This window comes from Pseudomonas sp. MMS21 TM103 (genome assembly GCF_022132145.1).
In the GTDB taxonomy this organism is placed as follows: domain Bacteria; phylum Pseudomonadota; class Gammaproteobacteria; order Pseudomonadales; family Pseudomonadaceae; genus Aquipseudomonas.
Window position 1 is genome coordinate 1 of sequence record NZ_JAJISP010000004.1, and the last position, 230,686, is coordinate 230,686.

Annotated in this window: 205 protein-coding genes, 2 tRNA genes, 1 other RNA gene and 2 pseudogenes (1 of these 210 cut by a window edge); 98 read left to right on the forward strand and 112 right to left on the reverse strand. The window is 62.6% G+C overall.

Annotation, left to right across the window (positions count from 1 at the left end; translation table 11 throughout):
- Positions 1-649 precede the first annotated feature (649 nt).
- From pssA to LJY18_RS13480, 4 genes are all read right to left on the reverse strand, one after another.
- The gene (pssA, locus tag LJY18_RS13465; protein ID WP_238042332.1) at positions 650-1,465 is read right to left on the reverse strand and encodes a CDP-diacylglycerol--serine O-phosphatidyltransferase; all 816 of its coding nucleotides are present in this window, start codon (positions 1,463-1,465) and stop codon (positions 650-652) included.
- 157 nt (positions 1,466-1,622) lie between these two features.
- A complete protein-coding gene (gene ilvC / locus LJY18_RS13470) occupies positions 1,623-2,639 on the reverse strand; it encodes a ketol-acid reductoisomerase (RefSeq protein ID WP_238042333.1) in 1,017 nt (338 codons plus the stop codon).
- A 47-nt stretch (positions 2,640-2,686) separates the two neighbouring features.
- Positions 2,687-3,178, reverse strand: a complete 492-nt coding sequence (ilvN, locus tag LJY18_RS13475) for an acetolactate synthase small subunit (protein ID WP_238042334.1) — start codon at positions 3,176-3,178, stop codon at positions 2,687-2,689.
- Positions 3,179-3,180: 2 nt separating this feature from the next.
- Positions 3,181-4,905: an acetolactate synthase 3 large subunit gene (locus tag LJY18_RS13480; RefSeq protein WP_238042335.1), complete on the reverse strand. Its 1,725-nt coding sequence runs from the start codon at positions 4,903-4,905 to the stop codon at positions 3,181-3,183.
- 496 nt (positions 4,906-5,401) lie between these two features.
- Here LJY18_RS13480 and LJY18_RS13485 point away from each other — a divergent pair, with 496 nt between their 5' ends.
- On the forward strand, positions 5,402-5,836 hold the full coding sequence (locus tag LJY18_RS13485) for a DUF4124 domain-containing protein (RefSeq protein ID WP_238042336.1): 435 nt from the start codon (positions 5,402-5,404) through the stop codon (positions 5,834-5,836).
- Between the two features lie 37 nt (positions 5,837-5,873).
- On the opposite strand, the gene LJY18_RS13490 is transcribed toward LJY18_RS13485, so the two are convergent.
- From LJY18_RS13490 to mrcB, 3 genes are read right to left on the reverse strand one after another with little or no spacing between them, the layout of a single operon-like run.
- Complete coding sequence (locus tag LJY18_RS13490) at positions 5,874-6,203, reverse strand: YqcC family protein (RefSeq protein ID WP_238042337.1); 330 nt, start codon at positions 6,201-6,203, stop codon at positions 5,874-5,876.
- On the reverse strand, positions 6,203-6,913 hold the full coding sequence (locus tag LJY18_RS13495; RefSeq protein ID WP_330872752.1) for a tetratricopeptide repeat protein: 711 nt from the start codon (positions 6,911-6,913) through the stop codon (positions 6,203-6,205). Before LJY18_RS13495 ends, LJY18_RS13490 begins: the two co-directional genes overlap by 1 nt.
- A 16-nt stretch (positions 6,914-6,929) precedes the next feature.
- Positions 6,930-9,248, reverse strand: a complete 2,319-nt coding sequence (gene mrcB, locus LJY18_RS13500; protein WP_238042338.1) for a penicillin-binding protein 1B — start codon at positions 9,246-9,248, stop codon at positions 6,930-6,932.
- Positions 9,249-9,365: 117 nt separating this feature from the next.
- Between mrcB and LJY18_RS13505 the strand changes: the two genes are divergently transcribed.
- From LJY18_RS13505 to LJY18_RS13525, 5 genes are all read left to right on the forward strand, one after another.
- Complete coding sequence (locus LJY18_RS13505; RefSeq protein WP_238042339.1) at positions 9,366-10,928, forward strand: bifunctional aminoglycoside phosphotransferase/ATP-binding protein; 1,563 nt, start codon at positions 9,366-9,368, stop codon at positions 10,926-10,928.
- Positions 10,929-11,013: 85 nt separating this feature from the next.
- Complete coding sequence (locus tag LJY18_RS13510) at positions 11,014-11,358, forward strand: pentapeptide repeat-containing protein (RefSeq protein ID WP_238042340.1); 345 nt, start codon at positions 11,014-11,016, stop codon at positions 11,356-11,358.
- Between the two features lie 2 nt (positions 11,359-11,360).
- Positions 11,361-12,110 (forward strand): class I SAM-dependent methyltransferase, encoded by a 750-nt coding sequence (locus tag LJY18_RS13515; RefSeq protein WP_238042341.1) that lies wholly within the window; start codon positions 11,361-11,363, stop codon positions 12,108-12,110.
- Between the two features lie 42 nt (positions 12,111-12,152).
- Complete coding sequence (locus tag LJY18_RS13520) at positions 12,153-12,425, forward strand: TfoX/Sxy family protein (protein ID WP_238042342.1); 273 nt, start codon at positions 12,153-12,155, stop codon at positions 12,423-12,425.
- Between the two features lie 106 nt (positions 12,426-12,531).
- Positions 12,532-13,329, forward strand: a complete 798-nt coding sequence (locus tag LJY18_RS13525) for a Crp/Fnr family transcriptional regulator (RefSeq protein WP_238042343.1) — start codon at positions 12,532-12,534, stop codon at positions 13,327-13,329.
- A gap of 371 nt (positions 13,330-13,700) precedes the next feature.
- On the opposite strand, the gene LJY18_RS13530 is transcribed toward LJY18_RS13525, so the two are convergent.
- The 7 genes from LJY18_RS13530 to LJY18_RS13560 form a co-directional block, all read right to left on the reverse strand.
- Positions 13,701-15,845 (reverse strand): 3'-5' exonuclease, encoded by a 2,145-nt coding sequence (locus LJY18_RS13530; RefSeq protein ID WP_238042344.1) that lies wholly within the window; start codon positions 15,843-15,845, stop codon positions 13,701-13,703.
- A gap of 3 nt (positions 15,846-15,848) precedes the next feature.
- Positions 15,849-16,220 carry a response regulator transcription factor gene (locus tag LJY18_RS13535; protein ID WP_238042345.1) on the reverse strand — a complete coding sequence of 124 codons (372 nt, stop codon included), beginning with the start codon at positions 16,218-16,220 and terminating at the stop codon, positions 15,849-15,851.
- Entirely contained in the window at positions 16,217-18,991 is a 2,775-nt protein-coding gene (locus LJY18_RS13540) for a sensor histidine kinase (RefSeq protein ID WP_238042346.1), read from the reverse strand. Before LJY18_RS13540 ends, LJY18_RS13535 begins: the two co-directional genes overlap by 4 nt.
- A 13-nt stretch (positions 18,992-19,004) precedes the next feature.
- Positions 19,005-19,205: a hypothetical protein gene (locus LJY18_RS13545; RefSeq protein ID WP_238042347.1), complete on the reverse strand. Its 201-nt coding sequence runs from the start codon at positions 19,203-19,205 to the stop codon at positions 19,005-19,007.
- 353 nt (positions 19,206-19,558) lie between these two features.
- Positions 19,559-20,440, reverse strand: coding sequence for a ChaN family lipoprotein (locus LJY18_RS13550; RefSeq protein WP_238042348.1), 882 nt, complete (start codon positions 20,438-20,440; stop codon positions 19,559-19,561).
- A 178-nt stretch (positions 20,441-20,618) separates the two neighbouring features.
- Positions 20,619-21,386, reverse strand: coding sequence for a heme ABC transporter ATP-binding protein (locus LJY18_RS13555; protein WP_238042349.1), 768 nt, complete (start codon positions 21,384-21,386; stop codon positions 20,619-20,621).
- Entirely contained in the window at positions 21,386-22,423 is a 1,038-nt protein-coding gene (locus tag LJY18_RS13560; RefSeq protein WP_238042350.1) for a FecCD family ABC transporter permease, read from the reverse strand. Before LJY18_RS13560 ends, LJY18_RS13555 begins: the two co-directional genes overlap by 1 nt.
- Positions 22,424-22,604: 181 nt before the next feature.
- On the opposite strand from LJY18_RS13560, the gene LJY18_RS13565 reads away from it, so the two are divergent.
- Positions 22,605-22,922, forward strand: a complete 318-nt coding sequence (locus LJY18_RS13565; RefSeq protein WP_238042351.1) for a Rieske (2Fe-2S) protein — start codon at positions 22,605-22,607, stop codon at positions 22,920-22,922.
- Positions 22,923-23,071: 149 nt separating this feature from the next.
- Here the strand turns inward: LJY18_RS13565 and sfsA are convergent, their stop codons facing one another.
- Both sfsA and LJY18_RS13575 read right to left on the reverse strand, forming a co-directional pair.
- The gene (gene sfsA / locus LJY18_RS13570) at positions 23,072-23,785 is read right to left on the reverse strand and encodes a DNA/RNA nuclease SfsA (RefSeq protein ID WP_238042352.1); all 714 of its coding nucleotides are present in this window, start codon (positions 23,783-23,785) and stop codon (positions 23,072-23,074) included.
- Complete coding sequence (locus tag LJY18_RS13575; protein WP_238042353.1) at positions 23,775-24,956, reverse strand: pyridoxal phosphate-dependent aminotransferase; 1,182 nt, start codon at positions 24,954-24,956, stop codon at positions 23,775-23,777. Before LJY18_RS13575 ends, sfsA begins: the two co-directional genes overlap by 11 nt.
- Positions 24,957-25,151: 195 nt before the next feature.
- Between LJY18_RS13575 and dksA the strand changes: the two genes are divergently transcribed.
- The 5 genes from dksA (at position 25,152) to LJY18_RS13600 (ending at position 29,487) form a co-directional block, all read left to right on the forward strand.
- A complete protein-coding gene (gene dksA, locus LJY18_RS13580) occupies positions 25,152-25,601 on the forward strand; it encodes an RNA polymerase-binding protein DksA (protein ID WP_238042354.1) in 450 nt (149 codons plus the stop codon).
- A gap of 143 nt (positions 25,602-25,744) precedes the next feature.
- Positions 25,745-26,632 (forward strand): tRNA glutamyl-Q(34) synthetase GluQRS, encoded by an 888-nt coding sequence (gene gluQRS, locus LJY18_RS13585; RefSeq protein ID WP_238042355.1) that lies wholly within the window; start codon positions 25,745-25,747, stop codon positions 26,630-26,632.
- A gap of 177 nt (positions 26,633-26,809) precedes the next feature.
- Complete coding sequence (locus LJY18_RS13590; protein WP_238042356.1) at positions 26,810-27,340, forward strand: hypothetical protein; 531 nt, start codon at positions 26,810-26,812, stop codon at positions 27,338-27,340.
- Positions 27,341-27,642: 302 nt separating this feature from the next.
- Positions 27,643-28,662, forward strand: coding sequence for a L,D-transpeptidase family protein (locus LJY18_RS13595; RefSeq protein ID WP_238042357.1), 1,020 nt, complete (start codon positions 27,643-27,645; stop codon positions 28,660-28,662).
- 12 nt (positions 28,663-28,674) lie between these two features.
- Positions 28,675-29,487 (forward strand): M23 family metallopeptidase, encoded by an 813-nt coding sequence (locus tag LJY18_RS13600; protein ID WP_238042358.1) that lies wholly within the window; start codon positions 28,675-28,677, stop codon positions 29,485-29,487.
- A gap of 707 nt (positions 29,488-30,194) precedes the next feature.
- On the opposite strand, the gene LJY18_RS13605 is transcribed toward LJY18_RS13600, so the two are convergent.
- The 9 genes from LJY18_RS13605 to LJY18_RS13645 form a co-directional block, all read right to left on the reverse strand.
- Complete coding sequence (locus LJY18_RS13605) at positions 30,195-30,410, reverse strand: hypothetical protein (RefSeq protein ID WP_238042359.1); 216 nt, start codon at positions 30,408-30,410, stop codon at positions 30,195-30,197.
- Positions 30,411-30,510: 100 nt separating this feature from the next.
- Positions 30,511-30,909, reverse strand: coding sequence for a carboxymuconolactone decarboxylase family protein (locus LJY18_RS13610; protein WP_238042360.1), 399 nt, complete (start codon positions 30,907-30,909; stop codon positions 30,511-30,513).
- A gap of 280 nt (positions 30,910-31,189) precedes the next feature.
- A complete protein-coding gene (locus LJY18_RS13615; protein ID WP_238042361.1) occupies positions 31,190-32,359 on the reverse strand; it encodes an iron-containing alcohol dehydrogenase in 1,170 nt (389 codons plus the stop codon).
- 8 nt (positions 32,360-32,367) lie between these two features.
- A complete protein-coding gene (locus LJY18_RS13620; protein WP_238042362.1) occupies positions 32,368-33,756 on the reverse strand; it encodes an aldehyde dehydrogenase family protein in 1,389 nt (462 codons plus the stop codon).
- Between the two features lie 71 nt (positions 33,757-33,827).
- A complete protein-coding gene (locus LJY18_RS13625) occupies positions 33,828-35,201 on the reverse strand; it encodes a glutamine synthetase family protein (protein ID WP_238042363.1) in 1,374 nt (457 codons plus the stop codon).
- A gap of 143 nt (positions 35,202-35,344) precedes the next feature.
- Positions 35,345-36,397: a TRAP transporter substrate-binding protein DctP gene (dctP, locus tag LJY18_RS13630; RefSeq protein ID WP_238042364.1), complete on the reverse strand. Its 1,053-nt coding sequence runs from the start codon at positions 36,395-36,397 to the stop codon at positions 35,345-35,347.
- 176 nt (positions 36,398-36,573) lie between these two features.
- Entirely contained in the window at positions 36,574-37,899 is a 1,326-nt protein-coding gene (locus LJY18_RS13635) for a TRAP transporter large permease (protein WP_238042365.1), read from the reverse strand.
- Positions 37,899-38,405: a TRAP transporter small permease subunit gene (locus LJY18_RS13640; RefSeq protein ID WP_238042366.1), complete on the reverse strand. Its 507-nt coding sequence runs from the start codon at positions 38,403-38,405 to the stop codon at positions 37,899-37,901. The genes LJY18_RS13635 and LJY18_RS13640 overlap by 1 nt, the downstream gene beginning before the upstream one ends.
- A 147-nt stretch (positions 38,406-38,552) precedes the next feature.
- Positions 38,553-39,443, reverse strand: coding sequence for an esterase/lipase family protein (locus LJY18_RS13645; protein WP_238042367.1), 891 nt, complete (start codon positions 39,441-39,443; stop codon positions 38,553-38,555).
- 237 nt (positions 39,444-39,680) lie between these two features.
- On the opposite strand from LJY18_RS13645, the gene LJY18_RS13650 reads away from it, so the two are divergent.
- The gene (locus LJY18_RS13650; RefSeq protein WP_238042368.1) at positions 39,681-39,869 is read left to right on the forward strand and encodes a hypothetical protein; all 189 of its coding nucleotides are present in this window, start codon (positions 39,681-39,683) and stop codon (positions 39,867-39,869) included.
- A gap of 9 nt (positions 39,870-39,878) precedes the next feature.
- Here LJY18_RS13650 and LJY18_RS13655 read toward each other — a convergent pair whose 3' ends face one another.
- Both LJY18_RS13655 and LJY18_RS13660 read right to left on the reverse strand, forming a co-directional pair.
- Positions 39,879-40,025: a hypothetical protein gene (locus tag LJY18_RS13655; RefSeq protein ID WP_238042369.1), complete on the reverse strand. Its 147-nt coding sequence runs from the start codon at positions 40,023-40,025 to the stop codon at positions 39,879-39,881.
- Between the two features lie 9 nt (positions 40,026-40,034).
- Positions 40,035-40,238: pseudogene (locus LJY18_RS13660) on the reverse strand (AEC family transporter); the annotation flags it as partial.
- A gap of 422 nt (positions 40,239-40,660) precedes the next feature.
- On the opposite strand from LJY18_RS13660, the gene ureE reads away from it, so the two are divergent.
- The 6 genes from ureE (at position 40,661) to LJY18_RS13690 (ending at position 45,573) form a co-directional block, all read left to right on the forward strand.
- Positions 40,661-41,161: an urease accessory protein UreE gene (gene ureE / locus LJY18_RS13665; protein WP_238042370.1), complete on the forward strand. Its 501-nt coding sequence runs from the start codon at positions 40,661-40,663 to the stop codon at positions 41,159-41,161.
- A complete protein-coding gene (locus LJY18_RS13670; RefSeq protein WP_238042371.1) occupies positions 41,158-41,832 on the forward strand; it encodes an urease accessory protein UreF in 675 nt (224 codons plus the stop codon). Before ureE ends, LJY18_RS13670 begins: the two co-directional genes overlap by 4 nt.
- Before the next feature lie 13 nt (positions 41,833-41,845).
- The gene (gene ureG / locus LJY18_RS13675; RefSeq protein ID WP_238042372.1) at positions 41,846-42,460 is read left to right on the forward strand and encodes an urease accessory protein UreG; all 615 of its coding nucleotides are present in this window, start codon (positions 41,846-41,848) and stop codon (positions 42,458-42,460) included.
- 32 nt (positions 42,461-42,492) lie between these two features.
- The gene (locus LJY18_RS13680) at positions 42,493-43,074 is read left to right on the forward strand and encodes a HupE/UreJ family protein (RefSeq protein ID WP_238042373.1); all 582 of its coding nucleotides are present in this window, start codon (positions 42,493-42,495) and stop codon (positions 43,072-43,074) included.
- 245 nt (positions 43,075-43,319) lie between these two features.
- Entirely contained in the window at positions 43,320-44,231 is a 912-nt protein-coding gene (locus LJY18_RS13685; protein WP_238042374.1) for a glycerophosphodiester phosphodiesterase, read from the forward strand.
- A gap of 754 nt (positions 44,232-44,985) precedes the next feature.
- Positions 44,986-45,573, forward strand: coding sequence for a TIGR00730 family Rossman fold protein (locus LJY18_RS13690; RefSeq protein ID WP_238042375.1), 588 nt, complete (start codon positions 44,986-44,988; stop codon positions 45,571-45,573).
- Between the two features lie 6 nt (positions 45,574-45,579).
- Here the strand turns inward: LJY18_RS13690 and LJY18_RS13695 are convergent, their stop codons facing one another.
- Positions 45,580-45,852 carry a hypothetical protein gene (locus LJY18_RS13695; protein ID WP_238042376.1) on the reverse strand — a complete coding sequence of 91 codons (273 nt, stop codon included), beginning with the start codon at positions 45,850-45,852 and terminating at the stop codon, positions 45,580-45,582.
- A 239-nt stretch (positions 45,853-46,091) separates the two neighbouring features.
- On the opposite strand from LJY18_RS13695, the gene LJY18_RS13700 reads away from it, so the two are divergent.
- The 15 genes from LJY18_RS13700 to LJY18_RS13770 all read left to right on the forward strand — a co-directional run bounded on the left by LJY18_RS13700 (position 46,092) and on the right by LJY18_RS13770 (position 66,943).
- Positions 46,092-46,268, forward strand: coding sequence for a hypothetical protein (locus LJY18_RS13700; protein ID WP_003244646.1), 177 nt, complete (start codon positions 46,092-46,094; stop codon positions 46,266-46,268).
- Positions 46,269-46,324: 56 nt separating this feature from the next.
- Positions 46,325-49,279 (forward strand): sensor histidine kinase, encoded by a 2,955-nt coding sequence (locus tag LJY18_RS13705; protein WP_238042377.1) that lies wholly within the window; start codon positions 46,325-46,327, stop codon positions 49,277-49,279.
- Between the two features lie 34 nt (positions 49,280-49,313).
- Positions 49,314-50,735, forward strand: a complete 1,422-nt coding sequence (locus LJY18_RS13710; protein WP_238042378.1) for a sigma-54-dependent transcriptional regulator — start codon at positions 49,314-49,316, stop codon at positions 50,733-50,735.
- Between the two features lie 1,030 nt (positions 50,736-51,765).
- Positions 51,766-53,175 (forward strand): polynucleotide adenylyltransferase PcnB, encoded by a 1,410-nt coding sequence (locus LJY18_RS13715; protein ID WP_238042379.1) that lies wholly within the window; start codon positions 51,766-51,768, stop codon positions 53,173-53,175.
- Positions 53,175-53,660, forward strand: coding sequence for a 2-amino-4-hydroxy-6-hydroxymethyldihydropteridine diphosphokinase (gene folK, locus LJY18_RS13720; RefSeq protein WP_238042380.1), 486 nt, complete (start codon positions 53,175-53,177; stop codon positions 53,658-53,660). The genes LJY18_RS13715 and folK overlap by 1 nt, the downstream gene beginning before the upstream one ends.
- Positions 53,661-53,876: 216 nt before the next feature.
- A complete protein-coding gene (panB, locus tag LJY18_RS13725) occupies positions 53,877-54,677 on the forward strand; it encodes a 3-methyl-2-oxobutanoate hydroxymethyltransferase (RefSeq protein ID WP_238042381.1) in 801 nt (266 codons plus the stop codon).
- On the forward strand, positions 54,674-55,534 hold the full coding sequence (gene panC / locus LJY18_RS13730; RefSeq protein ID WP_238042382.1) for a pantoate--beta-alanine ligase: 861 nt from the start codon (positions 54,674-54,676) through the stop codon (positions 55,532-55,534). Before panB ends, panC begins: the two co-directional genes overlap by 4 nt.
- A gap of 340 nt (positions 55,535-55,874) precedes the next feature.
- Positions 55,875-57,539 (forward strand): glucose-6-phosphate isomerase, encoded by a 1,665-nt coding sequence (gene pgi, locus LJY18_RS13735; RefSeq protein WP_238042383.1) that lies wholly within the window; start codon positions 55,875-55,877, stop codon positions 57,537-57,539.
- A 208-nt stretch (positions 57,540-57,747) separates the two neighbouring features.
- Positions 57,748-59,685, forward strand: coding sequence for an acetate--CoA ligase (gene acs / locus LJY18_RS13740; RefSeq protein ID WP_238042384.1), 1,938 nt, complete (start codon positions 57,748-57,750; stop codon positions 59,683-59,685).
- Positions 59,686-59,750: 65 nt separating this feature from the next.
- Positions 59,751-60,626 (forward strand): oxygenase MpaB family protein, encoded by an 876-nt coding sequence (locus LJY18_RS13745; RefSeq protein ID WP_238042385.1) that lies wholly within the window; start codon positions 59,751-59,753, stop codon positions 60,624-60,626.
- Between the two features lie 135 nt (positions 60,627-60,761).
- A complete protein-coding gene (locus LJY18_RS13750) occupies positions 60,762-61,940 on the forward strand; it encodes an acetyl-CoA C-acetyltransferase (protein ID WP_238042386.1) in 1,179 nt (392 codons plus the stop codon).
- A gap of 323 nt (positions 61,941-62,263) precedes the next feature.
- The gene (locus LJY18_RS13755) at positions 62,264-63,280 is read left to right on the forward strand and encodes a class I SAM-dependent rRNA methyltransferase (RefSeq protein WP_238042387.1); all 1,017 of its coding nucleotides are present in this window, start codon (positions 62,264-62,266) and stop codon (positions 63,278-63,280) included.
- A gap of 102 nt (positions 63,281-63,382) precedes the next feature.
- A complete protein-coding gene (locus LJY18_RS13760) occupies positions 63,383-66,283 on the forward strand; it encodes a DUF748 domain-containing protein (RefSeq protein ID WP_238042388.1) in 2,901 nt (966 codons plus the stop codon).
- Positions 66,280-66,597: a DUF2845 domain-containing protein gene (locus LJY18_RS13765; RefSeq protein WP_238042389.1), complete on the forward strand. Its 318-nt coding sequence runs from the start codon at positions 66,280-66,282 to the stop codon at positions 66,595-66,597. The genes LJY18_RS13760 and LJY18_RS13765 overlap by 4 nt, the downstream gene beginning before the upstream one ends.
- 49 nt (positions 66,598-66,646) lie before the next feature.
- On the forward strand, positions 66,647-66,943 hold the full coding sequence (locus tag LJY18_RS13770; RefSeq protein ID WP_238042390.1) for a DUF2845 domain-containing protein: 297 nt from the start codon (positions 66,647-66,649) through the stop codon (positions 66,941-66,943).
- Positions 66,944-67,330: 387 nt separating this feature from the next.
- On the opposite strand, the gene pnp is transcribed toward LJY18_RS13770, so the two are convergent.
- The 15 genes from pnp to rlmE form a co-directional block, all read right to left on the reverse strand.
- Positions 67,331-69,436, reverse strand: a complete 2,106-nt coding sequence (pnp, locus tag LJY18_RS13775; RefSeq protein WP_238042391.1) for a polyribonucleotide nucleotidyltransferase — start codon at positions 69,434-69,436, stop codon at positions 67,331-67,333.
- Between the two features lie 171 nt (positions 69,437-69,607).
- Positions 69,608-69,877: a 30S ribosomal protein S15 gene (gene rpsO, locus LJY18_RS13780; RefSeq protein ID WP_238042392.1), complete on the reverse strand. Its 270-nt coding sequence runs from the start codon at positions 69,875-69,877 to the stop codon at positions 69,608-69,610.
- Positions 69,878-70,026: 149 nt separating this feature from the next.
- Positions 70,027-70,944, reverse strand: coding sequence for a tRNA pseudouridine(55) synthase TruB (truB, locus tag LJY18_RS13785; RefSeq protein WP_238042393.1), 918 nt, complete (start codon positions 70,942-70,944; stop codon positions 70,027-70,029).
- A gap of 4 nt (positions 70,945-70,948) precedes the next feature.
- Positions 70,949-71,356, reverse strand: coding sequence for a 30S ribosome-binding factor RbfA (gene rbfA / locus LJY18_RS13790; RefSeq protein WP_238042394.1), 408 nt, complete (start codon positions 71,354-71,356; stop codon positions 70,949-70,951).
- Positions 71,357-71,476: 120 nt separating this feature from the next.
- Entirely contained in the window at positions 71,477-73,951 is a 2,475-nt protein-coding gene (gene infB, locus LJY18_RS13795) for a translation initiation factor IF-2 (RefSeq protein ID WP_238042395.1), read from the reverse strand.
- A gap of 26 nt (positions 73,952-73,977) precedes the next feature.
- On the reverse strand, positions 73,978-75,459 hold the full coding sequence (nusA, locus tag LJY18_RS13800; protein ID WP_238042396.1) for a transcription termination factor NusA: 1,482 nt from the start codon (positions 75,457-75,459) through the stop codon (positions 73,978-73,980).
- Between the two features lie 47 nt (positions 75,460-75,506).
- Complete coding sequence (gene rimP, locus LJY18_RS13805) at positions 75,507-75,965, reverse strand: ribosome maturation factor RimP (protein ID WP_238042397.1); 459 nt, start codon at positions 75,963-75,965, stop codon at positions 75,507-75,509.
- Positions 75,966-76,094: 129 nt separating this feature from the next.
- A tRNA-Met gene (locus LJY18_RS13810) sits at positions 76,095-76,170 on the reverse strand.
- Between the two features lie 97 nt (positions 76,171-76,267).
- Positions 76,268-76,353: transfer RNA gene (locus tag LJY18_RS13815), tRNA-Leu, on the reverse strand.
- A 25-nt stretch (positions 76,354-76,378) separates the two neighbouring features.
- Positions 76,379-76,759 carry a preprotein translocase subunit SecG gene (gene secG, locus LJY18_RS13820; protein WP_238042398.1) on the reverse strand — a complete coding sequence of 127 codons (381 nt, stop codon included), beginning with the start codon at positions 76,757-76,759 and terminating at the stop codon, positions 76,379-76,381.
- A gap of 4 nt (positions 76,760-76,763) precedes the next feature.
- The gene (gene tpiA / locus LJY18_RS13825; protein WP_238042399.1) at positions 76,764-77,519 is read right to left on the reverse strand and encodes a triose-phosphate isomerase; all 756 of its coding nucleotides are present in this window, start codon (positions 77,517-77,519) and stop codon (positions 76,764-76,766) included.
- 63 nt (positions 77,520-77,582) lie between these two features.
- Positions 77,583-78,920, reverse strand: a complete 1,338-nt coding sequence (gene glmM, locus LJY18_RS13830; RefSeq protein ID WP_238042400.1) for a phosphoglucosamine mutase — start codon at positions 78,918-78,920, stop codon at positions 77,583-77,585.
- 20 nt (positions 78,921-78,940) lie between these two features.
- A complete protein-coding gene (gene folP / locus LJY18_RS13835; protein WP_238042401.1) occupies positions 78,941-79,792 on the reverse strand; it encodes a dihydropteroate synthase in 852 nt (283 codons plus the stop codon).
- 8 nt (positions 79,793-79,800) lie between these two features.
- Positions 79,801-81,714, reverse strand: a complete 1,914-nt coding sequence (gene ftsH, locus LJY18_RS13840) for an ATP-dependent zinc metalloprotease FtsH (RefSeq protein ID WP_238042402.1) — start codon at positions 81,712-81,714, stop codon at positions 79,801-79,803.
- Between the two features lie 188 nt (positions 81,715-81,902).
- A complete protein-coding gene (gene rlmE / locus LJY18_RS13845) occupies positions 81,903-82,526 on the reverse strand; it encodes a 23S rRNA (uridine(2552)-2'-O)-methyltransferase RlmE (protein WP_238042403.1) in 624 nt (207 codons plus the stop codon).
- A 104-nt stretch (positions 82,527-82,630) separates the two neighbouring features.
- Between rlmE and yhbY the strand changes: the two genes are divergently transcribed.
- On the forward strand, positions 82,631-82,942 hold the full coding sequence (yhbY, locus tag LJY18_RS13850; protein ID WP_238042404.1) for a ribosome assembly RNA-binding protein YhbY: 312 nt from the start codon (positions 82,631-82,633) through the stop codon (positions 82,940-82,942).
- Between the two features lie 44 nt (positions 82,943-82,986).
- On the opposite strand, the gene LJY18_RS13855 is transcribed toward yhbY, so the two are convergent.
- The 8 genes from LJY18_RS13855 to grpE all read right to left on the reverse strand — a co-directional run bounded on the left by LJY18_RS13855 (position 82,987) and on the right by grpE (position 93,351).
- Entirely contained in the window at positions 82,987-83,421 is a 435-nt protein-coding gene (locus tag LJY18_RS13855) for a DUF4149 domain-containing protein (RefSeq protein ID WP_442964493.1), read from the reverse strand.
- Positions 83,399-83,875 carry a transcription elongation factor GreA gene (gene greA / locus LJY18_RS13860; protein ID WP_238042406.1) on the reverse strand — a complete coding sequence of 159 codons (477 nt, stop codon included), beginning with the start codon at positions 83,873-83,875 and terminating at the stop codon, positions 83,399-83,401. The genes LJY18_RS13855 and greA overlap by 23 nt, the downstream gene beginning before the upstream one ends.
- Positions 83,872-87,093, reverse strand: a complete 3,222-nt coding sequence (gene carB / locus LJY18_RS13865; protein WP_238042407.1) for a carbamoyl-phosphate synthase large subunit — start codon at positions 87,091-87,093, stop codon at positions 83,872-83,874. Before carB ends, greA begins: the two co-directional genes overlap by 4 nt.
- A gap of 173 nt (positions 87,094-87,266) precedes the next feature.
- Entirely contained in the window at positions 87,267-88,415 is a 1,149-nt protein-coding gene (carA, locus tag LJY18_RS13870; protein ID WP_238042408.1) for a glutamine-hydrolyzing carbamoyl-phosphate synthase small subunit, read from the reverse strand.
- 210 nt (positions 88,416-88,625) lie between these two features.
- Positions 88,626-89,429: a 4-hydroxy-tetrahydrodipicolinate reductase gene (gene dapB, locus LJY18_RS13875; protein WP_238042409.1), complete on the reverse strand. Its 804-nt coding sequence runs from the start codon at positions 89,427-89,429 to the stop codon at positions 88,626-88,628.
- An 88-nt stretch (positions 89,430-89,517) separates the two neighbouring features.
- A complete protein-coding gene (gene dnaJ, locus LJY18_RS13880) occupies positions 89,518-90,642 on the reverse strand; it encodes a molecular chaperone DnaJ (protein ID WP_238042410.1) in 1,125 nt (374 codons plus the stop codon).
- Positions 90,643-90,764: 122 nt separating this feature from the next.
- Positions 90,765-92,681 carry a molecular chaperone DnaK gene (gene dnaK, locus LJY18_RS13885; protein ID WP_238042411.1) on the reverse strand — a complete coding sequence of 639 codons (1,917 nt, stop codon included), beginning with the start codon at positions 92,679-92,681 and terminating at the stop codon, positions 90,765-90,767.
- Positions 92,682-92,781: 100 nt separating this feature from the next.
- Complete coding sequence (gene grpE, locus LJY18_RS13890; RefSeq protein WP_238042412.1) at positions 92,782-93,351, reverse strand: nucleotide exchange factor GrpE; 570 nt, start codon at positions 93,349-93,351, stop codon at positions 92,782-92,784.
- 155 nt (positions 93,352-93,506) lie between these two features.
- Between grpE and recN the strand changes: the two genes are divergently transcribed.
- A complete protein-coding gene (gene recN / locus LJY18_RS13895; protein ID WP_238042413.1) occupies positions 93,507-95,180 on the forward strand; it encodes a DNA repair protein RecN in 1,674 nt (557 codons plus the stop codon).
- Positions 95,181-95,242: 62 nt separating this feature from the next.
- Here the strand turns inward: recN and fur are convergent, their stop codons facing one another.
- Entirely contained in the window at positions 95,243-95,647 is a 405-nt protein-coding gene (gene fur, locus LJY18_RS13900) for a ferric iron uptake transcriptional regulator (protein WP_238042414.1), read from the reverse strand.
- A gap of 97 nt (positions 95,648-95,744) precedes the next feature.
- Between fur and LJY18_RS13905 the strand changes: the two genes are divergently transcribed.
- On the forward strand, positions 95,745-96,266 hold the full coding sequence (locus tag LJY18_RS13905; protein ID WP_238042415.1) for an outer membrane protein assembly factor BamE: 522 nt from the start codon (positions 95,745-95,747) through the stop codon (positions 96,264-96,266).
- A 60-nt stretch (positions 96,267-96,326) separates the two neighbouring features.
- Here LJY18_RS13905 and LJY18_RS13910 read toward each other — a convergent pair whose 3' ends face one another.
- The 3 genes from LJY18_RS13910 to LJY18_RS13920 are packed head-to-tail and all read right to left on the reverse strand — an operon-like array spanning position 96,327 to position 98,515.
- Positions 96,327-96,650: an RnfH family protein gene (locus tag LJY18_RS13910; RefSeq protein WP_238042416.1), complete on the reverse strand. Its 324-nt coding sequence runs from the start codon at positions 96,648-96,650 to the stop codon at positions 96,327-96,329.
- Positions 96,643-97,077 carry a type II toxin-antitoxin system RatA family toxin gene (locus LJY18_RS13915; protein ID WP_238042417.1) on the reverse strand — a complete coding sequence of 145 codons (435 nt, stop codon included), beginning with the start codon at positions 97,075-97,077 and terminating at the stop codon, positions 96,643-96,645. Before LJY18_RS13915 ends, LJY18_RS13910 begins: the two co-directional genes overlap by 8 nt.
- Before the next feature lie 34 nt (positions 97,078-97,111).
- A complete protein-coding gene (locus LJY18_RS13920) occupies positions 97,112-98,515 on the reverse strand; it encodes a sodium-dependent transporter (protein ID WP_238042418.1) in 1,404 nt (467 codons plus the stop codon).
- A 109-nt stretch (positions 98,516-98,624) separates the two neighbouring features.
- Between LJY18_RS13920 and smpB the strand changes: the two genes are divergently transcribed.
- Positions 98,625-99,107, forward strand: a complete 483-nt coding sequence (smpB, locus tag LJY18_RS13925; protein ID WP_238042691.1) for an SsrA-binding protein SmpB — start codon at positions 98,625-98,627, stop codon at positions 99,105-99,107.
- Positions 99,108-99,254: 147 nt separating this feature from the next.
- Here smpB and LJY18_RS13930 read toward each other — a convergent pair whose 3' ends face one another.
- Positions 99,255-100,037 (reverse strand): FCD domain-containing protein, encoded by a 783-nt coding sequence (locus tag LJY18_RS13930; protein WP_238042419.1) that lies wholly within the window; start codon positions 100,035-100,037, stop codon positions 99,255-99,257.
- 314 nt (positions 100,038-100,351) lie between these two features.
- Between LJY18_RS13930 and LJY18_RS13935 the strand changes: the two genes are divergently transcribed.
- From LJY18_RS13935 to LJY18_RS13950, 4 genes are all read left to right on the forward strand, one after another.
- Positions 100,352-102,046 (forward strand): L-lactate permease, encoded by a 1,695-nt coding sequence (locus tag LJY18_RS13935; RefSeq protein ID WP_238042420.1) that lies wholly within the window; start codon positions 100,352-100,354, stop codon positions 102,044-102,046.
- Between the two features lie 108 nt (positions 102,047-102,154).
- Complete coding sequence (gene lldD / locus LJY18_RS13940; protein WP_238042421.1) at positions 102,155-103,300, forward strand: FMN-dependent L-lactate dehydrogenase LldD; 1,146 nt, start codon at positions 102,155-102,157, stop codon at positions 103,298-103,300.
- A 143-nt stretch (positions 103,301-103,443) separates the two neighbouring features.
- Positions 103,444-106,251, forward strand: a complete 2,808-nt coding sequence (locus LJY18_RS13945) for an FAD-binding and (Fe-S)-binding domain-containing protein (protein WP_238042422.1) — start codon at positions 103,444-103,446, stop codon at positions 106,249-106,251.
- Positions 106,252-106,406: 155 nt separating this feature from the next.
- Positions 106,407-106,652, forward strand: a complete 246-nt coding sequence (locus tag LJY18_RS13950) for a hypothetical protein (RefSeq protein ID WP_238042423.1) — start codon at positions 106,407-106,409, stop codon at positions 106,650-106,652.
- On the opposite strand, the gene LJY18_RS13955 is transcribed toward LJY18_RS13950, so the two are convergent.
- Positions 106,598-109,555 carry an ATP-binding protein gene (locus LJY18_RS13955; RefSeq protein WP_238042424.1) on the reverse strand — a complete coding sequence of 986 codons (2,958 nt, stop codon included), beginning with the start codon at positions 109,553-109,555 and terminating at the stop codon, positions 106,598-106,600. The two genes, LJY18_RS13950 and LJY18_RS13955, sit on opposite strands and share 55 nt — an antisense overlap.
- A gap of 149 nt (positions 109,556-109,704) precedes the next feature.
- On the opposite strand from LJY18_RS13955, the gene ssrA reads away from it, so the two are divergent.
- Positions 109,705-110,092, forward strand: a transfer-messenger RNA (tmRNA) gene (ssrA, locus tag LJY18_RS13960).
- Positions 110,093-110,811: 719 nt separating this feature from the next.
- The gene (locus LJY18_RS13965; protein WP_238042425.1) at positions 110,812-113,232 is read left to right on the forward strand and encodes a bifunctional diguanylate cyclase/phosphodiesterase; all 2,421 of its coding nucleotides are present in this window, start codon (positions 110,812-110,814) and stop codon (positions 113,230-113,232) included.
- Positions 113,233-113,356: 124 nt separating this feature from the next.
- On the opposite strand, the gene LJY18_RS13970 is transcribed toward LJY18_RS13965, so the two are convergent.
- The 3 genes from LJY18_RS13970 to gabT form a co-directional block, all read right to left on the reverse strand.
- Positions 113,357-113,845, reverse strand: coding sequence for an Lrp/AsnC family transcriptional regulator (locus LJY18_RS13970; protein ID WP_172149405.1), 489 nt, complete (start codon positions 113,843-113,845; stop codon positions 113,357-113,359).
- Between the two features lie 43 nt (positions 113,846-113,888).
- Positions 113,889-114,545, reverse strand: a complete 657-nt coding sequence (locus LJY18_RS13975) for an HAD family hydrolase (RefSeq protein ID WP_238042426.1) — start codon at positions 114,543-114,545, stop codon at positions 113,889-113,891.
- Between the two features lie 91 nt (positions 114,546-114,636).
- Entirely contained in the window at positions 114,637-115,935 is a 1,299-nt protein-coding gene (gene gabT / locus LJY18_RS13980) for a 4-aminobutyrate--2-oxoglutarate transaminase (RefSeq protein ID WP_238042427.1), read from the reverse strand.
- 272 nt (positions 115,936-116,207) lie between these two features.
- Here gabT and LJY18_RS13985 point away from each other — a divergent pair, with 272 nt between their 5' ends.
- The 3 genes from LJY18_RS13985 (at position 116,208) to acs (LJY18_RS13995) (ending at position 120,077) form a co-directional block, all read left to right on the forward strand.
- Positions 116,208-117,134, forward strand: a complete 927-nt coding sequence (locus LJY18_RS13985; protein WP_238042428.1) for a 2-hydroxyacid dehydrogenase — start codon at positions 116,208-116,210, stop codon at positions 117,132-117,134.
- A gap of 203 nt (positions 117,135-117,337) precedes the next feature.
- A complete protein-coding gene (locus tag LJY18_RS13990) occupies positions 117,338-117,808 on the forward strand; it encodes a hypothetical protein (RefSeq protein WP_238042429.1) in 471 nt (156 codons plus the stop codon).
- Positions 117,809-118,118: 310 nt separating this feature from the next.
- On the forward strand, positions 118,119-120,077 hold the full coding sequence (acs, locus tag LJY18_RS13995) for an acetate--CoA ligase (protein WP_238042430.1): 1,959 nt from the start codon (positions 118,119-118,121) through the stop codon (positions 120,075-120,077).
- 491 nt (positions 120,078-120,568) lie between these two features.
- On the opposite strand, the gene LJY18_RS14000 is transcribed toward acs (LJY18_RS13995), so the two are convergent.
- The 22 genes and pseudogenes from LJY18_RS14000 to LJY18_RS14100 all read right to left on the reverse strand — a co-directional run bounded on the left by LJY18_RS14000 (position 120,569) and on the right by LJY18_RS14100 (position 147,704).
- Positions 120,569-122,062: an ABC transporter ATP-binding protein gene (locus LJY18_RS14000; RefSeq protein ID WP_238042431.1), complete on the reverse strand. Its 1,494-nt coding sequence runs from the start codon at positions 122,060-122,062 to the stop codon at positions 120,569-120,571.
- The gene (locus LJY18_RS14005) at positions 122,059-122,880 is read right to left on the reverse strand and encodes an ABC transporter permease (protein ID WP_238042432.1); all 822 of its coding nucleotides are present in this window, start codon (positions 122,878-122,880) and stop codon (positions 122,059-122,061) included. The genes LJY18_RS14000 and LJY18_RS14005 overlap by 4 nt, the downstream gene beginning before the upstream one ends.
- Complete coding sequence (locus tag LJY18_RS14010) at positions 122,877-123,812, reverse strand: ABC transporter permease (RefSeq protein WP_238042433.1); 936 nt, start codon at positions 123,810-123,812, stop codon at positions 122,877-122,879. The genes LJY18_RS14005 and LJY18_RS14010 overlap by 4 nt, the downstream gene beginning before the upstream one ends.
- Positions 123,809-125,344: an ABC transporter substrate-binding protein gene (locus LJY18_RS14015; RefSeq protein WP_238042434.1), complete on the reverse strand. Its 1,536-nt coding sequence runs from the start codon at positions 125,342-125,344 to the stop codon at positions 123,809-123,811. The genes LJY18_RS14010 and LJY18_RS14015 overlap by 4 nt, the downstream gene beginning before the upstream one ends.
- Positions 125,345-125,921: 577 nt before the next feature.
- Positions 125,922-126,755, reverse strand: coding sequence for a substrate-binding periplasmic protein (locus LJY18_RS14020; RefSeq protein ID WP_238042435.1), 834 nt, complete (start codon positions 126,753-126,755; stop codon positions 125,922-125,924).
- A 171-nt stretch (positions 126,756-126,926) separates the two neighbouring features.
- On the reverse strand, positions 126,927-128,006 hold the full coding sequence (locus tag LJY18_RS14025; protein WP_238042436.1) for a tartrate dehydrogenase: 1,080 nt from the start codon (positions 128,004-128,006) through the stop codon (positions 126,927-126,929).
- Positions 128,007-128,044: 38 nt separating this feature from the next.
- A complete protein-coding gene (locus LJY18_RS14030; RefSeq protein WP_238042437.1) occupies positions 128,045-129,502 on the reverse strand; it encodes an NAD-dependent succinate-semialdehyde dehydrogenase in 1,458 nt (485 codons plus the stop codon).
- A 371-nt stretch (positions 129,503-129,873) separates the two neighbouring features.
- The gene (locus LJY18_RS22725) at positions 129,874-130,737 is read right to left on the reverse strand and encodes a methyl-accepting chemotaxis protein (protein WP_442964496.1); all 864 of its coding nucleotides are present in this window, start codon (positions 130,735-130,737) and stop codon (positions 129,874-129,876) included.
- Positions 130,732-131,913, reverse strand: a pseudogene (locus tag LJY18_RS22730) (HAMP domain-containing protein); the annotation flags it as partial. The pseudogene LJY18_RS22730 and the gene LJY18_RS22725, both read right to left, overlap by 6 nt.
- 198 nt (positions 131,914-132,111) lie before the next feature.
- Complete coding sequence (gene argE / locus LJY18_RS14040; protein WP_238042439.1) at positions 132,112-133,269, reverse strand: acetylornithine deacetylase; 1,158 nt, start codon at positions 133,267-133,269, stop codon at positions 132,112-132,114.
- Positions 133,266-134,420 carry an NAD(P)/FAD-dependent oxidoreductase gene (locus LJY18_RS14045; protein WP_238042440.1) on the reverse strand — a complete coding sequence of 385 codons (1,155 nt, stop codon included), beginning with the start codon at positions 134,418-134,420 and terminating at the stop codon, positions 133,266-133,268. Before LJY18_RS14045 ends, argE begins: the two co-directional genes overlap by 4 nt.
- Positions 134,417-135,841 carry an FAD/NAD(P)-dependent oxidoreductase gene (locus LJY18_RS14050; RefSeq protein WP_238042441.1) on the reverse strand — a complete coding sequence of 475 codons (1,425 nt, stop codon included), beginning with the start codon at positions 135,839-135,841 and terminating at the stop codon, positions 134,417-134,419. The genes LJY18_RS14045 and LJY18_RS14050 overlap by 4 nt, the downstream gene beginning before the upstream one ends.
- Positions 135,823-136,131 carry a (2Fe-2S)-binding protein gene (locus LJY18_RS14055; RefSeq protein ID WP_238042442.1) on the reverse strand — a complete coding sequence of 103 codons (309 nt, stop codon included), beginning with the start codon at positions 136,129-136,131 and terminating at the stop codon, positions 135,823-135,825. Before LJY18_RS14055 ends, LJY18_RS14050 begins: the two co-directional genes overlap by 19 nt.
- Positions 136,128-137,960, reverse strand: coding sequence for an ABC transporter ATP-binding protein (locus LJY18_RS14060; RefSeq protein ID WP_238042443.1), 1,833 nt, complete (start codon positions 137,958-137,960; stop codon positions 136,128-136,130). The genes LJY18_RS14055 and LJY18_RS14060 overlap by 4 nt, the downstream gene beginning before the upstream one ends.
- 1 nt (position 137,961) lies before the next feature.
- Positions 137,962-138,876: an ABC transporter permease gene (locus LJY18_RS14065; RefSeq protein ID WP_238042444.1), complete on the reverse strand. Its 915-nt coding sequence runs from the start codon at positions 138,874-138,876 to the stop codon at positions 137,962-137,964.
- Complete coding sequence (locus tag LJY18_RS14070; RefSeq protein ID WP_238042445.1) at positions 138,873-139,826, reverse strand: ABC transporter permease; 954 nt, start codon at positions 139,824-139,826, stop codon at positions 138,873-138,875. Before LJY18_RS14070 ends, LJY18_RS14065 begins: the two co-directional genes overlap by 4 nt.
- A gap of 70 nt (positions 139,827-139,896) precedes the next feature.
- Positions 139,897-141,540 carry an ABC transporter substrate-binding protein gene (locus LJY18_RS14075; RefSeq protein ID WP_238042446.1) on the reverse strand — a complete coding sequence of 548 codons (1,644 nt, stop codon included), beginning with the start codon at positions 141,538-141,540 and terminating at the stop codon, positions 139,897-139,899.
- Between the two features lie 113 nt (positions 141,541-141,653).
- Entirely contained in the window at positions 141,654-142,928 is a 1,275-nt protein-coding gene (locus tag LJY18_RS14080; protein WP_238042447.1) for an NAD(P)/FAD-dependent oxidoreductase, read from the reverse strand.
- Positions 142,929-142,965: 37 nt separating this feature from the next.
- Positions 142,966-143,634, reverse strand: a complete 669-nt coding sequence (locus tag LJY18_RS14085; RefSeq protein WP_238042448.1) for a haloacid dehalogenase type II — start codon at positions 143,632-143,634, stop codon at positions 142,966-142,968.
- Between the two features lie 372 nt (positions 143,635-144,006).
- Positions 144,007-145,479 carry an aldehyde dehydrogenase family protein gene (locus LJY18_RS14090; protein WP_238042449.1) on the reverse strand — a complete coding sequence of 491 codons (1,473 nt, stop codon included), beginning with the start codon at positions 145,477-145,479 and terminating at the stop codon, positions 144,007-144,009.
- Positions 145,480-145,704: 225 nt separating this feature from the next.
- Positions 145,705-146,676, reverse strand: a complete 972-nt coding sequence (locus LJY18_RS14095; protein ID WP_238042450.1) for a threonine/serine dehydratase — start codon at positions 146,674-146,676, stop codon at positions 145,705-145,707.
- 38 nt (positions 146,677-146,714) lie between these two features.
- On the reverse strand, positions 146,715-147,704 hold the full coding sequence (locus LJY18_RS14100) for an ornithine cyclodeaminase family protein (protein ID WP_238042451.1): 990 nt from the start codon (positions 147,702-147,704) through the stop codon (positions 146,715-146,717).
- 558 nt (positions 147,705-148,262) lie between these two features.
- Between LJY18_RS14100 and LJY18_RS14105 the strand changes: the two genes are divergently transcribed.
- Both LJY18_RS14105 and LJY18_RS14110 read left to right on the forward strand, forming a co-directional pair.
- A complete protein-coding gene (locus LJY18_RS14105) occupies positions 148,263-148,481 on the forward strand; it encodes a hypothetical protein (RefSeq protein ID WP_238042452.1) in 219 nt (72 codons plus the stop codon).
- Position 148,482: 1 nt separating this feature from the next.
- On the forward strand, positions 148,483-149,808 hold the full coding sequence (locus LJY18_RS14110; protein WP_238042453.1) for an NAD(P)/FAD-dependent oxidoreductase: 1,326 nt from the start codon (positions 148,483-148,485) through the stop codon (positions 149,806-149,808).
- A gap of 218 nt (positions 149,809-150,026) precedes the next feature.
- Here LJY18_RS14110 and LJY18_RS14115 read toward each other — a convergent pair whose 3' ends face one another.
- Genes LJY18_RS14115 through LJY18_RS14130 form a run of 4 tightly spaced genes read right to left on the reverse strand, consistent with a single transcriptional unit; the run spans position 150,027 to position 154,340 of the window.
- Positions 150,027-151,481, reverse strand: a complete 1,455-nt coding sequence (locus LJY18_RS14115; RefSeq protein WP_238042454.1) for an aldehyde dehydrogenase family protein — start codon at positions 151,479-151,481, stop codon at positions 150,027-150,029.
- Entirely contained in the window at positions 151,478-152,752 is a 1,275-nt protein-coding gene (locus tag LJY18_RS14120; protein WP_238042455.1) for an NAD(P)/FAD-dependent oxidoreductase, read from the reverse strand. The genes LJY18_RS14115 and LJY18_RS14120 overlap by 4 nt, the downstream gene beginning before the upstream one ends.
- A 5-nt stretch (positions 152,753-152,757) precedes the next feature.
- A complete protein-coding gene (locus LJY18_RS14125; RefSeq protein ID WP_269137830.1) occupies positions 152,758-153,156 on the reverse strand; it encodes a RidA family protein in 399 nt (132 codons plus the stop codon).
- On the reverse strand, positions 153,156-154,340 hold the full coding sequence (locus tag LJY18_RS14130) for a DSD1 family PLP-dependent enzyme (RefSeq protein WP_330872756.1): 1,185 nt from the start codon (positions 154,338-154,340) through the stop codon (positions 153,156-153,158). The genes LJY18_RS14125 and LJY18_RS14130 overlap by 1 nt, the downstream gene beginning before the upstream one ends.
- 172 nt (positions 154,341-154,512) lie before the next feature.
- Here LJY18_RS14130 and LJY18_RS14135 point away from each other — a divergent pair, with 172 nt between their 5' ends.
- From LJY18_RS14135 to LJY18_RS14175, 9 genes are all read left to right on the forward strand, one after another.
- Positions 154,513-155,430: a LysR substrate-binding domain-containing protein gene (locus LJY18_RS14135; RefSeq protein ID WP_238042457.1), complete on the forward strand. Its 918-nt coding sequence runs from the start codon at positions 154,513-154,515 to the stop codon at positions 155,428-155,430.
- Positions 155,431-155,486: 56 nt separating this feature from the next.
- Complete coding sequence (locus LJY18_RS14140) at positions 155,487-155,651, forward strand: hypothetical protein (RefSeq protein WP_238042458.1); 165 nt, start codon at positions 155,487-155,489, stop codon at positions 155,649-155,651.
- A gap of 281 nt (positions 155,652-155,932) precedes the next feature.
- Positions 155,933-157,270, forward strand: coding sequence for an OprD family porin (locus tag LJY18_RS14145; protein ID WP_238042459.1), 1,338 nt, complete (start codon positions 155,933-155,935; stop codon positions 157,268-157,270).
- A gap of 457 nt (positions 157,271-157,727) precedes the next feature.
- Positions 157,728-158,585 (forward strand): GNAT family N-acetyltransferase, encoded by an 858-nt coding sequence (locus LJY18_RS14150; RefSeq protein WP_238042460.1) that lies wholly within the window; start codon positions 157,728-157,730, stop codon positions 158,583-158,585.
- Between the two features lie 66 nt (positions 158,586-158,651).
- The gene (locus LJY18_RS14155) at positions 158,652-159,356 is read left to right on the forward strand and encodes a cupin domain-containing protein (protein WP_238042461.1); all 705 of its coding nucleotides are present in this window, start codon (positions 158,652-158,654) and stop codon (positions 159,354-159,356) included.
- A gap of 157 nt (positions 159,357-159,513) precedes the next feature.
- Positions 159,514-159,744 carry a twin-arginine translocase TatA/TatE family subunit gene (gene tatA, locus LJY18_RS14160; protein WP_238042462.1) on the forward strand — a complete coding sequence of 77 codons (231 nt, stop codon included), beginning with the start codon at positions 159,514-159,516 and terminating at the stop codon, positions 159,742-159,744.
- A gap of 12 nt (positions 159,745-159,756) precedes the next feature.
- A complete protein-coding gene (gene tatB / locus LJY18_RS14165; protein ID WP_238042463.1) occupies positions 159,757-160,098 on the forward strand; it encodes a Sec-independent protein translocase protein TatB in 342 nt (113 codons plus the stop codon).
- Positions 160,095-160,892, forward strand: a complete 798-nt coding sequence (gene tatC / locus LJY18_RS14170; protein WP_238042464.1) for a twin-arginine translocase subunit TatC — start codon at positions 160,095-160,097, stop codon at positions 160,890-160,892. The genes tatB and tatC overlap by 4 nt, the downstream gene beginning before the upstream one ends.
- 188 nt (positions 160,893-161,080) lie before the next feature.
- On the forward strand, positions 161,081-161,374 hold the full coding sequence (locus tag LJY18_RS14175; protein ID WP_238042465.1) for a toxin: 294 nt from the start codon (positions 161,081-161,083) through the stop codon (positions 161,372-161,374).
- A gap of 408 nt (positions 161,375-161,782) precedes the next feature.
- Here the strand turns inward: LJY18_RS14175 and LJY18_RS14180 are convergent, their stop codons facing one another.
- From LJY18_RS14180 to LJY18_RS14190, 3 genes are all read right to left on the reverse strand, one after another.
- Positions 161,783-162,040 carry a tyrosine-type recombinase/integrase gene (locus tag LJY18_RS14180; protein ID WP_238042466.1) on the reverse strand — a complete coding sequence of 86 codons (258 nt, stop codon included), beginning with the start codon at positions 162,038-162,040 and terminating at the stop codon, positions 161,783-161,785.
- Between the two features lie 3 nt (positions 162,041-162,043).
- A complete protein-coding gene (locus LJY18_RS14185; protein WP_238042467.1) occupies positions 162,044-162,352 on the reverse strand; it encodes a hypothetical protein in 309 nt (102 codons plus the stop codon).
- 156 nt (positions 162,353-162,508) lie between these two features.
- Entirely contained in the window at positions 162,509-163,429 is a 921-nt protein-coding gene (locus LJY18_RS14190) for a LysR family transcriptional regulator (RefSeq protein ID WP_238042468.1), read from the reverse strand.
- Between the two features lie 222 nt (positions 163,430-163,651).
- On the opposite strand from LJY18_RS14190, the gene LJY18_RS14195 reads away from it, so the two are divergent.
- The 6 genes from LJY18_RS14195 (at position 163,652) to LJY18_RS14220 (ending at position 170,298) form a co-directional block, all read left to right on the forward strand.
- Positions 163,652-164,740, forward strand: a complete 1,089-nt coding sequence (locus tag LJY18_RS14195) for a 4-oxalomesaconate tautomerase (protein ID WP_238042469.1) — start codon at positions 163,652-163,654, stop codon at positions 164,738-164,740.
- 73 nt (positions 164,741-164,813) lie between these two features.
- Positions 164,814-166,139 (forward strand): OprD family outer membrane porin, encoded by a 1,326-nt coding sequence (locus LJY18_RS14200; protein ID WP_238042470.1) that lies wholly within the window; start codon positions 164,814-164,816, stop codon positions 166,137-166,139.
- A gap of 129 nt (positions 166,140-166,268) precedes the next feature.
- Entirely contained in the window at positions 166,269-167,252 is a 984-nt protein-coding gene (locus LJY18_RS14205; RefSeq protein WP_238042471.1) for a Bug family tripartite tricarboxylate transporter substrate binding protein, read from the forward strand.
- Between the two features lie 51 nt (positions 167,253-167,303).
- Positions 167,304-167,759, forward strand: a complete 456-nt coding sequence (locus LJY18_RS14210) for a tripartite tricarboxylate transporter TctB family protein (protein WP_238042472.1) — start codon at positions 167,304-167,306, stop codon at positions 167,757-167,759.
- Between the two features lie 3 nt (positions 167,760-167,762).
- The gene (locus LJY18_RS14215) at positions 167,763-169,274 is read left to right on the forward strand and encodes a tripartite tricarboxylate transporter permease (protein ID WP_238042473.1); all 1,512 of its coding nucleotides are present in this window, start codon (positions 167,763-167,765) and stop codon (positions 169,272-169,274) included.
- A gap of 58 nt (positions 169,275-169,332) precedes the next feature.
- A complete protein-coding gene (locus LJY18_RS14220) occupies positions 169,333-170,298 on the forward strand; it encodes a D-2-hydroxyacid dehydrogenase family protein (protein WP_238042474.1) in 966 nt (321 codons plus the stop codon).
- A gap of 298 nt (positions 170,299-170,596) precedes the next feature.
- Here LJY18_RS14220 and LJY18_RS14225 read toward each other — a convergent pair whose 3' ends face one another.
- A complete protein-coding gene (locus tag LJY18_RS14225; RefSeq protein ID WP_238042475.1) occupies positions 170,597-171,340 on the reverse strand; it encodes a metallophosphoesterase family protein in 744 nt (247 codons plus the stop codon).
- 176 nt (positions 171,341-171,516) lie between these two features.
- Complete coding sequence (locus LJY18_RS14230; RefSeq protein ID WP_238042476.1) at positions 171,517-172,149, reverse strand: TetR family transcriptional regulator; 633 nt, start codon at positions 172,147-172,149, stop codon at positions 171,517-171,519.
- A gap of 232 nt (positions 172,150-172,381) precedes the next feature.
- Between LJY18_RS14230 and LJY18_RS14235 the strand changes: the two genes are divergently transcribed.
- From LJY18_RS14235 to LJY18_RS14270, 8 genes are all read left to right on the forward strand, one after another.
- Positions 172,382-173,539, forward strand: coding sequence for an efflux RND transporter periplasmic adaptor subunit (locus LJY18_RS14235; RefSeq protein WP_238042477.1), 1,158 nt, complete (start codon positions 172,382-172,384; stop codon positions 173,537-173,539).
- A 3-nt stretch (positions 173,540-173,542) separates the two neighbouring features.
- Positions 173,543-176,674: an efflux RND transporter permease subunit gene (locus tag LJY18_RS14240; protein WP_238042478.1), complete on the forward strand. Its 3,132-nt coding sequence runs from the start codon at positions 173,543-173,545 to the stop codon at positions 176,672-176,674.
- A complete protein-coding gene (adeC, locus tag LJY18_RS14245; RefSeq protein ID WP_238042479.1) occupies positions 176,671-178,122 on the forward strand; it encodes an AdeC/AdeK/OprM family multidrug efflux complex outer membrane factor in 1,452 nt (483 codons plus the stop codon). The genes LJY18_RS14240 and adeC overlap by 4 nt, the downstream gene beginning before the upstream one ends.
- Before the next feature lie 288 nt (positions 178,123-178,410).
- Complete coding sequence (locus LJY18_RS14250; RefSeq protein WP_238042480.1) at positions 178,411-179,250, forward strand: DMT family transporter; 840 nt, start codon at positions 178,411-178,413, stop codon at positions 179,248-179,250.
- A 141-nt stretch (positions 179,251-179,391) separates the two neighbouring features.
- Positions 179,392-179,892 (forward strand): LEA type 2 family protein, encoded by a 501-nt coding sequence (locus LJY18_RS14255; protein WP_238042481.1) that lies wholly within the window; start codon positions 179,392-179,394, stop codon positions 179,890-179,892.
- A 40-nt stretch (positions 179,893-179,932) separates the two neighbouring features.
- Positions 179,933-180,679 carry a phytanoyl-CoA dioxygenase family protein gene (locus tag LJY18_RS14260; RefSeq protein WP_238042482.1) on the forward strand — a complete coding sequence of 249 codons (747 nt, stop codon included), beginning with the start codon at positions 179,933-179,935 and terminating at the stop codon, positions 180,677-180,679.
- A gap of 156 nt (positions 180,680-180,835) precedes the next feature.
- On the forward strand, positions 180,836-181,225 hold the full coding sequence (locus LJY18_RS14265) for a hypothetical protein (RefSeq protein ID WP_238042483.1): 390 nt from the start codon (positions 180,836-180,838) through the stop codon (positions 181,223-181,225).
- Positions 181,226-181,371: 146 nt separating this feature from the next.
- The gene (locus LJY18_RS14270; protein ID WP_238042484.1) at positions 181,372-181,716 is read left to right on the forward strand and encodes a zinc ribbon domain-containing protein YjdM; all 345 of its coding nucleotides are present in this window, start codon (positions 181,372-181,374) and stop codon (positions 181,714-181,716) included.
- 78 nt (positions 181,717-181,794) lie between these two features.
- On the opposite strand, the gene LJY18_RS14275 is transcribed toward LJY18_RS14270, so the two are convergent.
- Together LJY18_RS14275 and pnuC are read right to left on the reverse strand one after the other, a co-directional pair.
- Positions 181,795-182,319, reverse strand: coding sequence for an AAA family ATPase (locus LJY18_RS14275; protein WP_238042485.1), 525 nt, complete (start codon positions 182,317-182,319; stop codon positions 181,795-181,797).
- Positions 182,316-182,882 (reverse strand): nicotinamide riboside transporter PnuC, encoded by a 567-nt coding sequence (gene pnuC, locus LJY18_RS14280; RefSeq protein WP_238042486.1) that lies wholly within the window; start codon positions 182,880-182,882, stop codon positions 182,316-182,318. Before pnuC ends, LJY18_RS14275 begins: the two co-directional genes overlap by 4 nt.
- 186 nt (positions 182,883-183,068) lie before the next feature.
- On the opposite strand from pnuC, the gene LJY18_RS14285 reads away from it, so the two are divergent.
- Together LJY18_RS14285 and LJY18_RS14290 are read left to right on the forward strand one after the other, a co-directional pair.
- Complete coding sequence (locus tag LJY18_RS14285; protein WP_238042487.1) at positions 183,069-183,929, forward strand: SPFH domain-containing protein; 861 nt, start codon at positions 183,069-183,071, stop codon at positions 183,927-183,929.
- 154 nt (positions 183,930-184,083) lie between these two features.
- On the forward strand, positions 184,084-184,809 hold the full coding sequence (locus tag LJY18_RS14290; RefSeq protein ID WP_238042488.1) for an endonuclease: 726 nt from the start codon (positions 184,084-184,086) through the stop codon (positions 184,807-184,809).
- Positions 184,810-184,842: 33 nt separating this feature from the next.
- Here the strand turns inward: LJY18_RS14290 and LJY18_RS14295 are convergent, their stop codons facing one another.
- Positions 184,843-185,469 carry a c-type cytochrome gene (locus LJY18_RS14295; RefSeq protein ID WP_238042489.1) on the reverse strand — a complete coding sequence of 209 codons (627 nt, stop codon included), beginning with the start codon at positions 185,467-185,469 and terminating at the stop codon, positions 184,843-184,845.
- A 236-nt stretch (positions 185,470-185,705) separates the two neighbouring features.
- Complete coding sequence (locus LJY18_RS14300) at positions 185,706-186,269, reverse strand: hypothetical protein (RefSeq protein ID WP_238042490.1); 564 nt, start codon at positions 186,267-186,269, stop codon at positions 185,706-185,708.
- A gap of 272 nt (positions 186,270-186,541) precedes the next feature.
- On the opposite strand from LJY18_RS14300, the gene LJY18_RS14305 reads away from it, so the two are divergent.
- The 3 genes from LJY18_RS14305 (at position 186,542) to LJY18_RS14315 (ending at position 188,891) form a co-directional block, all read left to right on the forward strand.
- Positions 186,542-187,360, forward strand: a complete 819-nt coding sequence (locus tag LJY18_RS14305) for an NYN domain-containing protein (RefSeq protein WP_238042491.1) — start codon at positions 186,542-186,544, stop codon at positions 187,358-187,360.
- Positions 187,361-187,730: 370 nt separating this feature from the next.
- The gene (locus LJY18_RS14310; protein WP_238042492.1) at positions 187,731-188,414 is read left to right on the forward strand and encodes a hypothetical protein; all 684 of its coding nucleotides are present in this window, start codon (positions 187,731-187,733) and stop codon (positions 188,412-188,414) included.
- Positions 188,415-188,522: 108 nt separating this feature from the next.
- On the forward strand, positions 188,523-188,891 hold the full coding sequence (locus LJY18_RS14315; protein WP_238042493.1) for a DUF6232 family protein: 369 nt from the start codon (positions 188,523-188,525) through the stop codon (positions 188,889-188,891).
- Positions 188,892-189,146: 255 nt separating this feature from the next.
- On the opposite strand, the gene LJY18_RS14320 is transcribed toward LJY18_RS14315, so the two are convergent.
- The 3 genes from LJY18_RS14320 to LJY18_RS14330 all read right to left on the reverse strand — a co-directional run bounded on the left by LJY18_RS14320 (position 189,147) and on the right by LJY18_RS14330 (position 193,229).
- Positions 189,147-189,920, reverse strand: coding sequence for a gamma-glutamyl-gamma-aminobutyrate hydrolase family protein (locus LJY18_RS14320; RefSeq protein ID WP_238042494.1), 774 nt, complete (start codon positions 189,918-189,920; stop codon positions 189,147-189,149).
- 348 nt (positions 189,921-190,268) lie between these two features.
- The gene (locus LJY18_RS14325; protein ID WP_238042495.1) at positions 190,269-191,765 is read right to left on the reverse strand and encodes a CoA-acylating methylmalonate-semialdehyde dehydrogenase; all 1,497 of its coding nucleotides are present in this window, start codon (positions 191,763-191,765) and stop codon (positions 190,269-190,271) included.
- Between the two features lie 117 nt (positions 191,766-191,882).
- Positions 191,883-193,229: an aspartate aminotransferase family protein gene (locus tag LJY18_RS14330; protein WP_238042496.1), complete on the reverse strand. Its 1,347-nt coding sequence runs from the start codon at positions 193,227-193,229 to the stop codon at positions 191,883-191,885.
- 150 nt (positions 193,230-193,379) lie between these two features.
- On the opposite strand from LJY18_RS14330, the gene LJY18_RS14335 reads away from it, so the two are divergent.
- The 11 genes from LJY18_RS14335 to LJY18_RS14385 all read left to right on the forward strand — a co-directional run bounded on the left by LJY18_RS14335 (position 193,380) and on the right by LJY18_RS14385 (position 204,701).
- Positions 193,380-194,300, forward strand: coding sequence for a LysR family transcriptional regulator (locus LJY18_RS14335; protein WP_238042497.1), 921 nt, complete (start codon positions 193,380-193,382; stop codon positions 194,298-194,300).
- 277 nt (positions 194,301-194,577) lie between these two features.
- Positions 194,578-195,501: an aldo/keto reductase gene (locus LJY18_RS14340; protein ID WP_238042498.1), complete on the forward strand. Its 924-nt coding sequence runs from the start codon at positions 194,578-194,580 to the stop codon at positions 195,499-195,501.
- 79 nt (positions 195,502-195,580) lie between these two features.
- Positions 195,581-196,882 (forward strand): NTP/NDP exchange transporter, encoded by a 1,302-nt coding sequence (locus LJY18_RS14345; RefSeq protein ID WP_238042499.1) that lies wholly within the window; start codon positions 195,581-195,583, stop codon positions 196,880-196,882.
- Between the two features lie 232 nt (positions 196,883-197,114).
- A complete protein-coding gene (locus LJY18_RS14350) occupies positions 197,115-197,783 on the forward strand; it encodes a TetR/AcrR family transcriptional regulator (RefSeq protein WP_238042500.1) in 669 nt (222 codons plus the stop codon).
- Positions 197,783-198,367: an IMPACT family protein gene (locus tag LJY18_RS14355; protein ID WP_238042501.1), complete on the forward strand. Its 585-nt coding sequence runs from the start codon at positions 197,783-197,785 to the stop codon at positions 198,365-198,367. Before LJY18_RS14350 ends, LJY18_RS14355 begins: the two co-directional genes overlap by 1 nt.
- A gap of 72 nt (positions 198,368-198,439) precedes the next feature.
- Positions 198,440-199,126, forward strand: coding sequence for an SDR family oxidoreductase (locus LJY18_RS14360; RefSeq protein ID WP_238042502.1), 687 nt, complete (start codon positions 198,440-198,442; stop codon positions 199,124-199,126).
- 131 nt (positions 199,127-199,257) lie between these two features.
- On the forward strand, positions 199,258-200,613 hold the full coding sequence (locus LJY18_RS14365; protein WP_238042503.1) for an 8-oxoguanine deaminase: 1,356 nt from the start codon (positions 199,258-199,260) through the stop codon (positions 200,611-200,613).
- Between the two features lie 133 nt (positions 200,614-200,746).
- A complete protein-coding gene (locus LJY18_RS14370; protein WP_238042504.1) occupies positions 200,747-201,694 on the forward strand; it encodes an adenosine deaminase in 948 nt (315 codons plus the stop codon).
- 151 nt (positions 201,695-201,845) lie between these two features.
- Complete coding sequence (locus LJY18_RS14375) at positions 201,846-202,604, forward strand: substrate-binding periplasmic protein (RefSeq protein WP_238042505.1); 759 nt, start codon at positions 201,846-201,848, stop codon at positions 202,602-202,604.
- Between the two features lie 25 nt (positions 202,605-202,629).
- Entirely contained in the window at positions 202,630-203,940 is a 1,311-nt protein-coding gene (locus LJY18_RS14380; protein WP_238042506.1) for a GGDEF domain-containing protein, read from the forward strand.
- Between the two features lie 20 nt (positions 203,941-203,960).
- On the forward strand, positions 203,961-204,701 hold the full coding sequence (locus LJY18_RS14385; protein ID WP_238042507.1) for a substrate-binding periplasmic protein: 741 nt from the start codon (positions 203,961-203,963) through the stop codon (positions 204,699-204,701).
- 178 nt (positions 204,702-204,879) lie between these two features.
- Here the strand turns inward: LJY18_RS14385 and LJY18_RS14390 are convergent, their stop codons facing one another.
- The 5 genes from LJY18_RS14390 to LJY18_RS14410 form a co-directional block, all read right to left on the reverse strand.
- Positions 204,880-206,988, reverse strand: a complete 2,109-nt coding sequence (locus LJY18_RS14390) for a TonB-dependent copper receptor (protein WP_330872757.1) — start codon at positions 206,986-206,988, stop codon at positions 204,880-204,882.
- Positions 206,989-207,072: 84 nt separating this feature from the next.
- Complete coding sequence (locus LJY18_RS14395; protein ID WP_238042509.1) at positions 207,073-207,396, reverse strand: DUF2946 domain-containing protein; 324 nt, start codon at positions 207,394-207,396, stop codon at positions 207,073-207,075.
- A 139-nt stretch (positions 207,397-207,535) separates the two neighbouring features.
- Positions 207,536-208,024, reverse strand: a complete 489-nt coding sequence (locus LJY18_RS14400) for a copper chaperone PCu(A)C (protein WP_238042510.1) — start codon at positions 208,022-208,024, stop codon at positions 207,536-207,538.
- Positions 208,025-208,168: 144 nt separating this feature from the next.
- Positions 208,169-208,555: a DUF2946 domain-containing protein gene (locus LJY18_RS14405; RefSeq protein ID WP_238042511.1), complete on the reverse strand. Its 387-nt coding sequence runs from the start codon at positions 208,553-208,555 to the stop codon at positions 208,169-208,171.
- Positions 208,556-208,627: 72 nt separating this feature from the next.
- The gene (locus LJY18_RS14410) at positions 208,628-209,545 is read right to left on the reverse strand and encodes a LysR family transcriptional regulator (RefSeq protein ID WP_238042512.1); all 918 of its coding nucleotides are present in this window, start codon (positions 209,543-209,545) and stop codon (positions 208,628-208,630) included.
- A 144-nt stretch (positions 209,546-209,689) separates the two neighbouring features.
- Here LJY18_RS14410 and LJY18_RS14415 point away from each other — a divergent pair, with 144 nt between their 5' ends.
- The 4 genes from LJY18_RS14415 (at position 209,690) to LJY18_RS14430 (ending at position 213,403) form a co-directional block, all read left to right on the forward strand.
- Positions 209,690-210,706, forward strand: coding sequence for a zinc-binding alcohol dehydrogenase family protein (locus tag LJY18_RS14415; protein ID WP_238042513.1), 1,017 nt, complete (start codon positions 209,690-209,692; stop codon positions 210,704-210,706).
- A gap of 113 nt (positions 210,707-210,819) precedes the next feature.
- On the forward strand, positions 210,820-211,089 hold the full coding sequence (locus LJY18_RS14420; protein ID WP_238042514.1) for a DUF2790 domain-containing protein: 270 nt from the start codon (positions 210,820-210,822) through the stop codon (positions 211,087-211,089).
- Positions 211,090-211,285: 196 nt separating this feature from the next.
- The gene (locus LJY18_RS14425; protein WP_238042515.1) at positions 211,286-213,121 is read left to right on the forward strand and encodes a PAS domain S-box protein; all 1,836 of its coding nucleotides are present in this window, start codon (positions 211,286-211,288) and stop codon (positions 213,119-213,121) included.
- Positions 213,122-213,223: 102 nt separating this feature from the next.
- Positions 213,224-213,403: a hypothetical protein gene (locus LJY18_RS14430; protein ID WP_238042516.1), complete on the forward strand. Its 180-nt coding sequence runs from the start codon at positions 213,224-213,226 to the stop codon at positions 213,401-213,403.
- 143 nt (positions 213,404-213,546) lie between these two features.
- Here the strand turns inward: LJY18_RS14430 and LJY18_RS14435 are convergent, their stop codons facing one another.
- From LJY18_RS14435 to LJY18_RS14445, 3 genes are all read right to left on the reverse strand, one after another.
- Positions 213,547-214,782 carry a Bcr/CflA family multidrug efflux MFS transporter gene (locus LJY18_RS14435; RefSeq protein WP_238042517.1) on the reverse strand — a complete coding sequence of 412 codons (1,236 nt, stop codon included), beginning with the start codon at positions 214,780-214,782 and terminating at the stop codon, positions 213,547-213,549.
- A 246-nt stretch (positions 214,783-215,028) separates the two neighbouring features.
- Positions 215,029-218,166 carry an efflux RND transporter permease subunit gene (locus tag LJY18_RS14440; RefSeq protein WP_330872758.1) on the reverse strand — a complete coding sequence of 1,046 codons (3,138 nt, stop codon included), beginning with the start codon at positions 218,164-218,166 and terminating at the stop codon, positions 215,029-215,031.
- Between the two features lie 12 nt (positions 218,167-218,178).
- Entirely contained in the window at positions 218,179-219,336 is a 1,158-nt protein-coding gene (locus tag LJY18_RS14445) for an efflux RND transporter periplasmic adaptor subunit (RefSeq protein ID WP_238042518.1), read from the reverse strand.
- A gap of 146 nt (positions 219,337-219,482) precedes the next feature.
- Between LJY18_RS14445 and LJY18_RS14450 the strand changes: the two genes are divergently transcribed.
- Positions 219,483-220,127 (forward strand): TetR family transcriptional regulator, encoded by a 645-nt coding sequence (locus LJY18_RS14450; protein ID WP_238042519.1) that lies wholly within the window; start codon positions 219,483-219,485, stop codon positions 220,125-220,127.
- Positions 220,128-220,334: 207 nt separating this feature from the next.
- Here LJY18_RS14450 and LJY18_RS14455 read toward each other — a convergent pair whose 3' ends face one another.
- A complete protein-coding gene (locus tag LJY18_RS14455) occupies positions 220,335-220,553 on the reverse strand; it encodes a heavy-metal-associated domain-containing protein (RefSeq protein ID WP_238042520.1) in 219 nt (72 codons plus the stop codon).
- Between the two features lie 151 nt (positions 220,554-220,704).
- Between LJY18_RS14455 and LJY18_RS14460 the strand changes: the two genes are divergently transcribed.
- A complete protein-coding gene (locus tag LJY18_RS14460) occupies positions 220,705-223,092 on the forward strand; it encodes a heavy metal translocating P-type ATPase (protein ID WP_238042521.1) in 2,388 nt (795 codons plus the stop codon).
- A gap of 81 nt (positions 223,093-223,173) precedes the next feature.
- On the forward strand, positions 223,174-223,590 hold the full coding sequence (gene cueR / locus LJY18_RS14465) for a Cu(I)-responsive transcriptional regulator (RefSeq protein ID WP_238042522.1): 417 nt from the start codon (positions 223,174-223,176) through the stop codon (positions 223,588-223,590).
- Positions 223,591-223,677: 87 nt separating this feature from the next.
- Here the strand turns inward: cueR and LJY18_RS14470 are convergent, their stop codons facing one another.
- The 4 genes from LJY18_RS14470 to LJY18_RS14485 are packed head-to-tail and all read right to left on the reverse strand — an operon-like array spanning position 223,678 to position 227,318.
- Positions 223,678-224,271 (reverse strand): HAD family hydrolase, encoded by a 594-nt coding sequence (locus LJY18_RS14470; RefSeq protein WP_238042523.1) that lies wholly within the window; start codon positions 224,269-224,271, stop codon positions 223,678-223,680.
- Complete coding sequence (gene tesB / locus LJY18_RS14475) at positions 224,268-225,137, reverse strand: acyl-CoA thioesterase II (RefSeq protein ID WP_238042524.1); 870 nt, start codon at positions 225,135-225,137, stop codon at positions 224,268-224,270. Before tesB ends, LJY18_RS14470 begins: the two co-directional genes overlap by 4 nt.
- A 19-nt stretch (positions 225,138-225,156) precedes the next feature.
- A complete protein-coding gene (locus tag LJY18_RS14480; protein WP_238042525.1) occupies positions 225,157-226,758 on the reverse strand; it encodes a SagB/ThcOx family dehydrogenase in 1,602 nt (533 codons plus the stop codon).
- Positions 226,755-227,318: a GNAT family N-acetyltransferase gene (locus LJY18_RS14485; RefSeq protein ID WP_238042526.1), complete on the reverse strand. Its 564-nt coding sequence runs from the start codon at positions 227,316-227,318 to the stop codon at positions 226,755-226,757. The genes LJY18_RS14480 and LJY18_RS14485 overlap by 4 nt, the downstream gene beginning before the upstream one ends.
- A 70-nt stretch (positions 227,319-227,388) precedes the next feature.
- On the opposite strand from LJY18_RS14485, the gene LJY18_RS14490 reads away from it, so the two are divergent.
- From LJY18_RS14490 to LJY18_RS14500, 3 genes are all read left to right on the forward strand, one after another.
- Positions 227,389-228,309 (forward strand): histone deacetylase family protein, encoded by a 921-nt coding sequence (locus LJY18_RS14490; protein WP_238042527.1) that lies wholly within the window; start codon positions 227,389-227,391, stop codon positions 228,307-228,309.
- Positions 228,310-228,531: 222 nt separating this feature from the next.
- Positions 228,532-229,017 (forward strand): adenosine-specific kinase, encoded by a 486-nt coding sequence (locus tag LJY18_RS14495; protein ID WP_238042528.1) that lies wholly within the window; start codon positions 228,532-228,534, stop codon positions 229,015-229,017.
- A 117-nt stretch (positions 229,018-229,134) separates the two neighbouring features.
- Positions 229,135-229,623 carry a SixA phosphatase family protein gene (locus LJY18_RS14500; RefSeq protein ID WP_238042529.1) on the forward strand — a complete coding sequence of 163 codons (489 nt, stop codon included), beginning with the start codon at positions 229,135-229,137 and terminating at the stop codon, positions 229,621-229,623.
- 208 nt (positions 229,624-229,831) lie between these two features.
- Here the strand turns inward: LJY18_RS14500 and LJY18_RS14505 are convergent, their stop codons facing one another.
- Positions 229,832-230,686, reverse strand: the 3' end of a protein-coding gene (locus LJY18_RS14505) for a DEAD/DEAH box helicase (protein ID WP_238042530.1). 1,122 nt of this gene lie beyond the right edge of the window; only the last 855 of its 1,977 coding nucleotides appear in the window; its start codon lies off the right edge, out of view; the stop codon is at positions 229,832-229,834.

Sequence of the window (230,686 nt, forward strand, 5' to 3'; positions counted from 1 at the left end):
CATTTCCAAATAAACTCTCGAACTTCGAGTGCCTACTTGTGATGCTGATAATCTTGCGACTAACAGTCTTACCTCACAAGCACCCACACGAATTGCTTGATTCAGTTGTTAAAGAGCGGTGGCCGAGTCTTTCGTCTCAACCGAGGCGCGCATTCTACAGCAGCCTCATTTACTGTCAAGCGATCACGAAAATTTCTTTTCAACTTCAACCACTTGCGCTTCCGATCAACCCTAGGCTTCTCGTTAGCGGGAGGCGAATTCTACAGCGTTTCAACCCGCTGTCAACCACCTCTTTTACCGCTTTCGATCACCTCGACCGACCCGCCTGCAGAACCAAACCTCAACCCTGCAGGAGCGGCGCATTCTACGCAGCTTTCGCTGCTTTGCAACTTCTCTTTTTAAGCTAACTTCTTGTTTTACAAGAGGTTTACCGAGAAGCCTGCGCCAGAAGAGGTGCGGATTATAGGCCCGACAGAAACTACGTCAACCAATTATTACGCTTTTATGGATATTAATGCCTCACCGCCATGCGAACACCATATTCACACGCCGATACAGCCCTACGACATAGCCAGAAGACAGGTGACAGATACGACAAAGCCGCTGATGAACCCCATCAGCGGCTTTGTGGCAATAAAATGACCAGCGCTTACTCAGCAGTTTTACGGCGCCGCAACTGCAACAAGTATTGCACCGGACCAGAGGCTGCATAGGCCAGGAAGATAATCAGCAGAATCCGCGGAGGATCACTGAACACCACAGCGAAAACCAACACCACCGCAAGGATGGCGACAAAGGGCACCCGCCCCTTCAGATCGAGATCTTTGAAGCTGTGGTACTTGATATTGCTGACCATGAGCATGCCGGCAGCTGCCACCAAGATGGCTATTACAAAGGCCATGTTAGAGCCCTGGATGCCGAAGTCACTGAAGGCCCACACAGTACCGGCAACGACGCCAGCTGCAGCCGGGCTAGCCAAGCCAATGAAATAGCGCTTGTCCGCGCTACCTATCTGCGTATTGAAGCGAGCCAGGCGCAATGCCGCGCCAGCGACATAGATGAAAGCGACCATCCAGCCAACCTTACCCAAACTGCCCAGCGCCCACTCGAAGGCCAGCAAAGCGGGCGCTACGCCGAAGGCGACCATATCGGACAACGAGTCATATTCGGCACCGAACGCACTTTGTGTATTGGTCAGCCGCGCCACTCGACCATCGAGGCTGTCCAGCACCATGGCCACGAACACGGCAGCCGCGGCCACATAGAAGTTGCCGTTTATTGCATTGATGATGGAGTAGAAGCCCGCAAACAGATTGGCGGTCGTGAACAGGTTGGGTAGAAGGTAGATGCCGCGATGACGAACTTTGCGACCTTCGGCATCGTGCCCCTCCTCTACATGCTCATCGATGGGTAGCAAGCTTTCGGCGTCTGGGGCCGATTGGGGCTCTTCTGGACGTTCGCTCATGAACAACACCTTGCAACTGATTTGGAGAATTTCGACAGACGTTGCCAATCAGGGTTCGCCGCCAGCTTTGACTCAGTAATCAGGCTTTATACCAGAAGCCTTGTATCAGAATGAAAAAACGCGGCATTAGCCGCGTTTTTTCTCACATGGACAGACCTTAGTTCTTGGTCTTGTCGACGATCTGGTTAGCAGTGATCCACGGCATCATGGAGCGCAGCTTCTCACCTACCACTTCGATACCATGGGCCGCATTGTTGCGACGATAGGCAGTCATCGACGGGTAGTTGGCAGCGCCCTCCTGGATGAACATCTTGGCATACTCGCCGTCCTGGATACGCTTGAGGGCGTTGCGCATGGCTTGACGGGACTCGGCGTTGATCACTTCCGGCCCGGTCACGTACTCACCGTACTCTGCGTTATTGGAGATCGAGTAGTTCATGTTGGCGATACCGCCTTCGTACATGAGGTCGACGATCAATTTCAGCTCGTGCAGGCACTCGAAGTAGGCCATTTCCGGCGCATACCCTGCTTCCACCAGAGTCTCAAAGCCGGCCTTGACCAACTCGACGCAACCACCACAGAGAACGGCCTGCTCGCCGAACAGGTCGGTTTCGGTCTCGTCCTTGAAAGTGGTTTCGATGATGCCAGTACGGCCACCGCCGACGCCCGAGGCATAGGACAGTGCGACGTTCTTGGCATTGCCGGAAGCGTCCTGGTAGATCGCGATCAGGTCAGGAATACCGCCACCTTTGACGAACTCGGAACGCACGGTGTGACCCGGGGCCTTGGGCGCGATCATGATCACGTCGAGGTCGGCGCGCGGCACAACCTGGTTGTAGTGGATCGCAAAGCCATGGGAGAAGGCCAGGGTGGCGCCTTTCTTGATGTTCGGCTCGATTTCGTTCTTGTACAGCTGGGACTGGAACTCGTCTGGAGTAAGGATCATCACCAGATCAGCAGCCGCTACGGCGGAAGCAACGTCGGTTACTTTCAGACCATGTGCTTCGGCCTTGGCTACAGTGGCAGAACCTTTGCGCAGGCCAACAGTGACGTCAACGCCGGAATCTTTCAGGTTGCACGCCTGGGCATGGCCCTGGGAACCGTAACCAATGATGGCGACTTTCTTGCCCTGGATGATCGAGAGGTCGCAGTCTTTGTCGTAATACACTTTCATGGAAAATTCCCCTAATTACCTGGCCTCGAAGGCCGTTCGCTAAAGATTTAGATGCTGAGTACTTTGTCGCCACGGGCAATACCCGTGACACCACTACGTACGGTTTCCAGGATCGCGGCGGCGCCAATTGCCTGGATAAAGCTGTCCAGCTTGTCGCTCGTGCCGGCCAGCTGAATGGTGTAGACGCTCGTATTCACGTCAACAATCTGTCCGCGGAAGATGTCGGTAGTGCGCTTGACCTCGGCACGCTGGGCGCCGGTCGCCTTGACCTTGACCAGCATCAGTTCGCGTTCGATGTGCGCGCTCTCCGAAAGGTCGACCAACTTGACCACTTCGATCAGCTTGTTGAGGTTCTTGGTGATCTGCTCGATCACCTCATCGTGGCCTACCGTGGTCAACGTCAGGCGCGACAGGGTCGGGTCTTCGGTAGGTGCCACAGTCAGACTTTCGATGTTGTAGTTGCGCTGCGAGAACAGACCGACCACTCGGGACAAAGCGCCTGGCTCGTTTTCCAGCAGCAGGGAAATAATGTGTCGCATGATTAGGTACGCTCCGTCTTGCTCAGCCACATATCGCGCATCGCACCGTCTTTGATATGCATCGGATAGACGTGCTCACTGGTATCGACCTGAATATCGAGGAACACCAGACGATCTTTCAGCGCGAACGCCTCCTCCATCTTCGGCTTCAAGTCTTTCAGATCGGTGATACGCATACCGACATGGCCATAGGCTTCCGCCAGTTTGACGAAATCGGGCAGCGACTCCATGTAGGAATGCGAATGACGGCTGCCGTAGTTCATGTCCTGCCACTGACGCACCATGCCGAGGGCGCCATTGTTCAGGTTGATGATTTTCACCGGCAGATCGTACTGCAGACAGGTCGAAAGCTCCTGAATGTTCATCTGGATACTGCCTTCGCCAGTCACGCAAGCCACGTCAGCGTCCGGAAAACTGAGCTTGACCCCCATTGCCGCAGGGAAGCCAAAACCCATGGTGCCCAGACCGCCGGAGTTGATCCAGCGATTGGGTTTGTTGAAGCGATAGTACTGGGCCGCGAACATCTGGTGCTGACCCACGTCGGAAGTGACGAAGGCATCGCCATGCGTAACTTCACTGAGCATCTCGATGACGGTCTGCGGCTTGATGATGCTGCCATCACCCTTGTCGTAGGGGAACATGCCGCGGCTGCCACGCCACTCCTCGATCTGCTTCCACCAACTGGCGAGCGCCTCTTTGCTCGGGGTCTCGCCGATTTCCTTGAGAATCGCGACCATCTCGGTCAGCACGCTCTCGACTGGACCAACAATCGGGATATCCGCCTTGATGGTCTTGGAGATCGAAGCCGGGTCGATGTCGATGTGGATGATCTTGGCGTTCGGACAGAACTTGCTTGCCCCATTGATGACCCGATCATCGAAACGGGCGCCAACCGCGAGGATCACATCCGCATGATGCATGGCCAGATTGGCGGTGTAGCTGCCGTGCATGCCGAGCATGCCGAGGAATTGACGATCGGTACCTGGATAGCCACCCAAGCCCATCAGGGTGTTGGTCACTGGCAGGTTGAGCATCTGCGCCAGCTCGGTCAGCGGTGATGCTGCGCCGCCCATGATCACGCCGCCGCCGGCATAGAGAATCGGCCGTTTAGCGCCCAGGAGCATTTCCGCCGCCTTGCGGATCTGACCGGAATGGCCACGCAATGCCGGGCTGTAGGAGCGCAGCTTGACCTTCTTGGGGTAGACGTATTCGAATTTTTCCGCAGGATTGGTCATATCCTTCGGAATATCCACGACAACCGGACCGGGACGACCGGATTGCGCCAGATAGAAGGCTTTTTTCATGACTTCTGGAATTTCCGAGGCATGCTTGATCATGAAGCTGTGCTTCACGATCGGCCGGGAGATACCGATCATGTCGGTTTCCTGGAAGGCATCGGTCCCAACCATGTTGCTCGGCACCTGGCCAGACAGCACCACCATCGGAATAGAATCCATGTAGGCAGTGGCAATGCCGGTAATGGCATTGGTCGCACCAGGCCCAGAGGTCACCAGCACCACACCGGCTTTACCGGTGGCACGGGCATAGCCGTCAGCCATGTGTGTCGCCGCTTGCTCGTGACGAACCAGGATGTGATTGACTTCCGGCTCCTTGAACAGGGCGTCATAGATATGCAGCAGGGCACCACCAGGGTAGCCGTAAATGTTCTTAACGCCTTCGTCACGCAAGAAGCGGACGACCATTTCAGCGCCGGATAAAAGCTCCACGTTGTTCACCTCTAAAACGCCAGAAACCGCCCAGAAGGAGGCGGTCTAAAATAGGTTTACTGCCAAGCAGAGCATGAGCGACGGTGGTCGCCGACTACGTCAGCTACTACTGAGCAAGTATTGGGAATACTCCAAAGTGTTGCGGAGTCTTCCCACCCAGCGCGAGGTAACGCGTTACGGGTGAAACAGGTCGGCGCGGGTACGCGCCTCATGTCTGCTGAGCTAAAGCCTGCTTGCGGCGGACTCCACTACAGCGAACGTTGAATTGTTCTGATTCGTCGAGGGCAAGTCAAGTCATCCGTGATGGATTCTGCAATCAGGGGCGTATTTTCGCTGATCTACCGAACTAAGCCAGCGCACTGTGGCTTGCGTTGGCGCGGCAAGGGGGCAAATAGTCGATCAGACGCCCACGTGCTGTGACACAGCGCAGGATGACGATTCTACCGTTTTGGTTATAGTAGCCACCTGGTATAGCCGCTCTTAATAAGGAAACAGCATGCGCCGTATGATCCTCACCAGTAGCCTGCTGCTCGCCCTGAGCGCAAGCGCCATGGCCAGCCAGGTATACAAATGGGTCGATGCACAAGGGGTCACTCATTTTGGCGCGCAGCCGCCACAAGGCCAGCAAGCCACGACCATCAATACCGCCGCCCCACCAGCGAAGACTGCCGAACCTGTAGCAACGCCAACATTCGAGGACATCGCCGACCCAGAGCAAGCCGCTATCGATGAAAAAGTGAAGCAGCAGATCGCAACCCAGGAAGCAGAGCGCAAGAAATACTGCGAAACCGTGCGAACCAACCTGTCACAACTGGAAAACAACCCGCGTGTGCGCATGGAGGTCGACGGCGAGGTACGCCGCCTGAACGAAGAAGAACGTCAGCAGCGCATCAGTGAAGCCAAGCAGGCCATTGGCAAGAACTGCAAGTAACCTGCCATGCGGGCAATGCACTGGAGAGGATGCGGCCTCAGGCCGCACCACAAATCAGCCGGTCGAACTCACCCAGCAACCTGATTAGAACGCGGGCCCGCTCACTGTGCCCGCCATAGACCTGCTCAGCCATGGGTTGAATGCCGCACGCCTCTGGCAGCGGGGCACCACTCTCGAGCAGGTTCTTCATGCGCGGCAGGAAAATCCACTGCAACCATTGCTCGAACGCCAGCGTATCGACGCAAAAAGGTTGCTGACTGGCCAGCGCCTGATCGCTCGGCGCCTGATCATCCCACCAGCCCTGCAACCGCAGTTCACGCTCGATCAGCAATAACTGCTGGGCGATCGCCGGCACACGAGCGTCCATCAGAGACTCACTCGCGCTCGTTCACGCGCCTGCGCCGCACCGGCGGGATCACCCTGACGCTCACGCGCCTGGGCAATCAGGTTCCATAAGCTGGCCTGCAGCGCAGGTCGGCCACTGGCATAGCTCAGGCCACGACGGGCGAACTGCTCGGCCTGGGCCGCGTCGCCTTGGGCCAAACGCACTTCAGCCAGACGATAGAGCACTTGCGGCTCGCGTGGAGCAATACGTTGGGCACGCTCCAGACTGGACGCTGCACCATTCAGGTCACCACTCCCTTGCTGCTGCTGGGCGGTGGTGAGCAACGCCAGTACGGGACCATCCAGCTGTTCATCGGCGGCCAAACCACCGGCGCTCGGTATCCCACTCGGCATCGAAGGTGACGGCGAGCCGTAACCTGGCTCGCTGATGACGGGGGCCGTACTGAAAGGCTGGCCGCCCACCTCTCCACCAATCGGCGAGCTTGGTGCCGGAAACGTTTGAATCGGCGCCGAACTGCCACCGGCACCGGGCACCATCACCACCACACCGGAATCCTGCGGCTGGCTCTGCGGCGGTTGGACAGTCGAACTGCCATAACCACCGGTACCAGCTTGTTGCTGGCCATACACAGAAGAGCTGGAATCGACAACAGGGATGGAGCCGCGCGGCACACTGGCACAACCGCCCAACACTGCCGAGGCGGTTAAAGCAGGAATCAACCACTTAATCACGTCACACCCTCTTCACTTAATCCAACCAACCACGTACCCAATCCATCACCGAATCGACCGGAACCTGAATACCACAGGCCTGACCAGGGACGGGCTCACTGCCACGAATATACGGCATCTGCACGGCATTCGGGCAGCTCGGATCAGATCCCTGCCCGCTGGCGGCATTCACCCACGCCTGGACAACGTTATCCGGCATCGGCATATCCAGTGGCAGCGGATCGGCCTTGATCATGAAATCCGTCCACACCTGCAAGGCGCCGCTCGCACCAGTCAACGGTGTCGGGCCATTATCATCGCGACCGAGCCAGACTACCGCCAGCAGATCCTGACTGAAACCGGCAAACCAGCTGTCACGCGAATCATTGCTGGTGCCGGTCTTGCCAGCCAATGCCAGTGAGTTGGGCAAGCGGCTGTACACCGAACGTCCGGTGCCCTCACGCATGGTGCGTTGCATGGCGTTTTGCAGCAGGTATATCGCCCCGCCATCGAAACGCTGCTGAATCTGGTAAGGATAGCGTTTGAGCGGCTCACCGTCGGCAGTCAGCACGCTACGAATACCACGCAAAGGGGTGTTGAAGCCGCCATTGGCCATGGTCTGATACATACCCGCCACCTCCATCGGAGTCAGCGCGCCAGCACCCAGCAACATCGACGGATAGGCCGGCCATTTGCGCGCAACGCCCAGACGCTCAAGCGTTTTGAGTACGTTCGGCACGCCCAGTTCCAGCCCCAGCTTGGCACTGGACAAGTTGTAGGAGTGGGCCAGCCCCTGATACAGGTAAACGGTGCCGTGAGACTTGTGATCATAGTTTTGCGGGCGCCAGACTTGGCCGTCCTGCCCCTTGATCGAGAAGGGTTTATCCTCCAGGAAGCTGGTCAAGGTGTACTGACTGGGACGTTCCAATGCAGCCAGGTAAATCGCCGGTTTGACCAAGGAGCCGATCGGTCTCAGGGCATCCAGGGCGCGATTGAAGCCGGCATAGCCCGGTTGGCGACTGCCTATAAGCACCTGCACTTCGCCAGTTTCCGGGTTGGTCACGACCATTCCGGCTTCAACCTGGTCCACCCCCTTACGGCCGGACAGACGTTTCAACGAGTCTGCCAGGGCACTTTCGGCCTTGAGCTGGAGAATCGGGTCAAAGCTGGTGAAGATACGCAGACCTTCTTCGGTCAAATCCTCTTCGCGGTAATCCTCACGCAACTGGCGCTTAACCAGATCGAGGAAAGCCGGATACGAGCTATCAGCCATGCTGCCGCGCTGGGTCACGCCGAGTGGCTTCTGCTTGGCCGTAACCGCCTCATCAAGCGTTACCACGCCTTGCTGGACCAGCACATCAAGCACCAGATTACGCCGCTCCATGGCGCGTTCGGGATTGCGCCGAGGATTGTAATAGGTTGGCCCCTTGACCATGCCGACCAGCAAAGCCACCTGCTCGAGCTTCAACTCAGCCAACGGCTGACTGAAGAAGTATTGACTGGCCAACCCGAAACCATGCACCGCGCGGGCGCCGTCCTGGCCCAGAAAAACCTCGTTGAGATAGGCCTCGAGAATATCCTGCTTGTCGTAATGCAGCTCAAGCAGCACCGCCATCATGGCCTCAGTGGCCTTGCGAATGAGGCTGCGTTCATTGCTCAGGTAGAAATTCTTCACCAGCTGTTGAGTCAAGGTGCTGCCGCCCTGGACAACCTGCCCGGCCGTAGCATTGACCCAAACGGCACGCGCAATCGACTTGGGCGACACACCCCAATGATTGAAAAACTCGCGATCTTCGACCGCCACCAGGGTTTCCACCAGATAGGGCGGCACCTGCTCCAGCTTGATCAGCAAGCGGTCTTCCTGATGGGCCGGGTACAAACCGCCAATCAACATCGGCTCCAATCGAGCCACAGCAAGGCTGCTGCCATTGGCCTGGCTCAGGCCGGCGACGTAATCGCCGGAAAAACGCACGCGTACTTGTTGTGACGGCTCACGGCTTTCATAGAATTGGAAGCCGCGCGTGTGCAACTCGAGGTTATTGCCGGCTACCGACACGGCGCCCGGACCATTGGCCGCACTCTCGCGGCGATATCCGAGGGCATCCAGCTCCTGGAGAAAGTCACTCTTGGTCAGTTTCTGGCCAACGAACAGCTCCAGAGGCCTGGCATAGACCTTGGCGGGCACGGTCCAGCGCTTGCCGGAAAATTTCTCCTGCACCACTGCATCGAGGTAAACCGCAAAGCCGGCGAACACCACCAAACCGACCAGACCAAGCTTGATAGCCCAGCCCAACCAGGGGCGCATGCCACGCGAGCGGCGCTTTGAACGAGAACGAGGAGATCGGGTACGAGTCATGGCGCGGCATTATACGCACTTTGCCCCGGACAAGCAGGAGCAGTCCGGCGGTTTGCACAGCGGCTCTCAGCGGCCATAATGCCCGCCTCTTATTTGTTTGAAAGCCAAGGATCGCCCGTGAGCCAAGCCCTGATTGCCGCCCTGCAGAACCCGGCCCTATATCCCCATCCGGTAGAGGCTTTCCAGGTCATCGAGACGCATATCTCCTGGGTAGTGTTGACCGGCCCCTACGCCTACAAGATCAAGAAACCGGTGAATTTCGGCTTTCTCGATTTCACCGAGCTGGCCGCTCGCGAACACTTCTGCAAGGAAGAGTTACGCCTCAACCAGCGCCTCACTCAAGGCCTGTACCTGGAAGTCTTGCCGATCAGCGGCAGTATCGAAGCACCGCAACTGGGTGGCGATGGCCCGGCCATAGAGTACGCCCTGAAAATGCGCCAGTTCCCTCAGGACCAATTGCTCGCCGAGGTGCAGGCGCGCGGCGAACTGAGTGAGGCGCATGTCGATGCGCTGGCTGAACAAATCGCCCGGTTCCACCTCGACGCGCCACAAGTACCCCTGGCCCATGAGCTGGGTTCACCAGAAGCGGTGATGGCGCCAGTCAGGCAGAATTTCGAGCAGATCCGTCCACTGCTCTCGGACAAGGCCGACCTGCAGCAACTCGATGCCCTGCAAGCCTGGGCTGAGAGTAGCTTTACCCGGCTCGAACCACTGCTGGCGCAGCGCAAGGCCGAAGGCTTCATTCGCGAATGCCATGGCGATATCCACCTGGGCAACGTCACCCTGCTCGACGGCCAGGTAGTGCTGTTCGACTGCATCGAATTCAACGAACCCTTTCGTCTGATCGACATTGCCTCGGACGCCGCCTTCCTCGCCATGGACCTGGAAGACCGTGGCCTCAAGGCCTTCTCCCGACGCTTTGTCAGCGCCTGGCTGGAGCGCACCGGCGACTATGCGGCGCTTGAATTGCTGAACTTCTACAAGGCCTACCGCGCCATGGTGCGCGGCAAAGTCAGCCTGTTCCGCCTCGGCCAGGAGACCGATGCGGTCCAGCGCGCAGTGATCCTGCGCCAATACCGCCGCTACGCCGTGCTGGCGGAGAGCTACAGCGCTATCCCGTCGCGCTTGCTGGCCATTACCCATGGGGTTTCCGCCGTTGGCAAGAGCCACGTGGCCATGCGCCTGGTCGAAGCACTGGGGGCCATTCGCCTGCGTTCGGATGTCGAGCGCAAGCGTCTGTTCGGCGAGCAGAACACTGCCGACAAAGACCAATTAGGCGCCGGCATCTACAACCAGACTGCCAGCGATGCAACCTACCAACGCCTGCATCAACTGGCCGATGCCGCGCTGCACGCCGGCTTCCCGGTGGTGATCGATGCCACTTACCTCAAGCAGGCGCAACGCCAGGCGGCCTGCCAGATTGCCGAAGACACCGGCGTGCCTTTCCTGATTCTCGACTGCCACGCTCCCGACGCCGTGATCGCCAGCTGGCTGGCCCTGCGCCAGGACCAGGCCCAGGATCCCTCCGACGCAACGATGGACGTGATCAAGGCCCAGCAAGCCAACCGCGAAGCTCTCGGCCAGGACGAACTCGCTCACAGCACGCGGGTCGACACCAATGAAAGCGCCAGCCTGGACAGCCTGATAGCGCGGATTCGTCAGCACCTGCCCGGGCTGTAAGCGCCGCGACAGCGGAACAGCCGCGACGGGCAAAGCGCGTCGCGGCTTCTATACTGGCAGGGCCCCCATCACGGACGTCCTGCTCATGAGCCAGCCTTATCAACTCGATAGCCCGCTCTACAACCTGCTGCACAATGAAGACATTGCCGGCTTCAATGCCCAGAAGCCCAAGGACGGTGAGGTAGACCTGTGCAATGGCGACTTTCGCGGACTTGACTTGCGCGCTATCGACGCCAAGCGCATTAACTTCAGCGACGCCTATTTTCGCGGCACGGATCTACGCGGGCTTGATCTGCGCGAGGCCCAACTTGAAGGCGCCAGCCTGGCCCATGCTCAGATTTCCGGAGTTTACTTCCCAGCCGACCTGAGCGCCGACGAGATACTCATGTCGGTTAAATTCGGCACACGCCTGCGCTACCGCACGCGCTGATCATGAGCGAAATCGCCCAACTGTTCGGCGCCAATGCCGGGGCCTACGCCAGTTTCCGCCCTCACTACCCGGCCGCCCTGTTCGACTGGCTGACCAGCCACTGCGCCGAACGGCAATGCGCCCTGGACATCGCCTGCGGCAATGCCCAGGCCAGCGTGCCATTGCGCCAGCACTTTGCCCAAGTGCTGGCCTGCGATGCCAGTCTCGATCAACTGCGTGCCGCCCAAACGCCCTCGGGCATTATCCTGTTCGCCGCCAAGGCCGAAGCCCAACCCCTGATCAGCGCCAGCCTCGATTTGATCGTGGTCGCCCAGGCCCTGCACTGGTTCGCCACCCCGGCTTTCTTCGCCGAGGTCACCCGACTGCTCAAACCCGGCGGCCTGTTCGGCGCCTGGTGCTACGGTTTGATGCGCATAGATGGCCCACTGGATGAACTGATCGACGACTTTTATCGGAACACTCTCGGTGGTTATTGGCCACCAGGGCGCGACAGTGTCGACAGAGGCTACCGTGATATCCAGATGCCCTTCCCGCGCCTCGAACCACCGGCGTTTGCCATCGAGGCACACTGGAGCTTTACCCAGCTGACCGGCTATCTGCGCACCTGGTCTGCCGTGCAGTACTTGGAGCGCCAACAAGGTCGCGATCCGGTCAGCGAACTGGAGCCGGCTCTACTCAGGGCCTGGGGCGATATCAAGCAGCCACGCTTTGTCAGTTGGCCACTACACTTGCTGGTAGGCATCGCGCACTGAGTGTTTGATCAACCGCTCGCAAACAGCGCAAAGGGGGGCTGGATGAATGACGAATTGCAACATTTGAAGAACCTTGGCAAAACCTCCGCACAGTGGTTGCATGCTGTCGGCATCCACAGCGCCAACGATCTACGCAGGCTAGGTGCGGTCGATGCCTACCGCGCCGTACGGGCGCGCGGTTTCCGCGCATCCAAGGTTTTACTCTATGCCATCGAGGGCGCCTTGCTCGATGTGCACTGGAGTGAATTACCACCCGCCCACAAAGCCGAATTGAATGGTCGACTCGATGTTTGTCCGCCGGACAACAAGAGCTAGCTCACAACCTCTGCGCACAGTGATTTACCTATGACCTGGCACCGCTTATTGTCTCAGGGACGTTCGTGCGCTTTAGCCAGACTAGCCAGTTCAAGGAATTACGCTCATGTATCTACTCGGGGAGCAACCGGCTTACGCCGACCAACTGATCAACCGACTGCAAAGCATCCCCACCCAGTTATTGGAAGGCCTGGCCCCCTGCGGAGCCGCCCTGAAACTGGAGCGCGCCGAGGACCTGGCTCAAGAACTGCCGGAGAACCAGCTGTTCATTATCGAGAATGGCTTGCTGCATGCCCTGGTCGACGAACGCCCGCTGTTCTACCTGCAGGAAGGTGACCTGGTCGGCCTGCGCCAGGGCATCGATCTGCCCAGCTGCCGTTACAGCAGCGAAGAGTCGCTTAGCCTGATCCCCTATTCACGCAGTGAAGTATTCAAGCACATCTATGTCAGCGAGCCGCGCCAGGAGCTGTTCATCCAGTACCTGATCGGGCACACCGCCCTGCTGTCAGACGCTCTGGCACGCCTCAAGCAACCGGAAATCCGTCCCGCGACAGGTTTCCAGCACTTCGCCGCTGGTGAAGAGTTGATCCACCAGGGCGATGCCGCCGACCATGTGTTCATCATCATCGAGGGCCACGCCACCGCCTATGTCGACGGGCACAGAGTCGGTGACGTGCAGAAAGACGAAATCTTCGGCGCCATGGCCGTCTTCACCCGCGAGAAGCGCAGCGCCACCGTGCTAGCCGACGAACCCTGCACGGTGATGGTGATCCCCAAGGAGCAGTTCCTAAGCCTGATGCAGAGCAACCCGCGTATTGCCCACAGCTTGATAGAAAGCATGGCGCGGAGGATCGACCTGCTGAACAAGGAAGTGACCCAGCTGCGCCTGCCTGAAACCGCCTGAAAGCCAGTCGTGCGGCGCACTCGAAAACCCGGCCATGCGCCGGGTTTGCTTTCTCTGTCCTGCCCCAGACAACGGCCTGGAGTTATTTCGCCAAAGGCGATTGACTTGTAAATGATAATCGATATTATTAGCAGCAGCCGGTCGCAAGATCGGCGGATAAGCTCAAGAGACCTTCAGTCGGCCTCTTCAGATTATCTCCTCATCAGGCTAATCACGGTTTTGACCCGGCTCTTGCCGGGTCTTTTTTTGCCCGGCAGAAAGTGCTCGCCGCCCGATCATCCAGTGCCGAAATGAGGGCGCGGTGGCGAACTGAAGCGCAACGCTGCCCGCCCCCCCCCTGCGCCCCGCTGCCCCTGGTGCTTAACCTGCGCTCAATATTCGATCTTGGCGTAGAGGGTCTTGCGTGATGCCTCACGTGCCTGTTTGAGGGTGTGAATGCCACGTTCGGCGAGCAAGGGGATCAGTTTGAGGAACACCTCGCCCGTGACCATGGCATCGCCCAGCGCGGTATGCCGGCCAACCACAGGCACACCGAGGCGCGTGGCGATCTGCTCCAGGCGATGTTCGTCGGCGGCATGCCCCGGATGCACCAGGGCGGACAGCAGCAGGGTATCGAGGACGGGCTGGATAAAGCGGATGCCGGTCTGCGCCTCCTTGAGTTGCAGGAAGCGCATGTCGAAGGCGGCATTGTGGGCCACCAGCACCGTATCTTCGGCAAAGCGCTGAAACAACGGCAGCACCTCGCCGATGCTCGGCTGCCCCGCCAGCATCTGTGGCGAGAGGCCATGTATCAGCTGTGATTCACGCGGGATGGCTCGGTGCGGATCGATCAGTTGCTCGAAGCATTCCTGCATCAGCAGTCGGCCATTGACGATACGCGCCGCACCGATCGAGATAATTTCGTCACCCTCGGAGGGCGCGAGCCCGGTGGTTTCGGTGTCGAACACGGTGTAGGCCAACTCGCGCAACGGCATTTCGTCGAGTTCGGGGGTCTGCCCCGGCTGGCTGAACAGGTCGAAGTCGTAATACACCGGGCGCCCCTGAACCCGGGCGGGGAGCGGCGCCTGCACTTCCGGTTGGCTCACCGGCAACTGCAGATACAGGCGATTGTCACCGGTGAGCGCATCGGCTTGGCACCAGAGTTCGCCGCCGTGCCGCTCCAGCACCTCCTTGAGGGTAGACGCGGCGGCATTGTCTTCGGCTACCGGACTGCACGACCGCTGCTCCCACTCATGCAACTGCTGGGGGTCCAGCGCCATTCCGCTCCAGCGCAGGGCCAGGCGCACGAAACGGCCTTCGACGGCCAGTTCGAACGCCACCTCGCGAATGCCCAGCGTGGCGACCATGGCGCCCATCAACTGAGTCAGCGCCTGCACCAGGGAATAGCTGTCCAGGCTCAGCCAGAGCGACTCGTCGCCGCCCTGGTAACGGGCGGCGACACCCAGCGTGGCGGCAAAATTACGCTGCAGGGCAAGCAGCAGGTCGGTCGCCAGCATGTCCTCCAGCGGCCACTGCGGGCGCAGCAGGTCGGCATGCTGGCTCAGCGCCTGCTCAAGGTGCTGGGAAAGCCGCTGCGCCTCATCGCTGATCACCTTGCCGAAGCGCTGGCGGTGCTCGGCATCCATCTGCGGGTATTGCTCGACGGTTTCCGCCGCCGCGCGAATATTGCCCAGCGCCGCCCGGGTGCCTTCGGTCAGTTGCTGCAACAGCGCATCGCGGCGACTGTTGAGTTCGACCGCTCGGGTGATGTCATCGAGGATCAAGATGAAACCGATCAGCTCACCCTGCTGATCCAGCACCGGGGCCATCTGCGCTCGCAGCAGATGGGCCCCACGTGCCGTGACGAAATGCGCCACCGGGCTGGGATTGTCCTGTTGCAGCCGCTGCCTGACCCGCTCCAGGGCGTGCACGATCAAGCGCTGATCGAGAATGCCGAAGATCGAGCGCCCCAACCCGACCGGCGCACCAGCCGGGCCAGCGGCGTCCGGCTCCAGCAACAGGCTGGCGCTGCTGTTGTAGAGCAGAATGCGACCCTCGCGATTACACACCAGCACACTCTGCTCGAGCTCCGACATCAGCGCGGCCAGACGATTCTTCTCCTGCTCGAGACGGGCATTGGCCTCCTCGATGCGCACCGCCACCTCACGCTGCAGGGCGCAATGCGCCTCGGCAAAGGCATTCAGGGCGGCGCCCAGCCGACGCATGTCGCGGCTGCCGGTGAGAGCCACGCGGTGCGCGGGGTTGACCCGGTGGATGATGCCGACTTCCTCGCTCAGGCGGATCACCACCTCAGGGTAGGCTGCCAGCCACAGGCGCAGGAGCACGCCGAACGGGATCAGCAGCAGCCCGGAGAGCACCACCAACAGCGCGCCACGCCCGGCCAGCAGCGCGAGCACGGTGGCACGCTCCTGGCTGTTCAGGTCGGCCCACAACAGTCCCCCGGCAAGCGCCAGCAAACTGCCAAGCAGCAGACTGAGGATGGACAGCCAAAAGACGAAACGCAGACGTGGACTCATCGACTATTCGACCGCCAACTGCGCGCCGATCTGCGCCAGCAACTCCTGGGTCGAGAACGGCTTGGTGATGTAGGCATTGGCCCCCAGCGCCAAGCCCTTGCTGATCTCGACCTCGCGCCCCTTGGCCGTGAGCATGACAATGCGCATGTGCTGCCAATGCGGATTCTCGCGGATTTTCTGGCACACGTCGAAACCGCTCAGGCGAGGCAGCATCACATCGAGCAGCACCAGGTCCGGCGGTTGCCGCTCAATGGCCTCCAGGGCCTCCTGACCGTCGTGCGCCACCATTACCTGATAACCGGCCTGCTCAAGCAGGAACTCGAGCGAGATGACGATGTTCGGTTCGTCGTCGGCGATTAATACGGTTTTGCTCATACGCCATACTCCGTCTCGCGGCCTGCGTCTGACGCAGCCGCATTCGCCTGCCCCAAGGGCAGGGTAAAGGAAAAGGTCGCTCCCTGTCCGCGCGCACTGCTCACCCACAACCGGCCGCCGAAGTGCTCGATGATCTGCCGGCTGATCGGCAGCCCCAGACCGGTGCCCTGCGGCTTTTCGGTGAGGTTGTCACCGGCCTGGCGAAACTTCTCGAAGATGGTCTGCTGATCGGCCGGGTCGATACCGCAGCCGTTGTCGCGCACGTCCACTTGCAACGCCTCCGGCAGGACCTGCACGGCGATGCCGATGCGCCCCGCCTCGCGGTCGCAGAACTTCACCGCATTGGAGATCAGATTGAGCAGCACCTGCAGCAGGCGATCGCGGTCGGCCAGCACCGGCGGAATCTGCGCCGGCAGCTCAAGGCGCAGTGCCACGCCCTGTTCCTGCAACAGCTGGCTGGTGGTGGCCTGGGCGTCCTCGATCACCTCCTTCAGATCGAGCGCCGTGGTGTGCCATTCGGCACGGCCCGACTCGAGCTTGGCCAGGTCAAGCACCTGGTTGATCATCCGCGTCAGGCGCTCGCTCTCCTTGACGATGATGCCGACGAAGCGCGCGCGCTGCGCCGGATCGAGCTCGGGGTTGTCGTTGAGAATCTCGGAGAAGGCGCGGATCGAGGTCAGCGGCGTACGCAGTTCGTGGGTCACGGTGGAGATGAAGTCATCCTTCAAACGGTCGAGTTCCTGCAGCCGCGCATTGGCCGCGCGCAGTTCGCCGGTGGCGATTTCAAGTTCATGCGACTGCTGCTCCAGGCGGCGGCTGTAGGCGATCACCTGGGAGGCTTCGTCGAGAATGCCGAGCACCTCGTCCATGCCCAGCGGCTCCTCCTGCACCACCGAGGCCAGCATCACCCGCGCCGAAGCGGTGCCAATCGCACCCGCCAGCTGTTGCTCGGCGAAGTGCACCAGATCGGCATCCGGCACCAGCTCGGCACTCGACGCCAGGCCCCGCTGCGCGGCGTAGCCGGCGAAGGCCTCACGGGCCCGCGCCGGGCCGAGGAAGCGCCCGACCAAGGCAATCACCTCGGTCACCGAGGCGCTGCCGCGCCACAGGCTGGAGCCGCGTCCGGCCACCTTGAAGGCATCGACGAACAGCAGCGCCTGGGCATGCTCGCGACTGCTCTGCTGACCGAATAGCGAGACGCCGACATAGGCGCCGAGATTGGCCAACATGCTCCAGAACAGCGAATGGCCGATCTCGTCCAGCCCCGCCAGACCGAACAGCGCCAGCGGCTTGAGCCAGGCGATGGCGAACGGCCCCTGCTCGATGAAACTCAGCGGCAACCAACCGGACTTGGAGAACGCCGGCAACAGCAGGGTGTACAGCCACAGCAGAAAGCCCAATGACAGCCCGCTCAGGGCGCCGGCGCGGGTGCCCTGCTTCCAGTACATGCCGCCGAGCATCGCCGGGGCGAACTGCGCCACCGCCGCGAACGATACCAGGCCGATCGAGACCAGCGCGTAGGCCTCGCCCGCCGCGCGGTAATACACATAACCGAGCAGCATCAACAGCAGGATGGCGCCGCGGCGGATGCCCAGCAGCAAGCCCGAGAGGTCCGCCCGCTGCGCCAGGCCCAGGGCCTTCCAGCGCAGCAGCAGCGGCATCGCCAGATCGTTGCAGATCATCGTGGAGAGCGCGATGGTCTCGACGATGACCATGCCAGTGGCGGCCGAGAGCCCGCCGACGAACACCAGCAGCGCCAACGACTCCTGGCGCAGGGCCATGGGCAGGGTGAGGACAAAGGTATCGGCATCCACCGTGCCGGCGGGAAAATGCATCAAGCCGGCGAAGGTAATCGGCAGGACGAAAATATTGATCGCCAGCAGGTACAGCGGAAACAGCCAGATGGCCTTGGCCACGTGGTTCTCGTTGACGTTCTCGACCACGCTGATCTGGAACTGGCGCGGCAGAAACAGGATCGACAGCATCGATAGAAAAATCAGCGACACCCAGGAGCCATAAGTCCCAGCAGGACCGCCGAAGGCCAGCAATTGGTCGACATCGGGCAAGCGCGCGGCCTGTTCGAATACGTCGGCGAAGCCATGGTAAAGGCCAAAAGTGACGTACAGACCGACCGCCAGAAAAGCCAGCAGCTTGACCAGCGACTCGAACGCGATAGCCGCCACCATGCCTTCATGGCGCTCGGTCGCGTCGAGATGGCGGGTGCCGAACAGGATGGTGAAAATCGCCAACAGCAGCGCCACGTAGAGCGCGGTGTCCTGCAGGGGGCCAAGCGCCTGACCCGAGCTCGGCATCTGAATCGTCGGATACTGCCAGAGAATCAGGAAGCTGCTGGACACCGCCTTGAGCTGCAGGGCGATATAGGGGATCACACCGACCACCGCGATCAGCGTGACCAGGCCACCAAGCAGCGCGCTCTTGCCATAGCGCGCGGCGATGAAGTCGGCGATCGAGGTGATCCGATTGGCCTTGCTGATGCGGATCATCTTGCGCAGCACCAGCCAGAACAGCGCCGCCATCAGGGTCGGCCCGAGGTAGATCGGCAGAAAACCGACGCCACTGACCGCCGCCCGACCAACGCTGCCGTAGAAGGTCCAGGAGGTAGCGTACACCGCCATCGACAGCGCATAGATATAAGGATTGGCGATGATCGAGCGGCCGGCATCGGCGCGTTTGTCACCCCAGTAGGCGATAGCGAAGAGGATGCCCAGGTAGGCGCAGGAGGTCAGCAGGATCAAGCCAGCGAGCGGCATGGACAGCGCCTCCTCATTGGCTCGAGCACTCGACGACCAGGATCATCGCAACAATCAGCAGGGCCCAGGCCACGAACAGGTAGGCAAACAGCAGAGGAATACCGAACACCTCGCCGCCGCTATCGAAAAGCGCCAGCAAGGGATAGCTGAACAGCAGACAACCCAGCATGAACAATGCCACCAGCCGCTGGGCCCGCAGTGTGCGATTGGCCATAGCCCGTACCTCCTGAGGCTAAGTGTGGCCGATTATTCGCCTGACGCACTGCGCGACCATGGTAGGGGGCGCGTACGGCGCATGTCCCTTGCCGCTCAGCTGGGCCCGGTGAAAAGCCGGCCGGCCCGACAACCATCACCACCCCCTAGCTTGCCCGATGAGTCGGCCCGCGCAGACTGAGGCACGAAGCCTGTCAGGTCGTGGCAGGGTTAGGTTCCCGCGAGGGGCTCCTCTTCAGAGCGACTGGACGGCGTTGCGCTGCAGCCGCAGGATTCGGGCGAAATCCGCCCCTCCAGGGAGACGAATAGCCCAGGCAACGCCTAACGGCCAGACCGCAGCGGAGCAGCCAACTGCTAGCGGGCGAAATCGGCGCAGTAGTCGCGCGCGGGCAACGCCGGGGTGTACCAGACGTAATCGGCGGCGGCGGCGCTGACCGTCTGGCCCTCTTCAGCCAGAATCAGCACTCGGCTGGCAGCTTTATCACCCAGGTCCGCCAAGTGCAGCGGCACGCCCAGGTCGCGCCGCACGTGAAAGGTGCCCGCGAACAACAGACCGGGCTGTGGCGCAGCCTCCAGTGCCGTGGCCATGCGCCGGTCACGCTGCTGCTGCACGGAAAGCATGGCCGGCAGCTGGCTCTTCGGCAGTTTGCCGCAGTGGGAGATACCGATCTGCGCCAGCAAGGGCTCCTGCACCAGCGCCGACGTGGACAGTGCGCCGCTCAACGCCGGGCGCTTGCGATAGACCTGGCGCACTTGCGCGCGATTCAGATTGGCGGCCAGCAGCGGGTAGGGTTGGGCAAGCGCATGCCGCACGATCGGCCCATACAGTTTCCAGGACCAGCCTGCTTGCCAGGCCAATGCGGCCGGCAGATCGGCGACCGGCTGGCCCGCGGCCATACGTGCGCGCACCGCATCGACCCGGCCCTGCTGCTCTGGCGTGAGCATTTCCAGCAGCAGGCTGCCCTGCGCCCGTTGCGTCTCCAGCGCCTGCAGCAACCAGAGCTGCAACGCATGATGATCGGGATTGTCATGCTGTTCACCGACCAGCACGCGGGGCGCTGGGGCCAGGTGTTCGATTAGCTGTTGCGGACTCAGGCGCTGCCCTGTGCGCAGATCGACGATCTGGCCCGGCTCGGCATGCGCGCGCCCTTCGGGGCTTTGCCAGGCAGGTAACGGCGGCAGGGAGGCCTGGCAGCCAGACAGAAGAATGGCGACGAATACAAGCAACGTGCGCATAAGGAAATCCTTGTTGTTGTAGGAACTAGCAGAGCTGGGCACGAGGACAGTACCTGCTCGGCCACCCTCGCCATTGGGGGGCGGATGAAGCGTCATCCAGCCGATCCGGTAGCCATTGCAGATAAACCTAGGCAAAGAGTAGCAGCGAGCAAACAGTAGTTGCGCCGAGCGTATAACTCTAGCGCGCCACGATCAGCGGATGCCCCCGTTCCGGATGGCGCTGCACCAGTACTTCCAGGCCGAATACCGCTTGCAGCGGCTCGGCGCGCAGGACCTGCTCCGGGCTGCCCTGCGCATGCGAACGACCGCGATCGAGCAGCAGCAAACGGTCGCAGTAACGCGCGGCCAGGTTCAGGTCATGCAGGATCACCAGCACCGCCGCGCCCCGTTCGGCAAAGGCCTGGGTGGCTTGCAGGGTGGTGTGCTGGTGCAGGGGATCGAGCATCGAGGTCGGTTCGTCGAGCAACAGGGTCTGCCCCTCGCCACCCGGCCAGAGCTGCGCCAACACCCGCGCCAGGTGCACGCGCTGGCGCTCGCCGCCGGACAAGGCCAGGTAGCTGCGCCCGGCCAGGTGGGCTGCATCCGCCGCCTGCAGCGCTTCGTCGACGATCTGCGCATCCCGCAGGTGACCGCTGGCATGGGGCAGCCGGCCCATGGCCACGACTTCCTCGACGCGGAAGGCAAAATTCAGCGTCGAGGCTTGCGGCAACACCGCCAGCCGCCGGGCGCGCTCGGCGCCCTGCCAGTCACCGAGGCGGCGCTGATCGAGCCACACCTGGCCGCGGGACGGGGGCAGTTCGCCGCAGAGCGCCCCGAGCAAGGTGCTCTTGCCGGCGCCATTGGGACCGAGCACACCGAGCACTTCGCCGGGCCGCAGTTCCAGGTCGATATCCGTCAATACGGTCCGGGAGCCGCGCTGCACCGCCAGGTTTTCCGCTCGCAGCATCAGGCACGCCCCCGCAGCAACAGATAGAGAAAGAACGGCGCGCCAATCAATGCGGTGACAATGCCGATCGGCAGTTCCGCCGGCGCCAGCAGCAGCCGCGCGGCCAGATCGGCGAACAGCAGCAGGCTGGCGCCCGCCAGCGCCGAGGCCGGCAGCAGCACGCGGTGATCCGGGCCGACCAGCAAGCGCATCAGATGCGGCACCACCAGGCCGATAAAACCAATCATCCCCGCCGCCGCCACTGCGGCGCCGACGCCCAGGGCGGTGCAGAACACCAGCTCGCGCTTGATCCGCTCCACGGCAAAACCTAGGTGGCGCGCTTCCGACTCGCCGAGCAGCAAGGCATTCAGCGCCCTGGCCCGCCGCGGCAACCACAGCGCCACCGCCAGGGTGACCAGCAGCAACGGCCACAGCCGCGCATAGCTGGCGCCGTTGAGGCTGCCCAGGTTCCAGAAGGTCAGGGTGCGCAGGGTGGTGTCATCCGCCAGGTAGGTGAACAGGCCAATGGCCGCGCCCGCCAGCGCGGTCAGAGCGATGCCGGCCAGGAGCATGGTCGCCACGCTGGTCTCACCGTCGCGGCGCCCCAGGCGATAGACCAGGGCCGTGACCCCGAGGCCACCGATAAAGGCGCACAACGATAACAGGTAAGGCGCGAAGACCTCCGGCAGACCACCCAACGCCGCGCCACCGACAATCGCGACCGCCGCGCCCAGCGCCGCGCCACTGGAGACCCCGACCAGGCCGGGGTCGGCCAAGGGGTTGCGAAACAGGCCCTGCATCGCCACCCCGCACAGCGCCAGCACCGCCCCAACGGTCAGGCCCAGCAGCGTGCGCGGCATGCGGATCTGCCCGAGGATCAGTTCGGCCTGCTCCAGCTCGACGCCCCCCACGGGCATGCCGAGCAGGCGCAGTGCCGCTTGCAGGGTATCGATCAGCGGCAGGCTGACCGGCCCCAGCGCCAGGGATAGCCAGAGCGCGAGCGCCAGCAACAGGCCCAGCGCGATAAACAGTGAGCGCGGCTGAATGACAGGATTCATGGCGTCGGTTGGGCTTCTGCGGTCAAAGAGTGGCTGGCAGGATAAAAGGCTGCTGCTCAGGCCGCCAGTCAATCCCGCGCGGCGGAACAGTGCAATCGCCAGTTTTTCTGCGCCTGCGGGCGGACTGCGCTTGGCAAGCCAGCGCAGTCCGGGATAATGCCCGCCTACTCTGGAGATGCTGATGATGCGTTTATGCGCCCCGAATGAGCTGGCCGAAGGTCAGAGCCGGGGCTTCGTGATTGACGGCGAAAAGCTGTTTGCCGTGCGCAAGGACGGCCAGGTGTTCGCCTACCGCAACCGTTGCCCGCACAAGGGTATCCCCCTGGACTGGCTGCCGGACCAGTTTCTCGACCACAGCGCCAGCCTGATCCAGTGCGCCACCCACGGCGCACTTTTTCTCATCGACTCGGGCGAGTGCGTCGCCGGCCCCTGCGCCGGGCAATCGCTGCACGCGCTGAGCTGCGAGGAAAACCACGAAGGGATCTGGGTCGAGGCATAAACCTCTACGGAGAAGCCCGGGCGCGTGGATGGCAGTGTCGGCAGAACGCAGAATGGTTCGGGCGGCGCTCCGCGCGGCGCGCAGCGACAGCCCGCCAGCCTTGCGCCGCACTGCTGACCCACGCTGCACTGCCTGCGGCGAGTGGCACCCTATGCGGTGAGCTGCACCTCGAGCCGGCGCACCAGGCGGACCTCCTGCGGGCTGATAGCCGCAGCATAGGCCAGCACCTCGACACCCGCGCCAATGGCTTCACGCAAGGCAGCAGCGTACACCGGATCGATCTCCTCGGCCGGGCGCACCGCATCGATCTCCGTCAGGTTGACGCAATACAGCTGCACGGCACGAACCCCGGCGCGCGCCAGCGTCGCCAGTTCACGCAGGTGCTTGGCGCCGCGCTCGGTCCGCGCATCGGGAAAAGCCGCCACTCGGCTGTCGGCATAGCCCAGGGTCACGCTTTTGACTTCGACGAAAGCAGCGCCGTACGGGTAGTCCAGGCGGAAATCGATGCGGCTGCGCTCCTGGCCATAGGGCACCTCGCGCTTCAAGGCGCTGAAGCCGGCCAATTCAGTGATCAGTCCGCCACGCAGCGCCTCTTCGACCAGGCTGTTGGCGCGTGCGGTATTGATCACCGCCAGGCGGCCCTGCGGTGTTTCGCCGATTTCCCAGGTGCCCGGCAGCTTGCGCTTTGGATCATTGCTGCGACTGAACCAGACTCGCGCGCCTTCACTCATGCAGTTGAGCATCGAGCCGGTGTTGGGACAATGAATGGTCAGCAGCTCGCCGCTGGCCGTTTCGATATCGGCCAGGAAGCGTTTGTAGCGGCGCAGCAGTCGCCCCTGTTCCAGCGCCGGTTCAAAGTGCATCGGGCCGCCAGCTTTTCAGGCCATGGGCGATCCGCTCGACGGCCTGCTGCAGGCGCGGCAGATCCTGGGTGTAGGAGAAACGCACATGCTGGCTGGCCAGGTGACGACCGAAATCCAGCCCCGGGGTGAAGGCCACATGCTCGGTCTCCAGGAAGTGCTGGCAGAAGGCGAAGGCATCGCCGCCAAAGGCGCTGATGTCCGCATAGAGGTAGAAGGCGCCTTCGGGCTCGACGGCAATCTTGAAGCCCAACTCGCGCAACGCCGGCAGCAGGAAGTCGCGACGACGGGCGAATTCATGCCGACGCTGCTCGAAGATCTCCAGGGTCGGCGCCTCGAAACAGGCCAGCGCGGCATGCTGGGCCATGCTCGGCGCGCTGATATAGAGGTTCTGCGCCAGTTTCTCCAGATCCGCCACCGCCGCTGGCGGCGCCACCAGCCAACCGAGACGCCAGCCGGTCATGCCGAAGTATTTGGAGAAGCTATTGAGCACGAAGGCCTCGTCGTCCACTTCCAGCACGCTGCTGGCATCCACGCCATAGGTCAGACCGTGATAGATCTCGTCGACCACCAGATGGCCACCGCGCTCCTTTAGCGCCCGGGACAGCCCGCCCAGCTCCTCCCTGGACAACAGCGTCCCGGTCGGGTTGGCCGGCGAGGCAACCAGCGCGCCGACGCTGTCCTTGTCCCAATAGCGCGCGACCAGGTCTGCGGTCAGTTGATAACGCACCTCCGGCCCCACCGGCACCAGTTGCGCGGCGCCTTCGACCAGGCGCAGAAAATGCCGGTTGCACGGGTAGCCCGGGTCGGCCAGCAGCCAGTGCTTGCCAGGGTCGACCAACAGACTGGTGGCCAATAACAGCGCACCGGAGCCACCTGGGGTAATCAAAATCCTCTCAGGGTCTATGCTCAGTCGATAACGTTGTGCGTAGAAGCCGGCAATCGCTTCACGCAGCGCCGGTATTCCTCGCGCAGCGGTATAGCGGGTATGCCCGGCCGCCAAGGCGGCTTGGCCGGCGGCGACGATCGGCGCGGCAGTGGTGAAATCCGGCTCGCCGATCTCCAGATGGATTACATCGACACCGGCGGCCTGCAACTGGTTGGCGCGAGCCAGCAAGGCCATGACATGAAAGGGTTCGATAGCGCGGCTGCGCGCACTGTAGGACGGGGCCATGGACCTGCCTTGTTAGAGGTTGAAGCGCGGATTCTACCCAAGCCTTGGGCGAAACGGCAGCAACCATGACAACCGGGAGTAGCGCCGCTGGTGTTGTTCTGGTAAGTTCGCCCGCTTGCAGCCGCAGGGCCGAGCATTTCCGGCAATGGATAACATCCTGCGCAGTGGATTAGAGAGAGTGAGAGGCGGTCATCCATGCCCACCAAAGCAAAAGCAAAAGCAAAAAGCAGCCAACTGATTCGTGGCTTCGAACCCTATAAAGAAGTAAAGGGCGAGGAGTACATGGGTGATCCTATGCGCGCCCACTTCACCGGCATCCTCAACAAGTGGAAGCTGGAGTTGATGCAGGAAGTCGACCGTACCGTGCACCACATGCAGGACGAGGCGGCCAACTTCCCCGATCCAGCCGACCGCGCGAGCCAGGAAGAAGAATTCAGCCTGGAACTGCGTGCTCGTGATCGTGAGCGCAAGCTGATCAAGAAGATCGACGAAACGCTGCAACTGATCGACGACAACGATTACGGCTGGTGCGACTCATGCGGCGTCGAGATCGGCATCCGCCGTCTGGAAGCCCGACCAACCGCCACCTTGTGCATCGATTGCAAGACCCTGGCGGAAATCAAGGAAAAACAGGTCGGATCCTGACCTGACCCACGGGGCGCTTCGGCGCCCCGTGTTGTTTCCGCTCCTGCGCTATCCCGGCCTGCCCTGCGCGACAATGCCCAGGAGCCATCCGCTTCGGCTGCAATAGTTCTCCTGTCCCCGCATATGCCTCTATAGTCGCCCGTATGAACGTTCCCGCTTATATCGGTCGCTTCGCCCCTACTCCCAGTGGTTACCTGCACTTCGGCTCATTGGTCGCGGCGCTGGCGTCCTACCTCGACGCGCGTTCGGTGGGCGGTCGCTGGCTGCTGCGCATGGAAGACCTCGACCCGCCGCGTGAAGTAACTGGCGCCCAGGACGCGATCCTCAGCACCCTGGAGAGCTACGGCCTGCAATGGGATGGTGAACTGGTGCGGCAAAGCCAGCGGCATGCCGAGTACCAGGCGCTGGTCGAGCGCTTGCTGCAACAGGGCCTGGCCTATGCCTGCACCTGCTCGCGCAAGCAACTGCAGGGCCACCACGGCATCTACCCCGGCACCTGCCGCGATGCCGGGCATGCGCCCCACAACGCCGCCATCCGCCTGCGCGTGCCTGAGCTGAGCTACGGGTTTATCGACCGGGTGCAGGGCGAATACCGCCAGCACCTGGGTCGCGAAATCGGCGATTTCGTCATTCGCCGGCGTGACGGCCTCTACGCCTACCAACTGGCGGTGGTGCTCGACGATGCCTGGCAAGGCGTCACCGACGTGGTGCGCGGCGCCGACCTGCTCGACTCCACCCCGCGCCAGCTGTACCTGCAGGAGCTGCTCGGCCTGGCCCAACCGCGCTACCTGCACGTACCGCTGATCATCCAGCCGGACGGCCACAAGCTGGGCAAGTCCTACCGCTCGCCACCGCTGCCCACCGACCAGGCCGCGCCGCTGCTGGTGCGCGCGCTACGCGCCCTGGGCCAAGAGCTTCCCGGCGAACTGGAGCAGGCCCGCCCGCCCGAACTGCTGGCCTGGGCGGTCAGCCACTGGGACGTCGGCCGCATCCCGCACAGCCGCACCCTGGCCGAGGCGCAACTGCGCTGATGCCGCGCGTCCATCTGCGCCCACCTCAAAGAAACTCGTGACCGATGCGGATCGCCGCCCGCCCCCCCTCGATGCCGCCCCTCCCCCAGATGACATCGGAGCTGTTTTCGCTGCGCGAAACGACGCATTTCCCTTATCCTTGCGCCCAGTATTCAACCGCCCCACAGGATCGCTCCGATGAAAGCCCAGCTCGAAGAATTGATTGGCAAGATAAGCTCGGGCTGCATGCTGGCCGAAGACGTCGCGCGCATCGCCGACGAGGCGGCCCAAGCCTACGCCGACCCGCAGGCCTTTCTCGCCGCCAACCCGGACATCAACTACGACGACAGCTTCCCGATCCCGCTCGGCGAATGGGTGGTGGTCGGCAGCCTGCCGGATACCGTGCTATTCCAGGCCGACAGCTACGACCAGTTGTTCCAGCAGATCGTCGAGTCCTTTGGCCAGCAAGTCAGCTTCGTGCTCAAGCCCAAGCAGCTGGTCAAAGTCGAGCCGCTCAAGGCGCTGAACCGCATCCAGGTGCAACTCGGCAGCCTGTCGCCGGAAACCGGCGGCTATGTACTGGTGGACTTCAGTGAACCGCTGGATGAGCAACTGCAAGCCGTACTGGTCTACCGCAACGACCTCGCGCGGGTGCTGGAATTGGCCGTGGCAATCGGCATCTACGCCGCACCGGCCTATGAATCGATGAAGGCCGCGCAGTCCGAATAGGCCGAGCCACTCGCCTCATAGCCGCGCAGTCGGCCCATGGGGAACTGATTCGCGCTGACCTGATCTAAGAGATGTCTACGAACATCTCGCTCATCTCGCTCGCCCCCTGCTCATACGCCGCTATGCGTGGGGAATGCGAGGGTCTTTGAGCAACCGCCGGACGCTTTTCACTACCGCTCACGCCTGCAACCGCCATTACTGTGCAGTAATGGCACGTCGATTCCCCACAACACGCTGAACGTGTGCCGAGCTTGCTCAGACACGCCGAAGTTCGCCCTGTTCGTTCGCCTGAGGATCGCATCTTGAAAACCACAACCATGCTCACCTGCGCCATCACCCTGGCCCTGCAGGCAGCGGCCGTCCCCTTCGCCTTCGCTAGCGCCGAACCTCTCGCCGCCGAGGCCAGCGTCGCCGTACGTCCGCTCACCGCCGAGTTCGCCAACGACGCCAACCTGCGCGGCGAGGTCGGCCCGAAGCAGCACAACGTCGCCGTGCTGCGCGCGCAGATACTGCTTGATCGTGCGCGCTTCTTTCCGGGCGAAATCGACGCCAGTTTCGGCTCGAACACCCGTATTGCCATCAGCGGCTTCCAGAAAAACAACGGCCTGCCCGTCAGCGGCGTCATGGACGAAGCCACCTGGGTTGCCCTCAACGCCGACGTCGAGCCAGTGCTCGTGACCTATACCATCACCGACGTCGATGCAGCCGGGCCATTCCAGCAGATTCCTGCCGACATGATGGACAAGGCCGCGCTGGAAACCCTGGGTTACCGCAACCTGACAGAAGCGCTCGGCGAGAGATTTCACGCCAGCCCGGCGCTGCTGGCACAACTGAATCCGGGCAAGGATCTGAGTCGCGCCGGCGAGGCCATCGTCGTCCCCAACCTTGCCGACGCCGCGCCCCTGCCCAAGGCTGCACGGGTGGTCGTCGACAAGTCCGACTCGACCGTCACCCTCTTCGATGCCGCGGGTGCCATCATCGCGCAATTTCCCGCTTCCACCGGTAGCGCTCGCGATCCGCTGCCACTCGGTGACTGGAAGATCCTCGGCGTGGCCAGAGACCCAGTGTTCAAATACAACCCCGGGCTGTTCTGGGACGCCAACCCCGCCCACGCCAAGGCGACCATCCCGGCCGGCCCGAACAACCCCGTCGGCGTCGCCTGGGTTGACTTGTCCAAGCCGCATTACGGCATCCACGGCACACCGGAGCCGTCGAAGATCGGCAAGACCCAATCCCACGGCTGCATCCGCCTCACCAACTGGAATGTCACGGCGATGGGACATGCAGTCGCGCCCGGGCTCCCCGCCCTTTTGCAAGAGTAACCAGACCCCGCCATGAAGAGCACTCTGATTTTCGCAGCAGGCGCCCTGGCTGGCGCCGCGAGCCTGTTCTATGCCCTGCAGAACGACCTCGCCACGCCTGCCGTGGCGGTGATCACCCAGGCCGCCCCTAGCGAATACGTGCCGTCTGCACCGGCAGCCGTCACACCCAGCGAGCAGGAGCCTGATGCCATGCCGGTCGCACCGGCAATGGCTCAGGTTGCGAGCGTAATAACCACCCGCACAACCAGCGCCGAGACGATGCCTATCGAAATGCCGCTAGCGCCGACCAGCGAGCCCCCGGCCGACAGCCCTGTTGCGCCGGAACCGGGCATGCTGCCCCCGTCAACCGAGGAGGCCAGCGTGCAGACAATGCCCGCCGAGCCCTCGCAGGTGCATCCCGGCGCGCTGCTGATCCCCGTGACCGGCATAGTCTCGGCGCAACTGAGCGACACCTTCAACGACAAGCGCGGCACCGACCGCATCCACGAAGCGCTCGACATCATGGCGCCGTTGAAGACCCCGGTAGTCGCCGTCGACGACGGCAAGGTGGTGAAACTCTTCACCAGCGTGCCCGGCGGCCTCACCGTCTACCAATACGATGCCAGCGGCACCTTCGCCTACTACTACGCACACCTGGACAGCTATGCAGCCGACCTGGAAGAGGGCCAGGAATTCAAGCGCGGCGACCTGCTCGGCTACGTCGGCGCCACCGGCAACGCCAACCCGCTTGCGCCGCACCTGCATTTCGCCATTTTCCTGCTCGGCCCCGAGAAGCAATGGTGGAAAGGCACGGCAATCAACCCCTACCCCCTATTCCAACGCTGAGTCCGACGACGCCTCGCCCTGCAGGCTATGCAGCTACTGCCGTAGCCGAATGTAACGGCTAGGGCATGTGCCGATGCGTTGGGATGAGCGGGCATGCCCGCGAATTCAAGCGGTAAGCAAGCTTCGCGACCAAGGTGGATCGACCGTCAACAACACAGGTGGCGAGGCGGCGTATTGCTTCGCGAGGACGCCCCGGGTGTCATGGCGCCGGCGCTCCGCAGACAAGAACGGGTTTCGACGCCAATCAGCGGATTGGCTGTGGCTGGCTGTTGCCGCAAGACAAGCAGCCAAGACCGGCGCAAAGGGAAATGGCAATTAGCCATAAAACGCTGGTCGCGGCGCAGAGCCTTCAGGCGGGTTCAACCCTTGTAATGAAGCCCCCGCTGGCTGGACGCCAGTTGAGTTCCTTCAGGCACCCGTTGCAGAAACGCTGCAGGCCGCGGCCGCTGGCAAACGTGTCCTGATGAGCCTGATAGCTAGGCCGATAGAGCGCTCGACCGGGTGCATGCCCCCCTCACAGCACCATCGATCCAGTTGAGGCATCGGAATAGAGCGGGCGGTTGCATGCGTATAGCCGTCCTGCACTGGGCGTTGCCGCCCTGGCCACTCTGCAGTTCACGAAACGGGGCCAGGCGGATCACGGGGGTAAAGTTTCTTATCGGCCTTGTTCCTTGCAGGACTCGCCTGTTGCGACAGCGCCCAAGGAGTCACACATCCTCAGGTGCTGTGGGCGGAAGAGACTCACCGAAGAGCAAGCCGGCGGTTTCCACCTCCAGCATCAACAAGACCATTTCGGTCAATTCGTCATCGGGCCGTTGCCCAGCGTAGAAGTCATGCAGCGCCTTGGCGAAGGGAATGCGCAGGTCCTGGTTTTCTTCCCCGGCGCTATCGCTGTGTTGCATCAACTCGCCAATGGCGCGCATCACAGCCGCTTGCCACCGCGCGGTGGTCCTCGGACCACCGGCGGTGATGGTAAGCAGCTTATCCTTCGCGAGCTGGCGAAGGGCTCGTTCCCGCAATGGCCTAAGCGGCCTTGGTTTGCGAGTGATCTTTGACATACCGGACGATATCCAGCGTTTCCTGGCGGAACTGCTCGTAATCGATCTGCTGGGCGTTGATGAAGGTGCTGCCCATCATGGTCACCGCCCCCATCAAGCTGGCTTCGGCAATTTCCTCGTCGCTCGCGCCAAACAAGCGCGCGGCTTCGGTATGGAACAGGCTGCAATACTTGCAACGAGTCGCACCGGACACTGCCAGACCTATCAATTCCTTGTACTTGTTGGGAATCTTGGTCTCCGCCAGCCAGAAGTCCCGAGCCACGCCCCAGAATCCGCTCGCGCCACCTTCCGGCATCTGTTTGATCCACTCGGGTACCCGACCCAGGGTCTGTTCAATTTCCCGGTAGGTATTTTGAATGGCCATTTTACTACCCCCCTTCTCTCGTTGGAGAGATCTGCTTCAGAGGTGTAATAAGTATAGTTCGCCGACTCACCTGCACGGCTCAGCGGCCAGACAGCAATCACAGGACGCGGATAACTCCATAATAAACAATAAGATAATTTTAGATTTTCTGGGCGCAACGAACGACCGCTAAGTCCCTGCCGCTATCGAAGGGATACCCGAAACCACCCGCTTGCTGGCGGTGCAGGGCGCGAAACGCGATGGCGCATGCACCGCCTCGCCCAGGCCTGCGGTGGTTACGCTAGAGGTGTCCGTGCAACGCCTTCTCGAACAACCGACTGTAATCGCTCGCGCTAAAGGTTATCGGATTGGACCCGGCCGAGGGGTCGACTTCGGCCATTTGCCCGATCTGCTCGATGCGGCTGTCGTCGATGCCGATCTGCGCCAGGCTGTGGGGGATGCCGACTTCGTTGCGCAGGTGCAGCACCCAGTCGAGTACGCCGATAAAGCCTAGCCTGGACAGGTTGAGGTAACGCGCCAGGCGTTCCATCTGTGGCTCGATGCTGACGCGGTTGGCTTGCAGTACGTAGGGCATCAGCACCGCATTGAGCAGGCCGTGGTGGGCGTCGTACAGCGCACCGAGGGGATGGGCCAGAGCGTGCATGGCGCCGAGGCCGCGCTGGAAGGCGGTGGCGCCCATGGTCGAGGCCACCAGCATCTGCAGGCGTGCCTCGACATCGCTGCCCTTGGCCACCGCGCGCGGCAGGTACTGCTGGACCAGGCGCATGCCTTCCAGGGCGATGCCTTCGGCCATGGGGTGGAACAATGGCGAGCAGTAGGCCTCGAGGCTGTGCGACAGGGCGTCCATGCCGGTGGCGGCGGTGATCTTCGGCGGCAGACCGATGCTCAGTTGCGGGTCGAGGATGACCAGGGCCGGGAGCATCCTGGGGTGGAAGATGATGCGCTTGATGTGTTCGACCTCGTCGGTGATCACCGAGGCGCGACCGACTTCCGAGCCGGTGCCGGCGGTGGTCGGCACCGCCACCACTGGCGCCATGCCGGCGACGTCGACCCGGTTGCAGTTGTCGCCGATGTCCTCGAAGTCCCACAGCGGGCGGCTCTGGCCGACCATCAGGGCGATGGCCTTGCCGGCGTCCAGCGCCGAGCCGCCGCCGAAGGCGATCACGCCGTCGTGGCCGCCGGCCTTGAAGGCGGCGACGCCATCGGTCACGTTCTGCCCGGTGGGGTTGCTCTTGATCGCCGCGAACAGACCGGCCTTGAGGCCGTCGTCGCGGCATTGCAGCAGGGCGTGATCGATCATCGACAGGGCGGCGAGGCCGGGGTCGGTGACCAGCAGCGGCGCGCTCATGCCGAGGGCGCGGCAGGCTTGCGGCAGTTCGGTGATGCGCCCGGCGCCGACGTGGATCGAGGTCGGGTAGTTCCAGTTCATGCGGTACTGATTCAGGTCCATGGGACGCCTCATAACTGGGTCTTGAAGTGGAAGGATTTCGGCCGGGTCAGGTGCTCGTAGCCGATGCTCGACAGACTGCAGCCGCGCCCAGAGTGCTTCACCCCGGTCCAGGCTAGGGCCGGGTCCAGGTAGTCGCAGCGGTTGAGGTACACGGTACCGGCCTCGACCCGCTCGGCCAGGGCCAGGGCGGCCTCGATGTCGCGGCTGAAGATCGCGGCGCTGAGGCCGAACTCGCTGTCATTCATCAGCGCCACAGCCTCCTCGTCGTCCTTGACCTTCTGGATGCCGACCACCGGGCCGAAGGATTCCTCGGTCATCACCCGCATGCCGTGGTAGACGTCGGTCAGCACCTGCGGCGCCAGGTAGGCGGAGCCGGGGCGATCAAGGGCAAAGCTGGCCGGGGCGATATGGGCAACCGCGCCCTGGGCCACGGCCTCGTTGATCTGCCGCCGGACGAAATCCGCCGCCTCGGCGCGCACCAGCGGGCCGAGGGTGGTTTCCGGGTCGTCGGAGCGGCCCAGCTTGTAGTGCCTGACCAGCGCCACCGCCTGTTCGACGAAGGCGTCGTACAGCGACTCATGCACGTAGATGCGCTCGATGCCGCAGCAGGATTGCCCGGAGTTGAAGAAGGCGCCGTCGATCGTGGTTGCCACCGCGTGGGCCAGATCGGCATCTGCACGCACGTAGGCCGGGTCCTTGCCGCCCAGTTCCAGGCCGACACTGATGAAGCGCCCCGCCGCCGCGCGCTCGACCATGGCGCCGCCCGGCACCGAGCCGGTGAAGGATACATGCTGAATCGCCGGTGCCTGGATCAGCTGCTCGGTATCGGCGTGGCTCAGGTGCAGGTATTGAAAGACCCCATCCGGCAAGCCGGCTTCGCTGAAGGCCTCGACCATGCGCTCGGCGCACAGCGGGGTCTGCGCCGAATGCTTGAGCAGCACCGCATTGCCGGCCAGCAGCGCCGGCACCACCGCGTTCACCGCCGTCAGGTAGGGATAGTTCCAGGGCGCGATGACCAGGGCCACGCCGAGCGGTTCGCGGCGGATAAAGCGGGTGAAGCCGGGTTGCTCGGGCAACTGGATGTCGGCCAGGGCGCTTGCGGCGATATCCGCCATATAGCTGGCACGCTCGACGAAGCCGCGGATCTCGCCGGCGGCGTAGCGGATCGGCCGGCCCATCATCCAGCACAGTTCCTCGGCGAGTTGCTCCTCCCTGGCGGCGAAGGCGGCGATGGCCAGGCGGCCGATGGCGACCCGCTCGACCAGCGGGGTCTGCTGCCAGCCCTTCTGCGCCAACGCGGCCGTGGCCAGGGCCGCCTGGATTTCACTGCCCGCCGCCAGCTCGCGCTCGACATACACCGAGCCGTCGATAGGGGATATGCATTGCAGCTTGCTCATTACCACACTCCAGAACGGATCACCCGGGCACGCACCCAGCGCCACCAAGGCGGCTGGTGCAGCCCGGTGATTCAGATGATTTCAAAGTAGCGATCCAACTCCCAATCGCTGACATGCCGACGGTATTCACGTTCCTCCCATTCGCGGCTGGCGGCGAAATGCTCGACGAACGGATCGCCGAACAACTCGCGGGCCGCCGTGGACGCTTTCAGACGCTGCGCCGCATCCCACAGGGTGCGCGGCAGGGCTAGCTCCGGCGGGTGCTGCTGGGCGTAGGCATTGCCAACCACCGGATCGCTCGGTTGCCACTGCTGCATCACCCCGTACAGGCCGGAGCCGATGGCCACGGCGAGGGTCAGGTAGGGATTGCCATCCGCCGCGCCGAGGCGATATTCCTGGCGTTGCGATTTGTCGCTACCGGGAATCACCCGCAGCGCCGCGGTGCGGTTCTCCACCCCCCAGGTCGCGTCGGTCGGCGCCCAGAAACCGGGAATCATCCGCCGATAGCTGTTCAGGGTTGGCGCCACCATGCACAGGAACTCCGGCATCAGGCGCTGCTGGCCGGCCAAGAACTGACGCTGGATCAGGCTCATGTTGTGCGCCTGACTCGGGTCGTGGAAGGCCGACTTGCCGCTGGCGCGGTCGCGCAGCGATACATGAATGTGGCCGCTCTGCCCCGGGTACTTGCCCGACCACTTGGCCATGAAGGTGGCCATCAGGCCGTTGCGCTGGGCCAGCACCTTCATGAAGGTCTTGAACAGCGCCCCCTTGTCGCCTGCGGCTTCGGCATGGTCATAGGCGATGGCCGCTTCCAGCACGCCGGGGCCGGTCTCGGTGTGCAGGCCTTCGATGGGGAAGTCCATCTGCTCGGCCATTTCGAGAATTTCGTGATACAGCTCGGCATGCACCGAATTGCGGATCATCGAATAGCCAAACCAGTCCGGAGTGAAGGGCTTGAGGTTGCGGTAACCCTTTTCCCGCGCCGACTCCGGGGTTTCATCGAACATGAAGAATTCGTATTCCAGCGCTGCGAAAGGATCGAAACCCATCGCCTGACAACGCTCGATCACCCTGCGCAGGGTGGCGCGGGGACAGACCTGCTCGGCGCCCTCGGCGAACTCGCAGATAAACAGCAGCATGCCATTCTCGAAGGGAATGTCGCGGCAGGTATGCGGCAAAACGCGTACCGGGGCGTCCGGGTAGCCGGTGTGCCAGCCGGTGTAGCTGGCGTTGTCGTAGAGCTGATCCTTGACGTCCCAGCCGAGTACTACGTCGCAGAAAGCGAATCCCGAGTCCAGTGCGGAGAAAAACTTGCTGCGGCTCAGGTACTTGCCGCGCATCACGCCATCGTTATCGAACACCCCGACCTTGATGTGACTGAGACCGCGCTCCTCGACGATGCGCCTGGCGTCCTCGTTGGTTTTTACATCCCGCGGATTGAGCATATGCACCCCTTGGTCTTGTTATTGCCGACCTCCACTGTCGGCTGGTTGGGTCCGAGCATCCTGGCCTGCGCCAGCGATGCCGCCCCGTAACGCATCACGCCCGCACCCTCGTCGGCAGGGGTGCGGGCGCAATGGCCTATGGCTCAGTAGCGATAGGGCGGACCGGCCTTGGCCATCAGCGCATTGTATTTCTTGAAGATCTCAACGACCTTGGCCGCACGCGGACTGGTCTTGGCGATCTCGTCCCAGAACTTCTGCGCCTCGGCTTCGACCGTGGCCCACTCGGCATCGGGGATGGTGGTCAGCTCAAGCTTGCCGCCTTCGACCCGCAGTTGCGCTTCGCCGCCCCAGTACCAGTGCTGGCGATAGTAGTGGGAGCTGTCCATGCACAGTTTGAACAGGGTCTTGAGGTGCTCGGGTACTTCGGCCCACTTCTCCGAGTTGGCGAAATAGGAGCCGATCCAGGCCCCGGAGATGTTGTTGGTGAGGAAGTACTTGGTCACGTTGGCCCAGCCAACGGTGTAGTCCTCGGTGATGCCCGACCAGGTGATGCCGTCCAGCTCGCCGGTCTGCACCGCCACTTCGACATCCTCCCAGGGCAGGGTCACCGGGATCACACCGAAACGGGAGAGAAATTTACCGGCGGTGGGGAAGGTAAAGATGCGTTTGCCCTTGAGGTCGGCCAGGCTTCTGATCGGCTCGACGGTGGCGAAATGGCACGGGTCCCAGGCACCGGCACCTAGCCAGGTAACGCCCTCAACCTCGCCGTAAGCCTCCTCCCAGATCTGCCGCAGGCCGTACTTTTCGAACAGCACCGGCACGTCCAGGCTGTAGCGGGTGGCGAATGGAAAGTAGCCACCGAATACCGAAACATCCACCGGTGCGGCGATCGAATCGTCGTCGCTCTGCACCGCATCGATGGTGCCGCGCTGCATGGCGCGGAACAGTTCGCCAGTGGGCACCAGCTGGTCGGCGTAATAGAGCTGGATCTCCATCTGGCCGTTGGCTGCCTGATTGAAGGCATCGATGGACGGTTTGATCACATGCTCGCCGAGGGCCGGACCGGCATAGGTTTGCAGGCGCCAGGTGATCTTCTTTGGCTCCTCGGCGTAGATGTGCGCCGACCCCAGAGCGGTGGCCCCCACCGCGCCAGTGGTGACCGCGGCGGTCTTGAGGAAACTGCGTCTCGTACTCATGCGGTTATCTCCAATAGTGTCAATTCAGATGTCATACATCCGCATAGCACCACTGCGACCCGGCTAGGTCGGTGCAGCGTTTCAGGTGGGCAACTTGATCCTCATGGGTGGCTGTACATGGGTGGTTCGCCGCAACAATCCAATCGTTATTTACTGCCGTTCCTGAATTCGTGGGTTCAACGTGCGTAGTGCCACTGCGGTAGCCACAGCGCCAGTTGCGGAAACACCATCACCAAAATCAATGCCAGGACCATCACCAGCACGAAGGGCGTAACCGAGACGTAGATGTCCCTCAACGTCACTTCCGGCGGAGCCATGGCGCGCATAAGGAACAGGTTGTAGCCAAAGGGCGGGGTCATATAGGCGATCTGGCAGGTTATGGTGTAGAGCACGCCGTACCAGATCAGGTCGAAGCCCAGGGCGCCGACCAACGGCACATAGAGCGGTGCGACGATCACCAGCATGGCGGTGTCGTCGAGAAACATGCCCATGATGATGAACGACAATTGCATCATGATCAGCACCTGCCACGGCCCCAGGCCAAGGCGGTCGATAAAGAACCCCTCGATGGCTTTCACCGCGCCGAGACCATCGAATACCGCGCCGAAACACAGGGCGGCGAGAATGATCCACATGAACATGCAGGTGATGCCGAGGGTCTTGCGCAGGGTTTCCTCCATCACCTGGGCGGTCAGCCTGCGCTTGACCAGGGCAGCCAGGGTTGCCGCCGCCGCGCCCACCGCCGAGCTTTCGACCAGACTGGTGATGCCCATCAGGAACAAGCCAGTCATCGAGAAGAAGATAAACAGCGGGGCGATGCCGGCCCTGAGCAAGCGGACCTTCTCGCCCCAGCTGATCTGCTGGCGCTCCTCTTCCGGCAGGGCAGGCCCCAACGCCGGGTTCAGACGGCAACGGATGACGATATACAGCACGAACATGCTCGCCATCATCAGCCCGGGAAAGACCCCGGCCAGCCACAGTTGGCCCACCGGCTGACGGGCGATCATGCCGTACAGCACCAGCACCACGCTGGGCGGAATGAGGATGCCCAGCGAACTGCCGGCCTGGATCACCCCGGTGACCATGATCTTGTCGTACCCGCGGCGCAGCAGCTCAGGCAAGGCGATGCTGGCACCGATGGCCATGCCGGCCACGCTCAGCCCGTTCATCGCCGAGATCGCCACCATCAGGGCGATGGTGCCAATGGCCAGGCCTCCGTGCAACGGCCCCATCCAGACGTGGAACATGCGGTAGAGGTCATCGGCCAGACCGGACTCGGAGAGCATGTAACCCATGAACACGAACATCGGCAGGGTCAGCAGCGGGTACCACTTCATCAACTTCATCGCGGCGCTGAAGGCCACTTCGGCACCACCGTCGCCCCACAGCAGCAGGGCGGCGGCGACCGCGACGAAACCGATGGCGCCGAACACCCGCTTGCCGGTGAGCAGCAGCAGCATCATCGTGGAAAACATCAACAGCGCGATGAGTTCGTAACTCATTAAAGCGTCTCCCCGCGGGCCGCGGCGAGATCCCTGAAAAAGGTCGCAATCGACTGCAGCAGCATCATTGCCACACCGAAGGTCATGATGATCTTGATGGGCGCCATATACGGCGACCAGGCCGAGTAGCTGGTTTCGCCATACTGAAGGGCATAGGCCGTGGAGGAGATCCCGCCATAGAGCAGGAACACCAGATAGAAAATCAGGAAGCCTATGGTGATGGCATCCATCATCGCGGCGGTGCGCGGCGACCAACGGCTATAGAACAGGTCCATGCGCACATGGGCATCGAGTTGCATGGAGTAACCGCCGCCCAGGAGGAAGTAGGCGACCATCAGGAACTGCGCGACTTCCAGGGTCCAGATCGCCGGATCGGCGAAGGTCTTGCTGACCGAGGAATACAGCAGAACCGCCAGCATCACGAAAATCAGGTACATGGCAATGCGGCCGATGAACCGGTTCATCGCGTCCACGGCTCGCACGAACACCTGTATGGCCTTGGGCATGCCACCTACCCGCAAAAATTGGTTATTCCGAAACTCTAGTTGAACATTCGATAAAGCCAACTTTAACTGGGCAATAACTGGGCAATCTGCCAGCAGCCGGAGCCCGGCAGCACGGTTTAACCTGACGCTGCGAGGCTCCTTGCGCCCTTACAACCCGGCGTCGTGCAGGCGCCGGGCATGCGCCACGAACAACCCCACTGGATCGGCGCCCTTGCCGACCAGGCCGAAGGTCTGGTTGACGATATCGAAGTGGTCGAGCGGAAAGTCATCGCCGATTACCGTGCCCAGGTGCGAGCTGTAGCGCCCGACCATCCCGTCGCAATGCCCGGCTTCGCGGCGAAAGGTACGAGCGAACATTCGGCAGGCACGGTTTGGTCCGTCGAAGCGGTTGCCGCCACGATCGGTGATGCCCGGTTGCAAGGTGCCGGACCAGGAGTAATAGCGCACGCCATTGACCTCGGCCGCACCCTCGCCGCCCCAGGTGGCCGGCAGGCCGTGGGGGAATTGACGATTGAAGGCGGCGACGCCCTCGGTGGTCAGTGACTGCTGGGCGGCGGCGACATCGACGGGCAGGCGCGGGCCTGTGTAGCCGGTCTCCAACCAGGCCATGCAACGGGCTACGCCGCGCAGCACGACGGTCAAGAACCGCTCGCGCCAGCTGCCATGGGGCGCCTTGCGCTGGAGAAAGTCAGCCAGCTCAGAACCATGATTGGGACCGGCTACCGAGGTCACCGAAGCCACCCACTCGGGTTTCAGAGCGGCGGCGTAACGCGCAGTCAGCGCGCCCTGGCTATGACCGATCAGGTGCACCCTGTCGGCACCGGTTTCCTTGAGTATCTGGGCGATCCGTTCGAGCAGTTGCTCGCCTCGCACCTCACTGGAGTGCACCGCGGACACCAGCACCGGGAAGACCCTGGCGCCCTGGCGGCGTAGCGCCGCGATGATGCCGAACCAGTAGGAATAACCGAGCAAACGGATGAAGCCGAGCAAGCCCGGCACCAACACCAGGGGGTAACGTGGCGCAGTGGTAGTCGACATATTTGATCATCCCTGTTTGAAACAGATGGCTCGGCGCCGCTGGCAGCAACGCCGATATGTGCGCAAGGTGCGGCCAACCATAACCCGAAGTCGGCGCAAACATGCGTGCAGGGCAGTGCACCGACGCCACAATCACCAGGATCGATGGACACTATCAGAGCGCTTAACTTCTAATCCGCAGCCAGGCCCCTAGTATTGGCTCCCATAGCCATTGATCCCCACGTGGAGGAGCCAATCATGCAACGTACCATTGTCATCAGCCTGCTGCTGGGACTGTTCGCCGGTAATGCGGCGGCATTGCCGAGCCAGTACCCGATGCCCTTGCTCGGTGAAGCAAGAGACAGTCAGCCAGAAACCCTGCCGCAGGATCGCCATGTCGCAGCAGGCGGTGCCGCGCGCCTGCTGGAACAGCGGCACAACGCCTGAGTACGCACCTCAGAGTACCGCGAGCATCCACAACGGTAGCGTCAGCGCCGCCAGCACGGTGGAGAGAAAGATCGCCGAGCTGACATTGCGCGTGTCTTCCGGGGTTTTCGCGAAGGCCAGGATATTAACCCCACTGGAGCACGCCGCCAGCAGCACCGGCAGCTAATAGGCCAAGAGCAACATCGGCGACAGGCCGTCGCCCAGGGCGGCCTTGGCAATGCCGGCGAACAGCAGCGTCGGCATAAACAGCTTGAAGGTGATAGTGGCCAGCCCGGCCGCCGACTCGGCGCTCAACCACTGGCGCCAGCCGAGCAGATAGCCCAGCACGATCAACACGAAGATCGGCAGAATCGCCAGCACAACCAGCATCAATCCAGATACTTCCGAAGCACGCGAGCAAACCGCCAACACTCATTTTGAAGGCGCGCAAGCATACCCGCGCGCCTGGCGAATTACGACAGAGCGCTGGCCAGGCTTCGCTCCCCAAGGGCTGTCGGGATTTCCCGGACCCAGGCGACTCACGCGACCTATCGGCATAGCGCGCATAGTCCGCGGCAACAGGCCAAGGCACCGCGCCAGGGCGGCCCGCCTACAGAAATCCCATCGCCTGGGCAGGCCAGCGGCCATTGCACCAAAACAATGCAGGCATCTCGGGTACGCACCGAAACAACCCCGCCTGACGCCCCATTGCGGCCGCCACCCGACGCGCAGGCCGCTACCGGCCTGGGCTCGCGCCGCTTGGCAAGGCCCTTGCTCTGTTCAGCGGCATCATCCTGCCGGAAACTGCCCCCATGCTGGTGATCCACCAACGCATCGCCGCCCAGGAGCACTGGGACGCGGAACTTGAATTGACCTTCGAGGCTCGCAGCAAAAGCCGCCTGCGCTGCTTCAGCCGCAGTGGCGAAGACGTCGGCCTGTTCCTCGAACGTGGCCAGCCGCCCTTGCACGACGGCGAATGCCTGAGGGCCGAAGACGGCCGCACCGTGCGCGTCTGCGCCCGCACCGAACAGTTGCTGCACGTCACCTGCGCCAATCCCTTCGAGCTGATGCGCGCGGCCTATCACCTGGGCAACCGCCACGTCGCCCTGCAACTGGGCGACGGCTGGCTACGCCTGCCCGACGACTACGTGCTCAAAGCCATGCTCGAGCAACTGGGCGCCCAGGTCACGCTGATCGAAGCGCCCTACCAGCCCGAGCAAGGCGCCTATGGCGGCGGCCACCACCACTCCCATGCCGGTGATGCCGAATTCAGCTACGCGCCGCGCCTGCATCAGTTCGGGGCACGCAAGTGAACAAGGCCTGGGCGCTACTCAGGCTGGCCAGCCCGCAATTACCCATCGGTGGCTACAGCTACTCGCAAGCCCTGGAAATTGCGGTCGAGCAAGGTCAGGTCGCTAACGCCGAGAGCGCCAAAGGCTGGATCGCCGATCAACTCCTGCTCAACCTGGCGCGCTTCGAGGCGCCGCTGCTACTGGCCCACTGCACGGCTGCAGTCGCCGACGACTGGGCGACCCTGCAGAGCCTCGCTGCCCAGCAGCGCGCCAGCCGCGAAACCCGCGAACTGCGCCAGGAAAGCCGGCAGATGGGCTATTCCCTCGAGCAGCTGCTAAGCGGCTTGCCCGAGTTGGACCCGGCTGCCCGCGCGCTGTTTGCCGAACTGCCGGAACCCGGCCTGGCCGTGGCCTGGGCGCTGGCCGCCCGGGCCTGGCGGATCAATCCGCAGGACGCCCTCGCGGCCTGGCTGTGGGGGTGGCTGGAGAACCAACTGGCGGTACTGATGAAAACCCTGCCACTCGGCCAGCAAGCCGCGCAACGCCTGACCTCGGCGCTGTTGCCGATGCTCGAACTGGCGCAACAGCAGGCAACCCAACGGCCACCCGAACACTGGGGCAGCGCCGCCTTCGGCCTAACCCTGGCCAGCATGGCGCACGAGCGCCAGTACAGCCGTCTATTCCGTTCTTGATAAGGAAAAAAACATGAACAGCCAACCCCTGCGCATCGGCATCGGCGGCCCGGTAGGTTCCGGCAAGACCGCCCTGACCCTGGCCCTGTGCCTGGCCCTGCGCGAACGCTACAACCTGGCCGTGGTGACCAACGACATCTACACCCAGGAGGACGCCCAGTTCCTGGTGCGCAATGAAGCCCTGGCGCCGGAGCGGATCATCGGCGTGGAAACCGGTGGTTGCCCGCACACGGCGATCCGCGAGGACGCCTCGATCAACCTGGAGGCGGTCGACCAGCTCAACCGGCGCTTCCCCGGCCTCGACCTGATCATCGTCGAATCCGGCGGCGACAACCTGTCGGCCACCTTCAGCCCGGAATTGTCCGACCTGACCATCTACGTCATAGACGTCTCGGCCGGCGACAAGCTGCCGCGCAAGGGCGGCCCGGGCATCTGCAAATCCGACCTGCTGGTGATCAACAAGATCGACCTGGCCCCCCTGGTCGGCGCTTCCCTCGAGGTGATGGAGCGCGACACCCTGAAGATGCGCGGCGCCAAGCCCTTCGTCTTCAGTAACCAGAAGGTCGGCTTGGGCCTCGACGAGATCATCGCCTTCATCGAACGCCACGGCATGCTCAACGTCGCCTGAGCCGAGCCACTTCCCCCCCGTAAGGAGACCCCATGACCCTGCGCCAATCGCTGTTCGCCCTCGCCCTGCTCCTCAGCCCGGCTGCGGCCTTCGCCCACACCGGCCATGAGCATGCCGGCGTGCTGGCCGGCCTGGCCCACCCGCTCTTGGGCCTCGACCATTTGCTGGCGATGCTCGCCGTCGGTCTCTGGGCCGCACAGCAGGCAGGCGCGGCGCGCTGGGCGCTGCCCCTGACCTTCGTCGCCAGCATGCTGCTCGGCGGTCTGTTCGGCTTTGCCGGCATGCACATTCCGCTGATGGAGACCGGCATCGCCGGCTCGCCACTGGCCTTCGGCCTTCTGGTGGCGGTGGCCGCGCGCCTGCCGATGGCCCTGTCACTCGGCCTGACCGCGCTATTCGCCCTGACCCACGGCGTGGCCCATGGCCTGGAACTGCCGGCCCTGACCAGCCCCTGGCGTTACGCACTCGGGTTCGTCATCGCCACCGCCGCCTTGCACGCCAGTGGCTACCTCATGGTGCGCATGCTGCCGCAAGTGGCGGCGCCACTGCTGTTGCGGCTGGCGGGCGTTGCCTCGGCGGTCAGCGGCGCGTGGCTGCTGGCCAACTCGCCATAGACCCTGTGCTCACGGACAAGCTCTGCGACCGCTAGTGGGGGATGACGCTGTATCCATCCGCCACTAGCGATGGAGAATGAACCCGAGCCTATTCTCGCGGCCCGGGATAAGCCTTGGTGCAATCCGGCATGGCGCTGGCCGCAATGGTCTGCCGCCTGGCGCCATCCACCTCTCGCCCGGTGCCGATTGCTTTGGCATAGTCCGGTTGCCGGCCGCGCTTCGCTCCCGAACAGGTGGACATCCCCATGCTGCGCTTCGCTCGTTTTCTTCTCGCCCCGTTGCTGTTGATCGCCATCGCCGTACTGGTGCTCGCCCTGACCAGCAGGCCGGCGACACAACCGGCAGTGCTGGCGGCATTCGCCGATCAGCCGCTGGTAATTGCCCATCGCGGCGGCAAGGGCCTGTGGCCGGAAAACAGCCTGTTCGCCTTCGAGCGCGCCCGGGCCTTGGGCGTGGACATGCTGGAAATGGATCTGCAACTGTCCAGCGACGGCGAACTGGTGGTGATTCACGACAGCACCTTGGAACGCACCACCAATGGGCAAGGCGCCGTGGTCGCGCACAGCCTGGCGGAACTGCAGGCACTGGACGCCGGTTACCGCTGGAGCGCCGATGGCGGCGCAAGCCATCCCTACCGCGACCAGGGCATTGCCATTCCCAGCTTTGCCGAAGTGCTGGAACGCTTTCCAGACATGCCCAAGGTGATTGAGCTCAAAGCCCCGGATGCCGGCATGGCAGCGCAACTGTGTGCAGCCATCGTGGCTAACGACCAAGGGGACCGGGTGCTGGTCGGCAGTTTCCATGAACGCAGCCTGCAGTCGTTCCGCCAACACTGTCCGCAAGTCGCCACCGCCGCAGGCCCCGGTTCGATACGCCTGTTGCTGGCGCTCAACTGGCTGGGACTGGGCAGCCTGCTGTCGCCGTCCTACCAGGTGCTGCAAATTCCCGAGCGCCATAGCGGCGTGCAGATCGTCAGCCCGCGCCTGCTGCACACCGCCCAGGCGCGAGGCCTGAGCGTGCAACTGTGGACCATCAACGAACAACCGGCGATGCGCCGCCTCCTCGAGCAAGGCGCCCGCGGCCTGATCACCGATTACCCCGATCGCGCCTTGCAACTGCTCGGCCGCTCGACCCAGCTCGGTGCGCTGGATCAGTAACCCATGCTGCAATTGAGCAAAAAACCAGCAACTACGGCCACGCCTAGTCCTGTGTGGCCTGGGTACAAGCGCGCTCAGCTTATCCACAGATCGCTCCACAGCTGCACTGGATAACTATCCTGGCAGTGTCCGGCACACCGGACAAACCCTTGAAATAACTGGATTATTCCTTGACCAGAAGCCGCTAGCCGTGTCCTCTCCGGGCGTTCGGCTGGATTGATCAAAAGCTGATCAACCCGCGCAAAGTCAGGCCTGGCGAGGCATTCAGCCAGGCATACAGAGTTACCCACAGGCCTACCCACAATAGTCGTGGACAACTTTGTGCTTTTATCCCCAGCCCTGGGATAACTCAGCCAAGCAACTGTTTTCACAATAAAAATCAGGCTGGTCAAAAAACATACAAGCAGCCCGGACAGCCGCGCAACTAAGCCTGCATGCGTCTACACCCACCTTATCCACAGCTCGCTCCACAGTCTTTGTGGGCAACTCGATGGAATACTTATTCACTTGCCCAGCGCTCCCTGAAACTATCGCCATCATCGAGACAATCAACCAGCCTGAACCCCACCAGGGTTGTAGCCTGAGCACCAGGCAACAGGAGAAAAACCATGCCCCTGAATGAGTTGCTACGCAGCCTGCTCGTCGCCTATGCCGCAGGCGCCTGCGGCAACAGTGCCGAATGAACAGCCTGAACGCTTGGTAGACGCCCGCAGACTGGCTAACCTGTGAACCCTTTCACCATCAGGAAGCCAGCATGACTTTGCGTTCAATTTGCGTGTTCTGCGGCGCCAGCCCCGGCGCCCAGCCGATCTACCGCCAGGCGGCAGCAGACCTCGGCCGTCATCTCGCGGAACAGGGGCTGCGCCTGATCTATGGTGGCGGCGCGGTTGGCCTGATGGGGGTGGTCGCCGATGCGGCCATGGCCGCTGGCGGCGAAGTCATCGGCATCATCCCGCAGAGCCTGGAACGCGCCGAAATTGGCCATCAAGGCCTGACCCGCCTGGAAGTGGTGGATGGCATGCATGCGCGCAAAGCCCGCATGGCCGAACTCAGCGATGCGTTTATCGCCCTGCCCGGTGGCCTCGGCACCCTGGAAGAATTGTTCGAGGTGTGGACCTGGGGTCAACTCGGCTATCACCGCAAGCCGCTTGGCCTGCTCGATGCGGGCGGTTTCTACGGCAAGCTCGGCGAATTCCTCGATCATCTGGTCAGCGAACGCTTCGTGCGCGCCCAGCACCGCGCCATGCTGCAACTCGGCGAGTCGCCGGAGGAACTGCTGCAGCTGTTGCGTAGCTGGCACCCGAGCGGCGAGCCCAAGTGGGTGGAGCGCGCACCCGACTGAGGGCCGCTAGAGCGCCGAATGCAGCTGGACTTCCTCGACGGCATCGGCACGGCTTGGCGGCGCCACGTCGGTCAGCTCGCTGATCAGCGCCCACTGCTGGTCGAGCTCCTTGCTGACTTCCTCCAGCCTGACGATCATCCGCGAGCCGGCGCCGCGCACACTGGGGTCGGTGCTGCGCATCAAGTCGAATGACAGGGAGGTTATCGCGGCGGTCAGGTGGGTGAGGCTGCGCGAGGTGTGCGCGAGAAGTTCGCTGAGCTGCTGTTCTTTGGGTGACATATCGGCCTTTCCTTGGCAGGTAGTTGCAGTGTGCATAAATCCTGCGAAGACTCTCGCAGGCACCTGATGCAGTGGTCAAGATATTATTCCAGGCGCTTTCAGCTCAAGCCGCATGGCCCCCCGCTACCGTGATCATGTGGCCGGATGTACGCTGCCACCTTGACCCGGCAAGTGGCACTGGCCTACGCAGGCCGGCGCACATCCGTTACCATCGCGCCACTCACGCAAAGAGATGCGGCATGTATATCTATCGATTGGTTCTGATCCTGGTAGTGGGGATCTACCTGTTCTCCCCAGCGATCATGGACTGGTGGATCGACCCCAACGGCGCGTGGTACCGGCCCTATTTGCTCTGGCTGATCCTCATCGTGGTGACCTTTATCCTGCAGAGTCAACGCGATGCCGATGAACTCTGATCCGCCGCAACAGACCCTAATGACCGCCATATACCTTTTCCCGCAGAGTCAACGTGATGCTGACGAGCTTTAGCCTTAGCCAGCTGATCCTGATCAGCGCCGCCTACCTGCTGGTGCTGTTCGGCGTCGCCTGGGCCAGCGAACACGGCTTGATCCCGCGCGCGATCATCCGCCATCCGCTCACCTACACCCTTTCGCTCGGCGTCTATGCCAGCGCCTGGGCCTTCTACGGCACGGTGGGCCTGGCCTATCAGTACGGCTACGGTTTCCTCGCCAGCTACCTGGGGGTGTCCGGGGCCTTTCTGCTGGCACCGGTGCTGCTTTATCCGATCCTGCGTATCACCCGCACCTATCAGCTCTCGTCGCTGGCCGACCTGTTCGCCTTCCGCTTCCGCAGCACCTGGGCCGGCGCCCTGACCACCGTATTCATGCTGATCGGCGTGCTGCCCTTGCTGGCGCTGCAGTTCCAGGCGGTGGCCGACTCGATCGGCATCCTCACCCGCGAGCCGGTGCAGGAACGGGTGGCGCTGGCCTACTGCGGACTGATCATCCTGTTCACCATCCTGTTCGGCGCCCGCCATATCGCCACCCGCGAGAAACACGAAGGCCTGGTGTTTGCCATCGCCTTCGAGTCGGTGGTCAAGCTGACCGCCGTCAGCATCATCGGCATCTATGCGCTGTATGGCGTGTTCGATGGCCCGCAGGATCTGGAACACTGGCTGGTGCAGAACCAGGCCGCCCTGGCCAGCCTGCATACGCCGCTGCAGGAAGGCCCCTGGCGTACCCTGCTGCTGGTGTTCTTCGCTTCGGCCATCGTCATGCCGCACATGTACCACATGACCTTTACCGAAAATCTCAACCCGCGGGCGATGGTCAGCGCCAGCTGGGGCCTGCCGCTGTTCCTGCTGCTGATGAGCCTGGCGGTGCCCTTGATTCTCTGGGCGGGCCTCAAGCTGGGCGTCACCACCAACCCGGAATATTTCACCCTCGGCCTGGGCATCGCGGTCAACAGCCAGACCCTGGCGCTGATCGCCTATGTCGGCGGCCTGTCGGCGTCCAGCGGTCTGATCATCGTCACCACCCTGGCGCTGTCCGGCATGGTGCTCAACCATGTGGTGTTGCCGCTCTATCAGCCACCCACCGAAGGCAATATCTATCGCTGGCTGAAGTGGACCCGGCGCGCCCTGATCTTCGCCATCATCATGGCCGGTTACGGCTTCTATCTGCTGCTGGGTGCCAAACAGGACCTGGCCAGCCTAGGCATCATCGCCTTCGTCGCCACCCTGCAGTTCCTCCCCGGCGTACTCTCGGTGCTGTACTGGCCGACAGCCAACCGCCGCGGTTATATCGCCGGCCTGCTGGCAGGTATCAGCGTCTGGACCGTCAGCATGCTGCTGCCGATGCTGGGCAACCTGCAAGGCTTCTACATCCCCGCACTCAACCTGATCTATGTGCTGGACGACAGCAGCTGGCACCTGGCGGCCATTGCCTCGCTGGCGGCCAACGTCCTGGTGTTCACCCTGGTCTCGCTGTTCACCGAGGCCAGCCCCGAGGAGAAGAGTGCCGCCGAGGCCTGTGCGGTGGATAACGTGCGCCGCCCGCAACGGCGCGAACTGCTGGCCCAATCGCCACAAGAATTCGCCACCCAACTGGCCAAACCGCTCGGCGCCAAGACCGCTCAGCGTGAAGTCGAACAGGCCCTGCGCGACCTGCACCTGCCCTTCGACGAAAGCCGCCCCTATGCCCTGCGCCGCCTGCGCGACCGCATCGAGGCCAACCTCTCCGGCTTGATGGGGCCGAGCGTGGCCCAGGACATCGCCGAGACCTTCCTGCCCTATAAATCCGGCAGCGAAACCTTCGTCACCGAAGATATCCACTTCATCGAGAACCGCCTGGAGGATTACCACTCGCGCCTCACCGGCCTGGCCGCGGAACTCGACGCGCTGCGCCGCTACCACCGCCAGACTCTGCAGGAGCTGCCGATGGGCGTCTGCTCGCTGGCCAAGGATCAGGAGATCCTGATGTGGAACAAGGCCATGGAGGAACTCACCGAGATTCCGGCGCACCGCATCGTCGGCTCGCGTCTGTCGTCGCTCGGCGAACCCTGGCGCGGACTGCTGCAGCACTTCATCGAACTGCCCGATCAGCACCTGCACAAACAACGCCTGGGCCTGGACGGCCAGACCCGCTGGCTCAACCTGCACAAGGCGGCGATCGACGAACCGCTGACACCGGGCAACAGCGGCCTGGTGCTGCTGGTCGAAGACCTCACCGAAACCCAGTACCTGGAAGACAAGCTGGTGCACTCCGAGCGCCTGGCCAGCATCGGCCGCCTGGCGGCCGGAGTCGCCCACGAGATCGGCAACCCGATCACCGGCATTGCCTGCCTGGCGCAGAACCTGCGTGAGGAACGCGAAGGCGATGGCGAGCTGACCGAGATCAGCGGGCAGATCCTCGAGCAGACCAAACGGGTCTCGCGCATCCTCCAGTCGTTGATGAGCTTCGCCCATTCGGGCGGCCATCAACAGGCCGACGAGCCGGTGTGCCTGGCGCAGGTGGCGCAGGAGGCCATCGGCCTGCTGTCGCTCAATCGGCGCAGCGTCGAAGTGGAATTCTTCAACCTGTGCGACGCCGATCACTGGGTGGAGGGCGACCCGCAACGCCTCGCCCAAGTGCTCATCAACCTGTTATCCAACGCCCGAGATGCCTCGCCACCTGGTGCCGCGATCCGTGTCAGAACCGAAGCCTCGGAGCACACCGTTGACCTTATCGTTGAAGATGAAGGCAGTGGCATTCCCAAGGCGATCATCGACCGTTTGTTCGAACCCTTCTTCACCACCAAAGACCCAGGCAAAGGCACAGGGCTTGGCCTCGCGCTGGTCTATTCCATCGTGGAAGAGCATTATGGCCAAATAATAATCGACAGCCCGCTCGACCTCGAGCACCAGCGCGGCACCCGTATCCGGGTGACGCTGCCGCGGCATGTCGAAGCGACGTCCATAGCGAATTGAACCAGCGACCTGAGACCGTCGAGAGACCGAATTAATGCCCCATATTTTGATCGTCGAAGACGAAACCATTATCCGCTCTGCCCTGCGCCGCCTGCTCGAGCGCAACCAGTACCAGGTCAGCGAAGCCGGCTCGGTCCAGGAAGCGCAAGAACGCTTCAGCATTCCCAGCTTCGACCTGATCGTCAGCGATCTGCGCCTGCCCGGCGCACCCGGCACCGAACTGATCAAGCTCGCCCAAGGCAAGCCCGTGCTGATCATGACCAGCTACGCGAGCCTGCGCTCTGCCGTCGACTCGATGAAGATGGGTGCGGTCGACTACATCGCCAAACCCTTCGACCATGACGAGATGCTCCAGGCCGTGGCGCGCATCCTGCGCGATCGCCAGGAAGCCAGCCAGGCCTCGAATACACCGGCCAGCGCCGCCACTGGCCGCAGCAGCGAAAAAGTCGTCGACAACAGCAACGGCGAGATCGGCATCATCGGCTCGTGCCCGGCCATGCTGGAGATGTACAACAAGATCCGCAAAGTCGCGCCGACCGACTCCAACGTCCTGATCCAGGGCGAGTCCGGCACCGGCAAGGAACTGGTCGCACGCGCGCTGCACAACCTGTCCAAGCGCGCCAAGGCCCCCCTGATTTCAGTGAACTGCGCGGCCATCCCGGAAAGCCTGATCGAGTCCGAACTGTTCGGCCACGAGAAAGGCGCCTTCACCGGCGCCAGTGCCGGCCGTGCCGGCCTGGTCGAAGCGGCCGATGGCGGTACCCTGTTCCTCGACGAGATCGGTGAGCTGCCGCTGGAAGCCCAGGCCCGCTTGCTACGCGTGTTGCAGGAAGGCGAGATCCGCCGGGTCGGCTCGGTGCAGTCGCAAAAAGTCAATGTGCGGCTGATCGCGGCGACCCACCGCGACCTGAAAGGCCTGTCCAAGGTCGGTCAATTCCGTGAAGACCTGTATTACCGCCTGCATGTCATCGCCCTGAAACTCCCGGCTTTGCGCGAGCGAGGCAGCGACGTCAGCGAAATCGCCCACGCCTTCCTCAAGCGTCAATGCACGCGCATGGACCGTGACGACCTGCATTTCGCCCCGGATGCCGAACAGGCCATCCGTCATTACACCTGGCCAGGCAATGTGCGTGAACTGGAGAATGCCATCGAGCGCGCAGTCATCCTCTGCGAAAGCTCGGCTATCTCGGCCGAGCTACTGGGCATCGACATCGAGCTGGACGATCTGGATGACGACGACTTCATCGGCCTGCCGTCACAGACCAGCAGCACTAGCCACGAGCCGACCGAGGATCTTTCGCTGGAAGACTATTTCCAGCACTTCGTCCTCGAACACCAGGATCACATGACCGAAACCGAACTGGCGCGCAAACTCGGCATCAGCCGCAAGTGCCTGTGGGAACGTCGCCAGCGCCTGGGTATTCCACGGCGCAAGACCGGCGCGGCCACCGGCTAGCAGGCCACGGCATGAGCGGACAGGCTGGCCATCTTGCCTAAGCCCATCGAACCGAGCAGTACGTGCATGCTCGGTTCGGGCAACCTGCTGCATCCCCTGCAAGTGTCGGTTCGCCTCTTACCGCTCTATCCCCTGCACCCCTGCCGTCGCCCCTTCGCGCTCGACTGACTCACACAGCCGAAGCAGTTAGCGCCTTGCTCTGGCGCCTCGGCGCATTCCGCCCCTTCTCCACGACCCGCCGGCCGGAAGTCAATCATGAGGGGAGGGACAGATGCCGCCAGCCGGATGAGAGAGGCGGCAGTCCGCCCCTGCGTTCTCCAGGTTTTTCGACGGCCCACCGGCCAAGGCCTGGCGACATATTGTCGAGCGCAAGGTTCCCCCTGCTGTTACCGCTTCAACACCTCGTAACAAAGTGCGGGGCTTAAGGTAACGAGCACATGGCGTTTTCATCCCGAACGCCCACCCCTGAATCAGCTTAAGCCCTTGTTTTACAGGGATTCACAAAACCTGGCACGGCTCATGCTTTATCTATTGGACAACAACAATAACAAGCATCGCCCCACATAATAAAAACAAGACGTATCGACTCCAGCACAATAAAAACAACACGGCGGAGGCGCAGCTAACTGATTCTTTTGGAAAGTAATTGCCGTTGGGGCTTGCCCCACAACCAGACAGAGAACAACAAAAATGCCTCGAGGCAGATCCCGTACTGGTTGGGTCACAACACGATCATGGCAGCGTCAGCATTCAAAACAATCCGTTTGCTACTGACTCCTGGCTTGGGAGGATTTCAGACAGTCTTTGACTGGCTGGAACGGGCAACTCAACAAAAACAACAAGCCCGCAATAATAATAAAAACAAAGCACGCACCTACTTGGGGGGGAGCTTCGGCTCCCCCAGTAGCTTGTGCGAAACGCACTCTCTCCCGTCGCGTCCTACACCATCCCCCGACTCAATGCTAGAATCCGCGCCATTCCAGTGGTCAGCGTTTATCCTGGCCCGTCATTTCGTCAAACAGTGCATCCCATGCTGAAAAAGCTGTTCAAGTCTTTCCGCTCGCCCCTGCGCCGTGGCAAACACCCGCACAGCACTCCCGAAGTGCTGAGCAGTAGCCAGCACCCGATCAATCGCGGGGAAATCAGCCGCTACGCCACCAGCGTGGTCGAACGCCTGCAACACGCCGGCTACCAGGCCTACCTGGTGGGCGGCTGCGTGCGCGACCTGCTGCTCGACATCGACCCCAAGGATTTCGATGTGGCCACCAGCGCCACACCGGAGCAGGTGCGTGCCGAGTTTCGTAACGCCCGGGTCATCGGCCGCCGCTTCAAGCTGGTGCATGTGCATTTCGGCCGCGAGATCATCGAAGTCGCCACTTTCCGCGCCAATCACCCCGAGGGCGACGAGGAAGAGAACAGCAACCTGTCTTCGCGTAACGAGAGTGGGCGCATCCTGCGCGACAACGTCTATGGCAGCCTGGAAGATGACGCCCAACGCCGCGATTTCACCATCAATGCGCTGTATTACGATCCGGCCACCGAACGCATTCTCGATTACGCCAACGGCGTACACGACATCCGCAATCACCTGATCCGCCTGATCGGCGACCCGACCCAGCGTTACCAGGAAGATCCGGTTCGCATGCTGCGGGCCGTGCGCTTCGCCGCCAAGCTGGACTTCGATATCGAGAAGCACAGCGCCGTGCCGATCTACAAGTTGGCGCCGATGCTGCGGGAAATCCCGTCGGCGCGCCTGTTCGAAGAAGTACTCAAGCTGTTCCTCGCCGGCTACGCCGAGTTCACCTACGAACTGCTGGTCGACTACGGCTTGTTCGGCGAACTGTTCCCGGCCAGCGCCGCGGCGCTCAAGGCCGACCCGGACTATACCGATGCCCTGATCCGCAACGCCTTGATCAGCACCGACCTGCGCATTCAGCAGAAGAAAACCGTAACCCCGGCGTTCCTCTTCGCCGCCCTGCTCTGGCCCGCCTTGCCGGCACGCGTGATCAAGCTGCAGGACCGTGGCATGCCGGCGATCCCGGCGATGCAGGAAGCGGCGCACGAACTGATCAGCGAGCAGTGCCTGCGCATTGCCATCCCCAAGCGCTTCACCATGCCGATCCGCGAGATCTGGGATATGCAGGAGCGCCTGCCGCGACGCAGTGGCAAGCGTTCCGACCTGCTGCTGGAAAACCCGCGCTTTCGCGCCGGTTACGATTTCCTCCTGTTGCGCGAAAGCGCCGGAGAGCAGACCGGCGGTCTCGGCAAGTGGTGGACGGCCTATCAGGACGCCAGCGACAGTGAAAGGCGCAGCATGATTCGCGACCTCAGCAGCCAGGACGACAGCAGCGGCGCACCGCGCAAACGGCGGCGCAGTGGCAGCAAGCGCAAACGCGCGCCAGGCGCCGATGGTGCGCCCAAGCCTACTGCCAGCGAATAATGCAGCGGGTGTATCTAGGCCTCGGCAGCAACCTGGCCGAGCCGCTCGTGCAACTGCGCGGCGCCCTCTCGGCGCTGGCCGCGCTGCCGCAGTCGCAGCTGGTCGGCAGTTCCTCCTTCTATGCCAGCGATCCGCTCGGGCCGGCCGACCAGCCGCGTTATGTCAACGCCGTAGCGGCGCTGGAGACCGAATTGACCCCGCTGCAACTGCTCGACGCCCTGCAAGCCATCGAGTTGAATCAGGGGCGCGAGCGCAAAGCCGAACGCTGGGGACCGCGCACCCTCGATCTGGATATCCTGCTATTCGGCGACCTGATGCTCGACGAACCGCGCCTGCGCGTGCCGCATTACCACATGCACGCCCGCGCCTTCGTACTCTACCCGCTGGCCGAACTGGCCCCCGACCTGCGCCTGCCCGACGGTCGTGCCTTGCCGGATCTGCTCGCCGCCTGCCCCTTCGAAGGCCTGGAACGCCTGCCCGAGTAGACCGCGATCGCGCAATGGCTTACCCCCGCGGCCAGCCCCGGTGGATGTATTGGCGGTAACGCCAGTAACAACGCGGTAACACCTGCAATTGACTTCGAGCCCCCCCATCAGGACTATAGGCGTCCCGTTGCCCCGCACCGGTGCACACCGAGGCCAATGCAGGCCACTTTGAAGCAGCCCGATTGCTTGCCGAACGCCTGAGTGAGGACGATTGTTATGCCTGACATTACCCTGACCACCCTGCAAAGCCTCAAGCAGAGCGGCGAGAAAATCGCCATGTTGACCTGCTATGACGCCACCTTTGCCCAGACTGCCTGCCAGGCTGGAGTCGAGGTGCTGCTGGTCGGTGACTCCCTCGGCATGGTGTTGCAAGGTCACGACAGTACCTTGCCGGCCAGTGTCGCCGACATGGCCTACCACACCGCCTGCGTGAAACGCGGCAACCAGGGCGCCCTGATCCTCGTCGACCTGCCCTTCATGGCCTACGCCACCACCGAGCAGACGCTGCACAACTGCGCGCTGCTGATGCAAGCCGGTGCACACATGGTCAAGCTCGAGGGCGCAGCCTGGCTGGCCGAGCCGATCCGCCTGTTGGCCGAGCGCGGCGTACCGGTCTGCGCGCACCTGGGCCTGACCCCGCAAGCGGTGAATATCCTCGGCGGTTACAAGGTCCAGGGCCGCCAGGAAGCCCAGGCGCGCCAGATGCGCGCCGACGCCATGGCCCTGGAACAAGCTGGCGCGGCCATGCTGCTGCTCGAATGCGTACCCAGTGAACTGGCTGCGGAAATTAGTCAGGCGGTGAAGATCCCGGTGATCGGCATAGGCGCCGGCGCCGCCACCGACGGCCAGGTCCTGGTGCTGCACGACATGCTCGGCTTATCCCTCAGTGGTCGCATGCCCAAGTTCGTGAAGAACTTCATGGCCGGGCAAAGCAGCGTCCAGAACGCACTCAGCGCCTACGTGAAGGCAGTCAAGGACTGCAGTTTCCCAGCTAGCGAACACGGATTCTCTGCATGAACACGGTTAAAACCATCCGCGAACTGCGCGCTGCCGTTGCCTTGGCTCGCGCCGAAGGCAAACAGATCGGCTTCGTCCCGACCATGGGCAACTTGCACGCCGGGCATATTGCCCTGGTCGAGAAAGCCGCCCAGCGCGCCGACTTCGTGGTTGCCAGCATCTTCGTCAATCCGTTGCAGTTCGGCCCTAGCGAAGACCTGAGCAGCTACCCGCGCACCCTGGTAGCCGACCAGGAAAAACTCCTCGACGCCGGCTGTCACCTGTTGTTCAACCCGGATGTGGACGAGATGTACCCCAACGGCATGGCCAGCCAGACCCGGGTCAGCGTGCAAGGTGTCTCCGAGGGGCTGTGCGGCGCCAGCCGGCCCGGCCATTTCGACGGTGTCTCCACCGTAGTGACCAAGCTGTTCAACCTGGTGCAGCCTGACCTGGCAATTTTCGGGCAGAAGGACTTCCAGCAACTAGCGGTGATTCGCACCCTGGTGCGTGACCTGAATATACCGGTGCAGATTATCGGCGAACCGACCATCCGGGCCGAGGATGGCCTGGCGCTCTCTTCGCGCAATGGCTACCTGAGCGCCGAACAGCGCGCCGCCGCGCCAACCCTGTATCGCAGCCTGCAACAGATCGCCACGGCGCTTGGCGCCGGTGAGCACGACTTCGCCAGCCTGGTTGAAGCAGCCTGTCAGCAACAGTTGGCCGCTGGCCTGCGCCCGGACTACCTGGAAATTCGCGAAGCGAATAGCCTGCGCCCGGCTACCGCCAGCGATCGCCAGTTGGTGATTCTGAGCGCAGCCTTTCTCGGCAGCACCCGCCTGATCGACAACCTGACGCTCGACCTCGACCCCACGGATTGATCGACGCAGCCGTGAGCCTGCGATGGGGCCGCGGCGGCAGACGCACGCGTTAGGCTGCAGCCTGCCTAACCAGAGGCAAGCCGCCGCGCCAGTGCAATTGCGCTAGCGCTTGCCTTACCCAGGCTCACGCCAGTTACACTGAGAGCACATCTTGCCGGGCTCGTTGTTGGCCATGCCCAGTCCGTGTTACCTGGACTGCAGCGGCACGCCGCCCGGCCGTCGCTACGGACGGCGTATTCTGACCATTCGGCACCGGCAACCGCCATTAGGCCCATAGCCATTTTCGTTATCCTGGCGGCGATTCACCCAAGATTGCTCAAGCACAAGGAAGCCACCTCACATGGCGTACTACCAGCACCCCCTCGATGTCACCGCCCTGCCCACCTGGAAGGCCCTCGAGTCGCACCGAGCCAGCCTGCAGAGCTTCAGCATGCGCGAGGCGTTCAACAGGGACGCGCAGCGTTTCGAACACCTCTCCTTGAGTAGCTGTGGCCTGTTTCTCGATTACTCGAAAAACCTGATCACCCTTGAAACCCGCGACCTGCTGGTCAGTCTGGCCAAGGAATGCGGGCTGGAGCAGGCTATTCGGGCGCAGTTCGACGGCGAGCCGATCAATGCCTCGGAAGCGCGTCCGGCCCTGCACACCGCCTTGCGCCGGCCGATCGGCGACAAGGTGCTGGTCGATGACGTCGACGTGATGCCCGAGGTCCAGCGTGTACTGCATCAGATGACCGAACTGGTCGGGCGGGTGCACGATGGCCTGTGGCGTGGCTACAGCGAGAAGCCGATCACCGACGTGGTCAACATCGGCATCGGCGGCTCCTTCCTCGGCCCGCAGTTGGTCTCCGAAGCCCTGCTGCCCTTCGCCCAGCGCGGTGTGCGCTGCCACTACCTGGCCAATATCGACGGCAGTTCCTTCCATGAACTGGCCGCCAAGCTGCGCGCCGAAACCACCCTGTTCATCGTTTCCTCCAAGTCCTTCAGCACCCTGGAAACCCTGAAGAACGCCCAGGCCGCACGCAGCTGGTACCTGGCCCAGGGGGGTTCCGAGGCCGAGCTGTACCGGCACTTCATTGCAGTCTCCAGCAACACCCAGGCGGCGGTGGCCTTCGGCATCCACGAAGAGAACGTGTTCCCGATGTGGGACTGGGTCGGCGGGCGTTACTCACTGTGGTCGGCCATCGGCCTGCCCATCGCCATGTCGATCGGCATGTCCAACTTCAAGGAACTGCTGTCCGGTGCCTACAGCATGGACCAGCACTTCCTGACCGCTCCCTTCGAAAGCAATATGCCGGTGCTGCTGGCCCTGCTGGGGATCTGGTACGGCAACTTCTGGGGCGCCCAGAGCCAGGCGATCCTGCCGTACGACCATTACCTGCGCAATATCACCAAACACCTGCAGCAACTGGACATGGAGTCCAACGGCAAGAGCGTGCTGCAGGACGGCCAACCGGTGCATTGCGCCACCGGCCCGGTAATCTGGGGCGGGGTCGGCTGCAACGGCCAGCATGCCTACCACCAGTTGCTGCACCAGGGCACCCAGTTGATTCCGGCGGACTTCATCGTCCCCGTGGTCAGCTACAACCCGGTTGCCGATCACCACCAATGGCTGTACGCCAACTGCCTGTCGCAGAGCCAGGCGCTGATGCTCGGCAAGACCCGCGAAGAAGCCGAGGCCGAACTGCGCGGTCAGGGCCTGAGCGAAGCCGAAGTGCAGCGCCTGGCGCCACACAAGGTCATTCCTGGCAACCGGCCGAGCAACACTCTGGTGCTCGAACGCATCAGCCCGCGCCGCCTCGGTGCCCTGGTGGCGATGTATGAGCACAAGGTATTCGCCCAAAGCGCGATCTGGGGCATCAACGCCTTCGATCAGTGGGGCGTCGAACTGGGCAAGGAGCTGGGCAAGAACGTCTACTCCCGCCTGGTCGGCAGTGTGGAGAAGCCCGCCGAGGATGCCTCGACCCAGGGTCTGATCGAGTTCTTCCGCGGCCGCCATCGCGGCTGAAACCGGCCGAGAGGAATGAGCGCGCGCCCCCATCAAGGCCAGCGCAACCTCATTCCTCATCCCCCACATCTCGAACCTGCACCGATCCGCGGTGCGCTTCTGCCGGCCCTTCTCGCCATCCAGCCGCCAGGACCGCTTTATCGGCCCCGGGCCGTTTTCCGACTGCTAACCTTAGGCCATCGAGGCCACCCAAAAATAAGGACCAGTCATGTTCGAGATCACCCGCCACCCCGTCACCGAGGCCATGCGTGAGCGCGCGCACCTGAACGACGAGGATTATCAACGCCTGTATCGGCAATCCGTCGAGCAACCGGAAACCTTCTGGGCCGAACAGGCCAAGGCCTTTCTCGACTGGTCGAAACCCTGGGACGAGGTCTATAGCGGCGACCTGAAAAAAGGCCAGGCCAGCTGGTTCAAGGGCGGCCAACTGAACGTCAGCTACAACTGCATCGACCGTCACCTGGACCAGCGCGGCGAGCAGGTCGCCCTGATCTGGGAAGGCGACAACCCCGCAGAATCCGCCAACATCACCTATAACAAGCTGCACCACCACGTCTGCCGCCTGGCCAATGTGCTGAAGAGCCGCGGCGTGGGTAAAGGCGACCGGGTGTGCATCTACATGCCGATGATCCCGGAGGCGACCTACGCCATGCTCGCCTGCACGCGCATCGGTGCGGTGCATTCGGTGGTGTTCGGCGGTTTCTCCCCGGATGCCCTGCGCGACCGCATCCTCGACGCCGATTGCCGCACGGTGATCACCGCCGACGAGGGTGTGCGCGGCGGCAAGTACGTGCCGCTCAAGGCCAACGTCGACCAGGCGCTGCAGAGCTGCCCGGACGTCTCCACGGTGGTGGTGGTCGAGCGCACCCAGGGCCAGATCGACTGGGTACAAGGCCGCGACATCTGGTACCACGAGGCCGTGCACGCCACCGACAGCAACTGCCCAGCGGAACCGATGGACGCCGAAGACCCGTTGTTCATCCTCTACACCTCCGGCAGCACCGGCAAACCCAAGGGTGTGCTGCACAGCACCGGCGGCTACCTGCTGATGGCCGCCATGACCCACAAGTACGTGTTCGACTACCACGAGGGCGATATCTACTGGTGCACCGCCGATGTCGGCTGGGTCACCGGCCACAGCTACATCGTTTACGGCCCGCTGGCCAACGGCGCCACCAGCCTGGTGTTCGAGGGGGTGCCCAACTACCCGGATGCCTCGCGCTTCTGGCAGGTGATCGACAAACACCAGGTGAACATCTTCTACACCGCGCCGACCGCGATCCGCGCCCTGATGCGCGAAGGTGAAGAGCCGGTGAAGAAAACCTCGCGCTCGAGCCTGCGCCTGCTCGGCAGCGTCGGCGAGCCGATCAACCCGGAAGCCTGGGAGTGGTACTACCACGTGGTCGGCGAGATGCGCTGCCCGATCGTCGACACCTGGTGGCAGACCGAGACTGGCGCCATCCTGATCACCCCGCTGCCTGGCGCCACCGACCTCAAACCCGGCTCGGCGACCCGCCCATTCTTCGGCGTGCAACCGGCGCTGCTGGACGAACAGGCCAAGGAGATCGACGGTCCGGGCAGTGGCGTGCTGGCGATCAAGGCCAGTTGGCCGAGCCAGATCCGCAGCATCTACGGCGACCATCAGCGCATGGTCGACACCTACTTCAAACCCTACCCCGGTTACTACTTCACCGGCGACGGCGCGCGCCGCGACGAGGACGGCTACTACTGGATCACCGGCCGGGTCGACGACGTGATCAACGTCTCCGGTCATCGCATCGGCACCGCCGAGGTGGAAAGCGCCCTGGTACTGCACGATGCGGTCGCCGAGGCGGCGGTGGTCGGCTACCCGCACGACATCAAGGGCCAGGGCATCTACGCCTTCGTCACGCCGATGAACGGCGTGGAGCCCAGCGACGAGCTGAAAAAACAGCTGTTCGACATGGTCGGCAAGGAAATTGGCAGCTTCGCCAAACCCGAACTGATCCAGTGGGCGCCGGGCCTGCCGAAAACCCGTTCGGGCAAGATCATGCGGCGCATTCTGCGCAAGATCGCCTGCAACGAACTGGACACCCTCGGCGACACCTCGACCCTGGCCGACCCCAGCGTGGTCGACAGTCTGATCGAGCAACGCCTCAACCGCTGATGCACCCGTGCGGGCGCCGGTTAGCCGGCACCCGCCATCGCCCCTTCGCCGAGTCATAGCGCTGCATGGAATTCATCCGCCGCCGTATCGAAAGCCAGGTGTTAGGTCTCAGCGGCCTGACCCTGGGGCAGATCGACTTCGAACACCCCAAGGGCGATCCCGGCCTATTCGGCCCCGACTCGGTAAGCTGGCAGGTGCATGGCGACTTCACCAGCATGCTGATCGGCGGCATCAACGCCCTGCTCCTGCAGGCCCTGCACCCGCTGGCACTGGCCGGGGTCTGGGATCACTCGAATTTTCGCAACGACCTGCTCGGCCGCCTGCGCCGCACCGGCCAGTTCATCTCCGGCACCACCTTCGGCGCCCGCGCCGATGCCGACTGGCTGATCGACAAGGTCAAACGCATCCACCTGCAGGTCACCGGCACGGCGCCGGATGGCCGACCCTATGCGGCCAGCGACCCGGCACTGCTGACCTGGGTACACGTGGCCGAGGTGCACAGCTTTCTCCAGGCCCACCTGCGCTACCGCAACCCCCGACTGAGCGAGGCCGACCAGGATCGCTACTACACCGAGATCGCCCTGATCGCCGAGCGCCTCGGCGCCCGCCAGGTGCCGCGCTCGCGCAATGAAGTCACCGCCTACCTGGCAGCCATCCGCCCACAGTTGCGCTGCGAGCAACGCTCCCGGGAGATCCTGCGCATCCTGCTCGATGCCCCGGCGCCCAGCGCCCTCGCCGTGCCGTTGGGCAAACTGCTGACCCAGGCCGGCATCGACCTGCTGCCGGCCTGGGCCCAGGACATGCTCGAACAGCCCATCGGCCCGCTGCGCAGCCGAGTGATACACGCCGGCGTACACAGCCTGGCCCCGGTGTTGCGCTGGGCCGTGCGCAACGGTGCCATCCACCGCGCGCGCAGACGCCTGGACCTGCCGCCGGACTGAGGCTGCCTCGAGCAGCCTCCTCTAGCGCCTGCAGCTGACCGGCCGGTTCGCGCACTGGCCCACAACCAAGCCCCTGTGCAACCATAGCGCCCTTGCTGAAACTCACCGCCCCCCACTTTCTTGAGGAACCCCACCATGCAAGAAGTCGTCATCGTCGCCGCCACCCGCACCGCCGTCGGCAGCTTCCAGGGTTCACTGGCAGGCATCGCCGCCCCCGAACTGGGCGCCGCGGTGATCCGTCGCCTGCTGGAGCAAACCGGCCTGAACGGCGCCGAGGTCGACGAAGTGATCCTCGGCCAGGTGCTCACCGCCGGCTCCGGGCAGAACCCGGCCCGCCAGGCGGCGATCCTCGCCGGCCTGCCCCATGCGGTACCGGCACTGACCCTGAACAAGGTCTGCGGTTCGGGCCTCAAGGCCCTGCACCTGGGCGCCCAGGCGATCCGCTGCGGCGACGCCGAGGTGATCATCGCCGGCGGCATGGAGAACATGAGCCTGGCCCCCTACGTCATGCCCAAGGCCCGCACCGGCCTGCGCATGGGCCACGCCCAGCTGGTCGACAGCATGATCAGCGACGGCCTGTGGGACGCCTTCAACGACTACCACATGGGCATCACCGCCGAGAACCTGGTCGAGAAATACGGGATTTCCCGCGAGGCGCAGGATGCCTTCGCCGCCGAGTCGCAGCGCAAGGCCTGCGCCGCCATCGAGGCCGGCCGCTTCGAGGCTGAAATCACCCCGATCCTGATCCCCCAGCGCAAGGGCGAGCCGCTCAGCTTCGCCACCGACGAACAGCCGCGCGCCAGCACCAGCGCCGAATCCCTGGCCAAGCTCAAGCCGGCGTTCAAGAAAGATGGCAGCGTCACCGCCGGCAATGCCTCCAGCCTCAACGACGGCGCCGCCGCGGTGCTGCTGATGAGCGCGGAAAAAGCCCAGGCCCTGGGTCTGCCGGTGCTGGCGCGTATCGCCGGCTACGCCAACGCCGGCGTCGACCCGGCGATCATGGGCATCGGCCCGGTCAGCGCCACCCAGCGCTGCCTGGCCAAGGCCGGCTGGAGCCTGGAGCAGCTGGACCTGATCGAGGCCAACGAAGCCTTCGCCGCCCAGGCCCTGGCCGTCGGCAAGGAACTGCAGTGGGATGCGAGCAAGGTCAACGTCAACGGTGGCGCCATTGCCATCGGCCACCCGATCGGCGGCTCCGGCTGCCGGATTCTGGTGACCCTGCTGCACGAGATGATCAAGCGCGATGCCCACAAGGGCCTGGCCACCCTGTGTATCGGCGGCGGTCAGGGCGTGGCCCTGGCGATTGAACGCTAGGCCCTAGCGCCCGCTTAGACGCCGGCCTCAGGGCCGGCGTTTTTAGTTGCCTCGTCATAACGGCACCGCAGTAGCCCCGCGGCCATTCCTGCGAGGAGGCCCGCCTGAACAAGTAGCTGATCGCGGCCCTGCTTACCGCCGGTCTGACCGGCAGCGCTTTCGCCGCTGACGGTTGCGACCGCAGCAGTGGCAACCGTTTTGCCTGATTGAACGACACTCGCAAATTAAAGGGCGCCTGAGGGTGCCCTGCTGTTTTCCGGCCCACGCCCCTGCAGACGATTCTTGATAAACTGCGCGCCCCCCCCTTTCCCGAGTCGCCGCGCATGCCTTCTCTCGAACTGGCGCTGCGCGCCGCACTAGCCCATCGCCAGCCATTGCTCGCCGAGCTGCACCAGCAAGGCACCGACTGTTATCGGCTGTTCCACGGTAGCCAGGAAGGCGCCGGCGGCCTGACCATCGACCGCTACGGCCCGCAGTTATTGGTGCAAAGCTTTCACCAGAGCCTCGGCCATGACGAGCTGCTGCAACTGGCCGAGCAGTGCAGCCAGGCCCTCGATACACCACTGCTGCTGGTCTACAACGACCGCTGCCAGGGCAACTCGCGGATCGATCGCAGCGACCCGGTCTACCAGGCCCAGCCGGCGGCGCTGGCAGACCTGGTCGGCCACGAGTGGGGCCTCAACTACCGTGTGCGCGGTCGCCATGCCGGACAGGATCCGCTGCTGTTTCTCGACCTGCGCAACGCCCGCGGCTGGATCAAGGCGCACAGTGCCGGCAAATCCGTGCTCAACCTGTTCGCCTATACCTGCGGCGTCGGCCTCAGCGCGGTGGCTGGCGGCGCCCGCGAAGTGATCAACCTGGATTTTGCCGAAGGCAACCTGGCGGTCGGTCGCGAAAACGCCGCGCTCAATCCCGAACTGTCGCCCATGCAGTTCATCCAGTCGGATTATTTCCCGGCGATTCGCCAATTGGCCGGGCTGCCGATCAGCGCGCGGCGCGGGCATAAGCTGCCCGATTACCCGCGTCTGCAGCCGCGCCAGTTCGACCGGGTCTTGCTCGATCCGCCAGCCTGGGCCAAGAGCGCCTTCGGCACCGTCGACCTGCTGCGTGACTACCAGAGCCTGCTCAAACCGGCGATTCTCGCCACCGCCGAGGACGGCGTGCTGATCTGTTGCAACAACCTGGCAAAGGTTGCCCTCAGCGACTGGCGCACCCAGGTGCTGCGCTGCGCGGAAAAGCTGGGCCGTCCGGTGCGCGATTGCCAGGTACTGGCGCCAGCGCCAGACTTCCCCTCACTGGACGGCCAGCCACCACTGAAGACCCTGATCCTGCAGTTCTAGGCCAAGGTATACCCGCGCAGGAAAGACGCCGCGCTCGTCGTCTGGAACTGTGCGCACGTGCCATACTCCAAAGCATTTCCCGTCGGGATAGATGACGTTTTTATGCTTAAAGGAATAAAGCGCGCCGCTGGCGCCCTGCTGATTGCCGCTGTGCTCTACAGCCTGCTGGGCTTTCTGATTGTGCCGGGCATCGGTCTGCGCATTGCCAACCAGCAACTCGCGCAATACGCCAATGCGCCCGCTACGCTGGAGCGCCTGCAACTCAACCCCTTCAGCCTGGAAGCCAGCCTCTGGGGCTTGCGCATCGGCGAGCCCGGCCAGGAACAGCTGGCCTTCGAGCGCCTCTATGCCAACCTGCAACTCGACAGCCTGTGGCGTGGCGTCCTGCACCTGAGCGCTGTCGAACTGGATAAGCCGCATACCCAGTTGCAGTTCGCCAAGGACGGAACCCTCAACCTGACCCAGCTGTTCACCTTGCCGGCCAGTACCGAGCCGGTTACCGAGGAGCAACCGAGCGCGCCTTTCCCGCTGCGCATCGCCTATATCAAACTGGCCGGCGGCAACCTGCACTTCCAGGATCTGCGCCCGAGCGAGCCCATCGAGTTGCTCTACGACGACCTCAGCGTCGAGCTGCACAACCTCAGTACCCTGCCCGACGACAGTGCCGAAATGACCCTGGTCGCCACCGGCCACAATGGTGGTCGGATCGACTGGAGCGGACAGATCAGTCTGGTGCCGCTCAGCTCCAGTGGCAGCCTGAAAATCAGCGACGGCAAGATCAAAAGTGTCTGGCCATATGTGCGCGATGCCGTGCCCCTGGTCCTGGAACAAGGGGCCATCGACCTGGCCACCGACTACACCCTGAGCCTGGCCGATAACACCCAACTGCTGCTGCACAACATCCAGATCAAGATCGCCCCGTTCGCCATCAACGCGCCGGACGGCCGTCAATTGGTCAAACTGGCCAACCTGGAAATCAGCGACACCAGCCTGGACCTGGTCAAACAACAGGTGGTGGTCGGCAAGTTACGCAGCCAGCAACTGGAAACCTGGGCCGCCCGTGAAGCCGACGGCCAACTGGACTGGCAGAAACTCTTTGCCAGCGCGGCGTCCGACACCGCACCGCCGAAAAGCACAAGCGCAGCGCAGGGCAAACCCTGGCAAGTGCTGCTGCGCGATGTGCAACTGCGTAACTATCAGGTGCACCTGGCCGACCGTGTGCCCGAGCAGGAGGTAGCACTCGAGCTGGGCCCGCTCGACCTCGACCTGCAGGACTTCGACAGCCTGGGCACCTCGCCTTTCACCCTCAAACTGAATACCGGCCTGGGCCAACAGGGCACGCTGCAGGCCGAAGGCCAGGCCCAACTGAACCCGACCACCGCCAGCCTGCAGGTCGCCACCCGTGCGATCGACCTGCGCGTGGCCCAGGCCTACCTCAGCCCCTTTGTGCGTATCGAGCTACGCAGCGGCCTGCTCGATAGCGACCTGGCTCTCGTCCTGAGCGCTAGCGAACCGCTGGCCTTCAGCGTCACGGGCAAGGCCCAGATCAACCAGCTGCATACCCTCGACACCCTCAAGGAGCGCGACTTCGTGCGCTGGCAGCAGCTCGACCTGCTCGGCCTGCACTACCAGCACGGCGATAGCCTGACTGTCGACAAAGTGCAGCTCAACCAGCCCTATGCGCGCTTTATCATCAATGAAGACCTGACTACCAACGCCAGCGATCTGCTAATCGCCCCCAAGGCCAGCCCCGCCGAAGCGGCTGACCCTATCGCCAAGCCCGAGACTGCCAGCAAACCGCTGAATATCCATATCGGCGAGGTAACCCTTTCCGACGGTTCGGCCAATTTTGCCGACTTCAGTCTGACCCCAAACTTTGCCACCGCCATCCAGCAGCTCAACGGCCGTATCGGCACCCTCGACAGCCACACGCAAGCGCCGGCCAAGGTGGATATCGTCGGCAAGATTGACCGCTACGCACCGGTCAGCATCAAGGGCAGCCTCAACCCCTTCGACCCGCTGGACAGCCTCGACATCATCACGCAGTTCAAGCAGGTCGAACTGACCACGCTGACCCCCTATTCCGGGAAATTCGCCGGTTATCGCATTCGCAAGGGCCGACTCAATCTGGACCTGCATTACCGCATCAGCAAGGGCAAACTGAATGCCGAGAACAGCGTGGTGGTCGAGCAATTGCAGCTGGGTGAACAGGTCGATAGCCCCAGCGTGGTCGACCTGCCGATTCGCCTGGCGGTTGCCCTGCTCAAGGATAGCGACGGCAAGATTGCCCTGAGCCTGCCGGTGCAGGGCGACCTCAACAACCCCGAATTCAGCGTGATGCCGATTGTCTGGAAAACCCTGCGCAACCTGATTGCGCGAGCGGTTCAAGCGCCGTTCAAGTTTCTGGGCGGACTGGTCAGCGGCGGCGCCGAGATGGACCTGAGCACGGTGCCCTTCAACCCGGGCAGCAGCGCACTCGACAGCAGCGCCCAATCGGCCTTGGACCTGCTCGCCAGAGCCCTTAAGGAGCGCCCGGCGCTACGTCTGGAGGTCGAAGGCACCAGCGCACAAAGTAGCGACGGCCTGCCGCTGGCCGAGCAGCGCCTGGAGCGCGAATACCAGTACACCTATTCCAAGATTCTCCAGCGCCGGGGAGATGCGGTTCCGGCCGATGCCGGCCAACTGCTGGTCCCGGAGGAGGAGAAAGGCCCGCTGCTCGAAGCCATCTACCGCCGCCGCCTGAAACAACAACCGCCCGCCGAATGGAACGATTTGGACAAGCCGCAGCGGATCGCCAACTTACGCAATGCCGTGCTCCAGTTCTGGAGCAAAAGCCAATTACTGCAACGCCAACTGGCCCAGGCCCGCGCCTCCAGCATCAAGGATTATCTGGTCGACCGTGGCGGCCTGGCGGACGAACGCATCTATCTGCTGGATGTCGGCGTCGGTCAGGTACGCCAGGACGGCAGAGTGGCTACGTCGCTGAACCTCGATAGCCAATGAAATGGAGCCCACCATTGAGATCGATTAGACCCATTTGTTTAGCCTTGGCTCTAGGTTGCTCCGCCGCTACGGCCCAGGCCGATACCCTACGCTGCGGCAGCCAACTGGTCAGCGTCGGCGATCGTGCCTTTGAAGTGGAGCAAAAATGCGGTGAGCCGGCCTTCCGTGATCTGATTGGCTACACCCTCGGGCCATACGAACGGCGCGAGCTTAAGATCGAGGAGTGGGTCTACGGCCCAAGCAACGGCATGCTCACCATCCTGACGTTCGAGGGCAACCGCCTGACCCTCATAGAACGCAGACGCAGCCCCTGACAAACGAATGTCCGCACGCTAGCCTTATTCTGGTCGAACGGGTTACCCCATGAAAACGCTCTTCACCGCCCTGCTCCTTCTGTTGGCCGGCACCGTCCAGGCCTCGACCTTGCGCTGCGGCAGCGCCTTGATCAGTACCGACGACGCCAGCAGCGAAGTGCTCGGCAAGTGCGGCGAACCTAAGAGCCGTGACTTCATCGGCTACCGCGAAGTGATCGATATCTATGGCTTTAGGAGCGAAGTGTCGGTTGAAGAATGGACCTACGGCCCGCGCAATGGCATGTACCACTTCCTGCGTTTCGAGGGTAATCGCCTGCGCACTATCGACAGCAAACGCGGCCACTGAACACGACCAAGCCCCGCAGGCATGACGCACAGGGCTTTGCCCTGACGATTGCACCTAGAGTTTGCGGCTGAAATCGCTCAACTCATCCAGGGCCAACTCCTTGGTCCAGCCGTAACGCCCTTGCAGCTGCCGGCCAGGTATTCGCTATGGCCCTCGACCACGGCCAGATCGTCAACGCGTCTTGATACGGCCATGGAGTAGCTTGCACTTACCTGTGATGACATCAGCATTCATGCGGCTTTCCTCATTTAGCGGTGACGGCAAACCCGAACCGGATGGGTCGAGCCCGGTGATGCGATTCAGGGTCCATTTCCCGATAATGCGAAGAACCAAAAAAAAGAGGGCCCCGCAAGGGGCCCTCTTTTTTAGCGTAAAGCGCGGGGGTGATTAAACGCCCGAGGCTTCCGCTGCTGCCACGTCTTTGATCGACAGCTTGATACGGCCGCGATTGTCCACGTCCAGTACCAGTACCTTCACTTCCTGGCCTTCCTTGAGAATGTCGGTGACCTTCTCGACACGCTGATCGCTGAGCATCGAGATGTGCACCAGACCGTCCTTGCCTGGCAGGATGTTGACGAAGGCGCCGAAGTCGACGATGCGCTCGACCTTGCCGATGTAGATCTTGCCGATCTCGGCTTCCGCGGTAATGCCGAGGACGCGCTGACGTGCAGCCTCTGCCGCTTCCTTGGTTTCGCCGAAGATCTTGATGGTGCCGTCGTCTTCGATATCGATCGAGGCCTTGGTTTCTTCGCAGATGGCACGGATGGTCGCGCCACCCTTGCCGATCACGTCGCGAATCTTGTCGGTGTCGATCTTCATCGCGATCATGGTCGGGGCATTGGCCGACAGTTCGTTACGCGAGGTGGCGAGGATCTGGTTCATCTGACCGAGGATGTTCAGGCGCGCTTCTAGGGCTTGGCCCAGAGCGATTTCCATGATTTCTTCGGTGATGCCCTTGATCTTGATGTCCATCTGCAGCGCGGTCACACCCTTGGCGGTACCGGCTACCTTGAAGTCCATATCGCCGAGGTGATCTTCGTCGCCGAGGATGTCGGTCAGTACGGCAAACTTCTCGCCGTCCTTGACCAGGCCCATGGCGATACCGGCAACCGGTGCCTTCATCGGCACACCGGCGTCCATCAGCGCCAGGGAAGCACCACAGACCGAAGCCATGGAGCTGGAACCGTTGGACTCGGTGATTTCCGATACCACGCGAATGGTGTACGGGAACTCGTCGGCGCTCGGCAGCATGGCCGAGATGCTACGGCGAGCCAGACGGCCGTGACCGATTTCGCGACGGCCAGCACCGCCCATGCGACCACACTCGCCAACCGAGAACGGCGGGAAGTTGTAGTGCAGCATGAAGGGGTCTTTACGCTCGCCTTCGAGGGTGTCGAGCAACTGGGCATCCCGCGCAGTACCCAGAGTCGCAACGACCAGGGCCTGGGTTTCGCCACGGGTGAACAGCGCCGAACCGTGGGTCTTCGGCAGTACGCCGACTTCGATGTTCAGCGGCCGCACGGTGCGAGTGTCACGACCGTCGATACGCGGAAGGCCGTTGACGATGTTCTCGCGTACGGTGCGGTATTCGACTTCACCGAAAGCTTCTTTCACTTCAGCGGCAGTCGGTTGACCTTCTTCGCCAGCAAGCTTGGCAACGATATGCTCACGCAGTTCGCCCAGACGCTTGTAGCGGTCCAGTTTGACGTTGATGGTGTAGGCCTTGGAAATTTCGGCACCGAACTCGCTGCGGATGGTCGCCAGCAGCGCAGTGTTTTCCGGCTTGGCCTGCCAATCCCAGGTCGGCTTGGCGGCTTCGGCAGCCAGTTCCTTGACGGCTTTGATCACCGACTGGAACTCTTCGTGGGCGAACAGTACAGCACCCAGCATCTGGTCTTCGGTCAGCTCTTTGGCTTCCGACTCAACCATCAGTACGGCATCTTCGGTACCGGCAACGACCATGTCCAGGCTGGAAGCTTTCTGCTGCTCGTAGGTGGGGTTGAGCAGGTAGCCAGTGCTCTCGTGGAAGGCTACGCGCGCAGCACCGATCGGGCCGTCGAACGGAATACCGGAGATCGCCAGAGCGGCCGAGGTGCCGATCATCGCAGCGACGTCCGGATCGGTCTTCTTGCTGGTGGACACGACGGTGCAGACAACCTGCACTTCGTTCATGAAGCCTTCCGGGAACAGCGGACGGATCGGACGGTCGATCAGACGCGAGGTCAGGGTCTCTTTCTCGGACGGACGGCCTTCACGCTTGAAGAAGCCGCCAGGAATCTTACCGGCTGCGTAGGTTTTTTCCTGATAGTGCACGGACAGCGGGAAGAAGCCCTTGCTTGGATCGGCGGTCTTGGCGCCGACCACGGTCACCAATACGCTGACGTCGTCGTCAACGGTGACCAGCACTGCGCCGGAGGCTTGACGGGCGATACGGCCAGTCTCGAGGGTAACGGTCGATTGACCGAACTGAAATTTCTTGATTACCGGGTTCACGGTGTTTTCCTTCTCTTTTTGCCTTTGGGGAAAGCGGTTTGTTGCAGAATTCGTGGGCAGCAGCGGGAGTCGAACCCGGCACTGTCCAAACGCGTATGACTGAAACGCAAAAGCTGGAAGCAGGGGTTTACCCACTTCCAGCTTCGGCAGTCAGCTACGCATAAGCATTGCTTAGCGACGCAGACCCAGGCGACCGATCAAGGCGCTGTAACGACCAAGATCCTTGCCCTTCAGGTAATCCAGCAGCTTGCGACGCTGGTTAACCATACGGATCAGGCCACGACGCGAGTGGTGGTCTTTACCGTTGATTTTGAAGTGACCTTGCAGCTTGTTGATGTTGGCGGTCAACAGTGCAACTTGCACTTCCGGGCTACCGGTGTCGCCTTCAGCTTGCTTGTAGTCATTAACGATTTGGGCTTTATCTTCAACGCTGAGTGCCATGTGGGCGTCCTCTCAGTTAGGCGACTGTCGAAACAGTTGCAATAGGCCGGGAATCGCTTCCCGTGTTTTTAAAGTGAGGAATGACCGTGCCTATTAACAGCCACCCTCGATACGCTGGCGAGAACCGAAGTTCTCCACCAACTCCACGGTCATGCCGACCGAATCAAACGACGCGGCGCAATGCGCCCGTCTTCGCTCACTTCACCGATCCCGATGAAGCGACCATTGTTATCTTGCACCCGTACCATGCCAAACTTCGGCGCTTCCGGCGCGCGTACCGGCTGACCTTGCAGCCAGTAGAACGAGCTGTGCTCGGAAAACTGCAACAACGGCCAATGCTGCAGGCCACTGTCCACCGGCAGCAGAAACTGATCGACAGCCTCATGACCACCCTCGGCATGGGCCTGCTCCAGCGCCTCCAGACTTACCGTCCGGTCTAGCCCGAAAGGGCCCGCCTTGGTGCGCCGTAGCTCTGCAACATGGGCACCGCACCCGAGCAAGTGGCCGATATCCTCGACCAGAGTGCGTATATAGGTGCCTTTAGTGCATTCGACTGCGAGGCGCGCCTGCTCCCCCTCACAGCTCAGTAATTCCAAGCGCGCAATAGTAACAGAACGCGGCTCGCGCTCCACTACCTCACCGGCACGGGCGAGCTTGTACAGTGGCTGGCCATCACGCTTGAGCGCCGAGTACATCGGCGGTATCTGGCTGATTTCACCGCGAAAAAGCGGCAACAAGGCCTCGATATCGGCACGACCAACGGTCACCGGACGACGCTCCAGCACCTCGCCTTCGGCATCGGCGGTGGTCGTGGTGACGCCCAGTTGCATCACGGTTTCATAGCCCTTGTCAGCGTCCAGTAAATACTGCGAGAACTTGGTCGCCTCACCGAAACACAACGGCAGCACACCGGTGGCCAAGGGATCGAGACTCCCAGTATGCCCGGCCTTTTCGGCGTTGAGCAGCCAACGGACTTTTTGCAGCGCCGCGTTGGAACTGAAGCCATGCGGCTTATCCAGCAGGATGATGCCATTGACCGGACGACGAATACGTTTCACCTGAGCCACGCGCTTACTCCTTGGCCTCGGTTTTTTCGTCGCCGTGCGAATTGTCTTCACTGACAGCCCGCTCGATCAACGCGGACAATTGTGCTCCCCGCACCACGCTTTCGTCGTAGTGGAAGCGCAAGTTGGGCACGCTACGCAGCTTCATTGCCTTACCCAACTGCATGCGCAGGAAACCGCTGGCATCGTTGAGCACCTTGACGCTTTGCGCCACACGATCGACACCTTCCTCTGGTTCAGCGCCCATCACGGTGACGAAAACCTTGGCATGACTCGCATCGCGGCTGACTTCCACCGCGGTAATGGTCACCAGCCCGCCTAGGCGCGGGTCTTTTATTTCCAGACGAATCAATTGCGCCAGTTCACGCTGCATCTGGTCGCCGATGCGTTGGGCACGGCTATATTCTTTGGCCATTTCTACTACCTTCCACTCGCCACGACGCCCTGAAAAACGTCAGGCCTAAAAGCGGCAAACGCCCGGCCGCGCAAAAACGGGGCCGGGCGCTGCATATTGCAACTCGCTACTACATGCCTGTTACAGGCTGCGAGCCACTTGGACTTTTTCGTACACTTCGATCTTGTCGCCCGGCTTGACGTCGTTGTAGCTCTTAACGCCGATACCGCACTCCATGCCGGCACGCACCTCGGACATGTCGTCCTTGAAGCGGCGCAGGGATTCCAGTTCGCCTTCGAAGATAACCACGTCATCGCGCAGGACGCGAATCGGACGGTTACGGTGCACGACACCCTCGGTCACCATGCAGCCGGCGATCGCGCCAAACTTCGGCGAACGGAACACGTCACGCACTTCGGCGATACCCAGGATATTCTCGCGAACATCGCTGCCGAGCATGCCGGTCAGGGCTTTCTTGACGTCTTCGATGATGTCGTAGATCACGTTGTAGTAACGCATATCCAGACCTTCCTGCTCGACGATCTTGCGTGCACCGGCATCGGCGCGCACGTTGAAGCCGAACAGAACAGCGTTGGAAGCCAGCGCCAGGTTGGCATCGGATTCGGTGATACCACCGACACCGCCACCGACCACACGCACTTGCACTTCATCGTTACCCAGGCCGCTGAGCGAGCCTTGCAATGCTTCCAGCGAACCACGGACGTCGGACTTGAGGACGATATTGAGCGTCTTCTTCTCTTCCTGACCCATGTTCTCGAAGATGTTTTCCAGCTTGCCGGCGTGAGCACGGGCCAGCTTGACTTCGCGGAACTTGCCTTGACGGAACATGGCCACTTCACGGGCCTTCTTCTCGTCAGTCAGCACGCTCATCTCATCGCCCGCTTCCGGAGTGCCATCCAGACCGAGGATCTCGACCGGAATCGACGGACCCGCTTCCTTGATTGGCTTGCCGTTCTCATCGAGCATGGCGCGAATACGGCCGTAGTTCGAGCCGACCAGAATCATGTCACCCTGGCGCAGCGTACCGTCCTGAACCAGCACGGTGGCAACCGGGCCACGACCCTTGTCAAGACGCGATTCAACCACGACGCCACGGCCAGGAGCGGACGGAGTCGCTTTAAGCTCGAGCACTTCGGCTTGCAGCAAGACCGCTTCCAGCAAATCGTCAACGCCAGTACCGACTTTCGCCGAGACCGAAACGAACGGCGTATCACCACCCCACTCTTCGGACGTGACACCCTGAACCGACAGTTCGCTGCGGATTCGATCGAGATCGGCCCCCGGCTTGTCGATCTTGTTCACGGCAACGACCAGCGGCACACCAGCGGCCTTGGCATGCTGAACCGCTTCAATGGTTTGCGGCATGACGCCATCGTCCGCAGCCACAACCAGGATCACGATATCGGTCGCCTGGGCACCACGGGCACGCATGGCGGTAAACGCTGCGTGACCCGGAGTATCGAGGAAGGTGACCATGCCACGGTCGGTTTCGACGTGGTAGGCACCGATATGCTGAGTGATACCACCGGCTTCGCCTGCCGCCACTTTAGCGCGACGGATATAGTCGAGCAGCGAGGTCTTACCGTGGTCAACGTGACCCATTACGGTCACAACCGGCGCACGGGAGAAGGTCTCGCCTTCGAACTTCAGCGACTCGGCCAGCTGATCTTCCAGGACGTTGTCGCTGACCAGCTTGACCTTGTGGCCCAACTCTTCTGCGATCAACTGGGCAGTTTCCTGATCCAGCACCTGGTTAATGGTCACCGGAGTGCCCATTTTGAACATGAACTTGATGACTTCAGCCGCTTTAACCGACATCTGCTGAGCCAACTCACCGACGGTGATGGTTTCGCCAATGGCGACATCACGCACGACCGGACCAGTCGGGCTCTGGAAGCCATGCTGATTGCGTTTCTTCAGCTTGGACTTGCCACGCCCACCACGACGGTGGCTGTCGCTTTCTTCGTCCACACTGCGCGGCGCGACACGGGGTGCCGGAGCCTTTTCCTTGACCGCAGGACGATGCTGGGTGGTCTTGCGATCACCACGACGGTCGGCATCTTCGTTGCGCGGCTTGTCGGGACGGCGCGGCTCTTCTTTCTTGCGCTCCTCAACCACCGCAGCAACCACCGGCAACTCGACTGGGGCCGGGGCCGCGACCACATCAGCCTTAGCTCCAGCGACCAGAGACGGGGCTTGCTCTGCAGCGCGTCGCTTGGCTTCTTCCTCGACCTTCAGACGCGCCGCCTCGGCGACCGCACGCTGCTCAGCCAGCTCACGCTGCTTATCAGCTTCGATCTCTTCAGGGCTGCGCTTGACGAACGTTTTCTTCTTGCGCACTTCCACACTGATGGTCTTGCTACCCGCCACCCGTAGGGTGCTGGTAGTTTTGCGCTGCAAGGTAATCTTGCGCGGCTCTTCAACCTTCACGCCGTGGCTGCTTTTCAGATGGGCAAGCAAAGCCTGCTTTTCGTTATCGGTAACAACTTGCTCGGCACTGCTGTGCGGCAAACCCGCCTCACGCATCTGCTGCAGCAGGCGCTCTACCGGTGTGTCGACCACTTGGGCCAGTTCTTTCACCGTGACTTGCGTCATGCACTTCTCTCCTCAGGCCGTAAAACTTACTCGAACCAATGGGCTCGGGCGGCCATGATCAGCTTGCCGGCACGCTCTGCGTCGATGCCGTCGATGTCGAGCAGGTCGTCAATCGACTGCTCGGCCAGGTCTTCGCGGGTAACCACACCGCGTACTGCCAGTTCCTGCGCCAAGCCTTTGTCCATACCCTCAAGTGAGAGCAGGTCTTCGGCCGGCTGGGCGTCTGCCAGTTTTTCTTCTGTGGCGATGGCCTTGGTCAACAGGCGATCTTTTGCCCGTGCCCGTAGCTCGCTGACGATTTCATCATCAAAACCATCGATGCTGAGCATCTCTTCCATCGGCACATAAGCGATTTCTTCCAGGCTGGTGAAGCCCTCTTCGACCAACACCTGGGCCAGCTCTTCGTCGACTTCCAACTCGTCGATGAAGTGCTGCAGGATGTCGCCGGTTTCTGCTTGCTGCTTCGCCTGAATGTCCGCTTCGCTCATCACGTTCAGCGTCCAGCCAGTCAGTTGACTGGCCAAACGAACGTTCTGACCACCGCGGCCAATGGCCTGCGCCAGGTTGTCTTCACCGACGGCGATGTCCATGGCATGGGCATCCTCATCGACAATGATTGCAGCAACTTCTGCTGGCGACATGGCGTTGATCACAAACTGCGCGGGATTGTCATCCCACAGCACTATATCCACGCGCTCGCCGGCCAACTCGCCAGAGACTGCTTGCACGCGCGAACCGCGCATGCCGATGCAGGCACCCTGCGGATCGATACGCTTGTCCTTGGAGCGCACGGCCAATTTGGCGCGCGAGCCAGGATCGCGCGCAGCGGCCATGACTTCGATCAGCTCTTCGGCGATCTCCGGCACTTCGATGCGGAACAATTCGATCAGCATTTCCGGCGCGGTACGCGAGAGGATCAACTGCGGACCGCGGTTCTCCGTACGGATCTCCTTGAGCAAAGCACGAACCCGGGCACCAACACGGAAAGTTTCCCGCGAGATGATGTCCTCGCGCGCCAACAGCGCCTCGGCATTGTTACCCAGATCGATGATCACGCTATCGCGCGTCACCTTCTTCACAGTGCCAGAGATGATTTCGCCCAAACGCTCGCGATAGGCTTCAACTACCTGAGCGCGCTCGGCTTCACGAACCTTCTGCACGATGACTTGCTTAGCGGTTTGCGCTGCAATGCGACCGAACTCGATAGAGTCGATCTTTTCCTCAAGCACATCACCAACTTTCGCATTGGCCTCAATCGCCCGCGGCATATCAACGGTAACTTGATGAGCCGGGTCATCGAAATCAGCTTCTTCAACCACTGTCCAGCAACGGAAAGTTTCGTAGTTGCCAGTCTGGCGATTGATCGCCACACGCAACTCGACTTCGTCTTCAAAACGCTTTTTGGTGGCAGTGGCCAAAGCCAACTCCAGCGCCTCGAATATAACGCTCGCCGGTACGCCCTTTTCGTTGGACACCGACTCAACAACCAGCAGTACTTCTTTGCTCATCGTACGCCTCGCCTTTCGCAATCCATTGGATCCGCGGGATCCGCGTCTCAATCAAACCTGGGGATAATATTGGCCTTGTCGATCATGTCGATCGGCAACAGGAATTCATGGTCATCCACCTGCACTACCACGTCCTGCTCCTCCACGCCGCGGAGAAGACCTTGAAAGTTGCGGCGCCCCTCGAAAGGCGAACGCAGCTTGATTTTCACCTGTTCGCCGGCATGACTGGCGAACTGCTGCAATGTGAACAGCGGCCGATCCATACCGGGCGAAGACACCTCCAGGGTGTACTCCGCGCTGATCGGATCCTCGACATCGAGGACACCACTGATTTGCCGACTGACCTTCTCGCAATCTTCGATGAGAACGCCATCGGCATGATCAATATAAATTCGCAGCAAGGAATGCCGCCCTTGCGACAGGAACTCGATACCCCAGCATTCATAGCCGAGTGCTTCGACTACCGGGGCCACCAAGGCCTGCAACTGTTCTAGCTTGCTCGACACCTGAGCCCCTCGCGCATGCTGTGCAAATGAAAAATGGGCGAAACGCCCATCCCTATAACCGGCCTCTAAAGACCGGAAAACCTGTCTCCCAGCTAGCAAAAAGCCCCTAAAAAGGGGCTCCGCTACTGCTGGTTGCGGGGGTTGGATCTAACCAACAACCTTCGGACCATGAGCCCGACGAGCTACCAGACCGCTCCACCCCACGCCAAAGCTGGGGCCGAAGTATACGACCGAAGCCATACAAGGGTCAACCAACGCTTCAGCAACAAGAAAGCCCGCATGCTGCGGGCTTTCTTGTAAATTGGTACCGAGGAGGGGACTCGAACCCCTACAGCCTATGGCCACTACCACCTCAAGGTAGCGTGTCTACCAATTCCACCACCTCGGCAAAATCACTTGTTGCGTATTGCTTTTTACTGCTCTGGAGCCTGAGGTACGTCAGCCGCTTCAACAGCCGGCTTTTGCTCTTCGAGCACTGGTACATCTTCTACAGCGGGCTTGACCTGCTGTACTTCCAACACCGCCGGATCAGGCAAACCGACCTGAGTCAACGCATCAGCTTTTTCTTTAGCAAAGAACGCTAAGCCCAAGCTAGTTAAGAAAAAAGTGGCGGCAAGTATAGCAGTAACGCGACTCAAAAAGGTAGAGGTACCTTGACTACCGAAAACGGTGCCTGAAGCGCCAGAACCAAAAGACGCGCCTGCATCCGCACCCTTGCCTTGCTGCAACAAAACCAGCGCAACCACACAGATTGCACCCAGCAGATGAATAACTACTACGACTGTTTCCAGCATTATGTCAGCTTCCTGCGGCGCGACAAATCGCACCGAACTCATCCGCATTCAGAGAGGCCCCACCAACAAGCCCCCCATCGATATCCGGCATACCGAATAATTCGGCTGCATTGGCGGCCTTCACGCTGCCGCCATATAGAACTCTTACTGCACATGCCACTTCAGCACTCTGCGCAGCCAACTGCGCACGGATCGCGGCATGCACCAGCTGCGCCTGCTCAGGCGACGCCGTCAAACCAGAACCAATAGCCCAGACCGGCTCATAGGCAACAACTGCCCGAGCAAAAGCCTCAATACCCACAGCCTCGACAACGCCAGCCAACTGCGCACCAACCACTTCCAGGGTCTTGCCCGCCTCACGCTGCTCAAGGGTCTCCCCTATACACAACAGCGGCGTCAACCCACAAGACTGCGCGGCAGCAAACTTGCGCGCCACCTCGGCATCAGTCTCACCAAGCAGCAATCGCCGCTCCGAATGGCCAACCAACACCAAGGCACAGCCCGCATCCTGCAACTGACTGGCAGCGACCTCACCGGTCAGAGCGCCTTGCCCGGGATCGACTGCGCAATTTTGCGCACCGACCACCACACCTTTATCCGCCATGCCATCCAGAACCTGGACAACATGCAGACAGGATGGAAAGACCGCAATCTCGACATCAGCAGGTAACTCCTGCTGACGCAAACCGTTGATCAGCTCTGCGACGCTGGCGCGGGTACCGTGCATTTTCCAGTTACCAGCTACCAAGGGGCGACGCATGCTTTACCTCATCGGTCAAAGAGGGCGCAGATGTTACCCAACAGCACCGGGACTGGCAAGCAATCAAACACAGACTTCAGCAACAACCTTAGCCAATTCATCGGCATAGCCGCGAACCTGGGCCTCATCGTCGCCCTCGACCATCACCCGCAGCAACGGTTCGGTACCGGACTTGCGCAGCAAAACGCGACCACGGCCCGCCATTTGCTGGGTCACCCGCGCACTGGCATCCCGCACCGCAGGGTGCTCAAGCGGGTCGACGCCACCGGCAAAACGCACATTGATCAGCACCTGTGGACACTTGCGCAAGCCTTGGCGCGCCTCAGCCAGACTCTGCCCACGACGCTTGAGCGCCAGCAGCACCTGCAGCGCAGCAATGATCGCATCGCCCGTCGTGGTGTGCTGAAAACACACGAGGTGCCCCGAATTTTCCCCACCTATCTGCCAGCTACGCTCCAGCAACTCGGCAACCACATAGCGGTCACCCACCTTGGCGCGAACAAAAGGAATCCCCAGATCAGCCAGTGCCAGTTCCAGACCGAGATTGCTCATCAGCGTGCCAACCACGCCACCCTGGAGCTTTCCACGCTCCTGCAGGTCTCGCGCAATGACGAACAACAGCTCATCGCCGTCAACCAAAGCCCCCGTGTGATCGACCATCAGCACACGATCCGCGTCGCCATCGAAAGCGATCCCCAGATCGGCCTGCTGCGCCACCACGGCAGCCTGCAAGGCCTCGACGTGAGTGGAACCACAATCATCATTGATATTCAGGCCATTGGGTTGAGCCGAGAGCACCGAGACCTCGACGCCAAGCTCGTGAAACACGCTAGGCGCCACCTTATAGGCCGCCCCATTGGCGCAATCGATCACGATCTTCAGCCCGGAAAAATCGGTACTGCTTGGCACGCTGCTCTTACAGAACTCGATATAGCGCCCCGCCGCATCGTTGATCCGCGACACCTTACCCAACTGCCCCGACTCGACCACGGTCATCGGCGCATCGAGCAACTCCTCGATCATCAGCTCGATCTCGTCAGGCAGCTTGGTGCCCTGCCCCGAGAAAAACTTGATGCCGTTATCATGATGCGGGTTGTGCGATGCACTGATGACGATACCCGCCTCGGCATGAAAGGTACGGGTAAGGTAGGCGATAGCAGGTGTTGGCATCGGCCCCAGCAACATCACATCGGCACCCGCCGCGGACAATCCGGCCTCCAGCGCCGACTCGAACATGTAGCCGGAAATCCGCGTGTCCTTGCCGATCAGAATCTTGCACTTACCCTGCTTGCGGAACGCCATACCGGCTGCCCAACCGAGCTTGAGCATAAAATCCGGAGTGATGGGAAACTCGCCGACACGCCCACGAATACCGTCGGTACCAAAATATTTTCTAGCCATGACTAAAATTCCTTGATGACTTATTCAGCCGCTTCAACTGCAGCCAGCATGCGCACCACATCGACGGTCTCCGCCACATCGTGCACCCGCAAAATGTGCGCACCCTTAGTTACCGCCAAGGCTGCGAGGGCAAGGCTGCCATATAGACGCCCACCCACCTCGTGACCCAACACTCGACCGATCATGCTCTTGCGCGAGACGCCGACCAGCAACGGCCGACCCAACTCATGCAGCAACTGCAAACCCTTGAACAGACTGAGGTTGTGCTCCTGGGTCTTGGCGAAACCGAAACCCGGATCCAGAACCAGCCGCTCAAGTGCAATACCCGCCGCCGTACAGGCCGCCATGCGCTCGGCCAGAAAATCGCGCACCTCGACCAGCACATCGGCGTAGTGAGGGTTCTCCTGCATGGTGGTCGGTTCACCACGCATATGCATCAGGCACACCGGCAAGCCGCTGTCGGCCGCAGCATCCAGCGCCCCGTCACGTTGCAATGAGCGCACATCGTTAATCAGGCCAGCCCCGAGACGCGCAGTTTCACGGATTACCGCAGGCGTCGAGGTATCCACCGAGATGATCACATCCAGTTCGGCCGCAATGGCTTCGACAATCGGCGCAACGCGCTCAAGCTCCTCAACCGGCGAAACCGCTCGCGCCCCGGGACGCGTTGACTCGCCGCCGACATCGATCAGGGCGGCGCCTGCACGCAACATCGCTTCCGCATGACGCAAGGCGGCGTCGCGCTGAGCGAAACGACCACCATCGGAAAAGGAGTCGGGAGTGACATTGAGGATACCCATCACCTGCGGACGGGTTAAATCAAGAAACCGGCTACCACAAGGCAGCCGGTTCAGATGGTGCACTTCAGACATCGTGATCCTTAAAGCTCGGCAGCAGGACCACCGATAGGTTTCTCGGGACGATCCGTTTCGTCGGGACTGGCAGCCGGCGTATCGGCATCACCACCACCGCTCCAGTCGCGCGGCTCACGCGGGACACGGCCATTCATGATTTCCTCGATCTGCTCGGCATCGATGGTCTCGTACTTCATCAAGGCCTCAGCCATGGCATCGAGCTTGTCGCGATTCTCTTCAAGCAGACGCCGCGCAGTGCCGTAGCACTGATCGATAATGCTGCGAACTTCCTGATCGATCACCTTGGCCGTGTCGGCCGAGACATTGGTGTGTTGACTACCCATGCTGCGACCCAGGAAGACTTCACCTTCCTCCTCGGCATACATCAGGGGGCCGAGCTTCTCGGACAAGCCCCACTTGGTCACCATATTGCGCGCCAACTGAGTGGCACGCATGATGTCGTTCGAAGCCCCAGTGGTCACGCCATCGAAGCCCAAGGTCATTTCCTCAGCGATACGACCACCGAACAACGAGCAGATCTGACTGGTCAACGCGCGCTTGCTCAGGCTGTAGCGATCCTCTTCCGGCAGGAACATGGTCACGCCCAATGCTCGACCCCGCGGGATGATCGACACCTTGTAGACCGGATCATGTTCAGGCACCAAGCGCCCCACGATGGCATGACCAGCTTCATGGAATGCCGTATTGAGCTTTTCCTTGTCCGACATGACCATGGATTTGCGCTCGGCGCCCATCATGATCTTGTCCTTGGCCAACTCGAACTCTTTCATCTCAACCAGGCGCTTGCCAGCACGCGCGGCAAACAACGAGGCCTCATTGACCAGGTTCGCAAGATCGGCACCGGAGAAGCCCGGGGTACCACGAGCAATCACCGCAGGCTCGACATTCTCACCCATCGGCACCTTGCGCATGTGCACCTTGAGAATCTGCTCGCGACCCCGAATATCCGGCAGGCTGACCACCACCTGACGATCGAAGCGCCCGGGACGCAACAGCGCCGGATCGAGCACATCTGGGCGGTTAGTGGCGGCGATGACGATGACACCATCGTTCATCTCGAAGCCATCCATCTCCACCAGCAACTGATTGAGGGTCTGCTCGCGCTCGTCATGCCCACCGCCCATGCCGGCGCCACGGTGGCGACCGACAGCATCAATTTCATCGATAAAGATGATGCACGGCGCATGCTTCTTCGCCTGTTCGAACATGTCGCGGACACGGGACGCACCGACACCGACGAACATTTCGACGAAATCCGAACCGGAAATGGTGAAGAACGGCACTTTCGCTTCACCGGCAACCGCCTTGGCCAGCAAGGTCTTACCGGTACCCGGCGAACCAACCATCAATACGCCACGCGGAATACGCCCACCGAGACGCTGGAACTTGCCCGGATCACGCAGGAACTCGACCAGCTCGCTGACTTCCTCCTTGGCCTCGTCGCAACCGGCGACGTCAGCAAAGGTAGTCTTGACCTGATCTTCCGAGAGCAGACGCGCCTTGCTCTTGCCGAAGCTCATGGGCCCGCCCTTGCCGCCCGCACCGCCCTGCATCTGGCGCATGAAGAACATGAACACCGCGATGATCACCAGGATAGGGAAGCTGGCCACCAGCAACTGAGTCCAGATGCTCTGCTGCTCTGGTTGCTTGCCGATTATCTGGACGTTGTTGTCGATCAGGTCCTTGATTAGGCCGTTATCCTGGATTGCCGGACGCACGGTCTCAAAGGAGGAGCCATCGCCGCGCACGCCACTGATAATGAATCCATCAACAGTGACTCTCTGGACCGAGCCATCTTGAACTTGCTGGATAAATTCCGAGTAATTGAGCTTGGTCGACTCGCTCGGGCTGGAAAAATTGTTCATCACCGTCACCAAGACAGCGGCGATGATCAGCCACAGGACCAGATTCTTTGCCATGTCGTTCAATTAGCTACCCTCTGAAGCAGGCCCCGTGTCGAAGCGCACTTCGCATGACGACCAGTTATGTACCGATCTAACTTACTACACAACGCCCACCCCTGGCAGGCGCCGTCTGTAACCCTATATTTTGCCATCCAGCAGCCGCAGCCCCCATATGGCACAGGACCGGCACGCCAGCCCTCGACCTAGCCGCCCCGAAAGCTGCGCCCGAGCATGTATTGCTCACGCGAGCGATCACGCGAAGACAAGGGCTTGCGCATCTGCACCTTGTGGAACATTTCGCGCACCTGCTTGTGGTAGGTGTCGAAACCTTCGCCCTGAAAAATCTTGATCAGGAAATCTCCACCTGGACGAAGCACTCGCCCCGCCAAATCTAGCGCCAATTCACATAGGTACATGGCACGCGCCTGATCGGCAGTCCGTACTCCACTCATATTGGGGGCCATATCGGAAATCACAAGGTCTACCGGATTACCGCCAATCGCCTCGAGAATCTGCGCGAACACTGCATCGTCGGTGAAGTCGCCCTGAATGAAGGTGACATCGGGGATGCTGTCCATCTCCAGAATATCGGAAGCGATCAGGGTTCCCTTGTCGCCGATCAACCGACTGGTGACCTGCGACCAGCCCCCTGGCGCAGCGCCCAGATCGACTACCGTCATGCCTGGGCGCAGGATACGGTCCTTTTCCTGGACTTCCAGCAGCTTGTAGCTGGCGCGCGAGCGATAGCCATCCTTTTGCGCCATTTTGACGTAAGGGTCATCGAAATGTTCTTTCAGCCAACGCAGGCTGGTCTTGGAACGGGCCACGCAATACCTCGAATTTGTGCAGAGCATGAATATCTGGGCGGCAACCAAAGCGCTCGGGTAAACTGATCGCCGTTTTTTACCAGATTAAATGCAGGAATCAGATTATGCCGCTCACTCAAGAGCAGAAGAAACAATTCAAATCTATCGGCCACCACCTGAAACCCGTATTGATCGTGGCTGACAATGGTTTGACCGAAGGCGTCCTGGCCGAACTGGAGCGCGCACTGAGCGACCATGAACTGATTAAAGTGCAATTGCGCATCGTCGAGCGCGAAAGCCGCCTTACCGCCATCAACCAGCTGTGCAAGGCCGGTCATGCCGACTTGGTGCAGGTGATCGGCAAAATGGCGCTGATCTACCGCAAGAACCCCAAGGTCAATAAAAACCTGTCCAACGTCCATCGCCATCACGGCTGATAGCTTCAAACTGCATGCTTCTTGTCTGACTTGAAGCTTGCAGTTTATCGCTTGCTGCTGCCGGGCACCGCCTGCAGCACCAGTAGCAGACCGCAGAACGCCATCACCAGGTAGCTGAACATCAGCCACAGCCCGCCAGCAGAGTAGAAATGGCGTACGCCAAAGTAACTCGCAGCCATTACCAGCACAGCCAGCAGCAATTGCCCGCGCATATCGCGCCACAGGCTGGGCAAACGCTCGGCACGGATCAGTACCACGACCTGCAACACCGCACAAACCCCCGCCAGCCCCACCACTAGCGGGCGGACGGCGCTGGCGATTTCCTCGACCAGCAACGGCGCCAGGCCCAGCTTGGCTATCGCCGGCAACACCAGAAAATGCAACAACCAGAGGCCGCCGACCCAGAATGTCTGGGCCAACAGCCAGCTGATTGCTCCAGCAGTTGGGCTGCCGGACCTAGATATGACGAACCTCGACAATCTCGTACTCAAGGATGCCACTGGGGGTCTTGACCACCACCACATCGCCTTCTTCCTTGCCGACCAGAGCGCGCGCGATAGGCGAGCCCACCGACAGCTTGCCGAGCCGGATATCGGCTTCGTCTTCGCCAACGATCTGATAGGTCACGCTTTCGTCGGTCTCGACGTTGGCGATCTCCACGGTGGTGCCGAAAATCACCTTGCCGGTGTGGGCAATGCTGGTGACATCGATGACCACTGCGTTTTGCAGACGACCTTCGATATCACGGATGCGCGCCTCGACCATGCCCTGCTGCTCGCGGGCGGCATGGTATTCAGCGTTTTCCTTGAGGTCACCCAGCTCACGCGCGGTGCCGATGTCCTGGCTGAGTTTGGGCCGCATCACCTTGGTCAGGTGAGCCAGCTCCTCTTCCAGGGCGCGCGCGCCCTGGACGGTCATTGGGTATTTAGTCATGCCTTGATTCCTGCATGGAGATCCTGCAAACGGCGCACCGTTTTTTCTGGACCGAACTTGAGCGCCTCACAAATCGCCTCACCAGCGGCCAGCGTGGTGGTGCAGCAGATTCGATGCTGCAGCGCATTACGGCGAATGGAATAGGAGTCAGCAATCGACTGACGACCTTCGGTGGTATTGATGATCAGGGTGACTTCGTCATTCTTGATCATGTCGACCACGTGAGGACGCCCCTCGGTCACCTTGTTGACCCGACGCACCGGCAAGCCGGCCGCCTCGACCACCTTGGCGGTACCCGAGGTGGCAACCACGTCAAACCCCAGCTCGATCAGATTACGCGCCAACTCGGCCACCAAGGGCTTGTCGTCATCGCGCACACTGATAAAGGCGCAGCCGCTATTGGGCAGGATTTCACTGGCACCCAACTGCGCCTTGGCAAACGCTTCGCCGAAGGTGTCGCCGACGCCCATCACTTCACCGGTTGACTTCATTTCCGGGCCGAGGATAGGGTCGACGCCCGGGAACTTGGAGAAGGGGAATACGGCTTCCTTGACGCTGTAGAAGTTCGGAATGATTTCGTCGGTGAAACCGACTTCGGCCAGGGTCTTGCCGGCCATCACCCGGGCACCGAGCATCGCCAGGGAAATGCCGATGCACTTGGAGACGAACGGCACGGTGCGCGAGGCGCGCGGGTTGACTTCGATGACGAAGATATCCTCGCCCTGCACCGCCATCTGCACGTTCATCAGGCCGATCACGCCGAGTTCCAGGGCCATTTTCTTGACCTGGTCGCGGATCTCGTCCTGGATATGCGCCGGCAGCGAATACGGCGGCAACGAACAGGCCGAGTCACCGGAGTGCACGCCTGCCTGCTCGATATGCTGCATGATCGCGCCGATCACCACGGTTTCGCCGTCGCTAATGGCATCGATATCGACTTCGATGGCGCAGTTGAGGAAGTGATCGAGCAGCACCGGGCTGTCATTCGACACTTTCACCGCTTCGCGCATGTAGCGCTTGAGCTCTTCTTCCTGGTAAACGATTTCCATCGCCCGGCCGCCCAGCACATAGGACGGACGCACCACCAGCGGATAACCGATGACCTTGGACGCCGCCAGGGCCTCGTCTTCACTGCGCGCCGTGGCATTGGCCGGCTGGCGCAAGCCCAGACGCTGAACCATCTGCTGGAAACGCTCGCGGTCTTCGGCGCGATCGATGGCCTCGGGACTGGTGCCGATGATCGGCACTCCGGCCTCTTCCAGCGCGCGACAGATTTTCAGCGGGGTCTGCCCACCGTACTGCACGATCACGCCTTTCGGCTGCTCGACGCGGACGATTTCCAGCACGTCCTCCAGGGTTACCGGCTCGAAATACAGGCGGTCCGAGGTGTCGTAGTCAGTGGAGACGGTTTCCGGGTTGCAGTTGACCATAATGGTCTCGTAACCGTCTTCGCGCAGTGCCAATGCAGCGTGCACGCAGCAGTAGTCGAACTCGATGCCCTGACCGATGCGGTTCGGCCCGCCACCGAGGATCATGATCTTGTCGCGGCTCGACGGCGCCGCCTCGCACTCTTCCTCGTAGGTCGAATACATGTAGGCGGTGTCGCTGGCGAACTCGGCGGCACAGGTGTCGACGCGCTTGTACACCGGCAGCACTTTCAGCTTGTGACGGTGGCTGCGCAGGCTCTTCTCGGAAACGCCGAGCAACTTGGCCAGGCGGATATCGGAGAAGCCCTTGCGCTTGAGCTTGTACATCAGGTCGCGGTCGATGCTGACCAGACCCAGGGTCTTGATCTTTTCCTCGTCCTTGACCAGGTCTTCGATCTGCACCAGGAACCACTCGTCGATGCGGGTCAGCTCGAACACTTCGGCAACGGTCTTGCCGGCACGGAAGGCGTCGGCCAGGTACCAGATGCGGTCGGCACCCGGCACGGTCAGCTCGCGCTTGAGGGTGCTTTCGGCCTCCGGATCGCTCAGGTCGAGCATCGGATCGAAGCCGGAAACCCCGACTTCCAGGCCGCGCAGGGCTTTCTGCATGGACTCCTGGAAGGTGCGACCGATGGCCATGACCTCACCGACGGACTTCATCTGGGTGGTCAGGCGGGCATCGGCCTTGGGGAATTTCTCGAAGGCGAAACGCGGGATCTTGGTCACGACGTAGTCGATGGCCGGCTCGAAGGACGCCGGAGTACGGCCGCCGGTGATGTCGTTGGACAGCTCGTCGAGGGTGTAACCCACCGCCAGCTTGGCGGCTATCTTGGCGATGGGGAAGCCGGTGGCCTTGGAAGCCAGCGCCGAGGAACGCGACACCCGCGGGTTCATCTCGATCACCACCATGCGCCCGGTGTTCGGGCAGATGCCGAACTGCACGTTGGAGCCGCCGGTTTCCACGCCGATCTCGCGCAGCACCGCCAGCGAGGCGTTACGCAGGATCTGGTATTCCTTGTCGGTCAGGGTTTGCGCCGGGGCCACGGTGATCGAGTCGCCGGTGTGCACGCCCATTGGATCGAAGTTCTCGATGGCGCAGACGATGATGCAGTTGTCCTTCTTGTCGCGGACCACCTCCATCTCGTATTCCTTCCAGCCGATCAGCGACTCGTCGATCAGCAGCTCGTTGGTCGGCGACAGGTCGATACCGCGCGCGCAGATCTCTTCGAACTCTTCGCGGTTGTAGGCGATGCCGCCGCCGGTGCCGCCCATGGTGAAGGACGGGCGAATGATGCAGGGAAAGCCGACTTTCTCGAGTACGACGTAGGCTTCTTCCATGTTATGGGCGATGCCGGAGACCGGGCAGGCCAGGCCGATGTCTTTCATCGCCTTGTCGAAACGCGAACGGTCTTCGGCCTTGTCGATGGTGTCGGCGTTGGCACCGATCATTTCCACACCGAATTTTTCCAGAATGCCGTGCTTTTCCAGGTCCAGCGCGCAGTTCAGCGCGGTCTGCCCACCCATGGTCGGCAGCAGGGCGTCCGGACGCTCCTTCTCGATGATCTTGGCCACGGTCGACCATTTGATCGGCTCGATATAGGTGGCGTCGGCCATGGCCGGGTCGGTCATGATGGTGGCGGGGTTGGAGTTCACCAGGATGACGCGGTAGCCCTCCTCTCTCAGGGCCTTGCAGGCCTGGGCACCGGAATAGTCGAACTCGCAGGCCTGGCCGATTACGATCGGGCCAGCACCGAGGATCAGGATGCTTTTAATGTCTGTACGTTTTGGCATGTTATCTACTCGAATCCTTGGGTCAGCCGGGGAGTCATCTTGAGGGTTACTGCGCGCCGCCTGGGCTGCGTTGCGCTGCACTCACTTCCTCGCCGTACTGCATGTACTGTCTCGTCGTTGCGTTCCGGGCGCCTGGCCCAGACGCCGCTCGCTACACTCTCCAGACGACTCGGCTATTGCCGCTTGGCCATCGCTTCAATGAAGCGATCAAACAGTGGCGCCACATCGGCCGGGCCAGGGCTCGCTTCCGGGTGACCCTGGAAGCTGAAGGCGTCCTTGTCGGTGCGCTCGATGCCCTGCAGGGAGCCGTCGAACAGCGACTTGTGAATCGCCCGGACGTTGCTCGGCAGGCTGGCTTCATCCACGGCAAAACCGTGATTCTGGCTGGTGATCATCACCACGCCACTGTCCAGATCCTGCACCGGGTGGTTGGCTCCGTGGTGGCCATGGCCCATTTTCAGGGTCTTGGCACCGGAGGCCAAAGCCAGCAACTGGTGGCCAAGGCAGATACCAAACAGCGGAATATCGGTTTCCAGCACATCCTGGATCGCCTGGATCGCATAATCGCAAGGTTCGGGGTCGCCCGGGCCGTTGGACAGGAACACACCATCGGGATTCAGCGCCAACACCTCGGCGGCGGGCGTCTGCGCCGGCACCACGGTCAGGCGGCAGCCACGCTCGACCAGCATGCGCAGGATGTTCCACTTGACCCCGTAGTCATAGGCCACCACGTGGTACTTCAGCTCGCTGGCGGGGATTTCCAGGTGATTGTCACCTTGCAGATTCCACACGCTGGAGCGCCACTCGTAGGGCTCGGTACAGCTGACCACCTTGGCCAGATCCATGCCCTTGAGGCCAGGGAAACTGCGCGCCAGTTCCAGGGCTTTTTCTTCGGTAGCGTCGTCGCCAGCGAGGATGCAGCCGTTCTGCGAACCTTTCTCGCGCAGAATGCGGGTCAGGCGACGGGTATCGATTCCCGCAATGGCGACCGTACCGTTTTCCTTCAGGTACTCATCCAGCGGCTGCTTGCTGCGCCAGTTGCTGGCGATCAGCGGCAGATCGCGGATGATCAAACCGGCAGCCCATACCCGATCAGACTCGGCATCCTCCGGCGTGGTGCCGGTGTTACCGATGTGCGGATAGGTCAGGGTAACGATTTGCTGGGCATAGGAAGGATCGGTGAGGATTTCCTGATAGCCTGTCATGGCGGTGTTGAAAACCACCTCTCCAATAGTTTGGCCATCGGCACCGATGGCCTCGCCGCGAAAAATGCTGCCATCGGCAAGAGCCAGAATGGCAGGTTTAAGGGCTGGCTTACTCAAGAAAACCTCCGTAGATCAAAGCTTGAAGCAAACGCAGATTGTAAAAAAGCGGAATGACGTACCGACCGTCATCCCGCTTTTTTATATGATTCATTCTGCGCAACTTTTAGTGGACACACTAAAGCGGGAAGCCTACAGGAAACTGCCTTTTTGGTCCACCGCCAGATGCGACTTACTCCTCACCGGAACATCCGCTTCCGACGAACCGCATCAGTTGAGCCCCAGCACATCCTGCATGTCGTACAACGCAGGCTCACGCCCTTGCAGCCACGCCGCCGAACGCACCGCGCCTCTGGCGAAGGTCATGCGACTTGAGGCTTTATGGGTGATTTCCACGCGCTCACCATCTGCGGCGAACAGCACCGTATGATCGCCAACCACATCACCGGCCCTTACTGTGGCAAAACCGATGGTTTCGCGAGCGCGGGCACCGGTCTGGCCTTCTCGGCCGTAGACCGCAACCTTTTGCAGGTCACGCCCCAGGGCATTGGCCACCACTTCACCCATGCGCAAGGCGGTGCCAGAGGGTGCGTCGACCTTGTGCCGGTGGTGGGCCTCGATGATCTCGATGTCCACTTCATCACCAAGCACCCGCGCCGCGGTATCCAGCAACTTCAGGCACAGATTGACCCCCACGCTGAAGTTGGCAGCAAAGACGATAGGGATCTGCTTGCCCGCATCGGCCAACAGCTGCTTTTCCTCGGCACTGAAGCCGGTGGTGCCGATCACCATGGCTTTGCCCGCCTGCCGGCAGATTTCCAGGTTTTTCAGGGTCACCGACGGATGAGTGAAATCGATCAGCACATCGAACTGATCCAGCACCTCACTGAGGCCACCCGACAGCCTGACGCCAATCTTGCCCAACGCTGCCAACTCGCCAACATCGGCGCCCACCAGGCTACTGTCGGCACGATCGATCGCCGCAGTCAGACTGACGCCATCGGCCTGCTGCACGGCATCGATCAGGGTCTTGCCCATGCGCCCAGCGGCGCCCATCACTGCTATTCGTTGCATGACACCCGCTCCACGCTATAAGCCTCGAACCGCAAGCCGCAGTGCAAGCCCTCATGCAGCCTGCCAGCAACCGCCTGCGGCCGTTTATTCACACATCGCCGAAGAAGCGCTTCACACCCTCGAACCAGCCACTGGCCTTCGGCGAATGACGGGTATCACCCTGCAGCGTCTTGCGAAACTCGTCGAGCAGTTCGCGCTGACGCCGATCCAGACTGACCGGGGTTTCTACCGCCACCCGGCACATCAGGTCGCCGGCACCGCCACCGCGCACTGGCGCCACGCCTTTACCGCGCAGACGGAACAGCTTGCCGGTCTGGGTACCTTCCGGAATCTTCAGCTTGACCCGGCCATCCAGGGTCGGCACCTCCAGCTCACCGCCCAGCGCCGCGTCGGCGAAGCTGATCGGCACCTCGCAGTACAGATGCTTGCCATCGCGCTGGAAGATCGAGTGCTCGCGCACATTGACCACCACATACAGATCGCCCGCCGGACCACCCATCGCGCCCGCCTCGCCTTCACCAGACAGGCGAATGCGATCACCGGTATCGACACCCGGCGGCACTTTCACCGACAGGGTCTTGTGCTCTTCCACGCGACCATGACCATGGCAGGAACCGCACGGATCGGTAATCATCTTGCCGGCGCCATGGCAACGCGGGCAGGTCTGCTGCACCGAGAAGAAGCCCTGCTGCATGCGCACCTGACCGATACCACCGCAGGTGGTACAGGTCACCGGAGAAGTACCCTTCTTCGCCCCCGAGCCTTCGCAGGTCTTGCAATTGACCAGCGTCGGCACACGGATGTTGACTGTAGTGCCGCGCACTGCCTCTTCCAGATCCAGCTCCAGCGTGTAGCGCAGGTCGCTGCCCCGCTGGGCGCCGCCACGCTGACCACCACGACCGCCAGCCCCCCCGAAGAAGTCGCTAAACACATCGCCGAAGATATCGGAAAAATTGGCCCCACCCGGGCCACCACCGCCCATCTGCGAATCGACCCCGGCATGCCCGTACTGGTCGTAGGCCGCGCGCTTGCCGGAGTCGGACAATACTTCGTAAGCCTCGTTGGCATCCTTGAACATATCTTCCGACGCTTTATCGTCGGGATTGCGGTCCGGGTGATGCTTCATTGCCAGGCGCCGGTAAGCCTTTTTCAGCTCCGCTTCGCTGGCGCCGCGCTCGACACCGAGCACCTCGTAATAGTCTCGTTTTGCCATAATTCTTCAACACCTTTAAATCGTCTACTCCAGACACGCCAACGCGGGAGCAAGCTCCCGCGTGGCGGATCATGCCGGTCGCGACTCGCGTCACGCCCGGCCAGAGCGGCATAAGCTTGCGCTTATTTGTTTTCCTTGACCTCTTCAAACTCCGCATCGACCACATCGTCGCCCGCGCCTTGAGTGTCATCAGCCTGCTGAGCCTCAGCGCCAGGCTGAGGTTGCTCGGCATACATCTTCTGCGCCAGCGGGGTAGTGGTTTCGGACAGGGCATTGATCTTGGCTTCGATAACGGCCTTGTCATCACCCTTGATCGCCACTTCCAGTTCGCCCAGGGCTTTCTCGATGGCTGCCTTCTCGTCCGCGGTGGCCTTGTCGCCTGCCTCGGTGAGCATCTTGCGCGAGGCGTGCACCAGCTGATCGCCCTGGTTACGGGCAGTGGCCAGCTCTTCGAACTTGCGATCTTCCTCGGCATTGGCCTCGGCATCACGCACCATTTGCTCGATTTCTTCCTCGGACAGACCGGAGTTGGCCTTGATCACGATGGACTGAGTCTTACCGGTGGCCTTGTCTTTCGCGCCGACATGCAGAATACCGTTGGCGTCGATATCGAAGGTCACTTCAATCTGCGGCACGCCACGTGGTGCTGGCGGAATCTCGGCCAGATCGAACTTGCCCAGTGACTTGTTCTGCGAAGCTTGCTTGCGCTCACCCTGCAGCACGTGAATGGTCACCGCGCCCTGGTTGTCGTCGGCAGTGGAGAACACCTGGGACTTCTTGGTCGGGATAGTGGTGTTCTTCTCGATCAGCGCAGTCATCACGCCACCCATGGTTTCGATGCCCAGGGTCAACGGCGATACGTCGAGCAGCAGCACGTCCTTCACGTCGCCGGCCAGTACGGCGCCCTGAATGGCAGCACCCATGGCTACGGCTTCGTCCGGGTTGACGTCCTTGCGCGCTTCCTTGCCGAAGAAATCGGTGACCAGCTTCTGCACCAGAGGCATGCGAGTCTGACCACCAACCAGAATCACGTCGTTGATCTTGGCCACGTCGATACCGGCATCTTTCAAGGCGATACGGCACGGCTCGATGGTGCGCTGCACCAGGTCTTCAACCAGCGACTCCAGCTTGGCGCGCGAAATCTTCACGTTCAAGTGCTTGGGACCGGTGGCATCTGCAGTGATGTACGGCAGGTTGACGTCGGTCTGCTGGCTGGAGGACAGCTCGATCTTGGCTTTCTCGGCGGCTTCTTTCAGGCGCTGCATGGCCAGCGGGTCACCCTTGAGGTTCATCCCGCTTTCTTTCTTGAATTCGTCGACCAGGTAATCGATCAGGCGGATATCGAAGTCTTCACCGCCGAGGAAGGTGTCGCCGTTGGTGGCCAACACTTCGAACTGGTGCTCGCCATCGACTTCGGCGATCTCGATCACCGACACGTCGAAGGTACCGCCACCCAGGTCATAAACGATCACGGTGTGATCGCCCTTGGCCTTGTCCATGCCGTAGGCCAGGGCCGCAGCGGTCGGCTCGTTGATGATGCGCTTGACGTCCAGACCGGCGATGCGCCCGGCATCCTTGGTGGCCTGACGCTGACTGTCGTTGAAGTAGGCCGGCACGGTGATCACCGCTTCGGTGACGGCTTCGCCGAGGTAGTCTTCAGCGGTCTTCTTCATCTTCTTGAGGATTTCCGCCGAGATCTGCGGCGGCGCCATCTTCTGGCCGTTCACTTCGACCCAGGCGTCACCGTTGTCGGCCTTGACGATCTTGTACGGCACCATCTGGATGTCTTTTTGCACGACGTCTTCTTCGAAACGACGACCGATCAGGCGCTTCACCGCGTACAGGGTGTTGTGCGGATTGGTCACAGCCTGGCGCTTGGCCGACTGACCGACGAGGATTTCACCGTCGTTGGCGTAGGCAACGATCGACGGCGTGGTGCGAGTGCCCTCGGCGTTCTCGATGACCTTGACGTTGCCGTTTTCCAGAATGGAGACGCACGAGTTGGTGGTCCCCAGGTCGATACCGATAATTCTGCCCATCTTCATTCTCCCGAAACTTTGATAATTCCGCCGCTGAGCTTTGTCAGCCGCGGTAGCACTAAAACGCTTGACTCATAAAATGGGGGCTACTCGCCGAATTTCAAGCCTGCTCATCGATGGTCGGCGGAGCTTCGCTCGGCGCCTTGCTGACCACCACCATTGCCGGACGCAACAGGCGACCGTTGAGCAGGTAGCCCTTCTGAAACACCTTGAGCACGCTGTTCGGCTCTACATTGGTGCTGTCCTGCATGGCCATGGCCTGATGGTGCTCCGGATTGAACGGCGCACCGTGCGGGTCGATGACTTCCAACTGATAGCGCTTGAGGGTGTCGTGGAACAGCTTTAGCGTCAGCTCCATGCCCTCGCGCACACCCTTGATTGCCTCGTCATCCGGATTCGACAGCTCGAGACCGCGCTCCAGGCTGTCGACGACCGGCAACAGGTCATTGGCAAATTTCTCCAAGGCGAATTTGTGCGCCTTCTCTACATCCTGCTCGGCGCGACGACGCACATTCTGCAGGTCCGCCGCCATGCGCAGGGCCTGATCCTGAGCGGCAGCCAGCTCTTCCTCCAGCACCTGGATGCGCGCGTCCAACTGATCGCTCGATTCCATTTCGGCACCAGGTGCAACCTCTGGCAGATGGGTATCGCGGGTCTGTTCGTCAGCCATGCGTTTCTCCTCTAAAAATTCGAGGCAAGCCTAAACTTGCGCGTCTGCCGCCTATATGGGGACAAATTCTGCAGCTTCAAGTGCTGCACAAGGATTGTCAGCCGAGAAACAAATACTGTATAAATATACACACCTAACTCCTGGGAGGCCTCGCCATGCTGGTGCACCTGTCCGTACACAACTACGCCATCGTTGAACACCTCGACCTAGAACTGGACCGCGGCATGAGTGTCATCAGCGGCGAAACCGGCGCTGGCAAGTCGATCATGCTCGACGCCCTCGGCCTGTGCCTCGGCGATCGCGCCGACAGCGGTGTGGTGCGCCCCGGCGCCGACAAGGCGGACATCCTGGCCAGCTTCGACCTTGTCGACATCCCCGAGGCCCGCACCTGGTTGGCTGAGCGTGACCTGGATCACGACGGCCCGTGCATCCTGCGTCGAGTGATCACCGCCGAAGGCCGCTCGCGCGGCTACATCAATGGCTCTCCCTGCCCCCAGGGCGACCTCAAGGCCCTCGGCGAACTGCTGATCGACATCCACAGTCAGCACGAACATCAGTCACTGCTCAAGGCCGAGACCCACCGCCGCCTGCTCGACGAATACGCCGGCAGCCAGGAGCTGGCGCGACAGGTGCAACTGGCGGCGCAACGCTGGAAACAGACCCGCAGCGAACTGCAGCGCCTGTCCAGCCTCGGCGACGAGCAACGCTCACGCCATCAGCTGCTCAGCTACCAACTGGAAGAGCTCGACAGCCTGGCCCTGGGTGAAAATGAACTGGTACAGCTGGAGCAGGAACACAAGAACCTGACCAATGCCGAAAGCCTGCTCAGCGCCTGCCGCCTAGTGATCGAGCAGTGCAGCGAGAATGACGCCGGCAACGTGCTCTCGACTCTGACCGGCAGCCTCAACCGTCTGGGCGCCTTCCAGGGTCAGCCGAGCGCCTTGAGCGAAGCGACCAACCTGCTGGCCAGCGCCCAGATTCAGGTGGAGGAAGCCGTCGGCGAGCTCAATCGCTTTCTCGATCATTTCGACGCCGACCCCGCGCGCCTGCAGCAGATGGAAGAGCGCCTGGATGCAATCTACACCCTGGCGCGCAAGCACCGGATCCAGCCCGGCGAACTGATTGCCATGCAGCAGCAACTGTTCGATGAGCTGGAAAGCCTCAACGCCGACGATCAGGCCGCCGAACGCCTGAACGATGAACTGGCCGCCTTCGAGCGCCACTACCAGGAAAAAGCCAGCGAGCTCAGCGCCCTGCGCCACCGCGCGGCCAGCGAGCTGGCCACGGCGGTAGAACTGGAAATGCAGAATCTGGGTATGCCGGGAGGGCGCTTCAGCATCACGCTGAGCGCCAATAACGGCAGCGAACCACAGCCCAACGGCCTCGAACAGCTGGAATTCCTGGTCAGCGCCAACCCCGGCCAACCGCTCAAGACCCTGGCCAAAGTCGCGTCCGGCGGCGAGCTGTCACGCATCAGCCTGGCGATCCAGGTGATCACCGCGCAAACCTCCCGGGTGCCGACCCTGGTGTTCGACGAAGTCGACGTCGGCATTGGCGGCCCGACCGCCGAAGTGGTCGGGCAGCTGCTGCGGCGTCTCGGCGAGCGCGGCCAGGTGCTGGCCGTCACTCACCTGCCACAAGTGGCCGCCCAGGGCCATCAGCACCTGTTCGTACACAAGGAGCGCGGCAGCGATGCCACCCGCACAGCCGTGAGCAAGCTGGACAGGAATCAGCGCGTCGAGGAAATTGCCCGCATGCTGGGCGGCGTCGACCTGACCGAAGAGTCCCTGGCCCATGCCCGGCAGATGGTCGGCAGCGTCCAGGCTTGACGGATCGCTGAAACCACAAAGGCGACCCGAGGGTCGCCTTTGTGCATGATGCGTTTGTGCGCTTACTTCTTTTTGCGCACGTAGAGCACCAGGTTGTGATCGACCATCTCGAAGCCGTGCTCTTGCACGATCTCCCTCTGCCGCTTTTCGATTTCAGGATCGAAGAACTCGATCACCTCACCCGAATCGACACAGACCATGTGGTCGTGATGACCACCATCGGCCAATTCGAACACGGCATGACCACCATCGAAGTTATGGCGCACCACCAACCCGGCCGCCTCGAACTGGGTCAGTACGCGGTACACGGTGGCCAGGCCGACGTCTTCGCCCGCTTCCATCAGGGCCTTGTAAACATCCTCTGCACTCATGTGACGCTGCTCGGCGGAATCGAGCATCTGCAGAATCTTGACCCGCGGCAGGGTCACTTTCAGGCCAGCTTTGCGTAGTTCGCTATTTTCAACCATGGTCTGCTTTCTCGCGGAAGCGGCTTCGCAGCTTCCTTTATTGCGGGTATGATCGGGGTTTACGTTGCCCAGCCAAGATAGTGGAAGTCACCCGCCGATGCAAAAAACCAAGCTCCTGCTGACCAGTCTCACCTTCGTGGGACTCCTCGCGCTCGCCGGTTGTTCTTTCCCCGGGGTTTATAAAATCGACGTCCAACAGGGCAATGTCGTTACACAGGACATGATAGATCAGTTGCGCCCAGGAATGACCCGCAGCCAAGTGCGGTTTATCATGGGCAACCCGCTGCTGACCGATACCTTCCATGCCAACCGCTGGGACTACCTGTACAGCATTCAACCAGGCGGTGGTAAACGCCTGCAAGAGCGCGTCAGCGTGATCTTCAATGGCAATGATCAACTGGCCGGCCTGTCGGGCGACTTCATGCCGGGCGTCAGCCGCGACGAGGCCATTCTCGGCCAGGATGGCGCGAGCATGGCGGCACCGCAAACCACCGCGCAGCCGCAAACCGAAGAGCGGCCGGCGCCAGGCTCACTGCTCGAGCAGATTCAGCGCGACGTCGACGAGGCACAAAGCGTACCGGTACCGACCCCGGAACCGCTGGACAGCTCGCCACAGTAAGCAGGCAGACGCAAAAAAGCCCGGATATATCCGGGCTTTTTCATGCGCGCCTATCTGACGTCAAGCGCCCTCTTCGTCAGCCTTGGCTTTGGCCGCCTTGGCCGCACGCTGCTTGCGCACCTCTTTCGGGTCGGCAATCAGCGGCCGATAGATCTCCACCCGCTCGCCATCCTCCAGCACCCGCTCTTGTGGCTTGGCCACCGCCTTGCCGAAGATCCCCAGCGGAATATTCGCCAGATCAAGGCCAGGAAAATGCGCCTGCATGCCCGACTGCTCGGCTGCCTGGCGCACCGTAGTGCCGTAAGGCAGACTCAGACGCAGCAGCTTCTGCTTATCCGCCAAGGCATAAACCACTTCGACCACGATCATCTTGTTGCTAGCCATATAGCTGCTTCGCCCTTTGACAGAATGCGTCCACCAAGGTGTTCGCCGCCTGGTTGAATAGCGGCCCAAGCGTGACCCGCACCAAGGGACCGGCATAATCGAAGGTCAGATCCAGACTGATCTTGCATGCTTGGTCGCCCAACGCCTTGAACACCCACTGGCCTTGCAGCTGACTGAACGGCCCCTCCTCCAGAACCAGCTCGATCGACTGCCCCCAAACCAGCGCATTGCGGGTAATGAAACGCTGGCTAAGCCCCCCCTTGGCCACAGCCAGACTGGCGCGCATATGGGTTTGACTGACGTCCAGCACCTCGCTGGCCGAACACCAGGGCAGGAACTCCGGGTAACGCGCCACGTCATTGACCAATTCGAAAATGGCCGACGCCGGATACGGCAGCAACGCCGAGCGCTGGATATGGGTACTCATAAGCCTGCAACTTGATTCAGAAGGGTGACTGTACTCATTTCATCAACTCTGCAACAAACACGATCAATATACCCAATGGCGCCACTACACGAATCAGCCAATAGACCAGGCCGAACAGCAGCGGATTATTGATCGCCAGCTCCTCGCGCACGGCCTCACGCTTGAGAACCCAGCCAGCGAACAGTACGAAGGCCAAGCCACCCAGCGGCAAGAGAATGCGACTGGTCAGGTAGTCGATGCTTTCGAAGAAGTTGCGCCCGCCTTCGGCGCCCCACTGAAACAGGTGAAAACCGTCGTCCGCGAAGATGAAGAACTTGGCCTCGGCAGCGACATTGAAGGACAACACCGTGCCCATGCCAACGGCCCAGCACAACAGTACCAGCACACTGGTGATCACCTTCCGGCTGCGCTCGGTACGCTCGACCAGATAAGCCACGGCCGGCTCCAGCATGGAGATCGACGAGGTCCAGGCCGCTATCAGCACCAAGACGAAAAACAGCGTACCCATGACCTGACCGAACGCAATGCCGCCGAAGGCCACCGGCAGGGTGACGAACATCAGTCCAGGGCCGGCGCCCGGCTCCAAGCCGGCGGCAAACACTATAGGGAATAGCGCCAAACCAGCCGTCAGGGCCACCAGGGTGTCGAGAATGCCGACCGCCATCACCGTCGTACCGATCGAGGCGCGTTTGGGCATGTAGGCGCCGTAGACCATGATCGAACCGACGCCAACGCTGAGGGTGAAGAAGGCATGCCCCATTGCAGCCAGCACGCCGTCGAGCAACTTGTCAGGCTGAAAATCGAAGAGAAAGTGAACCCCCTGCATAAAGTGCCCAGTGGTCATGCTGTAACCCAGCAGCACCAGCAGCAAGAGGAACAGCAGTGGCATCATGATGCGCAAACTGCGCTCCAGGCCGGCCACGACACCACGGGCGATAATGAAGCCAGTCAACAGCATGAACAGCGTGTGCCACAGGGTCAGACGCCAAGGGTCGGCCGTCAGTGCGCCGAACGCAGCGCCCGCCCCATCGGCACTGATGCTCTGGAACTGGCCGCCACCCATGCCGATGATGTAGTCCAGCGACCAGCCGGCGATGACACTGTAGAAGGACAGGATCAGCAGCGCGGCAACCATGCCCATCAGCGCAGCCCACGACCACCTTGGCGAGGCGTCAGACTCCAGCGCCAGCGCTCCCAGCGCATTCACCGGACTCTGCCGGGCGCGGCGGCCGATCAGGGTTTCCGCAAACATGATCGGCAAGCCAACCAGAAAAATGCACACCAGGTACATCATGACAAAGGCCCCACCGCCGTACATGCCGGTCATGTAGGGGAACTTCCAGATGTTGCCCAGGCCCACTGCGGAGCCGGTTGCCGCCAGGATAAACACCCAACGACTGGCCCAGGCGCCGTGGATCGAAACCTTGTCACTCACCATGAATACGCCCGATATTTTCGCAAAAGATGCGCATTGTCAGGGATTAGCTCACCTCTCTCAAGATCAGGCTGTCGCCAGCAGGCCCACGACTCCCTATAATGCGCGCCCTATGGCTAAACAAAAGAAACACCCTCAAGGCACCATCGCCCAAAATAAAAAGGCGATGCACGACTTTTTCGTCGAATCCAGATTCGAGGCGGGCCTGGTCCTGGCCGGCTGGGAAGTGAAAAGCCTGCGCGCCGGCAAGGCCCAGTTGGTCGACAGCTATGTATTGCTGAAAGACAACGAAGCTTGGCTGATGGGCTTCCACATCACCCCGCTGAAGGCTGCCAGCACCCACGTGATTGCCGACCCGACCCGCACGCGCAAGCTGCTGCTGAACAAGCGCGAGCTGGAAAAGCTGTTCGGCGCCGTACAGCAGAAGGGTCACACCTGCGTGGCGCTGTCGGTTTACTGGAAAGCGCATTTGATCAAATGCGAAATTGCCCTGGCCAAGGGCAAGAAGGACTTCGACAAGCGCCACACCGAAAAAGAGCGTGACGCCGACCGTGAAGTCCAGCGCGCCATGCGCACCAAGGGCAAGGACGACTGATCGGCGGGTGGATGGGGCTGTGGCCCCATTCCTTATCCCCGCTTAGTTGAGCAGCACACCGACCGAAGACGCCGTGCCAGCCTGCTCATCACCATGATCGGATACACCGTCCCGCTCGGGCAGCTTGCCCGCGACCAGCCCACCCTCCTACGGCTTGGTAATTGAGGCTGATCCCCGCCGCTGCGCCCGCGCCATGCGCTGCGCTTGCTGCTGCACTTCGGCGAGCACTTCCTGCACATAGTCGATATGCCGATTGGACAACTGCCGCGCGTCTTCGGCACGCCCCTCGATGATCGCTTCATAAAGCGCCCGATGCTGATCGATCAGCATGTCGCGGGTCTCGTCGCGCTGGGCGTACATGCCACCGATGTTGGTCACCACATTGCGCTTGAGCAGGTCGAATAAACCGCGAATGGTGTGCAGCAGCACGGCGTTATGGCTGGCCTCGGCGATGGCCAGGTGAAAGCTCGCGTCGGCCACCCCCTCTTCCGCGCGGGTCACCTTGCCGCTTCGGCTGTAGCAGTCCTGCAGCGCGGCAAAAGCCTCCCTCAGGCGCTGGCGATCCAGCTCGGTGGCACGCTGGGCGGCATAAAAGGCACAGGAACCTTCCAGGGTGTGGCGAAACTCCAGCAGGTCGCGCTGGGCTTCCGGGTTGCTCTCCAGCAGCTGCAAGAGCGGATCACTGAAGGTCGAGCCAAGCGAGTCGGCGACATAGTTGCCACCGCCCTGACGGCTGACCAACAAGCCCTTGGCCGCCAGTTTCTGAATCGCCTCACGCAATGACGGCCGCGACACACCGAACCGTTCGGCCAGCGCCCGCTCGGCGGGCAGCCGCTCACCGGCCTTCAACGTGCCTTCCAGGATCATGGTTTCCAGCTGACTGACGATATCGTCCGACAAACGGCGCTGGCGCACCTGGCCTACATCCATAACCCGAACCTCACTGGTTTGACCACCTGTAACGCCCTTCTCAGGCACTTGTAGAGCAAGCCTATAGCGGCGCCGGAGCCCTTACAAGACAAGGGCACTCGACCAAAGTAGTAAGCCTGCTAATTGACAGCTGCAAGCATCCACTTTTACTCTGGCCGCGCCACATTGTAAATTGGTATTACCAATTTACCCAAACCTAAAACAATTCCAAGAAGCTTATGAGGTCTGCCATGCCGGTCATCGCCAAACCACTTGCCGCACCGCTGCATCCGCATACACCCATGCGCATCGCGCGCCGCTAAGGAGAGACCGACATGTCAACTGGTCTTCTGGCTCTACTCGCTTTTTCTCCGATCCTGCTCGCGGCCATCCTGCTGGTCGGCCTGCGTTGGCCGGCCAAGCACGCCATGCCGCTGGTCTACCTGGTGACCGCCGCCATTGGTCTGTTCGCCTGGGACATGAGCGTCAACCGCGTACTCGCCTCGACCCTGCAAGGCCTGCTGATTACCCTGAGCCTGCTGTGGATCATCTTCGGCGCCATCTTGCTGCTCAACACCCTCAAGCATTCTGGCGGCATCACCGCGATCCGCGCCGGTTTCGCCACCATCAGCCCTGACCGGCGAATTCAGGCGATCATCATTGCCTGGCTGTTCGGCTGCTTCATCGAAGGCGCCTCCGGTTTTGGCACGCCAGCGGCAATTGCCGCACCGCTGCTGGTGGCCATCGGCTTCCCGGCCATGGCCGCGGTACTGATGGGCATGCTGGTACAGAGTACGCCGGTGTCGTTCGGGGCCGTGGGCACGCCCATCATAGTTGGGGTCAATAGCGGCCTGGACTCAGCCACCCTCGGTGCGCAACTGCTTGAGCAAGGCTCTTCCTGGGCGCAGTTCTTGCAGCTGATCACCAGTGAAGTGGCGATCATTCACGCCATCGTCGGCACTGTGATGCCGCTGATCATGGTGCTGATGCTGACGCGCTTCTTCGGCACCGAGAAAAGCTGGAAAGCCGGCTTCGAAGTACTGCCGTTTGCACTCTTCGCCGGTTTGGCCTTCACCATCCCCTACGCCCTCACTGGAGTATTCCTCGGTCCGGAATTTCCCTCACTGGCCGGCGGCCTGATCGGCCTGGCGATTGTCACCAGCGCAGCCCGCCTTGGCTTTCTGCTGCCGAAAACTACCTGGGACTTTGCCCCTGCGGACAAGTGGCCGAGCGAATGGCTGGGCACCATAGAAATGAAGCTGGACCAACTGACCGCCAAGCCCATGAGCTCACTGCGCGCCTGGCTGCCGTATGTGCTGGTCGGTGCCCTGCTGGTGATCAGCCGGGTCGTCCCGCAAGTCACCGCAGCACTGAAAGCTGTGGCGGTGAATTTTCCCGACCTGCTCGGTGAGACCGGGGTCAGCGCCAGCTTCCAGCCGCTGTACTTGCCGGGTGGGATTCTGGTGACGGTGGTCATCGCCACCTTCTTCTTCCACAAGATGAAGCTGCGTGACCTGGGCTCGGCGGTCAGGGAATCCTCCGGGGTGCTGCTCAGCGCCGGTTTCGTCCTGCTGTTCACCGTGCCCATGGTGCGTATCCTGATCAACTCGGGGGTCAACAGCGCCGACCTGGCCAGCATGCCGATCCTCATGGCCCGCTGGGTTGCCGATAGCGTTGGTGGGATTTACCCACTGCTGGCGCCGAGCATTGGTGCACTTGGCGCCTTTATCGCCGGCTCCAACACGGTCAGCAATATGATGTTCAGCCAGTTCCAGTTCGGTGTGGCCACTAACCTGGGCATCTCAGGCGCAGTGGTAGTCGCGGCACAGGCCATTGGCGCCGCCGCCGGTAATATGGTCGCCATCCACAACGTGGTGGCCGCCTCTGCAACTGTCGGCCTGCTGGGTCGCGAAGGTAGCATCCTGCGCAAAACCATCTGGCCTACGCTGTACTACGTGCTCTTCACCGGCGCGATCGCCATGATCGCGATCTATGTGTTGGGCGTTAGCGACCCGCTGGCCGCTGGCTGACAGGCTCCTATTCACGATTCCCGTATACCCAGACAGGTCGGCCCCGCAGTATTTATGGGGTCGCACCCTGGGCAAGAACAGCCTTCTCCTGGCACTAGGGTGAACCCGATGATCATTTCTGCCTCTACCGACTACCGCGCAGCGGCACAACGCAAGCTGCCGCCGTTCCTGTTCCACTACCTCGACGGCGGCGCCTACGCCGAACATACCCTGCGGCGCAACGTCGATGACCTGGCCGACATCGCCCTGCGCCAGCGGGTGCTGCGCAACATGTCCGAGTTGAGCCTGGAAACCCGTCTGTTCAATGAAACCCTGTCGATGCCCGTGGCGCTGGCCCCCGTCGGCCTGGCGGGCATGTATGCCCGCCGTGGTGAGGTCCAAGCGGCCCGGGCAGCTGCAGCCAAGGGCATCCCCTTCACCCTGTCGACCGTATCGGTGTGTCCGATCGAAGAAGTGGCGCCAGAGATCGATCGACCGATGTGGTTCCAGCTCTACGTCCTCAAAGATCGCGGCTTCATGAAGAATGCGCTGGAGCGCGCCAAGGCCGCCGGCGTCACTACCCTGGTGTTCACCGTCGACATGCCGGTACCGGGCGCCCGCTACCGCGACGCCCACTCCGGCATGAGCGGGCCGAACGCACCGCTGCGGCGCATGCTGCAGGCCATGACTCACCCAAGCTGGGCCTGGGACGTGGGCCTGCTGGGCAAGCCCCATGACCTGGGCAATATCTCCGCCTACCGCGGCAGCCGCACCGGCCTGGCCGACTATATCGGCTGGCTCGGCGACAACTTCGACCCGTCGATCTCGTGGAAGGACCTGGAATGGATCCGCGAGTTCTGGGACGGCCCGATGGTGATCAAGGGCATCCTCGATCCGCAGGACGCCAAGGACGCGGTGAGCTTTGGCGCCGATGGCATCGTGGTCTCCAACCACGGCGGCCGCCAGCTCGATGGCGTAATGTCGAGTGCGCGCGCGCTGCCGGCCATCGCCGACGCAGTCAAAGGCGAGCTGGCAATCCTGGCCGACTCGGGGATTCGGACCGGCCTGGATGTGGTGCGAATGATCGCCCTGGGGGCCGACACCGTCCTGCTTGGGCGCGCCTTCATTTACGCCCTGGCCGTAGCCGGCGGCGCAGGCGTGAGCAACCTGCTCGACCTGATCGAAAAAGAGATGCGTGTGGCCATGGTCCTGACCGGGGCCAAGTCGATCAGCGAAATCAGCGCCGACTCGCTGGTGCGTGAATTGGGCCACTAAGCAGCAAACCGCCTTTAGCAGGAGCGGATTCATCCGCTATTTTCGCGCCTGAAGCGCAACGCCGCCCGGCCGCTCCTACTAACAGCGCTGCACCAGCAATCCCGACGCGCCGCCCTATGTACTGAGAATAATCTGGAGCGCCCATGAGCCTGCCCGCCGCCTTCCTAGCCGCCGTCGAACGCCTGATTCCCCGCGAGCGCCGCTTCGACGACCCGCTGTCGACCCTGGCCTTCGGTACCGATGCCAGCTTTTACCGGCTGATTCCCCAGCTGGTGATCCGGGTCGAGTCCGAGCTGGAAGTGATCGACCTGCTCAAGCTGGCAGGGACTCATCAAGTTTCTGTAACATTCCGCGCCGCCGGTACCAGCCTGTCCGGCCAGGCGATCAGCGACTCGGTCCTGCTAGTGCTGGGCGAGAACTGGAACGCCCGGGAAATTCGTGACCAGGGCAAGCAGATCCGCCTGCAACCGGGCGTGATAGGCGCTCAGGCCAACGCCGTGCTGGCGCCCTTCCAGCGCAAGATCGGCCCCGACCCGGCCTCGATCAATGCCTGCAAGATCGGCGGCATCGTCGCCAATAACGCCAGCGGCATGTGCTGCGGCACCGCGCAGAACAGCTACCAGACCCTGGCCGGCCTGCGCCTGGTGCTGGCCGACGGCGCCGTGCTGGACACCGAGGACAGCGCCAGCGTCGCGGCCTTCCAGGCCAGCCACGGCGAGTTGCTCGGGCAACTGGCCGAGCTGGGCCGAACAACCCGCGCCAATGCCGAGCTGGCGGCCAGGATCCGCCACAAATACCGGCTGAAGAACACCACCGGCCTGTCCCTCAACGCCCTGATCGACTTCGACCAGCCGCTGGATATCCTCAGCCACCTGATGGTCGGCTCCGAAGGCACCCTGGGCTTTATCAGTGCGGTGACCTACGACACCGTGCCCGATCACCCGCACAAGGCCAGCGCCCTGCTGGTGTTCCCAGATGTGGAAAACTGCTGCCGCGCGGTCACCGTGCTCAAGCAGCAGCCGGTATCCGCCGTGGAACTGCTGGACCGGCGCAGCCTGCGCTCGGTGCAAGACAAGTCGGGCATGCCGGACTGGGTAAAAGGCCTCACTGCCAGCGCCTGCGCCCTGCTGATCGAGTCCCGCGCTGCCAGCCAGAGCCTGCTGCAGGAGCAACTGGCGCTGATCATGGCATCGATCGCCGAGTTCCCACTGGAAAAACAGGTCGACTTCAGCACAGACCCGGCGGTGTACAACCTGCTGTGGAAGATCCGCAAGGACACCTTCCCCGCCGTTGGCGCGGTGCGCCAGACCGGCACCACGGTCATCATCGAGGACGTCACCTTCCCCATCGAGCAGCTCGCCGAAGGGGTCAATCGCCTGCTCGCGCTGTTCGACAAGCACCACTACGACGAGGCGATCATTTTCGGCCACGCCCTGGAAGGCAACCTGCACTTCGTCTTCACCCAGGGTTTTGACGACCCGCTGCAAGTCGCCCGCTACTCGGCGTTCATGGATGACGTGACGCAACTGGTGGCGGTGGAGTTCGGCGGCTCGCTCAAGGCCGAACATGGCACCGGGCGCAATATGGCGCCCTTCGTCGAACTGGAATGGGGCGCGGACGCCTACCAGCTGATGTGGCAGCTCAAGCGCCTGCTCGACCCGCAAGGCATTCTCAACCCGGACGTGGTACTCAGCGAAGACCCCGATATCCACCTGAAAAACCTCAAGCCGTTGCCCGCCGCCGACGAAATCGTCGACAAGTGCATCGAATGCGGCTTCTGCGAGCCGGTTTGCCCATCCAAGGGGCTGACCCTGAGCCCGCGCCAACGCATCGTGATCTGGCGCGATATCCAGGCGAAACAGCGCGCAGGCATAGATACCACCGCATTGGAGCGCGATTACCGCTATCAGGGCATAGACACCTGCGCCGCCACCGGCTTGTGCGCCCAGCGTTGCCCGGTAGGGATCAACACGGGCGACCTGGTGCGCAAACTGCGCGCCCGCGACGCCCACAATCAACGCAGCGCCGACTGGCTGGCGAACAATTTTCGCCGTGCCATGCAAGGCACCCGCGTCCTGCTGCACGTGGCCAATGGTGCCCGCCTGCTCATGGGCGCCCCGCTGCTCAGTCGCGCCTCCGCCACCCTGAGCAAGGCCAGCCGGGGTCGCGTGCCGCAGTGGACTCCGGCGATGCCGCAACCGGTCCACCGGCTGCAACTGCCCGTGGCCACTGGCGATCAGCGACCGCGGGTGGTTTACCTCGCCGCCTGCGTATCCCGCGCCATGGGCCCGGCAGCAAGCGATGCCGAGCAGATGCCGCTGCTCGACAAGACCCGCGCGCTACTGGAGAAGGGCGGCTTCCAGGTGGTATTCCCGGACCATCTGGACAACCTTTGCTGCGGCCAGCCATTCGCTTCCAAGGGTTATGCCGAGCAAGCCGAGCGCAAGCGCCAGGAGCTCATAGACGCCCTACTCAAGGCCAGTCGCGGCGGTCTCGATCCGATCTATTGCGACACCAGCCCCTGCACCCTGCGCCTGCTACAGGACGGACTCGACCCTCGCCTGAAACTGCATGACCCGGTCAAGTTCATCCGCGAGCACCTACTCGAGCGCCTGGAGTTCCAGCCGCAGGACAAGCCCGTAGCCGTGCATGTCACCTGCAGTACCCAGCATCTGGGCGAAGCCCAGGGCTTGATCGATATCGTCCGTCACTGCACCAGCCAGGTGGTGATCCCCGAGGGCATTCACTGCTGCGGCTTTGCCGGCGACAAGGGCTTCACCACCCCGGAACTCAACGCCCACTCGTTACGCGATCTGAAATCGGCCGTGCAGTATTGCGAGGAAGGCATCAGCACCAGCCGCACCTGCGAGATCGGCTTGAGCCAACATGGTGGTATCGACTACCACGGCCTGGTCTACCTGGTGGATCGGGTGACCCGCGCCAAGTACTGAGAGCCGGTGAAAAACTCTCGCCTGCAGGCGCCCGCTACTGACATTGCCCCGCCCTGCGGGGCTTTTTATTCCGACGGGAAAGCAGATCAACGGCCAAAGCCTGCCAGCAGGAGTTTCTATACTGAAGTTCCCCAGCCGTTGAAAGGAGCACCCCCATGCGCCGTCTTGCCGTTTTTTTCACCACCGTACTGCTCAGCACCTCGCTCTGGGCCATGCACTGCCCCGCGGATATGGCGAAGATCGATGCCATGCTGCAGAGCAATCCGCCCAGCGACGCAACCGTACTGGCGCAAGTGCAAAAGCTCCGCGCCGAAGGCGAAGAGCTGCACAAGGCTGGTAATCACAGTCAATCCGTGAAGGTTCTCGGTGAAGCCCTACAACTGCTCGAGGCCAGCGAATAGCCCAACAGCGTCAGGGCTAACCGGCGCACCTGAGTCAGGTCGATAGGTTTAGCCAGGCACGCCTGTGCGCCGCGCTGACGCGCCTCGCTAAACACCCCGTCATCGACTGTCGCACTGATTACCAATACGGGCACTTCACGCAGGCGCGGATCACGGCGCATGGCATCCAGCACCTGCAAACCGTCACCGTCGGGCAAGTCCAGGTCAAGCAACAGCATGGTCGGCGTGCAGCTCTCCAGCTCGGCCAGCGCCCCCTGCACCGAACCGACCCCGCGCACATCGGCGAACTCGCGAAGTGCCTCCTGCACCACTTTCACGGATGCGGGGTGATCCTCGACGCACAGCACTTCGGCTTTACGCTTCGGCCCATCCGCCTCGACCAGCAGCGCAGCGGCAGCAGCCGTCTCGGGTGCCGCGGCGCTGGGCAAGTCGATCCAGAAACGGCTACCGCCGCCGAGCGTGCTGCAAAACCCCATTTCGCCGCCCATCAGGCTGGCCAGTTCACGACACAACACCAAACCGATACCGGTACCAGGAATGCTCGAGTTCTCGCGACCCAGACGCTGGAATGGCTGAAACAACTGGGCCTGCTGCTCCTGGGTCAAGCCTGGACCGCTGTCCTCGACCCACAAGCGTACGCAGTCCGGGCGCACTTCATAGCCCAGACTGATCAGGCCCTGCGGGCTGTTGTATTTGATCGCATTGGACAGCAGGTTGAGTATCACCTGGCGCAGACGACGCATATCGGCCTGCACGTACAAGCCGGCATCAATATCCGCCAGCACCTGCAACTGCAGACGCCGCTGGTGGACTTCCGGGAGTACCAGCTCGGCGCAACCATTGAGCAGCGCGCCGACTTCCACCGCCTGTAATTGCAACTGCTGGCGGCGACTCTCGATGCTCGACAGATCGAGGATGTCATCGACCAACGCCGTCAGGTGGCGACTGGCGTTAACAATCTCGCGGGCATAATCGGCTTCCTGCTGGACCTCTGGCTTGCCTTGCGTCTCCAGCTCGATTAACTGGCCAAAGCCGTAAATGGCATTCAGCGGCGTGCGCAGCTCATGGCTCATGCTCGACAGGAAACGGCTCTTGGCCTGGCTGGCAGACTGGGCTTGCAGGCTGGCGCGGCGCAACTCCTCCTGCACCTGCTTGAGCCGGGTAATGTCGACATGTGTACCGGCGATGCGCAAGACGCCGCCGTTGCTATCGTGTTCGAGTACCTTGCCGCGGCTGAGCAACCAAATATATTCGCCGCTGGCATCGGCATAGCGATACTCCGCCTCGAACTGATCCTCACCACTGACCGCGAATAACTGCCGCAGATGGCGGATACGCTCCAGGTCATCGGGGTGCACGCGCAGGTTGAACTCGCTGAAACTCATGCTCTCGGCTCGCAGGCCGAAACGCTTGACGAAGTGGTCGCTGACCTTGATCGTCATGTTCGGCGCATCCACCTCCCACAGACTCTCCGTGGTGCTCTCCAGCACCAGCTGCAGAATCCGCTGCGCCTCATGCCGCTCGCTGTCGCTGGCCTGTATCTGCTCGCCGGTCTGCTGCACAGCCTGGGCCATACTGACCAACTCATCGATCTGGCTGGGCGGCGCACTGGGGTGATAATCGCCCTGACCGAGCCGGCGCATCATGCCAACGATACCGGCAATTGGTTGAGCCAACTGATCGCTCAGGCGCCGCGAACGCAGCCACATCCAGGCAAAAAACAGCAGGTAGAACAAACCCAGACCGACAATCAACAGGTAACCGATCTGCAAATAGCGCTCGGCCAGGCGGTTAGTCTCGCTGTAGATGTTTTCCTCATCGACCACCAGCATCAGACGCCAGCCTGTTTGCGGGATCTCGCTCCAAGCGATCAATTGCTTGCGCCCACCGAGCGTCACTTCCTGCACATGCTCCTGACCAGATGCCATCGCCTGCAACAGCGGACGCATGCCGGAACGTGAATCAAGGCTGAAATCCGCAGGCTTGAGCACCTCACGACGCACCGCCTCGGCGTAGGAGTACTCAGTCAACTCGCTCAATGCGAAGTCCTGTTCGCCGGCCTGCGGCAACACCATGATCTTGTTGTCGCGGCTAACCAACATGGCATAGCCCTGCCAAGGCACATCCAGCTCACCGATCTCGCTGAGCATCTGACCCACGGTAATATCCAGGCCGACCACCCCCTCGAGAAAGTCACCACGGTAGACCGGCGCCACCGCCGACATCATCCAGCCTTGACCTGCCGGATCGAGATAGACATCGGTCCACACTACTTCGCGCGCCGGATTGTGAAGTGCGTCGGCCAAGTAATAGAAGCTGTAATCGGGTATCACCATGTCATGGGGATACTGCTCGGGGGTCATGAAGAATGGGTAAATCCGGTTATAGCTGTCCCAACTGTTGAAATAGAGCGCGCTGACCAACGGGTTGGCGTCTCGAATCGAACGCATCAGTGGGTCGATTTGCAACAAGCGCAGGGCCTTGGCGTGGTCCTGCTGCTCCAGAGGCGTGCTGTTGGCGTAGAAAGACGCTGCGCGGCCATCGTCGCTACGGCTGTAAAACACCCCGCTGCTGGTCGAAACATGCCGCTTAAGTTCCAGCGCATCGGGCTGGAAAGCGGTATTTTGCAGCGCATGACTCGCTGTATCACGAAAAATTCGCACCTGCGCCTCGACCGAACGCAACCGACTGTCGATCACCTGGCCCTCACGCGCCACTGCCGTGGACAAGCCCTCCAGGGCACTCTGCTGCAAGTGACCGATTTGTGCATCGCGAATGGCTGCATTGCTCAGCAAATACACGGTGATCAACACCGTCTCCACCAGGATCAGCGGAATCAAAGCACTCTGCACAAAGGCACGCCAAATCCACTGGCGCACGGGGTAACGCGCTACTCGCGGCATAATCAGGTCTCTTCCCAAAGACATTGCATCCACTGCAAGTGGCAATCATAGCTGCACATGACTGGTAGCGTGCGCCTGAAGATTACCCGGTCGACGCTACGGAACCTTTGCCGTACACTAGTTGTCGTACCATCAAGTAACACAACTTTGGGGCCGATTAGGATTCGACGCCGGTTGCGAAACTCGAGGGGCATGCCGAGTTGGTAACAGAACTCGTAAATAAACTGTTGCAAAAATCCATAATTGCCAATGATGACAATTACGGTGCTCAACTAGCTGCGTAAGCAGCCTAGTCGCACTTCTGGTAGCTTCGGCTCCAGCAATCATTAGGGGATGTCTGTAAACCCGAAATGATTGTCATATAGAACAGAATCGCCGCGTAGTACGTTGTGGACGAAGTGGCTAAAAATTACACAACTCGCCCAAAGCACCCTGCCCGTCGGGCGGCCAAGGGTTAACTCAGTAGACACGGCTAAGCATGTAGAACCGACAGCGGAGTACTGGCGGACGGGGGTTCAAATCCCCCCGGCTCCACCATTTGAGACACACTTAAGCCCCTGATAATCTTAGAGATTTCAGGGGTTTTTGCTTTCTATGGTCTTCGCGTGTCCCAAAAATGTCACATTACAGATCGCGCAGCCAGCCAAGGGAGACAGTGAATGTTCAATCTGCTTGTAAGCGGCACTGGCTGGGAAGGACGTCACGGGAGCATGCTACGAGAGAGGATGCTCACTTGGACAGAAGACGAAATTTGAATCGCCCCAGGTTTTCTAGACAGACCAGTACGCTTGGCTATCTGGCGCAGCGAGAGTTTGTCGCGGAAGTACATCCGCTGATTTTTCCCAATATTTCCATGCTGATCACCCTGTGTTCTCCTGCTCAAAAAGTGAGCAGAAGCAGTTGAACTGCCTGGGTCAGTTTTTGGTCAGCGGCAACACAGCCGCTCAGCAGCGGGCGCGCCGGTCGAACTCGACCCGGGGTTGTACGGCGAAAGTCGCTTCTACCGGGCCAAAGGCCGCTATTCGTTGGTGCGTAGGTGCAACACCTGACTGACCGCCAGCGGCTGCCCGCTGCAGCCGGCAAGGCTGGTGACGGCAGCCCAACTGGTAGACCGCCTGCGGCAGATCTCCGACGCGCAGTGTCTACCCGGCCGCTGAGCCGCCGCGGCTGACCACTGTACCGTCCGGCCCTTGGAACCCGGGCCTGGACGGCGGCTCTATACTCAAACCAAGTCGTGCATGAGTCGGAGGCGTACCATGCCAGCACCAGGTTCCGTCAGCCCAGAGCATCCCTATCTCAACCGCGCGCTGCGCACCCTGAGTGGCTGCAACCGGGCGCTGCTGCGCGCCGAAGACGAGGCGACCCTGCTTCAGGAGATCTGCCAGGTCATAGTCGAGCAGGCCGGTTACCGCATGGCCTGGGTCGGCCGCGCCGAGCACGACGAGGCGAAGACGGTCGCGCCGGTGGCCCATGCCGGGGTCGAACAGGCCTACGTCGATTCGCTGAACATCTCCTGGGCGGACAACGAACGCGGTCGTGCCGTCACCGGCAGGGCGATCCGCACCGGCCGCCTGAGCCTGGTGCGCAATCTGTTGACCGATCCCAAGACCCTGCCCTGGAGCGAGGGCGCGCGCAAACACGGCATCGCCTCGTTTCTATCGCTGCCGCTGCGGGTCGAAGGCGAGATCTTCGGTGCCCTCGGCATCGGCGCCCCGGAACCCGATGCCTTCGGTGCCCAGGAAGAGGAGCTGCTGACCCAAGCCGCCGAGGACCTGGCGTTCGGCCTGCAGGCCCTGCGCACCAAGGCCAAGCGCGCCCAAGCCGAGCAAGAGATCCAGCGCCTCAACCGCGCCCTGTCGACGCGGGTGGCAGTCAACCATGCGCTGATCCATGCCAGCGAAGAACCGTCGCTGCTCAAGGAAGTCTGCCGGGTACTGGTGGCCGAATGCGGCTACCGCCTGGCCTGGGTCGCCTATCTCCAGAAAGACCTCGCCGAGCCGGAGCGTCAGGTCGCCTACGCCGGCGACGATCACGGTTACCTTGCGCACGCCAAGGCCTGGGCCGGTAGCGCCGAGGGCAAGGCCTATATCCAGCGATTCGACGCCCAGCTCGCGGCCGGGCGACCGCTGGTCATCCGCAACCTCCTCGATGAACCGGTAGAGGCGCTAAAAGACGTGGCCATCGAGTACGGCATTGCCGCGGTCATCGTACTGCCGCTAAGGGTCGAAGAGGTATTGATCGGCAAGCTGGTGATCACGGCCGCAGAGAGCGACGCCTTCGACGAGCAGGAAGTCGACCTGCTGCTGGCCACCGCCAACGATCTGGGCTTCGGCATCCTCACCCTGCGTACCCGGGCCCGGGCGCTGCAGGCCGAAGCGACCATCAGGCGCATGGCCTATACCGACGAGCTGACCGGCCTGCCCAACCGCCTGCGCCTGCGCGAACTGCTGGAGAACGCGATCAGCGAGGCTAGGTACGAGCACCGGCCGCTGGGCCTGCTGCACCTGGAGGTCGGCCGCAGCCAGGAGATCAGCGAGGCCATTGGCTACCGCGAAGGCGACCGCATGCAGCAAGCCATCGCAGCGCGCCTGACCCAAGCGGTAGGTCCAGACACCTCCCTGGCGCGCCTCGGCGAGTGTCAGTACGCGGTGTTGATGCCCAGCGGCGGCGCTGAGCAGGCCTCGCAGCTGGCGCAGAAAATTCTGGTGGCGCTGTACGAGCCAATCGACCTGGCCGGTGTGCTCCTCGACGCTCGCGCCAATATCGGCATCGCCCTCTACCCCGGCCACGGCACCGACCCGGACGCACTGATCTGCCGTTCGGCCAGCGCCATGGACCAGGCCAAGCGCTCCAGCACCGGTTACGCGGTGTTCCAGGGCGGCCTTGATCGCGAATGCGCCCAGCACCTGACCCTGATGAGCGAACTGCGCCGGGCGATCGAACGCAACCAGCTGTTACTGCATTACCAGCCGAAACTGAAAATCGCCACCAACAAAGTATGCGGCACCGAAGCCCTGGTGCGTTGGCAGCATCCGCAGCATGGCCTGCTGCCGCCCAACGACTTCATCAAGCTGGCCGAGAGCACCGGGCTGATCACCCCACTCACCTACTGGGTACTCGACGCCGCGCTGGGCCAACGCTATGCCTGGCACGAGGAAGGTGACGAGCGACCGATCTCGGTCAACCTGTCGGCCCACGACCTGCGCGATCCCAAGCTGATCGAACGGATTCGCGGCTCCTTCACCACTTGGGGCGCGCAAACGGACTGGATCGACTTCGAACTGACCGAAAGCGCGCTGATGGAAGACCCGGTGGCCGCGCTGGAAACCCTGACCCGACTCAAGAGCCTCGACACCCGCCTGACCATCGACGACTTCGGCACCGGCTACTCCTCGCTGGCTTACCTGCAGAAGCTGCCGGTGGACTCGCTGAAAATCGACCAGTCCTTCGTCACCCGCATGCTCAGCGACGACGATGACTCGGCGAAGATCGTGCGCTCCATCATCGAACTGGCGCACAACCTCGACCTCGAGGTGGTCGCCGAAGGCGTGGAGAACCAGGAGACCCTGACTCGCCTGGGCAACTTCGGCTGCGACATCGCCCAGGGCTTCTCGATCAGCCAGCCGATTCCCGGCAACAAGTTCCGCGCCTGGGAAGCCCTTTCAACCTGGCACTGACCTACGCCCGTACGGCCGACACATCCCGTAAATTGCACCACGCGCACCACTCACATAGAAGCTCGGTACGCACAGTACATTCCCAGCCGGTAGCGAGTTGACGATGCAAGCCTTCGGCGGAAAATCAATGACGCAACAGTTTGCGCAGCGGTATCCCATCTTTCAGCACAGGCGACTTGATGACGATGTAACTGAAGTACTTGGAAATGCCAATGTTCTTGTCCAACAGGCCTTCCATCACCGCCTGATAATGCTGGATGCTGCTAGTCATGAAGCGCACCAGATAATCGTAGCCGCCGCTGATCAAGTGGCACTCGAGCACCTCATCGACCAAGCGGATATTGGACTCGAATTTGGCGAAGTCCTCGCGCTTGTGGTCATGGAGGGTGATCTCGGTGAATACCGTCACCGAGTCGGTGATCTTGGCCAGGTTGAGATGGGCTTTATAGCCGGAAATATACCCGGCCGATTCGAGCCGCTTGACCCGTTGCAGGCAAGGACTGGCCGATAGGCCGACCGCATCGGCCAGTTTGACGTTGGTGATGCGACCGTCTTTTTGCAGCTCGACCAAGATATTGATGTCGATTCGGTCCAGCTTGACTAAACCTTCCATGCGTACCTCTCGATCGCTATTCATAGGCTGTCTTTTAGCAAACTCAGCGCCGTAAAGACAGCTGATGCTGAGCGACCAGGTCAGCCATGCTATTGATGCAACAGTCCGCCGGACATGGCTGAGTATAGCGGCCGTGGTCACGACGAATCAGGCACAAGCCGGCCGATACGGGCGGCTCGGCGGGATACCTCGACACTTGCAGGATTTGTTCGGCCTTGAGGTTGTTGGCAAGCAACCAGGCACGGTCTTCCAATGGCTTGCTGGCCGGGGAAAGCAAATCCTCGGGTATGATCCCCAAGCGCTCGCAGAGCGCCTCACGATCCTCGGCATCACGGTCCCCATGCACCAGCAGCCGATAGAACTTGCGCAGATACAGCATGGCGCCGGGCGCGTCTTCGAACAGCGACCAGTTGCGTACCGAACGGGCGAACGTCATGCCCTCCTCCCAGGAAACTTTGAGCCCCAGGCGCTCAGCCAACTGGCGATGGGCGAAGCATAACAAGCCACTGAAACCCAGCTCGGAGAAGCGCGGATAGAGCATGCGCACCGCCTCGTTGAATTCGCTCAGAACCTCTTCCCGCCCCAACATGCCGGGGCGGTTTTCGAGCAACGGCTGCAAGGCCGTCCAGACGCCGGTATCCCGATCGACCAGAACTTCATCACAGTCGATCAGCAGCGCACGATAATCAGTCAGATCCATGGTGTGTAGCCTCCTCTAATGCACTTCATCGATCCAAGCTCCAAAACCGCCTCGGTCGGCGCGAACAGTGCGCGCCGACCGAGGACTTAGCTCAACTCAACACACGTGCCAGGGCCGCCTCGAGAATTTCCAGGGCTTCGTCGATCTGCGCTTCTTCGGCGACCAGAGGCGCGAGGAAACGCAGCACGTTGCGGTACACGCCACATTTGATCACCAGCAGGCCGCCGTTGCGGGCCTCATCGATCAGCTTCTGGTTGAGCTCGGGATCCGGGCTGCGGGCAGCATCGTCCTTGACCAGCTCGATCGCCAGCATAAGGCCGGTGCCGCGTACGTCACCGATCTGCTGTGGGTTGCGCGCCTGCAGGCGCAGCAGGCCCTGACGCAGACGTTCGCCCAGCTTGTCGCCGCGCGCCAGCAACTGTTCCTGCTGGTAGGTGTCGATCACCGCCAACGCCGCTGCGCAAGCCAGCGCGTTACCGCCGTAGGTGCCGCCGAGGCCGCCGGGGGCTGGTGCGTCCATGATTTCCGCACGGCCGACCACGCCCGAGATCGGCATGCCGGCGGCCAGGCTCTTCGCCACGGTAACCAGATCCGGCTGAATCCCGGCGTGCTGGAAACCGAACCAGGTGCCGGTGCGACCGAAGCCGGTCTGGACTTCATCGAGGATCAAGACGATGCCATGCTGTTCGGTCAGCGCCCGTAGCGCGCGGAGAAATTCGACCGGCGCCGAGAGGAAACCGCCATCGCCCTGTACCGCCTCGATGATGATCGCGGCTACGCGATCTGGCGAGACCTGGGTGGCAAACAACTCATTGAGGGCCTGCAGCGCCATCTCGCTGGTGAAACCACGGTAAGCATTCGGATACGGCGTGTGGAACACCTCGGGCGCCATGCCGAAGTTCTGCTTATACGGCTGGCTCATGCCGGTCAGGGTCGTACCGAGTAAGGTACGGCCATGGAAACCACCACGAAAGGAGATCACCGCCGGACGCTGGGTATGGGCGCGGGCGATCTTAACCGCATTCTCCACAGCCTCTGCACCCGAGGTGAACAGTGCAGCCTTATGCGCAACGCCACTGGAGCCAGCGACCAACTCGCACAAGCGTTGTACCAGATCGAGATAGGGCTGATAGGCCACCACCTGGAAGCAGGCGTGGGTGACCTTCTGCATCTGCGCCTGTACCGCCGCGACCACCTTCGGATGATTGTGGCCAATGTTCATCACACCGATACCGCCAACGAAGTCCAGGTAACGCCTGCCGTCCACATCCCACAGTTCGGCACCCTGGGCGCGGTCGACGACCAGCGGATGGGCAGTGACCAAGCCACGTGGCACGAACTGATCACGCTGCTGGAGCAGATAAGGGGTTTCTTCGACTTTGCTGTTCATGGCATCTCCCATAAGTGAGCCTGGCAACCGGGAGGCGGCTGCGATGTGCTTCAGGTTAAGCCTTCGAGACAATGCTCTAAGCCGAACTTGCCCCCTGAGAAATTCGGATCGACTGTTTTCACCCTGGCAAACGGCAGAATCCTTCAGTACATGGAATCTTTCGAAATTCGCTCCATATAGCCCGACGCAATGCATTTGCCGCGGCTCTTACAATATTTACTGCTCTGCCACTCGGGCATTCTGACTATTTCCGTTTATATGAGGAAATGCCCATGGCCCTGCTCTATAAAGCCGACCCGGTGCGCGGCGAACAATGGAAAGTGCTGTTCGCCGAACAAGCCCCAGATATCGAATGGTGCGCCTGGCCAGACATCGGCGATCCGCGGAAGATTCGCTATCTGGCGGCCTGGCAGGCGCCGGACGATCTCGACACACTGCTGCCGAACCTGCAGGTGCTGTTCGCCCTGTCGGCAGGCGTCGACCAGCTCGACCTCGGCCGCTTGCCAGCGAGTTTGCCGGTGGTCCGCTTGCTTGACCCGGGCATTACCCAGGGCATGTGCGAGTACGCCAGTTTCGCCGTGCTCAGCCTGCATCGGGACATGCAGCGCTACCGCCAGCAACAGACCGAAAAGCGCTGGCAAGCGCACCGGCTGGTGCCTGCGCACCAGCGCCGGGTCGGGGTGCTGGGCCTCGGCCTGCAGGCCCGGCAGATAATGCTGACCTTGCAGCCCTATGGCTTTGCCCTGTCGGGCTGGGCGCGCAGCCGACACCACATCCCCGGCGTCGATTGCTTCGCCGGCGCCGAGCAACTGCCGGCTTTCCTCGGCCAGTGCGACATTCTGCTGTGCGTCCTGCCACTGACCGAGCAGACCGAAGGGATTCTCGACCGTAAATTGTTCCAGCAGCTGCCCCGCGGCGCCGCACTGGTCAATATGGGTCGCGGCGGCCACCTGGTGGAAGAGGACTTGCTCGCAGCCCTGGCCAGCGGCCAGCTCAGCGCCGCGGTGCTCGATGTACTGCAACAAGAGCCTGCCGCGCCGGAGCATCCCTTCTGGCACCATCCGCAGATTCTGCTGACGCCGCATATCGCCGCGATGACCCAACCGCAGAGCGCATTTGCCGTGCTCCTGGACAATATCCGCCGCCACCAACGCGGCGAGCCCATGCTCGGGCAGATTGATCGACAGCAGGGCTATTAATCGGCCAAGCAATCGAAACAGAAGTTAATGCCGCTCCCCGATTAAACGGCCTGTGCACATGACTGATTCTGCACTAAGAGCAACATTTAATTCTGCCCCAGTGGCCGATACTGGATGCGCCGCCGGAGAGCCTTGGGCGCGGCATGTGCGTGCGGAGAAAACCAAAGCCACCGCAAGAATTCGTGCAGAGGAGAGACCCCGCAATGAAAGAGCAGCCGGTGGCGAACAGGCCTGTCGACGGAGAAGGGTTCTGGAATCAGGTGCGCGCGGCTTATCCGAAGCAACAGCCCCTGCTTAATTTGAACAATGCGGCCGTAAGTCCGCGGCCACTGCAGATCGATAAGCTCGACCACTGGAATCTCGGCACCTATAACTCGGCTATTCAGGCGGGCATTGCGCCGGCGATCCGCTTTCATAAGGAAATCGGCACGCAAGCGACTCACGCGCGCCACCAGGAACTGATTTGCTACTGGATCGACCTCACCAGTGATATCCCCGGCAGCCGAATGCACACACCGCTGGCTACCGACGAGCCGGGGCCGGTGAGCCTGTTCTCCATCGATGGTCTGGATGCCCGGAAGATCGAGCGGGAACTCCGGCAGAACCACGAGGTTCATGTGAAGTACCACCAGTCCCAACAGATCGGTGGACTACGGGTATGGCCACATATCTAGATGCTGAGGAGCGATCTCGAGCGTTGCATCGAGGCGCTCAAGCAAGTGGTGTGCAGCCAGCAGCATGCTGGCCCCGCCTCCCTAGCTCTGCTGCTCACCGGCTGGCCGCCGGTGAGCAGCAGCTAATGCAGTGGTCGAGTATCGATGTTTTACCTTTCGAGCGCTCACGCAGCCAGCCCGAGTAGGTTCACTTATACCAAAGAGTCTCCAGACACTCGGGGATTGATTAGTCAGCGCCTCCGGCAGTCCCCCACGATTGACAACAACTTCGTGCTCTTGCAAGTGCGAACTTTCCATTGAGGTAAGAACGATGAGTGCTGCGTCCCTGTATCCCGTGCGCCCCGAGGTGGCGGCCCGCTCCTTGACCGACGAGGCCACCTACCAAGCCATGTACCGGCAGTCGGTGGTCGACCCCGACGGCTTCTGGTGCGAACAGGCCCAGCGGCTCGACTGGATCAAGCCGTTCACCCAGGTCAAGCAGACCTCCTTCGACGACCAGGACATCGACATCAAGTGGTTCGCCGACGGCACTCTGAACGTGGCGCACAACTGCCTGGATCGCCACCTTGCCGAGCGCGGCGAGCAGGTCGCGATCATCTGGGAGGGCGACGACCCGTCCGAGAGCAGGCACATCACCTACCGCGAGCTGCACGCGCAGGTGTGCAGGTTCGCCAACGCCCTGCGCAGCCAGGACGTGCAGCGCGGCGACGTGGTGACCCTCTACATGCCCATGATCCCCGAGGCGGTGGTGGCCATGCTCGCCTGCACCCGTATCGGCGCCATCCACTCGGTGGTGTTCGGCGGCTTCTCGCCCGAGGCCCTGGCCGGGCGCATCATCGACTGCCGCTCCAAGCTGGTGGTCACCGCCGACGAAGGCGTGCGCGGCGGCAAGCGCATCCCGCTCAAGGCCAACGTCGATGCGGCGCTGGCCAACCCGGAGACCGCCAGCGTGCAGAAGGTCATCGTCTGCCGCCGCACCGGCGGCCAGATCGCCTGGGACGAGTCGCGCGATGCCTGGTACCAGGCGCTGATGGAAGTCGCCGGCAGCGATTGCGCAGCCGCGGAGATGGGCGCCGAAGACCCGCTGTTCATCCTCTATACCTCAGGTTCCACCGGCAAGCCCAAGGGCGTGCAGCACAACACCGGCGGCTACCTGCTGTACGCCGCGCTGACCCACGAAAGGGTGTTCGACTACCGCCGCGGCGACATCTATTGGTGCACCGCCGACGTGGGTTGGGTCACCGGCCACAGCTACATCGTCTATGGCCCGCTGGCCAATGGCGCCACCACCCTGTTGTTCGAGGGCGTGCCGAACTACCCGGACGTCACCCGCATGTCGCAGATCATCGACAAGCATCGGGTGAACATCCTCTACACCGCGCCGACCGCGATTCGCGCCATGATGGCCCAGGGCACCGCGGCGGTGCAGGGCGCCGATGGCTCCAGCCTGCGCCTGCTCGGCTCGGTCGGCGAGCCGATCAACCCGGAGGCCTGGAACTGGTACCACGAGACCGTCGGCCAGGGTCGCTGCCCGATCGTCGACACCTGGTGGCAGACCGAGACCGGCGGCATCCTGATCAGCCCGCTGCCGGGTGCCACCGCGCTCAAGCCAGGCTCGGCGACCCTGCCGTTCTTCGGCGTCAGGCCGGCCCTGGTGGACAACCTGGGCAACCTGCTGGAGGGCACCACCGAGGGCAACCTGGTGATAGTCGATTCCTGGCCGGGCCAGGCGCGCACCCTCTATGGCGACCACGGGCGCTTCGTCGACACCTACTTCAAGACCTTCAAGGGCATGTACTTCACCGGTGACGGCGCCCGTCGCGATGAGGACGGCTACTACTGGATCACCGGGCGGGTGGACGACGTGCTCAACGTCTCCGGCCACCGCATGGGCACCGCGGAGGTGGAAAGCTCCCTCGTCGCCCACCCGAAGGTCGCCGAGGCGGCGGTGGTCGGTGTGCCCCACGACATCAAGGGGCAGGGCATTTACGTTTATGTCACCCTCAACGGCGGCGAAGAGGCCAGCGAGCAGTTGCGCCAGGAGCTGAAGAACTGGGTGCGCAAGGAGATCGGCCCGATCGCCACCCCGGATGTGATCCAGTGGGCACCGGGTCTGCCGAAGACCCGCTCGGGCAAGATTATGCGGCGCATCCTGCGCAAGATCGCGGTCGCCGAGTACGATACTCTCGGCGATATCTCCACCCTGGCCGATCCCGGCGTAGTGCAGCATCTCGTTGATATTAAAAGAACTATGAGTGTTGTGGACTAGTTTAGGGATTCATCAATGCTCCGCCCGGCAGCTTACCGGGCGGGGTCTTCTGGCCTGCAGAACTGCACATCGCCGGTATGGACCAGTCAGAAGCATGTTCTGCGTACTATCGGATACTACCCTCCACCATCAACACCGCGAGCCGATGCTCGGCCAGGTCGACTTCAAGCAGGTCTATTAGTGGCCTGCACGATTCGAATTCGGACCTTCCGGCTAGCTGCAGGTAAAGCCATACACAGTGACAGGAAACAACACAATGACTGCTCAAGCTGTTAAGCAGCATTTCCGATTCGCAGTCTGGCCGATATCGAACGCCTGGAAGAGACTCCGCTAGCGCAAGCTCTGCCTGCAAAGAGCACCTATGAAATCTTCTGCCAATCGGCACGCTTGTTTGGCGACAAGACAGCGCTGACCTTCTTGCACAGAAGTAGATGACGGCCATAGAGGCCGTCTATCTCTGGCGTCACCACCAGCCTTTACCTTTGCGGTTGCTAAATGATTTCTTCGCGGATCGATTTGGCGGTGATCTCGCGCGCGGGGACAGAGTTGGTCGGAGCGGCTGATGTGAGCAGGTCGGCCCCATGGCCGTGTTCACCTAGGCGTATTCGCTGATCCGATACTGCCTCGATCAGTGCTTCATCGTGGCTGACTAATAAGACTGCCGTATCGCTTTCTTTGGCAGCCTCCACCAGCAACTCGAGCACCTCCTTCTGCGTGATCAGATCCAGGCGCGAACTCGGTTCGTCTGCGAAGATGAAGACAGGATTGATGAGCAGCACACGCAGCAGCGAGAAGCGTTGCAACTCACCTCCTGATACGTTTCCCGGCAAGCGGTTCAACAACTCCGGCTCCAAGCGCAGTCGCTGTAGGAGTGGACCGATGCGATTTGCATCGAGCTTGTGCAGCTTGACGAGGTCAGCCAGGTTGCGGGCCAGCGTAACGGTGGGAGGAAATGCCGCGACAGGATCCTGAAAAAGCTTCTGGTAGGCGACGCGAGGAACATCTGCTCGCTTGCTTACGCTTCCTTCAGTGGATGTCATCAAGCCGAGAAGGACATCGCCCAGCGTCGACTTTCCGCAGCCAGAGGGGCCCGTTACACCAACGATTTCGCCAGGCCGCACGTCGAAGCTGAGTTGTCTGAAGAGCGCTCTGCCACCACGATCAACCCCAAGATCCCGTACCCTGACCACAGGTCCTCCCTGGATCCTTTCACGCTTGGTCACCTTCCAGGATGCCGGCTCGGCGTTCAGCAACTGCTGTGTATAGGTGTGTTGCGGGTTGTTGAGTACTTGCTCGGCACTGCCGGTTTCAATGACTTTGCCTTTGAGCATGATCATCACGGTGCCACCCAGCCTGCGCGCGACCTCTATGTCATGAGTGATGATCAGCAGCGCACCGCCGTTCTGCAGGCCAGCCTGGAGAAGCGCGATCACTTCGCCGATGCGGGCGCTGTCCAAGCCTTTGGTAGGTTCATCCGCCACCATGACCTTGGCACCGCCGGCATTAGTGGCTGCGAACGCAAGCCGTTGAGCCATCCCTCCCGAAAGCTGGAACGGATATTTTTCTTGCGCATGCTCGAGGCCTAGTCGAGATAGGTCGCCTTTGGCTGATCTGCGCGCTTCGTCCTTGCCTACACCCACTACATACTCGTAGGTTTCAGAAACCTGCGAGAGCGCACGCATGGTCGGATCGAGGCTCAGCCAAGGCTCCTGGGGGAGCACGGCGATCTCACGTCCCCACAATGCTTGTCGCCCCCGGCTCTGGCCCTCTTCACTGAACCCGTCAGCAAATTGGATATGCCCACATGCATGCAGGCCTGGAGGCAAGTTGCCAACCACCCCCTGAGCAAACAAGCTTTTGCCGGACCCCGTCTCACCAATGATGGTGAGCACCTCTCCAGGGAAGAGCTCGATAGAGAGAGGGTCTACAAGCCTAGCCTCCAAGGTAAGAATCTCTAAAGATTCAGTCTTCAGTAGAGGTTTCACGGTTTGCGGCCTCCGGCGATCAGCATGAGTGAAAGAATGATGAGGAAAATGACCAGAATGGGCGTTGCGATGATTGACGGAGCCTCAGCGAAGTAAGGCAGTAGCTCGGTGATCATCAGCCCTAGCTCAGCCACTGGAGGACGGACGCCGACACTCACGAAGCTCAGAGCAGCGATGGCCATGATGGATGAGGCTGCCCCGAATGCAGCAATGGTCATGACGACCGAGGCCAGCTCGGGCCATAGGTGGCGGCGGATGATGTAGAGAGGCCCAAAACCCAAGAGGCGGGTTGCTGCAACGGCAGGAGAGGCGAGGACAGTACGCGACAACGCCCTAGTCATCCGGAAGTACTCAATCCACAACACCAACGCAACTGCGCCATACAGCGCGATGAACGAGCCTGGAAAGATCGCCACAATCAACAACACCAGCAACAGGCCCGGAAGTGCGAGAAACATCTCCGCCACCAAACCAAGGCACTTGTCGGTGCCCCCCCCCTTCCACGCTGCAAGAATTCCCAGTAACACGCCGGGGATGGCGGCGGTCACTACGCTGATCAACGCCAACCCCAAGGAAAGGCGAATGGCGGCAGCAAGACGTGCAAGCATGTCCCGCCCTAAGTGGTCGGTACCTAGGGGATGCCCACTCACAGGCATCGACAAAATCGCGCTGTAGTCCTGTTTAGCGATGTCTACGCCCCACAGGAGCGGAACGAGGACAGCAAAGCCCACAAGCAATGCAAGGATTGAGTAGCCGATGAAATGAGGCAAATTGCGCGGTTTCGGAGCGGCATTAGCAACAGCGAGTTCAAGATTCATGCGTCTCTCCGGCGTGGGTCGATCAAATGGTTTGCCAGGTCGACACAGGTGTTCAGCAACACGAACAAGAGGCCCATTGCCAGGGCAGTGCCTTGCACCATGGGTATGTCGCGCTGAACGATAGCGTGTACCAGGCCGTGCCCAATTCCGGGCCAGGCGAAAAGCGTTTCCACAACCACGACGCCCTCGATCAGGTACACAAGTTGAACGCCGAGATAGGTGACTATCGGGACGCCGATGTTACGCAGGCCATGGCGCATGAACACCGTTACAGCCCCCAAGCCTTTTAGCCGCCCGAATGCATAGAAAGGTGACGATGCAATCTTCTCCGTTGCATCACGTGCTATGCGTGAGGAAACAGCTGCCAATCCCAGCGCTAGCGTGAGCGTCGGAAGAACACTGTGCACCCAGGTGCCGTGCCCGGCTGATGGCAAAATTGCCAGTGACACCGCGAAAACCAACACTAGGATGACGCCTAACACGAAGTGAGGGATTGCTCGTGTGACGGTGCTTAGCAGCAGCAAGCCTTTATCAAGCACCCCCCCAGGACGAAGACCGGCCACTATCCCCAGGGTAGGGCCGATCAGGAATGACATGAACACTGCTCCGAGTGCCAAGCGTACGGAGCTTTCGAGCTCATGCATCACCATTTCCGTAACCGGAATGCTCGATACCAGAGACTTGCCCAGATCCAACGTAAGGAGGTCACCCATCCACGCCAGGAAACGCCAGATGGCTGGTTGATCAAGATTGAGCTCCGCGCGTACCGCTTCCGCTGCAGCGACATTGACCATGTCATAGCCGTAACGGCCCGCTGCAATGCGGTAGGCGGCATCGCCTGGTAGGAGGGTCATCAGCAGGAAGGTGAGAGCGCCGACCAATATGGCCACCATCGCCGCTTGGAGTAAGCGAAATCCGAGCAAGCGAATCATTCGACCCACCGCATCGTGCTCAGCCCAAAGGTCCGCTCGAAAGGATCAATCGCTGCCCCTTCCACTTTTCTCGAAACCGCGATGGTCTGGCGGTACCAGGCGACGGGAAGTAGCGGCAGCTCGTTTTGTATTTGGGCAAGCATCTTATTGCGCAACGCCTGCTGCTCAGTTGGGTCCTTGCTGTCCAACAATGCTGTCATCGCTTGGTCAAATTGCAGGCTCTTCCAACCCATCGCGCCCCACTCAGCACCGCCATGGCCGAAATCCCCGTACAGCGTTACCAACGGGTCAGGTACAAGCGCGTAGTTGCGGGCAAAGAGTGCCAACTGCAGGCTGCCGTCGTTGTACGCAGCGGGAATGGCGCTGACATTTGCCACGGCGACCGTGACGTCCACACCGACCTCACGCAGTTGCGCCTGGAGGGCGGTCGCGATCAGTGGCAGTTCAGGGCGATCGCTAAACGTCAGAAGTTTGAGGTGGAGGCGCGCACCATTTTTCTCCAGGATCCCATCCGATCCGGGCCCCCAGCCTTGTGCTTTGAGTAACGAGCGCGCAGCGTCTGGATCGTAAGCAAGGGGCGGAAGGGTCGGATCGTGCCAGGCGGTGACATTGTCCGCGAACATTTGAGTCGCACCCGTACCTGGAGCACGCAGCACAGCAGCGGCGATTCCCTCCCTTTGGATTGCAAGGCTCAGCGCTTTTCGGGTTTCGACCGATGCTGTCTCCCCGCTTCCAGAGTTCACTGCCAGCACCACCACACGGGGGACAGGCCCCATCAGCACCTGAACGTTTGGGGCGCGGGATAGGCGAGCAATACTCGGTGGATCAAGCTGAAATACCAGTTCTGCATCGCCGCTCTCTGCCATCAGCGTGCGCGTCTCTCCTCGATCGGCCGCGAGATAAGTGGTTTTTTCAAGAGCGGGCTTCCTGCCCCAGTACTGCTCGAACCGCTGGGCAGCTAGCCGTTGAGGCGGCTGAACCAAGGTTGTCTGGTATGGACCGGTTGCGATGACCTTTTGGACAGCGTCATGAGAATCGTAAGCTGCAGCAGCAAGGATGCTTGTCGATGAATGAGCCAGCAAGGCGGGCATGGGAGCGAACGCTTCTGCCAGACGAATGACAACATCATTCCCATCCGCCGTGATCGATTCGATTTTGGCGTTGCGCAAGATGCCTGGCTTGCTCCGAGCCACGTTCAACGAATGGGCTGCCGCTGCTGCAGTCAGGTTGGTGCCATCGTGAAATTTGACGTCTTTGCGGATCGTCAGACGCCATGTCTTGCCGTCATCCGCAACGCTCCATGTCTCTGCAAGAGCAGGTAATGGCTGACCTGCTGCATCCGCTTCCAATAGGGTCTCAGTGACCTGCATCCGCTGGAAGATGAAGCCCGACACAGAAGGATCTAACCCAACAATCTCGAACGGTGCGACGACGTCGAATACTTTCTCTTCAGCGCTCACATACGTTGTCGAGACTGCGGCCCATGCGGCACACGATGCCGCGAGCACCTTGAGGTGGAGCTTGATAACCACTGACGCATTCCTTCTGGTTGGCAGCCGATGAAAAGGTCGGTGTCTCCTGGCGATGCAAAGCACTGCTGGGTGTGCCGTCCCTATCACCGTCGATGAATAAATCTTCACCACTTGAAGAGTGGCGCACATGATAGCTACCGTTATGATATAACATCTAGCCACGAGTTACTTCATTGCATTTCTAGTCGTTCGCCCCACCAAGGAAGTGGACACTGGTTGGGTACGTAACAAGCGTTGCAGCTTGAGTAACTCGCCTAAGGTAACTGGCAATTGACGACTGAGGCGGCGAGGCCGATTTCACCGATCCCTTTTATCGGTTCTGCCGATCGCCGAGCTTGAGCAACAGAAGGGACTGGTACAGCTACTGGCAAGTCCTGTGTGCTGCGCAGTACAGCGCGGCTCCGATGGCCATCGGCTTAGTACCAAACGGTGCTACTGCCAGGCGGCCTCAACTACGCCTATCCCGGCGCATCGCGCACCGTTCAGTTCGGTATCGCCTTTGTATAGCGCTTGTTCGAGCAGGGGCTGGCGTCGTCACCCGGCGAACGCAAGGCTGAACAAGCAACCCCAGACACAGCTAGTTGCTGACAGTCTGCTGCTGAAGAAGCGGATAGATCGCATCGTAACGACTCACAATGCGATAGATGACACCCTCCCGCTCAAGGTCGGCCAAGATGGCATCTAGGTGTTTTTTGAAGTCTTCCTTGTAGGGATAGGCCCGCGGGTTGCTTCGGCCATAGCCGAGATGCCCCTCCTCGCCGGAAAGCCAGGGGCCTTCGACTATCCAAGTGAGGTCCATTTCCCCGAGCACACCATCGCTGAGCATTCGATCCAGCTCCCAGAGAACAGCACGCCGATCGTTGATATAGGCGTCCAGGCGCCCACGATAGAGCATGGCCAAGCTGGTGCGATTGTCCTTGCCGTAGACCTGGTGCAACTCGCCCTTCCCCAGCATGCGCTGGTAGTCCTGATCGCGGATATTGATGAAGCCGCTGTTCTGACCGATGCGCAAGCCGACATAGGATTGTGGAAATGGCATGTCGGGGAGTTTGCGAGCCACATTGGCACGCACGAAGACGACCAGTTTCTCTCTCAAGATCGGCCGCGAGTAATCCATCCACGGCCGCTCCCTGGTGCGTTTGTAAGGCGGATAGACAGCAAAGGCACGGCCCTTGGCCAGCTCTTCCAGCGCCCTCGCCCAAGGCAAGGGGCGAATGTGCACGCGATAGTCAGGCATGCGGTCGAAGGCCACACGCAGAATGTCGGCGTAGATCCCTTTAGCCTCGCCATCCTCGGCATAGCTGTAAGGCGGGTAGCCGGCATCGCAGAGGATGGTCACTTCGATAGGCGGGCTCGCCCAGCTCATGGTGCACCAGGCGCAAGCCAATAGCCCGACCAACAACGTACGCATACACAAATCTCTCGAATGAAGCGGCTTGAATCGACTGCCACCAGACTGCCCCCCGGCAGCATCAAGACACATGCCCGATCAAGGCACAAAAAAAAGCCCGCAGTGTGAGCGGGCTAAAAGGGTGACGCACACAGTTCTGAAGGCTTGCGCCGGTCCGCCGTGAATCCGCGACTAAAGCGCCGCGGCGATCGCCTTACCGACATCCTGAGTCGAGCCCTGGCCGCCGAGATCGGGGGTGATCGGCCCTTCGGCGATGATCTGCTCGATGGCCTTGAGAATGCCGTCGTGGGCCGCGCGGTAGCGCTCATCGCCATTGCCGAGGAAGTCCAGCATCAAGGCGCCGGACCAGATCATGGCAATCGGGTTGGCGATGTTGCGCCCGTAGATATCCGGGGCCGAACCGTGCACCGGTTCGAACAGCGAGGGGTAGCGGCGCTCCGGGTCGAGGTTGGCCGAGGGGGCGATGCCGATGGTGCCGGCGCAGGCCGGGCCCAGATCGGAAAGGATGTCGCCGAACAGGTTCGACGCCACCACCACATCGAAGCGATCGGGCTGCAACACGAAGCGCGCACAGAGAATGTCGATGTGCTGCTTGTCCCAGCTGATCTCCGGGTACTGCTCGGCCATCAGCGCGGTGCGCTCGTCCCAGTACGGCATGCTGATCGAGATGCCGTTGGACTTGGTCGCCGCGGTCAAACGCTTGCGCGGGCGGGTCTGCGCCAGGTCGAAGGCGTACTTGAGAATCCGATCAACGCCACGGCGGGTGAACACCGACTCCTGCAGCACGAACTCATGCTCGCTGCCTTCGAACATCTTGCCGCCCACCGAGGAGTATTCGCCCTCGGTATTTTCGCGGATCACCACGAAGTCGATATCGCCGGGCTCGCGTCCGGCCAGTGGGCAGGGCACGCCGGGAAACAGCCGCACCGGGCGGATATTCACGTACTGGTCGAAGTCGCGGCGGAACTTGAGCAGCGAGCCCCACAGGGAAATATGATCCGGCACCTTGTCCGGCCAGCCGACGGCGCCGAAGTAGATGGCATCGAAGCCTTTCAGCTGCTCGAACCAATCGGCGGGCATCATCTGCCCGTGTTCCAGGTAGTAATCGCAGTGCGCCCAATCGAGCACTTCGATGCTCAGGTCCAGATCCCACTTGCGCGCTGCCTGCTCCAGCACCCGCAGCCCTTCGGGCATTATTTCCTTGCCGATACCGTCGCCGGCGATCGCGGCGATCTTGAATGTCTTGCTCATGCCTTTGTCTCTCGAAATGTGTTCGAACACTGACCGACTCACAACCCGCCGATGTGGAAGGCTTTGACTTCCAGGTACTCGTCCAGGCCGTACTTGGAACCCTCGCGGCCCAGGCCGGACTGCTTGACGCCTCCGAACGGTGCCACCTCCATGGAAATGAGCCCTGTATTGAGGCCGACCATGCCAAATTCCAGCGCCTCGCCGAAGCGCCACGAGCGGCGCAGATCCTGGGTGAAGAAGTACGCGGCCAAGCCATAGGGCGTGGCATTGGCCAGGACCAGCGCTTCGGCCTCGTCGGTAAAGCGCATCAGCGGCGCCACCGGCCCGAAGGTTTCCTCGTTGGCCAACAACATGCCGGCATGCGCCTCGCCGAGCACCGTCGGCTGGACGAACTGGCTGTCGCCCGCAGGGATGCCGCCGCAGAGCAAACGGCCGCCTTTACTCAGGGCATCGTCGATATGCTTGGCGACCTTGCTCACCGCCGCCGCATTGATCAGCGGGCCGGTGGTCACGCCCTCCTCCAGGCCGTTGCCGAGCTTGAGTTTGCCGACCTCTTCCACCAGGCGCTGGGCGAAGCGCTCGTAGATACCCTCCTGCACCAGGATACGATTGGCGCAGACACAGGTCTGTCCGGCGTTGCGGAACTTGCTCTGCATGACCCCCGCCACCGCCTGTTCCAGGTCGGCGTCGTCGAACACGATAAAGGGCGCATTGCCACCCAACTCGAGGCTGAGGCGCTTGATATGCTCGGCGCTCTGGCGCATCAGCAAGCTGCCCACAGCGGTCGAGCCGGTAAAGGAAATCTTGCGCACCGTCGGGTTGCCGGTCAGTTCTTCGCCGATCCCCACCGGCATGCCGGTCACCACGTTGAACACCCCGGCAGGAATGCCGACCCGCTCGGCCAGCACCGCCAGCGCCAACGCCGACAGCGGCGTCAGGTCCGAGGGCTTGACGATCACCGGGCAGCCGGCCGCCAGGGCCGGCGCACACTTGCGGGTGATCATCGCGTTGGGGAAGTTCCACGGGGTGATGGCGGCGCAAACCCCGACCGGCTGTTTCAGGGTCAACAGGCGGCGGTCACCGCTGGGCGCCGGAATGGTCTCGCCGTAAATCCGACGGGCCTCCTCGGCGAACCATTTGACGAAGCTGGCACCGTAGCGGATTTCGCCCTGGGCCTCATGGAGCGGCTTGCCCTGCTCGCAGGTCATGATCAAGGCCAGGTCGTCGAGATTATCGAGCATGGCCTGATACCAACGCTCCAGCAGCGCGGCACGTTCTGCCGCAGGACGCGCCCGCCAGGCCGGCCAGGCGCGTTCGGCGGCTTCGATGGCGCGGCGGGTTTCGCTGCCTTGCAGAGCCGGCACCCGGGCCAGGCACTCGCCGCTGGCGGGGTCGACGACATCCAAGGTGGCCGCATTATCGGCAGCGGTCCACTGCCCATCGATGTAGGCGAGTTCTACCAGCAGGCTGGGGTCTTTCAAACGATTCTTGAGCATGGTCGAGTCCTGTTCCGAGACAGCTTCCAGTCTATGCAGAGGCTACAAACGAGGATGCTGAAAGCGCTCGCCCAGCAGCGTTGGATGCTGAATATTGCCCGGCGACGGCAGGCTCTACTGGGTGTGCGGTAGTTGGCGGGAGCGCAGCCTAGGGAGGGGCTGCTGGTGTCGCGACACGAGTATCACTTACCGTGGGAGCGGCCGGGCGGTGTTCCGCTTCAGCCGCAATTGGCCTTGAAGGTACTGAAAGAATCGCGGCTAAAGCCCCTCCCACACATGCTATGCGTTGAACCGAAATTTCATGGTTAAAGCGACACAAGCAGGCTGTTGAAAAACCACCTGCGCTTTTTAACGGCCTGCTAGTACTGCGGTCAGACGTTGAAGTGCTTGATCATCCCGCTCAGCTCGCTGGCCAGGCCGGCGAGTTCCAGGCTTGAGGTTCGGGTCTGGTTGGCCCCGGCCGAGGTCTGCGCGGAAACATCGCGGATATTGAGCAAGTTACTGTCCACCTCGCGGGCTACGTAGGATTGCTCTTCGGTGGCACTGGCAATGCTCAGGTTGCGCTCGTTGATCTGGGCGATCGCCTCGACGATGGCAGTCAATGCCGTGCCCGCCGCGCGCGCGAGTTCCAGGGTGTCCTGGGTTTTCTCATTGCTGCTTTGCATGGCACGCAGAGCGCCCTGACTACCTTGCTGCACCGAGCCGATGATGGTTTCGATCTGCTTGGTCGATTCCTGGGTTCTTTGCGCCAAGGCCCTCACTTCGTCTGCTACAACGGCGAAGCCGCGCCCACTTTCGCCCGCCCGCGCGGCCTCGATCGCAGCATTCAAGGCCAACAGATTGGTCTGCTCGGCGATTCCGCGAATCACATCCAGCACCGAGCCGATACCACCTATCTGGCCCGCTAGGGCTTGCAGGGCATCGGCGGTATGCGCCATATCGCCGGTCAGCGATTCGATCGCGCCTACTGTGCGGGTAACGCTGCCCTGGCCCTGACGGGCGCAGTGGTCGGCAGCCTGGGACACCTCCGAGGCCGAGGCGGCATTGCGCGCCACCTCCTCGATCGCGGTGGTCAGCTCGGTGACGGCAGTCACGGCCTGGTCGAGTTCACCGCTCTGTCGGTGCAGGCCGCGGCTGGTGTCCTCGGTCACCGCGCTCAGTGCCTCGGAAGTCGAGTTGAGCTGCTCGGCGGAATTCACCACCTGGGTGACAGTGCCGCGCAGGTCCGTTTGCATGCGCTGCAGTGCCTGCAGCAGACGCGCCGCTTCATCCATACCCGCGGTATCGAGCACCTGGGTCAGGTCGCCCTTGGCGATTCGCTCGGCCGCGGCCATGGCGCTTGCCAACTGTTTCAGCAAGCGCAGGACGATCAGCGTCGCCAGCATGCCGCCGACCAGCAGCAGCACCAGCAGGCCGGCGGACATCAGCAGCAGATGCTGTCGGTGCTGATCGCGGCGCTCCCCCAGTCTCTGCTCAAGCAGCGCCAATACGGAGTCGCCAAGCGCATACATGGCGTCGATCGGCCGATTATAAGCGGCCAGGTAGTCCGCGACCGGATGCGTCACCTTCAACCCGGCACCGCCGTCGGAAAAATCCATCTCGATGACCGCGACCAGCTGCTGATCGGTCAATGCCAGGGCCTGCCGGATCTGCTGGCGTAGCGCCGCCAGCGGTTGCTCCAGCATGGCGGCGATCGCCGGGTCGGCGGCAGCGGCCTTGGCGAAGGCCCGGCCCATCCTGTCGAAGCTGGCGAGCGCCTGGGCGGTCAACCCCATCAAGGCCCCCTGTTGCTCCGGCAGAATTCGCCCCTGCACCAGATACAGGGCACCAAAACCGCGCAACTGGGCGAACAACTCGGCGGTTTGCGGCATCTCGATCAGCGCCGCGTTCATCAGCGAATAGGTTTGCAGAATCGGATCCCGGGACAGCTCGAAATGATCGAGCAAGGCATCCTCAATCAGCAGACTGGACGCAATCAGTTGCGTATGCCGTTGCATGCTCTGCCTGGCCTTGATGCTGTCCTGGCCGATCTCTTCGGATAGGGTGTGCCATTGCTCGCCCACCTGCTGCAAAGAGTTCAACAGATCCGCGTCGACCTCGGCCGCGCGTAGCGTCTGCTCGCTCGCCTCGAAGGTACGCTGCAACTCGGCCTGCTTGGCCAGACGGGCCTGCTGCAGACTACTGTCACCGGCGAGAGCGCGGGTAGTCATAGCGCGATGCTGCTGGGTCAGCGCGACCAAGTCCAACAGCGCCTGCACCGGCGCGATACCACGTATTTCGCGCTCGGCCTGACGTCCACTGCTCAGCGCACCCAGCACGTACAGGCTGCTCGGCACTGCGATCAAAACGAGGGCCAATACACCGAGCAAGACGAACTTGCCGGAGAAGGAAAGACGTTCGAGGACTTTCATGGACGGACTCCCGGAGTGTTGTCAGGGACTCGCGAGTCCCGCTTTTTGGTTATTGTTTTCGGCTAAGGCAACAGCCTTGGCGGGCACACTCGCTCTTTCCTCGAGCGAGAGGTCCACTGACCACAGGGGTACAGGCCGGAAGGTGAGAACGGAAAATGGCCCTCCCCTATTCGGCAGGAACGGACGAGAACGCGGCGGTTACAGCTTCAACGACCCGAGCAGCCCCTCGAGAAAGCGCTCGCCAGCGTCCAGTTGGCTGACTTCGATGAATTCGTCGGGCTTGTGCGCCTGTTGAATGGAGCCCGGCCCGCAGACCACCACAGGTACATTCAGGCGCTGGCTGAACAGGCCGCCCTCGGTACCGAAGGATACTTTGGCGCTGCCGGTATCCGCCGGGGCGAAGTTTTTCAGCAGGCGCACGGCTTCCACGCTGGGGTGGGTATCGAGGCCGGGGTAGACGTTCAGGGTCTCGATCTCGATGGCGGCGACGCTGGACAAGCGCCTGGCCTCGAGCACTATCGTCTCGGCCTGTTCACGCATCTGATCGAGAAACTGATCGAGGTCGTCGGCCGGCAGATTGCGCACTTCGAAATCCAGGCTGCACAGGTTCGGCACTATGTTCAGGGCCTTGCCGCCGACGATTTGCCCGACATGCACGGTGCTGTAGGGCACGTCGTAATCCGCATCCTGCGCGCCGTGCTCCTGCAAGCGCTGCTGGCTCTGACGAAGCGCGGCGATAAAATCACAGGCGACGTGAATGGCGTTGACCGAGCGCGGCGCTAGGGACGAGTGCGCTTCCTGGCCATGGCAGAAAGCGCGGTAGGAACCCTTGCCCTTGTGCCCGAGGACGAACTGCATCTCGGTCGGCTCGCCGACGATGCACAGGAACGGCCGCAACGGCGCCAGGTGCAACACGTCGAGCAGGCGGCGCACACCGACGCAGCCGATTTCCTCGTCATGCGACAGCGCCAGTTGCAAAGGCCGGCTCAACGAGGCTTCGGCGGCCTCGAGCATGGCGTCGACCGCCAGGGCGATGAAGCCCTTCATGTCGCAACTGCCGCGGCCGTAGAGCCGCCCGTCCTTCAGCGTCGCCTGGAACGCCGGCACGCTCCAGGCCTGGCCGGCGGCGGGCACCACGTCGGTGTGCCCGGACAGCAGAATCCCCGGTACATCGCGCGGGCCGGTGCTGGCGAACAGGTTGGCCTTGCGCCCGCTCTCGTCCTTGACGATCAAGGACTCGATGCCCTTGCTCAGCAGCAGCTCGCGCACATATTCGATCAGCGCCAGGTTGGAATCAGCGGACACCGTCTCGAAGGCGATCAGCCGCTTGAGAATCTCCAGGACTCGGGGTTTCATGACGCCTTCCTCTGCTGCTCGGGGGAATCGGCAAAGCGGCCGATGCTGAACGGGGTGATTGAGGTGCTGGTGCTGCCGGTACTGATCAGCTCGGCCATCACGTCCCCTACCCCTGGGCCGAGCTGGAAGCCGTGGCCGCAGAAGGCGAAGGCGTAGAACAGTCCGTCGACTCGGCAGCTCGGCCCCATGATTGGCAGGGAGTCCGGCAGGTAGCTCTCGATCCCGCTCCAGGTGCGGATGATGTTCAGGTTGACCATGTGTGGCACCAGCCGGTGCATCTGCTGCAGCTGTTTGAGGATGCTTTGCGGCTCGAAATGGGCGCGGCGGTTGAGCATGTCCGGCTTGCTGTGGTTACAGCCGCCGATGATGATGTTGCCGCGGGGGATCTGGCGGAAATACAGCACTTCCTCGGGGTGCTTGGTGTACACGCCGATCACCGTCTTCAGCGCATAGGGCACCGGCTCGGTGACCGACATCTGCGGGCCCTTGGTGACCAACGGCACTGGCTCGCCGAACTGCGCGGAGAGCGTCTCGCCCCAGGCGCCGGCGGTGATCAGCAACTGCTCGGCGCGGTACTCGCGGCCGTCGCTGGTGGTCACCCGGAACTGCCCGCCGACCTTCTCTACGCTAGTCACCTCGCAGCGCTCCTCGATGATCGCACCGGTGCGGCGCGCGGCGCGGGCAAAGGCCGGTGCGGCGAGACGCGGGTTGGCGTGACCATCGTGCGGCGCATAGGAGCCACCCTTGACCTCGGGCCCTAAAAACGGAAAGCGCTCGTGCAGTTCGCGCCCGCTGTAGATTTTCAGGTCTAATTCTCGCGCCTCGGGCGCCGCGGCGTAGGCCTCCAGCTCGGCGATCTCGTCCTCGCGGTAACACACGCGCATATGGCCGCTGGGAATGAATTCGAGGTCATCGCCGATCAGTTGCGGCAGGCGCTTCCACAAGGCGAAGGAGCGGTTGGCCAGCGCCAGCTGGCCGAGGAAACGGCCTTGGCGGCGCACGTTGCCGAAATTCACCCCGCTGGCGTATTGGCCAATCATGTCCCGCTCGAGGAGCACCACCGAACGCCCGCGCTGGCGCAGAAAGAATGCCGAAGCCGCGCCCATCAGGCCGCCGCCAATGATCAGTACATCGGTCTGATCAACGCTCACGGCGCCACCTTCTCAGCCCGTTTGAGTACCTCGGTCGACATCGAAAGCGGCTTGACCGGCGCCTGAACGCGCTGACGGCCGACCCGTTCGACAGCGACTCCAGCCGCCGCGGAGATCACCTCGGCGCCGGCCTCGGAGCAGTAGCGGCCCTGGCAGCGGCCCATACCGACCCGGCTGAAGGCCTTGGCGCGATTAACTTCGCAGGCGCCCTGCTCGCGGACCACGGAGCGCAACTCGCCAGCCGTGATCATCTCGCAACGGCAAACGATCGCCTCGTCCGCTAAGGCCTTGGCCTGCGCCGCCGGCCAGGGAAAGGCCAGGTACAGCCCGCGACTGAACTCATCCATCACCGTCAGGACGCGACGCTGCAAGGCGAGCGCCTCGCCATGCACCGGTTGCTGCAGATCCTGCAACAGGGCCAGCGCAACCAGGCGTCCGGCATGTTCCGCCGCATCGGCGCCACGGATCCGCGAGCCATCGCCAGCGGCATACACACCACTGACCGAAGTGCGCCCCTCTTCATCGGTATCCAGCACCCACTGCTGCGACGCCTCATGGAAACGCATCCTGCAACCGGCCAGGTCGGCCAGCTGGGTTTCCGGACGCAGGTGATAGCCCAGCGCGACTGCATCGCAGTCGACCTCCAGGCTGTCACCGTGGCTGGTGCGCACACGCGCCGCGCTGACGCCGCTGGCCGCATCGCCCAGCACCTGCTGGGGGACGACCCCCAGATGCACAGGGATTCGCGCCAGGTAGAGCTGCGCCAGCAATTTCATCCCGATGAGCAGCAGCCCGGGGCGGGCGAGCAGTTTGGGCAAGGCCGCGATGCGCTTGCGCAGCGGCGAGGTGTCGAGCACCGCCGCGACCGTGGCGCCGGCCTTGAGGTACTGGCTGGCCACCAAATACAGCAGCGGCCCGCTACCCATGAACACCACCCGGCGACCGATCGACACCGCCTGCGCCTTGAGTGCGATCTGTGCTCCGCCCAGGCTATAACAGCCCGCCAGTTGCCAACCCTCAATCGGCATCAGCCGGTCGGTAGCCCCGGTGCAGAGGATCAACGCGTCGTAATCCACGGTCGAATGCTTGCCCTGGCTCACGCAGCACAGCTGCCCCGGGGTCAGGTCCCACACCAGGGTGTCTGGCCGATAGTCGATCTGCTCGCGCAGGCGATCGAAGCTCTGGTGCAGCGCCCCGGCCTTGCCCGCTTCGCTGCCGTAGAGGGTGGCGTAGTCGCGGGTGAAGCCCTCGGGCTGGCGGCGATAGATCTGTCCGCCATCGCGGCGGTTTTCATCCAGCAGAATCGGCCTGATTCCCGCTGCCACCAGGGTCTCGGCGCAGCGGGTGCCTGCTGGGCCGGCACCGACTATCACCACCCGCAAGGCGTCTCTCGGTAAATTCTTCAGCCGCGTAAGGGCCATATCGCCTCCGGTTGCCTGGTGACGATATCCAGCCCCTCACGGACTTCGTTGGAACAAGCGCGCAGACGCTCGCCGCTCCGGGTCCAGACCCAGCAGTCCTGACAAGCACCCATCAGGCAGAAGCCGGCGCGTCGGCCTGGATCGAATTCCGACTGACGCAGGGCCGACACCCGGGTCAGCAGGGCGACCATCAGGGTGTCGCCCTGCAAGGCCTCGATGGCTTCGCCATCGACCAGCAGCCTGACCCTTGGCCGCTCATGCTCGGCCAAGCGTACGAAACGCGCTGTCATGCGCAGCTACCCACTAGCTTTATGCTGCTCACACCGTCCTGCGCCTTGAGTAGCTCGGCACCCGTGTGATGACACAGAATCTCACTACCGCCGGCAATGTTGCGGCGTGGTGGCGTGCTGCGATTGCACAGGCCGTCGATGCGAACCGGGCAACGATCTAGGAACGGGCAGAGATGTACGCCGCTGACCGGTTCGCCGATCGGCGGCAGCTCACTGCAGCTAGTCCCGCAGTTTTCCAGCCAGCCCTGGCGCAGCTCCGGCACCGAATTGGTCAACAGGTTGGTGTAGGGATGGAAGGGCGCGTGGACGAACGCCTGCTGCTCGCCGGCCTCGACCTTGTGGCCGCTGTACATCACCACTATGTCGTCGCACAGCGCGCGCACGGTGGAGATGTCATGGCTGATGAACAGGTAGGAAACCCCCAGTTCGCGGCGCAGGTCGCGCAACAGTTCGAGGATCGCCGCGCCCACCACCGTATCCAGCGCCGAAGTCACTTCGTCGCAGAGGATCAGATCCGGCTCCGCCGCCAGCGCCCGCGCCAGGTTGACGCGCTGCTTCTGGCCACCGGACAACTCGCCGGGCCGGCGTTGCGCAAGGCTGGCCGGCAACTGCACCAGCTCCAGCAACTCGGCGACCCGTCGTCGCTGCTGCGCACCCTTCATTCCGTGGTAGAAGCGCAGCGGACGACCGAGGATCTGCTCGATGCTGTGCCGTGGATTTAGCGCCGTATCGGCATTCTGGAAGACGAACTGAACGCGCCGGAACTGCTCGCGGCTGCGACCGGTCAGCGTCCTGCTGAGCGGCTGCCCGTCCAGCAGGATACGTCCGGCCGATGTTGGTGCCAGGCCGGCGATAGCCTGCGCCAGGGTGGTTTTCCCCGACCCCGACTCGCCGATCACGCCGACCGCCGCGCCACGCCGGATCTTCAGATCGACATCCTGTAGCACCTTCTTGGTGCCGTAGCAAATCTCCAGGCCGTGGATGTCGAGCAGCACATTCTCTTCCGCCGAAGGTGCCTCTTGATCAGCCGTCCCCTGGCGCGCCGCCGGCCTTATCGCGGCCAGCAGGCTGCGGGTATAGGGATGTTGCGGCGCGGCCAGGATCTGTTCGGTAGGGTTGTTTTCCTGGATCTGGCCATCGCGCAGTACGACAATGCGGTCGGCCATCTGCGCCACCACCGCTAGGTCGTGCGAGACGTAAATTGCCGTGGTACCGCGTTCACGAACCACCTTTTTGAAAGCCCGCAGCACTTCGATCTGGGTCGTGACATCCAACGCCGTGGTCGGCTCGTCGAGGATCACCAGTGCCGGATCGGTGATCAGCGCCATCGCCGCCATCAGCCGCTGCAGCTGCCCACCCGAGACCTGGTGCGGATAGCGCGCGCCGATGCGTTCGGGCTCCGGCAGGGCCAGCTCCCGGAACAGTTCGACGGCCTTGGCCTGCGCCTGCTTGCGCGACAGAACGCCGTGGATCAGCGCGCTTTCGATCACCTGCTCCATGATGTTCTTGGACGGATTGAATGCCGCGGCCGCGCTCTGCGCGATATAAGCCACGGTGCGTCCGCGCAGCTTTGCCAGCTCGGCACTCGACAGTTTGAGCACGTCGACATCGCCGACCCGTACCGAGCCGCCGACAATACGGCAACCAGAACGGGCGTAACCCATCAGCGACAGCGCTATGGTGCTCTTGCCGGAACCGGACTCGCCGATCAGCGCCAGTACTTCGCCTTTGTTCAGGCTGAAATCGGCACCGTGCACGATCGGTACATCGATACCCTCTTCGTTACGCGCAACCACGCGCAAGCCGCTTACTTTGACGATTTCGTTCATCTCACTTCTCCGTCTCGCGCTTGGATCGCCCGCCGAAGCTGTCGATGAGCAAATTGACCCCCATGGTCAGGGTGGCGATGGCGACCGCCGGTGCCAGCACAGCCGGGGCACCCTCCCAGAGGCCTGCGATGTTTTCTCGCACCAGCGAGCCCCAGTCGGCGTCCGGCGGCTGCACGCCCAGCCCAAGGAAACTCATGGCACTTAGCAGCAGCACCACGTAGACAAAGCGCAGGCCAAAGTCGGTAAGCACCGGGCGCAGCATGTTCGGCAGCACTTCGATGAAGATGATGTAGGGCATGGCTTCTCCGCGGGTACGCGCAACCCGGACAAAGTCCATGGTCATGATGTTCACCGCAACCGCACGCGCAATACGGTAGGAGCCCGGCATATAGGCGAATGCGGCCATCAGTAACAACAGCGGCACCGAAGAGCCGAACGACGCCACCATCAGCAAGGCGAATATCTTGTTGGGGATCGAGATCAGCGCATCCTGGGTACGGCTTATGAGCGCATCGATCCAGCCACCGGAAGCGGCCGCTACGAGCGCCAGTACCACGCCAGCCGCGCAGGCAAGCACTGTAGCCGCCAACGCCACACCGATGGTGTAGGGCGCGCCGTGCAATAACCGGCTGAGGATATCCCGCCCCAGATAGTCCGTACCCAACGGGAACTGCAGGCTGAGCGGGCCGAAGTAACCGTCGCTGACCATGGCGTTGGCATCGTAGGGCGCGAATAACGGCCCGGCGAAGGCCATCAGCGTCCAGAAGGTTATGATCAACAGACCGACGATGTTGCTGAAAGACAGCGAGAGCCGGCGCCGGCGTGTCCGCATCGGCTCGTTCGGTCCATCCTGCTTCAGCGCGTTATCCTTGCGGCCACCAATGCTCGATTTAGCTGGAATACTGTTCAGTTTCATTTGCGCAGCCTCGGGTTGGATAGAATTGCACAGAGGTCAGCCAGCAGAACCAGCACCAGAAAACCAAGGCTAAACAACATCACGCAAGCCTGGATCAGTGGCATGTCGCGAGTAACCACACCGTTTACCATCAGCGTCGCGACGCCCGGATAGTTGAAGATCGACTCGACGATGACGACACCGCCCAACAGGTACGACAGGCTCAGCGCCACGGCGTTGGCAATCGGCCCGATCGCATTGGGCAGCGCATGACGAAGCACCACCCGTATCGGTCGCGCCCCTTTGAGTATCGCCATTTCGACATAGGAAGCGCTGAGCTGATCGATCACCGCAGCCCTTGTCATGCGTGCCATCTGTGCCGTTAGAACGCAGCACAGCGTCATCACCGGCATCGCATAGACGCGAACCAGTTCGCCGAACGACTCGACGTCAACGGTACGCGACAGCGCCGACAGCCAGCCCAGCTTGACCGCGAAGATCAGTACCGCAATGGTGGCAATCAGAAACTCCGGCACGGAGACGGCGAACACCGTCAGCATGTTGCTGTAACGGTCAAAGATCGATCCGCGGTACATCGCCGACAAAATACCGATCGTCAGCGCCAGCGGCACCGAGAACAACGCGGTGATTGCTGCCAGCCTCAAGGTATTGGGTAGCCGGCTCGCGATCATCTCATCGACCGCCATACCGTTGACCAGGGAAACGCCGGGATTACCGGTGATCAGCCCACCCAGCCAGTTCAAGTAACGCAGGTGCACTGGTAGATCCAGGCCTAACTGCGCGCGCAGTGCCGCTAGCGCTGCCGGCGTTGCGTCTTGGCCGAGCTGCTCCTGGACCGCGTCACCCGGTAGCAGGCTGGTGAGGAAAAACACCACCAGCGACACGATAAGCAGCGTAAGCACGCCTACAGCCAAGCGACTAAAAACCAGGCGTGCAATAGTGCTGTTCATAATTGATACCTTTGCTTAATGACGCCGCCTGCATGACCCGCAGGCGACGCCTTGGTTATCGAGCAATCACTCAGGCATCCAGCCAGACGTGCTCGGCGAACATATAGCCCATCAAACCACCGAGTGGATGAGGGGTAAGACCCTTCAACTTGATATTGTGGCCATCCAGGCTGCTGTTGAAGTGCGGAATACCGATACCGCAGTGCTCATGCACCAGCACCTGCATATCGGCGTACATCTGCTTACGCTTGGCGTCGTCGGTCTCGCCACGCGCAGCAACCAGCAACTGGTCGAACTGTTCATTCTTCCAGCCCGATTCGTTCATGCCGGCGTCGGACTGGTAGAACAGGCTGAACATCAAGTCGGCGGTTGGACGCGCACCGATGTCGCCGAAGCCGAGCGGATGCTTCATCCAGTGACTGGACCAGTAGCCGTCCGCCGGCACCCGTTTGATGTCGAGCTTGAGCCCAACCTGCTGGGCCGAGAGCTGCAGCAACTGAGCGATATCCAGCGAGCCGGTAGCGGCTTCGGACGCCACAATAGGCAGGGAGCGTCCGGCCATGCCGGATTTCTGCAGGTGGAACTTGGCCTTCTCCGGGTCGTACTCACGCTGTGGCAGACCGGCGAAATAGTAACGACTGCCGGGGGCGATCGGCTGGTCGTTGCCGATCTGGCCGTAGCCACGAAAGGCAGCCCGGTTGATCTGTTTGCGATCGAGCAGATACTTCATCGCCAGGACGAAGTCCGGGTTCTGGATCGGGCCCAGCTCATCGCGCATCACCAGGTTGGTATAGCCACCGGTCGGGGTCTCCATCAACGCGACGTTGGCGCTGTCCAGAACGCGCGAAACTGCACGCGGATTGATCGGGTTGATCAGGTCCACGTCACCGGCGAGCAGGGCACTGATGCGAGCGGCCTCGTCCGGAATGGAGAAGAACTCGATTTCGTCGAGGTAGGGCAGCCCCGGCTTCCAATAGCTGTCGTTGCGTGTGCTGATCGAGCGCGCGCCTGGCTGGAACTCCGCGCACTTGAAAGGCCCGGTGCCGTTGGCGGTGGTGAAATCGGTGGTGGCGTTACGCACGATGAGGAAGTGCGTAGTGGCGAGGATTGCCGGGAGGTCGGCGTTCGGGCTGACCAAGCGGATTTGAACCTCATGCGGCCCAGCGGCTTTCACCTCCTCAAGTTGCTGCGCGATGGCCAGCACCTTGGAGCCAGTCTGCGGCACCTTGTGGCGAGTCAACGAATAGACGACGTCTGCCGAGGTGAATGGCTTGCCATCGTGGAACACGACATCCTTGCGCAGCTTGATGGTCCAGGAGATCGCATCCGCTGTATCGAACGACTCGGCCAGAGCCATGCGCGGCACAAGTTGCTCGTCCAGCTGGGTCAGGCCGTTATAGAACATGTTGTGACGACAGTAGTCTGTGTAATTACCGCCCTTCGCTGGGTCCAGCGTATCCGCAGTCGAGCTGGTTGCAGTGGCTACCTTGATGCGCCCCCCCCGCTTGCCTTTGCCGGAGCCCGCAGCCTCCTCCGCGAACAACTTGCCAGCCGAGCCGAACAGGCTACTTGCACCTGCTACAGCCACTCCAGCCAGCCCTAACATGCGCAGGGCATCACGGCGCGACATACCCCGATTGAGCCCCTCGAAAACACGCAGGCTTTCTTCGCCGGTGATCAGTTGGGAGTCGGTTTTGTTTTTCTTGTCAGTCATATCGGTTCTTCCTGTCGAAAATGGAAACGGTTCGAATGCTCGCGACGGATCGCAGCACTCTTTGGAAACACAAACGACGGTGAAGCAACAACGGGTGAAACAACAGCAAGCGCTTAGTGCAAGTAATCCTGAACGCGGTAATAGGCACCCACCACCGGCAAGAACCAGGGCGTTCCGAAGTGCCCGGGAATCGCTGGCCAGTTCAATTCCCGCCAGGGGTTGGCCTCGTTTTTGCCGTCCATGACCTCAGCCATGGCCTGTCCCATAAGTACCGACATTTGTACCCCATGACCGCTATAACCCATGGAGTGGTACACGCCGCCATGCTGGCCGGCACGTGGCAGGCGATCCGAGGTCATGTCCACCAAGCCGCCCCAGCAGTAGTCCAGCTTCACCCTCGCCAACTGTGGGAACATATGCCCCATCGCAGCCTGCAGCACGCTGCCGCTCTTGGCGTCGGAGTTGCCGCCGGACATGGCGAAGCGCGCACGCCCGCCGAACAGCAGGCGATTGTCCGGTGTCAGACGGAAGTAGTTACCGATGATGCGGCTGGTGACATAGGAACGTCGTGCCGGTAACAGGCTGTCGATCAGGGTTTCCGGCAAGACTTCGGTGGCGACCACGAAGCTGCCCACCGGCACGATCCGCCGCCGATACCAGCCCAGATCACCGTGTTGGCAGGCGCCAGTCGCCAGCAGAATCTGCTTGGCTTGCAGCGCGCCCTTGCTGGTGTTGACCAGATAGCCGCCGGCATTGGCTTTCCAGGCCTTGACCAGCGTGTCCTGGTAGATCAGCGCACCACGTCGCGCGGCTGCCTCCGCCAAACCGATGCCGAAGCGCCCGACATGCATCTGCACGCCGTTGCGCTGCAACAGGCCACCGTGGAATTCGGCCGAGTCGACTTCGGCGCGGGCTTGTTCGGCGGACAGCAGCTCGACGTCGGCGTCGACTTCCCGGCGAATCAGTTCGCAGGTTCGCGCCAACCCTTCATAGTGCATGGGCTTGGCAGCCAGCTTGAGCTTGCCATTGCGCTTGAGGTCGCAGGCGATCTGCTCCTGCTCCACCAGCGCGACCACGCTCTGCACAGCACGCTCGTACGCCTGGTAATAGGCCCGAGCCCTATCGGCCCCGAGACTGGCGCTGAGGGCGGCGTAATCCTGGGCGACGCCGGTACTGCAGTGGCCACCATTACGCCCGGAGGCTTCGCCAATCACCCGACCCGCCTCCAGCACCACCACACTGGCCCCCTTCAGGGCCAGCGCTCGGGCGGCCGACAAACCGGTGAAGCCGCCACCGACGATGGCCACGTCCACCTGCCTCGGAAGCGCCCCGGTCTGCGCTCCGGTAAACGCCGGCGACGTGTCGAGCCAGTAGGAATCGCTGTGCATGTCTAACCCCTTTTACTCTGAAGAGTGGCTGCTGTAACTAGAGACCGACCAGACCAGCCAGTCCGCCGATATCGGCGATCTGCCGGTAGCTGTAGCAGGCGTTGCCTGGCTGTTCGTGGCCACGGGCAACAAAGGCCTTGTTCTTGATTTTCATGTCGTCGGCCGGCATCAAGTCGTAGCGGAAGCTTGAGGAGACATGCAGGATGTCTTCAGGACCGCAACCGAGGTTGTCGAGCATGAATTCAAAGGCTTGCAGACGTGGCTTGTAGGCCTGGGCCTGCTGGGCGGTGAAGACCTTGTGGAAAGGCGCACCGAGTTTGTCGACGTTGGACATGATCTGCTCGTCCATCGCATTGGAGAAAATCACCAGGGGAATCTTGTCGGCGATCTTCGACAAACCGGCCGGCACGTCGGCATGCGGACCCCAGGTCGGCACGGCGTCATAGTAGAGCTGGCCTTCGCCACGGTACTCGACACCCCAACGCTTGCAGACGCGCGCCAAAGCGGTCTTGAGGATCTCGTCGTAAGGCTTCCAGTCGCCCATCACTTGATCCAGTCGATAGGCCGAGAAATCCTTGACGAACTGATCCATCTGCTCAGGGGCAATGCGATCGGCGAACAGTTCGCGCGTCAACGGTCCCATCTGGAAGTTGGTCAGCGTGCCGTAGCAGTCGAAGGTGATGTACTTGGGTCGAAGAAAGCTCATTAGGGCAGTCCTGAAAGTTCGTTGATGAACATGGTGTCGCCTGCATGGCCCCTACTTTCAGGAGCGACGATGCGTCGCATCACCACAGCTTTATTACAGCACTACGAAACCAGCAGATGACGTCAAAAGTGCGCGCCGCTCGGTACAAACCACCGTTTTACGGGTCGGCCTCAGCAGAGGCTGCGGAGCGCTCCAAAAGCGAGCGAACCTCCTATTCATGCACGTTAGCGGGCTATCGAAACGCCCGCCCGATCACCCCACGGCCCTGGCGCCGCAGAACCTACGCCAGCCTCAACGAAAACGGGCGCGCCCTGAGGACGTGCCCGTTCATGCTGCCGCGAGGCTTGAGGCCGGCGGCGCCGGCCAGTGGATTCAACCGGCGATATCGATCAGCACACTCTTATGACGCAAGTTGGCAGCGAAGGCTTCGCTGCCCAGATCCTTACCGATACCCGAGCGCTTATAGCCCCCGGTCGGCAGGATGTGATCGTTGCTACGCCCGTAGCGGTTGACCCACACCGTGCCGACTTCCAGGCCGCGAATCAGGCGCAGCGCACGGTTGAGGTCGGCGGTGTGCACCCCGGCAGCGAGGCCGTAGGTAGGGTGCTCGGCAAGACGTAGAGCCTGCTCTTCATCCTCGAAGGTCTGCACTGTCAGCACCGGGCCGAAGATTTCCTCGAGCACCGCGGGGTTGCGACTGTCCGGCGCGCTCAGCAGTGTCGGCTGATAGTAGGCGCCGCCAAGCCCCTCGATCGGGCCACCGCCCTCCAGCACTTCGGCGCCGACCAGGCGCGAACGCTGGACGATACCGTCGATCCGCTCGGCCTGTTGCCGGGAGATGATCGGCGACAGGCTGGTCTGCGCCGACCAGGTGTGGCCGGGGCGCAGCTCGCGGAAGTAGCCCTGCAGGTACTCGACGAAGGGCTCGAGAATCGATCGCTCGATAATCAGCCGTGACCCGGACACGCAGACCTGCCCGGCATTGCCGGTGATACCCATAGCGACGCTGCGGGCAGTCTTCTGCAGGTCCGGGACATCGGCGAACACCAGTTGCGGGCTCTTGCCGCCGAGCTCCAGGGTCACCGGCTTGGGCCCGAACTTGGCGCAGGTGGACATGATGCTCGCGCCGGTGGCGGTGGAGCCGGTGAAGGTCACCTTGCTGATTCGCGGGTGACGACACAGCGCATCGCCAGTGAGCCGCCCGTCACCCTGCACCACATTGAAGATGCCCGCCGGGATCCCCGCCTGCACTGCCAGCTCGGCATAGCGCAGGATGGAAAAGGGCGTCAGCTCCGAGGGTTTGAGCACCACCGCGTTGCCTGCCGCCAGGGCCGGTGCAACCTTCCAGTTGGCCATACTCAACGGAAAATTCCACGGCGCGATGGCACCGACCACCCCATAGGGTTCGGCGATCTGCATGCCCAGACGATCACGCTGGGTCGCCGCGACCTGGCCGCCGTGCTTATCGGCGAGTTCGGCGAAGAAGCGCAGTACCTCGGCCACATAGGGTATGTCCCAGCCCAGCACGTCTTTATACGGACGGGTCGAGCCGATCGCTTCGAGCGGCGCAAGGGTCGCCGCATCCGCCTCGATCAGGTCGGCCCAGCGGCGCATGGCGCGGCTGCGCTCGCGCGGCGGACGGGTCGCCCAGTCGCTCTGGCGAAAGGCCTGCCAGGCGCTCTCCACCGCCTCGTCGACCAGCGTCGTGTCGGCGACCGGCAATGGAGCGTAGTACTGACCGTCCGATGGTCGCGCCACTTCCAGCCCCGGCAGGCCGTCGCGGTATCTCCCGCCGATGAAATGGGCACTGCGTACCTTGACGATGCTAGGGTCGAAGCTGTTCATAAAGGACTCCAGAAAGGGGCTTGGCACCGGCTCGGTGCATTGCGTTGCCAGGCCTCCATCCTAGGAAATATCGCCCGATATTTGCTGCGGACTTACCGCCTCGCTCGAGCATTAGCTGCGGTCTTTCGGGCTTTCCCTTATGTAATCGACTGAAGTACTCCAGACCTCTGGTCACCGCCTCTAGCAGCGGCGATATGGTCAGAGACTTCTGCCCCCCGGAAAGATTTACTCGGCAACTGCGTAGATCTCGGCCAGGTCGCACAGATCCCAGTTGCCGCCAGTGAGTACCACGCAGACCTTTTCATCCGGCCGGACCTTGACGACGCCCGCCAGCAGAGCGCCGATGCCGATCGCGGCGGCGGGTTCGGCGATCAGTTTCGCGTCCTTGGCCAGGGCGCGCATACCTTGGATGATGTGCTCGTCCTCGACCAGGACGATCTCGTCCACGTAGCGCTCGATGATCGGATAGGGGTTCTGCCCCGGCACGCTGATGCGCAAGCCGTCGGCAATGGTGTTCTTCAAGGGAAGCGTGGTGCGCTGCTTGTTCAACCTGCTGTGATAGTACTTGGGTGTCAACGCCGGTTCCGCGCCGACGACCCGCACCGATGGCCGGGTTTCCTTGATGGCGGTGGCGATGCCGGAAATCAGGCCGCCGCCGCCCATGGGGATGATGACCGTATCCACATCCTGCAGGTCTTCGAGGATCTCGCAACCGATAGTGCCCTGACCGGCCATCACCAGCGGGTCCTCGAAGGCATGGACGGGCACATAGCCGTTTTCCTCGGCGATTTCATACACCCTTTTCCAGCGGGCAGCGGTGTCGCCATCGAAAAGAATGACCTCCGCCCCGAGGGCTTGCGTATTGGCGATCTTGATCTTCGGGGTGGTCACCGGTAGCACCAGAATGGCTTTCACCCCCAGCATGCGGGCGGCGTAGGCGAGCCCCTGGGCGTGATTGCCGGACGAGGTGGCGATGATGCCGTTGGCAATCTCTTCCCTGGGCAGCGAGAGCGTCTTGTTCAGAGCGCCACGAATCTTGAACGCCCCTGTGATCTGCAGGGTTTCGGGCTTCAGATAGAGCTGACAACCGGCGGCTTTCTCTATCTTCTCTGCGCGCAGTAGCGGCGTATGTTTGATATGGGGTTTCAGCCGTTCCTGGGCTTCTCGAATGTCCTGAATGGTCGGATGGTCGCGCATGTAGTTTCCTCTCTCCGTACTGCCGAAAAAATCACGCGTCAAAGGAACGCGAAGAAGGTTCCGACGCTGTTTTCCAGCGCATTGCGATAGATCTTTTCGGCAGTGGTGTTGTCCTGTATGGCCATGCCGGTGGAGTCGAAGATGGTGATTTCTTCATCGCTCTCCCGGCCCGGCTTGGTGCCCAGCAGAATCTCGCCGAGCTCACCGTGGATATCGTCCAGGCTGATGATCTTCTCGTTCAGCGGATGCCAGGTTTCCCCTTTGTCGGTGCACTGCGAGATCGAGTCGTTGACTATCTTGGCGTGCCTGAATATTTCCGGATCGAGCTCCTGCTTGCCTTTCATATCCGTGCCGATGGCGACGATATGGGTGCCGGGTTTCACCCAGCTCGCTTCCACCAGCGGACCTTTGCCACGGGTGGTGGTGATCAGGATGTCGGCCTGCTCGACCGCCTCCTTCTTCGAATCCGCCAGGGTCACAGGAATAGCGAACTCGCCTTCGATATCCGCCTTGAAGCGGGCGAGCGTCTCCGGGTTTCTGCTCCAGGCATGGATCTCTTCGATCTGCATCACCAGGCTAATGGCGCGAATCTGCATCCGCGCCTGGTTGCCGGTACCTATGCAGGTGACCTTCTTCGCGTTCTTTCTCGCCAGCGCCTTGACCGAGACGGCGCCCGAAGCTCCCGTTCTGAGACCGGTGAGCAGACTGCCATCCATGACGCAGATCAGCGCGCAGCTGTTGGCATCGAACAGCAGAACGCTGCCCATACCGCTGGGCACGCCATGCGCGGTCGGGTTATCGAGGAAGCCTCCGGAAGAGGCTTTCATCGAGATGATTTCATTGGTCTTGCAGTAACCGACCTTGAAGTCGATTTCTCCGCGCGGCGCGGGAAGATGTATCCCTATGTAGTCGGGCTGAACCACCTGCCCACTGCTGAAAGCCTTGTATGCCTCTTCCACCGTACCTATGACTTCCTTCATAGATATCAATCTGCCGACTTCTTCTTTAGTAAGCAGCAGTGTTTTCATCTACACGACCTCACTGTTCTCTGATCAGGGCATCTGTTGTTCGCCAGGATTTACCCAAGCATCATCAAGGCGAGATTGCTCGCCATGTTCGGCGCGAGTCCCACGAGAATGCATTGCCAACTTGCTGCGATTAGTATGCCGCCGAGCGCTCAGCAGAAAATTCCGGATACCCTGGGAATACGCAACTTCCGACTATTTTCATCGCCATCGGCGAAAGCAAACGCTCCGGCCCTGCAACCAGGCTCGAGCTGAGTACTCATCGGTCGGGGTGAAGGGCCTGAAGAGCCCAATGATGGTGGCAACGGGCATGCTCGTTGCCCGCACGCGTCGCTTCGAGCCACCTTCCTCCAAGAGGGAAGGACATACGGAAGGCGAGCAGCAGGTGATGGGCAGAACAGTCAGCGCTCAAGTTACAGGACCTGGAGCGCCAATCACTCCGCCCGCCGCAGCATAAACTTCCGAGCGCACCCTCGAAAACGCCCGATTCTGCGATTGCGCACTACCAATACGACAGCCCTCTGCGGGTCGTGATGCCTAATATAGGATCAGCGCAACGGCATGGGTGATTGGCGTGATGCCTGCCGTAGCCTGGTCTGCCGCGCCGAATCGACCGACAAGACAGCAGACATGGCTCTCAATGCCGATCGTCCCGATCTTGTGCGTGCCGATAACTTCATCGGCGGGCAATGGCCTCACCGTATTGAGGCCGCTTCGCAGTACCGTCTGCATTGCGCGCTGCAAAGCCGTAAAACAATAGATTTCAGGCCAGGAGAATAGAATGCCGGCTCCCTTGATCACCATTCCGTCCACACCGGAGCTGCCAGAAAGCGCCGATGCCGTCGTCATCGGCGGCGGTATTATCGGCGTATGTGCCGCCTATTACATGGCCCGTCAGGGTATGAGTGTTGCCTTGATCGAGAAGGGCCGTATAGGCGCCGAGCAATCCAGTCGCAACTGGGGCTGGTGCCGCCAGCAGAACCGCGACGCGCGAGAACTGCCATTGTCGACCAAGAGTCTCGCGCTCTGGGAAGAGATCACCGCCGACATCGACGAAGACCTCGGTTTCCGCCGCTGCGGATTGCTCTATCTGTCGGATAACCAGTCCGAGTTGGACGGCTGGGCGAAATGGCGCGACTTCGCGATCACCCAGGGCGTCACGACCCATATGCTGAGCGGTGCCGAATCCACGCAACGCGGCGCGGCGACCGGGAAGCCCTGGTTGGGAGGGGTGTTTTCGCCGTCCGACGGCATCGCCGACCCGGCGCGGGCGGCGCCATTGATCGCCAAGGGCGTGCTCAAGCATGGCGGCTCGCTGCACCAGTTCTGCGCAGCCCGCGGCATCGAAACCGAGGCTGGCCGGGTATCGGGGGTCATTACCGAAAAGGGCGTAATCAAGACCCGCCAGGTGGTGATGGCCGGCGGTGCCTGGGCCTCCTCTTTCTGTGCACAACTCGGTATTCGCTTTCCGCAAGCGTCGGTGCGCTCTAGCATCCTATCGGTCATGCCGGGGGCTCAGGGGCTTCCCGATGCACTTCATACAAGTGAGGTTAGCGTTACGCGGCGCGGGGATGGCGGCTATACCCTGGCCATTTCCGGCCGGGCCAATGTGGATCCGACGCCGCAGCAACTTCGCTTCTCATCGTATTTTCTGCCAATGTTCGCCAAACGCTGGCGAGTGCTCTCGCCGGGTGGCCTGCAGGGTTGGCAGTACGGACACGAGACGTGCAGCAAATGGTCGCTCGACCGGCCTACACCGATGGAACGCGTCCGTATCCTCGATCCGCGCCCGTCAGAGGCAATCCTCAAGGAAACCCTTGCCCGTGCGCGCCGCCTGTTGCCCACCCTGGGCAGCGTGCCCGTTCAGGCAGGTTGGGCAGGCTATATCGACACCACCCCAGACGGTGTGCCGGTCATCGACGAAGCGCAAAACCTGCCTGGCTTCATTCTGGCCGCCGGCTTTTCGGGCCACGGCTTCGGCATTGGACCCGGCGCCGGGCGCCTTATTGCCGAACTGGCGACGGGAAAGACGCCGTTCGTGGACCACACTCAATACACACTTGCCCGCCTGAACAAAGGGGCTTGGGGCAAGGTCTCGGATTTCTGACAATCTTCCCTCGCTGTTTTGGCGGGAGCCTTGCTCCCGTCTTCTTCCCGTATGCATCCGGACATCAAATGCCCAAATGATCGATTCCCGGGTTCAGACCGAAGCCATGCCCGGAACACCCCGCCGCAGGGAAGAAGCCTGAAACTGCATCCACGGCAGAGATCGCCGGCACTCCATCGACTGGGCAATCAGTTTCATAATTATTGGGCTATTGACCATCAGCCGAAGCCGAGCACAGCCTTGGTCTCCAGATACTCTTCCATCCCCTCGACGCCATATTCGCGGCCATTACCCGATCGCTTGTAGCCACCGAAAGGAGCATGGGGATCCCAAGCGGGATGATTGATATGCACCTGACCACAGCGCAGACGGGCCGCGACAGCCCGCGTGCCGTCTAGATCTGCACCCTGGACGTGGGCACCGAGGCCGTAGACGGTGTCATTGGCGATCTCCACCGCTTCGTCGACGCTGTCATAGGGGATCAGCGCCAGCACCGGACCGAAGACTTCTTCCTGGGCGATCGCCATCTTGCTGTGCACATCGGAAAAGACCGTGAGACAGGCGTAAAAGCCGCGCTGCAGATTCTCCGGTCGACCGGGACCGCCGCAGACCAGACGCGCGCCTTCGGCGATTGCGATGGCAATCATGTGCTGCACACGTTCGAACTGCGCGCGGTTGGCAATCGGTCCATGGGTGCTGCGTGCGGAACGTGGATCGCCGACGACGAATTCGGCCACCGCAGCGCGCACCAGCGCCTCGACCTCCGGCAGCCGGTCGCGGGGGACGATCATGCGAGTAGGGGCACTGCAGGACTGACCGAGATTGCGCAAGCATGCCGCCACGCCGAGCGGGATGGCTCGGGCCAGGTCAGCGTCCGCCAGTATGATGTTGGGCGACTTACCTCCCAGTTCCAGCGCCACCCGTTTGACAGTCGGCGCAGCCGCCTGGGTGACGAGCACCCCGGCGCGGGTTGAACCGGTGATGGAAATCATGTCCACATCGGCATGCGCAGCGAGAGCCGCGCCGACCTCGGGACCGTCGCCGTTGACTAGGTTGAACACGCCAGCCGGTATTCCCGCGTCCTCGATCACTTCGGCGAAAAGCAGGGCGCTGAGGGGCGACAGCTCGCTCGGCTTCAGCACCAGGGTGCAGCCTGCCGCCAGTGCAGGGCCCACCTTGGCGGTGATCTGGTTAAGCGGCCAGTTCCATGGCGTGATCAGGCCACAGACGCCGATGGGCTCGCGCATGATGGCTGTCGTGCCGCGTTGGCTAACGAAGGGATAGCTGGTGGAAACATCGCGGGCGACGCGAATATGTTCCGCCGCAAGCGGCACCTGTGCAGCGCGCGCAGAGCAGATGGCCGCGCCCATCTCCAATGAGATTGCCTGGGCGAATAGTTCCGCACGCTCGAGGATCAAGGCATGGATCCTCCCCAGAAACCTGGCCCGCTCAGCCACGGGAGTCGCTGCCCAGCCGACAAAGGCGCGCCGCGCTGCTGCCACGGCTCGATCGACGTCTGCCACACCGCCCAGGGCGATCTCGGCGATCGGTTCTTCTGTAGAGGGGTCGATGACGGCGGCCCGACCCGAGAACTCGGGCAGGGTCCACTCGCCGTCGATGAATGCTCGATCGAGCCGGCCGGAGTCCGTGAGGTGTTTGATTGGAGAGGTCATTGGAGGAGATCCTTCAGGCGGTAATAGGCGCCCACGATGGGCAGGAACCAGGGCGGGCCAACATGGCCGGGGATGGCGGGCCAGTCGAAGTCCCTCCATGGATTGAGCTCGACCCGCCCGTCCATGACCTCGGCCATGAAGGTGCCCATATGGGTGGACATCTGCGTGCCGTGACCGCTGTAGCCCATCGAGTAGAAGATCCCGTTGCGCTCGCCGGCGCGCGGCAGACGGTCGCGGGTCATGTCCACCATCCCGCCCCAGCAATAATCGATGCGCGTGTCGGCGAGCCCCGGAAAGACCTCGATCATCGCGCGTCGCAAGATGGCACCGCTCTTGGCATCGGATTCGGGATTGGAAACGGCGAAGCGTGCGCGCCCGCCGAAAAGCAGCCGGTTGTCCGGCGTTACGCGGAAGTAGTTCACCAGGTTCTTGGTGTCGGTCATCATCCGCCGCTTCGGCAGCAACTGGTCCAGCACGGCGGCAGGCAGAGGTTCGGTCACGATGATGAAAGCCCCGACCGGGACGATACGGCGGCGGATCCAGCCAAGCGGCCCCACCTGGGATATGCCGCTGGCGAGAAGGACCTGAGAGGCGATGATGCGCCCGCGCGGCGTGCTGATTTCATGCCCCCCCTGGACGGGACGGATGCCCATGACCGGGGTGTGCTGATGAATTTCCGCGCCGCGGCGGGCGGCCGCTTCGGCCAGACCCGTGACGAAGCGCCCCACATGCATGCCGGCACTCTTTTCATAGAGCATGCCGCCGAAATAGCGTTGTGAAGCAAGCTCGCCCGGCAGCTCGGCCTGAGTCACCATCCGTGTCTCGGGATCGGCTTGTGCGGCGAGCAGCGCCTGGGTGCGGGCAAGCTTTTCATAGTGCTCCGGTTTAGCCGCGAGCTTGAGCTTGCCGGTACGGGCGAAACTGCAATCGATTGCTTCCTCGCGCACGATGCGCTCGACCGTGTCCACCCCGGCATCGAAGCTGCGATAGAGACGGTTGGCCACCTCCGGACCCAATTTCGCGGCCATGGCCGCGTAGTCCTGGGCAAAGCCGTTGTTGCACATACCGCCGTTGCGGCCGGAGGCGGCGCATCCCACCGTCTGCGCTTCGCACACCACGACGCGCGCGCCCTTCTTGGCCAGGGCCAATGCTGCCGACGAGCCGGTAAGCCCGCCGCCGACGATGAGCACATCCGCCTTGCCCGCCACCGGCTCCTGCGAACCTGCGGTGAACGCTGGGGCGGTATCCAACCAGTAGGAGGTGAGCTTCATGGCTGTTACCCAGCCTCGGGCGCTGCGGCCATGGCGTCGATCTCGACCAGATAGCCGTAGTGCAGTTCAGGAACGGGAACGACGCTGCGTGCCGGCCGCGCCGCCCCCATGATTTCGCCATAAACGGCGTTGAACGACGGCCAGTTGGCAACGCCAACGATGTACGCCGTAACCTTGACCAGATGTTGCGGACCCAGGCCCGCATGGGCCAGTACGTTGAGCAGGTTGGCCATGGCTTGCCGCACCTGATCCTCGAAGGAAAGATCCGCCGTGTGGCTGCCGTCGGGACGTACCGGCAACTGACCGGAAACATGCACCAAGCCCCCGTGTCGGATCGCCATGCTGTAATGGCCCTGGGGCGGCAAGGCGTTCGGGACCGTAATCGGAATTGGCAGGTCGGTCATCACCACCCCCTCATCCGCGGCCACTGGGCTTCGATTCTCGGGCCGCCGATAATCACTTGATAGGCCGAATGCTGCGCGCCGGTGGCGCAGGCATGGTTGGGCAGGATGCGCAGCCGGGTACCCATGGGCAGGTCGGGCAGGGTCTGGTCGCTGCCGGAGCGCAGCGTCAGGATGCCATGCTCCTGACTGGCCTGATCGACGATAAGGTCTGGATAAAGGCGACCCTCAAGGTCGCAAACCAGACCATAGCCCTGATCGACGGTCTGGTTGCTGGTGCCACGATCACGGGACATCGACATCCAACCGGCATCCACCAGAATCCAGCCTTTCTCCGCTTTCTTGCCGATCACCGTTGTCAGCACCGAAAGGGCTATATCGTCGATGCGGCACACGCCGATGCCGTGCATGACCAGGTCGAAGAACATGTAGACCCCGGCGCGAACCTCGGTCACTCCTTCGAGGCTGCGAGCGAAATGCGCGGTGGGTGTGGAACCGACACTGACGATGGCACAGGGGTAACCGCGGCTTCGCAGCGCCTCGGCCGCAACGACAGCCGCAACCCGTTCGCCTTCTGCGGCGACCACCAGATCCTCTGGTGTGTTCAGGCCATAAGACTCGCCGGCATGGGTCAGGACACCGGCCAGCTCGACCCCGGCCTCGCGAAGGCTTGCAGCTACTTCGATGAGCAGCGGATCGCTGGGCATGAGTCCGCCGCGATGGCCGTCGCAGTCGATTTCGATCAGTGCGCAAGGCATCACGCCGGCCGCCTTGCCTGCTGCGCCGAGCGCCCTGGCCTGCTCCGGAGTGTCCAGCACCACCTTCAGGTCGACGCCCGTGGCGCGAAGGCTCAGCGCCCGTTCGGCCTTGTCGGGCGAGAGACCGACCGCATAGGTGATGTCACGAAAGCCATGACTGGCAAAATACTCCGCCTCCGCAAGCGTGGAGACCGTAATCGGACCAGGCAGGTCTGGAAACAGGCGTCTTGCGACGTCGATGGATTTCGCGCTTTTCAGATGCGGGCGCAACCTGACCCCGTGCGCCGCCATGCGTGTGGCAAGCCGCTCGATATTGCGATCCAGCCGGTCACGGTCCAAAACCAGCGCGGGCGTAGGCAGTGTCTCCAGGGACGGGGCGGCGCCTGCTGCCAATGCAGAAGATGGGTGAGTCGAGTTGACCGTATTCATTTGCTAACGGTTCCCTGATCTGGTGACTGACTGCTGGGCGCGAAGACTCGCGCTTGCCCGCAAGGCGACCGCGATAAGCATCGTTGGCACTTGCGGCGACAGGTTTATCTTGCAAGCAAAAGGTAAACGTGGGAATTAACGACTTTTAAATAATAGATTTAGGCTGGACTTAATGATTACTTCGGACGATCTTGCCTTTTTCTCGGTGCTGGCCAGCTCAGCCTCGCTGGCGGAGAGCGCGAGAAAGCTGAACGTCACACCGCCTGCCGTCACCCAGCGGCTCCGCGCGCTGGAAGAGCGGATCGGCGTGCGCCTCATCGATCGTTCCGGGCGTCGCCTCAGCCTTACCGATGAAGGCTCGCTCGTCGCAGCCCATGGCCTGATCGTCAACGAGGCCCTGGAGACGCTCGCCGAAGCCTTGGCGGACCGCAAGGGCGCGGTCAGCGGACACCTTAGGATCGCCGCGCCGCATGGATTCGGCAGTTTCTATGTCGCACCTGTGGTGGAGGCATTCGCCCACGCGCACCGCGGGGTGACAGTAACGCTGGAGCTGTCGGATCATCCGGCCGCACTGCTCATCGACAGCTACGATCTGGTTGTCCACATTGGCGCACCCGGCCGTATGGAGCAGGTGGTAACGACGTTGGCGCCGAACCGGCGGATACTCTGCGCCAGTCCGACCTATCTGGATAATGCCGCGCCGATTTCAGCTCCCACCGACCTCGCCCAGCATCGTTGCCTCGCCATTCGCGAGAACGACGAGGACGTGACGCTCTGGCGCTTCAAGGATGCGCGGCAGGAGACGGCGACCGTTCGCGTGAACCCCGTCATGTCCAGCAACAATGGCGCGGTGATCCATGATTGGGCCCTCGCCGGGCTCGGCATCGTGATTCGATCCGAATGGAACGTTGCCGATGATCTCGCCGAAGGCCGCCTCAGGCGCATTCTGCCGGATTGGGAGATCCCGCCCGCCGATGTCGTCGCTATGCTTGGCCCCCGCCATGGGCGAAGTGCGCGAACGACTGCTTTCCTGGCGATGCTCAGGGAAGCGCTGACGCCGACGCCTTGGCGAGCAGAAAAGCCCGGTTAACGGACATACCGCCGAGCGCACTCGCTTCAATACAGCGTCGCCCCAACTTGCGCTGTATGCCGATCCGCTACGACCTCTACCTGGCGCGCCGCCTCCCTATGGCCTGCTATATCGAGGGCGACGATTGCGACGGCAGCATGGCCGATCAGGATCCGAATCCCGCCCGTCTCGGCTGGGCCGACAACGACGAAAAACTCGGGCTGATATCGATTGGGGCTTAGCGCTGTTCGAGCGCCCGCCGTGCCTTTTCCGGCGCAGGGACTTTGCCTCTCCGCCAGAATCAGCCAAGCATTTACTGCTGACAGCGAACCCCGTCCAAGTAAAAAATTTGGCCTATAGCGCCGCTACTTGGGGAATCTGCCGAATTGCCTTCAGCCCCTTGCCAGGCCCCGGCGCCAGTGGGATACAGACGCCGCGCCTGGGCGAGTTAAGCCCGGCCGCGCCAGTTCTTCAGCGGTTCTTCTGAACGGCTACGCGAATAATAAAATCAGTGGAGTAGACCATGAACGTCGTGAAACCCAGCTTTCTAGCCCTGGCGGTTACCGCCGCCGCCGCGCAACTGGCCGTAGCCGGCCAGCAGCAAGCCAATGGCTTTATCGAGGACAGCAGCCTGAATCTGCTCAACCGCAACTTCTACATGAACCGCGATTTCCGTCATGGCGGCAGCAACAGCCAGGGCATCAACGGCGCCAAGCCTGCCAGCGAGCGCAACGGCTATCGCGAGGCGTGGGCGCATGGGGCCATGCTCAACTTTGAGTCCGGGTTCACCCAAGGCATCGTCGGCTTTGGTACCGATGCCTTCGCCTACGGCGGTGTCAAGCTGGACACCGGTCGCGGCCGGGTCGGCAATGGTCTGCTGCCGATCAGCAACAACAAGACTGCCGACGCCGAAGTGCCTGATGCCTATGGCGAGATCGGCGGCGCGGTGAAGATGCGCGTGTCCTCCACCGTGCTGAAGTACGGCGAACAACGCCCGACCGCTCCGGTATTCGCCATGGGCGACAGCCGCCTGCTGCCAGAAGTTGCCACCGGCATCCAACTGTCGAGCAACGAATTCGATGCGTTGTCCTTCGAGGCCGGCCACTTCACCGCGTACAACGGTAGAAACTCGACCAACTCCGATGACGGCCTATTCACCAGCTACGCGGGAGCCGAAGCCGACAGCGTCGACTTCATCGGCGGCACCTACAAGGTCAGCGACAACCTCAGTCTTACAGCTTACGCCAGCGAGGCTGAAGAACTCTGGCGCCAGTACTTCGGCTATGCCTCCTACAGCATTCCGCTGGCCGACCAGCAATCGCTGAGCTTTTCCCTGGCGGCCTACAAGACTAGCGATCAGGGCGAAGCCCGTGCCGGCGAACTCGACACCACCAGTTGGTCGGCCAAGGCCGCCTACGCCTTCGGCCCGCACAAGCTCAGCCTGGCCTACCAGAAGATCGATGGCGACGAGTTCTTCGACTACATCGGCGCTGACTCGATCTGGCTGGCCAACTCGGTGCAGTACTCCGACTTCAACGCGCCCAACGAGCGCTCCGTGCAGGTCCGTTATGACTTGAACATGGCCAGCTTCGGCGTACCGGGCCTGACCCTCATGACCCGCTACGTCAAAGGCGACCAGATCGACGGCACCAAGGCCGACCCGAATGGCTCATTCGCCGGCTGGGCCGGCGACGACGAGAAGCATTGGGAGCGTGATCTGGAAGCCAAATACGTGGTCCAGTCGGGCTCGGCCAAGGATCTGTCCTTCCGCCTGCGCCAGGCCACCCACCGCTCCACCGGATTCGATAGCGATGTCGATGATCTGCGCCTGATCATCGAGTATCCGCTGAGCATTCTGTAAGCGCCGTTACCGGTTCGTTTTACCGCGGGCCGGCCGATATTTCTTAAAGGCATCATCCACGCTCCTTTGCCTTGAGACGCCCAGCCGGGCGTCTTTCTTTTAGTCTTATACAGCCTGGTCTTAGCGCAGACAGAACGTTCGCAGTACCAGCGGAACAGAACGGCACCTGCTGAAGAGCTCTGCTGCGAGCGAAGGCAAAGGACCCTATCAAGCACACCCGTGGAGCAAGAATCGATCGGTGCAAAGCCTTTGACTTTGACCTTCCCTCAGAAAAACAGCCAAGCATTTACTGCTGATAGTGACTCTCGTTTAAGTAAGAAATATCGACTGTAGAACCACCGCATGGGGAATCTGCCGAATTGCCTTCAGCCCCTTGCCAGGCCGCGCCACAGGTGGGATACAGCCTTATACCCGGCGAGAATTTTCCGCCGCACGCAGCCAACAACGGAGCCCTACCATGTCCGTCGCTCAACGCCCTTCCTACCTTTATCGCCCCATGACCGCCGAGGATGTAGCGGCGGCCCATGCCTTGTCAGTGCTGTTGAAGTGGCCCCATCGCCTGGAGGATTGGGCCATGCTGCAACGCGTCGCTGAGGGCTTCGTGGTAGAGGACAACGGCCGCATGATCGGCACCGCATTCGCTTGCCCGCAGGGCGCTTACGCCACCATCGGCCTGGTGATCGTCAGCGACGAGTACCAGGGCCAAGGCATTGGCCGCAAGTTGATGGAACTGGCACTCGAGGCCTGCACGCCGCGCACCGCCATACTCAACGCCACACTCGCGGGTGTCCCGCTGTACGCCAGCCAAGGCTTCGTCGAGGTCGGTCAGATCCACCAGCATCAGGGCCAGGCACAAGCCGCCGAGCCCCCTGCCCTACCAGCCGGTGAACTGTGCCGACCTTTGACCGCAGCCGATCGGGTTCGCCAGCTCGAGCTGGCCAATGCCGGTAGCGGGCTGAACCGCGAAAGCTTACTCAACGACCTGTTCGATGTCGTCGAACACTCGGTCGGTATCGAGCGCGACGGTCAGCTACGCGCCTTCGCGATGCTGCGTCCGTTCGGCCGTGGCCGCTGTATCGGCCCGGTCATCGCGGAAAACCTCGAGCAGGCCAAATACCTGATAGCTGTGTTGCTGGCGCAAGTGCCGGAGGCTTTCGTACGCATCGATATTCCGGCAGATAGCGGCCTGTCCGATTGGCTCGAAGCAGCTGGCCTGAAGCAAGTCGACAAGGTCGCGCAAATGGCCCGCGGAACGCCGCCGCGCGCTGTCGGCGGCGTCAAGCAATTCGCCCTGGTGACTCAGGCCATTGGCTGACGAGAGCAGCCCTTGCCATGAGCATTTCCGCCCCTTTACCCATAACATTTCCTGGAGATAGCCCTGATGCAACAACCCACCCCCCTGCTGCTGGTACGCGCCGATGGTAGCCGTGCGCCCACGCCCTCGATTTCGGCTTCTTTGAGCCCTGCCGACCCGTTCGGCACAGCGCGGGAAATCGCTTACCTCGGGCCAGACGGCATGGCTGCGGGCGTCGTACAGGTGAGCGGATCATTAACTATCACTGACTACCCCCAGCTCGAAATGATCGTGGTGCACAGCGGTCACCTGACCCTTCAAGCCGAAGATTGCACGCTCGAACTGGGCCGTGGAGCCAGCGCGGTGATCGGCCGTGGAACCGCTCTGCAGATCCAGGCGCAGACGGATACGCTCTGGGCTTTTTGCGCTCAAGTCACAGACGAACAGAACCCGGGACTCACCCCGCTCGACCCACTCGCCCATCTGTCGCCCTCGACTCCGCCCGATGCGCAGATCCTAATCAGCGCAGAGCCCCAATGCCGCTCGAAGAATAGCTACAAGGACAGCGCCAACGTGCTCATCGGCGTCTGGGACTCGACACCCTATACGCGCCATGCGCGGCCACACAAAGTCAACGAGTTGATGCACCTGATCGAAGGCAGCGTCACCCTCCATTCGCCAGAAGGCGAAAGCCTGCAGGTCAACGCTGGCGATAGCATATTCGTGCCGCTCGGCGCGGAATGCGCCTGGGAAAGTCACGTTTACGTACGCAAGTTCTATGTCTGCAAATAAACTTCGGCAGGGTTTGGCGCCCGCGGGCTCTAGCGATCCGCAGGCGCCAAGCGCTCCCGGCCTGCGGTCCAGGCCAGCACATTAGGTACCGCTGCTGGCCCAGGGAATATCCACCCTTCTACCCAACCGATCGACCCCTCACCACGGAGTACACATCATGGGCATAGGCGGCATCAGTATCTGGCAACTCCTGATCATTCTGCTGATCGTGGTCATGCTGTTCGGCACCAAGCGCCTCAAGGGATTGGGCTCTGACCTCGGCGATGCGATCAAGGGCTTCAAGAAATCCATGGGCAACGATGATGACAAGCCTGCGGCGGACGAGCACAAGGGCCAGACCATCGACGCCCTGGCGCGCAAGGTCGAAGAACCGAGCAACAAATACTAAAGGCCCGGCGCCATGTTCGATATTGGCTTTACCGAACTGCTGCTGGTCGGCCTGGTGGCCCTGCTGGTGCTCGGCCCCGAGCGCCTGCCCGGCGCCGTGCGCACGGCCAGCCGGTGGATCGGCCGGCTCAAACGCAGCTTCAGTACGTTCAAGGCGGAGGTCGAACGCGAAATCGGTGCCGACGAGATCCGCCGTCAACTGCATAGCGAACAGATCCTCGAGCTGGAACGCGAGATGAAGGCGATGAAACGGGGCATCCTCGCACCCATGCCGACCTCGGACACCGGCAACAGCGCCGAAGCCACGCCCCCTGCAGCGGAAACAACCAGTCAGGACAAGACCGCGCAGCCATGAACCGACTCCCAGCCAGCACCCAGGAAATGCCCCTGGTCTCGCACCTGACCGAGCTGCGCACGCGCCTGCTACGCATTGTCGGCGCCGTGCTGCTGCTCTTCGCCGGCCTGTTCTACTTCTCCCAGGACATTTACGCGCTGGTCGCAGCGCCCCTGCGGGCCTACCTGCCGGCAGGCGCAACCATGATCGCCACGGGCGTCGCTTCGCCCTTCCTCACCCCGTTCAAGCTGACCCTGATGGTCGCGCTGTTCCTGTCGATGCCGATCATCCTGCATCAGATCTGGGGCTTCATCGCGCCGGGGCTGTACAAGCACGAGAAGCGTATCGCCGTGCCGCTGCTGGTCTCCAGCATCCTGCTGTTCTACGGCGGCATGGCCTTCGCCTACTTCGTGGTCTTCCCGATCATGTTCGGCTTCTTCGCCAGCGTCACCCCGGAAGGGGTTGAGATGATGACCGACATCGGCCAGTACCTGGACTTCGTCCTCACCCTGTTCTTCGCCTTCGGCGTGGCCTTCGAGATCCCGGTGGCGACCTTCCTGCTGATCTGGGTGGGCATCGTCGACGTCGCCACCCTGCGCAAGAGCCGGCCCTACGTGATCGTCGGCTGCTTCGCCGTGGGCATGGTGCTGACGCCGCCGGACGTGTTCTCGCAGACTCTGTTGGCCGTGCCGATGTGGTTGTTGTTCGAGACCGGAGTGTTCTTCGGCGGTCTGGTCAAGAAGTGCGACACAGAGCAGTGCGAGGCCGCTGAGCCGGAGTCTGAAGTTCAGCCACCCACTCCGCCGTATCCGTGAAGCGGGCAGGTAGAGGCAGTCCTTGCCATCTCAACCTGACCGTCCCCCGAACACTAGATACCAGTTCATCTGACCGAGATGGATCTGAGTACGACCCTCTGCGGCCTATCGACTGCCTCGCATGAGGCAACCCGCTTCTTGGCAGAAAGCACCGCACCTCCAAAAAGATACGCAAATAGCACACGTATATGAAAGCACTGTTCGTCGAACTGTCGCCGTTCGAACGCCATCGCAAGAGCTATCTGGACGTCGAAGAATACTCGACGTTTCAACAAATGCTGCTGGCTAACCCGGTGGCCGGCTCGGTCATCGCCCGCACCGGTGGACTGAGGAAAATCCGGTTTGGCAATTCCAAACGCAACAAGGGAATGCAAGGCGGGATTCAGGTCATTTACTACTACTGGCACAACGGGTCGCAGTTCAGTCTCGGAGTTTGTATGGGCAAGTCCAGTGAGCCCGTCGACCCGCTAGCGATCCAGTAGATTAGCTACCTCAGTAATCGTAGGCTTTCGTAAGGACATCGAGGTTCAGCTCAACGAAACACCGGATAAACAGATCTCCCTGTCTGCTGTTTCATCCTCGCCGCCAGAGTGTGCGCTGCTGGTGCCCGAGGCCAACAGCCACCCCGACCGAGGCGATTGTCGGTCAGCCAAACACCATCACCTACAGAGCACACTAGACCTTGAGCCGCCACATAACTGCATATGTGGATGCCAGTTCAACTCCCCAAACGACCGTTCATCGAGATGATTACGCGGGGGCATTTTTGGGGGCACATTTTAAAAACTTAATAATTAATTCCTGCATAACAACATGTTAACAAACAAATTAAAAATCCCCCGGCTCCACCATTTGAAACACACTTAAGCCCTTGATAATCTTAGAGATTTTCAGGGGTTTTTGCTTTCTGGGGATAGCGAATGTCCCGAAAGTGTCACACCTGCCAACGGGCTCAACCTTACCGCCTCGGCCAGATGCTCAGGGGCCAAATGCGAATAGCGCATGGTCATCGCCAAGCTGGAGTGACCCAGGATCTTTTGCAGGGTAAGGATGTTGCCGCCCTTCTGGATGAAGTGACTGGCGAAGGTGTGCCGTAAAGCATGGCTGGCCTGTCCTTTCGGTAGCCTGATCGTGGTCTTAGCCAACACCCGTCAAAATGAAGTAATAGCCGACGTGAACAGGCCAAACGCCTTCCAGTGCTTAACAAACTGAGCCTCTAGCTCAGATGAGATTGGCACCGAGCGAACCTTGCCGCTTTTCGTCCCGCTGAAGGTAATCACCCCATTGCGAAGCCCCGTCGGCTTCCGCTTCTCCGCCTCTGACCAACGTGCCCCGGTCGCCAAGCAGATCAGCACCACTATCTCGACGTGCGGGTTGTCGCAGCCGGCACGGATCGCCTCAAGTGGCTCCGTAATCTGTTTGCTGGTCAGCCAGGAAAGCTCCCGTTCCTGGATCTTCAATGGCTTCAGCAGAGCCTGCGGATTCTCTTAGCTGATAACACCCAAACCGCACAGCTCGTTGTAGACCGAACGCAGATATCCGCTTGCTTGTCGGTGCTGGCCTAACCTGTTGGAAAACGCCTTGGAGCACTACTGGCAACTGATATTCACAGTGCATCACGTCTTTGGGCGTTCCCCCAATGAGGTATAACCGGGCCACTGGCGTAGCAGGGTGTCGACGAATTTCTCGGCTGCTGGAGATAGTGACGAACCGTGGCGCCGCACCAGGCCGAGTGTTCGGCTGATGACCGGATCGACCAGCGGCAGCTGAACCAGGATCGGGTGATCCTCCGCCGGCATGGCCAGGCTGGGTAACGCCGCGACACCGAGGCCGGCCTCGACCATACCCAGCGAGGTCGACAGGTGTTGAACCTCGTAGAACCAACTGGGCCGCCAGTCCAGATGGGCCAGGCCATGATCCAGGAGCATGCGGTTGCCACTCAGGCGGCCGACTCCGATCAGGCGATAATCGCTGAGCTCGCGCCAGGCCACTTGTGGCTGGTTGGCCAGAGGATGGTCTCGGCGACAGGCCAGTACGAAGGGCTCGTTCACCAGTGGGGTGAAGTCGATTTCGGCGCTCTGACCACTGAGCATATTGATGCCGAAATCCGCTTCGCCACGCAGCACGGCTTCCAGCCCCTCGTGGGCACTCAAATCGAGAATGCGGATGCGGATCTTGGGGTACTGGCGGTTAAATTCGCGGATCACCGTCGGTAGGAAGTAGAAGGCCGCGGTGGGAATACACGCGAGCGTCACCTGCCCCGACTGCCGCTCGGCCAACTCCTGGATGCCCAGGATCGATCGCTCGAAATCATCCAGCAGACGTTGCGCCTTGGGCAGAAAGTCGCGACCTACCGCAGTCAGGCTGACGCGACGGGTGGTTCTATCCAGCAATTGGGTACCCAGCCCCTCCTCCAGCTTCTGCATACGCCTGGTCAACGCGGGTTGTGACAGGTGAATGGCAGTGGCCGCTTCATGAAAACTGCCAAACTCGGCAATTTTCACGAAAGCGCGCAGGTCCTGAAGCTCGTAATTCATGCGTCACCGTTATTAATATTCGACTGTTATTGCCTGTGCATTATCGATCAATGAGAGTCGGAGCTTGAAATTACTGGGATCTCAGCGATCCGCAAGGTACTGCGAGAACATTAATGCATTTATTGCAATAAACCACACGATATATGCAATTTACAAAACAAAGCTACCCGCTCAATATTTGTCTCACGCAACAAATAACAGTTTTATTGCAGCGGAGACATCATGCAAGCCATTCCTTGCGTTCTTATGCGCGGCGGTACCTCAAGAGGCCCCGTGTTCCTCGCCAACCACCTGCCAAGCGATACCGCGCAACGCGATGAGTTGCTGCTGAAAATCATGGGTTCGGGCCATGAGTTGGAGATCGATGGCATCGGCGGTGGTAGCGCGCAGACCAGCAAGGTCGCGATTGTCAGTACCTCCAGTCATCCGGATGCAGACGTGGACTACCTGTTTGTCCAGGTAATGGTGACCCAGCGGCGCGTCGACACGGCGCCGAACTGCGGCAATATGCTCTGCGCAGTCGGCCCGTTCGCCATTGAGCACGGCTTGGTCAATGCAACAACACCAGTTACCCGGGTACGCATCCGTAATGTCAACACCAACACCCTGATCGACTCGGAAGTACTGACGCCCAACGGCCGTGTCCGCTATGAAGGTGACACCTATATCGATGGTGTTCCTGGAAGCGCGGCGCCAATCAAGCTCACCTTTCTCGATGCCGCTGGGTCGAAGACGGGCCGCCTGCTACCTACCGGGCAGGTGCGTGACTGCTTTGACGGCGTCGAGGTGACCTGCATCGACATGGCCATGCCGATGGTGATGATGCATGCCGAGGCGCTGGGCAAGACCGGCTACGAAAGCCCCGCCGAACTGGATGCCGACAGCGAGCTACTAAAGCGCCTGGAAAGCATTCGCTTGCAGGCCGGGCGGGCGATGGGGCTGGGCGACGTGTCGCAGATGGTCATTCCCAAGCCGGTGCTACTGTCTCCTGCCCGCAATGGCGGCGCGCTCAACACGCGCTATTTCATGCCACACAACTGCCACCGTTCACTGGCCGCCACAGGCGCCATCGGCCTGGCCAGTGCCTGCGCGCTGCCAGGAAGCGTGGCGCACGACCTGTCACCGGTCAACGGCGCCAGCCTGATTCGACTCGAGCACGCCGGCGGGCAAATCGAGGTGTCGCTCGAGCCCGGCGAAGGCGGCTCGCCCGAGTCTATGCGCGCCTCGCTGATCCGCACTGCGCGACGACTATTCAGCGGCGACGTGCACGTCACCAGCGCACGCGTTAAACGCAGACCGCTCGCTAGCTGAGTCTGTGAGCGTAACTAGTACCACCCCCCGCCCCCAGCCTAGGTGGCGGTTATTGCAGAAACGGAGAGTATCGATGCGCAGGCATAAAAATAAGATCCGACTCGGGCACACAGCGGCGCTTACCGCCAGCCTGATTTTTCCGCTCAGTGCCATGGCCCTGGACACCAGCGGGCACTCCCTGGAACTGAAGGCGCGCGGCATTCACTTCGATCGCGATTTCGAAACCGACAGCAACGATCGCACGCAGTCGGCGCTGGGCTTGCAGCTCAACTACGAGTCGCCCTATTTCGCCGATATGATCGGCGTCGGCATCTCCAGCTACAGCGTTAACAAGCTGGATAACAGCGGCAGGAATACCTCCGACGTGCTTTCGGTCGACAACAACGGCGAGCTGCACGACTCCTTCGGTCAGGTCGCCCAGGCCTTCGTCAAGCTCAAGTACCAGGATCTGGCCAGCGCCAAACTTGGCCGCCAGCTGCACAAGTCCATGCTGCTTTCCAGCTCGGGTAGCCGCGCTGTGCCGAACACGTTCTCGGGCGGCAGTTTCCAGCTCACGCCGCTCAAGGGCCTGAGCCTGTTCGGGGCGCGCTATAACGAGTGGTCGTCGCGCTCGGACAGCTCCTTCGAGGAATTCAAGACCGACAACTCCGCCGATGGCGCCATCGACTACATCGACAGCCTGGGCGCCAGCTATGTGGCCGGCCCGTTCAGCATCAACCTGGAACACCTGCGGGCCCAGGACTTCCTGAAGAAGACCGGCTTGGTCGCCTCGTACAATTTCAAATTGGCCGATCAGTCCAGCCTCAAGCTGACCGGCGGCATCCACACCTCCAGCGATGACGGCAAGCTCTTCATCACCGGATCCGAAAGCGCCGAACTGGACGACGAGGATCTGCCGGGAGCGATCAGCGGCGTGACAGCCAGCGACAACGACGGCCAAGGCATTTATCTTGCCGCCAACTGGAAGCTGGGCAACGTGGAGCTGGGCGCCGCAGTGGCGAAGTTCGACGGCGCCTGGATCGAGGACAACTTCGCCGGCGATCACGGTACCAACCCCTTCCCCACCGGCGGGGTGCTGGCCGACTTCAGCAACGACAACGAACAGGTGTGGATGCTCTCTGCGGGCTACGACTGGAAAGACTACGTCTCCGGTCTGAAGACCGTTGTCAGCTACAAGGACGGTAGCGACGCCAAGAATAGCGCCAACGCGGCCCTCGGCGAGGCGGACGAGAACGAACTGGCCTTCGACCTGACCTACCAGGTTCCTGCCATCAAGGGCTTGGCGGTTCGTTACACCTACCTCGACTACCACTCGGACAAAACCGGCCGCCTGGATGGCGTGAAGGAAGACGATACCGACCACCGTTTCTACGTCGACTACACGTATCGGTTCTTCTGATTGAGATCGCCTGGAATCAGGCTCCTGGCTGGGCGCCGACAAACGTCACTTGACTCCCAGCCTAATCGTGGCGTGCTGGTAACACTGCGCCCAACTCCTGCAAACAAATCCAAAAACAGGAACGCAACCATGAAACCAATCACCCTCAGCAAACTCCTGCCCCTCGCCTGCGCCCTGATGCTGGGCAGCCTTAACGCTCACGCCGGCGAACCGTCGCGCCCCGAGTGCATCGCCCCGAGTAAGCCCGGCGGTGGTTTCGACATGACCTGTAAGCTGGCCCAGGCCGGTCTCAAAGATCATGACCTGCTGGAATCGCCGATGCGCGTCACCTACATGCCAGGCGGCATCGGTGCGGTGGCCTATAACGCCATCGCGGCCAATCGCCGCAACGAGCCGGGTACCCTGATCGCCTTCTCCGGCGCCTCGCTGCTCAATCTGGCCTTGGGCAAGTACGGTCGCTACGACGAAAACTCGGTGCAGTGGCTGACCACCATCGGCACCGACTACGGCACCCTGGCCGTGCGCGAGGATTCGCCGTTCAAGACCCTCGACGATGTAATCCAGGCGCTGAAGAAAGACCCCAAGAGCATTACCGTCGGTGGCGGTGGCAGCATCGGTGGCCAGGGCTGGGCGAAGATTGCCCTGCTGGCCAAAGCCGCTGGCGTCGATCCCCGCGAACTGCGCTATGCAGCCTTCGAAGGTGGCGCCGAGCATTACATGGCGTTGATGGGCAAGCACGTCGACCTGGTGACCGGAAGTGCCAGTGAGATCCGCGCGCAACGCGGCAACAAGATCCGCGCGCTGGTGGTCTACAGCGAGGAGCGCCTGCCGGGCGAACTGGCTAACGTTCCCACTGCCAAAGAGCAAGGCTATGACATTCAGTGGCCGCTAATCCGTGGCTATTACATGGGGCCGGACGTGAAGCAAGAAGACCTCGACTGGTGGAAAGCGGCCTTCGCCAAGTTGCAGAGCTCAGAGGAGTTCCAGCAGTACCTGCACGATCGTGACGTGATCCCGCTGAATGTCACTGGCCAGGCGCTGAACGACCTGGTGAAGAAGCAGGTTGAGGATTACCGCAAGCTGGGCGAAGAGTTTGGCTTGGTAGCCGAGTAAATCCATCGACGGCTGGTTGCCCTAGTGGGCAGCCCAGCTAGGAGCACACTGATGCACGATCGTATTTTTGCAGGCGTTAACCTGCTGATCTGCGTGGTTCTGATGGCGCTGGCCTGGGGCTATCAGGCCCCCTTCGCATACGAACCCGTAGGGCCTCGCGCCTATCCCTTGCTGCTGTTGCTACTGCTCGTTATGGGTGCGCTTTACCAATTGCTAAAGCCCGCCAAACAAACCGAGGCCAGGGAAGAGCCGCCGCTGAATCGCCAGGTAGTCCGCAAGATTGCGCTCTGTATCGCTGCAATGGTGGCCTACGCGGCCTTGTTCGACGTTCTCGGTTTCATCCTCAGCAGCGCGCTGTTCGCGGTCGCCATGGCTTATCTGTATGACGCAACCCGCGTGCAGAGCATTGTCGGCGGCATAGTGATCGCCGTTGGGCTCTATCTGCTGTTCGACTATGGCCTCGATGTGCCTCTGCCACTCGGCATGCTCGCGAAACTGGGGAGCTGACCTATGGACACTATTCATTATCTGGGCCTCGGCTTCGGCGTGGCCCTGACACCCTACAACCTGATTACGGCCTTTTGCGGCACCCTGATTGGCACCATCGTCGGTCTGCTGCCTGGTTTAGGGCCGGTCAACGGCGTCGCCCTGTTGATCCCGATTGCTTTCGCCCTCGGCCTGCCGCCGGAAACCGCCTTGATTCTGCTCGCGGCGGTCTATCTGGGCTGCGAATATGGCGGACGAATTTCCTCGATCCTGCTGAATATTCCCGGCGAAGCCTCGGCGGTGATGACGACGCTCGACGGCTACCCTTTGGCCCAGCAGGGCAAGGCCGGCATCGCCCTGTCAATTTCGGCCTGGAGTTCGTTTATCGGCGGCACCATCGCGACCATTGGCGTGGTGCTGTTCGCGCCACTGCTGGCTAAATGGGCCGTGGCCTTTGGACCGGCGGAGTACTTCGTGTTGATGGTATTCGCGATTACCTGCCTGGCCGGCATGGCCGACAACAAACCGCTGAAAACCGCCATTGCTGCATTCATCGGCCTGGCCTTGTCCTGTGTCGGCATCGATGCCAACAGCGGTGTGTACCGCTTCACCTTCGGCAGCCTGGGTTTGGCCGACGGCATTCAGTTCATCGTCCTGGTGCTCGGGTTGTTCAGCATCAGCGAAATCCTGGTACTGCTGGAAAGAACCCACCACGGCCACAAGGCGGCCAAAGCCACTGGACGCATGCTGTTCAACCTCAAGGAAGGTGCCTTCGTGTTGGCCACCAACCTGCGCTGTGGTGTGGTTGGTTTCGTCCTGGGCGTGTTGCCTGGCGCCGGGGCGACCCTGGCCAGCGCAGTGGCTTACATGTCCGAGAAGCGCATGGCGAGCAAGGACAACCAGTTCGGCAAGGGTGACCTGCGCGGCCTGGCCGCCCCGGAGACCGCCAACAGCGGCGCGGCCTGTGGTTCCATGGTGCCGATGCTGACCCTCGGCGTACCCGGCTCCGGCACCACCGCGGTGATGCTCGGCGCCCTGACGCTGTACAACATCACGCCAGGGCCGATGCTGTTTCAGAACCAGCCCGAAGTGGTCTGGGGCCTGATCGCCTCGTTGTTTGTCGCCAACGTCATGCTGCTGGTGATGAACGTGCCGATGGTACGCATCTTTACCCGCATCCTCTCGGTACCGACCTGGGCACTGGTGCCAGCGATTGCGATCATCACCTCGATTGGTGTGTATGCGGTGCATTCGACCACCTTCGATCTGTTCCTGATGATCGGCATCGGTGTCTGCGGCTACATCCTGCGCAAGCTGGACTACTCACTGTCGGCAGTGCTGCTGGGCTTCATTCTCGGCGGCGTAATGGAAGACAACCTGCGGCGGGCGCTGTCACTGTCCAATGGCGAGTTGGGCATCCTCTGGGGAAGCCCTATTACCTTGGCCGTCTGGGCGCTGGTAGGGCTGATGCTGGCCTATCCGATCTTCCGTGCCGTACGCGCACGCAAGGGCGCAAAACTGCTAATCGCCGACTGATCCCTTCCCCATCAGTGAGGACTTCAAGGGCGAGCCTATCGCCCTTGATGCTATGAGCATGCATATCGTAATTCCCGACGACTACCAGCACGTCATCCGTTCGCTCGACTGCTTCTCCCTCCTCGCCGGCCATCAGGTCAGTGTCTATCACGACGCGGCGAAGAGTCTGAATCTGCTGGCTCAGCGTTTTCGCGATGCCGATGCCCTGGTGCTGACCCGCGAACGGACAAGCATCGGCGCGCAGTTATTAACCCAACTGCCAAAGCTCAAGTTGATCAGTCAGACCGGCAAGGCGGGCGCGCATCTCGACCTCGACGCCTGCAGTGCCCGGGGTGTTGCCGTGATGGAGGGGCGTGGCTCGCCCATCGCGCCGGCCGAACTGACCTGGGCGCTGATTCTCAATGCACGGCGGCAACTGATACCGGCGATCCAGAGCCTGTATGCGGGGCACTGGCAAACCAATCTCGGTGAGCGCCTGTATGGCCAAACCTTGGGCATCTGGGGTTACGGCCGGATAGGTCAGCGGCTGGCTCGCTATGCCCATGCCTTCGACATGTCCGTATTGGTCTGGGGTAGTGAGACCGCGAGGGACGCGGCGGCACGCGACGGGCATCGAGCCGCGGGCAGCAAGCAAGCCTTCTTCAGCGACGTCGATGTGCTGAGTCTCAATCTGCGCCTGACCGAGAGCACCCGGCATGTGGTCACCGTCGACGATCTGCTACAGATGAAGCCCAGTGCATTGCTGGTCAACACCAGTCGCGCGGAACTGCTCGCTCCAGGCGCCCTGCTCGAGGCGTTGAGTTCCGGGCGACCCGGCTATGCGGCACTGGATGCACTGGATGACGAGCCGATCATGGACCAGGCGCACCCGCTGCTCAATCACCCGCGAATACTTTGCACACCGCACCTGGGCTACGTCGAGAAGCACAGCTATGAACTGTATTTCGGCGATGCGTTCGCCAACGTGCAGGCCTTCTTTCGCGGTGATCCCTGTCACCTGGTCAATCCAGCCGCCGCTCAGTAGCGACTACCAGCCCCGGCCACGAAGTGGCGAGCGGACCATTCTGAATGGAGAGAGAGTCGATCAAACTGAGCAAGCCAGGCTGCACTGGGTCTTTGCCCTGTGTCGGCTTGATCTCATTGGTGAGAGCAGCTGGATTCGATGAGTTAGGTCGGATCCCCCCCGGCTCCACCAAACAAACATCTAAAGACGTCCACGGACGTCTTTTTTGTGCCTGAAATTCAGAGAATACGTGGCTTTCAGCGCCAACACCTTGGCGCCGCTTCGCCCTAGACATCTGGTCCGCGCTGGTGACTTCAGCTCAACGCCTTCCTGAGCGTCGGCCGCCGAGGGCGACACCGGTGACTGGCTCAGGTGCGCAATCCTGCTCGCCTGCAAGCACCACCTGACCATTGATATCGGTTATGCCACGCAGGCCGACGCCATAGGCGTCAAAGCCCAGCCGCAATGCATGACCGCTGTAGTCCCGCCGATCATGATGGTGACCATGAAAGGTCTTGCTCACCTCGAGGCTGTTGGCCAACTCGTCGATCACGGAAAAACCATGAGGATGCGCACTGGGCGCCTCATGCGTCACCAGAATCTCCGCTTTCTCGCTGAAGAGCACCGACAGGTCGCTCGGAAAAATCGTACTGCGATGCTTGCGCGGAACCCCGCCGCGCCAAAGATTGCCCGCGCCACAGTGCGCCGCGAAGTCCTTCGGCATCAGGTAGTTCCAGGGTTCCGGCGGTATCCATACCTGCCCGCGAAAAACGCCGCCCAGCCCGGCAATCCGCACACCCCCGACCTCGGCCACACGACCATGCAGGCATTTATCGGCCAGCGCCGAGCCGAAGAGATTGTCGTAATAGAGATCGGAATCGGTGTCGTGGTTACCGTGAATGAACCAGACATCCGTCATACCCAGAATGGGCTCAAGCTCGATATCTAGCGGGCGCCGGGCTTGAATATCGCCCAACAGGACGATGGCCTCGGGATGACAGGCCATAACGGTATCGATCACATGATCGAAACGACCATGGGGATCGCCCAGAAAAAGAATCACCCCGCCCCCCTGCCTTGAATGATGAATTTCGCCAGCCAGTTTACAGACCTATCGTCCCAGCATCCGGGTTGCTTTTCCCGCCAGCACTACAGCTGAACAAAGGCTGCCTCGCCGCAGGATAGCCCATGCTCGGTATACCCAACCACGCTATCGATCAAAACGCGGCAGCACGCCCCTTACCGGCGCAGCGCCTGGCTTTCGCGCAACATGTCGAGCCCGGTATCGACCAGCAGTTCGGCATCGTGCTGCAGCGAGAAGCTTTCCGGCACCAGCAGCCACTGGCTGAGAAGGCCATCGATGTAGGCATGCAGGCAGATCGCCGCGCGGGCGGTGTCCAAGGTCGCCGGGAGTTGCTGGCGGTGAACCGCATTACGCAGCGACTGGTCGATGCGGCCGTTGCATTCCACGCTGTCGCTTTGACGCTGCTGACGCAGGTCGCTCATCTCATCGGTGAGCTCGCAGCGGTGAAAGAGAATTTCGGTGATCCGGCGGCTTTGCGGATCCAGCGCCACGCGCTGCAACAAGGTGATCAGCAGCTGGCGCATGCAGCCCAGCGGGTCCACCTCATCCGGGCTCTCCCCCGCCTTGACCAGTTCGTCCAGCGGCTCGTGCAAGCTGTCCAGCATGGCCTGGATCAGGCCGGCCTTGTCCTTGAAATGCCAGTAGATCGCTCCGCGAGTGATGCCGGCTATGCCGGCAATTTCTGCCAGCGTGGTGCGCGAGATGCCGCGCTCATAGAAAGCCTTTTCGGCCGCCTCGAGTATCTGGCTGCGCGTCTGCTGCGCCTCCTCTTTGGTACGACGAACCATGGCAGTAACCCTCAAACAGGATGGCTTCACGCAGGAAGCTATTGGCAGGCAAGGCTTTCATTGAGCCTTTGCCTGATTTTTACATTTTGTTGCTTCTGCGGATTAAAAAATCGCTTACAAACATTCACGAACGTAAGTATATTGGTTAGCAGGCTACTTATCCATCTTCTCCTCCAAATCTGTCACTGGCATTTTGCTCAAGCGGCTTGCCAGGCTCCCGACCGAGGCTCACATGCGATTCAATCCGGTTTTCCCCGCGCTGGTTACTGCCACCGTTCTAACCGCTCTGCTCAGCGGCTGCCAACAGGAAGACGCGACGGCACCTGCCGCGCAGCCACCGCAAGTCGGCGTGGTTACCCTGCAACCGCAAGCCTTTACCCTGACCTCCGAACTGCCGGGGCGCACCAGCGCATACCGCATCGCCGAAGTGCGCCCCCAGGTCAACGGCATCATTCTCAAGCGCCTGTTCACCGAGGGCCGCGAAGTCAAAGCCGGGCAGCAGCTTTACCAGATCGACCCCTCGACCTATGCAGCGACCCTGAAAAGCGCGCAGGCCTCGTTGCAGTCGAGCAAATCCCTGGCCGATCGCTACAAGCTGCTGGTCGACGAACAGGCCGTCAGCCGCCAGGAGTTCGACGAGGCGCAAGCCAAGCGATTGCAGGCGGAAGCCGTGGTGCAAAGCGCGCAGATCGACCTGCGTTACACCAAGGTACTGGCGCCTATCTCCGGGCGCATCGGCCGTTCGGCGATCACCGAGGGCGCGCTGGTCAGCAATGGCCAGAGCAGCGCCATGGCGGTGATCCAGCAACTCGATCCGATCTATGTCGACGTCACCCAGTCATCGCTGGCAATGCTCAAGCTGCGCCGTGAGCTGGCCAGCGGCCAGTTGCAGAAAGCCGGCGAGAATGCCGCCAGGGTCAAGCTGATCCTGGAGGATGGCAGCGAATACGCAGAACTTGGCCAGCTGGAGTTTGCCGAAGTGTCGGTCGACGAAGGCACCGGTTCGGTGACCCTGCGTGCGGTGTTCCCCAACCCGAACCACGACCTGTTGCCGGGCATGTTCGTCCACGCCCAGCTGCAGGCCGGGGTCAACCGCGAGGCGATCCTCGCCCCGCAACAAGGCGTGACCCGCGACCTGAAAGGCCAGCCCACAGCATTGGTAGTGGGCCAGGACAACAAGGTCGAGCTGCGCGAACTCAAGGCCGACCGCACCGTCGGCAATCAATGGCTGATCAACCAAGGCCTGTACAGCGGCGATCGCCTGATCACCGAGGGCCTGCAGTTCATCAAGCCTGGCGACCAAGTCCGCGTCAGTGAGGCGAGCAATGTCCAGGTAGACAATCCGACCCTAGCCACGGCCGCCGTGAAAACTGACGGCCAGGGGGAGTAACGCATGTCGAAGTTCTTTATCGATCGGCCGATTTTCGCCTGGGTGATTGCCCTGGTCATCATGCTGGTCGGCGCACTGTCGCTGCTCAAGTTGCCCATCAACCAATACCCGAGCATCGCCCCGCCGGCCATCGCCATCGCCGTGAACTACCCTGGCGCATCCGCGCAGACGGTGCAGGACACTGTGGTGCAAGTGATCGAGCAACAGCTCAACGGCATCGACAACTTGCGCTACGTCACCTCGGAAAGTAATTCCGACGGCAGCATGGCCATCACCGCCACCTTCAACCAGGGCACCAACCCGGACACCGCCCAGGTGCAGGTGCAGAATAAGCTCAACCTGGCCACCCCGCTCCTGCCGCAGGAAGTTCAGCAGCAGGGCATCCGCGTGACCAAGGCGGTGAAGAACTTCCTGATGGTGATCGGCCTGGTCTCCCAGGATGGCGGCATGAACAAGGACGACCTGGCCAACTACATCGTCTCCAACATGCAGGACCCCATCTCGCGCACCGCTGGGGTCGGTGACTTCCAGGTGTTCGGCGCCCAGTACGCCATGCGCATCTGGCTCGACCCGGCCAAGCTGAACAACTTCCAGCTGACGCCGGTGGATGTGAAAACCGCCATCGCCGCGCAGAACGTCCAGGTGTCCTCGGGCCAGCTTGGCGGTTTGCCGGCCGTGCAAGGCCAGCAGTTGAACGCCACCATCATCGGCAAGACCCGCCTGCAGAGCGCCGAGCAATTCGACGCCATCCTGCTCAAGGTCAACCCGGATGGCTCGCAAGTGCGCCTCGGCGACGTGGCCGAGGTTAGCTTGGGCGGCGAAAACTACGGCATCAGCGCCCAGTTCAACGGCAAGCCGGCGTCTGGCCTGGCGGTCAAGCTGGCGACCGGCGCCAACGCGCTGGAAACCGCCAAGGCCCTGCGCGCCACTATTGCCGAGCTGGAGCCGTTTTTCCCGCCGGGCGTGGAAGTGGTGTTCCCGTACGACACCACCCCGGTGGTGACCGAGTCGATCTCCGGCGTGGTGCAGACCCTGATCGAAGCCATTGTCCTGGTGTTTCTGGTGATGTACCTGTTCCTGCAGAACTTGCGGGCCACGCTGATTACCACCATGACGGTACCGGTGGTGCTGCTCGGCACCTTCGGCGTGCTCGCCGCCTTCGGCTTCAGCATCAACACCCTGACCATGTTCGGCATGGTCCTGGCTATCGGCCTGCTGGTGGACGACGCCATCGTCGTGGTGGAGAACGTCGAACGGGTAATGGCCGAAGAAGGCTTGTCGCCGAAAGAAGCCACGCGTAAATCCATGGGCCAGATTCAGGGCGCGCTGGTCGGTATCGGCCTGGTCTTGACCGCCGTGCTGCTGCCGATGGCGTTTTTCAGCGGCTCCACCGGGGTGATCTACCAGCAGTTCTCCATCACCATCGTCTCGGCCATGGTGCTGTCGGTGCTGGTCGCACTGATTTTCACCCCGGCGCTGTGCGCGACCATGCTCAAGCCGATTAGCAAAGGCGATCACGCGCCCAAGCGCGGCTTCTTCGGCTGGTTCAATCGCAGCTTCGACCGCGGCGTACAAGGCTACGAGCGAGGTGTCGCGAGCATGCTGCGGCACAAGCTGCCATACCTGCTGGCCTACCTGCTGATCATCGTCGGCATGGTCGTGCTGTTTACCCGCATCCCCGCCGCCTTCCTCCCGGAAGAGGATCAGGGCGTACTCTTCGCCCAGGTGCAAACGCCAGCGGGATCCACCGCAGAACGTACCCAGGTGGTAGTCGACGAGATGCGTAGCCACCTGCTCAGCGAAGAGGCGGATGCGGTCAGCTCGGTATTCACCGTCACCGGTTTCAACTTCGCCGGTCGCGGCCAGAGTTCGGGCATGGCCTTCATCATGCTCAAGCCCTGGGAGGAGCGTTCGGCGGAAAACAGCGTGTTCAACGTGGCCGAGCGCGCGCAACGCTACTTCTTCAGTTTGCGCGACGCCAAGGTGTTCGCCTTCGTGCCACCGGCGGTGCTGGAGCTGGGCAATGCCAGCGGCTTCGACGTGTTCCTCCAGGATCGCGCCGGGGTAGGCCACGAGAAGCTGATGGCCGCACGCAACCAGTTCCTCGGCATGGCCGCGCAAAGCAAGGTGCTGGCGGGCGTGCGACCGAACGGACTGAACGATGAGCCGCAGTACCAGCTGAGCATCGACGACGAGCGGGCCAGCGCCCTCGGCGTGACCCTGGCGAACATCAACCAGACCTTGTCTATTGCCTTGGGTGGCAGCTACGTCAACGACTTCATCGACCGCGGTCGGGTGAAGAAGGTCTACATTCAGGGTCAGTCCAGCTCGCGGATGAGCCCGGAAGATCTGGACAAGTGGTACGTGCGCAACGACAGCGGCGAGATGGTGCCCTTCTCGGCCTTCGCCAGCGGCGAGTGGATCTACGGCGCGCCCAAACTGACCCGTTACAACGGCGTCGCGGCGGTGGAAATCCTCGGCACCCCGGCACCCGGTTACAGCTCAGGGGATGCCATGGCCGAAGTCGAAGCGCTGGCGCAGAAACTGCCGGCGGGCATTGGCTTTTCCTGGACCGGGCTGTCCTACGAGGAACGTATGTCCGGCTCGCAAGCGCCGGCCCTGTATGCGCTCTCGCTGCTGATGGTGTTCCTCTGCCTGGCGGCCCTGTATGAAAGCTGGTCGATCCCGATTGCAGTGATGCTGGTGGTGCCGCTGGGCGTCATCGGCGCCCTCGCGGCCACCAGCCTGCGCGGGCTGTCCAATGATGTGTATTTCCAGGTCGGCCTGCTCACGACCATTGGCCTGGCGGCGAAGAACGCCATCCTGATCGTCGAGTTCGCCAAGGAACTGCACGACCAAGGGCGCAGCTTGACCGACGCGGCGATCGAAGCCTGCCGCATGCGCTTGCGCCCCATCATCATGACCTCGCTGGCGTTCGGCCTCGGCGTGGTGCCGCTGGCGATTTCCAGCGGTGCCGGCTCGGGCAGCCAGCACGCCATCGGTACCGGGGTACTCGGCGGCATGACCAGCGCCACCATCCTGGCGATCTTCTGGGTTCCGCTGTTCTTCGTCAGCGTCTCATCACTGTTCCAGCGCAAGCAGCGCACCACACTCGTCGAGGAGGCGGCCCAATGAACAAGTCCCTGGCCTGCATCGCAGTCGCCACCCTGCTGCTCAGTGGCTGCTCGCTGATACCCGATTACCAGCAACCGCCGGCGCCGGTGGCCGCCCAGTGGCCGCAAGGCCAGGCCTACTCGGCAACCGAGGCGGCCGACATCGCCGCCGCCGAACAAGGCTGGCGCCAGTTCTTCCGTGACCCGGCCTTGCAGCGGCTGATCGAAAGCGCTCTGGTGAATAACCGCGACTTGCGCATCGCCGCCTTGAATATCGAGGCCTACCGCGCGCAATACCGCATCCAGCGCGCCGACTTGCTGCCTGCGGTTAGCGCAGATGGCAGCGGCAGCCGGCAACGCCTGCCGGCGGACGTTGGGCAAACCGGGCAGGCGGGGATCAGCAGCCAGTACTCGGCGACCCTCGGCGTCAGCGCCTATGAACTGGACCTGTTCGGTCGCGTGCGCAGCCTCAGCCAGCAGGCCTTGGAAACCTACCTGTCCAGCGAGCAAGCGCGCCGCTCCACGCAGATCAGCCTGGTCGCCAGTGTCGCCAATGCCTACCTGACCTGGCAGGCCGATCAGGCCCTGCTGGGGCTGACGCAAGACACCCTCACGGCCTTCGAGCAAAGCCACCGGCTGACCGTGCGCAGTAACGCGATCGGCGTGGCTTCGGCGCTCGATTTGAGCCAGTCGCGCACCTCGGTCGAAGGGGCCAGGGTCAAGCTGGCGCAATACCAGCGCCTGGTCGCGCAAGACCGCAACGGCCTGACGTTGCTCCTGGGCAGCGGCCTGCCGGCGGATCTGCCAGCCAGCCAGGCGCTCGACGCCGAGCTGCTCAGCCAGGTGCCGGCCGGCCTGCCGTCGGACCTGCTGCAACGGCGCCCGGACATTCTCGAAGCCGAGCACCTGCTCAAGGCCGCCAACGCCAACATCGGCGCGGCGCGGGCGGCGTTCTTCCCGCGCATCAGCCTGACCGCCAATGCCGGCAGCCTCAGCCCGGACCTCTCCGGGCTATTGGGCGGTGGCTCGGGCACCTGGTTATTCCAGCCGCAGATCAGCCTGCCAATCTTCAATGCGGGCAGCCTGCGGGCCAGCCTGGATTACACGAAGATCCAGAAAGACATCGGCGTGGCCCGCTACGAGAAGTCCATTCAGACCGCCTTCCAGGAGGTGGCCGACGGCCTGGCGGCACGCCAGACCTACCAGCGGCAACTTCAGGCCCAGCGCGATCTGGTCGACGCCAACCAGGACTACTACCGCCTGGCCGAGCGCCGCTACCGCGTCGGCATCGACAGCCACCTGAGCTTCCTCGATGCCCAGCGCTCGCTGTTCAGCGCGCAACAGACGCTGATCAGCGCTCGGCTGGCGCAGCTGAGCAGCGAAGTGAACCTGTACAAGGCGCTCGGCGGTGGCTGGCGCGAACGCACCGGCCAGGCCGCAGGCGCGGCAGAGGCGCCAGCGGAGGGTTGAGGCTCATTCGCTGGCAGCGAAGCGTCTCGATGGGCCAGCAATCGCCCATTGAGGCGATCCGCTGCCTGCGGCCCCAATTGCATTGCCCTGACTGGGCCAAGACGCCGACAAGAAATCAGCCTGCTCTGTCGCTGTTGCGTCCTGCCTGTCGACCCTCGCCAAGCCGACGGCGAGCGCCCAGAAAGTCGCGGCGCCCTGCCACTTTCGGCCTATCCTCCTCGCGCCATCACTGTGCTTAGATAGGCCGACCTGACGGCTTCACGCCTGACCTGCGCCAAAAGGATGGCCATGCCCCTTCGCACCCTGCTGTTGACTGCCCTGGCCATGCTCGCCTTTGCCGGCAACTCGCTGCTCTGCCGCCTGGCGCTGAAAGACACCGAGATCGACGCCGCCAGTTTCACCAGCCTGCGTATCGCCTCCGGCGCCTTCACGCTGTGGCTGTTGCTGCGCCTGCGGCCCGGCAATGGCGCGCTTGCCGGCAGCTGGTTTGGTGCCGCGGCGCTGTTCGCCTATGCCGCGGCCTTTTCCTTCGCCTATATCAGCCTGGACGCCGGAGTCGGTGCGTTGCTGCTGTTCGGCGCGGTGCAGATCAGCATGCTGCTGTGGGGCTTCTATCAGGGCGAGCGGTTCAGCCGGTTGACGAGTGCCGGATTATTGCTCGCTTTTGCCGGTTTGCTCGCCCTGTTGCTGCCCGGCGCCAGCGCACCGGCACTCGGCGGTGCGCTGCTGATGCTGCTGGCCGGCGCCGCCTGGGGTGCCTATTCACTGCTCGGCCGTGGCGTCGGCGACCCACTGGCCGCCACTGCCGGCAACTTCCTGCGGGCCACGCCGCTGGCGCTGCTGACCAGCGCACTGCTGCTCAGCCGGGCCAACTGGGATGGACCCGGGCTGCTCTACGCCCTGCTCTCCGGCGCACTCACCTCGGGCATCGGCTACGCGGTCTGGTACACCGCCCTGCGCGGTCTGAAAGCGTTCCAGGCCGCCACCGTGCAGCTCAGCGTGCCCATCATCGCCGCCCTGGCCGGCAGCCTGCTGCTCGATGAAGCCTTGAGCCTGAGACTGGTCTTGAGTTCGCTGGCCGTGCTCGGCGGCATCGCCGTGGTGTTGAGCGCCAAGCAGCGCGGCTGAAGCCACCCGCAGATTGGCACTGAGCGACCTGCACACACGGTCGCCAAGAGGACTAACCTGACGACAACAGGCCGCGCGCTGAACAATAGTCGCGGCAACGCTGTCTTCCATAGCGTCCCGTCCATCATTGGAATCCCCGCCATGCAGAGTCCCCGTCCACTGTCTCGCTCCCTGCCGCGCCTCCTCGCCTGCTGCCTGCTGTTCAGCCTGAGCGCCTGCAGCAGCCTGGCCCCGCGTGACCCGCTGCATATCGACCTGGTCGGCCTGGAGCCGTTGCCGGGCGAAGGCCTGGAAATGCGCTTCGCGGTGAAACTGCGGATCCAGAACCCCAATGAAGGGGCCATCGACTACAACGGCGTGGCCCTGCAGCTCGACATCAACAAGCAACCGCTGGCCAGTGGTGTGAGCAGCCAGGGCGGCCGGGTGCCGCGCTTCGGCGAAACCGTGATCAGCGTGCCGGTGAGCATTTCCGCCTATTCGGTCATGCGCCAGGCCTGGGGCGTCAGCGGCTTTAAACCGGGACAGGACCTGCCCTACGCACTGCGCGGCAAACTGGCTGGCGGCCTGTTCGGCACCATGCGCTTCAGCGACTCGGGCACCTTGAACTGGCCCGCGCCGGCGAGCGCCCCCATGCAACCCTGACCAACCTGCCCGCATAGCGGAGGGCATAGGAGTACGCGCCATGCACACCGCCACCCACCTGCAGGCCCTGCACCAGCAGGGCTTCGCCTTGCTTCCCGGCGTGCTCGATGCGCAACAGATCGCCGCCCTGCGCACGGCCATCGACCGCCTCACCCCGCAGCACTGGGACTACTCCGGCCTGGTCGACCACTACAAGTGCGTGTTCAACCGCGACCCGTTCTGGCTGGCCTACCTCGACCAGCCGGGGGTGATCGAACTGGCCGAGGCCGCTCTCGGTGCCGATTGCCACATCATTGGCCAGACGGCCTGGCGCAGTCATCCCGGTTTCGTCGGCGCCGAACTGCACCTGGACTACCTGGTCATGGAGTTGCCGGAGGCGTTGCTGGCCGACCCGGCCTTCGTCCTGCCCATGCAGATCTGCACGGCGCACTTCTACCTCGACGACATCGACCCGGATCTCTGCCCGACCCTGGTCATCCCCGGCAGCCATCGCGCCGGGCGCAAGCCACTGGCGGGCGAGCAGCAGTGGCAGGGCGTGCCGGCGCAGCCGCTGTTGTGCCGCGCCGGCGACGTGCTGATGTTTCGCAGCGAGCTGTGGCATGCCGGTAGCCACAACCGCACGGCGGATCGCACCCGCTACCTGCTGCAGGTGCATTACGGCCGGCGCATGGTCGCGCAGAAATTCTCGCCCTACCTGACGTGGCACTTCGACCCCGCGGTACTGGCCGCCTGCACGCCGCGCCAGCGCCGACTGCTGGGCGAACACGAAGAAGCCGAATACGACTGAGCGGCCGAGCAGGCGCAAGAGGCCGGCAACAGCCCACGCGCCCGCGGGCACGCCCCGGTTTTACACAAGCTTTACATCGTCACCGGGAGATTTCCCTCGGCCTGCCAGTCGAATTCTGTATCCGGCCTCTGCCGACGATTTGCAGGAGATCCACTCATGATTGCTCGTATTCCTCTACTTGCGGTGCTTGTCGCCAGCCTGGCCCTGGCCGGAGAGGCATCGGCACGGGGTTCCGATCGCAACGCCGTGATTGCCGGCGCGGTGGTCGGGGCCGTGGTCGGCGGCGCCATCGTCGCCGGTAGCCGCCATGAGCGCGTGCCGGTGTATGTGGAAATCGGCGCGCCACCACCTGTCTACTACGAGTCCTATCCGCGCTATTACCAGCCGCCTCCCGTGTACTACCGGCCCTATACGGTGGTGGTAGAGCCGCGCTACCAGTACCGGTCGGGCCACAAGTTCCGCCACCACAACAGACATCACTACCGCAATGATCGCTACCGCCGGCACCAACGCCATAACCGCGATTATTACGCGCCACGCTGGTAGCGCGGCCATTCTGCCCCGCGCTGCGCGGGGCAGAGACCGCTCCGGGTGACAGGCTGGAGGGTGCCGTATGCCCGAGCAGGCTCAAATGCCGGGTAAAACCCTATATAATCTGCGGCTTTCCATAATCCTGACCTCAAGGACCCGCCGTGAGCACTCTGCCAGCCTGCCCGAAATGCAATTCCGAGTTCACCTATGAAGACGGCCAGTTGCTGATCTGTCCGGAATGCGCCCACGAATGGTCTGCCGACGGCGCAGGCGACGCGGCGACAGACGACGACAAAGTGATCAAGGACTCTGTCGGCAACGTGCTGCAGGATGGCGACACCATCACCGTGATCAAGGACCTCAAGGTCAAAGGCTCCTCGCTGGTGGTCAAGGTCGGCACCAAGGTCAAGGGCATCCGCCTGTGCGACGGCGACCATGACATCGACTGCAAGATCGACGGTATCGGCGCCATGAAGCTCAAGTCCGAGTTCGTGCGCAAGGTCTGATCGCCACACCGCCTGCCCGCCATCGCGCCGGCAGGCGTGCTTCCTCCCCCCGCCGTAGTTTCCATTGCCCAGACGCCGCTATTGCGCCAGCCAGGCGCCTACCCGCGCGACGGCCTGTTGCTGGCGCTGCGGCCAGTCGCCCCGCAGGTTGACGAAGGGCTGGCGGTGGGCCTGCAGCCAGTCGCGGCAGGCCTGATGGAAGTCCAGGCGCTCGGCCAGCTGCGGCTGGCAGCGCTGGCCGTCGTCGATCCAGGGCACGTCCTGCGGGTCGAGCAGCAGGTGCAGGTCGTAACGGCGTGCCAGCAGCGCCGGCACGATCCAGTCCGGGCAGTCGCCGAACAGGCTTCGGCTCCACAGCAGGTTGCTCAGCAGGTGAGTGTCGAGGATCAGCAGATCCGGCCGGCCGGCGCGCGCCTGGTCTTCCCAGGCCAGCTGGCCGCGGGCGATCGCCGGAATGTCCGCGTAACAGGTATCGCGGCCCTGCTGCTCGATGAAATGGCGCACGTACTCGCCGACCAGCACGCCGCCGTAGCGCCGCTGCAACGCCTCGGCCAGCCAGCTCTTGCCGCTCGACTCCGGGCCGGTCAGCACCAGCACCTTCATGCGCGGGCCAGCTCCGGGGCGCTGCGCCAGCTCCGCCAGCCCTGCAGCGCCAGCAGGCAGAACAGGGCGTAGAGGCCGGCCGTCAGATACAGCTCCTTGCTGACGAACAGGCCGACGAAGATCACGTCCACCGTCAGCCACAGGGCCCAGCACTCCAGGCGCTTCTGCGCCATCCACACCTGGGCGACCAGGCTGAAGGCGGTCAGCGCGGCGTCCAGCCAGGGCGCCGCGGCGTCGGTATAGGTGGCCATCAGGTAGCCCAGACCGAGGCTGCCGGCGGCGCCGAGGGCCAGGCTCAGGGTGATGCCCCGGGCGCCCAGGCGACTGACCGCGCGGCCTTGCTGCTGACTGCCGCCGTGGGTCCACTGCCACCAGCCGTAGAGCTGCAGCACGGCGTAGACGACTTGCAGGAGCATGTCCGAATACAGCTTCACCTCGAAGAAGATCCAGCTGTACATCAGCACCATCAGCAGGCCGATCGGCCAGCACCAGACATTTTGTTTGACCGTCAGCCAGACGGCGATCGCCCCCAGGGCGGCGGCGAAGAGTTCAAGCGGCGACATCGGAACCTCGGTACGGCAGGCGGTGACCTGCCCGGGAAAATTGTGGCGGCGATTGTAACCAATTCGTGCGAATGGGTTAGGGTAGCCCGTCGCCGGTCGCCACCGGCGCGCCCAATGCGCCTCGCCCAGGGCGCCAGGAACTGCGGCAATGCGCCGCTCACAACGATGTGAACAAGGAAATCACCGATGGCTGGACAACTTACCCTGAAACCCGTCGCCGGCGCCCTGGTCGCCCTCCTGCTGGTCGCCGGGGTGCTCGGCTCCTGGTACACCGTGGATGAAACCGAACGCGGGGTGCTGCTGCGCAACGGTGCACTGGTCGGCGTGATCGAGCCCGGCCTGTCGTTCAAGGTGCCCTTCATCGAGACGGTCAAGCGCATCTCGACCCAGAGCCAGGTCACCATCTATGACCGCCTGCAGGCCTACAGCAAGGATCAGCAGGCGGCGACCCTGCGCGTATCGGTGTCCTGGCATGTGGTGCCCTCGGAAGTGGCCAAGGTCTATACCGCCTACCAGACCAGCGACGGCATGAAGGACCGGCTGATCAGCCGCCAGGTGCCGACCCAGGTGGAAAACGTGTTCGGCCGTTACAACGCCGTGGCCGCCGTGCAGAGCCGCGGCCAGTTGGTCAGCGACATCTCCGCCGCGATCAAGAATGGCATCGATGGCCCGGTGGTGATCGACAGCGTCCAGGTGGAGAACATCGACTTCTCCGACGCCTACGAGAAAGCCGTGGAAGCGCGCATGACCGCCGAAGTCCAGGTCAAGACCCGCGAACAGCAACTGGCCACCGAACAGGTGCAGGCGCAGATCCGCGTCACCCAGGCCCAGGCCGAGGCCGACTCCAAGCTGGCCCAGGCCAAGGCCGACGCCGAAGCCACTCGCCTGCGCGGCCAGGCCGAGGCCGAGGCCATCCAGGCCCGTGCCCAGGCGCTGGCGAGCAACCAGAACCTGGTCGAGCTGACCAAGGCGGAGCGCTGGAACGGCGTGCTGCCGACCACCGTGCTGCCCGGCGGCACCCTGCCGTTTATCGACGCGCGCAAGTAAGCGGCCCGCAACATCCGCCGGTTGACGCTCCGCGTCGGCCGGCCCACCTGCAATAGCGCAAGAACTTGCGCACATTCCCGGAAAACACCGGAATAGAGGCCCCCGGCCAGCTTCGTAACACGTATCATCCGCGGCTTTTTGCCTAGAGCCGCCCATGTCCCGCCTGATCGCCCTGTTCTGCCTGCTGTTCGCCGTATCCATCCATGCCGACGCCCCGCAGAACTTCGCCGCCGCCAAGAAAATCGCCTGGAAGCTCTATGCCGAGCGACCCAGTACCTTCTATTGCGGCTGCGCCTACCAAGGCAAGCGCGTCGATCTGGCCAGCTGCGGCTACAGCGTGCGCAAGCAGGAACGCCGCGCACAGCGCCTGGAATGGGAGCACGTGGTACCCGCCTGGGTGATCGGTCATCAGCGCCAGTGCTGGCAGCACGGCGGACGCAAGAACTGCACGCGCAGCGACCCGCTGTTCAAGGCCGCCGAAGCCGACCTGCACAACCTGGTGCCGAGCATCGGCGAAGTGAATGGCGACCGCTCCAACTACGCCCTCGGCATGCTCGGCGACAAGCCGCAGCAGTACGGCGCCTGCCCCATGGTGGTCAACTTCAAGCAGAAAACCGCCATGCCACCCGAGCAGGCCCGCGGCGCCTCGGCGCGCATCTACCTGTACATGGCCGACCACTACAAGCTGCGCCTGTCCAAGCTCGACCGCCGCACCTACGAAGCCTGGGACCGCCAGTACCCGATCAGCGAATGGGAGCGCTGGCGCAACCAGAAAGTCGGCTGCGTGATGGGCCACGGCAACCCCTACATCGGCGCGGTCGACCTGGCTAGCTGCGGCCCGCTGCGCCGCGCCGGCGAACCCCTGCGCAATAACGGTTGAGGCACGCCGCAGCAGGGCGCGGCAAGAAGCGGATCAGGGCTGCAGCTGCTGCAGATAGGCGGCCAGGGCGGCGATCTGTGCGTCGCTGAAGTCGGCGGCGATCGACATCATCACCGAGCCGGCGCGACTCGGGTCCTTGTCGCGAAACCGCGTCAGCGCCTTGCGCAGGTACTCGGCGGGCTGGCCGGCCAGGCGTGGAGTGTTGTCGCGGCCCTCGGCATGCACGCCGTGGCAGCTGGTGCAGATGGTCTTGAACGTGACCTCGCCCTGCTGCTGCAACGCCGCATCGACCGGTTCGCGTTGCGCCAGGAGCTTCTGCTGGCCGAAGTAGATAGCGATGTTGACCCTATCCTCCAGGGTCAGGGTCGGCGCCAGCTTGGACATGACGAAGTCCTGGCGCTCGCCGCTGGCGAACTTCTCGAAGGCGTTGAACAGGTACACCGGGTTCTGCTGGGCCAGGTTGGGAATGTACGGCCGTTTGCTGTTGCCGTTCTCGCCGTGGCAATTGCCGCAGAACAGCATGCGTTCCTGGCCGGCAGCATAGGCCTGCTCGCGCAACACCGGGTCGGCGTTGAGCTGGGTAAAACGCTGCATGGCCTCATCGCTGGCCTGGGCCAGGCTGGCGATGCAACAGATGAACACAAGGGCGAGTACGCGCATGGCGGGAGACCTTTGCCTGGTTTGCTCGATAGGACGGGCGGCGACTATAGGCGCAACCACCCGGCCGTACCCCGGCACAGGTCAAGCAAATGGCAGATAGCCGGGCATCGCGACGGGATAGCCACCCCAGGCGTTGGGCCTGATGCCCTGGCGACCCACGCTCCAATCAACTGGCGGCGCCAACGAAAAAGCCCCGGTGCATGGACCGGGGCTTTTGGTTTACCGCCTCTTCGCTATTACTGACTCAGCGAAATCTGGCTGGTCTCGACCTTGAACTCACTCAAGCGCTTGAGTAGCGCGGCAATGTTCTCCTTGGCCGCGCCCTCGTTGGCCAAACGCAGACGCTTGATCGCCACGAAGGCATCACCCACGCCGGCAGTGAAGGGGGTGCGTAGCGTTTCGCGAAACAACACCGTGCCGCTGGCCTTTTCCACCAAGGTGTACTCGACCTCGGTTGTCACCTCGAAGTCCAGGCCGAACAGAGGCTGATCGACCTTCAGCAGGTTGGCGCGCAGGGTAAAGGGTGCTTCGCTGGAGGCGCTCAGCAAACCGGCTTTATTCAACGACTGGCTTAGCGCCGCATGAAAATCGGCCCCGTCGATTTCAGATGTCCACAGCGGATTGGTCTTGTCGCCGCCATTGACTTCGCTCAGGTGCAAGTTGTCGTGCAGCGGCTTGTCAAACTGAAGTGCCTGCGTTTGGTTATCGCTGACGGTCATACCTTCGATCTTCGCCGGCGAAGCGCAACCAGTGAGAACGATGGCAAATACACAAGCGAACAGTAAACGGAATATGGGCATGTACTTTCCTTAGCGGTCAGGTTGACCGAACAACTGGGTGGGGTCGGCAGTGCCGACCGCGCCAGGAACAGGCAGAAAGCAAAAGAGCCCCCCTGTGCGAATCGTCCCTGTTTGCGCGAGCGGAAGATTACGACCTGCCAGAGCAATGCTCAAGTAGCAGCAGTCGAGCAGAACCAAAGCGGGCGCGGCAGTCAAACCATCGCCCAAGACTGCCTATGGCGCCCTGCCAGCATCCGCAGTATGTTCAGGCATGCCTCTGCAAGGATGACCCCATGGCCAGCAAGACCCAGACCCCGCAACAGCAAAAGCTCCTGGCAGTGCTGATCGACGCCGACAATGCCTCGGCGGCCATCGTCGAAGGCCTGTTCGAGGAAATCGCCAAGTTCGGCGTCGCCAGCGTCAAGCGCATCTATGGCGACTGGACCCAGCCCAACCTCGGCAAGTGGAAACAGGTGCTGCTCGACCACAGCATCCAGCCGATCCAGCAATTCGCCTACACCCGCGGCAAGAACGCCACCGACAGCGCCCTGATCATCGACGCCATGGACCTGCTCTACACCCGGCGTTTCGACGGCTTCTGCCTGGTGTCCAGCGACAGCGACTTCACCCGCCTGGCCGCCCGCCTGCGCGAGGAAGGCCTGACTGTCTACGGCTTCGGCGAAGAGAAGACGCCCAAGCCCTTCGTCTCGGCCTGCGACAAGTTCATCTACACCGAAATCCTCCGCGCCGATGCGGTTGAAGCCCAGCCCGAGCCGGCCAGCAGCGACGAAAAATCCCCGCCAAGCACGAAAGGCGAACAAGCCGGCGAACCGCTCAAGGCGCCTGAGAAACCGAAAGCGCAGAAGGTCCCGGTGGACTTTATCGCCAAGGTCATCGAAGACATCGACGACGAGGACGGCTGGATCCAACTCGGCTCCCTCGGCTCGACCATCAGCAAACTACGCCCGGCGTTCGATGCACGGCTGTATGGCTTCAGGAAACTCAGCGACTTGATCAAGGGCCATCCCAAGCGCTTCGAGCTGCAGGTGCGCGGCAGCAGTGCGACGGGGGGCGAGTCGCTGTATGTGAGGAATAGAAAGGTGGGGAAGTGAAGGTAACGAGTCAGAAAATACATCCCCTTTATGCTCAGGCGCCAGGAGCGCCGGTTCCGCGAGGTTCTAGTCTGGCTACGGCGCAGTCTCAGGGCAGGAATCCGTACAAACGAAGAAATGTGCGAACACCGCTGATGGACAGAATGATGGCAACTGGTTAGCGTCGCAGGCGCTGCCGGTGAAATTGTCGGGCAGTCGGGCTTGCCGTCACCCCTGTCGCGTATCCCCTCGATCACTGTCGCGCTTACTGCGGCCCGATCGAGGCGGATCAAGGACTTACAGGACGACAAGGAATGTTATACGACACCGAGCCGCGTTTGAACGCGACATGGCATGTCGCCTAATAGTAGTTATAACTCAGGGATAATCCGTGGCCACGGCGAAGAGCAGCTTTAGCATCAGCAGGCTCATAGAGCTATTTGATAAGGAATTGAACAGAGACGAATCTAAATCTCTGGATTTAGCGCTGAAATCTTTGGCCAAAAGATTGGAATATTGCGAATATCACTACCAATTGTATTTAGAAAATTCAACCCCAAGTAAACTCACCCGAGAAAGATCAGGAATACCCCACAACAACTCCATCAGAACCCAATACGAAGCAAATTTTCTAGCCTTTCTTAATAACCTACACTGCATTGTCGATGCAGCACCATATGCCTTGAACATAATTTATAAGCAAACAACAGGGAAGTCTATTGACGACAAAAACGTAGGATGGGGAGATCACATAAAGCTATATAGCAATGAGAAAATACATGCTGCAATCGACAAAATTATTAACTGTGAAACCTTTCAAACAATAAGAGAACTCTCAAATAGGTCAAAGCACAAGCATCTAATACCAATATCCAACAGTGGCGAGTCACTTACAATAGCAAGCTTCAGCTATTCGATCAAAGGCGCTCCTGAAATCGTGGTACCGCCCACTAACCTTGATGAGTTCATGAGGCAATGCCATGAATCTCTAATTCCTCTAGTGGTAAACTTATTTAACGAAGTGATATCTATAAAAGAAAAAGAGTACGTGAACAATAATCTAATGCCATCATAAGTTATAACAACTGGTTCAAATCGCTCGCTTCGCTCACTGGGACGGGCCAAAGCCCGCCCTTAACCAAACGTTAGACCTTAATCACCACCCACAAATCGAGAGATCAAAATGGACGAAAAAATCTTCTTCAATCAAGGGAATGTAAGCGTAAGCAACAGCCGATTTATTGTTGACGGCCAAACTTATGCAATGAGCAACGTTACCTCAGTAAAGTCTGGCGCCACACCTCCAGATAGAGGCACTGCCATTATTATTGCCATCATAGGTTTGGCTTGTTTGTTTGGAAGCGGGTGGGTGTTCGTAGCCGGAATAGTAGCGTTAGCCATAGCAATTCTGGTTTGGATAGGTAGCAAAGCAAAATACTCTGTGATTTTGAACACCTCATCAGGTGAAAACCAGGCATTGGTAAGCGAAGACGAGTCATATATATCCAATGTAATTTCGTCGTTAAATGAGGCAATAGTTAGCCGCGGCTAATCTGCTTCAAGCAACTTGATCGTACCCACGCGCCGCGTGGGCACGCAGCACTGGACGCTCCGCATCCTTGCTCGGCGAGCGGCAACCTAAACCGTGACGCGGAGCGTCACAGGCGATGTGCCCACGCTGGAGCGTGGGCACAATCAGTCGTTCTTTTGGTAATCCTGCGCAGCGCAGGTCGGATCATGCGCCGCCCCACAAAACCAAAGGCCAGTCTCGCGACTGGCCTATGGCTCTAGATTACCGGCGCAGCGTTTAGGCCGGCGCCCCCACCCTGCTCTTCTTCGCCTGATACGCCTTGGCCGCATCGTGGAAGGCCTGCAGCAGCGCGTTGTAATCCGCCTTCTCCCAATAACGGTATTCCGGGTGCCACTGCACGCCGACGGCGAAGGCCTTGGCGCCGATCACGCTGAGCGCCTCGATCTGCCCGTCCTCGGCCACGGCCTCGACCTGCAGTCCTTCGCCGAGGCGGTCGATGCCCTGGCCGTGCAGCGAGTTGACCTTGATCTCGCGCTCGCCGAGCAGCTGGTGCAGCAGGCCGCCCTCGGTCAGGGTCACGTTGTGCATGGGGCCGTAGGCGACATCGTCCGGCACGTCCTTGCGCTCGCGGTGGTCGAGGCGGTCTGCCACTTCGTGGACCTCGCGGTGCAAGGTCCCGCCGTACAACACGTTCATTTCCTGCACGCCGCGGCAGATGCCGAGGAAGGGAATGCCGCGCTCGATGCAGGCACGCATCAGGCGTAACACGGTTTCATCACGCGGCTTGTCGGCCAGGCCGAGGCCGGGGTGTTCGTCGCCGTAGAAGCTGGGGTGCACGTTGGACAGCGAGCCGCCGAACATGATGCCGGAGACGCTGTCGAGTACGGTGTCCAGGTCGAGTTGGTCGGCGAAGGCCGGGATCATCAGCGGGAAGGCACCGTAGCCGGTCACCGACTGGATGTACTTCTCGCCCACCAGGTGGAACCAGCCGATGTCGCGGTCGGTCAGCTGCCAGCGGCACAGGGGTAGGCCAATCAGGGGTTTATTCATTGCAGGGAAGTCCTCTTCTTAGAACCGCCTACGGCCGGCTGCGCGTCGGAAAAACTGCGTTGAGAACGTCTTCGAAATGCTCATTTACAACTCGTAAACTCCGCTTTCTCAGCCGTTCTCGCCTGGTTTTTCTCTAGCTCGCACGCCCGTAAGTTGGCCCTGGTTATTTGAAGTGGGCTGCCCTTGGGAGAGCGGGCTTGCAGGTCACGTGGCCGTGAGTCCGCTCACCCAAGGGGTGCCGCAACCGGCCGGGCCGGATCACTGCACCAATGCCGCGCCCGCGCGGCAGGTTGTACTGCGAAAAAATCAAAAAAAGGGCCGGTCTCGCGACCAGCCCTTGGTTACCTCTTAACCGTTACTCGGGAAGGCGAACTGCGCCGCCTCATGCGAGGCGCGCTGCGGCCAGCGCTGGGTGATGGCCTTCTTGCGGGTGTAGAAGCGCACGCCGTCCGGGCCGTAGGCATGCAGGTCGCCGAACAGCGAACGCTTCCAGCCGCCGAAGCTGTGGTAGGCCACCGGCACCGGCAGGGGCACGTTGACGCCGACCATGCCGACTTCGATCTCGTCGCAGAACAGCCGCGCCGACTCGCCGTCGCGGGTGAAGATGCAGGTGCCGTTGCCGTATTCGTGGTCGTTGATCAACTGCATGGCGTCTTCCAGGCTGTTGACCCGAACGATGCACAGCACCGGACCGAAGATCTCGTCGGTGTAGATGGTCATTTCCGGGGTGACCTTGTCGAACAGGGTGCCACCGAGGAAGAAGCCGTTCTCGTTGCCGCTGACACTCAGATTGCGACCGTCGACCACCAGTTCTGCACCGGCGGCGACGCCGGCGTCGATGTAACCCTTGACCTTGTCGCGGGCGGCGCTGGTGACCAGCGGGCCCATGTCGAGGCCGCAGGAAGTGCCGGCGCCGATCTTCAGTTCGTGAATCTGTGGGGCGATCTTCTGTACCAGGGCATCGGCGATCTGGTCGCCGACGCACACGGCAACCGAGATGGCCATGCAGCGTTCGCCGCAGGAACCGTAGGCCGCGCCCATCAGGGCGCTGACGGCGTTGTCCAGATCCGCGTCGGGCATCAGCACCGCGTGGTTCTTCGCCCCGCCGAGGGCCTGCACGCGCTTGCCGTGCTTGGTGCCTTCGCTGTAGATGTATTCGGCGATCGGGGTCGAGCCGACGAAGCTCAGGGCTTTGACTTCCGGGGCCTCGATCAGCGCATCGACCGCGACCTTGTCGCCGTGCACCACGTTCATCACGCCGTTCGGCAGGCCGGCTTCGATCAGCAGGGCGGCGATGTACAGGGTCGAGCTGGGGTCACGCTCGGACGGCTTGAGGATAAAGCAGTTGCCGCAGACGATGGCCAGCGGGTACATCCACAGCGGCACCATGGCCGGGAAGTTGAACGGGGTAATCCCCGCCACCACGCCGATCGGCTGCAGGTCGCTCCAGGCGTCGATATTGGGGCCGACGTTGCGGCTGTATTCGCCCTTGAGAACTTGCGGGGCGGCGCAGGCGAACTCGACGTTTTCGATGCCGCGCTTGAGTTCGCCGGTGGCGTCCTCGAGGGTCTTGCCGTGCTCTTCGCTGATCAGCTTGGCGATGGCGCCTTCGTGCTCTTCGAGCAGTTGCTTGAAGCGGAACATCACCTGGGCGCGCTTGGCCGGCGGGGTCTTGCGCCAGGCCGGGAACGCGGCCTTGGCGGCGTCGATGGCCTGCTGGATGGTGGCGCGATCGGCCAGGGCGACCTGGTGGATCACCTCGCCGGTGGACGGGTTGAATACGTCGGCGTGGCGGCCGGTGCCGGCAACGCGTTCGCCGTTGATCAGGTGCGGGATATGGCTCATGCGGTGTTCCTCTATAGCTAATCTGTTTTTGTAGGAGCGGGCGGGACGCGCAGTCCCAAGTCCGTGATTCGCTGGGTTTCGCGGGCGTGGTCCGCTCCTACAGCGGTTGTAATTGTTTCAGTCCAGGCGATTCAGGGTCTCGCCGACGGCATTGAACACGCGGTCGAGGTCCTCCATCTTGGCGTTGAAGGTTGGGCCGAATTGCAGGGTGTCGCCACCGAAGCGCACGTAGAAACCAGCCTTCCACAGGGCCATGCCGATTTCGAACGGGCGGATCACCGGGTCGCCGTCACGCGGCGCGATCTGGATCGCACCGGCCAGGCCGCAGTTGCGGATGTCGACGACGTGCTTGCTGCCTTTGAGGCCATGCAAGGCGTTGGCGAACTTGGGCGCCAGCTCGGCAGACTGCTGCACCAGGTTTTCGCGCTTGAGCAGCTCCAGCGAAGCCAGGCCGGCGGCGCAGGCCACCGGGTGCGAAGAATAGGTGTAGCCGTGGGTGAACTCGACCATGTGCTCGGGCGTGGGCTGCTGCATGAAGGTCTGGTAGATCTCGCTGCTGGCGATCACCGCGCCCAGCGGTATGGCGCCGTTGGTGATCTGCTTAGCGGCGTTGATGATGTCCGGGGTGACGCCGAAGTACTCGGAACCGCTCCACTTGCCCATGCGGCCGAAGGCGGTGATCACCTCGTCGAAGATCAGCAGGATGTTGTGCTGCGTACAGATCTCGCGCAGGCGCTGCAGGTAGCCCACCGGCGGCACGATGACGCCTGCCGAACCGGACATCGGCTCGACGATCACCGCGGCGATGTTCGAGGCGTCGTGCAGCTCGATCAGTTTCAGCAGCTCATTGGCCAGCTCGACGCCGCCGGTCGCGGCCATGCCGTTGGTGTAGGCCAGGTGCGGCTGCAGGGTGTGCGGCAGGTGGTCGACATCCATGAACTGGCCGTACATCTTGCGGTTGCCACCGATGCCGCCGAGGCTGGTGCCGGCGATGTTGACGCCGTGGTAGCCGCGGGCGCGGCCGATGAACTTGGTCTTGGCCGGCTGCCCCTTGAGACGCCAGTAAGCCTTGGCCATCTTCACCGAGGTGTCGGCGCACTCGGAGCCGGAGCTGGTGAAGAACACATGGTCCAGACCTGCCGGCATCAAGTCAGCGATCTGCTCGGCCAGCTGGAAAGACAAGGGATGGCCGTATTGGAAGCCCGGCGAGTAGTCGAGGGTGCCGAGCTGCCTGGCCACCGCCTCCTGGATTTCCTTGCGTGAGTGACCGGCACCGCAGGTCCACAGGCCGGACAGGCTGTCGTAGATCTTGCGGCCCTGATCGTCGGTCAGCCAGCTGCCTTCGGCGGCGACAATCAGTCGAGGGTCGCGCTGGAAGTTGCGGTTGGCGGTAAACGGCATCCAGTGGGCATCCAGCTTGAGCTGGCTGGCCAATGACGGGGTGGCGGTCTGCGGCATGTTCATGGCGGCCTCGCAAGGAAAGTGGAAGCAACTGGGTATCTGTTGATCGGCTGTGGAAACGATAAAAACCAATCTGTTGCCAGACAAGGTGCCACGGGCATACATTCGGTAAAACCATACTCTTCTTATCTTTAGTTAAGCGACTACTAAACAATGAGCACACGCCGCCCCGAACCCCTGGCCCAGGTCAGCGACTTTGATATCCGCCTGCTCAAGCTGTTTCGCAGCGTGGCGGAATGCGGCGGCTTCTCCGCCGCCGAGAGCGTGCTGGGCATCGGCCGCTCGGCCATCAGCCAGCAGATGAGCGACCTCGAACAGCGCCTCGGCTTGCGCCTGTGCCAGCGCGGGCGCGCGGGTTTTGCCCTGACCGAGGAAGGCCGCGAGGTGTACCGCTCGACCCAGCAACTGCTGGCGGCGCTGGAGAGCTTTCGCACCGAGGTCAACGGCCTGCATCAACACCTGCGCGGCGAACTGAATATCGGCCTGACCGACAACCTGGTGACGGTGCCACACATGCGCATCACCAACGCCCTGGCGCGCCTCAAGGAACGCGGCCCGGACGTGCGCATCCATATCCGCATGACCCCGCCGAGCGAGGTCGAGCAAGGCGTGCTCGACGGCCGCCTGCATATCGGCGTGGTGCCGCAGGCCGGCGCACTGAGCGGGCTCGACTACCAGGCGCTGTACGACGAGCGCTCGCTGCTCTACTGCGCGGTCGGCCATCCGCTGTTTTATGTCGACGACCAGCAGCTTGAGGATCAGCGCCTGAATGCCCAGGACGCCATCGCGCCGACCTTCCGCCTGCCGCCTGAAGTGCAGAGCCACTACCAGGCACTCAACTGCACCGCCAGCGCCTCGGACCGTGAGGGCATGGCCTTTCTGATTCTCACCGGGCGTTTCATCGGCTACCTGCCCGATCACTATGCCGCGGCCTGGGTACAGCAGGGCCGCCTGCGCGCCCTGAAAGCCAGCTCGCGCTTTTATGACGTCAGCCTGGCTGCCGTCACCCGCAAGGGCCGCCGGCCGCATCTGGTGCTGGAGAGCTTTCTCGAGGGACTGGCGACGAACGGCTGAGCGGCGTCGCCGAAGGGCGGCCTTGGCGCGCAGCGACAGTCCGCCAGCTTGTGTGCCGTGCCGATCAACCAGGGTGCACGGCCTGCTGCGAGGGAACCCCTTCAGCGCGGCACTTACCAGATCAGGCGGTGATTCATGACATAGGCCGGTCCGGATGCGCCGCCCATGGCGCCTCGGGGCATCGACACACCAGGTAACAACCGGGCGGGCGCAGGTGGCGCGCGGGGTGGTCACATAACTATGCTCGTTACCCATGCCGGGTCACCCCGAGGATGCCATGCCTAGCCGTCGCCACTTCATCCAGCGCAGCGCCGCCCTGCTCAGTCTTATTGCTGCCGCGCCCTGGTTGGCGCGCAGTGCCTTCGCCCTGGATCCCGGGCAGTTGCTGCAGCGGCAGATTCCCGGCAGCGACGAACGCCTGCCGGTGATCGGCCTGGGCACCTCACGCACCTTCGATGTCCGCCTCGACGATGCCAGCCTCAGCCCCCTGGACGAGGTGATGCGCACCTTTATCAACAGCGGCGGCAGGCTGATCGACACCGCGCCCAGCTACGGCAACGCCGAGGCCGTCAGCGGCGAACTGCTCAGGCGCACCAGTACCCAGGACAAGGCGTTTCTCGCGACCAAGGTGTCCGCCACCGGCCGCGAGCGTGGCCTGGCCCAGGTCGCGGCCAGCCTGCGGGCCTTGCAAACCGACACGCTCGATCTGCTGCAGGTGCACAACCTGCAGGACACCCGCACCCAACTGGCCCTGCTGCGCGAGCTGAAGGAACAGGGCAAGGTGCGCTACATCGGCATCACCCATTACCGCGAGTCGGCCCACGACGACCTGCTCGCGGTGCTGGCGAAGGAGCCGGTGGATTTCGTCCAGTTCAACTATTCGGTGGCCGAGCGCAACGCCGAGAAACGTCTGCTGCCCTACTGCGCCGACCGCGGTATCGCCACCCTGATCAACCGGCCGTTCCAGCGCGGCCAGTTGTTCAAGCGGGTCGAGGGCAAGTCGCTGCCGGAGTGGGCGATCGAGGTCGACGCCACCTCCTGGGCGCAGCTGCTGCTCAAGTTCATCCTCGCCAACCCGGCGGTGACCGTGGTGATCCCGGCCACCTCCAAGGCGCGCTACATGGCCGACAACCTGCTGGCCGGCCACGGCCGCCTGCCGGATGCGGCGCTGCGTGAGCGGATCGTTCGCGCGTTCGGCTAAATCACGGTCGATACTTTTCATAGGTGCGGGGGGCATTGTCCACCGGCAGATATGCGGCCCGTCTTTGAAGGGAACAGCCATGAGCCCAACCCAACGCCTGGCCGGTGCGATCAATGCCAAACCGGCCGAACTGCTCGCCGCGCTGGGTGCCTTCGGCCTGTTCTTCTGCCTGTTCAGCGGCTATTTCATGCTGCGCCCGGTCCGCGAAGCGATGGGCATTCGCGGCGGGGTGGAGAACCTGCAGTGGCTGTTCAGCGCCACTTTCCTGGTCATGCTGGTCGCCGTGCCGCTGTTCGCCTGGCTCAATTCGCGGGTGCCGCGGGCACGCTATATCGACTGGGTGTACGGGTTTTTCATCGTCAACCTGCTGAGCTTCGCCGCGCTGTTTCAGTGGGCCGGCGACGATATAGGGGCGGCGCGGCTGTTCTACGTGTGGATCTCGGTCTACAACCTGTTCGTGGTCTCGGTGGCCTGGAGCCTGATGGCCGATGTCTTCGATGCGGCCCAGGCCAAGCGTCTGTTTGCCTTTATCGCCGCCGGCGCCAGTTGCGGCGGCCTGGCCGGGCCGGCTCTCAGCGCCCTGCTGGTCGACGCCATCGGCCAGAGCGGCCTGATCTTCTGCGCTGCCCTGCTGCTCGGCGGCGCCGTGCTGGCCAAGCACTACCTGATGGCCTGGCGCGCCCAAGGCGGTGCCGGCCGCCCCGGCGCACCACCCAGCGAGAACCCGCGCGAGCCGGTGGCGGGCAACCCGTTCAGCGGCATGACCCGGGTGCTGGCTTCGCCCTACCTGCTGGGCATCAGCGCCTTCGTCATCCTCCTGGCGACGGCGAGCACCTTCCTCTATTTCGAGCAGGCGCGCCTGGTGGCGCTGACCTTTCCGGAGCGCAACCAGCAGATCCGCGTGTTCGGCCTGATCGACTTCAGCGTGCAGGCACTGTCGCTGCTGGCGCAGCTGTTCATCACCGGGCGACTGGCGGAGAAATTCGGCCTGCGCGTGCTCCTGGCCGGGGTGCCGCTACTGGTCTGCCTGGGCTTTCTCGGCCTGGCCCTGGCGCCGACCTTCGCCATGCTCGCAGCGCTGATGATCGTGCGCCGAGTCGGCGAGTACGCCTTCGTCCGCCCCGGCCGGGAAATGCTCTTCGCCCCCCTCGATGCGCAGGCCAAGTACAAGGCCAAGAACTTCATCGACACCGTGGTCTATCGCGGTGGCGACGCCGTCAGCGCCTGGGCCAAGGCACTGCTCGACTTGCTCAGCCAGGGCGTATTGCTTGCCGCCCTGGTCGGCGCCGCTTTGGCCGCCGCGTGGGGCGCGTTGGGCTGGTACCTGGGCGGGCGCCAGGAACAGGCAAAGCCGCAGGCGGCCCCCGAACCGCGTGACTGAGATCACCCGTAGAGCCTAGGTTCTTGCGCAAGATCTGCGGCAGCCACCCTGGCCGGGCTACCGGGGCTCGGCGCCAGAGCGCAAGACACCTCGCCACGCCCGCACATTCCTTGTACCTAACCTGGATTGGGGTACATCCCCAGCGGTTTTTCTGCGCCTTGCGCTTGTCACCTCGGCGACAGTGGGTTATCAGTGCAGTCGTCTGAAAACCTGACCACCGTGGAACCGCCCCATGACCGTAGAAGTCCCCGCGCACAGCGCCCATGCCGCCGGCAGGCCGGCCGGGCGCATTCGCCAGAAGAACGAAGAAGCCATCCTTGCCGCCGCCGAGGAAGAATTCGCCCGTCACGGTTTCAAGGGCACCAGCATGAACACCATCGCGCAGACCGTCGGCCTGCCGAAAGCCAACCTGCACTACTACTTCAACAACAAGCTGGGCCTGTACCTGGCGGTGCTGGGCAACATCCTCGATCTCTGGGACAGCACCTTCAATACCCTGACCGTCGATGACGATCCGGCCGAGGCCCTGGCCCGCTATATCCGCGCCAAGATGGAGTTCTCGCGGCGCTACCCCAAGGCCTCGCGGATCTTCGCCATGGAGGTGATCAGCGGCGGCGAGTGCCTGTCGGCGTTCTTCAACCAGGACTACCAGAGCTGGTTCCGCGGCCGCGCCGCGGTGTTCGAAGCCTGGATCGCAGCCGGCAAGATGGACCCGGTCGACCCGGTACACCTGATCTTCCTGCTGTGGGGTAGCACCCAGCATTACGCCGACTTCGCCTCGCAGATCTGCCGGGTCACCGGGCGCACGCGCCTGACCAAGCAGGACTTTGAAGTGGCCAGCGACAACCTGGTGCGCATCATCCTCAAGGGCTGCGGCCTGACCCCGCCCGCCACAGCCTGATGCCCTACACCCTGCTCGGCCCTTGCGACTACCGCGAGGAGATCCGCAAGAGCCGCTTCCTCGCCCTCGCCGCGCCGGTGGCCAGCGCCGCCGAGGCGCAGGCGTTCATCGCGCGCGTCAGCGATCCCGGCGCCTCGCACAACTGCTGGGCCTGGAAGGTCGGCGACCAGTACCGGTTCAGCGACGACGGCGAACCCGGCGGCACCGCCGGGCGGCCGATCCTCGCCGCCATCGAAAGCCAGGACTGCGACCAGGTCGCGGTGCTGGTGATCCGCTGGTACGGCGGCATCCAGCTCGGCACCGGCGGCTTGGCCCGCGCCTATGGCGGCAGTGCCAACAAGTGTTTGCAGGGCGGCCAACGCCGCGAACTGGTAACGCGCACTCGCTGCGCCTGCCACTGCGGCTTCGCCGAGCTGGCGCTGCTCAAGGCGCGCCTGAGCGAACTGGACGCCGTGCTGGACAGCGAGACCTTCGATGCCAGCGGCGCCGAACTGCACTTGGCGGTGCCCGAAGCGCGTTTCGCCGAACTGCAGCGGCTGCTGGCCGATATCAGCCGCGGACGCAGCACGCTACGCCGGCTGTAGGTGAATGCGCCAAGACTTATCGACTGGTATCAAGCAGCCCGACTCAACCCATACCCCCTGGAGCAAACCCCCATGACCTCGACTCGAACCGCCCTGATCATCGGCGCCTCCCGTGGCCTCGGCCTCGGCCTGGTCAAGCAGCTGCACGCCGATGGCTGGAAGGTCATCGCCACCGTGCGCGACCGGCAACGCGCCGAGGCGTTGCAGGCCGTGCCGGGCGTGCGCATCGAGACGCTGGACATCGACGACGGCGCCGCCCTGGAAACCCTGGCCGGGCGCCTGCAGGGCGTGGTTTTCGACCTCCTGCTGATTAATGCCGGCATCCTCGGCCCGGCGCATCAGTCGACCGACGCGGCCACAGCCGCCGAACTGGGCCAGCTGTTCATGACCAACGCCGTCGCGCCGATTCGCCTGGCCGAACGCCTGATCGAGCAGATCCGCCCGGCTAGCGGTGTGCTGGCATTCATGAGTTCGGTGCTCGGCAGCGTGGCCAATCCAGAGGGCGCCGAGTTGGCGCTGTACAAGGCGAGCAAGGCCGCCCTCAACTCGCTGACCAACAGCCTGGTCTGCAGCCTGGCCGAACCGCGCCCGACGGTATTGTCGCTGCACCCGGGCTGGGTCAAGACCGAGATGGGCGGTGCCGGCGCCAGCCTGGAGATAGCCACCAGCTGCCGCGGCCTGGTGACGCAGATCGAGCGGCATGCCGGGCGTGGCGGCCATCATTTCGTCGACTACCTGGGACAGGCCATCCCCTGGTGAACCGCGCCACCGGTTGATCCTGACCGACAGGACAGGTATCTTCAGCGGCACGCCATCCGGCGCACCTGGATCAGCAGACAGGGTCAACACTGAGCTGGCTAACCTGAACTCACCCTCAGAGGAGCCTGCCCATGGCAGCTACCCGCATCTGGATCAAGAACCCCCTGGCCGTCTTCACCGCCAACCAGCTCGACGCCGCTGGCGGCCTGGTGATCGACAATGGCCTGATCTGCGAACTGCTCGGCGCCGGCCAGCAACCTTCGCATCCCTGCGATCAGGTGTTCGACGCCCGCGAGCATGTGCTGTTGCCGGGGCTGATCAACACCCATCATCACTTCTACCAGACCCTTACCCGCGCCTGGGCACCGGTGGTCAACCAGCCGCTGTTCCCCTGGCTGCAGACCCTCTATCCGGTATGGGCGCGCCTGACCCCGGACAAGCTCGCGCTGGCCAGCAAGGTGGCCCTGGCCGAACTGCTGCTGTCCGGTTGCAGCACCGCGGCGGACCATCATTACCTGTTCCCGGACGGCCTGGAGCACGCCATCGACGTGCAGGTCGAGGCGGTGCGCGAGCTGGGCATGCGCGCCATGCTCACCCGCGGCTCGATGAGCCTGGGCGAGGCCGACGGCGGCCTGCCGCCGCAGCAGACGGTGCAGCAGGGCGAGGTGATCCTGGCCGACAGCCAGCGCCTGATTCGCCAGTACCATGAGCGCGGCGCCGGTGCGCAGATCCAGATCGCCCTGGCGCCCTGCTCGCCGTTCTCGGTGACGCCGGAGATCATGCGCCAGAGCGCCGAACTGGCCGAGGAACTGGACGTGCGCCTGCACACTCACCTGGCCGAGACCCTCGACGAGGAGGACTTCTGCCTGCAGCGCTTCGGCCTGCGCACCGTGGATTATCTGCACAGCGTCGGCTGGCTCGGCCCGCGCACCTGGCTGGCCCACGGCATCCACTTCAACCCGGACGAGATCGCCCGCCTCGGCGCCGCCGGCACCGGCATCAGCCATTGCCCCAGCTCGAACATGCGCCTGGCCTCGGGCATCTGCCCGACCCTCGACCTGCAGGCGGCTGGCGCGCCGATCGGCCTCGGCGTCGACGGCTCGGCGTCCAACGATGCCTCCAACATGATCCTCGAGACGCGCCAGGCCCTGTACCTGCAACGCCTGCGCTACGGCGCCGAGAAGATCACCCCGCAGCTGGTGCTGGGCTGGGCCACGCAAGGCTCGGCACGCCTGCTCGGGCGCAGCGATATCGGCGAACTGGCGGTCGGCAAGCAGGCCGACCTGGCGCTGTTCAAGCTCGACGAGCTGCGTTTCTCCGGCAGCCACGACCCGCTCTCGGCCCTGCTGCTGTGCGGTGCCGACCGCGCCGACCGGATGATGATCGGCGGTCAGTGGCGGGTGATCGACGGCCAGATCGAAGGCCTGGACGTGGCGCAATTGATCGCCGATCACCGTCAGGCCGCACGCGAGTTGATCGCCGGTTAGCGATGGCCAATGCGCATGCGCCATCTACGGAACCGTAGGGCGGGTGCAACCCGCCAATTTGTCATGCGGCGGGTTGCACCCGCCCTACGCGGTTAAACTCATCAGCAACCACGCCCAATAGCGAGACTTCATCATGTACGACTGGCTCAACGCCCTGCCCAAGGCCGAATTGCACCTACACCTGGAAGGTTCCCTAGAGCCCGAACTGCTGTTCGCCCTGGCCGCGCGCAACAAGATCAAGCTGCCCTGGAACGATGTCGAGGCGCTACGCGGCGCCTATGCCTTCAACAACCTGCAGGAATTTCTCGACCTCTATTACCAGGGCGCCGACGTGCTGCGCACCGAGCAGGATTTCTACGACCTGACCTGGGCCTACCTGCTCAAGTGCAAGGCGCAGAACGTGATTCACACCGAACCCTTCTTCGACCCGCAGACTCACACCGACCGCGGCATCCCTTTCGAGGTGGTGCTGCGCGGGATCAAGCAGGCGCTGGTCGATGGCGAGAAACAACTGGGCATCAGCCACGGCCTGATCCTCAGCTTCCTGCGCCATCTGTCCGAGGAAGAAGCGTTCAACACCCTCGAGCAGGCCAGGCCATTTCGCGATGCCTTCATCGCCGTCGGCCTCGACAGCTCGGAAATGGGTCACCCACCCAGCAAGTTCCAGCGGGTGTTCGACCGGGCGCGCAGCGAGGGCTACCTGACCGTCGCCCACGCCGGCGAGGAAGGCCCGCCCGAGTACATCTGGCAGGCGCTGGACCTGCTCAAGATCGAGCGCATCGACCATGGCGTGCGCGCCCTCGAGGACGAGCGGCTGATGCAGCGGATCATCGACGAGCAGATCCCGCTGACCGTCTGCCCGCTGTCGAATATCAAGCTGCGGGTGTTCGACGACATGCGCCAGCACAACATCCTCGAGATGCTCGAGCGCGGGGTCAAGGTCACGGTCAACTCCGACGATCCGGCCTACTTCGGTGGCTACGTCACCGAGAACTTCGCCGCCCTGCACGACAGCCTCGGCATGACCCAAGAGCAAGCCCAACGCCTGGCGCAGAACAGCCTGGAGGCGCGGTTAGGCTGAGTACCCTGTAGTTTGCTCGTCCGGCGCCGACACACAAGGTGCATGTTGAACAGATGATCAGAAAAAATAATGGCTAAATAATGGCTATCTCTGTTATCTATCTCATCTGCCACTTGCTGTCGCCGAGAATGCCGACCCGATGAAACAGTCCATGCTCACCTGCCCAAGTGCCCGCGCCCTGCTCTTAGCTGTGCTGGCCAGCTGCGCGCAGGTGGCCGGAGCGGTCGACGAAGTCCGTATCGTCACCGAGGAGCTGCCGCCCTACAACATGACCCGGGACGGCCAGCTCACCGGCATGAGTACCGAAGTGGTGCAGGCCGTGCTCAAGGAAATCGGCCTGCAGGCGAGTATCCAGTCGATGCCCTGGGCACGTGCCTACGACATCGCGCAGAACGCGGAAAACGTGCTGATCTACTCGATCACCCGCACCGCCCAGCGCGAGAGCCTGTTCAAGTGGGTCGGCGTGATCGCGCCGATGCATTGGTACCTGTACGCGCGGCCCGAGAGCAAAATCAGCCTCGACAACCTCGACCAGGCGCGCCAGTACCAGATCGCCACGGTCAAGGACGACGCCGGCGAGCAGTACCTGGAAGCCAAGGGGTTCATGGTCGGCAAGAACCTGCAGTCGAACAACAAGTACAAATACAACTACGAAAAATTCAAGCTCGGCCGGGTCGATCTGTGGATCTCCATCGAGCTGAACGCCCTGTATCTGATCCGCCAGGCAGGCGAGGATCCGGCCACAATGGTGGTGCCCGTGCTGAGCCTGCCCGACCTCGGCGGTGGCGACGGACTGAACATGGCCTTCAGCCTGCAAACCACGGACGCCGTCGTCGAGCGCTTCCGCCAGGGTCTGCAGACCATCCGCAGCAACGGCACCTACGACGCCATCGCCAGGAAGTGGTTGTAGCGTGTTTGGCCTGCCGGCAAGCAAGGTGAGCCACCCCCGGCCCACGGGCTCGCTTGGTCGGCACCTGGTACTGGCGACCCTGTTGTTTTGCCTGGTCTTCACCCTGATCACGGTCGCCGTGCGCACCTGGTCGGCATGGCAGAGCAACCTGGCCGCGATGACCAGCGAACTGACCCTGATCGATCAGGTGTTCCAGCGCACGCTGGCCAAGGCGCTCTGGGAAGTCGATCGCGAATCCTTGCAGACCCAATTCGACAGCCTTGCCCAGGCGGCCCCGGTGGGCCGGGTGGAGCTGCGGATTCTGCGCGCCGGACGTCCGGCCGAAATACTCGAGAAGCAGCGCGGATCGCCCTCGACCTCAGCCCTGGCGCCCACGCTCCAGCACTTGCTGATCTACGCCCCCTACCCCGGTGCCAGCGAGACGGTCGGCGAGCTGACCCTCGAAGGCGATGAGCCGCTGCTCTGGCAGCGCCTGCAAAGGGAAGTGGCCAGCATCGTCGTCACCCAGATCATCCAGTCGCTGCTGCTGGCGGGGCTGATCATGTGGATGTTCAATCGCTCGGTCACCGTGCACGTGCAGCACATCGCCCGCCACCTCAACCAGCTGTCCCCCGCCAATCTCAGGCAGACCCTGCGCCTCGGGCGCTCAGCGGCGCACCACGATGAACTGAGTCTGCTGGAGGCGGGTGTCAACGACCTGCAAGACAAGCTGTCGACCTACCTCGAGCGGCAGCGCCAGGACGAAAACGACCTGGCGGTGCACCGCGACCACCTGGCCGAACTGGTCGAGGCCCGTACGACCGAGCTGAGCACGGCCAATAGGCGCCTGGAGGAACTGTCACGCAGCGACCCACTGACCGGGCTGGCCAACCGCCGGCATTTCGACGAACTCAAGGACATCGAGTTTCGCCGTGCCTTGCGCCTGGGCCACCCGCTGTCGGTGCTGATGTGCGACCTGGATTGCTTCAAGCTGTACAACGACACTTATGGCCATGCTCTTGGCGATCAATGCCTGCAAGCGGTGGCCACCACCCTGAACCGGGTGTTCGCCCGCGCCGGCGAACTGGTGGCGCGAATCGGCGGCGAAGAATTTGCCGTGTTGCTGCCGGGCGCCGATGCGCTTGCTGCACGCACGGCCGCAGAGTGGCTGCGTCAGGAGCTGGCGGTGCTGGCGATCGAACACAGCAGCTCGCCGGTGGCCGCCTATGTGACGCTGAGCATCGGCGTCGCCCAGTTCGAGCCGGAGACGATGGACCATTTCGATTTACTCATGCTGCGCGCCGACCAGGCCCTGTACCGGGCCAAGCATCTGGGGCGCGATCGCATCGCCGTTTGATAACCACACCGAGGCCCCTCATGAGATTGCGCCCAACCATCTGGTTCGCCCTGCTGCTGGCAATGACCTGCGCCAGCAGTCAGGCCGAAAGCATCAAGGCCGTCACCGAGAAAACCTCCTACAGCTACCTGCAGGAAGGCCAAGTGGCCGGGCCGGCGGGGCGGGTGGTCGAAGCCATGCTGCAGCGCGCCGGACTCAATGACTACAGCCTGACCCTCTACCCCTGGGCGCGCGCCTACGACATGGCACTGCAGCAACCCAATGTGCTGATCTACCTGATCGCCCGCACGCCGGAACGCGAGCCGCTGTTCAAGTGGGTGGGCGAGGTCACGCACATTGACTACCACTTCTACAAACTGCGCGGGCAGCCGGACATTCGGGTGCACTCACTGACTGACGCGAAGCACTACAGCATCGGCGTGCTGCGCGCCGACGTGCGTCAGCAGTACCTGCAGGCCGAGGGATTCACCAAGCTGGTGTCCGCCGCAGACAACCGCGAAAACTTCAAGCGCCTGCTCAATCGGCAGGTCCTGCTGGTACCCATGTCGGAGCGCGACGCCATGCTGCTGTGCGCAGAGGCCGGGGTCGACTTCGCCAGCCTGGAGCGGATCTACACCCTGGACGCACTCAGCAGTGGCCTGTACATGGCCTACAGCAATTCGACGGACGACGAGACAGTGACGCGTAGCCGCGCCGCGTTCGCCAGCCTCAAGGCCGAGGGCCTGCTGACAAAGCTGATGAACGACCAGCCTGGGCCCTGACAGCCCGTTGAAGCTGGTCGCGCCAGGAGGGCGAGCCGGGCGGCGAGCCGCGCGCCCGGCGTGGCCCGATCAAACGCCACACAAGCGCCGCCTGGCGCGGCGCTCGGCCACATCCTGTGCCGACGCCGCCGCGCTGGCCACCTGCGCAGGCAGCAGCCATCGCCGCGGGCCGACGCCCTCAGAAGCTGAAGTCGAGCTTGCTCCAGAGGATACGGCCCGGTTCGCTGACCGCTTGCGGGTCGTCCATGGAGAAGCCGAAACCGGCGTTGCCGGCCAGGTTCAGGTGTTCGCTGTAGTGGCGGTCGAACAGGTTGTCGACGCCGGCGCTGAGCTTGACCTCAGGCGTCAACCGGTAAGCCGCGTTGAGTGAGAACACGGCAAACCCGCTGCTGCTGCCGAAGTCCTTGCCGACCACGTTGCCCTTGCCCTCGTCCACCCGGTTCTGCGCGGCAACCACCCGCCACAGCGCCCCGGCACTCCAGTCGCTCCGCTCATAAGCCAGGCCGAAGCGCGCCTCCAGCGGCGGTGTCTGCGCCAATGGACGATCGTCCGAACTGTTCTTGCCCCAGGCATAGGCCAGGCTGGCATCGGTTTTCCAGTTGCTGTCCAGGCGGTAACTGGCGCCTAGCTCGCCCCCCATGATCCGTGCATCGATATTGCTGGCTTGCGAGCGGAGGTGTCCCGGCATCACCCCGGGACCGTAGCTGAACAGGATGTAGTCGCGCACCTGGCCGACGTAGGCCGACGCCCACGCATCCAGCTTGTCGCGCCGGTAGTGCGCACCGAAATCGAGCTGGGTGGTTTTCTCCGGGACGAGGCTTTCCATCGGCTGGACAAAACCGACGGGGCCGGGGCTGGCGGAGAACAACTCCCAGTAATCGGGGAAACGCTGCGTGTGACCCAGGCCGGCGTAGACAGTCGCGGGCACGCCGGCGAGATCCCGCTCATAGCGTAGAAAGCCGCTGGGCAGGGTATCGCGGCGGGTTTGCTCGGCAGTCGGGTTGGCACGCAGGGTCATGCCGCTACCCAGCGTCTGGCGGTAATCCTTGACCGAGGCGCGATCCAGCCGCGCCCCGGCTATCCAGCGCTGACGACGGCTGACTTTCCAGGTGAGCTCGCCGAACAGGCCATAGTTGTGGAAGACCGCGTCCTTGTCCCAGGCGAACTGGTCATAGTCGGTATAAGTGCTGCTCATCATGCTAAAGCTGGACGCACGCTTGCGGTGCTCGTTGCGCTGGCCATCCACACCGCTCTTGAGTTCGATCGCCTGCCAGTCCCAGGTGCCGACCAGGCGTGCGCCCAGGGTGCGGCGATCGACATTGCTGGCCAGCGGATTGGCCATCATGCCGCTGCCCGAGGGGGTGCGCAGACTGAAGTTGTCCATCACGTGGTCGGCATAGTTGTAATACACCTGCCCTTCCAGCGAGCGGAACACTTCACCGATGTTGTCCTTGCTGAAGCGCACCCCCAGGCTCTCGCGCAGAAACTGGCTGCCGTCCATGCTACGCCCGGCGTAGCGCGCCTCGCCATCGCCACGGCCGCCACTCAGTTCGATCAGGCTGTCGTTGTCCGGGGTCCAGCCGAGCAGCACATCGCTGTTCCATTTGCTCCAGCGCGACGGCACCGTATCACCGTTGCCGTCCTGGTAATCGTCGGCCTGGGCCTTGTTCGCCAGCAGCCGCAGATAGCCCTGGCGGCTTCCGGCGCTGGCGTCGATACGGCGGTCGAAGCGGCCGTTGGAGCCGGCCAGGATGCTGCCATCGACACGCCCGCCCAGCTCGCTGAAGGGCTCGGTGTCGCGTTCGAAGAGAATGGTCGCGGCCGAACCGCCGGGGCCCCAGAGCACGCTTTGCGGCCCCTTGATCACGGTCAGCTGGTCGAAGTTCTCCGGCGCCAGGTAGGCGGTCGGCGCATCCATCCGGTTGGGACAGGCGCCGAGCATCTGGCCGCCGTCCATGAGGATATTCAGGCGCGAGCCGAACATGCCGCGAAACAGTGGATCGCCATTGGCGCCACCGTTGCGAATGGCATTGAAGCCCGGAATGGTCTTCAGGTAATCGGCGCCATCGGCAGCCGGCACCGGCTGGCGCGGTTGCTTGGGATTGGTCACCACCATCAGGGGGGAGCGGTGGCTGGCCCCAGTGATGACCAGCGGAGGCAGTTCGATGGCCGCATCATCGGCCAGCGCCAGAGGGCTGCACAGCATGACAGCGCACAGCGGCGCCAGGCGAAAAGGGACAGGCAGACGCAAGGCGCCTGGTACACGGAGACAGGTAAGGGCAGGCATGATTTTTCCAAGATCGAGACAATCCAGCGCGCCGGCAACAGCCGTCCTACAGACGGTGCTGGCACGTGAGAGCAGCAACTACGATCAGGCGAGCAAGGGCGGTGCGCGACTGCGCGAACCGGGGAATACCGGCGAAGCGGGAGCATGCTGCGACCCGCCGGCCGCGATAAAGACCGTAGCGAATAGCGCCGACCCGAGCAGCACCAGCGCCGGACTGGCCAGCGCCGGGCTGCTGAACAACAGGGTGCAGTAACCGCATTTTGCCCACAGCGGATCATGCCCATGATGCTGGTCAGCGCCCGCTACCTGGCTGGCCGGGTGCTCGCTGCAACCCAGCCCGGCGGACCCGGTCGGTGGTGCAGGCACCAGCCACTGCGACAGCAGCGGGCCGACACAGAGCAACAGCATGGCCAGCAATGCCGGCCTCAGCCCCCTGCGACGGTTAACTAGCTGTGCTGGTGTCTGCATGGATCAACGCCCGTGAGTCCTGTCGCGATTATTGCAGCCGCGCCAGGACGCTCCTTGTTCCCGGTCAAGACAGCCACCATCAGTGCTGATGGGCGGTGTTCTGGGTAGTTGGCTCAGCCATGGCTGCGGGCGCCTCGACTTGCACCGCAACCTCCACCTCGACCTTGCCGGCCTTTTCAAAGCTCAGGGTCAACGGGAAACGCTCACCCACCTTGGCCTGTTGCTGCAGGCCGAACAGCATCACGTGGTAGCCCATGGGCTCGAACTTGACCGCGCCACCGGCGGGGATTGCCACGCTCTGCACCTGCTGCATCTTCATCACCCCATCGGCATGCACGTGCTCGTGCATCTCGGCCTTGGCGGCCACCGGGGTCTGCAGGCTGAGCAGGCGGTCGGCCTCCAGGCCCTGGTTGTGCACCACGAAGTAGACCGCGGCGGTCGGTGCCACCGGCGGCATGGCCCGCGACCAGGGGTGCTCGATCTGCAGCTCGCCCACCTGGTATTCATGGGCGTTGACCAGCAGGCTGGTGCCGAGCAGTGCAGCCAGGAACAGGGTTTTCTTCAACATGCGGACGCTCCAAAAATCATCGGGAGGAGGCGCCGAGCGATCTGCTACGGCGCGCGATAACGAACTCGTCGATTGGCCGCCGGCGCGGCGCCAACCGACTCAGCGGCTGCCCTGGGCAGCATCAAGCGGGAAGGTTTACCGAAGTCAGGCGAGCAGCGGGGAGGCGCGAGGGTTGGCCGAGGGCCAGAGATAGCGGACGGGACGTGCGACCAGGGCGGGCGCGGTCAGCGGCGGACGACTGGCCGCGAGCAGCCCGAGCAGGCCGAAAAAGGCGGCGAGGATGATCGCGCTGAAGGTCGAGCTGAGCGAGCAACCGGAACCCGTGGCCGGGTTCAGTGGCGGGATGCCGGAGCGGCTCAAGTCCGCGCCGGCGCCGAAATTGCCCTCGAAGGAGCAGTACTGGCCATCCAGGCCGCTGAGCTGCAGGCCGGCCATCTGGCCGTGGCCAATGCTGCAGGCGAGCGCACTGAACAGGACGCTGAAATACAGCATCCAGGCGATCAGCGAGCGGTCGGTGCGGGCCAGTTTCATGGGCGCAACTCTAGCAGCTGGCGCCCGCAGCGGCATAGAAGGCTGCCGTGGTCGATTGCCGCAGCGCGGCCCCTATGCCGGCCAGGGCGCCTGCGCCAGCAGTGCGGCGCAACGGACCTGGACGAATTCGCGCAGCAGATGCACCGGCTTGCTCAGTTGCGCGCGGTGGGCGCAGATCAGGTTGAGCGGGGTCGCCTCGCCCTGCCACCCCGGCAGCAGCACCTTGAGCCGGCCGGCCTGCACATCGCCCGCCACATCCAGCCAGGACTTGTATACCAGCCCGGCACCCGCCACCGCCCACCGGCGCACCACATCGGCATCGTCGCTGACCCGGTCGCCGCCGACCGTCAGGCTCTGCTCGCGCTTGCCGGTGTGGAAGCGCCAGCGTTCGTGCACCCGCCCGCCGAGCATGTAGAGCAGGCAGTTGTGCTCGGCCAGCGCCTCGACGCTCCGCGGTTCACCGTGACGCGCCAGGTAGCCCGGCGCGGCGCAGAGGACCCGGCGGTTCCCCGCCGCCACCGGCAAGGCGACCAGACTGGAATCCTCCGGCGCGCCATAGCGCAGGGCAATGTCCACCGGCTCGCGAAACAGATCGGTAACCCGGTCGCCGAGCAGCAGGCGCAACTGCAACTGCGGGTGAGCCAGTTGGAACTCATCGAGCCAGGGCAGCAGGATGTTGCGACCGAAATCCGACGGTGCCGACAATTGCAGCAAGCCGCTGATGCCAACCTTGCTACCCGCCAGTTGTTGCCGGCCATCGTCCAGGCTTTGCAGGGCCAGGCGGGCGTGAACCAGGAAGGCTTCGCCCTCCGGGGTCAGGCGCAGGCTGCGCGTGGAGCGCACCAGCAGATGCGCCTGCAGGTGCTGCTCCAGGCGCTTGAGCGCGGCGCTGGCCACCGCTGGCGAGATGTCCAGTACCCGCGCAGCGGCGGACAGGCTGCCGAGCTCTGCGGTGCGCACAAACACCTGCAGGTCATCAAAGTGCAGCATGGAAACCCCAGCATTTTCAAAAAAATATTGAAAGAGACTCTATTCCTACCCTGTTTTTCATCCATATGAAATAGCCGAGTATGGCCATCACCTGGTCAGCGGGCCATGCCCGCGCCTACAGCCGCCCCACACATCAGAGATGCCATGAAAGCCATTGCCTACTACCACTCCCTGCCCGCCGAACATCCCGAAGCCCTGCAGGACATCCAGCTGGCGCAACCCAGCCCCGGTCCGCGCGACCTGCTGGTGCAAGTCAAAGCCATCTCGGTCAATCCGGTGGACACCAAGATCCGCAGCAATGTCGCCCCGGAAAACGGCGAAGCCAAGGTACTCGGCTGGGATGCCAGCGGCATCGTCCAGGCCGTAGGCAGCGAGGTGACCCTGTTCCAGCCCGGCGACCAGGTGTTCTATGCCGGCGCGATCAACCGCGCCGGCGCCAACAGCGAGCTGCATGTGGTGGACGAACGCATCGTCGGCCACATGCCGCGTAGCCTGCCGTTCGCCGAGGCCGCAGCCCTGCCGCTGACCGCGATCACCGCCTGGGAGCTGCTGTTCGAGCGCCTGCAGATCGCCGAGGGCTCCAGCGACGTGGGCCAGAGCCTGCTGATCGTCGGCGCCGCTGGCGGGGTCGGTTCGATCCTTACACAACTGGCCCGCCAGCTCACCGGCCTGACCGTGATCGGCAGCGCCTCGCGCCCGGAAACCCAGGCCTGGGTGCGCGAACTCGGCGCCCATCATGTGATCGACCACAGTCGGCCGCTGCACGAAGAACTCCAGCGCATCGGCATCAACCAGGTGACCCACGTCGCCAGCCTGACTCAGACCGACCAGCACTTCGATCAACTGATCGACAGCCTGGCGCCGCAAGGGCGCCTGGCACTGATCGACGACCCACGGCAGCCGCTGGACGTGATGAAGCTCAAGCGCAAGAGCCTGTCACTGCATTGGGAGCTGATGTTCACCCGCTCGCTGTTCGAGACCGCCGACATGATCGAGCAGCACCGCTTGCTCGAGCGGGTCGCCGAACTGATTGATGCCGGCGTGCTGAAAACCACCCTCGGCGAACACTTCGGCACCATCAATGCGGCCAATCTGCGCCGCGCCCATGCCCTGCTGGAAAGTGGCCAAGCGCGCGGCAAGGTGGTGCTCGAGGGCTTCTGAGTCCGTGGCGTTGCCGGCCCCGGGCAACGCCGATCAGCGGCATGTCGAACGCAAAACGTCATGCCGATTGAGCGGTCAAATAAGACGTGAAGCATCCTTACGAGGTGAGCATCATGCAACGTCTTATCCCCTTAATGCTCGGCGCAACCTTCGGCGTCGTGAGTGCCGTATGGGCAGAACCACCTACCGAGCAAAACCCCGAGCAAGTGCAAGCAGTTGACTACCACTACGGCATGTCACTGGATATCCAGAAAGTCATCGATATCACCGACAACTCGGACAAGGTCGGTGTGGTGCCCGCCACCATCACCTACCTCGACAGCAACGGTAAGCTGCACAAGCTCAACTACCTGGAACTGGGTCGCTTCGACAGCGGTGACTGAACCCGAGCCCCCCGCTGGCGCCTGCTATCTGCTGATTCTCCGATACGCGGGCTGCCAGCGTGGCTCTGACGTTCGGCCTCCAACAATCGGCAATCGGCCGATAAGCGACTAGACTGCCAGTACGCTCGAGGCCTGCCACTCAGGTTACGGCATGCCCAGCGGCCTCTCGCTAACCTGCGACTCATCGGTGGTAAGGATGCGTTCCGATCTAATAGTCCCGTTGCGTCTGGCCGGCGCTTACATCCTGTTCAGCAGCACCTGGATTCTTGCCAGCGACGCCCTGCTGATGGCCGCGGTCAACGACAAAGCCTTGAGCAGCCAGCTGCAAACCGTCAAGGGCATGCTCTTCGTACTGCTCAGCAGCCTGCTGATCTTCTATCTCAACTTGCGTGACCGCCGCGCCCAGCGTGTACTGCTCAACGCCCTGACGCACAACAGCCGCCTGTTGCAACAAACCCAGCGCACGGCCCGACTCGGCAGCTGGGAATATGACGGCCACTTCCACTGGAGCAGCGAAGCCCTGTCCCTGCTCGGTCGCGACCCAGGCAGTGCACACAGTGGCACCGAGCAATTGCTCAGCTGGCTCTACCCGGCCGAGCGACCGGCCTTGCAGCGCTCCTTGCAAGCGCTGCTTGAACAGCACAAACCGATGGCGGTCAGTGCACGCCTGCAGCGACCTGAACAGCAGCAGACCGCCTGGCTGATGCTGCGCGGCGAAGCGGACGCCAATGGTCAGATTCTCGGCACTGTGCAAGACATCAGTACCCAGAAGCGCGACGAATCCGCCCTGCGTGAAAGCGAGCAGCGTTTCCGCCAACTGTTCGAGCAAACCCCGCGGATTGCCGTGCAGGGTTACGACCGCGAACGCCGGGTGATCTATTGGAACCAGGCCAGCGCCCAGCTCTATGGCTATAGCCTGCAGGAAGCCATGGGACAGCGCCTGGAAGAGCTGATCATCCCGCCAGCCGCACGCAGCAAGGTCGTCAGCGCGATCAACCGCTGGCTGCTCGGTGGCCCGCCGATTGCCGCCGCCGAGATGCAATTGCAGCGCAAGGACGGCAGCATGGTGTGGGTGTACTCCACCCAATCGATGCTGAACAACAGCCGCGACCAACTCGAGTTGTACTGTATCGACATCGATCTCAGCGAACAGAAGCAGATCAATCTCGAACTGCAGTCCAGCGAGGAGCGTTACCGCGAACTGGTCGAACAGCTGAGCCATGTGATCGTGCAGACGGACACCAGTGGGCACCTTATTTTTCTCAACCCGGCCTGGGAAAAGCTCAGTGGCTATGCCGGCTATGAATGCCTCGGCCGACCGTTGGCACAGTTTCTCGACAGCGCAGGTGCCGCAAGCTTCAACCAGCAGCTCAGCGCCATCGACAACGGCCAGCAGATCGATCTGCGTGGCGAATTCCGCCTGCTCACTCGCCAGGGCCAACTGCGCTGGATAGACATTCAGTTAAACCACAGCCCATCGAACAACCTGCTCAACGGCAGCCTGCATGACATCCATGACCGCCACCAACTGCAGCAACTGCAGCACGCCCGCAACGCGGTTCTCGATGAACTGCTCGCCCGCCTCCCCCTGGCGAATATCCTCAACGGCATCAGCCGGCGTTTACAGGATCTCAATCCGCTCATGCGGGTGTCGATCATGCTGCTGGACGCGCAGCGCCAGTGCCTGGATCTGGTCGCCGCACCCAGCCTGCCCGAGCCGTACCGGCAGGCCATCGACGGGCTGCCGGCGCAGCTCGAACTCGGTTCATGCGGCCACGCCGCCTGCAGCGGCGAACTGGTGATCGCGCAAGACCTCGCGACTCATCCCTACTGGCAGGCGTTTCGCACCCAGGCCCTGGCCGCCGGGTTACATGCCTGCTGGTCGCTACCGTTCAAGGATGAGAACGCTCGGGTACTCGGCACCTTCGGCATCTACTACGAGCAGCCCAAGCGGCCGAGCCAGGCCGATATAGCCCTGGTCACCGAGTTCACCCGCCTGGCCAGCCTGGCCGTACAACAGCTGCAGCGATGAATGCTGCATGCCGACGACCACCAGTCGCCCAATTGATCCATGTCAGAAATAATTCATCGGCCGGAACTAGACTCAGCCGCCTAACCCGTGGAGGTGTCGCTCATGAACATCGGTATCCAGCCACTGCACAAAGCCGAAGGGGCCTGCTGGCAGGTCCGCTTCGCCAGCCATAGCGTGACCTTCCGCAGCGAAGCCGAAGCCCGTCAATTCGTCGCCACCCTCGAAGCACGCCTGCAGGCCCCGCATCAATGGCCGAGCCAGGTGCAGCGCGCAGCCAGCTGAGCCGCTGAACACCGGGCGGCCCGGGCGGCGTTCCGTTCGGAGCGCAGCGACAGCCCGCCGGGATCTGTGCCACGCCGATGAACCCTGCTGCACTGCCTGCGGCGAGTGGCAGCCTAGGGTCGGGGATTGCTCGAGGTCATGGCTCAGGGCCCAGGGTGTTTGCAGGCTACCGCAACAGCCGGGCGTTTCTTACCAGCCTGGATGGCCGCCAGGTGCTCCGCCCAGCGGGTAAAGCGCGAGCAGAGCACGGCCAGCGTGGCGCACCCGCAGATCACCAGCGCCATCGGCCAGGCACTGCCGTCATGCAGCGCGCCGACCAGCGCCGCTGCGCTGGCGGCTATGCCGAACTGCAGGCAACCGAGCAATGCCGAGGCGCTGCCGGCATGCGTGCCCTGGCCGGCCATGGCGCAGGCCGAGGCGTTCGGCAGGAGAATGCCGAGACAGGCGATGCAGCCGAACAAGGGGATCAGCAGCGGCCACAGCGCCGCCGGCTGAGCAGCCGCGACCGTCAGCAACAGCAGCGCGCAGGCCAGATAGAACCACACCGTGCGCCGCAGCCAATAGCCCGGTCCGTGCCGTGCCACCAGCCAGGCATTGAGTTGCGCCACCAGGATAAAGCCCAGGGCATTGCTGCCGAACAACCAGCCGTAGTGCTCGGCCGGTACGCCATACAACTCGATGAAGACGAAGGGCGAACCGGCGATGTAGGCGAACATCCCGGCGATGGACAGGCCGCCGGTCAGCGCATGACCGAGAAACGGCCGGTCGCCGAGCAGCCGCCGGTACTCGCCCAGCGCGCCGCGCAACGGCGCTCTCGGCGCGTCGGCCGCCAGGGTCTCCGGCAGCCACAGCGCCACCCCGAGCCAACTGAGCACGCCGAAGGCGAACAGGCAGACGAAGATCGACTGCCAGCCGAGCAGACTCAGGAGCAGGCCACCGGCCAGCGGCGCGAGGATCGGCGCCAGGCCCATGACCAGCATCAGCTGGGAGAACACCTTGGCCGAGGTGATCGGATCGCACAGGTCGCGCACCACGGCACGGTTCACCACCATACCGGCGCAGCCACCGAGGGCCTGGACGAACCGCGCGGCGATCAACCACTCCAGGCTCGGCGCCAGCGCGCAGGCCAGCGAAGCCAGGCAGAACAGCAACACCCCGGCGAGCAGCGGTTTGCGCCGGCCGAAACGGTCGGCCAAGGGCCCATAGATCAGTTGCCCCAGCGCCAGGCCAATGAAATAGGCGGCCAGCGACAACTGCACATGCTCGACGTCGGTGGCGAAGACCCGCGCCAGGGTGGGGAAGCTCGGCAGGTAGAAGTCGATGGCCAGGGGGCCAAAAGCGCTCAAGGCGCCGAGGATCAACAAAAGGCGGAGTGGCATGGGCTTCCAGGACAAAAAAGGTAAGTGTTCGCCCGGCACCATGACCAAGGCATAGGCTGGTTCAGCGGCAAGCTGCATTCAAGGTGCAGCCACGACATTTGCACCGCGTAACCTGCGTGGTCCGCCCCATCCCCTGCGTTGCGATCCCCGCCTTGGTGCCGGGTGTGCCAGCCAGCGCTCAATGGTCGACCAGGCGCACCAGGTCTTGTCCGCCAACAGGACATCGCCCCACGCGCCTGATCCATCCTAGGATTCGGCAGTCTCCTCTGCGACCTGGTGGCGCCCCTTGCTCAGCTTGGCCGCCCAGGACTCCACCAGCAGGTAGAACATCGGGATCAGGAAAATCGCCAGCACGGTGGCCGCCAGCATGCCGCCAAGCACCCCGGTGCCGATCGAGTGACGACTGGCCGAACCGGCGCCAGAGCTGGTTACCAGCGGCATGACGCCGAGGACAAAGGCCAGCGAGGTCATGATGATCGGCCGGAAACGCAGGCGCGAGGCTTCCAGCGCCGACTCGAAGATGCCCATGCCCTGCTGCCGGCAGAGCACGGCGAACTCGACGATCAAAATCGCGTTCTTCGCCGCCAGGCCGATCAGGGTGATCAGGCCGACCTGGAAGTACAGGTCGTTCTCGATGCCGCGCAGCCACACCGCGAGGATCGCGCCGAACACCGCGAACGGCACCGCGGTGACCACCGCCAGCGGCAGGGTCCAGCGCTCGTACTGGGCGGCCAGGATGAGGAACACCATGATCAGACCGAAGACGAAGGCGCTGCTGCCCGAGCCCTGGGTCGCCAGTTCCTGGAAGGCCGAGCCGGTCCAGCCGATGCTGTAGTCGCTGCCCAGCACCTCGCTGGCCACCTCCTGGATCGCCGCCAATGCGTCGCCCGAGCTGTAGCCCGGTGCCGGGCCACCGAGGATCTTCGCCGCCGGGTAGACGTTGAAGCGCGCATAAGTATCCGGGCCGAGTATCCGCTCGACCTTGACCAGGGTCGACAGCGACACCAGCTCGCCCGCGGCCGAGCGCACGTAGACCTGGGCCAGGTCCTCCGGCTTGCGCCGGAACTCCGACTCGGACTGCAGGCTGACCTGGAAGGTACGGCCGTACAGGCTGAAGTCGTTAACGTAGTAGCTGCCGAAGGTCGCCTGCATGGCGGTGAACACGTCGCTGATCGACACCCCCAGGGCGCGCGCCTTGGTCCGATCCAGATCGATGTAGTACTGCGGCACGTTGGCGCTGAAGGTGCTCTGCACCCCGGCCAGTTCCGGGCGCTGGCGCGCCGCGGCGAGGAAGGCGCCGACCCGTTCCGCCAGCTGTGCGGTGCTGCCGCCGCTGCGGTCCTGGATGTAGCCCTCGAAACCACCGGTGGTGCTCATGCCGGTGATCGGCGGCGGATTGAAGGTCATGACCACGCCGTCCTTCTGCGCCGCGCCCATGGCCATGAACGCACGGGGCAGGTTGCGCGCATCCAGCTCCGGCGTGGTCCGCTCGCTCCAGTCCTTGAGCGGCACGAAGGACACCCCGGCGTTGCTGCGGGTGCCGAAGGTGAGGATGTCGAAACCGGCAAAGGTCACCACGTCCTCGACCGCCGGGTGCTGCATCAGCTGCTCGGTCACTTCGCTGGTGAGCTTCTCGGTGCGGGTCAGCGAGGCCGCCGGCGGCAGGAAGTAGGCATTGATCACGTAGCCCTGGTCCTCATTGGGCACCAGGGAACTGGGTACCCGGCCGAACAGCACGACCATCAGCGCGATCATCGCGCCGAACAGCAGCAAGCCCACCGCCGAGCGCTTGAGGAAAAACTGCACGCCAGCGGTATAGCCCGCGGTCAGGCGATCAAATCCGCGGTTGAACCAGCGAAACACTGCCGCCGGCTCCTGATGCCCCGGTTTGAGCAGCAGGGCGCAGAGCGCCGGACTCAGGGTCAGCGCGACCAAGCTGGAGATCACCACCGACACCGCGATGGTGATGGCGAACTGTTTGTACATCTCCCCGGCCAGGCCGCCGAGGAAGCCCACCGGCACGAACACCGCACAGAGCACCAGGCTGGTGGCGATGATCGGCCCGGTGACTTCCTCCATCGCCTTGATCGACGCCTCGCGCGGGCCGAGCTTGTCGCTGTGCATCGAGCGCTCGACGTTCTCGATCACCACGATGGCGTCGTCCACCACGATGCCGATGGCCAGGACCATGCCGAACAGGGTCAGCAGGTTGATCGAGAAACCCAGCAGGTACATGCCGGCGAAGGTGCCGATCAGCGACACCGGGATCGCCAGCAGGGGAATAAGCGTGGCGCGCCAGTTCTGCAGGAACACGAAGACCACCAGCACCACCAGCACCAGGGCCTCGACGAAGGTATGCAGCACCTCCTTGATGGACACCCGGACGAACTGGGTGGTGTCGTAGGGAATCTTGTAGGTGATGCCCTCGGGGAAGTTCTTCGACAGCTGCGCCAGGGTGTTCTGCACCGCGGCGGCGGTGTCCAGGGCATTGGCGCCCGGCTGCAGGTAGATGCCGAAGGCGGCATTCTGCTGGCCGTTGAGCGAGGTCATCAGCGAGTAGTCCTGGGCGCCCAGCTCGACCCGCGCGACATCCTTGAGCAGCAGGCTGGCGCCGGTTTCATCGGAGCGCAGGATTACGTTCTCGAACTCCACCGGGTCGGTGAAGCGGCCCTGGGTGGTCACCGTGTAGGTGAAATCCTGGGCCTGCTGCAGCGGCTGCTGGCCGAAGCTGCCGGCGGCGAACTGCGAGTTCTGCTCGCGGATCGCCGCGACCACGTCACTCGGGGTCAGATTGTACTGCGCCAGCTTGTCCGGGCGCAGCCAGATGCGCATGGAGTAATCCTTGGAGCCGAACTGGCGGGCATCGCCGACGCCGGGCAGGCGCTTGAGCTCGTCGATCACGTTGATCAGCGCGTAGTTGCTGATGTACACCGGGTCACGCGAGCCGTCCGGGGAAAACAGCGTGACGACCTGGAGGATGTCCGACGACTTCTTCTCGACCCTGACCCCCTGCCGACGGACCTCTTCCGGCAGCTTGGCCAGGGCGGCCTGCACCCGGTTGTTGACGTCGATGGTGGCCTGGTCCGGATCGGTGCCGACCTGGAAATACACCGACAGGCTCATGCTGTTACCGCCGGAGTTGGACTGCTGGTAGATCATCCCCTCGACGCCGTTGATCGACTGTTCCAGCGGCGCCGCCACGGTCTCGGCGATCACCTGGGCGCTGGCACCAGAATAGGTGGCGCTGACCGACACCTGCGGCGGCAGGATCTGCGGGTACTGGGCGATGGGCAATTCGCGCATGGCCATCAGGCCGGCCAGCACGATAATGATGGAGATGACCGCGGCGAACACCGGCCGGTCGATAAAGAAGCGTGAGATCACCGGAAACGCTCCTCAGGGTTGCTTGGCAGCTGATGGGGCAGCGCTGGAAGCGGCTTCGGCAACCTTCACCGGGGCATCCGGGCGCACCTTGGGCAGCCCCTCGATGATCACCCGGTCGCCAGCGCTGATGCCGGATTCGACCACCCAGCGACCAGCCGAGGTGCGTCCGGTACTGACCTCGCGCATGCGTGCGATCCCCTGTTCATCGACCACATAGACGAAGGTGCCGCGTGGTCCCTGGGCGATCGCACGCTCCGGCACGGTGATCGCGGCGGGCAGGGAAATGCCCTTGACCAATACCCGCACGAATTGACCGGGCAGCAGTTTTTGCTCGGGGTTGGGCACCACCGCGCGGGCACTGACGGTGCCGGTGCCACGGTCGACCAGGCTGCCGGTGAAATCCACCTTGCCTTGCAACGGGTAGCGGGAACCATCGCCGTACAAGATCTCGACACTCATCTGCTCGCCCACCAGTACCAGCGCGCCACTTTGCAGGCCGCTGCGCACGCTCTCCACGTCGCTATCCGGGGCGGCGAAGTTGACGTAGATCGGGTCGAGCTGGGTGATATTGCTCAGCAGGCTGGCATTCGGGTCACCGGCCACCATCAGGCTGCCCTCGGACACGGTTTCCTTGCTGGTAATGCCGGAGATCGGCGCCGTCACCGTGCAGTAATCGAGATCGATCTGTTTGGACTGCACCTCTGCCTCGGCCGCCTGGATGTTGGCCTTGCTCTGCTCGAAGTTGGAGATCGCATTGTCCAGTTCACTCTCGCTGGCATAGCCCTTCTTCTGCAGCTCGCGAATACGCTTGAGGTCGCGCTCGGTCTGCCGAAAACGCGCCTGTTCCTGGGCCAGCGCACCCTTGGCCCGAGCCAGGGCGGCCTGGTAGGTGCGCGGATCGATGCGGAACATCACCTGGCCCTGCTTGACCGCGCTGCCCTCAAGGTAGGTGCGCTCCTGCAGGATGCCACTGACCTGGGCGCGCACCTGCACCTCGCGGAAGCCCGCCGTGCGTGCCGAGTACTCGAATACCAGCGGCAGCGGACCCACCTTGACGGTCTCCACCAGTACTTCAGGTGCAGGGGGGGCCTCAGCGGCCTGGGTCATGGGCGCCAGCGCGCCATAGGCTAGCCCCCCGAGAACAAGCACGAGGTGACGGACAAAATACATAAGGCTCTCCGGAGCAACACGATGCGCACAACACAAAGGAGACGATGCTAATTACATTCAATACTGTTTGTAAACAGAACATCGTGCCGAAATTCATTACACTCTGTTCCCCAAACAAGAGCCTAGACAGAATCCACCTGACCGTCATGCGCAGAACCAAAGAACAAGCCGAACAAACCCGCAGTGCCATCCTCGTGGCTGCCGAGACGCTATTCCTGGAAAAAGGCGTGGCCCACACCAGCCTGGAACATATCGCCCGCCATGCCGGTGTCACCCGTGGTGCGGTGTATTGGCATTTCGAGAACAAGGCTCACCTGTTTCATGAGCTGCTCAGCCAGGTGCGCCTGCCGCCCGAGCAAATGGCCGTGCGCCTGAGCGCCTGCGCCGAGCGCGATCCCCTGCTGGCGTTGCGCGAGCTGTGTATCGAGGCCATCGAGAACCTCGCCCGCGACCCGCAGAAGCAACGCATCTTCACCATCCTCCTGCGCCGCTGCGAATTCACCGACGAACTGCGCGAGGCGGAGCAGCGCCACGCCGCCTTTATCAATCAGTTCATCGCCCTGGTCGAACACCAGTTCGACCAGCCCGCGATCAAAGCGCGCCTGCAGCCAGGCATGAGCCCACGCCTGGCATCGCGCACCCTGCATGCGATGATCATCGGCCTGTTCAGCGACTGGCTGCGCGACCCGACACTGTTCGACCCACTGAGCGACAGCGCGCCGATGGTCGACGCCTGTTTTCGTGGCCTGGTGCGCGATTGGAGGCAAGGAGAGGCAGTGCAGGAGGGATGACGCTTTTTTCATTCACCACGCGATTGCGTGGATGGGGACGCGATTGGAAGCAAGCAGAGGCCGCGCAGGGAAATGGTGCTTATTTCATCCCCCTGCCCGGCTCGCACAGCCCAATCAAAGCCGGGCAAGCGCATGCCTTGCACTGCCCGCCCCAGGTTGCAGCCGGGCTTACTCTCCCGGGTCAACAGCCGTGGGAGCATGAGCGCATCAATTGTTGCCCAGGCCCGCCCCATAACCCGCTTCGGCAATGGCAATGATCAGCTCATCGCTCGACAAGCTGCTGACCACGCGCGCCTCACCGCCTTGTAACTTGACCTTTACATCGGCAGCCGGATCACGCGCCTGCAAGGCCTCGGTGATCGTCTTCACGCAATGCTCGCATGTCATGCCTTCGATTCTGAGTATGTGAACCTTTGATGCTTGCATCTACAACCTCCTGATTGAATGTCTGACCCCTTTGCGGGAGGCGCTCAGTTTCGGCCCTCCCCCATGGGTAAGGTCAAGGGATAAAACAAAACTTGACCTTACCCATAGGTCAAGGTTGATCCTGTAGCGGAACTTAAACGGAGGCTCCTGCATGTCCAGCCTGACCACTTTCGACCTACCTATCACCGGCATGACCTGCGCCAGTTGCGCCGGCCGCGTCGAACGCGCCTTGCGCAAAGTGCCCAACGTCGCCAGCGCCAACGTCAACCTGGCCAGCGAACAGGCGCGTATCGAGGCACCGGGGGACAGCCTGGAGCAGTTGCTAACCGCCGTTGCGAGTGCCGGCTATGCAGTGCCCAGCGAACGCCTGGAGCTGGCCATCGGCGGCATGACCTGCGCCAGTTGCGTCGGCCGCGTCGAGCGTGCCCTGGCGCAACTGCCCGGCGTACTCACGGTCAGCGTCAACCTGGCCACCGAGCACGCGCTGCTGCAGGTCACGGCGGGTCTCGACCCGCAAACCCTGCTGCAGGCAGTCGCCAAAGCCGGCTACACGGCCACCCTGATGGACAGGGACACGCCCGCCAAGCCACTGGCCGAACGTCACTTGCAGCGCGAGCGCTGGGCCCTGGTGCTTGCCTTGCTGCTCACCGCGCCCCTGCTGATCCCGATGCTGGCGCAGCCGTTTGGCGCCCACTGGATGCTGCCGGCCTGGCTGCAGTTCGCCCTGGCCACACCGGTGCAGTTCGTCCTCGGCGCGCGCTTCTACCGCGCCGCCTGGCTGGCCCTGCGCGCCCGTGCCGGCAACATGGATCAACTGGTCGCCCTGGGCACCAGCGCCGCCTATGGCCTGAGCCTCTATCAATGGGCAAACACCCCGAGCGGCACTATGCCGCACCTGTACTTCGAGGCCTCGGCGGTGATCATCAGCCTGATCCTGCTCGGCAAATACCTGGAAAGTCGCGCCAAACGGCAGACCACCAGCGCCATTCGAGCCCTGCAGGCACTGCGCCCGGATCAGGCGCTGCGTCTGCGCGATGGCGTCGAGCAGTGGGTGGCACTCAGCGCCCTGGTCCTGGGTGATCAGGTGGTGGTCAAGCCCGGCGAGCGCTTCCCGGTCGATGGCCTGGTGCGGCAAGGCCAGAGCCATGCCGACGAAGCCTTGATCAGCGGCGAGAGCCTGCCGCAACCGAAACAGCCGGGCGACAAGGTTACCGCCGGGGCGATCAACGGCGAAGGCCGCCTGTTGATCGAGACCACCGCCCTGGGAGCGGAAACCGTACTGGCCAAGATCATCCGCCTGGTCGAGGACGCCCAAGCGGCCAAGGCTCCGATCCAGAAACTGGTGGACAAGGTCAGCCGGGTATTCGTGCCGACCGTGCTGCTGCTGGCCCTGGCCACCCTGCTGGGCTGGCTGCTGTTCGGCGCCACCCTGCAAACCGCGCTGCTCAATGCCGTCGCCGTGCTGGTGATCGCCTGCCCCTGCGCCCTCGGCCTGGCCACCCCGACGGCGATCATGGCCGGCACCGGAGTGGCCGCGCGCCACGGCATCCTGATCAAGGACGCCGAGGCGCTGGAAGTGGCCCATGGCGTCACGGCAGTGGCGTTCGACAAGACCGGCACCCTGACCTCCGGCACGCCACGCATCGCCCACATGAGTGCGCTCGATGGTGACACCACCACCCTGCTGCAACTGGCCGGCGCCCTGCAACGCGGCAGCGAACACCCGCTGGCCAAGGCCGTACTGGATGAATGCACGGCCCAGCAGTTGCCGCTGGCCGAGGTGGTCGACAGTCAGGCCCTGGCCGGACGCGGAATTGCCGGGCGGATCGGCGAACGGCAACTGGCCCTGGGCAACAAGCACCTGCTCGAGGAGGGCTGGCTGCACAACCCGACCCTGGCCGCCGAGGCCCTGGCCTGGGAAGCCGAGGGCCGCACCCTGTCCTGGCTGATCGAACAGGCACCGACACCCCAGGTGCTGGGGCTGTTTGCCTTCGGCGACACCCTCAAGGCCAGCGCCGCCGAGGCCATCGCCCAGCTCAAGGCGCAAGGCATCAGCAGCCACCTGATCAGCGGCGACAACCGCGGCAGCGTGCATGCGGTAGCCAGCGCCCTGGGCATCGATGCGGCGCATGCCGAAGTGCTGCCGGCAGACAAGGCGGCGATCATCGGCGAGCTGAGAGCAACCGGGGTGGTGGCGATGGTTGGCGACGGCATCAATGACGCCCCGGCACTGGCGGCCGCGGATGTCGGCATCGCCATGGGCAGTGGCACCGACGTGGCCATGCATGCGGCCGGCATCACCCTGATGCGCGGCGATCCGCGCCTGGTGCCGGCGGCGCTGGACATCAGCCGGCGCACCTACAACAAGATCAGGCAGAACCTGTTCTGGGCCTTCATCTACAACCTGGTCGGCATCCCCCTGGCCGCCGCGGGCCTGCTCAATCCGATGCTCGCCGGTGCCGCCATGGCCCTGTCCAGCCTCAGCGTGGTGAGTAATGCGCTGCTGCTGAAGACCTGGAAACCCAAGGACCACGACTGACCCGCAGGGTGGGCTCAAGCTCACCCTGCTCAACTGCAAGCCCAAGGACCACAGCCCACGCCAGCACATTGGGAGTCAGCCATGAATATCGGCCAAGCCGCACAGAAGACCGGCCTCAGCGCCAAGATGATCCGCTACTACGAAAGCATCGAACTGCTGCCGGCTGCCGGGCGCACCGACAGCGGCTATCGCCAGTACGGCGCGCAGGACCTGCATCGCCTGGCCTTTATCAAACGCGCCCGGGACCTGGGTTTCTCCCTGGCCGAGGTGGCCCAATTGCTGACCCTGTGGCAGGACCGCCAGCGCGCCAGCGCCGACGTCAAGGCGCTGGCTGCCGGGCATATCCGTGAACTCAACCACAAGATCGCCGAGCTCAGCAGCCTGCGCGACACCCTGCAGGACCTGATGCAACACTGCCAGGGCGACGACCGTCCCGACTGCCCGATCCTCAAGGATCTGGAGTCCGGCGGCGCCAAGCACACGGCCAGCAATTCGTAGGCGGTCACTCGCCGCAGGCAGTGCACCATGATTTACCGGCGCGGCAGAAAAGCCGGCGGGTTGTCGCTGTGCTCCGAACGGACTGCCCTACGGCTCGATCGAACTCCGCAGCGCCGCGCAATCCACGGCGAAGTGATCGGCCAGTTCCGGCCAGGGATTCTGCGTCAGGTTGACCAGCACACTGCAGGCACCGGCGGCGCGGGCGCACTCCAGGTCGAAGCGGTAGTCACCGACCATCACCAGTTCGTCCGGCGTCACCTGCCAGCGCTCGGCCAGGTGCAGCAGACCGCCGGGATGGGGCTTGGGCGGCGCCTCGTCGCGACCGAGAATATCGCCGCTGGCGAAGCAATCGCCCAGACCGATTGCCTGCAGGGTCACCAGCGCCAGTTCATGGGCGTTGCGCGTGAGGATACCGAGCCGGCAGTCGCGGTCTTTCAGGGCGCGCACCAATTCGATGGCCCCCGGCGCCGGTTCAGCGCTTAGCGCCAGTTCGCGCTCGTGCTCCAGCAGCCAGGCGTACTTGGCGGCCGCGACGTCCTCGGGCAAGGCCGCCAGGTGGTGGAGAATGTCGTGTTCCAGAGGGATATCCAGCGAGCGCTTGATTGCCTCGAAGTCATGCACCGCCAGGGTCAGGGTGCCGTCCATGTCGAACACCCAGTGGCGCGCCGCGTGCAACCTCATTTCCAGTCCTCGCGCACCCGAGTCAGGCCTTCCTGGGCCACCGAGGCGACCAGTTGGCCCTGACGGTTGAAGATGCTGCCGCGGGAGAAGCCGCGGGCGTTGCCGGCCCAGGGGCTGTCCATGGCGTAGAGCAGCCAGTCGTCCATGCGCAGGTTGCTGTGGAACCACAGCGAATGGTCGAGACTGGCGACCTGCATGAACTTCTGCCAGACCGACACCCCATGGGGCAGCATCGAGGTGGTCAGCAAGTTGAAGTCGCTGGCATAGCCGAGCAGGTACTTGTGCAGCTGCGGGTCGTCCGGCAGCTCGCCGGCGGCGCGGAACCACACATACTTGACCGGCTCGCCGGGCTCCGGGGCAAAAGGGTTGTCGACCGTCACCGGACGGATCTCGATCGGCTTGTCGCTCACCGCGCGCGCGCGCATGCGCTCGGGCAGCGAGTCGGCGACCAGCCGGGCCAGTTCGGTTTCCGACTTCAGCTCTTCCGGTCCCGGCACATCCGGCATCAGGTTCTGGTGGTGAAAGCCTTCCTCGTCGTACTGGAAGGAGGCGCTGCAGGTGAAGATCGGCTTGCCCTTCTGGATCGCCGTCACCCGGCGGGTGCTGAAGCTGCCGCCATCGCGTACCCGGTCGACCTGATAGACCACCGGCAGGGCGGAGTCACCAGGACGCAGGAAATAACCGTGCAAAGAGTGCACGTGGCGATCCGCCTCGACCGTCTGGCTGGCCGCCGACACGCACTGACCGAGCACCTGACCACCGAACAGCTGACGAAACCCCAGATCCTGGCTGACGCCGCGAAAGAGGTTCTCTTCGATGGCCTCCAGGCTCAACAGGGCGACCAACTCGTCCAGTACCTGACTCATGCTTGTTCTCCAATAACCGCTAAGAGCGCGGCAAACGTAATTCGGGATAGGCCGGTAGCGAGCTGAGACGCTCATCCCACACCGCCCGACCAATAGTGAAATGGTAAAGACTTTGCCAGCGGCTGTCGGCAAGTCCTAGCAATTCATGGACCGAATCATCGAAATAGCAACCGATGCCCGTGGCCGATAGCCCCGCCGCCTCGGCTTCCAGATAGAGCAACTGGCCGATCTGCCCGCATTCCCAGTACAACCGAGGATAGCGCCAGGCGCCGCCTTGCAGGGCCGTGTCGAAACGACTGAGCATGGCCAAGGCGACGCAACCATCGCTGGCGATGTCCTGACCACAGGAGAGGAACTCCGCCAGGCCGCGGGCATCGCCTGCAAGCAGGCGGTACAGCGGCAATTGGTCGTGTGCCCGCTGCCAGAGAAAATCCTCGCGCAGCCCGGGTTGAGCCTGGCCATCGACCCGCGCCAACCAGTACAGGCCGGGTTCAAGACCCTGCACGCGGTGGACGAACACCAGCAGGTCGACCTCGGCCGCCTCCCCGGTCAGGGCGAAAGGCACCGGCGAATTGGCCGGCAGCAGCCGCTGCAACCAGGCAAACAACAGCTCGGCGTGAATCCCGCTCTTGCCGTCCATGGCTTGTGCGCTGCGCCGCCGATGCAGGATCGGCCGCAGCGCCAGGCCGGGATTGTCCGCCTGGGCGCGACCGACCTCGACCTGCCAGGGCGGCGCAGCCATGGCCGGTGCACGGCACAGCGCCTGCACCCGCGCCAGCTCAGGCCACTCGTGGTACTGGCGTGACAGGCGATTGGGCTGGCCCTGCAGCTCCAGCGTCGCCAGCCCGTTCAACAACCCCTCCGGCAGGGCAAACTCGACGGCCTGGGCCGGACCTATCCAGAGCAGGCAGTCGACATGCTCGGCCTCGGCAAAACCGTCGCGGTCCAGGCCGAACACGCCGTCCAGCCGCGCCTCGGCCACCCCGCGCAGCAGGCGCACCTGCCAGCCCAGCGCGCTGGCGGCAAGCGCCAGGCCAGCCAGGGCGTGGCCGAGGTCGTGCTGGCAGTAGCGGTAGGCCCGCTCGCCGTACTTCCACGCCTCGCGCCAGGGGATGCTGGCCAGCGCCAGCAGGCAACCGCCCACCGGCAACGCCTGGGACAATTGCGCGGCCAGCGGCGCCGGCAGCTCGGCGCGCACTTCCAGGGCGTGGACATCCGCCGTGTAATGGACCAGCAAGGCCTGGTCCTGCAGGTCGCCGGCCGGCAGCAGCAGATACGCCTCGGTCGGGTGCAGATTACCCGACGACGGATTGACCCGCAGCGCCCAGCGGCTGTCGCCGGCCTCCTTCCAGGCCGACAGCGCCAGGCTGTCATACAGCAGCTGCGACAGGCTGGCCCGATTCAGCGGCGCCGGCGCGCCCAGCGGCGCGGCGAACACCGCGTCGTAGTCGGGCGACTCCTGCAGCGGCCGCTGCCACAGCTCGATCAGGCGCGCGCCGCGGTAACGCCGAAAGGCGGCCGGCTGGGTCGCCCAATCCAGCTGCCCGGGCCCGGGGGCGAAGCGTTGCGGCTGGTGCTTGCTCAACTGGTGATAGGCGCGCAGCTGCTCGAGCGGGCTCATCGGCTGGCCTCCCAGTCGGCGCGGTCCAGGCGATACAGCCGATGCCGTGACAGGCGATGGCCGGCGGGCAGCAGCGGGTGGTCGAAGTCGCCAGCGGGATCGGCGCGCATGCCGATGGCGCGCATCACCGCCAGGGACGCCAGGTTGCCCTCGCTGGTGAAGGCCACCACCTGCTCCAGGCCGAGCCGGGTAAAGGCGCAGTCGAGCACCGCCCGCGCCGCCTCGCTGGCCAGGCCCTGGCGCCAGTGCTGGCGGCCCAGCCGCCAGGCCATCTCCACCGCTGGGCAGAAGGGCGCGGCGAAGCCGACCGGACGCAGGCCGGTGAGGCCGACAAAGGCGCCGTTGTCCTTGCGCTGCAACGCCCACAGGCCGTAGCCGCGTTCGGCGAAATCCGCCTCGATGCGCTGCAGCAGCCGGTCGCTCTGCGCGCGGCTCAGGCACGCCGGGTAATGGCGCATCACCTCGGGGTCGGCATTCAGCGCGGCGAACGGCTCGCGGTCCTCGCTGCGCCAGCTCCGCAGCAACAGGCGCGGGCTCTGCAGTTCGATGGTCTCGGCCATGGCCACTCCACTTGAGTCGGGTCGGGCAGCGCCGCCATACTCAGACGCTGCGAGAAAAGAGCCCCATTGTATGCGCCTGCCACTGGTCTATCACGACGACTACAGCCCGCCCTTCCCGGCCGGCCATCGTTTTCCCATGGAAAAATTCCGCCTGCTGCGCGATCACCTGGTGGCCAGCGGCCTGGTCAGCGACGCCGAGCTGCGCCGCCCCGAACTCTGCCCCACCGAGGTGCTGGCCTTGGCCCACTGCCCCGCCTATATCGAGCGCTACCTGAACGGCGAGCTGGCGCACGCGGACCAGCGCCGCCTCGGCCTGCCCTGGAGCGCGGCCCTGGCACAGCGCACCGTCCGCGCGGTGGGCGGCTCGCTGCTGGCCGCCGAGCTGGCCCTGCAGCATGGCCTGGCCTGCCACCTGGCCGGCGGCACCCATCACGCCCACTACGACCACCCGGCCGGTTTCTGCATCTTCAATGACCTGGCGGTGATCGCCCGCTACCTGCTCGAAGCCGGCAAGGCGCAGCGCGTGCTGATCTTCGACTGCGACGTGCACCAGGGCGACGGCAGCGCCCGCCTGCTCGCCAATATCCCGGAGGCGATCACCGTCTCGCTGCACTGCGAGCAGAACTTCCCGGCGCGCAAGGCCGAGAGCGACTGGGACATCCCGTTGCCCCGGGGCATGGGCGACGACGACTACCTCAAGGTGGTGGACGACGCGCTGAACTACCTGCTGCCGCTGTACCAGCCGGACATCGTCCTGTACGACGCCGGTGTCGATGTGCACCGGGACGATGCCCTCGGCTACCTGCAACTGACCGACGCCGGAGTCGCCGCCCGCGACCGAGCGGTGCTCAACCACTGCCTGGGCCGCGACATCCCGGTGGTCGGCCTGATTGGCGGCGGCTACGACAAGGACCGCCACGCCCTGGCCCGCCGCCACGGCATCCTCCATCACAGCGCGGCCAGGGTCTGGACCGAACGCCAACTGGGCTAACCAGAGCCGGCGCCGCTGGGTGGAGCGGGCCGTACAGGCTCAGCCCATCACCGGTAAAACGGCGCGCCGCGACAAGCCGCCAGCCGGCAGCAGGGATCCGCCAGCCGCAGGCCCGCAACAGCCCCCCGACCCATCAGTGGCTATGCTTATCCCAGTGCCGAAGGCGTTTTCCAGCCAGGAATGTTCCAGGCTGGCGAGCCTCTTCGGCCGAGGAGGCTCACCATGCAACTGATCACGGTGAACATCGACAAGCCGGAAGAGATCAACTTCATCTTCGGCCAGACCCACTTCATCAAGTCCGTCGAGGACATCCACGAGGCGCTGGTCGCGGCCGTGCCCGGGATCAAGTTCGGCATGGCCTTCTGCGAGGCCTCGGGCAAATGCCTGGTGCGCTGGTCGGGTACCGACAGCGCGATGATCGAGCTGGCCCAGCGCAATGCCCAGGCGATTGGCGCCGGCCATTGCTTCATCATCTTCCTCGGCGCGGGCTGCTTTCCGCTGAGCGTGCTGAACAGCATCAAGATGGTTGCCGAGGTCTGTCGGATCTTCTGCGCCACCGCCAATCCGACCGAAGTGGTGCTGGCCGAAACGCAGCAGGGCCGCGCCGTGCTCGGCGTGGTCGACGGCTACTGCGCCCAAGACCTCGAAGGCGACGACGACATCCTCTGGCGCAAGAACCTGTTGCGCCAGATCGGCTACAAGCTTTGAGAGGGTCTGAACAAACTCTCGCCTGCCACGGCGTGCGCGATGTCCAGCCCCCCTGAGTAACAGCCAGGCCGCCAGGTTTGGCCCCGGGGCTATCGATGGGGGACAGCGAGGTGTGGCATGAAAAGGCTCTTTCTCATTCGTCATGCCAAGTCGAGTTGGGATGACGCGGCGCTGGCCGACCGCGAACGCCCCTTGAACGAGCGCGGCAAGCGTGACGCACCGAAGATCGGCGAACGCCTGGCCAGGCGCGAGATCAAGCCCGACTTGATTCTGTCGAGTCCCGCCGTGCGGGCGCTGACGACGGCCAAGATCATCGCCGGCAAGCTCGATTACATGCGCAAGCACATCGGCGTCGATGAGCGGCTGTATGCCGCCCAGGCGGATGACCTGCTCGAGATCATCCACGCACTCGACGATCACCTGCAGTGCGTGATGATCGTCGGCCACAATCCAGAATTGAGCGAACTCGCCCAGCGCCTGAGCGGCGAGATCGACCACCTGCCGACCGGCGCCGTTGCCGAGTTCGGCTTCGCGGCGAAGTCGTGGGCTCAGATCGGCGCCTGCCCCGTCGCGACAGTGGCGCTCGATTTTCCAAAGAAACCGTAGCGCCGATTCCCGCGCCCGCGCGGCGACCAGAGGTTGTGGAAATAACCGGCGCCGGCGCGAGTCCGCCTGCAGCCGCTCGCGGCAAGCTGCGTCAGGCGAAAATGTGGGCGCTAAGTGCGCCAGTCGCCCCCGTCTTACACCTCGGGCAACGGCATCCGGCTAGGCACCCGGGCGGCGCGTTCGGAGCCCGCCTCCCTCCAGAAAAGGCTCATAGGGGATCACCGCGCCGACCGGCACGCGCCGCCAGCACCCGGGTCGCGCCCTGGGCCTTGCGGGTGAACCAGAGCACCCGGCTCACGCCCCGGGTGATCGCCACATAGGCCAGGCGCAGGCTTTCATCGCTCATCGCCTGGTCGTAGCTGTTGCGGAAGAAGCCCGAGTAGGCGTAGAGCGCATTGCGCAGCGGGTGCGGCTCCACGGGTGGGCAATCGTCGACGATGATCGCCACTTCGGCCTGCAGGCCCTTGGCCCGGTGGATGGTGTAGGCCTTGACCGGCAGTTTCTTGTCCAGCTGGGCCTGAATCGTCTGCAAGGGTGCGTTGCGCCGGCTCAGCAGCAGCACCGCAGTGCGATCGGCCATGCTGCGGCTGGCGACGTGTGCGCACTCGGCCTCGATTACCTTCAAGAGTTCCGGCAGGCGCGTCTTGATATCGAAGCCCTTCACCAGCTTGACCCCGTGATCCCCCGGCAGCATGGCCTTGAACGCCTTGCTGGTCTTCACTTGCTTGCAGGCGACGCCCGCGAGCACCGCCTCGCCGTCGCGGATCACCGGCTCGATGGAGCGGTAGTTGGTGGCCAGCATCAGCAGCGCGCTGCTCTTCGCCTTGCCCTTGCCCGGGAAGTGCTTGTCGAAGTCCATGAACAGTTCCGGGGAGCTGCCGCGCCAACCATAGATCGACTGCCAGTCGTCGCCGATCGCCATCAGGCTGACCGCCGTGCCCTGGCGCGCCAGCGCGCGGTGGACCGCCTGCAGCCACTGGACGATCTGCGGCGAGATGTCCTGGAACTCATCGATCAGCAGGTGATTGAACGGCGCCAGCGCCTCGGCCGGGATGCCCGGCGC

Excerpts from the sequence above, each read along its gene's own strand:
- tpiA (WP_238042399.1), bottom strand. The coding sequence starts at position 77,519 with ATGCGTCGCCCCTTGGTAGCTGGTAACTGGAAAATGCACGGTACCCGC.
- secG (WP_238042398.1), bottom strand. The coding sequence starts at position 76,759 with ATGCTGGAAACAGTCGTAGTAGTTATTCATCTGCTGGGTGCAATCTGT.
- LJY18_RS14275 (WP_238042485.1), bottom strand. The coding sequence starts at position 182,319 with ATGAAGGTGCTGGTGCTGACCGGCCCGGAGTCGAGCGGCAAGAGCTGG.
- ureG (WP_238042372.1), top strand. The coding sequence starts at position 41,846 with ATGAACAGCCAACCCCTGCGCATCGGCATCGGCGGCCCGGTAGGTTCC.
- sfsA (WP_238042352.1), bottom strand. The coding sequence starts at position 23,785 with ATGCACTTTGAACCGGCGCTGGAACAGGGGCGACTGCTGCGCCGCTAC.
- LJY18_RS14345 (WP_238042499.1), top strand. The coding sequence starts at position 195,581 with ATGAGCCCAACCCAACGCCTGGCCGGTGCGATCAATGCCAAACCGGCC.
- LJY18_RS13545 (WP_238042347.1), bottom strand. The coding sequence starts at position 19,205 with ATGGCCAATCGCACACTGCGGGCCCAGCGGCTGGTGGCATTGTTCATG.
- LJY18_RS14355 (WP_238042501.1), top strand. The coding sequence starts at position 197,783 with ATGCCCTACACCCTGCTCGGCCCTTGCGACTACCGCGAGGAGATCCGC.
- LJY18_RS13550 (WP_238042348.1), bottom strand. The coding sequence starts at position 20,440 with ATGCGCACGTTGCTTGTATTCGTCGCCATTCTTCTGTCTGGCTGCCAG.
- LJY18_RS13690 (WP_238042375.1), top strand. The coding sequence starts at position 44,986 with ATGACTTTGCGTTCAATTTGCGTGTTCTGCGGCGCCAGCCCCGGCGCC.
- pssA (WP_238042332.1), bottom strand. The coding sequence starts at position 1,465 with ATGAGCGAACGTCCAGAAGAGCCCCAATCGGCCCCAGACGCCGAAAGC.
- LJY18_RS14435 (WP_238042517.1), bottom strand. The coding sequence starts at position 214,782 with ATGCCACTCCGCCTTTTGTTGATCCTCGGCGCCTTGAGCGCTTTTGGC.
- LJY18_RS14065 (WP_238042444.1), bottom strand. The coding sequence starts at position 138,876 with ATGAAACTGAACAGTATTCCAGCTAAATCGAGCATTGGTGGCCGCAAG.
- LJY18_RS13970 (WP_172149405.1), bottom strand. The coding sequence starts at position 113,845 with ATGGAAGGTTTAGTCAAGCTGGACCGAATCGACATCAATATCTTGGTC.
- LJY18_RS14290 (WP_238042488.1), top strand. The coding sequence starts at position 184,084 with ATGTCCCGCCTGATCGCCCTGTTCTGCCTGCTGTTCGCCGTATCCATC.
- folP (WP_238042401.1), bottom strand. The coding sequence starts at position 79,792 with ATGTCTGAAGTGCACCATCTGAACCGGCTGCCTTGTGGTAGCCGGTTT.
- lldD (WP_238042421.1), top strand. The coding sequence starts at position 102,155 with ATGATCATTTCTGCCTCTACCGACTACCGCGCAGCGGCACAACGCAAG.
- LJY18_RS13650 (WP_238042368.1), top strand. The coding sequence starts at position 39,681 with ATGCAACGTACCATTGTCATCAGCCTGCTGCTGGGACTGTTCGCCGGT.
- LJY18_RS13905 (WP_238042415.1), top strand. The coding sequence starts at position 95,745 with ATGCAAAAAACCAAGCTCCTGCTGACCAGTCTCACCTTCGTGGGACTC.
- LJY18_RS14105 (WP_238042452.1), top strand. The coding sequence starts at position 148,263 with ATGGGTGATTGGCGTGATGCCTGCCGTAGCCTGGTCTGCCGCGCCGAA.
- LJY18_RS13515 (WP_238042341.1), top strand. The coding sequence starts at position 11,361 with ATGAGCGAAATCGCCCAACTGTTCGGCGCCAATGCCGGGGCCTACGCC.
- LJY18_RS14020 (WP_238042435.1), bottom strand. The coding sequence starts at position 126,755 with ATGCGTACGTTGTTGGTCGGGCTATTGGCTTGCGCCTGGTGCACCATG.
- LJY18_RS13770 (WP_238042390.1), top strand. The coding sequence starts at position 66,647 with ATGAAAACGCTCTTCACCGCCCTGCTCCTTCTGTTGGCCGGCACCGTC.
- dnaJ (WP_238042410.1), bottom strand. The coding sequence starts at position 90,642 with ATGGCAAAACGAGACTATTACGAGGTGCTCGGTGTCGAGCGCGGCGCC.
- LJY18_RS14305 (WP_238042491.1), top strand. The coding sequence starts at position 186,542 with ATGGCCAGCAAGACCCAGACCCCGCAACAGCAAAAGCTCCTGGCAGTG.
- LJY18_RS14285 (WP_238042487.1), top strand. The coding sequence starts at position 183,069 with ATGGCTGGACAACTTACCCTGAAACCCGTCGCCGGCGCCCTGGTCGCC.
- LJY18_RS13985 (WP_238042428.1), top strand. The coding sequence starts at position 116,208 with ATGGCCCTGCTCTATAAAGCCGACCCGGTGCGCGGCGAACAATGGAAA.
- LJY18_RS13910 (WP_238042416.1), bottom strand. The coding sequence starts at position 96,650 with ATGGCTAGCAACAAGATGATCGTGGTCGAAGTGGTTTATGCCTTGGCG.
- LJY18_RS14195 (WP_238042469.1), top strand. The coding sequence starts at position 163,652 with ATGCAAGCCATTCCTTGCGTTCTTATGCGCGGCGGTACCTCAAGAGGC.
- LJY18_RS14010 (WP_238042433.1), bottom strand. The coding sequence starts at position 123,812 with ATGATTCGCTTGCTCGGATTTCGCTTACTCCAAGCGGCGATGGTGGCC.
- LJY18_RS14235 (WP_238042477.1), top strand. The coding sequence starts at position 172,382 with ATGCGATTCAATCCGGTTTTCCCCGCGCTGGTTACTGCCACCGTTCTA.
- mrcB (WP_238042338.1), bottom strand. The coding sequence starts at position 9,248 with ATGACTCGTACCCGATCTCCTCGTTCTCGTTCAAAGCGCCGCTCGCGT.
- LJY18_RS14095 (WP_238042450.1), bottom strand. The coding sequence starts at position 146,676 with ATGCGCGACCATCCGACCATTCAGGACATTCGAGAAGCCCAGGAACGG.
- LJY18_RS14240 (WP_238042478.1), top strand. The coding sequence starts at position 173,543 with ATGTCGAAGTTCTTTATCGATCGGCCGATTTTCGCCTGGGTGATTGCC.
- pgi (WP_238042383.1), top strand. The coding sequence starts at position 55,875 with ATGGCGTACTACCAGCACCCCCTCGATGTCACCGCCCTGCCCACCTGG.
- LJY18_RS14250 (WP_238042480.1), top strand. The coding sequence starts at position 178,411 with ATGCCCCTTCGCACCCTGCTGTTGACTGCCCTGGCCATGCTCGCCTTT.
- tatA (WP_238042462.1), top strand. The coding sequence starts at position 159,514 with ATGGGCATAGGCGGCATCAGTATCTGGCAACTCCTGATCATTCTGCTG.
- ureE (WP_238042370.1), top strand. The coding sequence starts at position 40,661 with ATGCTGGTGATCCACCAACGCATCGCCGCCCAGGAGCACTGGGACGCG.
- LJY18_RS14210 (WP_238042472.1), top strand. The coding sequence starts at position 167,304 with ATGCACGATCGTATTTTTGCAGGCGTTAACCTGCTGATCTGCGTGGTT.
- LJY18_RS13560 (WP_238042350.1), bottom strand. The coding sequence starts at position 22,423 with ATGAATCCTGTCATTCAGCCGCGCTCACTGTTTATCGCGCTGGGCCTG.
- LJY18_RS13765 (WP_238042389.1), top strand. The coding sequence starts at position 66,280 with ATGAAATGGAGCCCACCATTGAGATCGATTAGACCCATTTGTTTAGCC.
- LJY18_RS14060 (WP_238042443.1), bottom strand. The coding sequence starts at position 137,960 with ATGAACGAAATCGTCAAAGTAAGCGGCTTGCGCGTGGTTGCGCGTAAC.
- LJY18_RS13590 (WP_238042356.1), top strand. The coding sequence starts at position 26,810 with ATGAAAGCCCAGCTCGAAGAATTGATTGGCAAGATAAGCTCGGGCTGC.
- LJY18_RS14395 (WP_238042509.1), bottom strand. The coding sequence starts at position 207,396 with ATGCTGTTGCTCTGTGTCGGCCCGCTGCTGTCGCAGTGGCTGGTGCCT.
- LJY18_RS14145 (WP_238042459.1), top strand. The coding sequence starts at position 155,933 with ATGAACGTCGTGAAACCCAGCTTTCTAGCCCTGGCGGTTACCGCCGCC.
- LJY18_RS13965 (WP_238042425.1), top strand. The coding sequence starts at position 110,812 with ATGCCAGCACCAGGTTCCGTCAGCCCAGAGCATCCCTATCTCAACCGC.
- LJY18_RS14320 (WP_238042494.1), bottom strand. The coding sequence starts at position 189,920 with ATGAATAAACCCCTGATTGGCCTACCCCTGTGCCGCTGGCAGCTGACC.
- ilvC (WP_238042333.1), bottom strand. The coding sequence starts at position 2,639 with ATGAAAGTGTATTACGACAAAGACTGCGACCTCTCGATCATCCAGGGC.
- LJY18_RS13700 (WP_003244646.1), top strand. The coding sequence starts at position 46,092 with ATGTATATCTATCGATTGGTTCTGATCCTGGTAGTGGGGATCTACCTG.
- LJY18_RS14500 (WP_238042529.1), top strand. The coding sequence starts at position 229,135 with ATGAAAAGGCTCTTTCTCATTCGTCATGCCAAGTCGAGTTGGGATGAC.
- LJY18_RS13695 (WP_238042376.1), bottom strand. The coding sequence starts at position 45,852 with ATGTCACCCAAAGAACAGCAGCTCAGCGAACTTCTCGCGCACACCTCG.
- LJY18_RS13915 (WP_238042417.1), bottom strand. The coding sequence starts at position 97,077 with ATGAGTACCCATATCCAGCGCTCGGCGTTGCTGCCGTATCCGGCGTCG.
- LJY18_RS14215 (WP_238042473.1), top strand. The coding sequence starts at position 167,763 with ATGGACACTATTCATTATCTGGGCCTCGGCTTCGGCGTGGCCCTGACA.
- LJY18_RS14005 (WP_238042432.1), bottom strand. The coding sequence starts at position 122,880 with ATGAATCTTGAACTCGCTGTTGCTAATGCCGCTCCGAAACCGCGCAAT.
- LJY18_RS14295 (WP_238042489.1), bottom strand. The coding sequence starts at position 185,469 with ATGCGCGTACTCGCCCTTGTGTTCATCTGTTGCATCGCCAGCCTGGCC.
- LJY18_RS13755 (WP_238042387.1), top strand. The coding sequence starts at position 62,264 with ATGCCTTCTCTCGAACTGGCGCTGCGCGCCGCACTAGCCCATCGCCAG.
- LJY18_RS13565 (WP_238042351.1), top strand. The coding sequence starts at position 22,605 with ATGATGCGTTTATGCGCCCCGAATGAGCTGGCCGAAGGTCAGAGCCGG.
- LJY18_RS14110 (WP_238042453.1), top strand. The coding sequence starts at position 148,483 with ATGCCGGCTCCCTTGATCACCATTCCGTCCACACCGGAGCTGCCAGAA.
- LJY18_RS14090 (WP_238042449.1), bottom strand. The coding sequence starts at position 145,479 with ATGAACAGCTTCGACCCTAGCATCGTCAAGGTACGCAGTGCCCATTTC.
- LJY18_RS13540 (WP_238042346.1), bottom strand. The coding sequence starts at position 18,991 with ATGCCGCTCGCTGGCTTGATCCTGCTGACCTCCTGCGCCTACCTGGGC.
- LJY18_RS14220 (WP_238042474.1), top strand. The coding sequence starts at position 169,333 with ATGCATATCGTAATTCCCGACGACTACCAGCACGTCATCCGTTCGCTC.
- LJY18_RS22725 (WP_442964496.1), bottom strand. The coding sequence starts at position 130,737 with ATGCAAACGGACCTGCGCGGCACTGTCACCCAGGTGGTGAATTCCGCC.
- yhbY (WP_238042404.1), top strand. The coding sequence starts at position 82,631 with ATGCCGCTCACTCAAGAGCAGAAGAAACAATTCAAATCTATCGGCCAC.
- carB (WP_238042407.1), bottom strand. The coding sequence starts at position 87,093 with ATGCCAAAACGTACAGACATTAAAAGCATCCTGATCCTCGGTGCTGGC.
- recN (WP_238042413.1), top strand. The coding sequence starts at position 93,507 with ATGCTGGTGCACCTGTCCGTACACAACTACGCCATCGTTGAACACCTC.
- folK (WP_238042380.1), top strand. The coding sequence starts at position 53,175 with ATGCAGCGGGTGTATCTAGGCCTCGGCAGCAACCTGGCCGAGCCGCTC.
- LJY18_RS13535 (WP_238042345.1), bottom strand. The coding sequence starts at position 16,220 with ATGAGCAAAACCGTATTAATCGCCGACGACGAACCGAACATCGTCATC.
- LJY18_RS14390 (WP_330872757.1), bottom strand. The coding sequence starts at position 206,988 with ATGCCTGCCCTTACCTGTCTCCGTGTACCAGGCGCCTTGCGTCTGCCT.
- LJY18_RS14400 (WP_238042510.1), bottom strand. The coding sequence starts at position 208,024 with ATGTTGAAGAAAACCCTGTTCCTGGCTGCACTGCTCGGCACCAGCCTG.
- LJY18_RS13575 (WP_238042353.1), bottom strand. The coding sequence starts at position 24,956 with ATGGCCCCGTCCTACAGTGCGCGCAGCCGCGCTATCGAACCCTTTCAT.
- LJY18_RS14470 (WP_238042523.1), bottom strand. The coding sequence starts at position 224,271 with ATGAGGTTGCACGCGGCGCGCCACTGGGTGTTCGACATGGACGGCACC.
- LJY18_RS13640 (WP_238042366.1), bottom strand. The coding sequence starts at position 38,405 with ATGCCCAAGGCCATACAGGTGTTCGTGCGAGCCGTGGACGCGATGAAC.
- dapB (WP_238042409.1), bottom strand. The coding sequence starts at position 89,429 with ATGCAACGAATAGCAGTGATGGGCGCCGCTGGGCGCATGGGCAAGACC.
- LJY18_RS14385 (WP_238042507.1), top strand. The coding sequence starts at position 203,961 with ATGAGATTGCGCCCAACCATCTGGTTCGCCCTGCTGCTGGCAATGACC.
- LJY18_RS13990 (WP_238042429.1), top strand. The coding sequence starts at position 117,338 with ATGAAAGAGCAGCCGGTGGCGAACAGGCCTGTCGACGGAGAAGGGTTC.
- LJY18_RS14140 (WP_238042458.1), top strand. The coding sequence starts at position 155,487 with ATGCCGATCCGCTACGACCTCTACCTGGCGCGCCGCCTCCCTATGGCC.
- LJY18_RS14100 (WP_238042451.1), bottom strand. The coding sequence starts at position 147,704 with ATGAAAACACTGCTGCTTACTAAAGAAGAAGTCGGCAGATTGATATCT.
- LJY18_RS14375 (WP_238042505.1), top strand. The coding sequence starts at position 201,846 with ATGCTCACCTGCCCAAGTGCCCGCGCCCTGCTCTTAGCTGTGCTGGCC.
- LJY18_RS13705 (WP_238042377.1), top strand. The coding sequence starts at position 46,325 with ATGCTGACGAGCTTTAGCCTTAGCCAGCTGATCCTGATCAGCGCCGCC.
- LJY18_RS14050 (WP_238042441.1), bottom strand. The coding sequence starts at position 135,841 with ATGGCCCTTACGCGGCTGAAGAATTTACCGAGAGACGCCTTGCGGGTG.
- LJY18_RS14325 (WP_238042495.1), bottom strand. The coding sequence starts at position 191,765 with ATGAGCCATATCCCGCACCTGATCAACGGCGAACGCGTTGCCGGCACC.
- LJY18_RS14425 (WP_238042515.1), top strand. The coding sequence starts at position 211,286 with ATGCGTTCCGATCTAATAGTCCCGTTGCGTCTGGCCGGCGCTTACATC.
- LJY18_RS13520 (WP_238042342.1), top strand. The coding sequence starts at position 12,153 with ATGAATGACGAATTGCAACATTTGAAGAACCTTGGCAAAACCTCCGCA.
- LJY18_RS14430 (WP_238042516.1), top strand. The coding sequence starts at position 213,224 with ATGAACATCGGTATCCAGCCACTGCACAAAGCCGAAGGGGCCTGCTGG.
- panB (WP_238042381.1), top strand. The coding sequence starts at position 53,877 with ATGCCTGACATTACCCTGACCACCCTGCAAAGCCTCAAGCAGAGCGGC.
- smpB (WP_238042691.1), top strand. The coding sequence starts at position 98,625 with ATGGCTAAACAAAAGAAACACCCTCAAGGCACCATCGCCCAAAATAAA.
- LJY18_RS13710 (WP_238042378.1), top strand. The coding sequence starts at position 49,314 with ATGCCCCATATTTTGATCGTCGAAGACGAAACCATTATCCGCTCTGCC.
- LJY18_RS14415 (WP_238042513.1), top strand. The coding sequence starts at position 209,690 with ATGAAAGCCATTGCCTACTACCACTCCCTGCCCGCCGAACATCCCGAA.
- gluQRS (WP_238042355.1), top strand. The coding sequence starts at position 25,745 with ATGAACGTTCCCGCTTATATCGGTCGCTTCGCCCCTACTCCCAGTGGT.
- LJY18_RS13715 (WP_238042379.1), top strand. The coding sequence starts at position 51,766 with ATGCTGAAAAAGCTGTTCAAGTCTTTCCGCTCGCCCCTGCGCCGTGGC.
- LJY18_RS14365 (WP_238042503.1), top strand. The coding sequence starts at position 199,258 with ATGGCAGCTACCCGCATCTGGATCAAGAACCCCCTGGCCGTCTTCACC.
- LJY18_RS14360 (WP_238042502.1), top strand. The coding sequence starts at position 198,440 with ATGACCTCGACTCGAACCGCCCTGATCATCGGCGCCTCCCGTGGCCTC.
- LJY18_RS14350 (WP_238042500.1), top strand. The coding sequence starts at position 197,115 with ATGACCGTAGAAGTCCCCGCGCACAGCGCCCATGCCGCCGGCAGGCCG.
- LJY18_RS13625 (WP_238042363.1), bottom strand. The coding sequence starts at position 35,201 with ATGCTCAATCCGCGGGATGTAAAAACCAACGAGGACGCCAGGCGCATC.
- LJY18_RS14265 (WP_238042483.1), top strand. The coding sequence starts at position 180,836 with ATGATTGCTCGTATTCCTCTACTTGCGGTGCTTGTCGCCAGCCTGGCC.
- fur (WP_238042414.1), bottom strand. The coding sequence starts at position 95,647 with ATGGTTGAAAATAGCGAACTACGCAAAGCTGGCCTGAAAGTGACCCTG.
- LJY18_RS13620 (WP_238042362.1), bottom strand. The coding sequence starts at position 33,756 with ATGAGCAAGCTGCAATGCATATCCCCTATCGACGGCTCGGTGTATGTC.
- LJY18_RS14315 (WP_238042493.1), top strand. The coding sequence starts at position 188,523 with ATGGACGAAAAAATCTTCTTCAATCAAGGGAATGTAAGCGTAAGCAAC.
- LJY18_RS13975 (WP_238042426.1), bottom strand. The coding sequence starts at position 114,545 with ATGGATCTGACTGATTATCGTGCGCTGCTGATCGACTGTGATGAAGTT.
- LJY18_RS13930 (WP_238042419.1), bottom strand. The coding sequence starts at position 100,037 with ATGGATGTAGGCCAGGTGCGCCAGCGCCGTTTGTCGGACGATATCGTC.
- LJY18_RS13610 (WP_238042360.1), bottom strand. The coding sequence starts at position 30,909 with ATGGCCATTCAAAATACCTACCGGGAAATTGAACAGACCCTGGGTCGG.
- LJY18_RS14175 (WP_238042465.1), top strand. The coding sequence starts at position 161,081 with ATGAAAGCACTGTTCGTCGAACTGTCGCCGTTCGAACGCCATCGCAAG.
- LJY18_RS14480 (WP_238042525.1), bottom strand. The coding sequence starts at position 226,758 with ATGAGCCCGCTCGAGCAGCTGCGCGCCTATCACCAGTTGAGCAAGCAC.
- LJY18_RS13600 (WP_238042358.1), top strand. The coding sequence starts at position 28,675 with ATGAAGAGCACTCTGATTTTCGCAGCAGGCGCCCTGGCTGGCGCCGCG.
- LJY18_RS14055 (WP_238042442.1), bottom strand. The coding sequence starts at position 136,131 with ATGACAGCGCGTTTCGTACGCTTGGCCGAGCATGAGCGGCCAAGGGTC.
- greA (WP_238042406.1), bottom strand. The coding sequence starts at position 83,875 with ATGACTAAATACCCAATGACCGTCCAGGGCGCGCGCGCCCTGGAAGAG.
- LJY18_RS13935 (WP_238042420.1), top strand. The coding sequence starts at position 100,352 with ATGTCAACTGGTCTTCTGGCTCTACTCGCTTTTTCTCCGATCCTGCTC.
- LJY18_RS13555 (WP_238042349.1), bottom strand. The coding sequence starts at position 21,386 with ATGCTGCGAGCGGAAAACCTGGCGGTGCAGCGCGGCTCCCGGACCGTA.
- LJY18_RS14300 (WP_238042490.1), bottom strand. The coding sequence starts at position 186,269 with ATGCCCATATTCCGTTTACTGTTCGCTTGTGTATTTGCCATCGTTCTC.
- LJY18_RS14025 (WP_238042436.1), bottom strand. The coding sequence starts at position 128,006 with ATGAGCAAGACATTCAAGATCGCCGCGATCGCCGGCGACGGTATCGGC.
- rpsO (WP_238042392.1), bottom strand. The coding sequence starts at position 69,877 with ATGGCACTCAGCGTTGAAGATAAAGCCCAAATCGTTAATGACTACAAG.
- LJY18_RS13510 (WP_238042340.1), top strand. The coding sequence starts at position 11,014 with ATGAGCCAGCCTTATCAACTCGATAGCCCGCTCTACAACCTGCTGCAC.
- dctP (WP_238042364.1), bottom strand. The coding sequence starts at position 36,397 with ATGAGTACGAGACGCAGTTTCCTCAAGACCGCCGCGGTCACCACTGGC.
- LJY18_RS14115 (WP_238042454.1), bottom strand. The coding sequence starts at position 151,481 with ATGACCTCTCCAATCAAACACCTCACGGACTCCGGCCGGCTCGATCGA.
- LJY18_RS14490 (WP_238042527.1), top strand. The coding sequence starts at position 227,389 with ATGCGCCTGCCACTGGTCTATCACGACGACTACAGCCCGCCCTTCCCG.
- LJY18_RS13945 (WP_238042422.1), top strand. The coding sequence starts at position 103,444 with ATGAGCCTGCCCGCCGCCTTCCTAGCCGCCGTCGAACGCCTGATTCCC.
- LJY18_RS14255 (WP_238042481.1), top strand. The coding sequence starts at position 179,392 with ATGCAGAGTCCCCGTCCACTGTCTCGCTCCCTGCCGCGCCTCCTCGCC.
- LJY18_RS13955 (WP_238042424.1), bottom strand. The coding sequence starts at position 109,555 with ATGCCGCGAGTAGCGCGTTACCCCGTGCGCCAGTGGATTTGGCGTGCC.
- glmM (WP_238042400.1), bottom strand. The coding sequence starts at position 78,920 with ATGGCTAGAAAATATTTTGGTACCGACGGTATTCGTGGGCGTGTCGGC.
- LJY18_RS14455 (WP_238042520.1), bottom strand. The coding sequence starts at position 220,553 with ATGCAAGCATCAAAGGTTCACATACTCAGAATCGAAGGCATGACATGC.
- LJY18_RS14030 (WP_238042437.1), bottom strand. The coding sequence starts at position 129,502 with ATGCTCAAGAATCGTTTGAAAGACCCCAGCCTGCTGGTAGAACTCGCC.
- LJY18_RS14130 (WP_330872756.1), bottom strand. The coding sequence starts at position 154,340 with ATGAATACGGTCAACTCGACTCACCCATCTTCTGCATTGGCAGCAGGC.
- ilvN (WP_238042334.1), bottom strand. The coding sequence starts at position 3,178 with ATGCGACACATTATTTCCCTGCTGCTGGAAAACGAGCCAGGCGCTTTG.
- LJY18_RS14495 (WP_238042528.1), top strand. The coding sequence starts at position 228,532 with ATGCAACTGATCACGGTGAACATCGACAAGCCGGAAGAGATCAACTTC.
- LJY18_RS13635 (WP_238042365.1), bottom strand. The coding sequence starts at position 37,899 with ATGAGTTACGAACTCATCGCGCTGTTGATGTTTTCCACGATGATGCTG.
- LJY18_RS14200 (WP_238042470.1), top strand. The coding sequence starts at position 164,814 with ATGCGCAGGCATAAAAATAAGATCCGACTCGGGCACACAGCGGCGCTT.
- dnaK (WP_238042411.1), bottom strand. The coding sequence starts at position 92,681 with ATGGGCAGAATTATCGGTATCGACCTGGGGACCACCAACTCGTGCGTC.
- LJY18_RS13490 (WP_238042337.1), bottom strand. The coding sequence starts at position 6,203 with ATGGACGCTCGTGTGCCGGCGATCGCCCAGCAGTTATTGCTGATCGAG.
- cueR (WP_238042522.1), top strand. The coding sequence starts at position 223,174 with ATGAATATCGGCCAAGCCGCACAGAAGACCGGCCTCAGCGCCAAGATG.
- LJY18_RS14420 (WP_238042514.1), top strand. The coding sequence starts at position 210,820 with ATGCAACGTCTTATCCCCTTAATGCTCGGCGCAACCTTCGGCGTCGTG.
- dksA (WP_238042354.1), top strand. The coding sequence starts at position 25,152 with ATGCCCACCAAAGCAAAAGCAAAAGCAAAAAGCAGCCAACTGATTCGT.
- LJY18_RS14340 (WP_238042498.1), top strand. The coding sequence starts at position 194,578 with ATGCCTAGCCGTCGCCACTTCATCCAGCGCAGCGCCGCCCTGCTCAGT.
- LJY18_RS13525 (WP_238042343.1), top strand. The coding sequence starts at position 12,532 with ATGTATCTACTCGGGGAGCAACCGGCTTACGCCGACCAACTGATCAAC.
- LJY18_RS13680 (WP_238042373.1), top strand. The coding sequence starts at position 42,493 with ATGACCCTGCGCCAATCGCTGTTCGCCCTCGCCCTGCTCCTCAGCCCG.
- pnuC (WP_238042486.1), bottom strand. The coding sequence starts at position 182,882 with ATGTCGCCGCTTGAACTCTTCGCCGCCGCCCTGGGGGCGATCGCCGTC.
- grpE (WP_238042412.1), bottom strand. The coding sequence starts at position 93,351 with ATGGCTGACGAACAGACCCGCGATACCCATCTGCCAGAGGTTGCACCT.
- LJY18_RS14075 (WP_238042446.1), bottom strand. The coding sequence starts at position 141,540 with ATGACTGACAAGAAAAACAAAACCGACTCCCAACTGATCACCGGCGAA.
- panC (WP_238042382.1), top strand. The coding sequence starts at position 54,674 with ATGAACACGGTTAAAACCATCCGCGAACTGCGCGCTGCCGTTGCCTTG.
- adeC (WP_238042479.1), top strand. The coding sequence starts at position 176,671 with ATGAACAAGTCCCTGGCCTGCATCGCAGTCGCCACCCTGCTGCTCAGT.
- argE (WP_238042439.1), bottom strand. The coding sequence starts at position 133,269 with ATGAAACCCCGAGTCCTGGAGATTCTCAAGCGGCTGATCGCCTTCGAG.
- LJY18_RS13530 (WP_238042344.1), bottom strand. The coding sequence starts at position 15,845 with ATGAGTCCACGTCTGCGTTTCGTCTTTTGGCTGTCCATCCTCAGTCTG.
- LJY18_RS14190 (WP_238042468.1), bottom strand. The coding sequence starts at position 163,429 with ATGAATTACGAGCTTCAGGACCTGCGCGCTTTCGTGAAAATTGCCGAG.
- LJY18_RS13760 (WP_238042388.1), top strand. The coding sequence starts at position 63,383 with ATGCTTAAAGGAATAAAGCGCGCCGCTGGCGCCCTGCTGATTGCCGCT.
- LJY18_RS14205 (WP_238042471.1), top strand. The coding sequence starts at position 166,269 with ATGAAACCAATCACCCTCAGCAAACTCCTGCCCCTCGCCTGCGCCCTG.
- LJY18_RS14260 (WP_238042482.1), top strand. The coding sequence starts at position 179,933 with ATGCACACCGCCACCCACCTGCAGGCCCTGCACCAGCAGGGCTTCGCC.
- LJY18_RS14070 (WP_238042445.1), bottom strand. The coding sequence starts at position 139,826 with ATGAACAGCACTATTGCACGCCTGGTTTTTAGTCGCTTGGCTGTAGGC.
- LJY18_RS14120 (WP_238042455.1), bottom strand. The coding sequence starts at position 152,752 with ATGAAGCTCACCTCCTACTGGTTGGATACCGCCCCAGCGTTCACCGCA.
- tesB (WP_238042524.1), bottom strand. The coding sequence starts at position 225,137 with ATGAGTCAGGTACTGGACGAGTTGGTCGCCCTGTTGAGCCTGGAGGCC.
- LJY18_RS13950 (WP_238042423.1), top strand. The coding sequence starts at position 106,407 with ATGCGCCGTCTTGCCGTTTTTTTCACCACCGTACTGCTCAGCACCTCG.
- LJY18_RS14460 (WP_238042521.1), top strand. The coding sequence starts at position 220,705 with ATGTCCAGCCTGACCACTTTCGACCTACCTATCACCGGCATGACCTGC.
- LJY18_RS14330 (WP_238042496.1), bottom strand. The coding sequence starts at position 193,229 with ATGAACATGCCGCAGACCGCCACCCCGTCATTGGCCAGCCAGCTCAAG.
- acs (WP_238042430.1), top strand. The coding sequence starts at position 118,119 with ATGAGTGCTGCGTCCCTGTATCCCGTGCGCCCCGAGGTGGCGGCCCGC.
- tatC (WP_238042464.1), top strand. The coding sequence starts at position 160,095 with ATGAACCGACTCCCAGCCAGCACCCAGGAAATGCCCCTGGTCTCGCAC.
- LJY18_RS14405 (WP_238042511.1), bottom strand. The coding sequence starts at position 208,555 with ATGAAACTGGCCCGCACCGACCGCTCGCTGATCGCCTGGATGCTGTAT.
- LJY18_RS14230 (WP_238042476.1), bottom strand. The coding sequence starts at position 172,149 with ATGGTTCGTCGTACCAAAGAGGAGGCGCAGCAGACGCGCAGCCAGATA.
- infB (WP_238042395.1), bottom strand. The coding sequence starts at position 73,951 with ATGACGCAAGTCACGGTGAAAGAACTGGCCCAAGTGGTCGACACACCG.
- LJY18_RS13685 (WP_238042374.1), top strand. The coding sequence starts at position 43,320 with ATGCTGCGCTTCGCTCGTTTTCTTCTCGCCCCGTTGCTGTTGATCGCC.
- LJY18_RS14150 (WP_238042460.1), top strand. The coding sequence starts at position 157,728 with ATGTCCGTCGCTCAACGCCCTTCCTACCTTTATCGCCCCATGACCGCC.
- LJY18_RS13750 (WP_238042386.1), top strand. The coding sequence starts at position 60,762 with ATGCAAGAAGTCGTCATCGTCGCCGCCACCCGCACCGCCGTCGGCAGC.
- LJY18_RS13920 (WP_238042418.1), bottom strand. The coding sequence starts at position 98,515 with ATGGTGAGTGACAAGGTTTCGATCCACGGCGCCTGGGCCAGTCGTTGG.
- LJY18_RS14135 (WP_238042457.1), top strand. The coding sequence starts at position 154,513 with ATGATTACTTCGGACGATCTTGCCTTTTTCTCGGTGCTGGCCAGCTCA.
- LJY18_RS14335 (WP_238042497.1), top strand. The coding sequence starts at position 193,380 with ATGAGCACACGCCGCCCCGAACCCCTGGCCCAGGTCAGCGACTTTGAT.
- LJY18_RS14125 (WP_269137830.1), bottom strand. The coding sequence starts at position 153,156 with ATGACCGACCTGCCAATTCCGATTACGGTCCCGAACGCCTTGCCGCCC.
- LJY18_RS13485 (WP_238042336.1), top strand. The coding sequence starts at position 5,402 with ATGCGCCGTATGATCCTCACCAGTAGCCTGCTGCTCGCCCTGAGCGCA.
- acs (WP_238042384.1), top strand. The coding sequence starts at position 57,748 with ATGTTCGAGATCACCCGCCACCCCGTCACCGAGGCCATGCGTGAGCGC.
- ftsH (WP_238042402.1), bottom strand. The coding sequence starts at position 81,714 with ATGGCAAAGAATCTGGTCCTGTGGCTGATCATCGCCGCTGTCTTGGTG.
- LJY18_RS13645 (WP_238042367.1), bottom strand. The coding sequence starts at position 39,443 with ATGTCGACTACCACTGCGCCACGTTACCCCCTGGTGTTGGTGCCGGGC.
- LJY18_RS14410 (WP_238042512.1), bottom strand. The coding sequence starts at position 209,545 with ATGCTGCACTTTGATGACCTGCAGGTGTTTGTGCGCACCGCAGAGCTC.
- LJY18_RS14155 (WP_238042461.1), top strand. The coding sequence starts at position 158,652 with ATGCAACAACCCACCCCCCTGCTGCTGGTACGCGCCGATGGTAGCCGT.
- LJY18_RS14445 (WP_238042518.1), bottom strand. The coding sequence starts at position 219,336 with ATGTATTTTGTCCGTCACCTCGTGCTTGTTCTCGGGGGGCTAGCCTAT.
- LJY18_RS14085 (WP_238042448.1), bottom strand. The coding sequence starts at position 143,634 with ATGAGCTTTCTTCGACCCAAGTACATCACCTTCGACTGCTACGGCACG.
- nusA (WP_238042396.1), bottom strand. The coding sequence starts at position 75,459 with ATGAGCAAAGAAGTACTGCTGGTTGTTGAGTCGGTGTCCAACGAAAAG.
- tatB (WP_238042463.1), top strand. The coding sequence starts at position 159,757 with ATGTTCGATATTGGCTTTACCGAACTGCTGCTGGTCGGCCTGGTGGCC.
- gabT (WP_238042427.1), bottom strand. The coding sequence starts at position 115,935 with ATGAACAGCAAAGTCGAAGAAACCCCTTATCTGCTCCAGCAGCGTGAT.
- LJY18_RS14080 (WP_238042447.1), bottom strand. The coding sequence starts at position 142,928 with ATGCACAGCGATTCCTACTGGCTCGACACGTCGCCGGCGTTTACCGGA.
- LJY18_RS13615 (WP_238042361.1), bottom strand. The coding sequence starts at position 32,359 with ATGGACCTGAATCAGTACCGCATGAACTGGAACTACCCGACCTCGATC.
- LJY18_RS14485 (WP_238042526.1), bottom strand. The coding sequence starts at position 227,318 with ATGGCCGAGACCATCGAACTGCAGAGCCCGCGCCTGTTGCTGCGGAGC.
- LJY18_RS13605 (WP_238042359.1), bottom strand. The coding sequence starts at position 30,410 with ATGCGCGCCATTGGCGAGTTGATGCAACACAGCGATAGCGCCGGGGAA.
- rbfA (WP_238042394.1), bottom strand. The coding sequence starts at position 71,356 with ATGGCCAAAGAATATAGCCGTGCCCAACGCATCGGCGACCAGATGCAG.
- LJY18_RS13745 (WP_238042385.1), top strand. The coding sequence starts at position 59,751 with ATGGAATTCATCCGCCGCCGTATCGAAAGCCAGGTGTTAGGTCTCAGC.
- LJY18_RS14370 (WP_238042504.1), top strand. The coding sequence starts at position 200,747 with ATGTACGACTGGCTCAACGCCCTGCCCAAGGCCGAATTGCACCTACAC.
- LJY18_RS14450 (WP_238042519.1), top strand. The coding sequence starts at position 219,483 with ATGCGCAGAACCAAAGAACAAGCCGAACAAACCCGCAGTGCCATCCTC.